Here is a 228,169-nt window from a genome sequence, read left to right as displayed (position 1 = left end):
GTACTCGCGGGTCAGGCGGTCCTTGAGGTGGGCACGGTGGCGGCCGAACAGGTCGTGCCATTCGACGCGTGACATGCCGAGATGGAAACCATGGGCCCAATCCTGTCGCGTCTTCTCCTCGGCCAGAATGTCGTCGACCGACCGGAGTGCCAGGCCTCCCTCGGCCGCGGGCACGTACTTGCTCCGGCCATCGAACTCGAAGATGTGGCGGCCAACCCGGAGATCGAATCGAGCGGTGCGTACGCCGTCCGTGATCTCGAACTGTGTCTCGATCCCAGTCAGCCCGAGCTCTTCGAGTACGTCGCGGGTGAGAGTCTCGCCAACCGACTCAGCGCCTGCATACGACAGGGTGATGGCTTCCCGTGCCAGCCGACGGTTGGGCCAGTGCCTCATGTGGTCGAGGACCTCCCAGAGTTCATCGACGGACACCCCCATCCTTCGAGCAGAGTCGACGGCGACGACCCCGTACGGGCGGCCGTGCTCGCGCGCGATGTCGATCGCGGTGCGCGCGAGGCCGAGGACCTCGAACCCGTTCGCTCGGACCACCTGATCATCGAGATAAGGCGCGAGGTGGTGCTTCACGCCCCACTTGTTGTGGCTGCCGACGACCGGTTGACGAGTGACGTGGGTCTGAGACTTCCGGGGGAGGAGGATGCCCATGTCGAGCTCGAGCGCAGCGGTGTCATGGCTCCGTACGAACGGGACGGTGATGGCCGCGCACGCGGCTCGGTCGAGGAGACGTTGTCGCTCGGTGGGCAGTCTGATGCTCTCTATGTGAGCACGTTCGGCGTATACGCCCCGGCGCACGACCGACCACTCTCCGTTACGGACGTAGCGGTAGATCGTGTCGAGGTCGAGGCCTGATGCGAGAGCCTGCCTGCGCGTGATGAGTCCATGGTGCGCAGCCATCACCGCTTGGATGCGTGGGTTCATGGTCTTCAGCCTGTTGCCAGGCGCCGACTCCTAGCGGCGTTCAGCGGCCCCCTGTGGATAACTCCGACACGACGTACGCCTGTGGATGGTCGCTGGCCCGAGCGGTGGGCTCGGACACGTGTAACACGCTGTTCGTAGGACTTTCCGGTCGCTCTGAAGGGCGGGTAGTCCTACGAACGACGTGTTACAGCGGACCCCTCCTGCCCGCGAGCAACTGTCCGCACCCTCCTACGCCGGCTCGGGGACGGGCTGAGCCCGGCGCGCCAGATAGCGCTCGGCGGCGCGGGCGGAGGGGTGGACGCCGATCGTGGCGATGACGATGATGCCCGCGATGACGGCCCAGCCGAGGTGGCCGAGCTCCATCGCCAGGAAGGTGTACGCCGCGGGTGCCCAGACGGTGCCGAGGGTGTAGCCGACCTGGGCCGCGCCCTGGTAGTCACCGCGGTGCTCGGGGTCGGAGAGGTCGGCGATCAGGCCCCACTCGCCGGCCGACTGGAAGAGCTCGGCGCCGGTGACGGTGACGTGGCCGAGCCAGACGAGCGCGATCGTGAGAAGCCCGACGGTGTCGTGGGTGACCGCGATGATGGCGCAGGAGGCCAGGAAGCAGAGCGCTCCCCGCCGCTGCGCGCGAAGCGATGTCGCCACGTCGGTCACGCCACGGGCGGCGATGACCTGCAGCCCGACGGCCATGACGGTGTTGGTACCGAACAGCCAGGCCAGCAGCACCCGCGGTGCGTCGGTCTCCTGCACCAGCCACAGCGGGATGACGACGTTGAGCAGGACCTGGTGGGTGCCGAGCACGCCGTCGAAGAACGTCGTGGCGAGGAAGGCACGGTTGCGCAGGGCACCGAGGCGGTCGCGTACGTCCCTCTTCATGTCGCCGGGCGAGGCAGCCGTGGCGAGGCGGGGGAGGCGCGAGATCCAGTAGGCGTTGACCAGCAGCACCACGGCGGTCATCAGCGGGACCGCCTTGATCAGGGTGTTGGAGTCGGCGGCGAGGGCGAGGCCGCTGGCCAGGGCGCCGAGCGTGTAGCCGACGTTGCGAGCGGCGCGCATGTAGGCGAACGAGCGCACCCGGGTCGCCGCGGGGAAGACCGAGATCCGATAGGCGTCGCGGCCCGACTTCTGCCAGGAGGAGGCGAGTGCCAGGAGCACCTCGACGGCGATGTACGCGGCGAAGTTGCCGACGAGCACCCAGGCCCCGAACAGGATCGCCTGGAGAACGGCACCGGCGATCCAGCTGAACCGGGTGCCGAGACGATCCGCGAGTCGGCCCAGGGGGACGGCGAACAAGAAGGTTGCGACGCCCGCGATCGTGAGACCGAGGCCGACCTGTGCGGCGGAGAGGCCGACGATCTGGGTGAAGAAGACCGCCGAACCGGTGAGAAAGGTGCCTTCGGCGAAGGCCGACAGCACCGACTGGTACGACATCGCCCGGATGAGCGGGTCGTCTGAGAGGACCTTGTCCCTCAACCGGATGAAGTGAGGGGACACGTCGACTCCGAACTATCTTGACATCGAGACAAGCGCAGTCTCGTCATCGCTGCGTCCGACGTCAAACAGTTATCCGTGCTGCTCGGTCCCCAAACCGGGCAGCGAGAAAAAAGGAGCCCATCGCGCCGGCACCCGTGTGCCGGCGTAGGTGGCGGCCGAGGTCAGCGGGTGGAGCCCTCGATCGTGCCGATCACGCCGCCGAAGACGTCGGTGGTGACGCCCCAGATGCCACCTGCGATGGCCGAGATCGTGCTGGTCAGTCCCTGCGGATCGGTGAACAGCCAGAACCCGACGAACAGAACGCCGATGACGATGAAGATCTTCTTCTTGTCCATGTGAGCTCGTCCTCCCGAGAAATCCGATTGAATGTGATGTGAATTCGCGAATCCGGACGCAAGCGCGCGAAATTCGCGAGGATGCACCGGGATATAGATTCCCCGAAGTTAGCCTCCCCTCGCAAGAATTCGCCGAAGGAGACCACTGAGCGGGACAGTGTCGCGCCCAACGGTCCGGTGGGTGGCATGACCGCCGGATGAACCGGGTGGGCCGATGGTCCCTACGCGCGCGGTACAAGACGTGTCGTCAGGTGGAACGAGGTGCGCTGAGGCGGTCTGGCGACTACGCTCGTCTCACATGGCGGTGGCGTTTGTCCAGAAATGCCGATGCCCGGGAGTTTGCGTCAGCGCGCGGGAGGGGCGAGGCGCCTCCACCCACCGGTGCCGCATGGGGCTGCGCCGGACGGGACAATCGAATACTTCCGGACGCGTCCGGCAACCACACCTCACCTCGGGAAAGGGAGCAGAGCAATGGCACCGCACCAGTTGATTCAAAGTACGACTCAGGCCGCCGAGTACGGCACCGGTGGCCTGGCCGAGTGGATCACCGACAACATCATCACCCTCGTCGTCCTGATCTTGGGCGTCACGGTCCTGTGGGCTGCCCGCAGCGGCAACATCTCCAAGGCCGTCACGATCGTCGGCGGCCTGATCATCGGTCTCGGCGTCCTCGGCCTGGCCGTCGGCAACAACGCCACGGACCTCGGCACGTGGATGGCTGGTCTCTTCAAGGGGTGATCCCGGTCCCGTTAGCTAACCCAGGGAGGGATCTCGGGGATGAGGCTGCCTGACGACGACGAGCTGTACGAGGTCGACCAGACCTATCTCGGTCCCCCTCGTCGCTACATCGGGGAGATGCGCTACCGCACCATCTTCCTGTTCCTGGTGATCGCACCAGTGACGCTTGTGCTGCTGCGCAAGCTCGGCATGCCGGTGACGCTGCTCAGCATGGGACTGTGGCTGATCGGCGCCTCCTACCTCTCGATGAAGGCCTCCGACTACATCAGCTCGGAGAGCTCGGCCGGCGCCTGGCTGATGACCTTCTGGCACGAGCTGACCACGCCGCGCGTGGAGACCGGCGTCCAGTACGCAGGCGGGGCTGCGGTCGCCTTCCGTCACGCCACCAGCCCCCGAGGTGGCTGGGCCAAGGCGATGCGACGACCGGGCCGCCGGTTCGCGCAGCAGCCCGGAGCCACCTCGGAGCCGCAGATGCTGCAGGCGACCGTGGTCGCCTCGAAGCCGCGCACCCAGACACCGCCCGTGCGGGGCAAGGCCGCGCCCGTCCGACCGGTGATCGAGGCCAAGGTCGTCGAGGAGCCGCTTCCCGCCCAGCTCGAGGTGCAGCCCGCGGTCCAGCCCGCGCGTCAGCCCGCGCGCCAGCACGGCGGCGGACGTCCGGCGAAGGGCGGCTGGTCCAGCCGGCCGTCCTCCTCGCCGCGTGAGCCCCGGGACGTCCCGTGGAAGGGCGGGGCGCCGTGGCAGGCCCGCCAGGAGCGCGAGCAACCCGCGCCGCCCCCGCCGCCCGCGGCTTCTCCCGCACCGCCGCCCCCGCCGACCAGCTCGCCGACCAGCTCGCCGACCAGCCCGCCAGCCAGCCCGCCGGCGGCTCCGACGGCCACCCCGAAGGCGACTCCGCCGGCTCCGCCCGCTGCGCCGCCGCCGTCATCTCCGCCTCCGCCGCCGCCCGCTGAGGCCCCTGCAGCACAGCAGCCCGTGCCGAGACCGGCAGCTGAGGCCACCGGCCAGGCCGCGCCGAAGCCGGCCCGGCAGCCGCTGTCGCAGGCGGTCAGGCCGGCGGTGGTGATCGCCCCGGAGCCGGGTCTCGACGACCTCGACGACCCCGACGACTTCGACGAGTTCGACGATGCGCCCTCGGGACGTACGCGTCCCAGGGACAATCAGGACGAGTGGGCGACGACCGACGAGCGCCCGCAGAGCGTGGACGACTACCGCAAGCGCCTCAACGGCGACGACGCACCCAACGACGGAGGAACCGCATGAGGCGGCCGCGAACGGAGCGGGCCTACGGGCCCGGCTTCGAGAAGCCCAAGCCGGGACGCAAGAGCGTCTTCGGCCGGGGCGGCGACGACTCGAAGGGCGTCCATGAGCCCAGAGGTGACAAGTGGGCGCTGGAGGAGGTGCGCGGTCACCTGACCTTCACCGGCGACCGCATCATCGCCTGGTATCTCGCCGAGCCGCAGACCTGGTCGTTCCGTGCTCACTCCGACCTCGAGGCGCTGATCACCGACCAGGCCAGCCAGCTGGCCGATCTGGTCGGCAACACGATCCACGGCCGGGTCACCACCCGCCCCTATCCCGTACGTCACTGGGCGCATGCCGCGTTCGCCAACGCACCCGACCCGCAGCCCGGGTTCGAGGAGATGATGGCGCGCAACCAGGCCCACATGGCTGCCCACAGCCAGGCCGACAAGCTCGTCTACTACGGCGTCGACCTCGGCCGTCGCGACGCGACGGTGCGTACCCTGGCGAAGTTCTCCGCCAGCGCCGCCGAGCGGGAGATGGCCGCGATCAGCGAGCGGCTCGACACGGTCAACCGGGTGATGTCGCGGCCGGGCTTCTCGGCGCGGCCCGCAGTCGGTCACGACATGGAGTGGATGATCGCCCGTTCGCTCTCGCTGGGGGCCAAGATCCCCGTGCCGGAGCCGGGCGAGGCCCAGCAGAACTTCCTCGACACCGACGACATGGCCGAGTGGTTCGAGTCGGTCGCCTGGTCGGCCGAGCCGCTGGCGCCGACGGTGCAGGTCACCAGCAGCATCGGTGGTCGCCAGGAGACCAGCCACGTGTGCGTGCTGACCGTCTCCCGGATCGGCGACATCGAGGTCCCCGAGACCCACGCGCCGTGGATGGCGAAGACCGACGCGCTCGGCTTCCCGGTGGAATGGTCCTTCCGGGTCGAGCCGCGCTCGCCGGAGGACGTCTCCCGTGAGATGGCGAGCCTGACCCGGCGTATCGACGGCCAGGTCAGCCACTGGTCCGAGGACCACGGCAAGCGGCCGCCGAAGCAGCTCTCCCGCCAGGCCGGCCGAGCCGCCGACGTCGAGGACGAGATGCGCTCGGAGTTCACCGGCCTCTCGACTCGTACCAGGGGCTGGTACCGGATCGCCGTCACCGGCCGCACCGAGGCCGAGGCGCTCGACAAGGCGCAGAAGGTCGTCGACCTCTACCGGCCGCAGATCAAGATCACCCGCCAGCTGGGGCAGTACCACCTGGCCCGCGAGTTCGTCCCGGGCGAGCCGCTCGCGTCGACCGCTCACGCCCGGAAGTTCCCGGTGCTCAAGGTCGCTGCCGGGCTCCCGGCGGTCACCGCGGAGGTCGGTGACAAGCGCGGCTTCTACCTCGGCGAGACCTCCGCGATGGCCTCGCGAGCGGTGCTGATGGACCCGTGGTACCTGACCGAGGTCATGGAGCAGGCCGGCCTGATCCCGCTGGTCGGCACCCCGGGTTCCGGAAAGTCGACGCTGATGGGCGTCGTCATCTACATGTCGATCCTGTCCGGCATCCACGGCGTCGCCATGGACCCGGCAGGCCGGCTGCAGCGGCTGATGACCCTGCCCGAGATCGGCGGCGGCATCTTCAACGGCCAACAGGTGCCGGCCCGCGCTCGCAGCGTCGACGTCCTCGGCGGTCGTCCGGGAAGCCTGTCGCCCTACGCGGTGGTGCCCGACCCCAACCCCGAGCTGATCCGGGCCGAGGCGATGTCGGACCACGAGTTCGCCGAGCGGCTCCACCGCGAGCGGTCGGCCGCCGTGCAGCAGCGCCGCGACCTGACCGTCTCGGTGCTCCGCTCCTGCCTCCCGGTCGGCCTGGCCAACAACGAAGAGGTGCTCAAGCGCATCCGCGCCCGCGTCATGGAGGCGCAGGCCGACCGTGGCGCCGACACCTCGACGATCGTGAAGATGCTCTTCGAGGGCGACGGCGGCGACCAGGAGATCGCCCGCGAGCTCGCCGCCGCCCGCGAGCGCGAGCTCGGCCGGCTCTTCTTCGGCAACGACTTCCTCCAGTCCGACGAGGAGCTGAAGGGCACGCCGTTCACCTTCTACAACCTCAAGGGCCTCAACACCCCGCCCGAGCACGTGCCGCGCGAGGAGTGGAGTGCCGAGGAGCAGATGGCGCGTCCGATCATGACCCTCGCGGCCTGGTCCGCGCTCCACCTGATCTACCGCAGCGACCCCAACGAGCGGAAGCTGTTCGCGCTCGACGAGGCCCACGAGGTCACCCAGGCCTCCGGTGGCACAGGTCGCGCCCTGGTCCACAAGCTCTCCAGCGACTCCCGCAAGAACAACTGTGCCGCGCTGGTCTCGACCCAGAACGCCTCCGCGATCCTGGGCTCCGACATCAACAACTTCGTCGGGGCGGCCTTCGTGGGACGTACGCAGGACGAGACCGCCCAGCGCGACGCGCTCAAGCTCCTCGGCAAGCCCGAGGGTCTGGGTTACGAGTCGATCCTGGCGCGGCTCTCGCCGCGCACCAGGCGCGGTGACGAGCAGCTGGGCTACCGGGAATTCATCTACCGTGACGGCCTCGGTGGCGACACCGGCCACGGCGGCATGGAGATCATCAAGGTGACTCTCAACCACCACCCGGGTCTGCAGGAGGCGCTCAACACCACCGCCGACCCGACCCGCCGCGTCAGCCGCGCCATCGGCGGCGAGCCGGTCGACCACGCCAGGACCGAGCTCTCCGGGGACGGGATCGGCTGATGCCGTCGCGCCCCGCTCACCAGAGGACAGCCCTGCGCCGGAGGGCGGCTGCCCTCGTCGTACTCGTGGTTGCTCTTCTGTCCGTCGCCGGCCCGGCGGCGGCTGCGGGTCCGAGGGGGATCGACATCCCGATCCCGTTCGACCCGACGGGTGGGCTCTCGGGTGTGAGCGATGCGTGCAACAACCTGGATGCGCCGATGCCGGCGTCTCCGTACGGGGACGGCAGCTTCATCGTGCGGATGACGGCGCTGGGGGCGGCGTCGAAGGCGGGCACGGAGCTCAACGATCCGGAGAAGATCAACGACGAGCTGGACCCGTTCCGCAACAAGGACGAGGTCTCGCTGGAGTCGGCCTACGGCACGTCTCCGCAGTGGTGGACCTATGACAACGGCTGCACGGGGCAGTTCGTGGCGGGTGCCGGGACCTCGATCGGCAACATCATGCTGGAGATCTCGGGGATCCTGCCGAACTGGTCGCACGCGCTGCTGAACGCGGTGATCGGGGAGAACTCCTTCTTGAAGGCGCTGGACGACCCGATCGTGGCGGCGAGCAAGGCAGTCACCGACGGGGTGTGGGCGCCGTGGGTGAGCGTGGTGCTCCTGCTGGTCGCGGCGACGGTGATGATCCGGGCCCGGGACGGCCGGTTCGCGCGGGCGGTGACGGCGGCGGGCTGGGCGCTGGGTGTGCTGGTGGTGACGTCGTGGCTGATCCAGTATCCGGTGGAGTCGACCCGGTTGGTCGATGACGGGGTGCGGTCGGCGACGGGGTTGATCGCGACCGGCTTCAACGACGGCAGGACGGTCCCGGGCGTCGGTGACGACGGCTTCGGGGAGACCGATGCGGTCAAGGCTGTGGACGGCCAGATGGACGAGGTGGTGCGTTCGACGCAGTACCGGACCTGGCTGGCCGGCGCGTTCGGTGACCCCGACTCGGCCACGGCGAAGACGTACGGGCCGCGGGTGTTCCGGTCGACGCACTTCTCCTGGCAGGAGTACGACGCGTATCGCAAGGACCCCAACGGTGAGGGCAAGAAGGTCCTGGAGGCCAAGCAGGACGCGTTCAAGGAGCACGCCGAGGCGGTCAAGAAGTCCGATCCGGTGGCGTACGAGTACTTCAAGGGTGAGCACTGGTCGCAGCGGGCGACCACGGCGCTGGTGAACCTCGTGGTGGTCGTGGTGGTCTGCGGGTTCCTGCTGGTCGCGGGGTTGGCGATCCTGCTCTCGTTCGCGTTGATCCGGTTGATCGTGCCGTTCGCGCCGGCGGCCGGGGTGCTGTTCATGCTGGATCACACCCGGGACGCTGCGGTGGCGATGCTCAAGCGGGTGGTGGGCCCGTTGGTGATGGGCCCGATCTACTTCCTGGTCGCGTTGCTGCTGCTGCGACTGGACTCGGCGATCCTGACCTCGACGATGTGGTTCGTGCTCAAGCTGGGGCTGATCGCGGTGCTGACCGTGCTGGCCTGGCGGCTCACCCGCCCGGCCGCCTACGGCATCCCGCTGCCGGGCATGGGCCGGCTCACCTCGATGCTCACCTCGTACGTCGGCGCCCGGACGGGCACCGAGGCCGGGGTCCGCGACGCGACCGCCGACCGGGCGCCCGCCACGGGCGGTGCCCCGGCCGGGACCGGAGCGATCTCGAGCCCCGGCGGGGTCTACATGCCCGGCCACGAGCTGACCGGCAACCGGCCGGCCATGGTCGCCGAGCAGGTGCCCAACCAGGCGCCGGTGACGGCCGCCGGAGCGCTGGGTGCCGGGTCGAGCGCGAGCACCACACCGACGTACGCCCTCGGTTCCTCGATGAGCGGCAACGACGGTGAGCGCGTGGCCGGACAGTGGTTCGACTCGCGCTCCGCCGAGCGCGACGAGCCGCCCTACCGTGGCGAGCCGACACGTGGCCCCGCCGCGCAGGTCTACGCCGACGGCCGCTCCGAGGCGCCGAGCCCGGTCGACCACACCGCCTACGCCGACCGGGAGCCGGAGCCGCCGCGCCACTCACCGGTCGCGGAGGCCAACGTGGACTACGACGCGGACGGCAACCCGGTCTTCGTCATCTACTCACCGAACGGGAACCGCTCGGTTCCCGTCGACAACGGTTCCAGCTGGGGGTCAGCTGAAGGAGGAGCCCGGTAGTGCGGTCGACAACGACGCGTGGTGTGCTGTGGGAGGTCATCGCGCCGGTGCTGAGGTGGCCCATGCGGTCGCCGTTCCGGTTCTTCTCGGTGGTCGTCGGCATCGTCTTCGTCATCTGGCTCATCGCCCAGTGGAGCGACGCCCCCGATGCCGAGCCGGCTGCGCAGCCCGAGCGGGGCTCGGTGTCGGCCGAGCAGAGCCCCAGCGCGACCGGATCGCCGGCGCCGGTCCCTGATCCGCGGCCCCTGGCGACCAAGTTCGTCGCCGCCTGGGCCCGTCCCGACCTGACCACCGACCAGTGGTGGGAGGGGATCAACGCGGCCCGCCCGGACGAGTCGCTCGCCCAGGCCCTGGGCACCACCGACCCGGCGACCGTGCCGGCGACCAAGGTCGTCGGCGCCGCGGAAGTGCTCGAGCAGACCGACGGGGAGGCCCGCGTCGAGGTCACCACCGACGGCCCCAAGGTCATCGTCTACCTGACGCTGGTCGACAACGTCTGGTACGTCGCGAACATCCTCCCCGGAGGTTAAGACCGTGCCTCTCGATCCGAAGGCGCCGGCTGCGCGGCGCCCCAGCACGCGCCCGGCGGCGTTGTCGTCGGTCGACGGCCAACACCGGGCCGCCTCCCTCCTCCGCCTTGCCGGACACGCACTGGAACGCCGCTCGCTCGGCGTCGCATCGAGAGGCACGGTCTGACATGTGGATCTTCAAGGCGCGTCTGATCTGGGGAATCGTGGCCGCGGCGGCCACGCTGGTCCTGGTGGTCGCCGGGGCCTTGGTGATCCTGATCGGCGGTCTGGCGAGCACCGAGCAGAGCACCCAGGACCAGGCCGAGTCGGGCTGTGTCGGCGGGGTCAACGCGATTCCGGCGGGCAACCTCGGGCCGGACGGTGAGGTGCCCGAGGGCAGCATCGCCGGGTTCAACACCGAGCAGATCCAGAACGCCCGGACGATCGTGGCGGTCGGCAAGCAGTCCGGCGTACCCGCCTACGGATGGGTGATCGCGCTCGCGACCGCGATGCAGGAGAGCACCCTGCGCAACCTCGACTACGGCGACCGTGACTCGGTCGGTCTCTTCCAGCAGCGCCCGGTCTCCGGGTGGGGCAGCGTCGCCGACATCATGAACCCGGTCAAGTCCGCCCAGGCGTTCTACGGGGTCGCCGCCCACACCGGCAACACCGGTCTCCTGGACATCCCGGGGTGGCGCAAGATGCAGGTCACCGCGGCCGCGCAGGCGGTGCAGCGGTCGGCGTTCCCGCTGGCGTACGCCCAGCACGAGGACGAGGCGCGGGCTCTTGTCGCCGCGCTCGCCGACGGGGTCACCGCCGCCGACCTGACGGCCACGGCGACCGACGTGGCCTGCACGATCGGCATGGCCGGGATCAGCACCTCCGTCGTACGCCCGATCCAGGCCGGGCTCGCGGTCGACAACAACAACTACGGCAACTCGGGCTCCAACTGGGCCAACATGCACACCGGCAACGACTACTCCTCGCCGTGCGGCACCCCGGTGCAGGCGGCCCACGGCGGCACCATCGTGATCGAGTCGGGCGGCGGCTGGGGCTGGTCGGGACGCTGGCTGGTGAAGGTGCAGACGGCGCCCGGCAACCTGACCACGTGGTACGGCCACATGCAGTCCCTCGCGGTCCGCGAGGGCCAGATGGTCAAGGCCGGACAGGTCATCGGGCAGGTCGGCAGCGAGGGCAACTCGACCGGCTGCCACCTCCACTTCGAGGTGCACCCGCACGGCGGTGGCTACCTCCAGGACCAGGTCGACCCCGCGGCCTGGCTGACGAAGAACATCGGCAAGACCCTCCAGGCCACCAAGCAGGTCGCCGGGCTGCCGGGTGCGGGACAGATCGGCGCCTCCCCGGCGGCCGTCTCCGGCCCGCAGGTCCGCCTGGCGCAGGCCAACATCAAGGTCTCCCTGTCCCGCTCGCGATACCGCTCCGACCTGGCCGAGGTCATGAAGCACGGGCCCGACTTCGTCTCCCTCAACGAGGCCCAGTCACGTTCGGTCTCCGACATCTCGGTGCGCGGCTACGGCACCTACCGGGCCTCCTCGGACGAGTACGGCGCCCGCAGCCAGGCGCTCAGCCCCGTCGTCATGTGGCGTACCGACCGCTGGGTGGCGGTCGACAAGGGCACCGTCCAGCTCACCAAACCGGTCACGGGGGTCAAGAACGACAACAGGTACGCCACCTGGGTGGTGCTCGCGAGCAGCGACGGCTCCGGGCGGATCTCGGTGATCTCGACCCACACGATGACGTCGCCGGCCAAGAGCCCGCAGGCGCGTAAGGACGAGGCCCAGCGCGGCTTCGCGAAGCTCGCCGGGCTGGCGCAGGGCCTGCAGAAGTACGGCCCCGTCCTCGTCGCCGGCGACCTGAACTCCCCCTATCCGCGCAACGGCGGCGACGGGGATCCGTGGGGGCCGAAGCCGCTGATGACCAAGGCCGGCATGACCTCTTCCTTCGAGACCCTCGGTGCGCCCCCGCAGGGCTGGGCCACCCACGACGGCGGCGGCACCATCGACTGGCTCCTCGGTTCGAACGCGACCACCACCTCCACGCGGCACGCCACGTTCAAGCTCGAGTCCGACCACCACGGTCTGGTGGCCGACTTCAACATCCGCGGCCAGTAGCGGCTGCGGCACGTGTAACACGTCGTTCGTAGAACTACTCGCCCTATGGGAACGACCGGATAGTGCTACGAACAGCGTGTTACAGCCCGCGGAACCCACCAACCCACCACAAGCCTCCAGACCGCAGGAGATAGCGTTGGGCGCATGAACGACGCGGTGGTACGGGCTGAGCGCACCGTCGCCGCGATGGCCGAGTGGCTCGCCGGAGGCGGGCCGGAGCACTGGGTCGTGGAGACCTCGGGATCGACCGGCAGGCCCAAGCGGGTGATGCTGTCGCGCGATGCGATGAGGGCGTCCGCAGCGGCGTCGGCACGCCGCGTCGGGGCGAGTGGGCAGTGGCTGCTGACGCTGCCCGATTCGTACGTCGCCGGAGCCAACGTGATCGCCCGCTCGCTCCTGGCCGGCCACGAGCCGGTGATCGCCGCCGCCTACGAATCCTTCGCGAAGGCCACGGAGGCGATGGCGGAGGGGCCGCGGTTCGTCTCGATGGTGCCGACCCAGCTGCACCGGATCGTCGAGTCAGGTGGCGACGATCTGGCCGCGCTGGCCGGGTTTCACACGCTGCTGCTCGGCGGTGGCCCGATCGACCCGTCGCTGCGCTCCCGGGCCGAGGAGTCCGGGGTGCGCGTCATCGCCACCTACGGCTCGGCCGAGACCTGCGGCGGGTGCGTCTACGACGCGATGCCGCTGGACGGCGTCGGGATCGCGATCGGCACCGACGGCCGGGTCCGGATCAGCGGACCGACGCTCTTCGACGGCTACCAGGGCGACCCGGTGCAGACGGCGACGGCCCTGGTCGACGGCTGGTTCCTCACCTCCGACGCCGGCACCCTCGACGAGGACGGCCGGCTCCGGGTCCTCGGTCGTCTCGACGACATGGTGATCACCGGTGGCGTGAAGGTGCCGGCCGCGCTCGTCGCCAGGAGGCTCCGTGAGCACCCGGCAGTGACGGCAGCCGAGACGCTCGGCACCCCTGACGAGGAGTGGGGCCAGCGCCTGGTCGCCTTCGTCGTCGGCGACATCGGCGCCGGCGCCGCCCGCGACTGGGTCGCCGCGGAGCACCCGCGCTCCTGGGCGCCGCGACAGGTCGTCACGCTCGAGGAGATCCCGCTCCTGGCCAACGGGAAGCCCGACCGGCAGGCCTTGCTCGCGCTGGTCACGAGCGACGAGGTGGAGCGATGACCGACCTGCACGTCTACTCCCTCCCGATGACCACCCGCTTCCGTGGGATCACCGAACGTGAGGGGATCGTTTTCGAGGGTGCCGGGGGATGGGGCGAGTGGTCGCCGTTCCTCGACTACGACACCCCGGAGATCGAGCCCTGGCTGCGCTGCGCCGAGGAGGCGGCCGCGGGGGACTGGCCGGCGCCGCTCCGAGAGTCGGTGCCCGTCAACGCGACGGTGCCCGCCGTCGGACCGGAGCGCGCCCACGAGATCGTGGCCCGCTCCGGGTGCGCGACCGCCAAGGTGAAGGTCGCCGATCCGGGCCAGAGCCTGGCCGACGACATCGCCCGTGTCGAGGCCGTCCGGGACGCCCTCGGCCCCGCGGGCAAGGTGCGGATCGACGTCAACGGTCTCTGGACGGTCGATGAGGCGTTGGCCTCGATCAAGGTGCTCGACCGGGCCGCCGGCGGGCTCGAGTACGTCGAGCAGCCCTGTCCCACGGTCGAGGAGCTCGCCGACGTACGCCGCACGGTGGACGTCCCGATCGCTGCGGACGAGTCGATCCGGCGGGCCACGGACCCCTACCGCGTACGCGACCTCGAGGCTGCCGACGTGGCCGTGCTGAAGGTGCAGCCGCTGGGCGGCGTACGCGCCTGCCTGCGGATCGCCGAGGACATCGGGCTGCCGTGCGTGGTCTCCTCGGCCCTGGAGACCTCGGTCGGTATGGCTGCCGGGATCGCACTCGCGGCGGCGTTGCCGGAGCTGCCCTACGCGTGCGGGCTGGGCACGGTCTCGATGCTCACCGACGACATCACCGCGACCTCGCTCCTCCCGGAGGCTGGCCTCCTACCGGTGCTCCCGGCCTCGCCGGCACCGGAGCGGTTGCTCGCCGAGCCGGCGCTGGGTGCCGCGCCGGCGCGCGTGGAGCTCTGGCGCCGGCGTCTGGCCGATGTCCGCGCCTACCGGGAAGCGCGTCGATGACGGGACAACGCATGACCACCGCTACCGAGCTCGCCCGCACAGTCGTCACCGCGCTCGTCGAGGCGCGCGTCACCGACATCGTCATCGCCCCTGGTTCGCGCAACGCGCCGCTCTCGTTCGCCGTCTTCGACGCCGCGCGGGCCGGACTGGTGCGTCTGCACACCCGGATCGACGAGCGCTCGGCCGGCTTCTTCGCGCTCGGCCTGACCAAGGTCGGCTCGCGCGCGGCGGTGATGTGCACCTCCGGCACCGCGGTCGCCAACCTGCACCCGTCGGTGCTCGAGGCGGCCCATGCGGGCGTACCGCTGGTCGCCGTCACCGCCGACCGGCCGGCACGGCTCCGCGAGACCGGCGCCAACCAGGTCACCGACCAGGTGGGCATCTTCGGGAGGCTGGTGGAGACCGTCGACCTGGCGACGGCGCCGGACGCGAGCCACGGCGAGGCCCTCGACTCCGCGCGCGGACCCGTCCACTGGAACCTCCAGCTGGACGAGCCGTTGACGCCGCCCGACCGGTGGAAGCCGGGGCGGATCGAGGCCCGCCCGACGCCGGTACGCCCCGAGCTGATGATCCACGAGTCGATCCCGACGGGAGCCGGGACGCCGCTGACGGTCGTCGTCGCCGGCGACGACGCCGGCCCGCCGTCCCGGATCCTCGCCCAGGACGGCGGCTGGCCGCTGCTCGCCGAGCCCTCCTCCGGTGCCCGCACGGGTGACAACGCCCTGCGCTCCTACCGACTGCTGCTCGAGTCACCGCTCGCCGAGCGGATCGAGCGGGTCGTCGTCTACGGTCACCCGACCCTCTCCCGGCCGGTCACCAACCTGCTCGCCCGCGCCGACGTCGAGATCATCGCGGCCCCGGTCGAGGGTGTCTGGTCCGCGCGCCCGTTCCGGGTCGACCGCACGATCCGCACGCGGCTCCACGTCGACGGCACTCCGGACACCGCGTGGCTGGAGGAGTGGCGCTCAGCGGATCGCGAGGTCAGTCGTCAGGTCGACCGGCTGCTCCACGAGCAGCAGGAGATGACGGCGTACGACGTCTCCGCCTGTGTCGCCCGCGCTCTGCCCGACGGCGGGCTGCTGGTGCTGGGCCCCTCGAACCCCGTACGCGACCTCGACCTGATGATGCGGCCCAACCGTGTCGGCGGGCGACGGAAGGTGATCGCCAACCGTGGCCTGGCCGGCATCGACGGCATCGTCTCGACCGCGGTCGGCGCCGCCGTCGGCCGGTTGTCGTCGACGCGCGCGCTCGCACTGATGGGCGACGTCACCTTCCTCCACGACTCCGGCGGTCTCCTGCTCGGCCCGGAGGAGGCCCGCCCCGACCTGACCATCGTCGTCGTCAACGACGACGGCGGCTCGATCTTCGCCTCGCTGGAGCAGGGCGCCGACGAGTACTCCGACAGGTTCGAGCGCCTCTTCGGCACGCCGCACGGCACCTCGCTGGAGGCCCTCTGCGCCGCTCACCGCATCCCGCACCTCGCGGTCACCTCCGTCCCCGAGCTCGAGGCCGCCCTCGCCTCCCCGAACGGCGGTATCGAGGTCGTCGAGGCCGCGGTCTCCCGCGGCGGCCGCAGGGAGCTCGACCTCGCCATCCGGGCCCTGGCTCGTTCCTGAGCCGGCGGCGCGGTCGGTCATGGCACAGTGTGCGCGTGACCGAACAGCCACAGTGGCCGGGCGTGGTGCCCTACGTCGACTACTACACCGGCGCCAAGCGCATCCTGGTGCTCCACCTGACCAGCGGAAACAAGATGCTCGCGAACAACCCGGGCAAGCTGCCGCCGATAGCGAGCATCGACGGAAGGCAGTACGTCGTCTACTGGGGGACGGTCTCCTTCGAGATCCCCGCCGAGCGGGCCTGCCACGTCAGCGTCCACGTCGAGGGCAACTACGTCCAGCAGGCCGCCACGATCCTGCTCTCGCCCGGAGCCGAGCAGGTGCAGCTGACGTACGCGACCCACTACACCTCCGGCGTCGGGAGCCTGACTCTGTCCTGAGTCAGGCCCGCCAGTACGGATCCCGGCCGATGAAGCCGAGGAGCTGCTCCTGGGGAGAGGCGTCGGCAGGCACCTCGACCCGGGGACCGAACTGGCCCGAGGCGCGCATGGCGTCCTCCATGGCGGCCGCGCCGACCAGCATCGCCGCGGAGCGCTCGGCGCCGAGGTCGAAGTCGCGCCCGAGGGCCCGGGACAGGTCCCAGGAGTGCATCCAGATGTCGGGGGTGTAGATCTCCGAGAGCGCGACGTCGAGCGGCTTGTCGCCCATGTGCGGGTTGGAGACCATCCGGTCGGCGGGGTCGTCGAAGAGGGCCTGTACGTCGGCGGTGTGGGCCTTCCAGGCGCCGACCGGGTCCGCGGCGACGTCGAGCGGCGTCAGGTCGGTCCCGGCGGATCCGTTCAGGAACCCTCGCGACCATTCGACCAGGTGGGCGACCACGTCGAGCGCCGTCCACTCCGCGACGGGCGAGGGTCGCGACCAGTCCGACGGCGAGGCGCTGCCGACGAGCTCGGCGAACCGCCCCGCGTCGTACGCGTGCTGCTGAGCCGGTGTCATGCCAGCTCCGCCAGGAGCTCGTCGAGCTGCTCGTAGCCCTGGACCACGCCCTTGTCCATGCCGCTGGCCATGATGGCGGCCTGGGTCTCGAAGGACTCCACGACGCTGAGGCCGGTCAGCCGGGTGCGGCCGCCGGGGAGCGGCTCGAAGGTGAGGTATTCCAGCGACGCTCCGTCGGGCGCGCCGCGCCAGGTGAAGGTCTGCACGATGCGCTCGTTCTCGCGCACCTCGTGGAAGCTGCCGAAGAACTGGGTGAACTCGTCACCGTCGCGCTCGGCCGAGTAGGCCCACGAGCCGCCGGTGCGGAAGTCCCACGTGGTGATGTTCATACCGACGTCGCGCGGGCCGAGCCACTTGGCGTACAGCTCCTTGTCGGCGTGAGCGCGGAAGACGAGCTCCGGGGGAGCGTCGAACTCGCGGACGATGGTGATCGTCGGGGCCTCCTTGGAGGCCTCGATCGTGGTCTCGTGCTTCGTGGTGGTCATGATGCGTCCTCTTCTCGGGCTGGTTCTCGGGCTGGTTGGTCTTCCTGCATCTCGGCGAGCAGCGCGTCCAAGCGTCGGTAGCGCTCTTCGGCCTGCTGTTGGTATCGCTCGATCCATTTGGTCATGAGGTCGAACACCTCCGCTTCGAGGCGGACGGGCGCGCGGCGTGACTCCCGGCTCACCAGGCCGGCGTCCTCGAGCACCTTGAGGTGCTTGGAGACCGCCTGGAGGCTGACGTCGTAGGGCGCCGCCAGCTCGCCGACGGTCGCGTCGGCCGACGAGAGCCGGGCGATCAGGTCGCGCCGGGTCGGGTCCGCCAGTGCCGCAAAGACTCGGGAGAGTCTGTCCTCGCTCATCCGTCACTCCTCAACCATTTGGTTGATAACGACGTTAGGTCGCCGCGTACGGCCTTGTCAACCATTTGGTTGAGTAACTTGCTTACCGGAAAACATTCCCCGGGGGACATGGGTTGCGGCACCATGTTTTCCCAGTGCAGTCCTCCTCGGGCCTGTTTGTCTCGGGCTCCGATTCGACAGGAAAGGCGTAGCCCCATGAGTCCTTCGCGCCGTAGATCCATGAGAGTGACCGCGTTGACCGCCGGTCTCCTCCTCGCCATCTCCCTCTCCCCGACCCAGTCCGCCGCCGGCGCCGCCGAGAAGGAGGACCGACATCTCACCCAGAAGGCGAGGTCCCACGGGGTCACGTTGGAGCACGGGGCGTACGTCGGCTGGTCGACGCCCGGCTCGCACGCCGAGGGTGGCACCCCGCAGGAGCAGCCGATCACGGCCCAGGCGTCCGTGGCGGGCATCGACGTCTCCGGTCACCAGGGCAACGTCGACTGGGCCTACTGGTGGGGCCAGGGCAAGCGGTTCGCCTACATCAAGGCGACCGAGGGCACCTACTACCGCAACAGCACCTACTTCCCGCAGCAGTACAACGGCTCCTACAACCAGGGCTTCATCCGCGGCGCCTACCACTTTGCCAACCCCTCCGACTCCGGCGGTGCGGCGCAGGCCGACTACTTCGTCAACAACGGCGGCGGCTGGTCGGCCGACGGGAAGACGCTGCCGGGCGTGCTCGACATCGAGTACAACCCCTACAGCGGCGGCACCTGCTACGGCCTCTCGCAGGCGTCGATGCGCTCCTGGATCGCGGCCTTCCTGGACCGCTACCGCTATCGCACCGGCCGCGACGCGGTCATCTACACGACCACCGACTGGTGGACGACCTGCACCGGCAACACCTCGCAGTTCGCCAGCGCCCACCCGCTCTGGATCGCGCGCTACGCCAGCACGCCCGGCACCCTGCCGGCCGGATGGGGCTACTACACCTTCTGGCAGTACACCTCGTCACCGCTGGACCAGAACACGTTCAACGGCGCGTACGAACGCCTGCAGGCGCTCGCGCTGGGGTGATCCCTCCGGGTGGCCCCGGTCCTCACAGGCCCAGCTGGGACTTCCAGGAGCCGAGGACCGGGGTCCACTCGAAGATCCGGCGCTCCTTGATCAGCCCGACCGCGAGGAACGGGTCGTCGTCGACGACCGCCTCGACCGTGGCGATGTCGCCCTCGAAGACGAGCAGGCCGGAGCCGTCGGAGGTGGGGCCGGAGAGGACCAGGTCGTCCTGGCTCGCCAGGAACCCACGATGGGCGTCGAGGTGCTCGGCGCGTACGTCGGGGAGGTCGTTGTAGGCGTACAGGACTGCGACGAGGGCCATCAGAGGTCGGCCCCGTCCGCGAGACGTACGTAGCCGCGCTCGGCCGGGATCAGGTTGGCCGCCTGGGTGTCGAAGACCCCGGAGCCGAACTCGGAGTAGACCCGGTCGTGGATCGCGACGGTCCGGGAGGCGCCGACCTCGCGGGCGAAGTCGATCAGCTCGGCCGATCGGGCCCACGGCGCCGAGACCGGCAGGAAGAGTACGTCCACGGCCTGGCCGGGACCGTCGAGTGCGTCGCCCGGGTGGAAGATCTTGGTGTCCCCGGCCTGGATCAGGTAGCCGGAGTTGTCGAAGTGGGGCATGTCGGCGTGGATGACCGCGTGCTTCTCGTTGACCGCGGTGACCGGGAGCCCGGCGACGAAGGACTCGCCCGGCTTCACCACCGTGGTCCGCTCGTGGACCGCGGGAGCACCCTTCTGGATCTGTGCCGCGACCGCGCCGATGGTGTAGACGGGTGCGTCGCTGCCCTCGAGGAGCGCCGGGCTGTAGTGGTCGGGGTGCTCGTGGGTGATCAGCACCGCCGTCGCGCCGTCCAGCGCCTCGGGCTGCGCGAACACGCCCGGGTCGACGACCACCACCGCCCCGTCGTGCTCGATCCGGACACAGGAATGGCCGAACTTCGTGATCCTCATGCCGCCGAATCTATCGCGGGTGGGTCAGACGTCGGAGCGGACCATGTTGGCGAGCCACAGGCCGAGGAAGGCGGGGAGGAGTACGCCCCAGCCCATCTGCACGGCCGAGTCCTCCGGCAGCGCGACCACGCCGATCATGGCGAGGGCGCTCGGCAGCGCGCCCGACACGATGGCGATGCTCGTCTCGGCGGCGGGGTGGTTGCTCCGGGAGTAGGCGAGATAGAGGCCCATCGCCCCGGCCGCCACGGCGTAGAGGATCGTCAGCACCGCGGCGACGACCAGCAGCTTGTAGGCGCCCGGGGCGTCGTCGGGACGGTCGCCCAGCCACGCGATCGCCGACCAGAACCCGAAGCTGTCACCGTCCTCGCCGTCGTCGTGGACGATCCGGTAGGCCGGCACCGAGATCATCGCGACGATCAGGACCGGAACCACGAGCAGCTGCGTGCGTGCCAGCCGGTCGGCGGTCTCCTCTCCTTCGCGCAGGGCTGTGCGGATGAGGCCGTCCGAGTTCTCCATGAACGGAGGTTAGGACAGTGCGTCGCGGATCGGGACGAACTTGGCCTGGGTCTCGGCCAGCTCGGTCTCCGGGTCGGAGCCGGCCACGATGCCGCACCCGGCGAAGAGGCGGGCGGTGCGGTCGTCGATCATCTCTGCCGAGCGCAGCGCGATGCCCCACTCGCCGTCGCCGGAGGCGTCCATCCAGCCGACCGGCCCGGCGTAGCGGGCGCGCTCCATCGACTCGATCTCGGCGATGAGCGCGACGGCGTCCTCACGCGGCGTGCCGCCGACCGCGGCCGAGGGGTGCAGCGCGGCGGCCAGGTCGAGCGAGCTCACCCCGTCGCTGGCCACGCCGGTGATGTCGGTGGCCAGGTGCATCACGTTGGGGAGCTTGAGCACGAACGGCGCGTCGGGCACGTTCATCGAGGAGCAGTGCGGTTCCAGGGCGTCGGCGACCGACCTGGCGGCGTACTCGTGCTCCTCGAGGTTCTTCGACGACTCCGCCAGCGAGGCGGCGAGAGCATGGTCGAAGTCCTCCTCGCCGGTGGGCCAGATCGTGCCGGCCAGGACGCGGGAGGTGACCAGGCCGCGCTCTCGGCGCACGAGCAGCTCGGGGGTCGCGCCGAAGAGGTCGTCGACGTGGAACGTCCAGCACGTCGGGTACGCATCGGCCAGCCGCCGCAGCACGGCGCGGATGTCGATCGGTGCGTTGGCCGCGGCCAGCAGGTCGCGGGCGAGGACGACCTTGTCGAGGTCGCCGTGCTGGAGCCGGGAGACGGCGTCGGCGACGATCCGCATCCAGTGCTCACCGTCGACGTAGGCATCGGCGAAGACGACGTCGCGCGGCGCCTCAGGGTCCGGCGCCGGAGCCAGCGCGGGAGGCGGCGTGGCGGCCGGTCCCACGGTCGTCACCCAGGCGGTGTCGCCGCGCTTGCCGACGACGACCGCGGGCACCTTGAGCACGGAGAATCCCGGAAGGTCTGCGAAGGCGAAGGAGCCGAAGCCGACCAGTCCGGTGCCGGGCTCTCCCACGGGATCGGAGACCGTCGAGACGGCGGCCAGCTCCTCGAACCACTTCGCCGCGTGCGCGAAGCGCTCCGGTCCGGACGTACGGATCTCGGCGGCGGTGCCCCAGCCGACCAGGCCCTCGCCGTGGCGGACCCAGGACAGCACGCGCCGGCGGGCGGGCAGCAGCGCGAGCAGGTCGTCGAGCGTCTCCGAACCGGCGTCGAGCGCCACGGTGGTCGCGACCAATGACCGCTGCTCAGACTCACTCACACGCCCAGCGTATCGGCGTGGTGTCGGCCGAGACGAGTCGAAGTGATGTATGCGGCATTGCGCCCCGTTTGCCATCCACCACCATCGGGGTTGTAGCGTGCGCTGGCGTGAGTACCAACAAAGAGCAGTCGTTCATCGCAGAGAACGGCATCACCCTCGGCATCATCGCCTTGGCCCTCTTCGTCGTGCTGGGCGTTGGCCTGCCACGGTGGGTTGGCGACTCCGAGTCCCATTCGGGCGTGAAGATCACGCTCCCCGAGACGCTGTCGGGCGGTTACAAGCCGGCCGACAAGAAGTCCTCCTACGACCTCGACGTGATCAAGCAGCAGGGCGCGTCCGAGGACCAGCTGGACCTGTTCATCAAGCAGAATGCGGCCAGCTCGAAGACCGAGGACCGCAACGTGTCCGACGCGCTCGGGTTCTCGATGGCCTCGCGCACCTACATCACCAAGGACATGAAGAAGTCCGTGATGATCCGCGCCTTCGCCGGCGACGGCAGCGCCTACTACGGCGGCGGCGAGGTCTCCAAGGTGCGCGACAACGTCTGCTACTCCAGCGCAGACCAGTCGACCGGTCAGACCCAGGCGACCTGCTCGCACGCGTCCAACGACCTGACCGTCCAGGCGACCGCTGCCTCGAAGGAAGACGCGGCGAAGTACGCCGACGAGATCTTCGAGAAGCTCGCCTGAGTTCGGGCCGGACAGCGACCCGAGACAGAATCAGCCCGTGACCCGAGCAGATCTGGACAAGCAGCCCGGCGACGTCCGTCGGATGTTCGACGCCGTGGCCAAGCGCTACGACATCACCAACGACGTGCTCTCGCTCGGCCAGGACCGGCGCTGGCGGCGTGAGGTGATCAAGGCCGTCGACCCCAAGCCGGGCGAGCTCGTGCTCGACCTGGCCGCCGGCACCGGCACCTCGTCCCAGCCGTTCCTGGACGCCGGCGCCTCCGTGGTGCCGACGGACTTCTCGATCGGGATGCTCCAGGTCGGCAAGCAGGCCAAGCCCCACCTGCCGTTCACGGCCGGCGACGGCACCCGGCTGCCCTACCGCGATGCGACCTTCGACGCGGTCACGATCTCGTTCGGGCTGCGCAACATCGTCGACCCGGCGGCCGGCCTGCGCGAGCTGCGCCGGGTCACCCGTCCCGGTGGCCGGATCGTGGTCTGCGAGTTCTCGCACCCGACCTGGAAGCCGTTCCGCACGCTCTACGTCGAATACCTGATGAAGGCTCTTCCTCCGGTAGCGCGCGCGGTATCGTCCTCCCCCGACGCGTACGTCTATCTCGCTGAGTCCATCCGGGCGTGGCCAGACCAGGCAGGTCTCGCCGAGATGCTCTCCTCAGCGGGTTGGCAGTCGCCGACCTGGACGAATCTCTCGGGTGGAATCGTCGCACTTCATCACGCAACCGCTTGATCTCTGCGAAAGTTCAACTATGACCACGACGTTGCCATGGGACGGCATCTTGATGCCTCGCGAGGCCTACGGGCCCGCAGCGGTCAAGGCCAGGGACTCGCTCACCGACGCGGCCGCGCAGGGAGACTGGCGCCGCGCGCTCTCGCAGGTGCGCAACGACTACACCGTCGGCGTCAACACCTGGAAGATCGGCGGCGAGTCGATGTTCACGCCGCTCCACCACGCCGCCTACCTCGGAGCACCACGGGAGACGGTCCAGGAGCTGCTCTCGCTGGGCGGTGTCCGCTCGCTGCCGACTGCGCACGGCGAGACGCCCTACCAGCTCGCCAAGCGGCGCGGTCACGACCACCTGCTCGACATGCTCGACCCCTACTTCCGCCCCGGCACCCCGCTCGGTGACAACCTCGAGGCCGTCAACCACCACGTGAACACGACGCTGGCCGAGCTGACCGCCGAGTTCCGCGGCGACCACCAGCTGCGTACGTTCGACGTCCGGCTCATCTCCGAGGAGGGCGGCCCCGACGAGGCCTGGTTCACCGCTCCGGGGATGTACGGCGGCATCCGGATCGGCATGTTCTGGGGTCGCGCGCACCTGGAGTACAACTCCCGCCTGGGTGACTCCTACGCCGTCGTCGGCCCGGAGGGCTCGGCCTACGTGAGCCGCTCCAAGCGCGCCCTCCCCCTGCCCACCCGCTGACCGTACGCCGCATGCGAGAGTCGTCCCATGGATGACGTGGCAGCCGACCTGATCACCGACCTGAACCCCCTCCCGGACGAGATCGGCGGAAGGCTGCGAGCCCAGCTGGAGTTCATCGCGGAGGCCGACAGGCTCAAGACGATCCTGCGCGCCTCCCCGCTGGCCGCGGCCGACCGTCGTGAGAACGACGCCGAGCACTCCTGGCACCTGGCGCTGATGGTGCTGCTGCTGGCTGAGTACGCCGACGAGCCGATCGACGTCGGGCATGCGATCAAGCTGGTGATCATCCACGACATGGTCGAGATCTACGCCGGCGACAGCCCCGTCTTCGACGCCGCGGCGGTCGTCGACCAGGTCGAGCGTGAGCTGGCCGCCGCCGACCGGCTCTTCACGATGCTGCCGCCGGACCAGGCGGGGGAGATCCGGGCGCTCTGGGACGAGTTCGAGGCCGCTCAGACTCCCGAGGCGCGCTTCTGCAAGGCGATGGACCGGCTCGAGCCGATGCTCCTCAACTGGCTCAACCGCGGTGGCACCTGGAGCATGCCGGGTGCCACCGAGGCCCGCGTACGCGCCCGTGAGGCCGGCGTCGTCGCCGCCTCGACGACTCTCGGTGCGGCCACCGACGCCATCGTCCGTGCGGGGCTCGCCAAGGGCTGGATCCGTCCCGATCCCGACTGAGGATGACCTGACCCCGTTTTCCCCATATTCCCGCGGGGGTATCCAGTACGCTGCGGCGACTTCGGACTGTGGGGACGCTGAGGAGGGCCGCCCGTGGATGCGGATGTGGTGCCGGGCTCGGTAGCACACTGGACCGTCACTCTCGATGATCAGCGTCGGCTCGAGTGGGCTTTGGTGAGGTTGCGGCTGCGGAGCTGGCCCTACTGGGTCCTGGGGCTGGTTCTGCCGGCGTTGATGATCGGCTCCGCCTGGTTCGGGATGCGCGATCTGGGGCTTGATCCGGTTCGCGATGTTGTCGATCGACTGATGATCTTGACATTCGGAGTCGCGTGCCTGGCACTCACGCTGCCGCTGCCGCTCTGGACAGTCCCTCGCCGCGTGAAGCGCGAGCTTCCTGTTGGAGCCACTCTCGTCGCATGGACGACGGAGAGCGGATTGGGTGTGCGCACGCCCAACCGACTCACCTTCTACCCGTGGCCGCGGCTGGCGCTGGTCGAGGCGGGGCCGGTGCTCGTGCGGTGTCGGCAGGAGGGCGCGAAGACGTTGGCCGTACCGGCGTATCTTCCGACCGGACCGGATGAGGTGTCGCGGTCGATCGACTTCCCGGCCCAGCTCATCGGGCCGGAAATCGGGCACGAGCTGGCACGGAGAGCAGGCCAGGAGCTTGCGCAAGCTCCGCTGGCCGGGCGGCCGACCGTCGTCGACCGTGCTCTGAGGTGGCGGATCATCCGGGCGTGGTTGTGGACGCAGTTCGGCATCACGGCGCCGTTCGGCATAGTGACGTGGTTGGCCCCGGCTGCGATCGCCCTCAACATCGCGCTCCATCTGGCCGGTGGCTCCTACAGGATGGCTGCCTTCTTCGTGGTGGCAATCCTGCTCAACCCACTCATCTGGCTGTTTTCCGGCGAGGGTCGGATGTCGGGGATGTATCCCGTCGGCGCCACCGTCACCGGGTCTGTGGGTGAGTGGCTCGAGATCCAGGGACCCTGGGGGAGTGTCGCCTGGCACTCCTCGTGGTTGAAGCGGCGCAGGATGACCAAGCACACCGTGACGTACGAGGTGGTGCAGATCGGCCCCGGCGGACAGCCTGTCTCGCAGGCCGACGTCGAGAAGCGGATCGTCGTGATCCCCCGAGTGTTCCTCGACGCACCGACGCCGGCAGCCGCCGCCGACGTCTGACCCGTCACAACCCCGCCATGGCGTGATTCTGCAAGCGTTTGCCGCCGGATGCGCGGGCACTTTCCCACCATGGCGGGAAAGTGCCCGCGCGCCATTTCAGCAACCCACTTGCAATCCGCCGCAGGAGTGGCAGGATGTGAGTTGGCCCACATTGTGATTCTATTCACAAAGTCTCAAGAAGGGGTGGGCCGCTCAGGGTAGGAGGCGAGATGGAGCTCTACGTGCCGGTGCTCGCGTTGGCGGGACTGGCGACGCTCTTCGCGGTCGGTTCGGTGATCATGAGCTCGGTCGTGGGACCGAGCCGTGCCAACCAGGCCAAGGCGGATCCCTACGAGTGCGGGATCGAGGCCACGCCGCAGGCGTTGGGCGGTCGTTTCCCGGTGAAGTACTACATCACCGCGATGCTCTTCATCATCTTCGACATCGAGATCATCTTCCTCTACCCGTGGGCCGTCAGGTTCGACGCGATGGGGTGGTTCGGCCTCGCGGAGATGGGCCTGTTCCTGCTGACCGTCTTTGTCGCGTACGCCTATGTGTGGCGTCGCGGTGGATTGGACTGGGACTGACATGGGTCTCGAAGAAAAGCTTCCGAGCGGGGTTCTGCTCACGACCGTCGAGGGCCTGGCGGGCTACTTCCGCAAGGCGAGCCTGTGGCCGGCGACGTTCGGGCTGGCCTGCTGCGCCATCGAGATGATGACCAGCGGTGGCCCGAAGTACGACCTCGCCCGTTACGGCATGGAGGTCTTCCGGGCGAGTCCCCGACAGGCCGACCTGATGATCGTGGCCGGCCGGGTGAGCCAGAAGATGGCGCCGGTGCTGCGGCAGATCTACGACCAGATGCCCGAGCCTAAGTGGGTGCTCGCGATGGGCGTCTGCGCCAGCAGCGGCGGGATGTTCAACAACTACGCGATCGTCCAGGGCGTCGACCACATCGTGCCCGTCGACATGTATCTCCCCGGCTGCCCGCCGCGCCCCGAGATGCTGATCGACGCGATCCTCAAGCTCCACGACAAGATCCAGGGCGGCTCGCTGGGCGTCAACGCCGAGCGCGAGGAGGTCGCGGCCGAGGCCGTGGCCCTGCGCCAGCTGCCGCTGATCGACCAGACGGGACTCCTGCGGTGAACGACCAGCACGACCCCAGCGGCATGTTCGGCGTGAGCGGCTCGGGCGACACCAGCGGTTACGCCGGTCTCACCCGCCGGCACGCGATGCCGAGCCGCACCAGCGACGTCGGGGTGCAGCCCTACGGCGGCTGGTTCAAGGAGATCGCCGACGCCCTCGCCTTCACCGGAGCGGAGGCGGTCATCCACCGCGGTGAGCTGACCTTCCACGTACGCCGCGAGCAGCTGCTCGAGGCCCTGCAGGTGCTCCGCGACGAGCTGCGCTTCGAGCTCTGCTCCGGGGTGTCCGGGGTGCACTACCCCGCTGACCAGGGCAAAGAGCTGCATGCGGTCTACCACCTGCTCTCGATGACCTACAACCGCCGGGTGCGGGTCGAGACGAGCGCCCCCGACGAGGACCCGCACGTGCCGAGCGGGGTGGGCATCTACCCGACGCTCGACTGGCACGAGCGCGAGACCTACGACATGTTCGGGATCGTCTTCGACGGCCACCCGGGGCTGACCCGGATCCTGATGCCCGACGACTGGCCGGGCCACCCGCAGCGCAAGGACTACCCGCTGGGCGGGATCCCCGTCGAATACAAGGGCGCGACGATCCCGCCGCCGGACACTCGCAGGAGCTACTCATGACCGCGACAGAGGCTGACGAGGGCCGTACGTTCACCGTCACCGGCCAGGACTGGGACGAGCTGACCGACGCCCTCAAGGACGTCAAGGACGAGCGGATCGTCGTCAACATGGGCCCGCAGCACCCCTCGACCCACGGGGTGCTCCGGCTGATCCTCGAGCTCGAGGGCGAGACCGTCACCGAGGCACGCGCCGGGATCGGCTACCTCCACACGGGCATCGAGAAGAACATGGAGTTCCGCTCCTGGACCCAGGGCACGACCTTCGTCACCCGGATGGACTACCTCTCGCCGATCTTCAACGAGACGGCGTACGTCCTCGGGGTGGAGAAGCTGCTCGGCATCGGCGACGAGGTGCCGGAGAAGGCCGACGTCATCCGAGTCATGCTGATGGAGCTCAACCGGATCTCATCCCACCTGGTGGCGATCGCGACCGGTGGCATGGAGCTCGGCGCCCTGACCGTGATGACGATCGGGTTCCGCGAGCGTGAGCTGTGCCTGGACCTGTTCGAGTTCATCACCGGGCTGCGGATGAACCACGCCTACATCCGTCCCGGCGGCGTCGCCCAGGACGTCCCGGAGGGCACCGTCGCCCGGGTGAGCGAGTTCATCGAGCTGATGAAGACCCGGCTGCACGAGTACGCCGCGCTCTGCAACGCCAACCCGATCTTCAAGGGCCGCCTGGAGCAGGTCGGCTACCTCGACCTGGAGGGCTGCCTCGCGCTCGGTCTGACCGGCCCGATCCTGCGGAGCACCGGCTACCCGTGGGACCTGCGCAAGACCCAGCCCTACTCCGGCTACCAGGACTACGACTTCGAGGTCATCACCTGGGACACCTGCGACTCCTACGGGCGGTTCCGGGTGCGGCTGGCCGAGATGTGGGAGTCGTTGCGGATCATGGAGCAGGCGCTCAAGAGGCTCGAGGACCTCGACGGCGCCCCCGTGATGGTCGCCGACAAGAAGATCGCCTGGCCCTCGCAGCTCTCCGTCGGCCCCGACGGCCAGGGCAACTCCCTCGACCACATCCGCCACATCATGGGCGAGTCGATGGAGGCGCTGATCCACCACTTCAAGCTGGTGACCGAGGGCTTCCGGGTGCCGGCAGGCCAGGCGTACGCCGCGATCGAGTCGCCGCGTGGAGAGCTCGGCGCCCACGTGGTCAGCGACGGCGGCACCAAGCCTTTCCGGGTCCACTTCCGGGACCCGTCGTTCACCAACCTCCAAGCCACCAGCGTGATGTCCGAGGGCGGCATGGTGGCCGACGTGATCGTGGCGATCGCGTCCATCGACCCGGTGATGGGAGGCGTCGACCGATGACGCTTGCTGCTGAGACCTACGACGAGCTGCGCGAGATCGCGGCTCGCTACCCGCAGGCCCGCTCGGGCCTGCTGCCCATGCTCCATCTGGTGCAGTCGGTCGAGGGTCGGGTCACGCCCGAAGGGATCCAGGCCTGCGCCGAGGTCCTCGGGCTCACCCCGGCCGAGGTGAGCGGGGTTGCGACCTTCTACACGATGTACAAGCGCCACCCTGTCGGCACCCACCACGTCGGCGTCTGCACCAACACGCTGTGCGCGGTCATGGGTGGCGACGAGATCTTCGCCTGCCTGCGCGAGAAGCTCGAGGTGGGCAACGACGAGACCACCGCCGACGGTGCGATCACGCTCGAGCACATCGAGTGCAACGCTGCCTGCGACTACGCGCCGGTGGTGATGGTCAACTGGGAGTTCTTCGACAACCAGACGCCGGAGTCGGCCTCGCAGCTGGTCGACGACCTGCGTGAGGGCCGTGAGGTCGTGGCCTCCCGCGGTGCGCGGATCACGAGCTGGCGCGAGGCCGAGCGGGTCCTGGCCGGCTTCGAGGACGGCCTCGTCGACGAGGGCCCGGCCGCCGGGTCGGCGTCGCGGGTCGGGCTGGAGCTGGCGCGTGAGCGCGGCTGGGCGGCCCCGGGCGACGCACGCGGCTCGGCCGATATCCCGGAGAAGCTGCCCGAAGCCGTCGAGGTGGCCGACACCCGTCGCGCCGAGTCGGAGACGATCGCCGAGGAGGCGTCCGATGACTGACACGCTGACCCCGGTCCTGACCGCCAACTGGGGCGACGAGCGGGCCTGGACGCTGCCCGCCTACACCGCCACCGGCGGCTACGAGGCGCTCGACATCGCGCTCGGGATGGCTCCCGTGGACGTACAGACCGCGGTCAAGGACTCCGGTCTCCGCGGCCGCGGCGGCGCCGGCTTCCCGACGGGGGTGAAGTGGGGCTTCCTGCCGCCGCCCGACCCCGAGAACCCCAAGCCGCGCTACCTGGTGGTCAACGCCGACGAGTCCGAGCCGGGCACCTGCAAGGACATCCCGCTCATGATGGCCTCGCCCCACACCCTGGTCGAGGGCGTGATCATCTCCTCCTACGCCATCCGTGCGGAGCGTGCCTTCATCTACGTACGCGGCGAGGTGCTGCACGTGATCCGGCGGCTGCAGGCCGCGGTCCGTGAGGCCTACGCGGCCGGCCACCTCGGCAAGAACATCCACGGCTCCGGGTACGACCTCGAGCTGGTCGTGCACGCGGGCGCCGGGGCCTACATCTGTGGCGAGGAGACCGCGCTGCTCGACTCGCTCGAGGGACGTCGCGGGCAGCCGAGGCTGCGTCCGCCGTTTCCGGCCGTCGCCGGTCTCTACGCGAGCCCGACCGTGATCAACAACGCGGAGTCGATCGCCTCGGTGCCGGCGATCGTGAAGAACGGCGCCTCCTGGTTCGCGGGAATGGGCACCGAGAAGTCGGCCGGCGTCGGCATCTTCTCGCTCTCCGGTCACGTCAAGAAGCCCGGTCAGTACGAGGCTCCGCTCGGCATCACGCTGCGCCAGCTGATCGAGCTGGCCGGTGGCGTACGCGAGGGGCACGAGCTGAAGTTCTGGACCCCCGGTGGCTCCTCGACACCGCTGTTCACCCAGGAGCACCTGGACGTGACGCTGGACTTCGAAGGCGTCGCGGCGGCGGGCTCGATGCTCGGCACCCGCGCGCTGCAGATCTTCGACGACTCCGTCTGCGTGGTCCGTGCGGTGCTGCGGTGGACGGAGTTCTACAAGCACGAGTCGTGCGGCAAGTGCACCCCGTGCCGCGAGGGCACCTGGTGGCTGGTGCAGGTGCTGGAGCGGCTGGAGAAGGGCGACGGCAAACCCGAAGACCTCGACCTGCTGCTCGACCAGTGCGACAACATCCTCGGCCGCTCGTTCTGTGCGCTGGGTGACGGTGCGACGAGCCCGATCACCTCCTCGATCAAGTACTTCCGAGACGAATACCTGGCCCACCTCGAGCAGGGCGGCTGCCCGTTCGACCCGGCCGCGTCGACTGCATGGGCGGATCCGGTGGTCGAGCTTGTCGAGACCACCCGCGAGGAGGCAGTCGACCATGACTGACGTGACGCTGAAGATCGACGGCACCGATGTGACCGTGCCCGAAGGGACTCTCGTGATCCGGGCCGCCGAGGAGGCCGGGATCGAGATCCCGCGGTTCTGCGACCACCCGCTGCTGGCTCCCGTCGGTGCCTGCCGGCAGTGCCTGGTGGACATCCCCGACGCCGGCAACGGCCGGGGTTTCCCGAAGCCGCAGGCCTCGTGCACGATCCCGGTCGCCGAGGGCATGGTGGTGGAGACGCAGAACTCCACGGCCGTGAAGGCGCAGCACGGGATCATGGAGTTCCTCCTGGTCAACCACCCGCTGGACTGTCCGGTGTGCGACAAGGGCGGCGAGTGCCCGCTGCAGAACCAGGCGATGTCCCACGGGCAGGGGGAGACCCGGTTCGAGGGGACGAAGCGTACGTTCCCCAAGCCCATCAACCTCTCGCCCAACGTCTTGCTCGACCGTGAGCGGTGCATCGTCTGCCAGCGCTGTACCCGCTTCGCCGCCGAGATCCCGGGCGACCCGGGGATCGCGCTGATCCAGCGTGGTGCGCAGCAGCAGATCGGCATCGCCGACGACAAGCCGTTCTCGTCCTACTTCTCCGGCAACGTCATCCAGATCTGCCCGGTCGGTGCGCTGACCAGCGACGACTACCGGTTCCGGGCCCGCCCCTTCGACCTCGTCTCGACCCCGGGCGTCGCCGAGCACGACGCCTGTGGCGCCGCGATCCGCATCGACCACCGTCGGGGCAAGGTCATGCGCCGCCTCGCCGGCAACGACCCCGAGGTCAACGAAGAGTGGATCTCCGACAAGGACCGCTTCGGCTTCCGCTACGCCGTCCGTGACCGGCTCACCTCGCCGATGGTGCGCGAGGACGGCGAGCTCCGGCCGGCGTCCTGGCTGGAGGCTGTCGCCGTCGCCGCCCAGGGTCTGGCCGGTGCCGGCTCGGTGGGTGTGCTGCCCGGCGGCCGGCTGACGCTGGAGGACGCGAAGGCCTACGCGGCCTTCGCCCGCGACACGCTCCGCACGCCTCACATCGACTTCCGTGCCCGGCCGCTGTCGGAGGAGGAGACAGGTTTCCTCCGCTCGCGGGTGGCGGGCACGAGCGTCACCTACGCGGATCTCGACGCCGCCGACCATGTCGTCCTGGTCGGGCTCGAGCCCGAGGACGAGGCCGGCACACTCTTCCTGCGGCTGCGCAAGGCCAACCGAAAGGGCCTGCGGATCACCGCCCTGAGCGCGTACGCATCGGAGGGCTCCCGCAAGCTGGGAGCCGAGGTCGTCCTGACCGCTCCCGGCGCCGAGAAGGACGTGTTGTCGCAGGTCAGCGGGGTCACCGAGGCTTCGGTGATCCTGGTCGGCGAACGGCTGGCCACCAGCCCCGGCGGCTACTCCGCCGCGGCCGATCTCGCCGACCGCACCGGCGCCAGGCTCGCCTGGGTGCCGCGTCGCGCCGGCGACCGGGGCGCGGTCGAGGCCGACCTGCTCCCGGGCGAGGGCGGTCTCGACGCCGACGCCATGGTCCGAGCCGGCCTCGATGCCCTCGTGGTCGCCGGCGTGGACCCCGACGACACCGCCGACCCGGCCGCCTTCCTGGCGGCCCTGGACCAGGCCGGCTTCGTGGTCAGCCTCGAGCAGCGGGTCACCGCCGTGACCGAGCGTGCCGACGTCGTACTCCCTGTTGCCACCGCCTCGGAGAAGGCCGGCACGTTCGTCACCTGGGAAGGCCGCCGCCGCCCGTTCGAGAAGGTCTTCGACAAGCCCGCGGCCTACTCCGACGCCGAGGTCCTCGCCCACATCACCGCCGAGTTCGCACAATTGGGCGCCGAGTCCGCAGAAGTGGCGGACGAAACTGTCGTCTCGTCGCCCACAACTACCGACTCGGCCGCCACAACTACCGATTCGGCGGGGCTCCGGCTGGCGACCTGGCATCTGATGCTCGACAACGGGACGCTGCAGAGCGGTGACAAGGCGCTGGCGGCGACCGCCCGCCCCGCTTTCGTACGCCTCCCGGCGGCGCTCCACGCGGAGCTCGGTGACGTTGTGACGGTCACCGGTGACCGGGGGAGCTGGACGCTTCCGGCGCTGCCGGCCGAGATGGCGGACGGCACCGTGTGGGTGCCGACGAACAGCTTCGGGCGCGGTGTCTGGGCCGACCTCGCCTCGCCGGGTTCGACCGTGACAGTTGAGGGGGCACAGCAGTGAACGGGCTGGAGCAGTTCGGCCAGGACCCCTGGTGGATCATCGCGATCAAGGTGCTGCTGGTCTTCGTGGTCTGCGTCGTGCTGACGCTGTTCAACATCTGGTGGGAGCGCAAGGTCGTGGCCCGGATGCAGCACCGCATCGGCCCGAACCGGCACGGACCGTTCGGTCTGTTGCAGTCCCTCGCCGACGGCGTGAAGCTGGCGCTCAAGGAGGACCTGACCCCGGAGAAGGCCGACAAGATCGTCTTCATCACCGCGCCGATCCTGGCCACGGTGCCGGCGTTCGTGACGTTCTCGGTGATCCCGTTCGGCCCGGAGGTCAACCTCTTCGGTGTCCAGACGCCGCTGCAGCTGACCGACATGCCGGTCGCGGTGCTGTTCGTGATGGCGATCGCCAGCATCGGCATCTACGGGATCGTCCTCGGTGGGTGGGCCTCGGGCTCGACCTACTCGCTGCTGGGAGGCCTGCGCAGCAGCGCTCAGATGATCTCGTACGAGGTGAGCATGGGCCTGGCGCTCGTCACCGTCTTCCTGATGGCCGGCAGTCTGTCCACGAGCCAGATCGTCGCGGCGCAGCAGGACTGGTGGTTCGGCGCGCTGCTGCTGCCGTCCTTCCTGATCTACTGCATCTCGATGGTCGGCGAGACGAACCGCGCGCCGTTCGACCTCCCCGAGGCGGAGGGCGAGCTCGTCGGTGGTTTCCACACCGAATACTCCAGCCTGAAGTTCGCGCTCTTCTTCCTGGCCGAATACATCAACATGGCCACCGTCAGCGCGCTCGCCACGACGCTGTTCCTCGGCGGCTGGCGAGCCCCGCTCGGCCTCGGCACCATCTGGGCCGGCGCCAACGAGGGCTACTGGCCGGTGCTGTGGTTCTTCCTGAAGATGTTCTTCTTCATCTGGATCTTCATCTGGCTGCGCGGCACCCTGCCGCGACTGCGCTACGACCAGTTCATGTCGCTCGGCTGGAAGGTCCTGCTGCCGGCGAGCCTCGCCTGGATCGTCGTCGTCGCGGTCATCAAGATGGCCGCCATCGAGGGCGGCTTCAGTCCCAACTGGATCCTCTTCGGCTTCGGTCTGGCCATCACGGTGGTCGTGGTGCTCGGCTTCCTCAACCGGCTTCCGGAGAAGGAGGCCCAGGTCAGCACTCCGACCGGCGGCTTCCCGACGCCCGCGCTGCCGCAGGGCGGCGCCGTGCGAGGTGCCGCCCAGCCGCTGGTATTCGGACCTCCGTCGGGTGCCAACGGCGTACGCACTTCGACAGGCTCAGCACACCGCATTCTTCCCTCTCCTGAGGAGGCAAAGTGAGCAACGACGACCGCACGTTCAAGGAGCGCTTCTGGGACCCGGTGAGCGGGTTCGCGGTGACGTTCGGGACGCAGTTCAAGAAGCCGGTCACCGAGCAGTACCCGCAGCAGAAGGAGCCGACCGAGGAGCGTTTCCACGGCCGCCACCAGCTCAACCGGCACCCCGACGGCCTGGAGAAGTGCGTCGGCTGCGAGCTGTGCGCGTGGGCCTGTCCGGCCGACGCCATCTACGTCGAGGGTGCGGAGAACACCGAGGAGGAGCGCTACTCGCCGGGTGAGCGCTACGGCCGCGTCTACCAGATCAACTACCTGCGCTGCATCCTGTGCGGGCTGTGCATCGAGGCCTGCCCGACGCGGGCGCTGACGATGACCAACGAGTACGAGCTCGCCGACACCTCGCGCGAGAGCCTGATCTACGAGAAGCAGGACCTGCTCGCACCGCTCGAGGACGGAATGGAGGCGCCTCCCCACCCGATGTTCCTCGGCAACGACGACACCTCCTACTACGCACCGGAGCCTAAGGAGCGAGTCCAGTGAGCTTCGTCATCCTCGCCTCGGTCACGGTGATCGCGGCGCTGGGCCTGCTCTTCGCGCGCAAGCCCGTGCACGCCGCGCTGTCGCTGGCGGTCGTCATGGTCGGGCTCGCGATGATCTACGCGACGCTGGAGGCGCCGTTCCTGTTCGCCGTGCAGATCGTGGTCTACACCGGCGCGATCCTGATGCTGTTCCTGTTCGTGATCATGCTGGTCGGCGTCGACACCTCCGACCGGCTCAAGGAGACGATCGCGGGGCAGAAGGTGCTCGCGGTCATCCTCGGGGTCGGGCTGGGCGCGACGCTGATCGCGGGCGTCGGCCAGGCGAGCATCGCCACCATGCGCGGTCTGTCCAGCGCCAACGCGGGTGGCAACGTACAGCGCCTCGCGGACCTCCTCTTCTCTCGCTACGTGATCGCCTTCGAAGCGACCAGCGCGCTGCTGATCACCGCCGCGATCGGGGCGATGGTGCTGGCCCACCGCGAGCGGATCGACCCGAAGCAGAGCCAGAGCGACCTGGCCCGCCAGCGGGTCGCCGACTACGCGAAGAGCGGCAAGCACCTCGGCCCGCTGCCCCCACCGGGCACCTTCGCGCGCCACAACAGCAACGACACCCCGGCGCTGCTGCCGGACGGGTCGCAGAGCACGAAGTCGGTCCCGGCGATCCTCGCGGGTGGGGCGAACGGCACGAGTGACGAGGGGCAGGGCGAATGACAGACAACACCACGGCGTACGTCATCTTGTCCGCCATCCTCTTCACGATCGGCACGATCGGAGTGCTGACCAGGCGAAACGCGATCGTCGTCTTCATGTGCGTCGAGCTCATGCTCAACGCCGCCAACCTGGCCCTGGTGGCGTTCAGCCGGATGCACGGCAACCTCGACGGGCAGGTGACGGCGTTCTTCGTGATGGTCGTCGCGGCCGCTGAGGTGGTCGTCGGGCTGGCCATCATCATGACCATCTTCCGCACCAGAAACACGGCTTCGGTCGACGAGCCAAGGATGCTCAAGTGGTGAATCCTGTTGAGGCCAGCGGCGTCTTCTCGCTGATCTGGCTGGTCATCGCGCTGCCCCTGGCCGGCGCTGCTCTGATCCTGATCGGCCGGCCGCTGGCTCCGGCGCTCTTCGACCGGATCGGGCACTGGCTCGCGGTCGTGCTCGCCGGTGCGTCCTTCGTGCTGTCGCTCGTCCTCTTCATCGCCGCGTTCGGTCGCGACGAGGAGAGCAGGCAGGTCGTCCAGCACCTCTACACCTGGTTCGACACCGGTGATCTGTCGGTGGGCTTCGACCTGCTCTACGACCAGCTCTCCAGCCTGTTCCTGCTGCTCATCACCGGGGTCGGCACGCTGATCCACGTCTACTCGGTCGGCTACATGGCCCACGACGAGCGGCGCACCCGGTTCTTCGGCTACCTCAACCTGTTCCTCGCCGCGATGCTGATGCTGGTCCTGGCGGAGAACTACGTCGGCCTCTTCCTCGGCTGGGAGGGCGTCGGTCTGGCGTCCTACCTGCTGATCGGCTTCTGGCAGCACAAGCCGTCCGCGGCCGCCGCCGCGAAGAAGGCGTTCGTGATGAACAGGGTCGGCGACATGGGTCTCTCGCTGGCGATCGCGCTGTCCTTCGTCACCTTCGGGTCGACGTCCTTCTCCGCGATCGACATCAGCGACACGACCACCACGACCCTCAACTGGCTCGGCATCCTGCTGCTGGTCGGCGCCTGCGGAAAGTCCGCCCAGGTGCCGCTGCAGGGCTGGCTGCTCGACGCGATGGAGGGCCCGACGCCCGTCTCGGCGCTGATCCACGCGGCGACCATGGTGACCGCGGGCGTCTACCTGATCGTCCGCAGCAGCGCGATCTTCGACGCCGCCGAGGCCGCCTCGACCGCCGTCGTGGTCGTCGCCCTGGTGACGATCATCTGGGGTGCCGCGATCTCCTGCGTGAAGGACGACATCAAGAAGGTCCTGGCCGGTTCGACGATGAGCCAGATCGGCTACATGATGCTGGCCGCCGGCCTGGGTGGGCCGGGCTACGCGTTCGCGATCTTCCACCTGCTCACCCACGGCTTCTTCAAGGCCAACATGTTCCTCGGCGCAGGCTCCCTGATGCACGGCATGAACGACGACGTGAACCTCAAGCACTACGGCGCCCTCAGCCGGGCGCTGCCTGTTACGTTCCTGACCTTCGCGATGGGCTACCTGGCGATCATCGGCTTCCCCGGCTTCGCCGGCTTCTGGTCGAAGGACAAGATCCTCGAGGTCGCCTTCGCCGAGAGCTGGCTGGTCGGCATCATCGCCCTGCTGGCCGCCGGCGTGACCGCGTTCTACATGACCCGCCTGATGATGCTCGCCTTCTTCGGCCGCAAGCGGTGGCCCGAGGGCGTACATCCGCACGAGTCGCCGCGGATCATGACCGGGCCGCTCGTCGTCCTCGCCGCGCTGTCGGTCCTCGGCGGTGTGTTCGCGCTCGGCGGTTGGATCGAGCACTGGCTCGAGCCGGTCGTGGCCATCGGCCACGCCGAGCACCACGGTCCGCTCCCGGTCTGGGCGACCTCCGTCCTCGCGGTGCTCGTGGTCGCGATCGGCGTCGCGGCCGCCGGGTTCGTCTTCGGGCGCCGCCCGGCCACGACCGAGCCGACTCCCTACCTGCACGTCCCGCACATCGAGGACGTCGTGGTGCCGCCCGGGATGGCGATCACCCGCGGCGCCCTGGCGACCGACAAGTACGCCGTCGACGGCCTGATGAGCGGTGGCCCGATCGCCCTGGCAGCGATCGCCGGTGAGCTCCGCAAGGCACAGACCGGCTACGTACGCTCCTATGCCCTCTCCGTCCTCGGTGGCACTGTGCTGGTGACCCTCGCGATCCTGGTGGTCAACTGATGCTGACAACTCTCGTCCTCATCCCGTTCGTGGGCGCGCTGGTCACCGCGGTGATGCCGGCCCGGCCCAAGCTGTGGGCCTTCGGCTTCGCGATCGCCACCCTGATCGCCGGTCTCGTCACGATGTTCACGGCCCCCGACACCGACGTCGTCTGGATGGAGCCGCTCGGCGTCCACTGGGCGCTCGAGATGGACGGCTTCGGCAAGCTGATGGTGCTGCTGACCGTCGTCCTGGTCCCGCTGGTGATGGTGGCGGCGGTCAAGGACCACGACAAGCGGTGGTACGCCTGGGCGCTGGCCCTGGAGGCCTTCGCGCTGCTCACCTTCCTGGCCGCCGATCTGTTCGTCTTCTACATCGCCTTCGAGGCGACGCTGATCCCGGCGTACTTCATGATCGGCCAGCACGGCGGGCCCAACCGGGCCAAGGCCGCGCTCAAGTTCCTGATGTTCCAGCTCGGCGGCGGACTCGTGCTGCTCGGTGCGCTGATCGGGTTCTTCGTGGTCTCCTCGGAGGCCGGTGCGCCGTCCTACCTGATCAGCGACCTGGCCCGGCTCGACATCGGCACCACCGCCGAGCGCTGGATCTTCGTGGCGATGTTCATCGCGTTCGCGGTCAAGGCGCCGCTGTTCCCGGTGCACACCTGGCTGGCCGACACGACCGAGCAGGCCACGACGCCGACCTCGGTGCTCCTGGTGTGCGTCCTCGACAAGATCGGCACCTTCGGCATGATCCGGCTCTGCCTGGGTCTGGTGCCGGAGGCCTCCGCCTGGGCGACGCCCGTCGTCATCGTGCTGGCGCTGATCTCGATCGTCTACGGCGCGGTGCTCGCGATCGGGCAGGACGACCTGCTCCGCCTGATCGGTCTGACCTCGCTGAGCCACTTCGGGCTGATCACGCTCGGCATCTTCGCGGCGACCCGCGAGGGCCTGGTCGGCGCGATCCTCTACATGGTCAACCACGGGGTCGCGACCGCGGCGATGTTCCTGATCGCCGGATTCCTGATCGCTCGCAAGGGCACCGCCTCGATCTCCTCGATGCAGGGGCTGGAGAAGGCCACCCCGGTGCTCGCCGGCACGTTCCTGATCGCCGGACTGGCCACCGCCGGCCTTCCCGGGCTGTCCCAGTTCGTCTCCGAGATCATGGTCCTGATCAGCGCGTTCGACTACCACTGGCTGGTCGGCGTCATCGCGGTCACCGCGATCGTGCTTGCCGCGATCTACGTGCTGTGGGCCTACCAGCGGATCTTCACCGGGCCCGCCCAGCTCTCCCGGAGACCGGTCCGCGACCTCGACCGGCGGGAGGTCGGCGTACTCGTGCCGCTGCTGGTCGCGCTCTTCTTCTTCGGCTTCGTCCCTGGACCGCTGATCTCGGCGGCCCAGCCGGTCGTGGCTCCTCTTGTTGATGTCATCCAGGCAGGTGAGTGACGCGATGTTCGAGTCCCCCGGAATTTCGTACGCCACCCTCTGGCCCGTCCTGCTGGTGCTCGGCGTCGCCTGCGCCGGTGTCGTCGTGGAGGCCTTCGCGCCGCGCGCCGCACGGTTCAACGCCCAGGTGTCGCTGGCGCTGGCCGGCCTGGTCGCCGCACTCGCGGGGACGGTCGCCGTCGGCGCCGGAACGGCGCTTGGTGCTTCGACGGGGGAGGGTGCCCTCGTCATCGACGGTCCCGGGGTCTTCTCCCAGGGCCTGGTGCTGCTGGTCTCGCTCGGCGGCGTCGCGCTCTTCGCCGAGCGCCGCCTCGACAACGGAGTGAGCGCCTTCGCCGGCCAGGCCGCGGCTCTGCCGGGCACCTCGGCCGAGCGCACCGCCTCCCAGCGGGGCCTGGAGCACACCGAGGTCTACCCGCTGATGATGTTCGCGGTCGGCGGGATGATGCTCTTCTGCATCTCCGGCGATCTGCTGATGCTCTTCGTCGCCCTCGAGGTGCTCTCGCTCCCGCTCTACCTGCTGACCGGGCTGGCGCGGCGTCGCCGGCTGCTCTCCCAGGAAGCGGCGCTGAAGTACTTCCTGCTCGGCGCCTTCTCGTCCGGCATCTTCCTCTACGGTCTCGCGCTGGTCTACGGCTTCGCCGGCTCGATGTCGCTGGCAGAGATCGGTGAGGCGGCGGCCGAGGACGGCTCCAGCCCGCTGCTGCTCCTCGGCATCGGCCTGATGGCGGTCGGTCTGCTCTTCAAGACCGGCGCGGTGCCCTTCCACTCCTGGACCCCCGACGTCTACCAGGGCGCTCCGACACCGGTGACGGCGTGGATGAGCGCGGCTACCAAGATCGCCGCGTTCGCCGCGATGCTCCGGCTCTTCTACGTCGCCTTCGGGGCCGAGGGTGAGATCTGGCGCCCGGCCATCGGTGTCGTCGCGGTGCTCACGATGCTGCTGGGTGCCTCCTTCGCGATCGTGCAGACCGATGTGAAGCGGATGCTCGGCTACTCCGCCGTCGCCCACACCGGCTTCCTGCTCACCGGCCTCCTCGGCGTGCAGACCGACGCCTTCGGTTCGACCCAGGCGGTGCTCTTCTACCTGACCGCCTACGGGTTCGCGACGCTCGGTGCCTTCGCGATCGTCTCCCTGGTCCGTGGGCCCAACGGCGAGGTCGGCTCGCTCGACCGCTGGGCGGGACTGGGCCGGACCAACCCCTGGGTCGGGGCGACCTTCGCCGTCTTCCTGCTCTCCATGGCCGGGCTGCCGCTGACCGCCGGGTTCATCGGCAAGTGGGGCGTCTTCGCCGCCGCGCTGGGCGCGGGCCAGTGGCCTGTCGTCGCGGTCGCGATCGGCTCCAGCATCATCGCGATCTTCTTCTACGTGCGCGTCATCATGCTGATGTTCTTCACCGACGCCCGCGAGGACGTGGCCACCGTTTCGACGCCGTCCTACGCCACCTCCGTCGTGATCGCTCTGAGCGCTGTCGCCACCGTCTTGTTGGGTGTAATTCCGGGCCCTGTGCTCAGCCTGTTGGTGGATGCGGGAGGATTCATCGGGTGAGCACCAGCGCACCTACCGACCGAGCCCCTGAACTCGCCCTCCCGATCACCGATCCCGAGCTCGAGCAGCGGCTGCGCGCTCGGTTGGCGATCGTCGAGGAGAAGCTCGCGGGCTATGCCCGCAGCAGCTCGCCGTTCGTCACGGAAGCGGCCTCGCACCTGCTCGAGGCCGGCGGCAAGCGGTTCCGGCCGTTGCTGGTGCTGCTGGCCGCCGAGTGCGGCCCCGACACGCTCGCCGAAGAGGTCATCACCGCTGCCTGCATCGTCGAGCTGACCCACCAGGCCTCGCTCTACCACGACGACGTCATGGACGAGGCGCTCCTGCGCCGCGGCGAGGACACCGCCAACGCCCGCTTCGACAACCACGTGGCCATCCTGACCGGCGACTTCCTCTTCGCCCGCTCCTCCTCGCTGACCGCCGAGCTCGGCCCCGATGCCGTACGCATCCAGGCGGCCACCTTCGCCAAGCTCGTCGAGGGCCAGATCCTCGAGGGCGTCGCGCCGGCGGAGGGTGTCGACCCGGTCGACCACCACCTCGAGGTGCTGGCCGGGAAGACCGGCGTCCTGATCGCCACCTCGGCTCTCTACGGCGCGCTCTTCTCCGGTGCCGACAAGAAGATCCAGGAGGCCCTGGTCGCCTACGGCGACATCGTCGGCGTCGCCTTCCAGCTCTCCGACGACATCCTCGACATCGCCTCGGACGAGTCCGGCAAGACCCCGGGCACCGACCTGCGCGAAGGCGTCCCGACGCTCCCGGTGCTGTTCGTCCGCCGCTCGAACGAGCCCGGCGACGCCCGTCTCCTCGAGCTGCTCGACGGCGATCTCACCGACGACGCGGCCCTGGCCGAGTGTGTCGCCCTGCTGCGTGCCCACCCGGCGCTGGCCGAGGCGCGCGCCTACGTCCAGGCCCGTGCCGAGGAGGCCAAGGCCGCCCTCGCCCCGCTGCCCGAGGGCCCGGTACGCACGGCCCTGGAGGCCTTCGCCGACATCGTCGCCGTCCGCTCCGTCTGAACCGAGGCGCGATATTCAGTAAAGGGTATCCGGGCCCTGGCAGTACCGTTGCGACGTGAGTGAGCAGCGTCGTGGAGTGATGTTCGGCGCTGCGGCGTACGTCATGTGGGGTGCGTTCCCGCTCTACTTCCCGCTCCTGGAGCCGGCCGGTGCCTGGGAGATCCTGGGTCACCGGATCGTGTGGTCGCTCGTCGTGGCCGCGGGCCTGGTACTGATCGTGGGGCGCCGCAAGCAGGTGGCGGCGATCCTGCGCGACCGGCGCAAGCTCGGGCTGCTGACGGCGGCTGCGGCGGTCATCTCGATCAACTGGGTGACGTACATCTGGGGGGTCAACAACGGGCGGATCGTGGAGACGAGCCTGGGCTACTTCACCAACCCGCTGGTCACGATGCTGATGGGCGTGATCATCCTGCGCGAGCGGATGCGGAAGCTGCAGTGGGTGGCGCTGGGGATCGCGTTCGTGGCTGTCATCGTGCTCACCCTCGACTACGGGCGGCTGCCCTGGGTGGCGCTGCTGCTGGCGTTCTCGTTCGGCACCTACGGGCTGCTGAAGAAGAGCGCCGGGGTCGGCCCGTTCGAGTCGCTGGCCGTCGAGACGGCCGTGACAGCGCCCTTCGCGCTCGCGCTCATCGTCGCTCTTCAGGCCACCGGCAGCGGCACGCTCGTCGGTCACGGCGTCCTCCACGTACTCCTGCTGATCAGCCTCGGCATCATCACGGTGGTCCCGCTGGCCTGCTTCGGCGCCGCCGCCATCCGGGTGCCGATGGTCACGATCGGCCTGCTGCAGTACCTCGCGCCCATCCTGCAGTTCGCCGTCGGCGTCTTCATCGCCCACGAGGCGATGCCGCCCGGACGCTGGGCCGGCTTCGCGATCGTCTGGGTCGCGCTCGTGATCTTCAGCGCCGAGGCCGTTCACAACCGCCGCAAGGTCCTGCGTGCGCAGGTCGCGCCGCTGAGCTCGACGGGCGTCTAGACCCGCCGAGAAGTCGCCCCCGTAGGCCGTCTCGGCGCCCGGGTTCCGTCCACGGAGCGGACCGATTCTGTGTTTTCACATTCACTCGACTAAGTCCAGTATTCTCCTCGACATTCGTAACCCGATCGACCTTGACTCGGCAGGGCAGAAGTGAGGAACCAGATGAAGAAGATCAAGGTTGCGGTGGCGTTGGCCGCTGCGAGCATCCTGACCTTGACCGCCTGCGGTGGCTCCGGCGGCGCCAGCGACGCGGAGTCGATCTCGATTGTCGGCTTCGCCGTCCCCGAGACGGCCAACAAGGCGATCGCCAAGGAGTTCAACAAGACCCCCGAGGGCGAGGGCGTCACCTTCGAGACCTCGTACGGCGCTTCGGGAGACCAGAGCCGGGCGGTCGAGTCGGGCCTGAAGGCCGACTATGTGCACCTGTCGGTCGGCACCGACGTACAGCGTCTGGAGAAGGCCGGCCTGGTCGACCCGACGTGGGACGACGGTGAGAACAAGGGCATCGTGTCCAGCTCGATCGTCGTGCTCGGTGTCCGGGAGGGCAACCCGAAGAACATCCAGGGCTGGGAGGACCTGATCAAGCCGGGCGTCGGTGTCGTCACCGCCAACCCGGCCTCCTCCGGCGCCGCCCGCTGGAACGCGCTGGCCGCCTGGGGCTCTGTCGTGAAGAACGGCGGCACCGAGGAGGAGGGCAAGGCCTACCTCGACAAGCTCTTCAAGAACGTCGTCACCCTGACCAACTCCGGCCGTGACGCGACGACCGCCTTCCTCGGCGGCACGGGTGACGTGCTGCTCGCCTACGAGAACGAGGCGATCCTCGCGGCCCAGCAGGGCGAGGGTTTCGACTACATCGTCCCGGACACGACGGTTCTGATCGAGAACCCTGGCGCCATCCTCGAGGACTCCTCCAAGCCGTCGCAGGCCTGGCTCGACTTCGTCCTCGACCCGCAGGGTGGTCAGAAGCAGTTCGCGCTCACCGGGTTCCGCCCGGTCAACACCGCCGAGCCCGGCGTCGTCGACTGGGACGCGATCGGTCTGAAGCCCGAGGACATCAAGGGCGCCAAGGACCCGGCCGACCCGTTCCCGGCACCGAAGCAGCTGCTCACCCTGGAGAACGACTTCGGCGGCCGCGACTGGTCGGGTGTCAAGGAGAAGCTCTTCGGCACCGGTGAGGACGGCGAGGCTCTCGGCATCGTGACCGACTCCATCGCCAAGTCCGGCAAGGCCTCCCAGTAGTCCCGTCATGACGACAACCATCCCTGAGGTCCGCCCGGCTGCTCCTCGGTCCGGCCGGCCGGCCTCCACTCTGACTCGGTCCACTCTTGGGAGAACCAGCGGCATCGGGCTCGGTGTCACGATGCTCTGGTTCAGCCTGCTCGTCCTCATCCCGCTGGTCGCGGTGGTCATCACCGCGTCCAGCGGGGGCTGGTCCGCCTTCGCGAGCCAGCTCAGCAACGAGCAGACCGCCTCCGCGATCTGGCTGACGATCCGCGCCGCCATCGTGGTCACGCTGATCAACGTCGTCATCGGCACGGTCATCGCATGGGTGCTGGTGCGCGACAGGTTCTGGGGCAAGGGCCTCCTCGAGGTGATCATCGACATCCCGTTCGCGCTGCCGACGATCGTCGCCGGCCTCGTGCTGCTCTCCCTCTACGGTGCCGAGTCGCCGCTCGGCCTGCACTGGGCGAACACCTCGATGTCGGTCTACCTGGCCCTCGCCTTCGTGACCCTGCCCTTCGTCGTACGCATGGTGCAGCCGGTCCTCGAGGAGCTGGACGCCGACGTCGAGGAGGCCGCGGCCTCCCTGGGTGCCTCCCGGTTCACGACCTTCCGGCGGATCATCCTGCCCTCGCTGGCCCCGGCCATCGCGGCGGGCGCGGCGCTCTCGTTCGCGCGCGGGATGGGGGAGTACGGCTCCCTGGTCCTGCTCTCGGGCAACCTGCCGTTCAAGTCCGAGGTCGCCTCGGTGCGGATCCTGTCCGCGATCGAGAACGACAACCCGGAGGGCGCGGCGGCGATCGCGGCGATGCTGCTGGTCGTCTCGCTCCTCGTCATCGTCGTCCTCGACCTGATCCAGAGGAGGATGGTGCGCCGTGGCTGAGACCCGTCGTGCTCCCCGCACCCCGCTGACGTACGTCCTCCGCATCATCGTCATCGCCTATCTGGGCCTGCTCGTGGCCTGGCCGGTGGTCCTGGTCGCGTGGAACGCCTTCCACGTCCCCGACGTCGGCTTCACGACCGAGGCGTTCGCCGGGATCTTCAGCGACCCGCAGATGATGCACGCGATCCAGCTGACCTGTTGGGCTGCGGTGGTCGCGACGCTGATCAATCTGGCCTTCGGCGTCTCGATTTCGCTGCTCCTCGTCCGGACGGAGTTTCCGGGCAAGCGTGTCCTGAGCGCGCTGATCGACCTGCCGCTCTCGGTCTCGCCGATCGTGGTCGGCCTGGCCCTCGTGCTCGTCTACGGCGGGCGCGACGGCTGGTTCGGGCCGACCCTCGAGCCGGCCGGGATCCAGGTCATCTTCGCCACGCCCGGGATCATCATGGCCACCGCGTTCGTGTCGCTACCGCTGGTGATCCGCGAGGTCATCCCGGTGCTCGAGGAGATCGGCACCGAGCAGGAGCAGGCCGCCGCGTCGCTGGGGGCGAGCTCCTGGCAGACCTTCTGGCGGATCACCCTGCCGGGCATCAAGTGGGCCGTCATCTACGGCGTCGTGCTCACCCTGGCCCGCTCGCTCGGCGAGTTCGGCGCGGTCAAGGTGGTCTCCGGCAACGTGCTCGGCCAGACCCGCACGGCCACCCTCGCGGTCGAGGAGAAGTACCTCAGCTTCGACCAGCAGGGTGCGTACGCCGTCGCCTTCCTCCTCGCCAGCGTCTCCGTCGTCTGCATCCTCATCGTCTTCGTGCTGCGCGCCCGCGGTGCGCGCGTACGGTGAAAGGACCACATCCCATGAGCATCGAAGTACGTGGTGTCGACAAGCGTTACGGCGACTTCGTCGCGCTGGAGGACATCAACCTGACCATTCCGACCGGGCAGCTGACGGCTCTGCTGGGGCCCTCCGGCGGCGGCAAGACCACGCTGCTGCGGGTCATCGCCGGGCTGGAGACGCCAGACTCCGGGGCGGTCGTGATCGAGGGCAAGGATGCGACGTCGCTGCCCGTCCAGAAGCGCAACGTGGGCTTCGTCTTCCAGCACTACGCCGCGTTCAAGCACCTCTCGGTGGCTCGCAACGTCGCCTTCGGTCTGGAGATCCGGAAGCGGCCGCGCGCCGAGATCGCCGCGAAGGTTTCGGAGCTGCTCGAGCTCGTCCACCTCTCGCAGTTCGCCCACCGGCTGCCCTCACAGCTCTCCGGCGGCCAGCGGCAGCGGATGGCGCTGGCGCGTGCGCTGGCGATCGAGCCGTCCGTGCTGCTGCTCGACGAGCCGTTCGGCGCTCTGGACGCCAAGGTACGCAAGGAGCTGCGCGACTGGCTGCGCCGCCTCCACGACGAGGTGCACGTGACCACCGTCTTCGTGACCCACGACCAGGAGGAGGCCCTCGAGGTCGCCGACGAGATCGTGGTCGTCAACCAGGGCGGGATCGAGCAGATCGGCACTCCCGAGCAGCTCTACGACGAGCCGGCCAACGACTTCGTGATGTCCTTCCTCGGCGACGTGACCACGCTGGGCGGGGCGCTGATCCGGCCCCACGACGTCGAGGTCACACCGTCGCCGCTCTCGGAGCACTCGCTCGAGGGCTCCGTCTCGCGGGTCCTGCGGATCGGGTTCGAGGTGCGCCTCACGGTCCTCACCGACGACGGCGAGGTCGTGACCGCCGAGCTGACGCGTACGCATGCCCGGGCTCTGCGGCTCGAGGAGGGCGTCAACGTGTTCGTCACGCCGTCGCCGGGGGCTTACACGATGCCGGCGCCAGCGGCGTAGGGGCGGCTGTTCGTCTAGGTATGCAGGGAAACCGTCACTTCCCGTGCGGAATCCCGCGAGGGAAGTGACGGTTCGGCTGCATACCTAGACCAACCGCCAGCAGCCTCAGTGAGGCAGCCAGGCCTCGTCGCGCGCGGTGCGGGTGGTGACCTCGTCGGGCAGCTCGCGAGCGGCGAGCTCGGCGATCGAGACCTTCTCGAAGACCTCGCGCAGCGAGTCGCGTGCGGCGATCCACACGTGCTGGAGGACGTCGGCGCGTTCGTTATAGGTAACTGCCTCGGGACGCAGGCCGTAGACCGAGACCAGCGGGCCGTCGACGGCGCGGATCACGTCGGCGACGGAGACGTCCGACGCCTTGCGGGCGAGGCGCCAGCCGCCCGACTGCCCGCGCTGTGAGATGACGACGCCGGCCTTGCGGAGGTCGGCGAGGATCGCCTGCAGGAACCCGTGAGGGATCTCCTGGGCGCGGCCGAGCTCCTCGGCGCTGACAGCTTTTCCGTCCTCACGCGCGGCCATCTCGATGAGGGCGCGGAGGGCGTAGTCGGACTTGGCAGATACTCGCACGGCCACATTCTTGCAGATGAATGCAGAATTTCGCTCAATCTAGTGGTCAAGTCTACTTTCGTTCGCGAGCGTCTCGGCGCGCACCTTGAGCGCGGCGGGGCATGCCGCCGGAATCCGTCAGCGACCCGCTCCGGACCGGCCAGCCCGACCAGCGGACCGGAGAACTCCTCGACCGTCTCGTAGCGTGTCGGTCCGCCAGGTCGCTGGGTCGGTCGCTGGTGACGTACGCCCCGGACCAGGCCGAGCCGCGCCGGCCAGCCCTCATAGAGATAGGCCAGGTACGCAGCCCCGACCCCGTCCTTCCCGACGACCGGTGGCTCGAGTGCCGAGATCCGCTCCGGTGAGCGCGCGCGGCCCCCGTTCGCCCAGGTCACATGGAGGGTGATCGGGTTGCCCACCGCCGCCGGCTGCGCGGTCTCGGCGCGGACGACGAACGGTTCCACGCGGCGTACGACTCGGTCTCGACCATCACCCGCCACACCACCTCGATCGGGACGTCGATCTCGGCCGAGGCTCTCGGGTGCACGTAGGTCACGCCCGGAGCCTAGTGCGGGGTCAGGCGAGCTCGATCAGGCCGTAGTGCCCGTCGTGCCGCTGATACAGCACGCTGCCGACACCGGTGCCCGCGTCGAGGTAGAAGACGAACGGCTCACTGCCTGCCTCGAGCCGAGCACGCGCCTGGCCTTCGGTCAGCGACGGCGGTGCGGGTGGCTGGATCGCCGAAGGCAGACGGTGCGCCAGCGTGGGTGCGCCCGAAGCGGCGTCTCGATAGAGGAAGAAGTCGTGATCGAGCAGGTCCATCTCGTACGCCGCCTCGTCGGGCGTCATCGGCGCGCTCGCGAACGACTTGCGGCGGACCACCTCCCGGCTCTCCGCCGGCCTCGGGAAGTGGGGAACTCGATGACGTGGGAGGTCGCCGTGGCGCCACTCGTGCTCGGCCGGGATGCTCGTCCGGCGGTGCTGCGTGCGGTTGCGATCCTGCAGGTGTGTCAGCTGTCGGCGCAGTCGGTACTCCAGGTCGTCGACGGCCTCCGGCATGGTCGGGGCCGCTGTCTTCGCCCTCACCACCAGTCCGTCGACCTTCGCGGACGCCTCTGCGATGGCATGGTTCTCCGACGCCGGGTTGCGCCGCCAGTCCAGCACGACGTGCGCCGTCAACACCGGTCCGTGCGCGATGTCGAGTGCTGTGGCGATCTTGCCTCGTGCGTACTTTCCGGCGTACTCGCCGACGTTGCCGCGCAGGGTGACTTCGACCGGGATCGGGTTCTTGATGATTGGCATTCGTCCCTCCTCATGGGGCTCCATCGCCCCCTCTCGATGCAACCTCGGTCGGGCTGTCCGGGTCAGTGCCCAAGGTCCTTCGGTGGCGTGCTTCTCGGCCCTGCCTGCGCAGTGGTCGGCCTCCGAGGCTGGTGGTTGATCGACCGACGGGGAAGGCGAGGGCATGCGCGCGACTGTTTTCGACCGGGGCAGCACGCCTGCCGCCGTGAGCGGGCTGGGTGGATCGGCTGACGACAGCTGTGCGCCGACCGTCGGGGTGGAGGAGGAGTTCACCCTGCTCGACCCGCGCAGCGGTGCGGTCGTCCCGGCCGCGGTCCCGATCATCCGCGAGTGTGGCTACCCGACACGCGTCGTCGCCGAGTCGATGCTGTTCATGGTGGAGGCACGCACGCCGGTGTGCACCACCCTCGCGGAAGTCCATGACGCCCTGATCACCATGCGTCGCCGGGTCGCGGAGGTTGCGAGCCGTCACGGCGTCATTGCCGTCGCCACCGGAGTATCGCCTTTCGGGCTGCCCGACCCACCCCAGGTGACGAATGAACCTCGCTACAACGAGCTCGCGCGACTGTTCCCGGAGGCCATGCGCACCAACGGAACCTGCGGCTGCCATGTCCACGTCGGTGTGCCGACCAGACAGCTGGCCGTGGAAGCACTGCTCCGGTTCCGCTCCTGGTTGCCGCCTCTCATCGCACTGACTGCGAACTCACCCATCTGGGAGGGCGAGGTCACCGGCTGGGCCAGCCAGCGCTTCAACCTCGCCTCGCGATGGCAAACCTTCACGCCTGCCCCACCGGTGCGCTCGGCGGAGGCGTACGACCAGATGGTCGACCAGGCCGTCGCGTCGGGCCTGGCAATGGACAGCCGCAGCGTGTACTTCCTGGCACGCCTCTCACCCAGATACCCCACCATCGAGGTCAGAGCGGCCGACATGAGCCTGACCGCTGAGGAAACCGTGGCGTACGCCGGGCTGGTGCGCGCGCTGATCAGCATGGCAGTCGACGACGCGGTTGCCGCGCGGCCTGAAGTAACCGTCCCGCAGGAACTGCTTCAGCGGTCCTGCCGGTCCGCCGCTCGAGGGGGCCTCCGCGGAGTGGCGCCCGATCCGCCGACAGGCCGGCTCGTGCGCACCGGGCAGCTGGTCGATGCGATGGTCACCCGAGTTCAGCCATATCTGCGGGCACACGGAGACGAAGCGTTGGTGCTCTCCACCATCAACCGTCTGCGTGCCGTCGGTGGCGGGGCCGACAGGCAACGTGCCCTGTTTCGACGTGCCGGCTCGCCAGCTGCCTTCGTCGCCGCGCTCGCTGCGGCGACGACACAGGCGCAGCGATTCAGCGGTAGTTGATGAACTGGACCGCGAAGTCGTAGTCCTGGGCCTTGACCAGGGAGATCACGGTCTGCAGGTCGTCGCGCTTCTTGGAGGACACGCGGAGCTCGTCGCCCTGGATCTGCGCCTTGACGCCCTTGGGACCCTCGTCGCGGATCAGCTTGGAGATCTTCTTCGCGTCCTCGGAGGAGATGCCCTCCTTGAGCGTGATCGAGATCTTCGACTGCTGCCCGGACTGACGCGGCTCGCTCGCGTCGAGGATCTTGAGCGACTGCTGGCGCTTGATCAGCTTGTCCTGGAAGACCGAGAGCACCGCGCTGGCGCGGTCGTCGGCGGACGCGGAGATCTCGATCGCGTGCTCACCGCTCCACTCGATCGTCGCGTTGGTCCCCTTGAAGTCGAACCGCGTCGCGACTTCACGTGCGGCTTGGCTCAGCGCGTTGTCGACCTCCTGGCGGTCGATCTTGCTCACGATGTCGAACGACGAGTCAGCCATGACTCTCTCCTCTAGCTTCCGGCCAGGACTATGCCCCGGGAACGTACCTGTCTCACCCTAGGACCTCGTCCCGTTTTCGTACGCCGCCAGCCCCTGCGCTATTGTTTCTTGCTGTCGCGATCCTCTCTGGAGGGGCGCGCGCACAACCCAGGCAGGTTGCCCGAGCGGCCAATGGGAGCGGACTGTAAATCCGTCGGCTTTGCCTTCGAAGGTTCGAATCCTTCACCTGCCACGCCTGGGAGAACACCCCGGTGGCCAGCGGAAACGTTGGCCACCGGGGTGTTTCGCTTGTCCGGCTGTGTCGAGCCGTAGTCCGCTGCTGTCAGGTGACGCGAAAGACCGGCCAGCCGATCTCGGTGCGCCACGCAGCGGGATCGCTCGTGTCGCGAGGGCCGACGAGGTAGACCTCCCGCACCGGCCCGGCGACCGACATCGCGTTCTCCACCACCCAGGTCCCGAGCTCGCCGTACGTGACCTCGATGCCGTCGTGCTCGCCGACGTGGGTGGTGACGGCCAGCTCCGCGGCCGGCAGAGTTGCGGGGTGCACGCGTCCGGTGCGGGGTGGCGCAGCGGTCGGCAGGTAGACGAACGCGTGGCCGCGCTCCTGCTCGAAGAGTGCGTTGTCGTAGCTGCCGCCCGGCGGCCCGGTCACGGCGGCGCCGACGGCCGCCTCGAGCTCGGCCATCGCGCCCGCGTACCAGGACTCCATGTCGTCGTGCCCGACGACGGCCTCCACCGCCGCGACCGTCCGGGCGGGCTCCGCGCGCAGCTCGACGTCGATCGGCGCGGGGTCGGGTTGGAGCAGGCGGCGCAGCGAGACGACCGCGGCCCGGGTGCGGTCGAGCACGTCCTCGAGGCGTTGCAGGTGGCCGGCGACCAGGGCCGCCCGGACACCGGGATCGGGGGTTCGCAGGATCTGTCGCACATCGCTCAGGGGGACGTCGAGCTCGCGGAGCCGGTGGATCACCTGCGCGGTCGGGATCTGGTCGACGCCGTAGTAGCGGTAACCGGTGGTCTCGTCCACCACGGCGGGTTCCAGCAGGGCCGCCTCGTGATATCGGCGCAGCGTCCGTACGCTCAAGTGGGTCAGTCGCGAGAACTCCCCGATGGTCAGCACCCCCTCATTGTGAACGCTCCCCCAGGGGGAGAGTCCACCGCTTGACCCTCCCGCGGCGGGACGCCGCACGGTGGGGTCATGACACAGCACACCGAGATCCCGTCCGACCTGCTCCCGACCACCGTGCGCGACTTCCTCACCGCGCACATCGCCTACGACGCCGACACCGCCTCGTCGTTCCTCACCGAGGACGCGGTGATCGTCGACCAGGACCAGACCTTCCGCGGACGAGAGGTGGTCCACGCGTTCCTGCGGGACGCCGGGTCCGAGTTCGAGTACACGACCGAGCAGATCGGCACCCACCGCGCCGACGACACCCACTGGGTGGTCACCCTGCGGCTGGAGGGCAGCTTCCCGGGCGGCGTCGCCGAGCTCGACTACCGGTTCGCGCTGCGGGACGGCCTCATCGCCGAGCTCGTCATCGCCAACCACCCGGCCTGACCACATCACACACTTCGATCTTCACAGGAGAACAATGTCTATCTCAGATCGCGACCGTCTCGACGGTCGCCGGGCGCTGGTCACGGGCGGCTCGAAGGGCTCGGGCAAGGCCGTCGCAGAGAGACTGCGAGAGATGGGTGCCGACGTGTACGTCACGGCGCGCACCATGCCCGAGGGGTACGAGCACCCCGACCGATTCATCGAAGCGGACATCTCGACGGCTGACGGCACCGACGCCGTGGCCGCTCGGATCGCCGAGGTCGGCGGCACGCTCGACATCCTGGTGCACGTCGTCGGCGGGTCGTCGACACCGCCCGGAGGGTTCGCGGTCATCACCGACGACCAGTGGCTCACCGAGCTGAACCTCAACCTCCTCGGAGCGGTACGTCTGGACCGAACCCTTCTTCCGGCGATGATCGCGTCCGGCTCGGGCGTGGTGCTGCACATCACCTCGATCCAGCGTGAGCTGCCCCTGCACGACGCGACCTTGGCGTACGCAGCAGCGAAGGCCGCACTGCGCACGTACAGCAAGGGGCTCGCCAACGAGCTCGCCCCGCGCGGCGTACGGGTCAACGCGATCAGCCCCCGGCGGAATCGAGACCGAGGCCTACGAGGGATTCGTGGACCGGATCGCCGAGGGCAACGGGCTCACCCGTGAGGCAGCCAAGCAGACCATCTTCGATTCCCTCGGCGGCGTACCCCTCGGACGGTTCGCGAACACCGAGGAGATCGCCGACCTGGTCGGGTTCCTGGTCTCGGACCGCGCCTCGGCGATCGTGGGCGCCGAGTACGTGATCGACGGCGGGACCGTCCCGACCGTCTGAGCGGGAGGCGCGATAAGTTCTGGTGATGGACATGAACGCCTACCAGCAGGCAGCGCTGCGCACGGCGGCGTCGAAGGGCACGCCCAACGAGGTGTTCCATCTGCTGCTGGGGCTGGTCGGCGAGACGGGTGAGATCGCCGAGAAGGCGAAGAAGATCATCCGGGACCACGACAGCGACTTCGCCCAGTGGGACCTCGATGATCTCGCCAAGGAGCTCGGCGACACACTGTGGTACCTGGCAGTCCTCGCTGACCACTTCGGGCTCCCGCTCGCGGACGTCGCCGAGCTCAACATCAAGAAGCTCGCCGATCGTCAGCAGCGCGGCGCCATCGGTGGCAGCGGCGACGACCGCTGACCTCACCGATAAGGAGCACCTATGACAGTCGACGCAACTCCCTCGGCCGCGGAGAACGACGAGTTCTGGCGGGAGCGGCGAGTGTGCTTCCTGACCACGAGCCGCCCGGACGGCAGCCCGCATCTCGTCCCGGTGGGGGTGACGTTCGATCCGGAGGCCGGCATCGCGCGCATCATCAGCAGCGCGGGCAGCAAGAAGGTCCGCAACGTACGCGCGGCCGGGGACGGCGCGCAGGCAGCGGTCAGTCAGGTCGACGGGCGGCGGTGGTGCACGCTGGAGGGCACCGCGGTGGTCAAGGACGACGCGGAGTCGGTGGCCGACGCCGAGCGGCGGTACGCCGAGCGTTACCGGCAGCCTCGACCCAACCCGGAGCGGGTGGTCATCGAGATCACCGTGACCCGGGTGCTCGGCAACACCCGTCCTTCTGGCTGGTGAGTGCGGTCAGCGCCTGATCGCGTCGGAGAGGACCGTGCGGTCGGTGATGTCCTGGACGTCGCGGCGGTTGCCGGTCGGGAACATCGTGCGGAGGCGCTCGATCTGGCGCGGCGAGGCGGTGATGGGCTCGGTGAGCATCACCCACTGGACGCCCTCGGTGTAGGGGGCCGTGGTGAGGGAGCCGTCGTAGCGGTAGGAGGCGTGCCGGCGCGGCAGGAGCGCGCCGACGTCGATGTGGCCGACCGGGTCGGCGGCGGCGCACTCGGAGACCAGGTGCTCGTAGAGGCGGCCGAGGGTCTGGTTGGTCCGGCCGGGGCGTACCCAGACGCCGATGACCAGGGTGTGGCCGGTCGCGTCCTGGTGCACGAAGTGCATCTCGATCGGGTAGTCCCGGGCGGCGAGGCGATGCTCGCTCGGCGTGTGCCAGTGGAACTGCGCCAGGCCGTACGTCACGCCCTCGACCGTGAGCGACCCGGCGCCGGGCGGAAGCTCGGCGCGCACGGTCTCCTCGTGGCCGCGCACCGCGCAGCCGTCGGGGTCGTCGGCGTCCTCACGGACGTACGTCATCGTGACCGTGGCGTCGTGGGGGTAGTGGACATGGAGCGTGGGCAGGTGCGCCGGCTCGGTGTCGCCGGGGGTGATGCGGATGGGGCTCTGGTGCGGCTCGCCGGCCCAGGTCGCGGAGGCGACCGAGGACGAGGACAGGACGGTGAGCCCCGCGATGGCGGCGGCTCCCTGGAGCAGTGTGCGGCGGTTCAGCCCGGCGTCGGTGGGCAACATGGAGATCTCCCGAGATCTACCGGGTCGACGTGGCCCGGAACCGCAATACGTACCACGTCCGGAGGCGCCCCGTGGGGACGCCGCTCGGTGCGAGTTCAGGCCAGGTCGGCGGCGAGCTGCTTGCCGGCCTCGGTGAGCAGCGGGACCGCGCGCTCGATGAGCTCGTCAGTCATCCGCCCGGTGGGCCCGCTGATGGACATCGCCAGCCGCGGCGCGTAGTCGGGGACGGCGACGGCCACGCAGCGTACGCCTGCCTCCTGCTCGCCCTCGTCGATCGCGTAGTGGCGGTCGCGGACCTGATCGAGCTGGTCGAGGTAGTCGTTGCGGTCGGTGATCGTGGTCGAGGTGTAGGGGACCATGTCGGTGCGGCGGAGGATGTCGCGGACCTGGTCGGGAGCCATGTCGGCGAGGATCGCCTTGCCGACGGCGGTGCAGTGCGGGGACACCCGCCGGCCGACCTCGGTGAACATGCGCATCGACTGGCGCGACTCGGTGTGGGCGACGTAGACGATCTGATCGCCGTCGAGCATCGCCAGGTTGGCCGACTCGCCGACCTCGTCGACGAGCCGGGCCAGGTGCGGGCGGGCCCAGGTGCTGAGCATGCGCGAGGAGCTCTCGCCGAGCCGGATCAGCTTGGGGCCGAGGACGTACTGCCGGTTGGCCTCCTGGCGGAGGTAGCCGAGGTCGACGAGCGTGCGCACCAGCCGGTGGATGGTCGGCAGCGGCAGACCGGATGCGGCGGAGAGCTGGGACAGACCCATGGTTCCGCCCGCGTCGGCCATCGTCTCGAGCAGGCCGAAGGCCCGCTCGATCGACTGCACGGCACCGGCGCGTGCCTTCGGCGCCTTCTCGTTCTCGCTCACCTGAACTCCCGATCCCATGGGTACTGACTTCCGGATGATGGAAGTCTAGCGTCGTGTAGAGGAAAAACCGTTGGTTGCGTCGGTTGTCAGGTGAGATTAATATCCGCAATGCGGAAAGAAGAATCCATTCAAAGGAAAACTGTGGCCCTGGGAGGGTGGAGCTCGTGAACATTCAGATCACCGGTGGCGAGGTCGAGCGGGGAGCCGAGATCCTCACCCCTGAGGCCCTCGACTTCGTCGCGGAGCTGCAGCGACGCTTCGGGGCCCGCCGTGACGAGCTGCTGGCCGCCCGCAGGATCCGCCGCGAGGAGGTCGCGCGCACCGGCCGGCTCGACTTCCTGCCGGAGACGGCAGACGTACGCGCCGGCGACTGGACCGTGGCGCCGGTGCCCGAGGACCTCCTCGACCGCCGGGTCGAGATCACCGGCCCGACCGACCGGAAGATGACGATCAACGCGCTCAACTCCGGCGCTCGGGTCTGGCTGGCCGACATGGAGGATGCCAGCACGCCGCACTGGGGCAATGTGATCGGCGGCCAGGTGAACCTGTACGACGCCATCCGGCGCGACATCTCCGCGATGTCGCCGCAGGGCAAGCTCTACGAGCTCAAGCAGGACCAGCGGCTGGCCACGATCGTGATGCGCCCCCGCGGCTGGCACTTCGACGACCAGCACGTGCTGGTCGACGGCAAGCCGGTCGTCGGCGCCCTGGTCGACTTCGGGCTCTACTTCTTCCACAACGCCCGCGAGCTCGTGGAGCGGGGGAGCGGGCCGTACTTCTATCTTCCCAAGATGGAGAGCCACCTCGAGGCGCGGCTGTGGAACGACGTGTTCACGTTTGCGCAGGAGGAGCTCGGGATCCAGCACGGCACCGTGCGCGCGACGGTGCTCATCGAGACCATCCCGGCCGCGTTCGAGATGGACGAGATCCTCTACGAGCTGCGCGACCACGCCTCGGGGCTCAATGCCGGGCGTTGGGACTACCTGTTCAGCCTGATCAAGTACTTCCGCGACGCCGGCCCCGCCTTCGTGCTGCCCGACCGCGCCACGGTCGGGATGACCTCGCCGTTCATGCGTGCGTACGCCCAGCTGCTGGTCAAGACCTGCCACCGCCGCAACGCCCACGCCATCGGCGGGATGGCCGCCTTCATCCCGAGCCGTCGCGACCAGGAGGTCAACGCCATCGCCTTCGCCAAGGTCCGCGAGGACAAGGAGCGCGAGGCCGGCGACGGCTTCGACGGCTCCTGGGTGGCCCACCCCGACCTGGTCCCGATCTGCCGGGAGATCTTCGACGGTGTCCTCGGCGATCGGCCGAACCAGGTCGACCGGCAGCGCGACGACGTCTCGGTCGCCGCTGAGGACCTGCTCGACGTCGCCTCCGCGGGTGGTGCGATCACCCTCGCCGGGCTGCGCGACAACGTCGAGGTCTCGCTGGTCTACCTCGACGCCTGGCTCCGCGGTGCCGGCGCCGTCGCCATCCACAACCTGATGGAGGACGCCGCCACCGTCGAGATCTCGCGTTCGCAGATCTGGCAGTGGGTGCACAACTCGTCGAAGCTCGACGACGGCACCCAGGTGACGGCCGAGCTCGTACGCCGGGTCCTGGACGAGGAGATGGCGAAGCTGCTCGCGGCGGCCGACGGGATCGAGCACCGTCTGGAGCAGGCCCGCACCATCTTCGAGGAGGTCGCGCTCGCCGACGACTACATCGACTTCCTGACCCTCCCCGCCTACGACCAGGTGGTGGGTGCATGAGTCACCTCGAGGAGCTTGTTGCGCGGCTCGATCGGGATCTCGCCGGGGCCGACGCGGCGCTGGCCGCCGGCTATCCGGGGGATCGTGGCGTACGCCAGCCGGTGCACACGGTCTACGTCCCCGGCGACCGCTACTCGGACAAGATGGTCGCGCAGTGGTCGGCCGAATCTGTCGCCGCGCTGGACGAGTTCGGCGGCTCGCCTGCCGAGGTCGCCGAGGTGTTCGGTCTTCGTGTCGATCTGGCCGACGCGATCTACGACCGGGTGCGCGCCAAGCTCGCTGCCGAGCCGATCGAGGACCTACGGATCGACTTCGAGGACGGCTACGGAGCCCGGCCGGATGCCGACGAGGACGATGCTGTGGTCGCGGCCGCCGGGGCCCTTGCGGCCACCGTCCGCGACGGCGCCGCGCCGCCGTTCCACGGCATCCGGATCAAGTCGTTCGAGGCTCCGACACGGCGACGGGGACTGCGCACCCTGGACCTGTTCCTGGGTTCGTTGGTCCGCGAGGGCGGTCTGAGCGACGGCTTCGTCATCACGCTGCCCAAGGTGACCTCGGTGGAGCAGGTGACCGCGATGGTCACCGCGTTGTCCGCGCTCGAGGCGACCCACGGGATCGAGGTTGGCAGCCTGCGGTTCGAGATCCAGGTCGAGACGCCGCAGGCGATCCTCGGCTCCGACGGCACCGCGCTGGTCGCCCGGATGATCGCCGCCGGGTCGGGCCGGGTCACGGGACTGCACTACGGGACGTACGACTACTCCGCCTCGCTCGGCGTCGCCGCTGCCTACCAGAGCATGGAGCACCCGGTCGCCGACCACGCCAAGGACGTGATGCAGGTGGCCGCTGCCGGCACCGGCGTCTTCGTCTCCGACGGCTCGACCAACGTGCTCCCGGTCGGGGACGCGTCGGCCGTACGCGCCGCCTGGCGGCTCCACTCCCGCCTGGCGACCCGCTCGCTCGCCCGCGGGATCTACCAGGGCTGGGACCTGCATCCGGCCCAGCTCCCCAGCCGCTACGTCGCAACCTATGCGTTCTTCCGGGACGGGCTCGAGGTCGCCTCGGCCCGGCTGCGGGCGTACGTCCACGGCGGTGACTCCAGCTATCTCGACGAGCCGGCGACGGCCGCCGCGCTGGCCGCCTTCGTGCTGCGCGGGGTGGAGTGCGGCGCGGTCGCGGCCGACGAGGTCGAGCGGCTGGCCGGGATCGACCAGGCCGAGCTGGCCGAGCTGGCCGAGTTGGCCCGTCGGCGGGTCGTCTGAGCCTGCCGGAAGCGTGGCGGCAGGCTGGGTAGCCTGCCGCCATGCGCGTCGAAGCAGAGTTCACCACCGAACCCTTCCGTGGCGAGGGCGAGCCTCCCGAGCACGCGACGGCGGCCCTCGAAGCCGCCCGCGAGGCCGGTCTGGAGTGCGACTTCGGGCCGTTGGGCACCTCGGTTCGTGGCGAACGTGATGCCGTCCTGGCCACCCTCGCCGACGTGGTGGCCGCAGGACTGGACCACGGCGCCGACCAGATCACCTTCCAGGTGCGCGTCGAGGGACGCAGCGCGCCGCGGCGTACGGCCGGCGGGTTGGAGGGGCTGCTCGCCGAGGTCGCCGAGAGTCTCGGTGGTGATCTCCGGACCCTGGACCGGCAGGGGAAGCAGCGCGCGGTGCGCCTGCTCGAGGAGCGCGGCGCCTTCGACTACCGCAAGAGCGCCGAGATCGTGGCCGCGGCGCTCGGCGTCACCCGGTTCACGGTCTACAACTACTTGAACCGCGAGCGGGAGTAGCTCAGACTTTTCAACAAACTGTTGACTGTGACGAGAGACACATGCCATCGTTGTCGTTGTACGGAAATTAGTTTCCGCATAGCGAGAGAGAACGGTTCATGGATCTCCAGAGCTTCAACACCTCACCGGCGGATGTCGTGCGACCTGCGCTGCAGGCCTGCTGCGACGCGCCGAGCTGGGTCGCCGCCGTCCTGGCCGGGCGTCCCTACACCGACGAGGCCGATGTCGTCCGGGCGGCCGACGAGGCCGCCCGGCGGTTCACCGCGGCGGACGTCGACAAAGCGCTGGCCGCCCACCCCCGGATCGGGGAGCGCGCCGCGGGCGAGCACGCCGAGGCCGCCTGGTCGCGGCGCGAGCAGGCCGCGGTGGGCACCGACCCGGCCACCGCACGTGCCCTTGCCGAGGCCAACCGGGTCTACGAGGAGCGCTTCGGTCGTGTCTTCCTGATCTGCGCGACCGGCCTCTCGGCCGACCAGGTCCTCGCCTCGCTCCGCGGGCGGCTCGGCAACGAGCACGACGAGGAAGCGGCCGTGGTCGCCGACGAGCTGCGCAAGATCGCGCTGCTGCGCCTCGAGCGGGTCCTGGCCGTCGAGGAGGTCTCCCCATGACCAGGCAGCACAGCACCAGCGCCATCACCACCCACGTACTCGACACCGCGCTCGGCCGCCCGGCCGCCGGTGTCCCGGTCCGGCTCAGCCGGATCGACCCCGACGACGCCACCCCGTCCTCCGTCCTCGCCGACGCCACCACCGACGACGACGGCCGGGTGACCGACCTGGGGCCCGATCAGGCTCCTGCCGGCACCTACCAGCTCCGGTTCGACACCGCCGCCTACTACGCGGCGACGGGTCAGGAGTGCTTCTACCCGGAGGTCCTCGTCACCTTCGCGGTCACCGATCGGCGGCACCACCACGTGCCACTTCTGCTGAGCCCGTTCGCCTACTCCACCTACCGAGGGAGCTGACATGCCCATCCACCTTGGCACCAACCAGTACGGCAAGGCCGAGAACCGCGTCGTACGCATCTACCGCGACACGCCTCGCCACCAGATCCGGGACCTCAACGTCTCCACCGCGCTGCGTGGCCGCTTCGACGACGCCCACACGAGCGGCGACCAGCAGGACGTGCTGCCCACCGACACCCAGAAGAACACCGTCTTCGCCTACGCGAAGAAGATCGGCGTCGCCTCGATCGAGGAGTTCGCGCTCGCGCTCGCCGATCGCTACCTCGAGGCCTGCCCGGCCGCCGAGGGCGCCCGGGTCGAGATCGACGAGTACGCCTGGGACCGGATCGAGGTCGACGGGGCGGGTCATGACCACTCCTTCGTGCGATCGGGTGGCGGCGTACGCACCACCGTGGTGAACGTCGACGGGCGTGGGGCGGACCGGGTGGCGCACGTCGTCTCCGGCATCAAGGACCTGGTCGTGCTGAAGTCGACCGGCTCGGAGTTCCACGGGTTCCTCAAAGACGAGTACACCACCCTGCAGGAGACCACCGACCGGATCCTGGCGACCTCGCTCGTCGCCCGCTGGCGCTATTCCGGCACCGAGATCGACTGGGACAAGGCGTATGACTCCATCCGGGCGCTGCTGCTGCAGCGGTTCGCGGAGATCCACAGTCTCGCCCTGCAGCAGACCCTGAACGGAATGGGCACCTCGGTGCTCGAGCAGCACGGTGACGTCGCCGAGATCAAGTTCTCCGCGCCCAACAAGCACCACTTCCTCTCCGACCTCTCGCCGTTCGGCCTGGACAACCCCGGCGAGGTCTTCTTCGCCGCGGACCGGCCCTATGGCCTGATCGAAGCCTCGGTCGTACGCGACGAGGCCCCTGACGCCGGCAACGCCTGGCACGCCATCCCCGGATTCTGCTGAGGCCCGGCCATGCTCGGTCGTAGGAGACAGGCAACCGCATCGGTCTCGACCCGTCCCGAGGACGAACGGCATCCACCGGGCCAGCTCCTCGCCTACGGCACGCAGCACATCCTGACGATGTACGGCGGCGTGATCGCGCCGCCGCTCATCGTCGGGGGTGCCGCGGGCCTCTCGGGCACGGACCTGGCGCTCCTGGTGACCGCAGGCCTCTTCGTCTCGGGCCTCGCCACGCTGCTGCAGACGCTCGGTCTCGGGCCCTTCGGCAGCCGGCTGCCGATCGTGCAGGGGATCTCGTTCGCCAGCGTGTCGACGATGGTCACCATCGCCAGCGAGGACGGCCTGCGTCCCGTCTTCGGCGCGATCATCGTCGCCGGTCTGATCGGGCTGGTGCTCTCCTCGTTCTTCGCCCAGCTCGTCCGGCTCTTCCCGGCCGTCGTCACCGGCACGATCATCACCGTCATCGGGCTCTCGCTGATGCCGGTGGCGTTCCGGTGGGCGATGGGCAACGACGCCTCCGCGCCGGACTACGGCTCGATGACCAACATCGGTTATGCGGGTCTGACGTTGGTCATCATCCTGGTGATCAGCCGGGTGTTCCAGGGCGCGATCTCACGTCTGTCGATCCTGATCGGGCTGGTCATCGGCACCCTGATCGCCGTCGCCGCCGGTCGTGCCGACTTCTCGGCGGTCGGCAAGGCCGACCTCGTCGCGCTGCCACCGCTGCTCCATTTCGGCAGCCCGACCTTCGAGGTCGGTGCGATCGTCTCGATGACGATCGTGATCCTGGTGATCATGACCGAGACGACCGCCGACATCCTGGCGATCGGGGAGATCGTGGAGACCGACGTCGACGCTCGACGTGTCGCTCGCGGTCTCCGCGCCGACATGGCCGCGACGACGGTTGCGCCCTTGTTCGGAACGTTCCCGTGCAGCGCGTTCGCACAGAACGTCGGGCTGGTGGCCCTGACCGGCATCCGCAGTCGGTACGTCGTCGCGACCGGTGGTCTCGTCCTGTTGCTGCTCGGGCTGCTGCCCGTCGTCGGCGCGGTCGTCGCCGCCATCCCGTACCCCGTGCTCGGCGGCGCCGGCATCGTGCTCTTCGGCTCCGTCGCGGCATCCGGGATCCGCACGCTGTCCCGGGTCGACTACGAGGACAACCTCAACATGGTGATCGTCTCCGTGGCTCTCGCTGTCGGGATCCTGCCGATCGCCGCCCCGACCTTCTGGGACGCCTTCCCGTCCTGGCTCGGAGTGGTCATGCACTCCGGCATCAGCGCCACCGCTTTGGTCGCCGTCGTCCTGAACCTGCTGTTCAACGAGATCACCGTCGGCAACCGCTCCGGCGCCTCTGTCTTCGCTGCCTCGCAGGACTCTCGTGAGGGCTTCGGGGACCGGCTCGACGACGACATCGAGAGGAGGTGATCCTCACCGAAGTCGGCTTCACCAGACGATGACACCTTGTGAATTGCTCACAAGGTGTCATCGTCTGGTGAAGGCGGGAGGACGGTCGAGCTACTGGTGGTGTTGGGAGAAGTGGCGGACGCCTCGGCCAACCGGGCTGACGCCTCGGCCGACGGGCGGTGACGCCTCGGCGGGGGTCAGCCGACCAGGTGGGGGTCGGGGGCGTTGACGAGCTCGCCCTCGACCCAGACGCTGCGTACGTCGGCGGGGGTGCCGAGGGCGAACATCTTCGCCAAGGCGTCACCCGCGTCGGCGGCGTGGGCGAGGCCTACGTCGAGGGGGGTGCTCGGGGCGGGCTTGATCCACTGGGCGTCGAAGCGGCGGCCGACGGAGAAGTCGCCGACCGAGGCGCCGAGGCCGAGGGCCTCGGCGCCGGCGACCGTGGCCAGGTGGAGGAGGTGGGTGGGGGTCAGGGGGTGGCCGGCGTCGCCGAGGAGCTGCTGGGCGACGTACGCTCCCAGGCCCTCCTTGAGCAGGGAGAACCCGGTGCCGGCACCGACGTCGGAGCCCATCGCGACGCGTACGCCGTGGGCGCGGTGGCGGGCGAGGGGGAAGAGGCCGCTGCCGAGGGCGGCGTTGCTGGAGGGGCAGTGGGCGACGGCGGCGCCGCGGGCGGCCAGCAGGGCGAGCTCGGGGTCGGTCGGGTGCACGTTGTGCGCCAGGACGGTGCCGGGGCCGACCAGGCCGTGGCGGTCGTAGGAGGTCACGTAGTCGCAGCCGCAGAGCTCCTCGACGGTCTCGATCTCGCGGGTGTTCTCGTTGACGTGGGAGGTCAACATCGCACCAGGCACCGCACGCAGCACGTCACCGCAGGCCTCGAGCAGCGGCTCGGAGCACGACAGGGAGAACCGTGGCGTCACGGCGTAGCGGGCCCGACCGACGCCGTGCCAGCGGGCCGCGAGCGCGAGCGACTCCTTCCGTGCCCGGGAATGATCGGTGAACAGGTCCTCGCGGATGAGCCGGTCGCTGACCACGAGGCCGCTGGTGATCCGCAGCCCGACCCGGGCGGCCTCGGCGAAGACCGTGTCGACGGCGGGCGCGAAGTGGCTGCCGAAGACCAGCGCCGTGGTGGTGCCGGCGCCGACCAGGCCGCGTACGAAGTCAATGGCCACGCCCGCGGCGTAGGCCGTGTCGGCCAGGCGCGCCTCCTCGGGGAGGGCGGTCTGGTCCAGCCAGTCGAGCAGCGGCATGCCGAGACCGCCGATGACGCGTACCTGCGGGAAGTGCACGTGGGTGTCGACGAATCCGGGCAGCACGAAGCCGCCGGAGAGGTCGACGACGTCCTCCTGGGGGTGCTGGGCGCGGAGGTCGGCGAAGGATCCGCGGGCGCGGATCACACCGTCGCGTACGAGGAGGGCGCCGTCCTGTTCGGTGCGGAGCTCGCCGCCGGAGAACGGGTCGGAGGGGGTGTCGAGGAAGGTTCCTCGGTAGAGCGTCATTCGGGATGTCACCTTGCTTGTTGTTCGGTCGATACGTCGGTGGTCGAGCTTGTCGAGACCCCCGCGAAGAGCTGCAGCAGCCGGGCCGCGACGCTGACCGCGATCGTGGCCGGCTCCTTGCCACCGAGATCCGGGAGGCCGATGGGGGTGGTGATCCGGGCGATCGCCTCGGGGGTGTGCCCCTCGTCGGCGAGCTTGGCCCGGAACCGGCTCCACTTGGCGCTCGAGCCGATCAGCCCGATCGACGCCAGCTGCGAGGCGCGGAGAGCCGCGTCGCACAGCGCGGCGTCCTCGGCGTGGTCGTGGGTCATGATCAGGACGTGGGTGCCCTCGGGGAGCTCGCTGATCACGAGCTCGGGCAGCACCGGCACCTCATGGACGTGGATGCCGGCGACGGCGTCGTCCAGGCCTCGCAGGTGGTCAGGCGAGAGCTGGGCGGCGCGGGAGTCGACGAGGTGCAGCTCGAGGTCGTGGCGGGCCAGGATGCGGGCCAGCTCGACCCCGACGTGGCCCATCCCGAAGACGGCCACGGACGGGACCACGGGCAACGGCTCGAGCAGCAGCTCGACCTCGCCACCACAGCACTGCACGCCGTGCTGGTAGGGCGCCTTGTCGGAGAGGGACACCTTCAGGCTCTCCGGCACCCCGCCACCTTCGGTGAGCATCGCCCGGGCGCGCTCGATCGCGACCGCCTCGAGGTTGCCGCCACCGACGGTGGCCCAGGTGCGTTCGGCCGAGACGACCATCTTCGCCCCGGCCTCGCGTGGCGAATGACCGCGCACGGACGTCAGGGTCACGAGTACGCCGGGAACCCGCTGCTCGCGCAGCCGCTGGACGGCCTTCAGCCACTCCATGTCCTCACCTCTCCCCGGCCATGGCCGGCTCGGCGCCGGCGTCGCTCGTCTCGGGGGCCTGGGGCGTACGCGCTTTGTCGAGCGCCCAGTAGACGGCCTCCGGGGTCGCGGGGGAGGCCAGCTCGACGCTGGTCCCGGCAGGGCCGAACGCGGCGGCCGCCTCACGCAGCGCCTCGCGCATGGAGAAGGCGAGCATCAACGGGGGCTCGCCGACGGCCTTGGAGCCGTAGACGGCACCCTCCTCGTGGGCCTTCTCGAGCAGCTTCACCCGGAAGTCACCGGGCATCTCGGAGAAGCTCGGCAGCTTGTAGGTGCTCGCCGCCTGGGTCGCCAGCCGGCCACGGTTGGGGCCCTCGGAGGTGTCCCAGCGCAGGTCCTCCAGGGTCAGCCAGCCGGCGCCCTGCACGAAGCCGCCCTCGATCTGGCCGATGTCGATCAGCGGGCTCAGGCTGTCGCCGACGTCGTGGACGATGTCGACGCGCCGCAGCGTGTAGGCCCCGGTGAACCCGTCGACCTCGACCTCGGCGGCGGCCACGCCGTTGGCGAAGTACTTGAACGGCTCGCCCTGCATGAGGTTGGGGTCCCAGTGCAGGCCCTCGGTGCGGTAGAAGCCGGCCGCCCACAGCTGCACCCGCTGGTGGTAGGCGGTGTTGATCAGCTCGTTCCAGCCGATCGACCCCGAAGCAGGCGACAGACCGCGGACGACGCCGTCGTCGAAACGTACGTCGCTGGGGCTGATCCCGAGATGGCCGCCGGCGACCTGGGCGAGCCGCTCGCGGATCTGCTCGCAGGCGTTCTTGATCGCGGCGCCGTTGAGGTCGGCGCCGGAGCTGGCCGCGGTCGCCGAGGTGTTGGGCACCTTGTCGGTGCGCGTGGGGGCGAGGCGTACGCGGTCCAACGGGAGCCCCAGGGCCGTCGCGGCGACCTGGAGCATCTTGGTGTGCAGGCCCTGTCCCATCTCGGTGCCGCCGTGGTTGATCAGCACCGAGCCGTCCTTGTAGACGTGAACGAGGGCGCCGGCCTGGTTGAAGGCGGTGAGGTTGAACGAGATGCCGAACTTCACCGGCGTCATCGCCAGGCCTCGCTTGGTGTGCGGGTGCCGACTGTTGAAATCAGCGATCTCCGCGCGGCGTCGAGCCACCTCTCCGGACGAGGCGACCTGGTCCCAGCAGGCAGCGAGCCGGTCGGCCTGGCGCACCGGCTGGCCGTACGGCGTGGTCTGATCCTGCTGGTAGAAGTTGCGGCGCCGCAGCTCGATCGGATCGATGCCGAGCAAGGGTGCGCACCGGCCGAGCAGGTCCTCCATGACGAGCATGCCCTGGGGGCCGCCGAAGCCGCGGAAGGCGGTCTGCGAGGTCTTGTTGGTGCGCGCCACCCGGCCGTCGACACGGATGTTGGGCACCCAGTAGGCGTTGTCGATGTGGCACAGCGCGCGGGCCAGCACCGGCTCGGAGAGGTCGAGGCTCCAGCCGCCGTCGGCGGTGAGGGTGGCCTCGAGAGCGACGATGTGGCCCTCGTCGTCGAACCCGGCTCGCCAAATGCTGTGGAAGCCGTGGCGCTTGCCGGACATGGTGATGTCCTGGGTGCGGTTGAGGCGCAGTCGTACCGGCCGGCCGGTCAGCTTGGCGCCGAGCGCGGCGATGGCGGCGTAGCCGTGCGGCTGCATCTCCTTGCCGCCGAACGCGCCACCCATCCGCAGGCACTGGACGGTGACCTCGTGGCTCGGTACGCCGAGCACGTGGCCGACGATCTCCTGGGTCTCGGAGGGGTGCTGGGTGCTGCTGTGCACCAGCACCTGGCCACCCTCGTCGACCAGCGCCAGCGAGACGTGGGTCTCGAGGTAGAAGTGCTCCTGACCTGCGAACTCGAACTCGCCCTCGAAGACGTGGGCGGCGCTCTCCAGAGCAGCCTCGGCGTCGCCGCGGGCGAGGTTGCGCGGGGTCCCCTGGAAGCTCTCCGCCGCGATCGCCTCCTTCACCGTCACCAGCGACGGCAAGGGCTCGTAGTCGACCTCGACCGCGGCCGCGCCCAGCCGGGCCGCCTCCTGGGTCTCGCCGAGCACCCAGCACACCGCATGGCCGTGGAACATCACCTCGGTCGGGAAGAGCGGCTCGTCGTGCTTCACACCGGCGTCGTTGAGACCCGGTACGTCCTCGGCGGTCAGCACACGCACGACGCCGGGCACCGCATAGGCGGGCGCGGTGCGCAGCGCGGTGACCAGGGCATGGGTGTGCGGGGCCTGGACCGGCCAGGCGTGCAGCGTGCCGGCGATCCGTCCGACGAGGTCGTCGGTGTAGAGCGCCTCGCCGGTGACGTGCAGCGCGGCGCTCTCGTGCGGCAGCGGGATCCCGACGACGGGGTTGTCGGGGCGTTCTGACAGGGCGCTCATGCGGGCACCTCCTCGCGGTCCGTGTGGGTCTCCGGGTGGGTGTGGAACAGGCGCAGCAGGGACTGGCCCAGCATCGCCGAGCGGTAGGACGCGCTGGCGCGGTGGTCGTCCATCGGGGTGCCCTCCCCGGCCAGGACGGCTGCGGCGCGGCGTACGGACTCCTCGGTCCAGGGCTGCCCAACGAGGGCGTCCTCGGTGGCGACGGCACGCAACGGGGTGGCGGCGACGCCGCCGAGGCCGATCCGGGCGCGGGCCACCGTGCCGTCGGCGATCTCGAGCGCGTAGCCCACGGCCACGCTGGAGATGTCGTCGAACCGGCGCTTGGCGATCTTGTGGAAGCCGACGAGCGGAGCCAACGGCAACGGAAGTCGTACGCTGCGGATCAGCTCGTCGGCGGCACGGACCGTCTCCCGGTAGCCGGTGAAGTAGTCGGCCAGCGCGACGACCCGCTCGCCGCGGGGCGAGGCCAGGACCACCTCGGCGTCGAGCGCGAGCAGTGCCGGCGGGGCGTCGCCGATGGGCGAGGCGGTGCCGATGTTGCCGCCGATCGTCGCGCCGTTGCGGATCAGCCGCGAGGCGAACTGTGGGAACAGCTCGGCCAGCAGCGGCACCCGTCCGTTGAGCTTGCGCTCGATCTCGGTCAGGGTGAGGGCCGCGCCGATCTCGACGTGGCCGGTCCGGAAGGAGAGCTCACGCAGCTCGGGCAGGCGGTCCACCGCCACCACCAGTGGTGCGCGGCGACCGCGGAGGTTGACCTCCACGCCCCAGTCGGTCGAGCCGGCGACGACCTGCGCCGCCGGCCACTCGGTGATCAGGTCGAGCGCCTCGGTGAGTGTCTCCGGGCGTACGAACTCGGCGCCGTCGACTGCGATCCGGGTCGGTCGCGGCTCGGGCGGAGGCTGCTGCTGTCGCGCGGCGAGCGCGTCGTCGGCCTCGGGGGCGCCGAGGGCGTAGGCGGCGTCGCGGATCGGGCGGTAGCCGGTGCAGCGGCACAGGTTGCCGCTCAGCGCGTGCAGGTCGACGCCGTTCGGGCCGTGCTCGTGGTCGCAGGGGGCGCCGTCGGCGGAGGGCTCACGGCTCGGGCGGTAGTACTCCGCGGCCAGGCTGCAGACGAAGCCCGGCGTGCAGTAGCCGCACTGCGAACCGCCGCGTACGGCGAGCTCCTGCTGGACCGGGTGGAGGTCGTCGCTGGACCCGAGACCTTCGCTGGTCACCACCTCCTGGCCGTCGAGCGCGGCGACCGGGACGAGGCAGGCGTTGATCGAGGTCCACTCGGTCGGCGAGGTGGTGCCGGGCCGGGCGACCAGCACCGAGCAGGCACCGCACTCGCCCTCGGCGCAGCCCTCCTTGGCGCCGGTCAGGCCGCGGTTGCGCAGCCAGTCGAGGACGGTGGTGTGCGTGGCGACCCCGGTCAGGGGCACCTGGTCCCCGTTGACGGTGACACTGGGGGCGCTGGGTGTGCTCATCGTTGGCTCCGGATCGGGTTGCGGGTGCGGGCGCTGTGGATGGGGTTGGCGTCGCGCAGGAAGTCGTCGAAGCGGTGGCCGGCGATCTTGGCGATCTCGATCAGTGCGGCAGCGTGCTCCTGGCGTTCGCAGTTGCCGAGCCGCTCGCGACCCTCGGCGAGGATCCGGTCGAGCGAGTCGGAGTCGCGTACGGAGATGACCAGCGGGAAGCCGAACCGCTCGTGGTAGGCGTCGGTGAGGGAGGTCAGCGCCTCCTGGTCCGGCTCGGCCAGGTGGGTCAGGCCCTTCGAGGACTGGTCGCGCAGCGACTCCTCACCGACCATCCCCTCCGAGACCAGCTTCGAACCGAGCTCGGGGTAGGCCTCGATCAGCTCGCGCTGCTCCTCGGCCGAGCCGCTGAACAGGGCGTCCTGGAAGGCGCGGCGCAGGGCGTGGGTGTCGGTGAACGGTCGCTGCTCCCAGGCCCGCTCCACCATCCACCGGGGTCCCTGGAAGAGACCGTCGAACGTCTCCACGAACTCGGTACGTCCCATCTGGTTGACCTGGTCGAGCCGGACGCCCTCGCCGGGCTGACCGGCGACGGCCGGTCCGAAGTCGGGGCCGACGTGGTGGAACAGGACGTTGAGCAGGATCGCGGTCAGGCTGCCCAGGGTGATGCCGCTGCCGAAGATGATCTCGGCCCACCCCGGGACGGCCTGGGCGACCTCGGGCTGCGCGGTGACGTACATGGCCAGACCGACGCTGGTCGCCACGATCACCACGTTGCGGTGGTCGTGGAAGTCGACCTTGCTGAGGGTCTGGAATCCGACGACCGCGACCGTGGCGAACATGGCCAGCGCGGCGCCGCCGAGGACCGGGTGGGGGATGCCGGCGACGATCGCGCCCACCTTCGGGAGCAGGCCGATCAGGACCATGATCAGACCGGCCGCGGCGACGACCCAGCGGCTCTTGACCCGGGTCAGTCGGACGAGGCCGACGTTCTCGGCGAAGCAGGTGTAGGGGAAGGAGTTGAAGACGCCGCCGATCGTGGTGGCCAGGCCGTCGGCGCGCAGGGCCCGGGCGATGTCGGTGCGGCCGATCCGCTTCTCCACGATCTCGCCGGTGGCGAAGACGTCACCGGTGGTCTCGACGGCGGTGATCAGCATGACCACGATCATGGACACGATCGCGGCGGCGGAGAACTGTGGCCAGCCGAAGTGGAACGGCGTGGTGACGCCGACCCAGTCGGAGCCGGCGACCGCGTCGAAGTGGGCGTCCCCGAGAGCCCAGGCGACGAGGGTGCCGACGACCAGGCCGACGAGCACGGCGACGGTGGCCATGAAGCCCTTGAACACCCGCTGGATGACCACGATCAGGGCCAGGGTGCCCAGGGCGTACGCCAGGTTGCGGCCGCTCGTGGGGTCCGAGGTCGGGCCGGCGCCACCGGTCGCGTCCGCGGCCGCGACCGGCAGCAGCGCGATGCCGATGATGGTGATCACCGAGCCGGTCACGACCGGCGGGAAGAACCGGATCAGCCGGCTGAAGTAGGGAGCGATGAAGAAGGTCGCCAGACCGGCGACGATCACCGCGCCGTAGATGACGAGCAGTCCGTCGGTGCCCCCGCCGGCGGCGAGCCCGATCGCGATCATCGGCGAGACGGCGGTGAAGGTGACGCCCTGCAGCAGCGGCAGGCGTACGCCGACCTTCCAGAAGCCGACCGACTGGATGATCGAGGCGATGCCGCAGGTGAACAGGTCGGCGTTGATCAGGTGGATCAGCTCCTGCTGACTCAGCCCGATCGAGTTGGCGAGCAGGATCGGCACGATCACCGCACCGGCATAGAACGCGAGCACGTGCTGGAGGCCGTAGACGGCGAGCTTGCCCGCCGGGAGCACCTCGTCCACGGGGTGGGTGGGGCCGGCACCGACCTTCTTCTGCGGCCGTATCGACCTCAGGACTGCTCTCGCGTTCATCCTCACACCTTTCTCGGGGGCGCCCTGGTGGGCAGGTGAGCTGTGACTTACCCCACAGCCTGGTCCCTCGGGGCTCCGAGCGGCACCCGCCGATCATCCGAAGATGGGGTCTGCGCGGATGTGGCCTTTGTGTGATGCTCCAGAATGGCGCGCGGCCGGTTTCGTGGCCGTTTCTGCGGCGTGAATCTCCGCGCCGGGATGTGTGTAACACGCTGTTCGTAGCACTATCCGGTCGTTCCAATAGGGCGAGTAGTACTACGAACGACGTGTTACACCGCCGGCCGGCCAGCGCGCGTTTCGATCAGATAGGTCACAGCGATCTGAGGGCCAGAAACACGTCGACGCGGTCCTCCATCGTGGTCAGGTCACGGCCGGTCAGCTCCTCGACCCGGGAGATCCGGTAGCGCACGCTGTTGACGTGGAGATGGAGCGACTCCGCGGTGCGCGTCCACGACCCGGCGTACGCCAGGAACCGGTCGAGCGTCGGCACCAGATCGCTCCCGGTGCGCTGGTCGTGCTCGAGGACGGGGCCGAGGACGCGCTGGGCGTAGGTGCGGCGGATGTCGTCGGGGACAGTGGCGAGCAGCAGCACGTGGGAGGTGACCTCCTCGGAGCTGGACAGGGCCACCGCGCCGCCGCCGGAGCGGGCGACCCGATGGGCGAAGCGCGCCTCCTCGAGTGCGCCGGCGAGTGCCTCGATCCCGCTCTCGCCGCTCAGCCCCACCGACAGCGAGCCGCGGACGAGGGCGGGCGCCAGCCGGGTGAGCGATCGGCGCAGCTGGTCGGTGAGGTCCGGGCGGGACGGAAGGAACGCGACCGCGCACCCATCGCGGGCGCTGGCCACGACGGACGGTCCCAGGCCGAGCGCCACGTCCTCGAGCACCGCGGCCACCGCGTCGGGTGGCCCGCCCGGCCCGAGCTCGGCCACGGCGAGGACGACCGGACGGTCGGGATCGATCCCGGACTGGCGCAGGCCGGTGGCGATCTCGGCAGGTGAGGCGCCGGCCTCCAGGTGGGCGAGGGTCGCGGCCGCCAGCGGCCGGCGGACGCGGAACCCCTCGTCGCGGCGGGAACGGTCCAGGGCGGTGATGGCCCCGAACTCGTGGACCATGTCGAGGTCCTCCCGCGGCCAGGTGGTGTGGTCGCCCTCGACGGCCACGGTCCATCCGGTGACCCGATCGGCCAGGCCCGATCCGACGGGGAACAGGGAGTAGCTGCGGTCGCCCACCTCCGCCACAGCCGGCAGCAGGTCGGCGGTCAGGAAGCGGCGGGTGAGCGCGTCGACGGTCTCGGGATCGAGCTCGCCTGGGCCAGGGACGACATGTCGGCCGCTCGCGGTGAGCACCCGGCACGCATGGCCGATCTCGGAGGCCACCCGGGCGGCCAGCTCGTCGAGGCTGCGGCCTGAGGCGATGGCGGAGAGGAGCTGGCGCTGGCGCGCCAGGCTGGCCGACATCCGGGCGCTCTCGCCGGCGGCGCCGGCGGCCGCGACGTACTCGGTGACGTCGGCGAACGCCACGTCACCGGGCACCTCGACCAGGGCGACCTGATGGCGGCGGCAGGCCTCGACGAGATCGTCGGGCACCGCGCCGAGGAGGGCCGCGCCGGCCAGCAGGCAGGTCGCACCGCCGTCCGCGATCGAGGACACGAACGTCTCGCTGTCCTCGGGCCGGCGGCGCCAGACGAGGCCGGTCAGGACGAGCTCGCCACCGTTCAGATAGCGGCCGGGCTCGAGCAGGTCGATCGTGATCGTGCGGCCCACCGGACGCTCCAGCGAGCCCTCGGGCGCGTGCAGGAGCCGCAGGCCCAGGCTGGGCGTCTCCAAAAGCTCTGCCAATAGCACGGTGCCTCCACCGGTCAGCCGGTCCGTTTCGGGCCTCGTCTTGGAGGAACGTACAACGCCTGCGCGCATGCGTGGGAGGCCCGTTGTCGTTTCTTCATCAGTTTGCGGCCTGATGACCGCATCGGGTTGACGTGACTCCGCTCACATCCTTATATTTCGAATGTCAGAAATCAAATTCCGCATTACGGAAGGAATGGTGAGGATGTCCCACCAGCTCCGCTACGAGGTGAACTGCTCGATCCTGTTCACCGAGCTCCCGCTGCTCGAGCGCCCCGCGGCAGTGAAGGCCGCCGGCTTCGACGCGGTGGAGTTCTGGTGGCCCTTCGCCGAGGCGGTGCCCTCCGACACCGACGTGGACGCGTTCGTCGCCGCCGTCCGGGACGCCGGGGTGCACCTGGTCGGCCTCAATTTCTTCGCCGGCGACATGCCTGCCGGCGATCGCGGCCTGGTCTCCTGGCCGGCCCGGTCGGCGGAGTTCCGCGACAACATCGACGTCACCATCGGCATCGGCGAGCGCCTCGGCTGCACCGCGTTCAACGCGCTCTACGGCAACCGCGTCGAGGGCGCCGACCCAGAGGCGCAGGACGAGCTCGGCGCCGAGAACCTCGCACTGGCCGCCCGCGCCGCGGCCGGCATCGGCGGCACCGTGCTGGTCGAGCCGGTCAGCGGCGCCGACCGCTACCCGCTGCTCACCGCCGCTGACGCGGTGGCCGCGATCGACCGCGCCGGCGAGCCCAACGTCGGCCTGCTCGCCGACCTCTACCACCTCGCCGTGAACGGCGACGACGTCGATGCGGTGATCGCTGCGTACGCCGCCCGCATCGCGCACGTCCAGATCGCCGATGCTCCGGGACGCAACGAGCCCGGCACCGGTGAGCTCCCGCTCGAGCGGCAGCTCGCCGCCCTCGAGGCGGCCGGATACGCCGGCTGGGTCGGGCTGGAGTACAAGCCCTCGACCTCTTCGCCCGAGAGCTTCGGCTGGCTGCCGCGGGAGCGCCGCGCCGCCACCACCGCCACCCACTGACGACCCCGTAGGAGGGAACATCATGACCAACATCGCCTTCATCGGCCTCGGCATCATGGGCAGCCCGATGGCAGCCCACCTCGTCGAGGCCGGCCACACCGTCGCCGGCTTCGACCACAACCCCGAGCGTGCCCAGGCCCTGGCCGCCGCGGGCGGCCGCGCCGCCACCTCCACCGCCGACGCCTGCCGTGACGCCGAGGTCGTCTGCGTCATGGTCCCGGACTCGCCGCACGTCGAGGAGGTCCTCGCCGCCGAGGGTGGGGTCCTCGAGTCCGCCCCCGCCGGCGCGCTGATCATCGACTTCTCGAGCATCCGGCCCGACGTGACCACGGCGCTCGCCGAGCAGGCCACCGCCCGCGGCTTCCGCATCCTCGACGCCCCGGTCTCCGGTGGCGAGGCGGGCGCGAAGAATGCGGCCCTCTCGATCATGGTCGGCGGCGCGGCCGACGACTTTGCCACCGCGAAGCCGCTCTTCGACGCGGTCGGCAAGACCATCGTCCACGTCGGCCCGAGCGGCGCCGGCCAGACGGTCAAGGCGGCCAACCAGCTCATCGTCGCCGCCAACATCCAGGCGCTGTCCGAGGCGGTCGTCTTCCTCGAGGCGTACGGCGTGGACACCAAGGCCGCCCTCGAGGTGCTCGGTGGCGGGCTGGCCGGATCGGCGGTGCTCAACCAGAAGAAGGAGAACATGCTGACCCGCTCCTTCCAGCCAGGCTTCCGGATCGACCTGCACCACAAGGACATGGGGATCGTCACTGCTGCTGCCCGCGAGGCCGGCGTCGTCGTTCCGCTCGGCTCGCTGGTCGCCCAGCTGATGGCGAGCGCCCGGGCCAACGGCGACGGCGGCCTGGACCACTCCGGCCTGCTGCGGGGCGTCGAGCGACTGAGCGGCTCCGTCACGAAGGGGGAGAACTGACATGGCACGCATGCGCGCGGTCGACGCCGCCGTCCTGATCCTGGAGAAGGAGGGCGCGACCCAGCTCTTCGGCCTCCCCGGTGCCGCGATCAACCCCTTCTACAGCGCGATGCGTGCACACGGTGGTCTCGACCACGTGCTCGCCCGTCACGTCGAGGCGGCCTCCCACATGGCCGAGGGCTACACCAGGGCCAAGGCCGGCAACATCGGCGTCTGCATCGGCACCTCCGGTCCCGCCGGCACCGACATGATCACCGGCCTCTACTCGGCCTCCGCCGACTCGATCCCGATCCTGTGCATCACCGGTCAGGCGCCGGTCGCGAAGCTCCACAAGGAGGACTTCCAGGCGGTCGACATCGCCGCCATCGCCGGCCCGCTCACCAAGATGGCGGTCACCGTGATGGAGCCCGCCCAGGTCCCCGGCACTTTCCAGAAGGCCTTCCGACTGATGCGCGAGGGACGTCCCGGCCCGGTCCTGATCGACCTCCCGCTCGACGTCCAGCTGGCCGAGATCGACTTCGACATCGAGACGTACGAGCCCTTGCCGATCGCCCGGCCGGCGGCCAGCCGTGCCCAGGCGGAGAAGGCGCTGACGATGATGCTGGCCTCCGAGCGCCCGCTGATCGTCGCGGGCGGTGGCGTGATCAACGCCGACGCCGCCGACCTGCTGGTCGAGCTCGCCGAGGTCACCGGCGTCCCGGTCGTCCCGACGCTGATGGGCTGGGGCACGATCCCTGACGATCATGCGCTCAACGCGGGCATGGTGGGCCTGCAGACCTCCCACCGCTACGGCAACGCGACCATGCTCGCCAGCGACTTCGTCCTCGGCATCGGCAACCGGTGGGCCAACCGCCACACGGGCTCGGTCGAGACCTACACCCGGGGACGTACGTTCGTCCACATCGACATCGAGCCGACCCAGATCGGCCGGGTCTTCGCACCGGACTACTCGATCGTCTCCGACGCCCGCGCGGCGCTGGAGGTCCTCGTCGAGGTCGCCCGGGAGTGGGCGAGCGCGGGCCGGATCCCGAGCCGTACGGCCTGGGCCGAGGAGTGCGCCGAGCGCAAGCGGACCCTGCACCGCAAGACCCATTTCGACAACGTCCCGATCAAGCCGCAGCGGGTCTACGAGGAGATGAACCGCGCCTTCGGCGCTGACACCCGGTACGTCACCACGATCGGCCTGTCCCAGATCCAGGCCGCGCAGCTGCTGCACGTCTACCAGCCGCGGCACTGGATCAACGCAGGTCAGGCGGGCCCGCTCGGCTGGACCCTGCCGGCCGCGCTGGGGGTCGCGACCGCCTGTCCTGACGGTCAGGTCGTCGCTCTCTCGGGCGACTACGACTTCCAGTTCCTGATCGAGGAGCTGGCGGTCGGCGCCCAGTTCAACATCCCCTACATCCACGTCGTCGTGAACAACTCCTACCTCGGCCTCATCCGCCAGGCCCAGCGCGGGTTCGCGATGGACTACTGCGTCCAGCTCGCCTTCGACAACGTCAACAGCCCCGAGGTCGACGGCTACGGCGTCGACCATCTCAAGGTCGCCGAGGGGCTGGGCTGCAAGGCGATCCGGGTCACCGACCCTGCCGATCTGGGTGCCGCTTTCGAGAAGGCCAAGGCACTTCAGGCCGAGTATCGCGTGCCGGTGCTGGTCGAGGTCATCCTCGAGCGTGTCACCAACGTCTCGATGGGTGTCGAGATCGACGGTGTCGTCGAGTTCGAGGAGCTCGCCGAGCGTGGTGAGCACGCCCCGACCGCGCTCGTCCCGCTGGACTGACTCATGGTCCGCGTGCTCGTCGCCTCCGACAAGTTCAAGGGATCGCTCACCGCTGCCGAGATCGCGGCGGCGGTGAGGGCGGGCCTACGCCGGGGGAGGCCCGACATGGTCGTCGACGCGATCCCGGTCGCCGATGGCGGCGACGGCACCCTGGCGGCGGCTGAGTCCGCCGGGTTCACCCTGGTTCCGGTCACCGTGACCGGGCCGACCGGGTCGCCGGTGCGGACCGCGTACGCCCGGCGCGACGACACCGCTGTCGTCGAGCTCGCCGACGCGGCCGGGCTCGCCCGGCTGCCGCGCGCGCCGGATCCGCTGGGCGCCTCCAGTCTCGGGGCCGGCCAGGCCATGGCGGCCGCGATCGACGCGGGCTGTCGCTGGGTGGTGCTCGGTATCGGCGGCAGCGCCAGCACCGACGGCGGCGCGGGTCTGCTCCGCGGGCTCGGCGCCGGGCTGCTGACCGCGTCCGGGTCGCCGGTGCCCGCGGGCGGAGTCGGCCTGGAGCAGGTGGCCCGACTCGACCTCGATGACCTCCGCCGCCGGGTCGACGGGGTCGAGATCACCGTCGCGTGCGACGTCGACAACCCGCTCACCGGACCCCGCGGCGCGGCCGAGGTCTACGGGCCGCAGAAGGGCGCCGATCCCGACCAGGTGCGCCGCCTGGACGCCGCGCTCGCTCACTGGGCCGATGTCGTCGCGGAGGCGACCGGTGCCGATCTCCGGGACCACCCCGGCGCCGGTGCTGCCGGCGGAGTGGGCTTTGCGGCTCTCGCGCTCCTGGACGCCGAGCTGCGCTCGGGGATCGACCTCGTACTCGAGCTGGTCGACTTCGGGGCCGGGCTGGAGGGCGCGACCCTCGTCGTCACCGGCGAAGGGGCGCTCGACGAGCAGACCCTGCACGGCAAGGCCCCGGCCGGCGTCGCCGCGGCCGCCGCGAGGGCCGGCGTCCCGGTCGTGGCGGTCTGCGGGGTCAACCACCTCGACCACGACCGGCTGCGGGCGGCCGGGATCGGGGCGGCGTACGCCCTGACGGACATCGAGCCCGACCGGGAGCGCTGCTTGACCGACGCAGCGGCCCTGCTCGAGCAGATCGCCGAGCGGATCGCCGCCGACCATCTCATCGAGGAGGACGCATGAGCGGCCCGCGGAATGTTCACCGAGGTAACTCGGTGAGCGCCCACCTCCTTCGTGGAGTTCCGCGAGGGGAGTGCATCGAGACCGAGGTACCTCGGTCAGCATCCGGAGGGCCCCGCGACAGCGGCCTGCGGAATGTTCACCGAGGTAACTCGGTGAGCGCCCACCTCCTTCGTGGAGTTCCGCGAGGGGAGCGCATCGAGACCGAGATACCTCGGTCAGCATCCGAGGAGGACGCATGAGACTGCTGAGTGTGGGACCGGCGGGCGAGGAGCGCCCGGCTGCCCTCGACGACCAGGACATACTGCGCGACCTGTCGGCTGTGGTGCCGGCGATCGACGGCAGTCTGCTCGGCGACCCGGCGCGCCTCGCGTCGGTGCGGGAGGCGATCGCCTCGGGCCGACTTCCGAGAGTCCCCGACGGCACCCGGATCGGACCGCCGGTCGCGAGGCCGGGCAAGGTCGTCGGGGTCGGGCTCAACTACGAGGACCACGCCGAGGAGGCCGGGGTCGCGATCCCGGACGAGCCGGTCGTCTTCCTCAAGCCCTCGACGACGGTCGTGGGGCCTCACGACGAGATCCAGCTGCCGCCCGGATCGACGATGACCGACTACGAGGTCGAGCTGGGCGTGGTGGTCGGGCGCCGGCTCTCCCGGTGCCGTGATCCCCGGCAGGCGCTGGCCGCGGTCGGCGGCTATCTCACGGCCGACGACCTGAGCGAGCGGGCACGGATCGCGGCCGGGCCGACCTGGGCGAAGGGGAAGTGCGCCGACACCTTCACGCCCATCGGTCCGTGGCTGGTCACGCCCGACACCGTGGGCGACCCGCAGGACCTCGGCCTCCAGCTGTGGGTCGACGGCGAGCGGAGACAGCACGGGACGACCGCGCGGATGGCCTACGGCGTCGGTGATGTCCTCGCGTTCCTCAGTACGCTGATGACACTCGAACCCGGCGACCTGGTGCTGACCGGGACGCCTGGCGGGGTCGCAGCGTTGCGGCCCGAGCCGCGGCCCTTCCTGCGCGAAGGGCACGTGGTGGAGGCCGAGGTGACCGGCCTCGGGCGCCAGCGTACGCGGGTGGTGGCAGTCGAAGAGGCAGTCGATGAGGCAGAGGTGAAGGTGTGAGTCGAGATCTCGATGTCGTCATCCGGGCAGCGCGGATGGTGACTCCGGACGGTGAGACGGCCGGCAGTGTCGGCATCAGCGACGGGAAGATCGTCGCGATCGAGCCGGCGGGCCTGACCGCCGCCCGCGTGGTCGAGCTCGCCGACGACGAAGTGCTGATGCCCGGGGTCGTCGACGCCCACGTGCATGTCAACGACCCGGGCCGCACCGAGTGGGAGGGCTTCGCCTCCGCGACCCGGGCCGCGGCCGCGGGCGGGGTCACCACGATCGTCGACATGCCGCTCAACAGCATCCCGCCCACCTGCGACCTCCCGGCGCTCGACCTCAAGCGCAAGACCGCCGCGAGCCAGGCCTTCGTCGACGTCGGCTTCTGGGGCGGTGCCATCCCGGGCAACGTCGCCGAGCTGCGACCGCTGCACGAGGCGGGTGTCTCCGGGTTCAAGTGCTTCCTGCTGCACTCGGGCGTCGACGAGTTTCCGCCGCTCGACGCCGATCAGCTCGAGCTCGCGATGCGCGAGATCGCGGCCTTCGACGGTCTGCTGATCGTGCACGCCGAGGACGCCCACGCGATCGAGCACGCGCCCGCCGCAGGGGGTGGGGCGTACGAACGATTCCTGCACAGCCGCCCGCGGGGCGCCGAGAACCTGGCGATCGCCCAGGTGATCGAGCTGGCCCGGTGGACCCGCTGCCGCGTCCACATCCTGCACGTCTCCAGCTCCGACGTACTCGCGATGCTGGCCTCGGCCCGTCGCGACGGAGTCCCGATCACCGCCGAGACCTGCCCTCACTACCTGACCTTCGCTGCCGAGGAGATCCCCGACGGCGCGACGCAGTACAAGTGCTGCCCGCCGATCCGTGAGGCGTCCAACCGCGAGCTGCTCTGGCAGGGCCTGCGCGACGGCGTCATCGACATGGTGGTCACCGACCACTCGCCCTCGACGCCCGACCTGAAGGCCCTCGACACCGGCGACTTCGGGGTGGCCTGGGGCGGCATCTCCTCGCTCCAGCTCGGTCTGGCGGCGGTCTGGACCGAGGCCCGGGCCCGCGGCTTCGCCCTCACCGACATCGCTCGCTGGATGTCGGCGGCCCCCGCGCGTCATGCCGGGTTGCCGAGCAAGGGGCAGATCGCGGTCGGGCACGACGCCGACTTCGCGGTCCTCGCCCCCGACGACACCTTCGTCGTCGACGCCGCAAGGCTCCATCACAAGAACGCCGTCACGCCCTACCACGGCCGCACCCTCGCCGGTGTCGTCCGCGCAACCTGGCTGCGCGGCGAGAAGATCGACATCGAGGCCGCGCCCCAGGGCCGGCTGCTCAGCAGAGTCACCACAGAAGGAGCCCGACCATGAGCGAACCTCGCTACTACGCCCCGACCGGCGGCCACCCGTCGCAGCGTGAGCTGACCACCGACCGGGCCGTGTTCACCGAGGCGTACGCCGTGCTCCCCCGTGGCACCATGCGCGACATCGTCACCAGCAAGCTCCCGTTCTGGGAGGGCACCCGGCTGTGGGTGATCGCCCGGCCGCTCTCGGGCTTCGCCGAGACGTTCTCGCAATACATCGTCGAGGTCTCGGCCGGCGGCGGCAGCGACAAGCCCGAGCTCGACCCGGGCGCCGAGGGCGTCCTGTTCGTGGTCGAGGGGGCGCTGACGCTCTCGATCAGCGGGGAGAAGCACGACCTCGCCCCCGGCGGCTACGCCTTCCTCCCGCCCGGCTCCGCCTGGACGCTGCACAACACCAGCGACCAGGTCGCGCGCTTCCACTGGATCCGCAAGGCCTACCAGCGGGTCGAGGGCATCGACGTGCCGGAGCCGTTCGTCACCAACGAGGTCGACGTGCCCGGCGGCGAGATGCCGGGCACCAACGGTGCCTGGAAGACCCAGCGCTTCGTCGACCCCGATGACGTACGCCACGACATGCACGTCAACATCGTCAGCTTCGAGCCCGGCGGTGCGATCCCGTTCCCGGAGACGCACGTGATGGAGCACGGGCTCTACGTCCTGGAGGGCAAGGCCGTCTACCTGCTCAACAAGGACTGGGTGGAGGTGCAGGAGGGCGACTTCATGTGGCTGCGCGCCTTCTGCCCGCAGGCCTGCTACGCCGGCGGCCCCGGCCGGTTCCGCTACCTGCTCTACAAGGACGTCAACCGCCACGCGGTCCTCTCGCGGCAGTTCGGCTGATGCCGATCGCGGTCGTCACCGGCGCCGGCTCCGGCCTGGGGCGGGTGATCGCCCAAGCCTTGGACGGCGCCGGCTTCCAGGTCGCCCTGCTCGGACGTACGCAGGCCGCGCTCGAGGAGACCGCGTCGGTGATGGCGCGGTCCCTCGTGCTGCCCACGGACGTCGCCTCCGCTGCTGAGGTGGAGGCGGCGTTCGCCGCCGTCGTCGGGATGTGGGGCCGCGTCGATCTGCTGGTCAACAACGCCGGAACCTTCGGGCCGAGCGGAGATCCTGACGAGATCCCGCCCGAGGAGTTCGCCGCGACCCTGGCGGTCAACGTCACCGGCTCGTTCCTGTGCGCCCGCGAGGCCTTCGCCCAGATGAAGCGCCAGGAGCCGCGCGGCGGGCGGATCATCAACAACGGCTCGATCTCCGCCCACGTACCCCGCCCCGGCAGCGCCGCCTACACCACCTCCAAGCACGCGATCACCGGCCTCACCCGCTCGCTCGCCCTGGACGGCCGCGCCCACGACATCGCGGTCGGCCAGATCGACATCGGCAACGCGGCCACCGAGATGACCGCCGGCATCGCGGTCGGCGCCCGTCAGGCCGACGGCGCCGTACGCCCCGAGCCGACCTTCGACCCCCAGCACGTGGCCGACGCCGTGGTCGCCATGGCGCAGCTTCCCCTGGGCGTCAGCGTGCCCACGATGACCATCCTCGCCACCGGGATGCCGTACGCCGGCCGCGGCTGACCCCGCGCGATCGGGGGCTCCGGTGGTCGCAGCGGGCATGGGCTGCGCGTGAAAGAGACTCTTCTTTCACGCGGGGAGCATCCCGCGGGAGAAGGGAGAGACGAGCGAGCGAACTTTCGTCCGCCGTAGGACTGAAATCGATGACCTGAACAACAAATCCGATTCGCCTCGGTGACCGAAGACCGGGTGACAGCGCCTCTGCGCCGATCGCCCCCTTCGACCACGAGGAGCCCGATGAGCAGCCCCGACCGCGAACGACGCCGGATCGCCGTGGTGGGGAGCGGCGTCGCGGGTCTGACCGCCGCCTACATCGCGTCGCTGCACGGCACGGTCACCCTCTTCGAGGCCGACGACCGGCTGGGCGGCCATGCCGACACCCACCGCGTGATCACGCCGGACGGGAGTGAGCTTGCGATCGACACCGGGTTCATCGTGCACAACCGGCGTACGTATCCGACGCTGCTGCGGCTCTTCGCCGAGCTCGACGTGCCGACGCAGGTCTCGGAGATGTCGATGTCGGTGCGTTCGGACGACGCGGGCGTGGAGTACGCGGGCGCGCGCGGGATCCGCGGCGGGCTGCCCGACCGGCGGGCCTTGCGACCGGCGCACCTGCGGATGCTCGCCGAGATCCCGCGGTTCCACCGTGCGGCCCGGGCACTGCTCGCCGAGGGCGAGCCCGACGACCGCACGCTCGATGAGTTCCTCGACGAGCACGGGTTCACGCCGCACTTCCGCCGCCACTTCATGGCGCCGCTGGTCGCGGCGGTCTGGTCCTGCGACCCGGCGACGGCGCTGAGCTACCCGGCCCGCTACCTCTTCGAGTTCCTCGGCCATCACGGGATGCTGCAGGTCTTCGGATCGCCGCGCTGGCGCACGGTCACCGGCGGTTCGGCGACGTACGTCCAGAGGGTCGCCGCCGCGATCCGCGACCGCGGCGGCCGGGTGCTGACCTCGACGAAGGTGGTCAACGTGGTCGAGACCGGTGCCGGTGTCGAGATCACCGACGGCAACGGGACCACCGAGACCTTCGACGCCGCCGTGCTGGCGACCCATCCCGGGCAGTCGCTGGCGATGCTGGGCGAGCCCACGGCGACCCAGCGTGAGATCCTCGGCGCCTTCCCCTACTCCGCCAACCAGGCCCAGCTGCACACCGACACCAGCCTGCTGCCGCGCAGCGAGCACACCCGGTCGTCGTGGAACTACCTGGAGCGCCCCGGCCGCGGCCAGGTCACGGTCACCTACGACCTCACCCGGTTGATGCGGCTGCCGACTCCGGGAGGCGTACGTCACCTGGTCACGCTCGGCGGAGCAGACCTGATCGATCCGGAGAAGGTCATCGCCACCATGGAGTACGAGCACCCGCTCTACACCCCGGAGTCGGTGGCGGCCCAGCAGCGGGCCGACGAGCTGGACTCGGACAGGCTCATCTTCGCCGGTGCCTGGCGCGGGTGGGGGTTCCACGAGGACGGCGCTCGCTCCGGTGCCCGGGCGGCCGAGCGGCTGGGGCTGTCCTGGACGGCTCCCGCGAAGCGCCCCGACGACGCGACCGGCGTGTATCGCACCACGATCAGCCACACCCGGCGGGGGCCGCTGCGGAACCGGTTCGTGCACCGCTCCCACTGGCAGGTGGTCGATCTGGACCGGCTGCCCGATCACGGGCCCCTCGGCCGCTTCGAGGCCCGTGACCATCTGGGTGACCCCGAGCTCTCGATCAGAGAGAATCTCGCCGCGTTCCTGAAGCGCCACGACATCGAGCTGGGCGATGCCCGAGTGTTGATGGCGGCCCAGCCGAGGGCCTTCGGTTTCTCGTTCAACCCGATCAGCGTCTACTGGTGCACGGCCGCCTCCGGGGAGCCGCTGGCCACCGTCGTCGAGGTGCACAACACCTACGGCGACCGGCACGCCTACCTCGTCCACCCCGACGAGCGTCACCGGGCACAGGTCGCGAAGGCGATGTACGTCTCGCCGTTCCACGGCGTTGACGGCCACTACGAGCTGACCGTGCCGCCACCCGACGGGCGACTCCGGGTTGCCGTCCGGCTGACCACCGAGGACGGGACCGTCTTCGACGCCTCCGTCCGCGGCTCTCGGGTCGAAGGGCGGTTCGGGGACACGCTCCGTTCTGCTCCCGCCGCGTTCCTCGGCGCGGTCTGGATCCGCCTCCACGGCGTATCGCTGTGGCTACGCCGCCTACCGGTCCACAGACGGCCGCTGCACCACCAAGAAGGAGTCCGATGAAGACCATCGAAGCCCCCACCGCACAGACCCTGGTAGCTGAGCGCTGGCCGATGCTGCAGGAAGCACCCACCGGCCTGGTGACCCGAGGCACCGGGGCCGCTGCGGCGACCGTCTTCCGGGCCGCCACGAAGCGGCTCGGGATCAGCGTCAGCCAGGACGGCAGCCCGGCCGACATCGTGCTGCGCCGGCCGGAGGAGTTCTACGCCAGGCTCAGCCGGCACGGGCTGATCGGCTTCGGCGAGGCGTACATGACCGGTGCCTGGGACGCCCCGGAGCTGGGGGAGACCTTGACCGTGCTGTGCCGGGACCTCGACGGTCTCCTCCCCGGGTGGGCGCAGCGGCTGCGCGGGGTCTACGAGCGACGCCGCGGCGCGAAGGACCTGAACACGCCGGAGAACGCGCGCGAGCACATCGGGCACCACTACGACCTGTCGAACGAGTTGTTCGCGCTCTTCCTCGACCCGACGATGAGCTACTCCTCGGCCCTCTTCTCCTCCCTGCCCTCGACGGAGGACCTGGCGCTCGCCCAGCACCGCAAGATCGACCGGATCCTCGACGAGGCCGGAGTCGGCCCGGGCACCCGGCTGCTCGAGATCGGCACCGGCTGGGGCGAGCTCGCCCTGCGGGCCGCCGCTCGTGGCGCCCAGGTCACCACGGTGACCCTCTCCGTCGAGCAGGCCGACCTGGCGCGGCGCCGGATCGGCGCAGCTGGTCTGGCCCATCGGGTTGACGTGGAGCTGCGCGACTACCGGGCCGTCGACGGGACGTACGACGCGGTGGTCTCGGTCGAGATGATCGAGGCGGTCGGGGAGCGGTTCTGGCCGGTCTACTTCGCGAAGATCGACGAGGTCCTGGCCCCGGGCGGCACCGCGGTGATCCAGGCGATCACCATGCCGCACGACCGGATGCTGGCCACTCGGAACACCGAGACCTGGATCACCAAGTACATCTTCCCCGGGGGGCTGCTGCCCTCGACCGAGGCGATCACCGACGTCACCGAGGCGCACACCCGGCTCCGGATCCGCAGCCGCCTCTCCTTCGGCCCGCACTACGCCGAGACCCTGCGGCGCTGGGACCTCGCCGTACGCGACCGGGCCGACGAGGTCAGAGCGCTCGGCTTCGACGAAACCTTCCTGCGGATGTGGCACTTCTACCTGGAGTACTCCCGGGCCGGGTTCGCGGCCGGCTACATCGACGTCCAGCAGCTCACCTTCACCCGCGACGAGGCTCGTTGATCCGCGACCTGCTCCTCGTCAGCGGCGCCACTGCCGCCGTCGTCGCGGTGCTGATGATCATCACCACGATCGCCGCCCGACGGGCCGGGAGGTTCTCCGTGGTCGATACGACGTGGGGTCTCGCGTTCGTCGCGGTGGCGGCCGGCAGCGCGGTCCTCTCCGTCGGGATCGGCACCTCGGGCCCGCTGCCCTGGATCGTGCTGGCACTGGTCGGGGTGTGGGGCCTGCGCCTGGCCCTGCACATGCACCGTCGCAACCACGGCGCAGGCGAGGACCCGCGCTACGCCGAGATGCTCGGGGACATCCCGTTCGGGAAGGCCGCGCTGCGGGTCTTCGGTATCCAGGGTCTCGCCGCCTGGCTGGTCTCCTGGCCGATCCAGGCGATCGCGGTCACGGGCTCTGACCCGCTGTGGTGGCTCGTGGCCATCGGTGCCCTGCTCTGGGCGGTCGGCGTCGGCTTCGAGGCGGTCGGCGACGCCCAGCTCGCGGCGTACAAGCGCTCCGCGGACCGGCCACCGGTGATGGACTCGGGCCTGTGGCGCTACACCCGGCACCCGAACTACTTCGGCGACGCCTGCGTGTGGTGGGGCATCTGGCTGATCGCGGCAGCCACCGGCTGGTGGGTGGCCCCGGTGACCGTCGTCGCACCGGTGGCGATGACCTACTTCCTGGTCCACGCGACCGGAGCCCGGCTGCTGGAGAAGACCATGATGAAGCGACCTGGCTACCCCGAGTACGCCGCGCGTACGTCGATGTTCCTGCCGTTGCCGCCGCGTGGCAGACACGTCTGACTTGTGCCAGCCGGGCGAATGAAACTCGTTGGCGCGGGGAAGTACGTCCGCGATCTATTGACCGCACCAACGGGAGTGTCGACTTATCCTGGCGACGGGCGGGCATCCGGATCTTGCGCATGCCCGCCCGTCCGCGCGAGTGTCACGGCTTGTAGGTGACGCCCTCTGCGACCGCGATGACCTGGTCTCGTGTGAGGCCGCCGGGAGCCTGCAGAGCAAACGCCTGGCCGCTTGCAGCGGTGGCTTCGAGGATCCATCGGAAATCGCCCGCATCGGACGGCTGCATACCGACGAGCGCCGGGCGGCCGTTAATGGTCACCGCCGACTCGTCCTCCGCGCCGTATGCCGAAAGGTTCGTGCTGACGTGGTCGGTCAGCGCGACCGTCAGGTCGTTGTCGTCAGGCTCGCCGGACTCGGAGAGGGTCAGGATTCGATCCTCCTTGTACGCGGCCATCGTCCATCCCGCAGGAGCAACGCTGAGGCTCAGATCCACGCGCTGAGGCTGGTCGCGCAATGCCTCTGCAAAGGTAACCATGCGATCGGCGTCGGCGTACTGGCCAGATCCGGTGACGGCAGTCCAGTCGTTGGCGTCGTCCTTCCAGACGACCGTGACCGCATTCGCACCCTCGGCGCTTCCGTTGTGGACGGTGCGCTCGTAGACCTTCGCTTCGTCGCCGTCCACGTCAGCGGACCGGGCACCCGCAGGGATCGTCCAGAAGTCCTCCTCCGCAACGTCTGTTGTAATGCTGATTCCATTCAACTGGTCGCCGTAGCGGGCCGCGATGAAGTTCGAGTCCTTCTCGAAGACGGGCTGGCCAAGACCAGTTGGCACCGCACTCGGCGTCCACGGGAAGGTCATCGGGTCAACGGCTGCCAGGGCGATCGAGTTGTCGCTGCCGACCAGGGCAGGGACGACAGCGAGACCGACGGCAGCGGCCGCTGCGGCTGCGAGGAGCGGCAGGCGCCGCCTCGGCCGACTCTGCACACTGCCGCGTGACTGCGTGATGGCGGAATCCAGGCGCGCTCTGGCCGCTGACAGAGAGGTCTCCGAGAGCGGGCTCGGGGCGGGCCCGAGGCGGTCAATGGTCTTGAGGTCAGTCATCACAGTTCTCCTTGCAGGTCGTCGAGGATCGGGCGCAGTTGCTGACGAGCTCGGTGCAGGCGGGAACGAACGGTTCCGACCGGAATGCCAAGAGCCGTCGCGGCTTCGGCCTGGGCAAGCTGGCCCCAGGCCAGCAGGAGCAGTACGTCGCGGTCGGCAGCCTTGAGCGACGCGAGAGCGTCAGCGAGGCGTGGGCGGATGGTCGCGGAGTCGGCCGATGCGACCGCCGCAGGTGAGGAGTCGGGCATCACGGCCGCGAGCGGAACGCGGGACAGGGCGCGGTAGCGCGTCGCCTCAGCCCGGTGGTGGCGCCGAATCAGGTTGGACGCGATGCCGTACAGCCACGGGCGAGCGTCCGGCTGTTCGGCACGATAGGACGCTCGGCGCTCGAAGGCCGTCACGAAGAGCTCGCCGAGCAGATCGTCCGCGAGCTCCCCAAGCCGGCGGCTCAAGAAGCGGTGCAATTCCCGTGCGTGGCGATCGAACAGTTCGCCGAAGGCCTCTGGATGCTCCATCGAGGCCGCAATGACCGCGTGGTCGTCGGCTTCGGGGTCGGCGTACACCACGCACTCCTCAGGGGGACTCAGGGCCAGATGTTGAACTCTCATGACCAGTCCATCGCACACGGACGGAGATGCGTTCACGCAACGCTCGCCACTGCCGTGGTTCAACCGCGGCGCCCCGTGGCGGCCAGAAGGACTCTCGACGAGCACCAAAGCCAGCCGCACTTCCCCGCGAACGAATTTTCGTTCACCCAGCGGGCGCTGCCTGCGCGCGCCGACGCTAGGTGAGATCAAGGCTGAGCGATGCCAGACCTTCAACAGGTCTGAACCCGAGTCTTCGATAGAGGCTGAGGGCGGCTTCGTTGTCGGGTTCGGTTACGAGGGAAAGTCGTGTTGCGCCTGCTGTGCGTGCCGCGTCGCGGACCGCGCCGACGAGAGCGGCCGCGGCTCCCTGGCCCCGGGACCGGGGAAGCACGTACAGGTCACGCAGCTGCCAGAACCGGCCCATGGCCAGAGACGCAGGGATCACATGACTCGTCGCGAGGCCGATCGGAGGTGAACCAGCCGCAGATGCCGTGAAGATCGTGAGCATGTCCGACCGGACCATCTCGGTGAGCCAACCGACGGTGGATTCGCCCGTGTCCGGCGGAGGCATGCCGTAGTGGCGCCGATAGGCGTCGAACAGGACACCGGCCGCTGCGAGCGTCTCCTCGGTGTCACAGATCGTGACCCGTAACGACCCCGTCGGAACCGAGTTGTCGCTCATCTCTGCCTCCGAACCCTGCACGTTGCGCGCTCGTCCTGCAGACGGTACTGCCTGGTCCGCCGCGGCGGCCGTTGAGACTGGTCGAGGCCCCGACCAGCGGGGGACTGGTCAGGGCCTCGAGCTGTGGGACAGCTGCGGATTAGCCGCCGTGCTGCTCGAGGATCTGTGCGATCTCGGTGAACCCGCGGTTGCGGGCGTGCTCGAGCGGAGTCACGCCGTCGCGGTCGGCGATGCTCGGGTCGGCGCCGTGCTCGAGCAGGCTGAGGACGATGCGCTGCCAGCGGTCGGAGCCCTCGCCCAGGATCACGGCCTCGAGAAGCGCGGTCCAGCCGAGGTCGTTGACGTGGTCGAGGTCGATCTCGGTGCGAGCGACCCGCTCCACGTAGTCGGCGTGGCCGCGCTCGCTGGCCGGGATGATCGAGACGCCGCCGTAGCGGTTGCGCACGGTCAGGTCCGGGTCGGCGGTGAGCAGCAGCTCGGCCATCGGGACGCTGCCGGTGACTCCGGTGACCAGCCACGGGGTGTCGTGCTGACCGTCGAGCGCGTCCGGGTCTGCGCCGAGGTGAACGAGCAGTCGAGCCGTGGAGAGGCGGTCCTCGGTGACCGCGAGCAGCAGCGGCGTACGCCGGTTGCCGTCGCGTGCCTCCAGGTCGGCGCCGCCTCGAAGAGCCGCCGCGGCCGCGTCGGCGTCACCCGCGGAAGCGGCACGCAGGAGCTGGGCGTCGCCGTCGGCGCCCTCGGAAGAAGCGGTACGCAGCGTCGACACGATCGCGTCGAACCCGCGCTCCTCGGCGTGCTGGAGGGCGGTCTTCCCGTCCCGGCCGGCCTTGATCGAGATGTCCACGCCGGCCGCGACGAGCACCCGTACGGTGTCGGCGGCGTCCGGGCCGTCGTCACCCAGGACGACCGCCTCGTGCAGTGCCGTCCAGCCCAGGTTGTTGACGTGGTCCAGGTCGATGCCGGCCTGCACCAGGCGCCCGACGATGTCGGCGTGCCCACGCTCGGCGGCGCGGATCAGTGCGGTGCCGTCGTAGGAGTCCTTGGCGTTGATGTCGGCGCCGTTGCGCAGCGTCAGGTCGAGCAGGTCGACGTAGCCCTCGCTCGCGGCGATGAGGTAGGCGCTCTGCTGGGTGTCGTCCTGGTGGTTGACGTCGGCACCGGCCCGGATCAGCTCGCGGGCACGTGCCACGTCGTTGTCCCAGGCGGCCTTGATCAGCTGCGCGTTCATCCGCTGTCGCTCCTCGGGATCGGGTTCGGGGGTGCTCCTCGCCGCCTCGGACGGGGCCGGTGCAGAGCTCGACGGAGACCGCTGGGTGGTCTCCGACGGCGCCGCGGCGCAGCCTGCCAGAAGCACGGTCAGCGCCGCGGCGGCCATCGACCACCGCAGGTGTGGCCGCACCGATGTGGACAGCGTCATCGCGGCATCCGTGCGGTGACGATCTCGTACGGCCCCTGGGCGGTCTGCTCGTCGAAGTGGCTGTCGACCAGCAGCATCCGGCCGTCGAGCAGCTTGCCGGTGGTGAAGACGCGGTTCGGGTCGGTCGCGCGCGACGAGACGTGCTCGGCCGAGGTGGCGGACCGGTTCAGCTCCAGGTGCACGATCTGCTTGTCGAAGTTGCGGATCACCGCGAGGTCGCGGCCCTGCCGGATCAGGCCGTCGGCGTTGCGCAGGTCGGCGCCGTCGGTGTCGATCGCGCTGACCTCACCGGTCGCGACCGAGAAGCGCCACAGCCGGCCGGTGTTGCCCTGGGCGACCACGAAGGCCGAGCGGTCGGTGCTCAGCACGATGCCACCGAGGTTGAAGCCCTCCTGGCGGGTGATCAGCGAGCTGCCGTCGGCCCACTCGGTGGCCTCCCAGCCGTCGGCACCCTCGGCAACGCGGATGATCGTCGGGTCGTTGGAGTTGGTGAAGTACGCAGCCCCGTCCGGGCCGATCGCGACGTCGTTCAGGAACGCGTTGTTGTCAGGGACGCGAAGCGCCGCCAGCAGTTCGCCCTCAGGGCTGTAGACCCACAGGTCGGGGCGGTCGTTGTCGGTGCCGTTCGGGCCGCCGGCGATGTAGATGCGGCCCTCGTCGTCGACGGTGATGCCGCGAGCGGTGTAGCGGCCGTCGGTGCCGTCACCGGCCAGCCACTCCTCGGCCTGGGCCCGGTCGGCGGTGCCGCGCTGGATCTCACCGCCGGTGACCTCGCTGACGTAGAACGTCCCGGACTCCTGGTCCACGCCGATGCCCTCGAACTTCGAGCCGCCCTGGGCGGCCGGCTCGCCCTCGAGCAGGTAGCTCGCCGGCCGGCCCTCCGCGGCGTTGGCCGCGGTGCCCGTGCCGAGGGCGGTGAAGGACAGGGTGGCCGAGGCGGCGATGCCGGCCAGGCCGGCGAGGGCGGCGATTCGGGACGTACGCATGGTGGTGCTCCTCCGATGTTCGGTCTGTTGGTCGAGCTGATGCATCAACCATCGCCGTCGGGAAGGGCCCGGACATCGGGTGACCGGCGACGTCTGGATAGCCGTTCGGCGACACCCCGGATAGCCGATCGGATGATGCCAGGACCCCGCCACCGGCCTAGCCTGGAACGACCATGTCGACCGACGCCGTGCCAGCTCCAGGGCCAACGCCATCCGCCGCCGGTGGGATCCTGGCCGGCCAGACGCTGCTCGACCGCTGGCTCCACATCTCACTGGTGGTGCTCGTCGTCGCCTCGGTCGCGCGCTACCTGCAGGGCCACGGCCTCGGTGACCAGGCCGAGGTGGTCCTGCCGGGCGCCGCCGTCCTCCTGATCGCGTACGCCGCGGGCCGCCGTCTCACCGGCACGGCCGCAGTCGTGTGGCTGGCCGCCGTGGTCGCCTGCTGGACCGTGCTGGCGCTGATCGCGCCGTCCTTCTCGTGGGCGGCGGTGCCGCTGGTGTTCCTGGCGCTGCGGGTGCTGCCCTTCCGGTGGGCCGTGGCCGCCACGGTCTTCCTGGTCGCGGTCGTCGCGGTCGCCTGGAGCCGGATGACCGGCCTGGCCGACCCGACCGTGCTGCTCGGCCCGGTCTGCGTCGCCGTGCTCGCGGTGACCGCCTACCGCGCCCTCGAGCGCGACGCGGCCACCCGTCGCCTCCTCCTCAACGAGCTCGAGGCGGCCCAGGACGAGGTCGCCGACGCCGAGCGTCGAGCCGGTGTGGTGGCCGAGCGCGCGCGGCTGAGCCGGGAGATCCACGACAGCGTCGCCCAGGGCCTGACCAGCATCAACCTGCTGCTCCAGGCCGCCGACCAGGAGTGGGAGTCGCGCCCGGCCGACGCCCGCGATCACGTCGACCAGGCGGCCGGCATGGCCCGCTCCTCGCTCGACGAGGCCCGTCGGGTCGTACGCGATCTCGCCCCCGCCGAGCTCGCCGGCGGATCGGCTCTGGCCACGGCCGTACGCCAGGTCGCCGACGACGTCGCCGCCACCACCGGTCTCGACGTCCCGGTCCACGTCCACGGCGACCCGCACGAGGTCGGCGGGCGGGTCGCGACGGCCGTCGTACGCACCCTCCGAGGCGCCCTCGCCAACGTCGCCGAGCACGCCGGCGCGACCACTGCGGTCGTCTCCCTCACCTTCCACGAGGGCGAGGTCGCCCTGGACGTACGCGACGACGGGGCCGGTTTCGACCCGGCCGATCTGAAGGACGAGCCGGACGGCCTGCGCGGACACGGCCTGGCCGGAATGCGGGCCCGTGCCCGCTTGCTCGGGGGAGACTTGGTCATCGAGAGCGCTACGGGCGAGGGCACGGTGGTCGCCGTGTCGTTCGCGGCCGGACCGTCAGCATCCATCCAGGGGGAGGAACGTCGTGGTTGAGCAACACATCCGGGTGGTGCTGGTCGACGACCATCCGGTGGTCCGGGCCGGCGTACGCGCCCTGGTGGACGCCCAGGACGACCTGGACGTGGTCGGCGAGGCCGCCGACTCGGCCCAGGCCGTCGCGGTCGTCGGCGAGACGAAGCCGGACGTGGTGCTGATGGATCTCAGCCTCGGCGAGGGACCCGGCGGCGCGGAGACCACCCGACTGGTCCGCGACCTGCCGGCGCCGCCGCAGGTGCTGGTGCTGACGACGTACGACACCGAGGCCGACGTCCTCGAGGCCGTCGATGCCGGTGCGGCCGGCTACCTGTTGAAGGACGCTCCGCCCGACGAGCTCTTCCGCGCGATCCGCGGCACCGCCCGCGGGGAGACCGTCCTGGCCCCATCGGTCGCCACCCGGCTGCTGCAGCGGGCCGCCTCGCCGGCGCCGAAGGTGAGTCCGCGCGAGGTCGAGATCCTGCGCCTGCTCGCCAAGGGTCTGGGCAACAAGGAGATGGCCCGCGAGCTCCTGGTCAGCGAGGCGACGGTCAAGTCCCACCTCTCGCACATCTACACCAAGCTCGGCGTCGACACCCGCGCCGGCGCCGTCGCCACGGCCATCGAGCGTCGCATCCTGCGACCCTGAGGCCGACGACGGCACCCGGCGTCTCAGCAGGTCGCCAGCAGCATGGGCTCGAGCAGGAGACCGAGGTCGTAGATCGGGTCGGTGCTGTCCCAGTTGCGACCGGTCCAGCCGAGCGTGATCTGGCGGGCGCCGTCCGGTGAGCCCCAGCTGATCGACTGCGCACCCATGTGGGCACCGTCGTGGCCGTAGAGGTATTCGCCGGGGTTGCACGGGTCGGCGACCCGGTAGATCCCGAACCCGTACTCCGGGTCGGCGCTGCCCGCGATCGGCGGCAGCATCTTCTCGACGGTCTCCGGGCGGACCAGCTGCCCGGTGAGGAGCGCCTCGTCGAGGTCGGCGAGGTCCTCGGTGGTGCTCGTCGGGGCCCCGGCGGCGTGGAAGATGCTCGGGTGCAGGTCGGTCATCGGCCGCCAGCGGCCCTCGTAGTGGCCGGCGTCCTCGAGGAACGGGCCGCGGTTGCGGGCCTCGGTCGGGTACGCGCTCTGACGCATGCCTGCGGGTTCGAGCACCCGGTCGCGTACGAGATCCTCGATCCGCTCGCCGGTCTCCTTCTCGAGCATGACGCCGAGCGCGACGTAGCCGTAGTTGGAGTAGGAGAAGTCGGTGCCGGGTTCGAAGAGCCAGCCGGCGCCGCGCATGAAGGCGAGGTGCTCGGCCTCGGGGTAGTACTGCCCGAGCGCGTCGATCAGCTGGTCCCACGAGGTCGGGTCCTCGACACGGTCGAAGAGGATCTCCTCGGGTCCGCGCGGGGCGCCGGAGGTGTGGCTGAGCAGGTGCCGGATCGTGACGCCGTCGGGGAAGGTGCCCGGGAGCAGGTCGTTCGCGGGCGTGTCCAGGGTCCAGCTGCCGCGCTCGACCTCCTGCATCACCAGGGTCGCGATCAGCGTCTTGGTGTTGCTCGCGATGTGGAAGCGGTCGCCCGGCCGGACCGGCCTCTTCTTCCCGACCTCGCGTACGCCGCCCGCCCCCGACCACACCAGGTCGGGCGTCTCGACCCGGGCGGTGACCCCGACGGCCCCGTCGTCGATGAGCGCGTCGACCGCACGGTCGAGGTCGGCGGCGCTGGGAGCAGCGGACCGGGCCCGGAGGCCCTTCCGATCGGCGGCGGCCTGCTCGGCGATCGCAGTCGCCTCCCGGGTCAGCGCGGTCGGGTCCGGCGCGACCGCAGCACGGTCGAGGCCAGGATCAGGATCGGCGTACGCCACCGGGACGGCGGTGAGGGGAAGAAGCACCGCCGCCAGCGCTGCGGTGCCGGTGCGGACGAGGGTCCGAGACATGGCTGCTCCTGTCGTCGTCGACGTGTCACAGCCATCGTCCCGGGCCCGGACGTAGGCCCACATCAGCCTCGAGTCGGAGATCGAGGCGGCCTCGGTCAGTCTCGAAGCTGACGCCGCAGCGCGCGGGCGGCCTTGCCCTTGCGGGAGAACAGGTCACGACGCTCGGCTGGGGTCATGGGCCCGAGCTTCTCCAGGACCGAGGCGGGGAAGCCGGCGACCTCGGGTGCCTCGCCGATGGGCACGGTGGTGTGGACGACCGGCGCCCCGGGGATGCCGCCGGCGCCCTCGTCGTAGAGATGGACCAGCGAGATCGCCTGGTGTCCGTCGACGGAGGCGGAGTAGCGGTCGAGCGTCGCGGGCGCCGCGGTGTAGCAGCTCGCAGAGGCCACCGAGACCGGGATGCCGGCGAAGGTGGTGCTGGTCGAGTAGTGCAGGTGACCTGCGAGAACGGCGCGTACGTCGGTGCCTTGCAGCACGGGAGCCAGCCGGTCCTGGCCGTCGAGCTCGATGATCACGCTGGCCTCGTTGAGGGGGAGCGGGATCGGCGGGTGATGCATCGTGAGCAGGGTGCCGTGCGGTGCCGGCTCGGCGAGCACGTCGCTCAGCCAGTCCAGCTGTTCCTGGGTGATGTCGCCGTGGTGCCAGCCGGGCACGGTGGTGTCCAGGGCGATGATCCGCAGGCCGTGGATGTCATAGACCCGGTCCTGCGGGGCGTCGGACGCCTCCCCGAAGAGCACCTCGGAGTAGACCTCGCGCTCGTCGTGGTTGCCCATCACCCAGATGATCTCGGCGCCGAGGTCGGCGGCGACCGGCTCGACCTGCTTGCGAAGGCGCACGTAGGCGTCGCGCTCGCCCAGGTCGGCGAGGTCGCCGGTGAAGACGATCGCCTGCGGCGGCACGGTCATCCCACGCAGCCGGTCCAGGGCACGCTCGAATCCGGGCGTCGGGTCGACCTTGCCGAAGATCCGCCGGTCACCGGCGTAGAGGTGGGTATCGGAGAGGTGGGCGATCGTATGACGGGGAGCGGGATACTGTCCGAACTGCACGATCCCCAGCCTAGGTCCGGGGTGGAGTTGGAGGTTGTCAGGAACTCCCCACGCCCAGTTGGAAGTTCTCGTCAACTTCCAACTCAACGGGCGCTTGAGTGGTAAGTTGGCTGGTCATGGATCCGGAGAGGTACGACGCTCCGCAGTTCGGCCGGGCGACCCGGGAGCCGGGCAACAAGTGGGCCTACTGGTACTACCTGCCCGCACACATCCCGCGTGACCTGGCCCTCCGGCCACTCACCGTGAAGGCGCTCTCGGACGCCGATGCCGCGCTGGGGCGCCTGCAGGGCGTGAGCGCGCTGATCCAGGACCCCGAGCTGTTGATCGGGCCCTACCTGACTCAGGAAGCGGTCGCCTCCTCGCGGATCGAGGGCACCCAGACCTCCCTGAAGGAGGTGCTCCAGGACGAGGCCAGCGGTCAGGCGACCAGGAGCGAGGACGTCGCCGAGGTCAAGGCCTACCTCGCCGCGACCCGCCAGGGCTTCGAGCTCATCAAGAGCTGGCCGCTCAGCCAGCGCCTCGTCCTCGAGCTCCACAAGACCCTCCTCACCGGCGTCCGGGGCCACGAGCGCCACCCCGGCGAGTTCCGGCGGATGCCGGTCTGGGTCGGGTCGCCGACCGACGACCCCACCACCGCCGCGTACGTCCCACCTCTCCCGCCCGACCTGCCGGAGCTGATCGCCGACTGGGAGGCGTACGTCAACGTCCCCGACCTCAGCCCGACCCTGGTGCGCTGCGCGCTGATGCACTACCAGTTCGAGACGATCCACCCGTTCCTCGACGGCAACGGGCGCATCGGCCGGCTGCTGATCAACCTGATGCTGATGGAAGAGGGGCGGATGACCACGCCGTTGCTCTATCTCTCCGGCTACATCGAGGCGCATCGCCAGACCTACTACCAGCGGCTGCAGGGCGTCCGCGAGCGCGGTGAGATGCAGGAGTGGCTGCAGTTCTTCCTCACCGGGGTGCGGCGCTCGGCCGAGGACGCCACGACGCGGTCGGAGCGTCTGGTCGCGCTCCGGGAGGGCTACCTCGACGAGGCAGCCACCTCGCGCGCCAACCTGTCCGGGCTGGTCACGCTGCTGTTCGCCAACCCGTACCTGACCGTCAAGCGCGTCCAGGACGCGACCGGTCTGACCAATCAGGGCGCCCGCAACCTGATCCAGGACGCCGAGCGGCGGGGGTGGATCGAGCCGGCCGGCCGCTCGGGCCGCGGCGGCCGTCACTACTGGGTCGCCAGGGCTGTGATGAACGTGATCGAGGAGCCCCTGGCGTACGACTGAGCCCGGCCGAGCCCTCGCTCACAACGTGCAGGTGGCCCCGGCGTGCACATCGCACGCCCGGGGCCACCTGTGTGACGTTGCCGAGCAGTCGGTAGGGGGTGATCACTCGGCCATGGTCATGTTTCTCAGAAGGTGCCCAGCGGACCCAGCGGGTTCGGGACCTCGTGGACCGGGAGGCCGTCGAGGGCCGGGTTGTCCATGGGGAGCAGGAAGGAGACCTGGTCCATCTCGCGGTCGGACAGCTCGGACGGCATGGCGCCGCCGAGGATCTTGTCCATGACGATGCCGGGGGCACCGACGTAGGCGCCGGAGACGACCATGGCGGCACCGTTGCCGACCTGGTGAGCGCCACCGTCGAAGTTCACCCATGCCTTCTTCTGCGCGGGGCTCAGCTCGCCGCCCGTGGCGCCCATCAGGATGAGGCCGGGGGCGCCGACCCAGGTGCCGGAGACCATGCGGGCCGCGCCGCCGGTCGCCTGACCGGTGCCGCAGATGAAGCCGGCCCAGGCCTTCTGGCTCGAGGGCGAGAGGTCGGAGGCACCGGCGGAGTTCTCCTTGATGCACTCGGCCTCGGTGCGCTTGTGGTGCTCGTCGCCCGGAGCCGCGGTGGCGGTGCCGGCGGTCAGAGCGATGGCGACACCCGAGAAGGCGGCGACGGCCGCGGCGCGGCGGAGCAGCCCTGTCTTCTTGTTCATTTCGTACCTTTCATCGATCAATTCGAATTGAAACATCACGCACGGGCGCGACCCCCGGACCGATAACGGCTGTATCGATACGTTCGCGTCCGGGAAAAGATGCTAGGAGCATCAAGGGTCATCAGTGCAAGCGACACGGCTGTTTTCGTGTCAACTAAGTGCCGAATGAAATGTAATGACGTAATTTTCGGCAAACTGCAACGTTGTTGTCTGAACGTGCGTAAATGCGCAGATGGCCCGGCCGTGCACGAGTGCACGCCAAGGCCATCTGTAGACGACGCCGATCGGTTCGTGGTGGGAGCTACGCCCGGTCGGCAGCAGTCATGTCGCCGCTCAGAAGGACCCGAGAGGAGCCATCGGGTTCGGGACCTGCTCGGTGGGAACACCGTCGAGTGCCGGGCTGTCCTCCGGGATGAGGAACGTGACCTGCTCGAGCTCGCTCGGCGACAGGTCGCTCGGGGTCGCCCCGCCCGCGATCTGGTCGAGGATGATGCCCGGGGCACCGACGTAGGCGCCGGCGACCATCATGGCGGCGCCCTCACCGATCTTGCGGCCACCCTCGTCCCAGTTCTCCCAGGCAGCCAGCTGCTCCGGGGTCAGGGGCGCGCCGGTGGCGCCGGCGAGAAGCAGGCCGGGGGCGCCGACCCAGGCACCGCTGACCATCTGCGCGGCGCCCTCGGTCACGTAGGAGCCGCCGAGGATGAAGTCTTCCCAGGCCTTCTGCGACGAGGGGGAGAGGTCCGAGGGCGACACGTCGGAGGCGGCCGGCACGTTGATGTCGGCCGGAGCGGCCACGGCCGCTCCGTTGGTCAGCGCGAAGGCGACACCCGAGAAGGCGGCGACGGCCGCGGCGCGGCGGAGCAGCCCTGTCTTCTTGCTCATTTCGTACCTTTCGTCGATCAATTCGAATTGAAACAACATCAGCGGCCACGGTTCGCGCCTACAACATCGACATCGGCACGTCCGTGACCGCTTCATGACGCTAAAGACACTGAACGGCTGGTGGTCCGAGCGACACGGCATCGGGGTTACCAAGTCAACGTAAACGTTCCATACCGCTCGGTAATACCGTGCCGGGCTGGGTTAATCGCTTCTCGGAACGGCCCCGGCACGCTAGATTGCCGCGTCCACTTTCTCGGGACCCCCCACGTAGAAGGCCTCGATGAGCTCGGCAACGTACGCACCCGTGAGCCCTGGTCCCGCTCGGCCGAGGAACGGCGGCAGGATCTTTCTGGCGGTTCTCCTCGGACTGGTCGGGGCGCCACTTGCTCTCCTCGGAGCGGGCCTGGCCATCGCGGCCGGGCCCGACGACGTGGTGATGGGCAAGGAGACCCCGATCGAGCAGGGCGCGGCGTACTCCACGCCGGAGGCCTTCGCCTTCGACCGGCTCCCGGTCACGGTGCGCGTGGAGGCGTTGGGGGAGACGTATATAGGTGTGGGTCACCCGGTCGATGTGCTCGACGTCGTCAAGGGCACCCGAGCGGTCGAGATCGCCAGGACGCCGCTGACCAGGGTCAGCGGCAGCGCGGGCTCGGGGGAGCAGGTGCCGGATGCCTCCCGGGCGCCGTGGTGGCACGAGGCGGTCTCGGGCTCCGGTACGCAGGAGCTGAACGTGACGCTCGAGGGGAAGCCGGTCTCGTTCCTGGCCGCGAGCCGGGACGGCGCGCCGATCAAGCTCGCCTTCGGGTATCGGCTCGACGGGATCTTCGCGGTCTCGCTGGGCGTCGCCGGCCTCGGTGCCCTCCTGCTGGTCGGTGCGGTCGCCTTGCTGCTGACCGGCAGGCGCGAGCGACCGGAGGAGTGGCAGCCGCCGCGTCCGCCGGCTGCGTACGTCCATCCGACCCGATCCGCGCCACCGCGTGCGCCCGCCGGTGGGCTCTACCGCCGCCTGGGCGTGGCAGCGGGGATCGGCGTACTGACGCTCTCGCTCACCGGGTGCTCGATGCCCGCGGCCGTCGAGCTCGAGCAGGCCGGCAAGGTATCGCTGCGGAAGGACGACGTCGCGGACCTGATCAAGGACTGGAACAAGCGCAACAACAAGGCGATCAAGGCCAACCAGCCCGGGAAGTGGGAGGGCGAGGCGTGGACCGAGGCCGACAGCGGCCCGGTCCTGGCCAAGGACCAGCTCACCTCCGTGGCGAACAAGAGCTTCGACGTCCGGGACCGCCCGCCCACCTGGAGGGCCGTGCCGGGACGGGTGTGGTCGGTGCAGCTCGTCGAGTACCCGATGTGGGCGGTCATCGAGGTCGACGTCAAGGGCGAGAAGAAGGCGGAGCTGACCCGGCTGGCCGTCTACGAGCAGCAGGACGCCCTCTCGCCCTGGAAGGTACGCAGCAGCCTCGGCGTCAAGAGGAAGGTCGTGCCGCCCGAGGTCGAGGGCGCGGCCCCGGCGTCCGCGGCGGTGACGAAGCAGGTCGAGGAGATCGCGGCGACGATCGGCGCCTACCTCGAGAAGCCCAGGAGGATCAACGGCCTCGACGGGTTCAAGAAGCTGGCCGCACCGGGCAAGGAGATCGCCGCGTACGCCTCCGACATGGGCGTGGACATGGTCAGGACGACCGCCGAGCCCTTCGACGCGACCAGCACCCGCATCGTGCAGACGCCCGAGGGCGCGCTCGCGATGCTGGACTTCACGACGGACGCCGTCGTCGGCGGCCAGGACAGCGAGTGGGAGTGGAATCCGCCCTACGACGAGTTCCGCAGCCGGGCCGGCAAGAACCTGTCGATCCGGTCGGCGGTGACGGTCGCGGTGCTGGTTCCGGAGGACGGCGACCCGTCGGTCCTCGGGGTCGAGTACGGCGAGATCATTGGCGCGAAGGTGAAGAACTGACCCCCAGGGTTCATCCGATGCTCGCGTGAGCGGCGGGTGGGCTTTCCTCGGGATGCCTAGCGTCGCAGCATGCATCATGCTGCGGCCGTCGGCCTGGCCATCGGCGCATGCGTCCTGTTCTCGCTCTCCGCTGCTGTTCAGCAGCGTGCCAGCGCTCTCGCGCCCGGCCGCAGCGGCGGGATCTCCGGGGTCGAGCAGCTGATGCTGGCGCTGGTGCGCAACCCGCTGTGGGTCACCGGCGCGGTGATCAACGCCGTCGGCTTCGGGGTGCAGGCGGTCGCGCTCCACCTCGGGTCGGTCTCGGTGGTGCAGTCGGTGATGCCCACCCAGCTTCTCTTCGCGCTCGTGTTCGCGTCGATCGCCGCGCGCCACTGGCCGACGGTCGCCGACTGGGTCAGCGGGGCCGCAATCTGCGGCGGCGTGATCCTGCTGGTCACCGACGACCATCGCGGCGGCACCTATGCCGACGTCAGCCGCGTCGCGCTCCTCGCCGGCTGCGCGGCGGTCGTGATCTGCGTACTGCTGCTGGTGGCACACCGGTTCCCCCCGCCGATCGCGGCGGCCACCACGGCGGTCGCGGCTGGGTGCTCGTTCGCGACCACTTCGGTGCTGCTGAAGATCACCGCCGACCGGGCCGCCGCCGACGGGTTCCTCGGGCTGCTCACCCTGCCGGCGTTCTACGGGCTGCTGTGCACCTGCGGCCTCGGCATCGTGCTCACCCAGGCGGCGCTGGCCGCCGGACCGCTGCCCTGGGCGATGGCGGCGATGACGATCACCAACCCCACCGTGTCGTACGTCGCAGCAGTGGTCGCCTTCGGCGCCTCCGCCCCCACGCTGTGGGTCGCGGTGAGCGCCGGGGCCCTGCTGGTCACCGGGATCGTCGGGCTCGCCCGGTCACGCTCGGCGGTCAGGTGGACGCCGGTTCAGCCGGTGGTCGTGGAGTCGGTCGATCAGGCGGTGTGAATGGCCACGGCACCTGAGCCCTAGCACTAGGGTTGGGTCAGTGATCACCGGTGAACTGAAAAGCAAGATCGACCGCATCTGGGATGCCTTCTGGGCTGGCGGGATCAGCAATCCGATGGAGGTGATCGAGCAGATCACCTACCTGCTCTTCATGCGCCGCCTGGACGACCTGCAGATCACCGCAGAGAAGCGGGCTCGGATGACCGGCAAGCCGGTCGAGTCGCCCACTTTCAGCCCCGAGCTGGACCGCCTCCGCTGGAGTCGGCTGAAGAACGAAGATTCCGCGACGATGCACAAGGTGATCGCCGAGGAGGTCTTTCCGTTCCTCCGCAACCTGGGCCATGAGGAGTCGACCTACTCCTCCCACATGAAGGATGCCCGCTTCACCGTCCCCACCCCGGCCCTGCTGGCGAAGGTCGTCGACATGATCGACGACATCCCGATGCACGACCGCGACACCAACGGCGACCTCTACGAATACCTGCTCTCCAAGCTCGCCACCGCCGGCACCAACGGCCAGTTCCGTACGCCGCGCCACATCATCAAGCTGATGGTCGAGATGATGGCCCCGAAGCCCGGCGACGAGATCGTCGACCCGGCCTGCGGCACCGCCGGCTTCTTGGTCGCGGCGGCGGAGTATGTCGAGGAGACCCACCGCGAGGCGCTCTTCGACCAGGCCCAGCGCGAGCATTACCACCGCTCGATGTTCCACGGCTTCGACTTCGACTCCACGATGCTCCGCATCGGCTCGATGAACATGCTCATGCACGGCGTCGAGTCTCCCGACATCAGCTATCGCGACTCGCTCTCCGAGGGCGCAGGCGAGGACCAGGGCAAGTACTCGCTGATCCTCGCGAACCCGCCCTTCGCCGGCTCGCTCGACTACGAGCGGACCTCGAAGTCGCTGCTCCGGACGGCGAAGACCAAGAAGACCGAGCTACTCTTCCTGGCGTTGTTCCTGGAACTGCTCAAGCCCGGCGGCCGAGCCGCCGTCATTGTCCCGGACGGCGTACTCTTCGGCTCCTCGAAGGCCCACAAGGACCTGCGCCGTACGTTGGTCGAGGAGCAGAAGCTCGACGCCGTGGTCAAGCTTCCCTCGGGTGTCTTCAAGCCGTACGCCGGCGTCTCCACCGCCATCCTCTTCTTCACCAAGACCGACAGCGGCGGCACCGACCACGTCTGGTTCTACGACGTACGCGCCGACGGCTTCTCCCTCGATGATAAGCGCAACCCGGTCGAAGCCAACGACCTCCCCGACCTCCTCAATCGGTGGTCGAGCCTGTCGAGACCAGACAGCGAAGAACGATTGAGGACGCGCACCGACCAGTCCTTCCTCGTACCCAAGGACGACATCGTCGCCCAGTCCTACGACCTCTCCCTCAACCGCTACAAAGAGATCGAGTACGACGAGGTCGATCACCGCTCCCCGCTCGACATCATCGCCGACATCGAGACCCTTGATGAGGAGATCGCGATGGATATCGCCGAACTGAAGAGCATGCTCTCGTGAAGACCGTCCCGCTTGGCGAGGTAGCGGCGGTCAACCCGCGTGGCGAGAAAGTGAACCCCGACCAGGAAATCTCGTTCGTTGGGATGGCCGAGCTCGACGCGCTGTCTGCTATTGCGATCCCGCTGGAAACGCGGCCGTTCAAGGACGTCTCCAAGGGGTACACGGTCTTCCGTGACGGCGACGTCTTGGCTGCGAAGATCACGCCGTGCTGGGAGAACGGGAAGGTTGGGCAAGCGCGCTTGGTGCATTCGATCGGTGTCGGGTCTACCGAGTTTCATGTGATCCGCCCGACCCACGCTGCCAATGCGCGCTACGTGCTGCACCTTCTGCGCACTCCGTCGGTGCGCGCCGCCGGTGAGATGCGAATGACAGGTAGCGGCGGACAGAAGCGTGTTCCGGCCGACTTCTTCAAGACGCTGAGAGTGCCGCTTCCTGACCTGGAGGAGCAGCGCCGCATCGCCACGATCCTCGACCACGCCGACGCGATCCGAACCAAGCGCCGCCAGGTGCTCAGCCACCTCGAGACCCTCACCCAGTCGATCTTCGATGACATGTTCGGAGGCGATGACTGCGATCACGAGTTCGGATCGATCATCAAGTCCGGACCGACCAACGGCATGTACCGGCCAGCCTCAGATTACGGAGACGGGACTCCCATCCTCCGTATCGATGGGTTCAGTCACGGCGACGTGTTACGCAGTTCGGCGACCTGGAAACAGCTGCGCGCCAACGCAGCGGAGATCCGGCGCTACTCGCTGGAGCGGGGAGACCTCGTTGTTAATCGAGTGAACGCGCTCAGCCATCTCGGCAAGACCGCACTGATCGCATGCACGGGCGTTCCATCGGTGTACGAGTCGAACATGATGCGGGTCCGGGTCGACGCAAGCAAGACCGAGCCGGTCTTCGTCCTTGCCTGGCTCCAGACGAAGGAGGCTAGGCGCCAGATCCTTCGAAAAGCCAAGAAGGCGATCAACCAAGCCAGTATCAATCAGACCGACGTGAAGTCACTTCTTATGCCTCTACCCCCGCTCGATCGACAACGCCAGTTTGTGGAGCGGGCGGAGCACATCAACACTCAGCGAGGTGCTGTACAGCAAGCCCTCATAGCGGACGACGAACTCTTCGCTTCCCTTCAGTCGAGGGCGTTCAAGGGAGAGTTGTAATGGTGATGCCGTCGTGGCACGAGTTCATGGTGCCGGTGCTTCGCGTTCTCGAGGACGGGCAGACGCGCCAGCGGCGCGACCTCTTTGAGGCGGTCGCGGCTCATGTGGGACTCACCGCTGAGCAGCGGGAGGAGCGGTTCACCAGCGGCGAGCCGCGCTACACAAACCGGATCGGCTGGGCGCAGTCATACCTCGACCGGGTCGGCGCGATTCGACGCCCGGCCCGCGGGGTCTACGAGATCACCGATCTCGGGCGGCAGCTGCTGGCGACGCACCCGACGTCCATCACCGAGAAGGATCTGCGGCAGTACGCCCGCGAGGGCGACGAATGGTGGGCGAACTCGACCAAGGACACGGCGACTTCTGTCGTCGCGACCTCCGACATGCCTGTGTCCGAGCTCGATCCGAAGGAGCAGATCGAGGCAGGCATCACGGCGATCGAGTCGGACGTGGCGGCCGAGTTGCTCACTCGGCTGCACGGCAACGAGCCGGCGTTCTTCGAGAAGGCGGTGCTTGACCTCCTGATCGCCATGGGCTACGGCGGCACGGAGGGCCGCGCGACACGTACTCAGCTCTCCAACGACGGCGGCATCGACGGCATCGTTGACCAGGACGCCCTCGGCCTCAGCCGCATCTATGTCCAGGCGAAGCGCTATGCGCTCGATGCGAGCGTCGGCCGCCCGGAGATCCAGGGCTTCGTCGGCGCTCTCCATGGCAATCAGGCCAACCAGGGCGTCTTCATCACCACCGGCCGATTCAGCCGCGGCGCCACCGAGTACGCCGCCGGCGTAGCCTCGCGGGTGATCCTCATCGACGGCCGCCGCCTCGCCTACCTGATGATCCGCTACGGCGTCGGCGTCCAGGTCAAGCGCACTCTGCACATCGTCGACATCGACGAGGACTTCTTCGAGTGATTTCCGTTCGGGCACTGGGTTGAAGCTGCGCTCGTCGTCGTACGGACTTCGAGTGTCTGAGGCGTTGAGCCCCAGGAAGTGAGCCCGAGACCCGGCCGGACGACGTGGAGCTCGGGGCGTCGCGTTTTCATGTCAGACCTTGCGCACATTGCCCCGTCGCCTCGCGGGTTAGCCTCATCGGCGCCGCCTCGCTGCGCTACGGCGTCGGCGCCCAGGTCAAGCGCACCCTGCACACCGAGTAGCTGAGCGACGAAACGTTCAGTTTCGTTCGCTGTGTTAACCCTGGCGCTGCGGGCGTCGACGTCGGCTCCTGCCGCGCGCTGGACGAATGTGCGCTGCTTGACCCTCCTCAAGCAGGCGCCCGCGGCAAGGTTCGCAGTTGCAGGTCGCCTGGCCGAACGAAGGCGTGTAGTGGACCAGACCGTGAACGTGACCGTCCTCGGCATGGAAGAGAGGCCAGACCTTATCGAAGTTCAACTCCTTGACCACGTCCGGTGAGTAACGGCGGAAGATGGCGTACGACACCAGGTCGGCGACCTGCAGAAGACGGGTCGCTCGAGAGTCTGCGAAGAGCGGGACATCGGCGAGGTTCATCAGTTGGCCGATGGTCCCGGCCGCCTTGCGCCACTCACTCGTCCAAGTCTGGATGTCCGTCTCGGCGACGACGCGCCGATCGTGGATCACGAGACCACGGTTCGGGAAACCGTCACGCGTCCGTCGTTTCAGCATAACGTCGAACTTGTTGAGGAGGACCTCGTACGCAAAACGCTCGCGCTGGAGTTGGCTCTCACCGGAATGAAAGTTGCGATCGACCACGACACCGAAGAGAGCAGGTGCAAGGCCCGGTTCGCTGCACTTGAAGCCCGCAAGCATGTCGTATGCGGCGTCCAAGATCTCGAGCCGGAGGGATCGCGGCAGGTTTGCCCAGATGCTCGAAACCGCCATCGAACCGGACTTGGGCTTCTTGGCGTTTCGCATCTCGGCTGCGTGAAGTTCGTATTCGTCGAGGTTCGGTGGGATCCTGCCCAACTTGCGGGCGATGAGCTCATCGAGAGCCACCTGAAGCCGCTGGGCGTCGTCCTCATGGATGGCGAAGCCGCCCAGAACGAAGGCATGACTTCCACCATGAGTGCCGGACTCATCTACGAACAGCAGATACATCGACGCCTCCCGCGACAATGAACACGGGGGCCAGCCTTAGGGCTGACCCCCGATGAGGCCAAGTCGACATGTGAGCACCGCGTTGGCAGTCTCACCCGGTCGAGCGGAACCGCGTTGGCAGTCCTCTCGGTCACTGATAATCCTACACTCAAAGCTAGGGACTTGACACAGATTCGCCCCGGGGCCGTAGGCACCAAGATCTGCGCGCGATCCCCAAACTGGGGCTTGTCATCGAAACCTCGGCAAAACGTCGGCGCTCGGTCCTACCCTGAGTCACTGACAGTAAAGGGCAACCGAGTGGGGTCGAGACCACAGCCGTGAGCAACTTCGCGTTCGTCAAGCAGGCCCTGCCGACGCTCCATGAGAGCTGCCACCGGGCGGAGTCGCAGCTCACCAGCGACCCCCGGGCGGCGTGCTTCTACTCCCGGCGGGCGGTGGAGAGTCTGACCAGATATCTCTACGAGGTGCTGGGGCTGCGCACGCCGTACAAGTCCGACCTGGCTGCCCTGATGAACGACGCCGCGTTCAAGACCGCGGTGGGGCAGGGGATCGCGACCAAGCTCAACCTGATCCGCCGAGTGGCGAACACGGCTGTCCACGAGGAGCGGAAGGTGCCCGCGCGGACGGCACTCGATGTCGTGCGAGAGCTCCACCATGTGATGGTCTGGGCGGCCTTCCACCACTCCACCACGCCCGGCGCGGCGCCGACCACGGCGGCATTCGACCCGAATCTGGCGGCGAAGGCGGCGCCGCTCTCGCGTGAGGAACTGGTGCAGCTCGCGGCGAAGTTCAAGGCCCAGGACGAGGCGTACGCGAAAGCCTTGGCCGAAAAGGAAGCCGAGCACGAGGCCGAGATCGCCAGCCTCCGGGCGGAGATCGCGGCCGCCCAGGCTGCCAACACTCGCACCGATGACCGCGACTACGACGAGGCCGAGACCCGCGACCTGTTCATCGATGTGCTCCTGCGCGAGGCGGGGTGGGCGCTCGATCAACCGCGTGATCGGGAGTACGAGATCGCCGGGATGCCCAACGCGCAGGGTCGAGGCTTCGTCGACTACGTGTTGTGGGGCGCGGACGGCCTGCCGCTCGCGGTGGTGGAGGCGAAGCGTACGACGAAGTCGCCACAGGTGGGCCAGCAGCAGGCGAAGCTCTACGCCGACTGCCTGGAGCAGCAGTTCGGTCGACGGCCGGTGATCTTCTACACCAACGGCTATGAGCACTGGCTCTGGGACGACGAGGCCGGTTACCCACCGCGCGAGGTCTCTGGCTTCTACACGCGTGGCGAGTTGGAGTTGATGGTCCAGCGGCGTTCGTCGCGGCGTCCTCTCGGCGATGTCGAGGTCAACACCGAGATTGCCGGAAGGCATTACCAGCAGCGCGCGATCCGGGCCGTCGGTGACTCGTTCGAGATGAAGCAGCGCGAGGCTCTACTGGTGATGGCGACCGGTTCGGGCAAGACCCGGATGACGATTGGGTTGGTCGACCAGCTGATGAAGGGCGGCTGGGTCAAGCGCGTGCTGTTCCTGGCTGACCGCAACGCGCTGGTGACCCAAGCCGTCAACGCCTTCAAGGCCCACCTGCCGTCGGCGCCGGTCGTCAATCTGGTTACCGAGAAAGTCGCCGAGGCGCGGGCGTACGTCTCGACCTACCCGACGATGATGAACCTGATCGACTCGGTGGAAGAGGGGCGGCGCCGGTTCGGTCCAGGCTACTTCGACCTGATTGTGATCGACGAGGCTCACCGGTCGGTCTACAAGAAGTACGGCGCGATCTTCGACTGGTTCGACGCGATGCTGCTCGGTCTGACTGCCACCCCCAAGGACGAGGTCGACCACAACACCTACCGCCTCTTCCATCTCGAGGACGGAGTGCCCACCGATGCCTACAGCCTCGACGAGGCCGTCGCCGAGGGCTATCTGGTGCCGCCGGTCGGGATCTCGATCCCGACCAAGTTCACTCGCGAAGGCATCAAGTACGCCGATCTGTCCGAGGCTGAGCGGGACGAATGGGACACACTCGACTGGGGCGAGGACGGGCCACCGGACGAGATCGACTCCGAGGAGCTCAACCAGGTCCTCTTCAACGACGACACCGTTGACAAGGTGCTCGCGACCGTCATGGAGAAGGGCTACAAGGTCGCCGGGGGTGACCGCCTGGCCAAGACCATCGTCTTCGCGAAGAACCAGCGGCACGCCGAATTCATCGCGCAGCGCTTCGACGAGCAGTATCCACACCTGGCCGGCCACTTCGCCCGGGTCATCACCCACGGCAGCCCCTACGCTCAGAGCCTCATCGACGACTTCTCGCAGCCGGAGAAGGCACCGCACATCGCCATCTCGGTCGACATGCTCGACACCGGGATCGACGTCCCGGAGGTGGCCAACCTGGTCTTCTTCAAGATGGTGCGATCGAAGTCGAAGTTCTGGCAGATGATCGGTCGCGGCACCCGACTCCGCCCCGATCTCTTCGGGCCCGGCGTGCACAAGAAGGACTTCTACGCCTTCGATGTCTGCAGCAACCTCGAGTACTTCAGCCAGGACCTGCCCGGTATCGAGGGCTCCGCCCAGAAGTCGCTGTCGCAACGGCTGTTCGAGACGCGACTCAGCCTCGTCGTGGGTCTGGAGCGTCTCGGCATCGAGCGGGACCTGCGCGCCGACAATGCGGATCTGCTGCACGAGTTCGTCGCGGGCATGACGCTCGACAACTTCCTCGTCCGGCCCCACCGCCGCTTGGTCGAGAAGTACGCAGACCGCACGGCGTGGGATGCCATCTCTCCCGAGGACACCGAGAAGATCCTCGACCTCGCCGGCCTGCCGTCGGCCGCGCAAGGCGGCGAGGAGCCGGCCAAGCGCTTCGACGTGCTGGTGCTTCGTCGCCAACTCGCTCAGCTCGAAGGCGATCACCTCACTGCGGAGCGGATCCGGGAGACGATCCAGCAGATCGCGGTCAACCTGCTCACCAAGACCACCATTCCTTCAGTTGCTGCCGAGACCGGGCGCCTCGAGGAGGTCGCCGGAGACGAGTGGTGGGTGGACGTCACTCTGCCCATGCTGGAGCTGGTGCGCCGGCGGCTCCGCAGCCTGGTCCAATTCCTCGACCGTGTTGAGAAGAACGTCGTCTACACCGACTTCGAGGACGAGATCGGGGAATCGACGATCATCGACCTGGGCGGCAGCGGCACCGTCCCAGGCATGAACTTCGAGCGGTTCCGCGCCAAGGTCAGCGCCTACCTCCGCGACCATCAGGACCATGCCGCACTGCAGCGGCTACGCCGCAACAAGCAGCTCACCCCCGATGACCTCGTCTCGCTGGAGAACATGCTGGTGAGCAGCGGTTCGGGTGACCGGGTCGATCTGCAGTGGGCAGCGGAGAGGTCCGGCGGGCTCGGCCTCTTCATCAGGGGCATCGTCGGCCTCGACCGGGCTGCGGCCTCCGAAGCCTTCGCCTCGTATCTCGACGAGGGCAAGGCCACCGCGGACCAGGTCCGTCTGATCAACCTGATCATCGACGAGCTAACCCACAACGGCACCGTTGATCCTGGCCGTCTCTATGAGCCGCCGTATACCGACCGGGGTGACATCGACCGCTTCTTCCCCGACGAGGCCGACATCTACGCCATCGCTGACATCCTGCGTACTGTGACGGCGAACGCGGCGCCTCAGGCGTCTTAGGCGTGCTCCTGCATCGACCGCGGCCAGGAGCGCCGTCGCGTCGACCTGGGCTTGAGGTGCTCGGGCAGGGCGCTGATGTAGGGCGCGGCGTGCCGGCAGTCGCCGCAGGTGACCTCGCGGTAGTCGTAGGTCGTCGGCGGGTCTTCTCCGTAAGCGCTGCACACCGGGCCGAACGAGTCGGCGAAGTGAGTGGGCTGCTGCAGTGTTACCTGGTCGGCTTCAGCGGTGACTTTCGTTGAATCGCTCATGGTGAAACCTCTAACGAGTCAACGGCTCATGCGTAACGCCGAGCCCGACGAGCCGCCTGCCGCTGCCGCGAAGGCGCGAGGAGATAGGTCGGCGCGGTCTCCTGCGCGAGGCTCTCGTGGAGCGCCAGCATCTCCTCGATCGTGCGCGCCCACGGGAACTGCTCTGCCCGCTCCCGGGCCGCGTGGCGGGTCGCCACCACCGGTCGCTCGGCGACGTCGATCACCGCGTCGGCCAGCGCCGCCGGGTGGGCAGGGGCCCAGGCTCCGCACCGGGGGTCGATGAGCTCGCGGGCGCCGCCGCGATCGGCGGTCACCACGGGCGTACCGCTGGCGAGGGCCTCGAGGACGGCGAGCCCGAAGGTCTCGCGGGGGCAGACCGAGAGTGCGACGTCGGCCTCGGCCAGCGCACGGGCGATCCGGTGGCGGTCGGAGACGTGGCCGTGGAAGACGATCGGCGCGCCGGCGGCGAGGGCCTCGATCTCGGCACGGTGCGGCCCATCGCCGTAGACGTCCATGCGTACGTCGAACCCGCGGCGGTGCAGCTCGACGGCGGTCGCGACGGCGAGATCGGGCGACTTCTCCCGGGAGAGGCGGCCGACGTGGACGATCCGCAGGGTGTCGTCGCGGTGCCCGAGGGAGGGCCGGAAGAAGTCCAGGTCGACGCCCAGCGGCACCTGGGCGATCGGGCAGCCGACGGCGGCGGCCAGCGGCTCGAACTCGTGCCGGGCGTAGTCGGAGGTGACCAGCACCTGGTCGAAGGAGCGCACCAGCATCCGGTTGAGGAGCGCCGTGGAGACCTTCGAGGTGGTGTCCATGCCGGTGTAGGTGGGCATGTACTCGTCGAGCCGCTCGTGGGAGAAGAGCACCGTCCCGATGCCCTGGCGCCTCGCCCAGCGGGAGACCGGGAGCATCGTGAACTTGTCGCTGACCTCGAGACTCGTCGGGCGGTAGCGGGTCAGCACGTCGGTCACCCGCCACGGCTCGATGATCAGCCGATAGCCGCCGCCCACGCGTGGCGCTCTCAGCTGCACCACCTCGCCGAGGTCGGTCGAGGTGACCGCGTCGTACGGGCCGGGGACGACGAGAAGCCGGTCGTGGCCCGCTTCGACGTATCCGCGGGCGAGGGCCTCCAGAGCCGTCTTCATCCCTCCGGAGGTGGGGCCGACGAAGTTCGCGAGCTGAGCGATGAGCACGGCCACATCGTGTGGCATCGAGGTAGCCCGTCGGCGACCTCGATGTGACGGCGGCATGGCGAGGCAACGTACGAGATATCGTTGAAGATATGACCAACCTGGATGCCCACCCCACCCCTGTCGAGTGTGTCGGTGGCACCGGCGACGAAGGCGTCGAGATCCAGATCATCACTCCGCGAGACGTGCCTCTGGGTGGTCCTCGGGCGATGAACGTACGCCGCACCCTGCCCGCCCGCGCGCGCTCGCTGATCGGCGCGTGGTGCTTCCTGGACCACTACGGTCCCGACGACGTCGTGGTCTCCGGCGGGATGGAGGTGCCGCCCCACCCGCACACCGGGCTGGCGACGGTCTCCTGGCTGTTCACCGGGGAGATCGAGCACCGTGACTCGGTCGGCACCGTGGCGATGGTGCGCCCGGGCGAGGTCAACCTGATGACCGCAGGGCGCGGCATCTCCCACTCGGAGAACTCGACGCCCGAGGCGACCGTCCTGCACGGGGCGCAGCTGTGGCTCGCGCTGCCGGACGAGTTCCGCGACGTCGAGCCGGCCTTCGAGAACCACGCGCCGACGCCGATCGAGCGCGACGGGGCGACCGTCAGGGTCTTCCTGGGGTCGCTCCTGGGCGCCACGTCCCCCGTGCGCACCTACTCCGAGATCCTCGGCGCCGAGATCCTGCTCGAGCCCGGCACCCGGCTGGAGATCCCGGTCGAGAGCCGGTTCGAGCACGGCGTACTCGTGGACACGGGTGAGGTCGAGATGACCGGCGTGGGCCCGTCCGGGCCGGCCTCGGCCACGGTGGAGAAGGACTCGCTGGCGTACGCCCCTCCGGGCGCCACCACCCTGGTCCTGCAGGCCGGTGAGGCATGGACCCGGCTGCTCCTGCTCGGCGGTCCGCCGTTCGGCGAGTCGATCATCATGTGGTGGAACTTCGTCGGGCGCACGCACGACGAGGTCGTCGGCTACCGCCAGGAGTGGCAGGACCAGGTCACCCGCGGAGGTGGCGAGGTGGTCGAGGACTCCCAGGACCTGGCCGCAGGGCGTTTCGGTGTGGTCGAGGACAACCACCAGAGGCCCATCCCGGCACCTCCGCTGCCCAACGCGCGTCTCCGCTCGCGGTCTTAGGCCGGGCCCGTGCCCGTGCTTAGACTGCAGCCGTGAGTGACGAATCCGCAGACCCAGGGGTCGTGCTGGCCGTGGCGGTGGGCCGCAGCCGTAGCCAGGCGGCGGTCTTCGACCTCGCCGGCCGCGAGCTGGCCGGCGACACCCGCGACCACGAGGTCGGCATCTCCGCCGAGGCGCTGATGCCCGAGATCGTCGAGCGGATGACCAAGATGGTGGCCTCGATCGACCTGCCGGTGCTGGCGATCGGGATGAGCCTTCCCGGCGTGGTCAACCCCGACCTCGGGATGAGCATCGACACCCCCGCGATGGGCGGTTGGGACGGCGTCCAGCTGGCGCCCTACTTCACCTCGCTGACCGACGCGCCGCTGATCCTCGCCCACGACGCCCATGCGCTGGCGCGCTCGGAGCTCTTCAACTCCGACCATCCCGTACGCAACGCCCTTGTCATCAAGGCCTCGACCGGCCTCGGCATGGGCATCATCGTCGACGGCAAGGTGGTCACCGGTGCCCTCGGGGCTGCGGGCGAGATCGGCCACACCCGCATCGACGCCGCCGGCGACCGGCCCTGCCGCTGCGGCTCGACCGGCTGCCTGGAGACGGTCGCGTCGGGCTGGGCGCTGGCCCAGCGGCTGACCGACTCCGGCGTTCCCGCCGGTCACGTACGCGACCTGGTGGCCGCCGCGCTCGCCGGCGACGCCGTGGCGCGCGGGCTGCTGCGCGAGGGCGGGCGACAGCTCGGCGAGGTCGTGGCCACGGCCGTCAACCTGCTCAACCCCGAGGTCGTCGTCATCGGCGGTGACATGGCCGGTGCCTTCGACCTCTACACGGCCGGGGTGCGGGAGAGCGTCTACGCCCGCGCCAACCCGATCGCCACCCGCGAGCTCACCTTCATGGCCCAGCTGCACGGGGACTCCTCGGGCTTGGTCGGCTGCGCCGCGATGGCCATCGAATCCATCGCCTCGTGATCGTCGGCCTGCTCTGGCTGCTCGGGTGCCAGCTGGCCGGAACCGCGATCGTCGAGCTGACCGGGATCCCGCTGCCCGGCCCCGTCGTGGGGATGCTGCTGCTCTTCGTCGCGCTGCTCCTGCGCCGCCGTGACGGCGAGGACGACCCGATCATCCAGGTCGGCGACTACTTCCTCTCCCACCTGCAGCTCTTCTTCATCCCGGCCGGCGTCGGCGTGATCGCCTACGTCGCGCTCATCCGCGACTCGGCGGTGCCGATCGTCGTCGCGCTGCTGGGCTCCTGGCTCCTCGGGCTGGCGACCGTGGGCTGGGTGCTCAACCTCTTCCTCCGCCGGGTGTCCGCGGCTGCCGGCACCGAGGGCGCGCCGGGGGAGGAGATCGAGTGAGCGCCATCCTGTGGCTGTTCGTGACGGTGGCTGCGTACGAGCTGGGGCGGTGGCTCCGCAAGCGCACCCGCTCGCCGCTGGCGCAGCCGGTGGCGGTCGCGATCGTGATCGTCGGCACGCTGCTGACGGTCAGTGGCACGTCCTACGGCGACTATGCCGATGCCACGACCCTGATCAGCTTCCTGCTCGGCCCGGCGACGGTCGCGCTGGCGATCCCGCTCTACCACCAGGTCTCGCGGCTGAAGGGGATGGTGATGCCGGTCCTGGTCGCGCTGAGCGCCGGCGCAGTGGTGTCGATCGTCAGCGGCATCCTGCTGGTGCGCTGGCTCGGCGGCAGCGACGTGCTGGAGCGGACGATGGCTCCGAAGGCGGTGACGACGCCGGTGGCGATCGAGCTGGCCGACCGCCTCGGCGGCTATCCGGAGCTGTCGGCGGCCTTCGCGATCGTGATCGGGATCATCGCCGCGATGGTCGCGCCGCGGGTGCTGACCCTGCTCCGGATCCGTGACCCGCGAGCCCGAGGCGTTGCCGTCGGCGCCGTCTCCCACGGCATCGGCACCGCCCGGATGCTGGAGGAGAGCCAGGTCGAGGGTGCCTTCTCCGGGCTGGCGATGGGGCTCACCGCGGTCGTGACGTGTCTCATGGTTCCGCTGGTGGCGTACTTCCTCCTCTGACCTTCGCTCACGCCTTACCGTTGGCCTCATGGCTCGCGTGCACGCCTTCACCGACGACGTACTCGGCACTCTCGACGCGGTCGGGGTCGCCGAGGGTCTTCGGCGCGGAGACTTCAGCACGCTGGAGGTCGTCGAAGCGGCGATCGCCCGGATCGAGTCGGTCGACCCCGCGCTCGCCGCGATGGCCTACCGCACCTTCGACCGGGCGCGGATCCAGGCGCGGGCTCCCCGGGCCGGCTTCTTCGCGGGCGTGCCCACCCTGATCAAGGACAACACCGACGTCGCCGGGGTGCCCACCAGGAACGGCACGGATTCGTACGTCATGCCGCCGGCCTCACGCAACGGCGAGATGACCAAGCTGCTCTTCAAGCTCGGCCTGCTGTCGCTGGGCAAGACCCAGCTCTCCGAGTTCGGCTTCTCGGGCACCGCCGAGCACGCGCGGCTCGGGGCGGTGCGCAACCCGTGGGACACCGGCCGCGTGGCCGGTGCCTCGTCGGCCGGCTCGGGTGCGCTGGTGGCCGCCGGGGCGGTGCCGATGGCCCACGGCAACGACGGTGGTGGCTCGATCCGGATCCCCGCGGGCGCCTGTGGGCTGGTCGGCCTCAAGCCGACCCGCGACCGGCTGCCGCAGGACCCGCTCTACGGGCTGCTGCCGCTCAAGATCGTCACCGACGGCGTCCTGACCCGGTCGGTGCGCGACACCGCCGCCTTCTTCCGGGAGGCGGAGAAGGCGCACCACACCTCGTTGCCGCCGATCGGGAACGTCACCGGTCCCGGCTCGAAGCGGCTCCGCTTCGCGGTCTTCACCGGTGCGCTCGGGCGCGAGGCGAGCCCCGAGGTCGCCGAGCTGACGCTGAAGACGGCGGCGGTCCTGGAGGAGCTGGGCCACACCGTCGAGACGGTGCCCCCTCCGGTGCCCGAGACCTTCGCCGACGACTTCGTCCTCTACTGGGGCACGCTCGCCGTCGCCCTGGTCAACGCCGGCCCGCTGCGCGGCAAGACCTGGGACCGCCAGCGGCTCGACAACCTCACCGTCGGCCTGGCCCAGCACACGATGAGGAACGCCAAGCACGTCCCGGCCGCCATCGTCCGGCTCCGCAAGGCACAGGCGATCGCGGAGGGGTTCCATGCTGCGTACGACGTCGTCCTGACGCCCACCGTCGCGCACGAGACCCCGGAGATCGGCCGGCTGGCGCCGAGCCAGGCCTACGACCTGGTGATGAAGCGGCTGATGGACTGGGTCGCGTTCACGCCGTGGCAGAACGTCACCGGTGGGCCGGCGGTGTCGCTGCCGGTGCAGCAGACGCTCGCCGGGCTGCCCCAGGGGATGATGTTCGGGGCCGCTCCAGGACGGGAAAGAATGCTCCTCGAGCTGTCCTACGAGCTCGAGGAAGCGATGGGTTTCGCGCGTATCTGGGAGCCCGGCAGGAGCGCCGAGGACCCCGCTGACCTGGGGTGATGCGGTCGTCGAGCGAAGGGTGCGTCTCGATTTGTTGCCCATCGCGCCGTGCCGTAATGTTCTCTCTCGCAACGCCCCTTTAGCTCAGTCGGCAGAGCGTCTCCATGGTAAGGAGAAGGTCTACGGTTCGATTCCGTAAAGGGGCTCTGGAGTTCGGGACCCGCAGTAGGAATGCTGCGGGCCTGATTCCTGTTGAGGCGGGGTAGCTCAGGCGGTTAGAGCGCACGACTCATAATCGTGAGGTCGCGGGTTCGATCCCCGCCCCCGCTACCGCCAAAGACCGCATCACCTCGATCAGCACTGTAAGGAAACTCCTGTGGCCAGCAAGAGCAGCGACGTTCGCCCGAAGATCACCCTCGCTTGCACCGAGTGCAAGGAGCGGAACTACATCTCGAAGAAGAACCGTCGGAACGACCCCGACCGCATCGAGCTCAACAAGTACTGCCCGCGTTGCCGCAAGCACACCGCGCACCGCGAGACCCGCTGAAGCATCTCAGTAGAGCGCGACGCTGATCGGCGCTCCGAACGCCCCGCCCCGAGTTCCGGGAGGCGGGGCGTTCGTTCTTTTGCCGAGTCCGTAGTTGTGGCAGCCGAGTCGGTAGTTGTGGCGTACGAATCGGCAGTTTCGCTCCCCACAACTACAGACTCGCCCGCCATAAGTGCGGATTCGGCGAGGGCCTAGAGTTGGCCGCATGGCAGTTGATGGGTCGCTCGTAGGGCGCGCGTTTCCTCCGACCAGGCCCTATCGGGTCACCGACGAGAAGGTGCGGGAGTTCGCTGCCGCCACCGGTGTGGGCTGGGAGAGCGGTGACCCGGTTCCCGCGACGTTCCCGATCGTGCTCGCCTTCGACGCGATGAACGCGTTCCTCGACGATGTCGAGGTGGAGCTGTCGCGGATCGTGCACGGCGAGCAGAAGTTCTCCTACGCCCGGCCGATCGCGCCGGGTGACGTGCTGACCGCGACCCTCAGCGTCGCCTCGCTGCGCCAGATCGGTGGCAACGACATCATCGGCACGGTCTCGGAGATCACCGACGACTCCGGTGCGGTCGTGTGCACCACGTCCGCCACCCTGGTCCACCGAGCGGCGGAGGTCGCCTGATGACGACGATCGAAGCGGGCGCCGAGCTGGCCCCGAAGACCTACCCGGTGACCCGGGCGTCGCTGGTCCGCTACGCGGGTGCGAGCGGTGACTTCAACCCGATCCACTGGTCCGACCGGATCGCCACCGCCGTCGGTCTCCCCGGGGTGATCGCCCATGGCATGTTCACGATGGCGCTCGTCGCCCGAGCCGTCTCGGAGTGGACCGACGGCGCCGAGGTCGTCGACTTCGGTGCGAAGTTCACCAACCCGGTCGTCGTGCCCGATGACGACGAGGGCACGTCGGTGACGGTCAGTGGCACCGTGAAGTCGGTCGAGGACGGGCTGGCGACGATCGCCCTGACCGTGGTCTCGACAAGCTCGACCACCGGGGAAGCCCAGAAGGTCCTCGGCATGCCGAAGGTCTCCGTACGTGTCTGAGTCGCTCTCCAGCTACACCACCTTCCATCTCGGCGGCCCGGCGGCGGAGTTCGTCACCGCGACCACCGAGGCGGAGATCATCGAGGCCGTGACCGCGGCCGACGCGGCGGGCAAGGACGTGCTCGTCCTCGGCGGCGGCAGCAACCTGGTCGTCTCTGACGCCGGCTTCCCGGGCACCGTCGTCAAGCTGGCGACCACGGGCATCGCGGTGGAGACGGTCGAGGGTGGCGTACTCGTCACGGTAGCGGCGGGCGAGACCTGGGACGACTTCGTGACCACCGCCGTCGACAAGGGCTGGAGCGGGGTCGAGGCACTCTCCGGCATCCCCGGCAGCGTGGGCGCTACCCCGATCCAGAACGTCGGCGCGTACGGCCAGGACGTCTCCCAGACCATCACCTCGGTCACGGTGTTCGACCGTGAGCTTCGCGAGGTGCGGAGCTTCACCGCCGAGGAGTGCGGCTTCGGCTACCGCTGGTCGCGGTTCAAGGCCACTCCCGGGCGCCACGTGGTCCTCGAGGTCACCTTCCGGCTCGGCACCGACGGCGAGACCGGGTCCCCGATCGCGTACGCCCAGCTGGCCGGCGCCCTCGGCGTCGAGCAGGGCACCCGGGTGCCGTCCAAGCAGATCCGTGAGGCCGTCCTGGCACTGCGTCGCAGCAAGGGCATGGTCATCGACGAGGCCGACCACGACACCTGGTCGGCGGGCTCGTTCTTCACCAACCCCGTGGTCGCGCCCGAGGACGTGCCCGAGGGTGCTCCGGCCTACCCACAGCCCGACGGCACCGTGAAGACCTCCGCCGCCTGGCTCATCGACCACGCCGGGTTCAAGAAGGGGCACGGCAACGGGAGGGTCTCGCTCTCCACGAAGCACACCCTCGCGCTCACCAACCGCGGCGAAGGCACGACCGAGGACCTGCTCGCCCTGGCGCGGGAGGTGCGTGACGGGGTCGAGGCTGCGTACGGGATCGTGCTCGTCAACGAGCCCGTCATGCTCGGCGTGGAGCTCTAGGAGCGACCAGCCCCGACTCGTAGGCGATGACGACGAGCTGGGCGCGGTCACGCGCGTGCAGCTTCGTCATGGCCCGGTTGATGTGGGTCTTCGCGGTCAGCACGCTGATCACCATGGACTCGGCGACCTCGGCGTTGGTCATGCCCCGAGCGACCAGGCCGACCGCCTCGCGCTCCCGGTTGGTGAGCTCGGCGAGCCCGAGGGGTGCGTCGGCGGGCGAGGGCTGGGCGACGTACTGGTCGATCAGCGCGCGGGTGACCGACGGCGCGAGCAGCGCGTCGCCTCGGGCGGCGACCCGGACGGCGTGGACGAAGTCCTCCGGCTGGATGTCCTTGACGAGGAACCCGGCGGCGCCGGCACGCAGGGCCTCGAGGACGTACTCGTCCATCCCGTAGTTGGTCAGGATCACCACGTGCACGCCGCCCAGAGAAGGGTCGGCGGCGATGCGCCGGGTCGCCTCGAGGCCGTCGGCCACGGGCATCTGGATGTCGACCATCGCCACGTCGGGCAGGTGCTCACGGGCGAGCGCCACCGCCTCGACGCCGTTGGCCGCCTCGGCGACCACCTCGATGTCGTCCTCGAGGTTGAGAAAGGCCCGGAACCCGCTCCGGATGAGCGGCTGGTCGTCGACCAGGAGCACCCGGATCACGACGTACGCTCCACCGGCAGCCGCGCCTCGACCATGAAACCGCCCTCCTCGCGGGGTTGTGCCCGCAGCTGACCTCCGAGGGCGGCGACCCGCTCTCGCATCCCGAGCAGACCGACGCCGGGGACGGTCGCGGCCGGGGCCCCGGTGCCGTTGTCCTCGACCCGGATGCCGATGGAGTCGGGCCGATGGTCGATGCGGACCGACGCGGTGGTGGCCGCGGCATGACGGGTCACGTTGGTCAGCGACTCCTGGACGATCCGATAGGCCGTCCGGCCCACCGCCGCAGGCACCGTGCCCGGCTGTCCGTCGACGGTCAGCGTGACCTCCAGCCCGGTCGCCCCGGCGGACCCCACCAGATCGCGTACGTCCTCGAGCCCCCGCGGCGGGTTCGGATCGTCGTCACGCAGTGCCGTCAGCGTCGCCCGGAGCTCGCGGGCCGCCTCGCGCCCGGCCTCCCGGATCGCCAGCAGCGACTCGGGGACCTCCTCGCCGCGCCGCTGCGCCACGTGGACGGCGGCCTCGGACTGCACCTTGATGACCGAGATCTGGTGGGTGAGGGAGTCGTGCAGCTCGCGGGCGATGTGGAGCCGCTCGTCGTCGGCCCGACGCTGGGCGGCGGCCTCGCGGGTGCGCTCGGCCTCGTCGGCACGCCGCTCGGCCTGCCGAAGCGCCTCGCCGGCCGCGCCCGCCGCGATCAGCCAGGCGATCTCGAGAGCTCCCCGCGCCTGCTCGGAGGCGGCGCCGAGGTCGCCCGTGGCGGCGTACGCCACCAGGAAGAGTCCGCTCTGCATCACCACCGCGGCGATCACGGTGACCAGCCGATGGCCCTCGCGCACCGCCGAGTAGACAGCGACCAGGAACGCGATCACCGCGACGTCGAAGCCGAGCGCCTGGAATGCGAGGCCGCACGCACCACTGACGACCAGCACGGCGATCGGCGCCCGGCGCCGGAGGACGAGGACCAGAGCGCTCGCGACCAGCGCGGCATAGCCGAGCAGGTCGTTGCCGGAGGCCGGGTGGCCGCCGCTCAGCGCAGCGGCCAGCTGGGCCACGGCCACTCCTGCGGCTATACCTGCGTCCCCGAGGGTGATCCGCCGCCTGGCCATGCGAGCAGGATATGCCCGCGGTGCCGCCGGCGAGTCCGTCTCCCGTAGGACTTCCGGCTACCACGTACGCAGTAGCGACCGTGCCGAAGAGTCCACGTCGGCAGGACGACTCTGCGGTGCGCCGACGAGACGATCGAGTCATCCGATGGAACTCGACGAAGGAGTCTCACATGTCCCTGAACGATGTGCTCGTCAACGCCGCCGGCACGGATGTCGGCGCCTACACACTGACCACCGCCCGGCTGTGGGCGACGCTCGCCGCGTTCGTCGGGTTCGGCGGAGCGGTGGCCGGTGCGGCGGCACTGTCCCGCGCCGTCCGTGGTGTCGGCAACCGTGGCCGCAACGGCGCCGTCGTGGCGCTCGGCTGCGGTTCGATCGCCCTGGTCGTGGGCGTGGTCAACCTGCTCGTCGCCGACGGCGGACCCGGCACCGGCAACGGCGTCGTCGGCGGCGGGATGGCGATCGTCCTCGGCCTCGCCGCCCTGACCCTGGGCACCCTCACCCTGACGAGATCCCGCCGACTCGGCGCAAATGTCCCACGCTGAAAGGTCGAGTCGGCGCATCTGTCCCAGAATCCCGGGACAGATGCGCCGACTCGGCGTGAATTTCCGGGACATCAGCGCCGACTCGGCGTCAGGCGCGCTTCAGGTGCACCAGGACCTCGTGGTGATCCGTGTTCGGGAACATGTCCAGGAGTCGTGCGGACACGGGGCGGAGCGAGGGCATGTCGCCCAGGTCGCGGGCGAGGGTGTCGACGTTGCACGAGGAGTAGACGACGTGCTCGACGCCCGACTCCTCCAGCCACCCGGAGAGCGAGGAACCGATCCCGCGCCGCGGCGGGTTGACGATGACCAGGTCGGGCGCCGGGCCGGCGGAGAGGGCGTACGCCGTCGCGTCCCCGGCCACCCAGCTGGTGCCCGGCAGCCCCAGCTCGGCGGCGGTCGAGGCGGCGGCCTCGATCGCCTGCTCGCTGGACTCGACACCGAGGACCTCCCGCCCCGGGGCGGCGACGTGCAGCCCGAAGCCGCCGACACCGCAGTAGAGATCCCAGACCGAGCCCGGCGACACCGCGGAGACCAGGTCGCGGGCGTGGCGGTAGAGGGCCGCCGCGACAGCGGTGTTGGTCTGGAAGAAGGAGTGCGGCCGCAGTCGCAGGCCGATCCCGTTGACCTCCATCGTGAGCGCCTCGCGGGCGGTCAGGAAGATCTCCTCGGGCCCCTCGATGACGGCCTTGTGCTCGGGCTGGATGTTGACCGAGGCGACTGCGATCGGCAGCTCGTCGAGCAGCGCCGGAAGGTGCTTGCGCAGCCGGGCCAGCGCCTCGGTGGACCGGAGCACCCAGCGCACCATCAGCTCGCCGCTGGGAGCCTCGGTGACGATCACGTGCTTGAGCTCGCCACGCCGCTCGGGCACCGAGTAGGGGGTCAGTCGCGCGGTCGTGACGAACCGGGACAGGACCGGCAGCGCGGCCTGCAGACCCGGCGTGTGGAGCCCGCACGCGAGCAGATCCACGCCGAGACCGTCGTGGGACAGGATCCCCAGCGTCGGCGCCTCCACCGACCCGGCGACGACCATCTTCGCCTTGTTGCGGAAACCGGCCTCCGGGCTGGAGACCGGTTCCTCCCAACGTACGTCGCCGAGAGCCTCGGCGACCCGGCGCTGCTTCTGCGCGAGCTGGTCGGCGTACGCCATCTCCAGCCAGCGGCAGGAGCGGCAGGCGCCGGAGGTGAAGTAGCCGCAGTCCATCTGTCAGATACGGCTGCTCAGCATCGCGTTGATGCTGTCGAACGTCGTCGTGGGTTCGGTCTCCGCGGCGACGAAGATCATCACGACGATGAAGATGACGTAGGCGACCCAGAACAGCAGGTAGAGCGCGCCGAAGATCGTCCCGATGAGGCCGGTGATGAAGCCGGCCTGCGCGTTGCCGCGCCCGCTGTAGGCCGACGGGTTGGCATCGATCTCGGCCATCACCCGCTTGCCCTTGATCCATCCGAACGGTGCGATGAAGACACCGATCCCGCCGCACATGACCGACAGGCACAGGCCCACGATCCCGAAGACCATCGCCGAGTTGGCCTCGGGGTGAGGAGGCGGCTGCGGGAATCCGTACGGCGCCGGCTGATAGCCCGGCGGTGGCGTGCTCGTCATCCCTCAGAACTCGCTGTCGTACGGCTCGTAGCTGCCGTCGTCGTAGCCACTGTCGAAGCCGCCGCTGACGCCGATGACGATGATGATGGCGATGACGAGGATGCTCAGGACGAGCAGGACTGTGCCGATGATGCCGAGGATGAAACCGGCCTGCGCGTTGCCGCGGCCGGTCAGGGCGCCGGCGGCCGCATCGATCCGCTTCTTCGCGGACAGACCCATGAACAGGGCGAAGGGGGAGAGCACGATCGGGAGGCCGCAGAAGAACCCGCCCGCGAGCCCGATGATGCCCAGGACCATCGCGGTGGTCGCGCCCGAGTCCGGGGTGCCCACCTGAGCCGAGTACGCAGCCGGAGCGCCGTAGGGCGCCTGGCCGTAGCCCGGCTGAGCGCCATAGGCCGGCGGCGTCTGACCGTAGCCCGCTGCCGGCGCCGGCGGGACCGGCGGCTTCTGGTCGAAGGTCGCCCCGCCGTAGGGGTTCGACGGCTGCTCACCGTAGGTCTGGCCGTACATCGGCTGGGTCGGCGCGGGCGGCGTCGAGGCAGGCGGAGTCGCCACCTGGGTCACGTCGGCCTGGTCCTGCCCGGGCTGGGCCGGCTCGGACGGGCTCGGCGAAGGCGGGGTGGAGGCGTCGGCCGGCTTGTTGGGATCGGGCTGATCGTCGGACGGGTTCGTCATGGCCGACATTCTGTCTTAACTCGGCGGATCCGTGGGTTGCGAGGGCGTTTTGAGCCAGTCGTCGACCTCGGCGAGCAGACCCTTCTTGGTCGACTCGGGTGCCGTGGAGGCAGAGATCGACATCCGCGCCAGGTCGGCGAGGGTCTCGTCGGTGAGCTCGTGAGCGGCCCGCATCGTCGCGTACTGCGCCGCCAGCCGGGACCCGAACAGCAGCGGGTCATCGGCCCCGAGCGCCACCGTCGCGCCCGCGTCGAGCAGCTGCGGCAGCGGCACGGAGGTGAGGTCGGAGTAGACGCCGAGCGACACGTTGGAGGTGGGGCAGACCTCCAAGGCGACGCCTGCCCGCACGATCTCGTCGAGCAGCACCGGGTCCTCGGCAGCGCGTACGCCGTGGCCCAGCCGGGTCGCGTGCAGCGACCGCAGCACGGTGCGGATGTGCTCGGGCCCGCGCAGCTCACCGCCGTGCGGCATCAGCCGGAGTCCGGCCCGCTCGGCGATCCGGAAGGCGTGGTCGAACTCCTCGGTCCGCCCGCGCCGCTCGTCGTTGGAGAGCCCGAACCCGACCACACCGTGGTCGACGTACTGCCCGGCCAGGCGCGCCAGCGTGCGCGCGTCCATCGGGTGCCGGGTGCGGTTGGAGGCGATGATCACCGCGATCCCGAGCCCGGTCGCCCGCTCGGCCTCGCCGACGGCGTCCAGCACCAGGTCCGTGAAGGCCGTGATCCCGCCGAACTTCGCCGCATAGCCCGACGGGTCGACCTGGATCTCGAGCCACCTGCCGCCGTCGCGTACGTCGTCCTCGGCGACCTCCATGACGAGCCGCCGGATGTCGGCCTCGGTGCGCAGCACCGAGCGGGCCACGTCGTAGAGGCGCTGGAACCGGAACCAGCCCTTCTCATCGGCCGCGCTCAGCGCCGGCGGCCACTCCGAGACCAGCTGGTCGGGCAGCCGGATCCCGTCGCGGGCGGCCAGCTCGAGCAGGGTCTCGTGGCGCATCGCACCGGTGAAGTGCAGGTGCAGATGCGCCTTCGGCAGCGTACGTAGGTCGCGTCGGTCAGCAGTCACGCGAGCAGCTTCTCGGCAGCGGCCAGCTTCACGCACACCGTGACGACCTCCATGGCCCCGCTGACCTGCTCCAACGGCGGGAAGGACGGGGCGAGGCGGATGTTGGTGTCCTCCGGGTCGTGCTTCCCCGGGAATGCGGACCCGGCCGGGGTCAGCGCGACGCCAGCACCCTTGGCCAGCTCGATCACCCGGGTCGCGGTGCCCGGGAGGACGTCGAGGCTGACGAAGTAGCCGCCGGCGGGCTTGGTCCAGGTCGCCACCCCGAGCGCGCCGAGCTCGTCGGTGAGCGCGTCCTCGACGGCCGCGAACCGCGGTGCCAGGAGCTCGCGGTGCTTGGCCATGTGCTCGCGTACGCCGGCCGCTGAGCCGAAGAACTCCGCGTGCCGCAGGTGGTTGACCTTGTCCGGGCCGATCGCGCCGTGGCTCAGGTGGTCGAGCCACCAGGCGACGTTCTCCTTCGAGCCGCCGAAGAAGCCGACGCCCGCGCCCGCGTAGGTGACCTTGGAGGTCGAGGCGAAGACCAGCGGACGGTGAGGGTTGCCGGCCGCGTTGGCCAGCGAGACGACGTCGGCGGTCTTGGTCTCGGCCGGGGTGAGGTGGTGCAGCGCGTAGGCGTTGTCCCAGAAGATCTTGAAGTCCGGCGCGGCGGTCGGCATCGAGGCGAGCCGCTCGGCGATCTCCTGCGAGGTGGTGTCACCGGTCGGGTTGGCGTAGGTCGGCACCAGCCACATGCCCTTGATCGTCGGGTCGTCCTTGACCAGGGCGGCGACGGCCTCGACGTCGGGCCCGTCGGCGTGCATCGGGACAGTGATCATCTCGATCCCGAACCACTCCAGCAGCGTGAAGTGGCGGTCGTAGCCCGGCACCGGGCAGATGAACTTCACCGTCTCCTCGCGACCCCAGGGACGCTCGCTGTCGACGCCACCGTGAAGCCACAGATACATCAGCGTGTCGCGCATCATGGTGAGGCTCGAGTTGCCGCCGGCGATGATCTGGTCGGTCTCCAGGCCGAGCAGCTCGGCGTAGATCTCACGGATCTCGATCCCGCCCGCCAGACCGCCGTAGTTGCGCGTGTCGGTGCCGTCCGGGGCCGTCGTCGACTTGGGGAGATGGAGCAGGCCGTCGGAGAGGTTGAGCTGGTCCGCGGAGGGCTTCCCCCGGGTCAGGTCCAGCTTCAGGCCCTTGGCCACCAAGTTGTCGTACGCCGCGCGCTGCTCCGTTGCGAACGCTTCGAGTTCCTCGCGCGAGAGCTCGGCGAGGGGACGGGGATCTGAGGTCATGCCAGCAATCCTATGGGTCATCGCACCCCGGTTTTGGAACCGCCATCGCCCCGTGCGTAGACTCACCGTTGGTGGTCTTCCCACATGGTTAGCCGCGCCCTCAACCGCGCGTCTGATGCAGACCTCCGTAGGGCACTAGCTCAACTGGCAGAGCATCGGTCTCCAAAACCGAAGGTTGGGGGTTCAAGTCCCTCGTGCCCTGCAAAGCCGGACCAGCGATGGAAACGTTTTCGAGAGAAGGTGGCGGCGTGACGGACAGCAAGGCAGTCCCGACTCCGAACGACAAGAAGACGGAGAAGCGCACCAGTCTCCCGACGTTCTACCGCCAGGTCGTGGCCGAGCTCCGCAAGGTCGTCTGGCCGACGCAGAACCAGCTCACGACGTACTTCATCGTGGTTCTGGTCTTCGTCCTCGTGATGATGGCGATCACCGCGGGCCTTGACCTCGGGTTCGGCAAGTTGATGTTCTGGGTGTTCGGCGGCCGCGACGCGTGATCGCGTGGGCCCCGGCCCGCGGAACACACCCGATACACACAATCAACGGTTTGGAGCAGGACGTGTCTGAGCAGGACTACACCGAGGAGACCGAGGTCCTCGAGACGGCCGAGGCCGCCTCCGACGTGCCTGCAGAGGCCGAGCTCGACGAGTCCGGCGACGCCGGCGATGACGAGTCGTCGTTCGACGAGATCGTCGAGGGTGAGGCCCCCGAGGCCGCTGACGACGACCCGCTCGAGGCGTTCCGCCGTGAGCTGTGGGCCAAGCCGGGCGACTGGTTCGTGATCCACACCTACTCCGGCATGGAGAACCGGGTGAAGTCCAACCTGGAGAACCGCATCGTCTCCCTCAACATGGAGGACTACATCCACGAGATCGTGGTCCCCACCGAGGAGGTGCCGGAGATCAAGAACGGCCAGCGCAAGATGGTCAAGCGCACCGTTCTCCCCGGCTACGTGCTGGTCCGGATGGACCTCACCGACGAGTCCTGGGCCGCCGTACGCCACACCCCGTCCGTGACCGGCTTCGTCGGCCACAGCCACCAGCCGGTGCCGCTGTCGATGACCGAGGTCGAGAACATGCTCGCCCCCGCCGTCGTCGCCCAGGCCGAGGCCGAGGCTGCCGCCGCCGGTGAGGCCGCGACCGCCAGCGCCGGTGCCACCGGCACCGCCAAGAAGCCCGTCGAGGTCGTCGACTTCGCCGAGGGCGACTCGGTTACCGTCGTGGACGGCCCCTTCGCCACCCTCCACGCGACCATCACCGAGCTCAACGCCGAGTCGCAGCGGGTCAAGGCGCTCGTCGAGATCTTCGGTCGTGAGACCCCCGTCGAGCTCTCGTTCAACCAGATCGAGAAGGTCTGAGCCTGTGACCTGCGACGAAGTCGCAGGTCACAACGCGAAGAGGTCGATCGAGCGTCACCGCTGAGCTTGCGAAGCGGTGTAAGCGGGTCGAGACCCAGCCTCAGAGAACTCAGTACGCCGAACGCCCGGGCAGAAGCCCGGGCGTTCCGCGATTTGGCGACGCATGCTCGCCCCGCGATCCTCGCCCGGTACAACCATTGCCGGGGCTGATGCGTCACCAGGTCATGGAGCCAAGTCACATACCCGGTGGGGGCGCGGTGACCCGACCTCGGGCGTCCGGCGCAAGTGTGCGAGACGATGCAGCGTTCACCGAGTTCGTGACCGCCCGGCTGTCACATCTGCTCAAGCTCGGGCGGGTGCTGGCCGGCGATGACCAGCGTGGGGCCGACCTGGTCCAGGACGCGCTGGAGCGAACCCTCTTGAACTGGCCGAAGGTGCAGGACCCCGAGGCGTTCGTACGCCGCACGATGGCCAACCGCAGCGTGTCGGTGTGGCGCAAGCTGCACCGGGAACGGCCGCTCGCCGAGCTGCCAGAGCCGGTCGGCACCGACCGGCCGGCCGACCACGAGCTGCTGGCGGCGGTCAAACGTCTGCCACCGAGGCAGCGTGCCGTGATCGCGCTGCGCTACTACGAAGATCTCACGGAGGCACAGGTCGCTGAAGTGCTGGGCTGCTCGGTGGGCACGGTCAAGAGCCAGGCCCACCGAGCGATGACCACGCTCCGCGAGCAACGATCCGCCTTCGCCGACCGGGAGGAAGAGCGATGAACCAGTTCGAAGACGAGGTCCGCCACGCGATCGACCTCGACATCGCCGCGGAACAGCCCGCTCAGCAGATGCTGGCAGAGGTACGACGCGGCGCGCAGCGACGCCGGGCCCGCCGGACTGCGGGGGTGGTCGGCGCGGCTGCCGTTCTGGTCGCTGCGGTCGCCGTCGGCGGCTCGCTGCTCAGCACTCGCGACGACTCCGCACCCGAACCGGCAACACCGGCCCCGTCACCGACGGAGTCCTCCTCGACGACAGGCGACCCGGTGCGGCCGACGCACGCCCTCACCGTCGAGGTCGCCCTTGACCGGGTGCTCGTGACGTCCAAGGAGGAGGACTGTGGTTGCAGCGTGCTGTGGCGCTATGACGGCGAGACCTGGGAGCGGCTGCATGATTTCACCGAGGAGTACGTCGACCGGCTCGCCATGGCACCCGACGGCCGCAGCGGCTGGGCTGCCGTCGGCGGGAGGATCTGGACCACCGGTGACGGAGGCGTGACCTGGCAGCAGGCCACCATGACGGGTGAGGACCCGGGCGAGCACAGCTACCTGCTTGCCGCCACCGGCGACCCGACGTGGCCGGCGTGGGCGGTCGATGCGACGACCGGCGCGATGTGGCGGTTCGATGGCGACCGCTTCGCATCGGTGTCGTACGACGAGATCGGAGCTGCCCAGGATCTGATCCAGGTCGGCGACGCGCTCGTGGTCACGCCGAGGCCCGAGGGTGAGGGCAACGTGACCTCCGTGCCGAAGGTCACCCGCGACGGTGGTCGGACGTGGTCCGAGCTGCCGTTCCCGTGCAGTGGCGAGAACAGTCTGATGCCTGCCGGGACCGCGGTCTTCTCGCTCTGCCGAGCAGACGAGGCTGCTGCGACCGTGTACCGATCGACCGACCTGAGCTCGTGGCAGGAGTTCGGCAGCGTGCAAGGTCATCTGAACGATCGGGTGGCCCTCACCGACGACGCGATCCTGCTGCGCGGCGACCGCGAGACCCTGCTCACCGAGGCCGGCGCACAGAAGATCGACACCGGTCTCGGCGAGGGTGCAGAGGTCTGGGACGCCGCCCGGGTGGGTGACACGCTCTATCTCGCCCCGGGCGGGGAGGTGCTGGCCTCCACCGACGGCGGCCGCACGTGGGAGCCGTCCCTATCGGTTCAGCAGTAGCGGGGAGCAGTGATCGGTGACGGGATCACGGCAGCGTCTTGATCAGCCACTCGACGTACCCGGTGATGTCGGTGACGACACCGGGCACGGCCGCGTTGGCCTGCGTGACCGTCTTGCCGAGCAGCCGGATGCTGCAGGCGTCGACGGCGCGGTTGGTGTCCCAGCCGTCGGCGAGGTCGGGGAAGCGGGAGGCGAGCTCGGCGGCACAGATCCCGCGGCGTTCGGAGATCGAGGCCCAGCTGCCGTCGTCGGTCGGCGTCGGGCTGGGGCTGGGAGCGGTCGAGGGGCTCGAGCTCGGCTTCGCCGTGGGCTTGGCGGCGGCAGTCGGCTTCGGAGCGGTCGTCGTCGGCTTCTTCTTGGTGGGCCTCTTGTCGGTCTTCTCCGTCGCGTTCGGTCCTCGGCCGGAGGGGCTGGACTCGGCGTGGGCCGGAGCGGCGGCGGCGAGCTCGACGTCGTCACCGCCGTAGGGGCTGTCGGCATAGCCCTTGGCGATCTTCAGGACGGTGGTGACGTACGCCTGGCTCTGGTTGTAGCGACTGAGCGCGGCGTGCTTGCCCGCGTCGGTGGAGACGTCCTCGTCGCCCGAGCAGAGGTAGACCGCGGCGGCGAGGGCGGCGTCGTCGATGTCCTGTGGGTCGCGTACGCCGTCACCGTCTCCGTCGACGGCGACCAACGGCCAGGTCGTGGGGATGAACTGCATCGGCCCGACGGCGCGGTCGCCGCTGGAGAGCTTGTCGACGGAGCCTCCGTCGGTGTCGGGGGAAGGGTCGCCCGCGGGAGTGCTCAGCGCGGGACCGTAGATCGGCGGGGTGGCCTTGCCCGAGTCGTCGAGCCGGCTGCTCTTCAGGCGGCCGTGGTCGGACTCGACCATCCCGACGGCGGCGAGCAGCGTCCAGTCGAGGGCGCAGGCCCGGTCAGCGGTCGTCACTACGGCAGCCGCGCGCTGGTAGGCGGCGAGGGCGGTCATCGGGATGTCGCTTCCCTGCGCCATCGCGACGGCGATCGTCCCGGTCCGGGCTCCCTTGCGAGCACCCTGTGCGGGAGCCGGCTCGGTGACACTCGCGGCCTGGTCGATGACGGAGGTCGCCATGGTCTCCCCGCCGGGCAGCGTCACGGGTCCGACCGGATCGAACGCTGTTCCGGTGGCGGCGGCGGTCCACGCGGCCGAGAGCGCGGCCAGCGGCACAAGCGCGGCGAACATGGACAGACGACGTCGATTGAACAATTGAGCTCCCTTTGTAAATCCCCGGGGGAGTATGCCAAGGGGAGTGGCGGCCGTCACTCAGGGGGTCCCACTCAGTGGGCCGCCCTGCGCTGATTTCGCGAACCCGAACGGATCACGGACAATTGACCAGTTGCGAGAGCAACACAGCAGGTGGCAGAGGCCGAAACGTACAAGCGGCTTCGTCATGACCACGAGAAGGAAGAGATCTCAAGAATGCCTCCGAAGAAGAAGATCGCAGCGCTCGTCAAGGTGCAGCTGCAGGCCGGCTCCGCGACCCCGGCCCCGCCGGTCGGTACCGCGCTCGGTCCGCACGGCGTCAACATCATGGAGTTCTGCAAGGCGTACAACGCCCAGACCGAGTCCATGCGCGGCAACGTCGTCCCCGTCGAGATCACCATCTACGAGGACCGCTCGTTCACCTTCATCACGAAGACCCCGCCGGCCGCCGAGCTGATCAAGAAGGCCGCCGGCCTGAAGAAGGGCTCGTCCGTCCCGCACAAGGACAAGGTCGGCAAGCTGACCAAGGACCAGGTGCGCGAGATCGCGACCACCAAGCTGCCCGACCTCAACGCCAACGACATCGACGCAGCGATGAAGATCGTCGAGGGCACCGCCCGCTCCATGGGCGTCACCACCGACTGACACCGTGGGAGAGCCGCGCTGGCTCGCTAACCACATCTCCTCTTAACCACTAAGGAATTCACCATGCAGCGCAGCAAGACCTACCGCGCGGCGTCGGAGACGTTCGACAAGAACGAGCTCTACGCCCCGCTGGCCGCGATCAAGATCGCCAAGGGCTCCAGCAAGAAGAAGTTCGACGAGACCGTTGACGTCGTCATGCGTCTCGGCGTCGACCCCCGCAAGGCCGACCAGATGGTGCGCGGCACCGTCAGCCTGCCCCACGGCACCGGTAAGACGATGCGCGTCATCGTCTTCGCCGCTGCTCCGGACAAGGCCGAGGCCGCTCGCGAGGCCGGCGCTGACGTCGTCGGTGCCGACGACCTCATCGAGAAGGTCTCCGGTGGCTGGCTCGACTTCGACGCCGTCGTCGCGACCCCCGACATGATGGGCAAGGTCGGTCGCCTCGGCCGCGTGCTCGGCCCGCGTGGCCTCATGCCGAACCCGAAGACCGGCACCGTCACCCCGGACCCGGCCAAGGCCGTGACCGACATCAAGGGCGGCAAGATCGACTTCCGGGTCGACCGTCACGCCAACCTTCACTTCATCATCGGCAAGGCCTCCTTCTCCGAGGCTCAGCTTGCTGAGAACTACGCCGCTGCTCTCGAGGAGGTGCTTCGTCTGAAGCCGTCCTCCTCCAAGGGCCGCTACCTGAAGAAGGTCACCCTCTCGACCACCATGGGCCCCGGTGTCCAGGTCGACCCCAACCGCATCAAGAACGTGGCTGGTGAGGACGAGGCCTGATCCTCTGACTCCAGTGATGGCCCGCCACCCCGAGGGGTGGCGGGCCATCGGCGTTCAAAGAGTCGTAGAGTTCGGCGCATGAATCTGCGGAACTACGCTGCTGTGCTGTCCGTGCCTGTGCTGGGCCTCGCTCTCGCGGCATGTGGTGGCGGTGGGCCAGCGACCACGGAGTCGGGTGCCAAGATCATCGACGAGGGCAAGCTCACGGTCTGCACGCACCTTCCCTACGAGCCGTTCGAGTTCACGAAGGGCGGCGAGGTCGTCGGGTTCGACATCGACGTCGTCGACATCGCGGCGAAGGCCGAGGGTCTCGAGGTCGAGGTCGTCGACACGCCGTGGGAGACGATCGTCTCCGGCGATTCCCTCAAGAACGACGACTGTGACGTGGCTCTGGGTGCGATGACGATCACCGAGGAGCGCGCTGCCGTCATGGACTTCTCGGACCCGTACTTCCAGGCGACCCAGGCATTGCTCGTCCCGGCGGACTCCACGGTCACCGACCTGGCCTCGCTGGCCGGGAAGAAGATCGCCGTCCAGGAGGGCACGACGGGTGAGACGTACGTCAAGGAGAACCTGCCCAAGGGTGCCAAGTCCGTCTCCTACGAGGACTCGGTCCTGATGATGGAGGCGGTCCGCAACGGCGACGTCGACGCCGGTGTCAACGACAACGGGCTGGTCAACTACTACGTCGAGCAGAACCCCGAGGTGAAGGTGACGACCGAGTTCTCGACCGGCGAGGAGTACGGCCTGGCGGTCAAGAAGGACGGCAACGACAAGCTGCTCGAGGTGCTCAACAAGGCGATCGCCAGCCCGGACTACGACAAGGCCTACACCAAGTGGTTCGGCGAGGCGCCCGCTCAGTGATGGCTCTGAGCAAGCGCCGGCGTGGGGCGCTGATCCGCTACGCCCAGTACGTGCTGATCGCCGCGATCGTCCTGGTCGCGGTCCTCTTCGCGGACTGGAAGGCGCTGCTCGACAGCTTCTTCAAGTGGGATCTGGTCGTCGAGCAGTTCCCGAACGTGCTGACGGTCGCACTGAAGAACACGGTCATCTACACCGCGCTCGGCTTCACGTTCGGACTGCTGCTCGGCCTCGTGCTGGCCCTGATGCGGCTCTCCAGCGTGGGGCCGTGGCGTTGGTTGTCGACCGGGGTCATCGAGCTCTTCCGTGGCCTTCCCGCCCTGGTGGTCTTCCTGATGCTGGGGCCGGGCTGGTCTCGCGCCTTCCCGCAGCTGGACATCCCGTTCGACAACTACGGTGTCGCCACCTTGGCGCTCGGCCTCGTCGGCGGCGCCTATATGGCCGAGACGATCCGGGCCGGGATCCAGGCGGTGCCGAAGGGGCAGTACGAGGCGGCACGCACCCTCGGAATGTCGCATGCGCGTGCCATGACGACCGTCGTGATCCCGCAGGCGTTCCGCATCATCCTGCCGCCGCTGACGAACGAGCTGATCCTGCTGACCAAGGATTCCTCGCTCATCTACCTGCTCGGTCTCTCGCTGGACCAGTACGAGCTCACGAAGTGGGGTAGGGAAGGCATGAACAGCGAGGCCAACCTGACGCCGATCGTGATCGTCGGTCTCTGCTACCTGCTGATCACCATCCCGCTGTCGATGCTGGTACGTCGGCTCGAGGCCAAGGCCGGAAAGGCTCGCGCATGACCGATCAGACTGTGACCGAGAGCGCGCGGAGTGCCGCCGCCATCGACGTACAGAACCTGCACAAGTACTTCGGGAAGAACGAGGTGCTCAAGGGCATCGACTTCCATGTCGGGCGGGGCGAGGTGGTCTGCGTGATCGGGCCCTCCGGGTCCGGCAAGTCGACGCTCCTGCGCTGCGTGAACATGCTCGAGCAGCCGACCAGCGGCACGATCCTGGTCGAGGGTGACGAGATCACCGACCCGGACGCCGACGTCGACGCGCTGCGCGCCCGGATCGGGATGGTCTTCCAGCAGTTCAACCTGTTCCCGCACATGACCGCGCTGCGCAACCTGACGGTCGCGCAGGAGAAGGTGCTCAAGCGGGGCCGGGCCGAGGCCACCCAGATCGCCCGGGCCAACCTGGAGAAGGTCGGGCTCTCCGACAAGGCGGACGCCTACCCGGCCCACCTCTCCGGTGGTCAGCAGCAGCGCGTCGCCATCGCGCGGGCGCTGTCGATGAACCCCGACATGATGCTCTTCGACGAGCCGACCTCCGCGCTCGACCCGGAGCTCGTCGGCGACGTCCTGGCGGTCATGAAGGACCTGGCCTCCGAGGGCATGACGATGATGGTCGTGACCCACGAGATGGGCTTCGCCCGTGAGGTCGCCGACAAGGTCGTCTTCATGGACGGCGGCGTGATCGTCGAGGAGGGCCTGCCAGCCGACGTGCTCGGCAACCCGCAGCACGAGCGCACCCAGGCGTTCCTCGCCCGGGTGCTCTGAGGCGCGGCTGCTCGCCGAGTTACCTCGGTGAGCATCCGGCCGCAACCGGTGCGGTGACGGCCGCGAGGCCGAGGCAGAGGCCCGCGCCGGTGAGCCAGACCGTCGGGACCCCGTACGACAGCAGACCGGTCGCAAGCATCGGCCCGATGGTCTGCGCGATCCCCAACAGGTCCCGTACGCCGCTAGGTAGCCCGCCCGTGAGCGGTCGGTGGCCGCCAGCCCGGCCACGAGCGCGATCGGCGGGCCCAGCAGAAGAACCTCACCGAGGGCCACGATCGCGGTGCCGATCGCGAGGAGCGGCAGCGGTGCTGCGTACGCGATGACGGCGAAGCCGACGGCCATCAGGACCAGTCCTGCACGGATGAGCGTGAAGGGCCTGGCGGCGGCGCCACGGAGGAGACGCTGCCCGGCGATCGTGACCAGCGCGGCGACCACGAGGAGCCAGCCGGTGGCCGCGGTGTCGTGCCCGCGGGCGGAGACGGTGAGGGGGAGCGCGATCGTGCTGAGGATCCAGGCGGTGGCGAATCCGGTGCCGAGCGCCAGCATCCTCAGGAGCCGGCGATCCCGCCAGGGACTCGGTCCCGAGCGCTGTCGGCGCATCCTCCGAGCCGTGGTGTCGCGGACGAGTGCGAGGACGAGCACCGCGGCGGCCAGGCAGGTGATCGCGTCGGCGACGAAGAGCAGGCGCAGGTCGATGCCGCCCACCAGGGCTGCCAGTGCGCCTGCCGCCACTCCGGCGACGGCCATCGCGGCTCCATAGAGCCCGTACGCCTGCGGCCGCCGCTCGACCTCGACCGACTCCGCGATCAGTGCCTGTGATGCCGGCTCGTAGATCTCGTAGGCCAGCCCGAGCAGCGTCGCGCCGATCAGCGCACCGCCGATCCCGGGAGACGCGGCGATGACCAGCTGTGCGGCGGCGCAGGCGACGAGCCCGGCGACGATGGTCGGGCGGCGGCCCACGGTGTCGGCCAGCCAGCCGCCGAGGAGTCGCGAAGGGATGGTCGCGGCACCGAACGCCGTCACGACGGCTCCGGCGGTCGCGAGGGATGCGCCATGCACCTCGACCAGTGCGACCGCCATGAAGGCCATGGCGAACGAACCCAGCCGGTTGACCGCTCTGGCGATGACCAGAGCGACGAGAGACCGCGGCCATCTCGCGCGTTGGTGACTGGCCAATGGTTGAATGACGGTCATGAACGAGACCGTAGATCCCATGCTGGTGACTGGTCAAATACATTTCGACAGTCACGTGCAGGTGGTGACCGATCAGGCCTGCAGGCTCGTCAACGCGCTGACCTCCGGTCACGACGGCACCCGCCCCATCGACGCTCCGCCACGGGGGCACCGGGCCCAGGTCGTCCACGACCTGCTGGCCCGCCCCGACTACGACCCGCGGGTCGAGGAGGCCGCCGCGGACGGGATGGTCGCCCTCGCCGAGTCGCTGCGCATCGTGTTCGAAGCCGCGGCACGCGGTGACCTCGACACCGCCGCAACCTCGGTCAACGAGCTCCTGCGGGAGATGGGCTCGGTCCCGCAGCTCGACCGTGCCCGCGGGGGAGGCTGGGCGCTGCACTTCCACGGACGCGAACCCGGCCTGGTCGTCGGCTGGGGCGCGGGGATCGCTGCCGGCCTCGCGCTGGCGATCGGCTCGGATCTCGCCGGGCGACTGGGCCTCTGCCAGGCCGACCCCTGCGACCGCGTCTTCGTCGACACCTCCAAGAACGCCGGCCGCCGGTTCTGCTCCACACGCTGCCAGAGCCGGGTGAAGGCGGCCGCCCACCGGGCCCGCCAGAAGTAGTCCGGGACGTTTCCGTCCGTCTACCGGCAGGTAATGGGCAGGAACGTCCCGGACTACCCGAATAGGGTTTGCGACGTGCGAACTGACTCCGGGACGGTCGACTGGGCTGCGGCGCTCGAGTGGGCCGAGGAGAAGCTGGGGGATCCGGTCGGTGACGTACGGCGCCTCTCCGGTGGCTGGACGTCGACGATGCTGGCGATCTCGGCCGACGGCCACGAGCCAGCGGTGCTGAGGCTGATGACCAACGAGCCGTGGCGTACGCATGGCGAGCCGCTCACCACCCGGGAGAGTGAGATCCAGCGGATGCTCGCGACCACCGAGGTGCCGGCGCCCCGGTCGCTCGCGCTCGATGCGACGGGTGAGCACTGCGGTCACCCGGCACATCTGATGACGCTGCTCCCGGGGGCGATCGAGCCGCAGCGCAACGACGACGCGTCGCTCACCCGGCTCGCGGGCCTGCTGGCGAGCATCCACGCGGTTGCGCCGACGATCGACGTACGCAGCTACCAGTCGTGGGCGTGGGAGGCGAAGTTCGTCGTGCCGGCGTGGGCCACCGACGCAGGCGTGTGGGAGGACGCGTTCGCGCTGCTGCGCGGCGAGACACCGGCGTACGACCCCTGTTTCATCCACCGTGACTTCCAGCCGCGCAACGTGCTGTGGGATCGCGGTGAGATCACGGGCGTCGTCGACTGGGTCGAGACGTCGATCGGGCCGGCCTGGCTGGACGTGGCCCACTGCGCGACGAATCTCGCCCTCATCCACGGCAGCGAGGTCGCCGACCGGTTCGCCGACGCGTACGCCACGACGACCGGCCGCCCACGGCAGCCGTACTTCGACGTGATGGACGTCGTCGGGTTCCTCCCGCCACCGGGCAGGGCGTCGTTCGTCACCGATCCGGCCGAGCTGGCCCGCCTCGAGGAGCGGCTTGCCGTTGTCCTGACGAGATGCGGCTGAGCCCGGCCTCCGTTGCCAGTAGGGTCGGCGACGTGCCCACGCCTGACGACTACTTCGTGATCCTCGGTGAGCTGCAGACCGAGTTCGCTGCCGCGCTGAAGCAGGCCGACCCGGACCTGTCGGTCCCGTCCTGCGACGACTGGTCGGTCGGGGACCTGGCCGACCATCTGGCCGGGGTGCACCACTGGGCGGCGGCGATGGCGCGCGACGAGGACGAGGTGCCGCTGCCGGTCCCGTTGGACCTGGTCGCGACCTACCAGGAGCAGGCCGCCGAGCTGCGCGAGACGCTCTCGACGCTCGGCCCGGAGGCGACCGGCCGAATCCTCAACGGGCTGACCGAGGACGGCCTCGGACCGGTCTCGTTCTGGTTCCGGCGCCAGGTGCACGAGACCCTGGTCCACCTCTGGGACATCCGCTCGGCCCTCGGCCTCGCCGCGCCCGAGGCGACGCCGGAGCTCTGGGCGGACACCGTCGACGAGGTGCTGACCGTGATGTACCCGCGGCAGATCGCCCTGAAGCGCACCCGGAAGGTCGTCACCCGCATCGAGCTCACCGCCACCGACATCGACCAGACCTGGGCGATCGGGGCGCCGAACGCGGTGCAGAAGGTGTCGGTCACCGGCACGGCTCGTGACCTCGCGCTGCTGCTCTGGGGACGTACGCCGCCCACCGCCGCCGAGCTGACCGTCACCGGTGACGAGGCGGCCCTGGCCGAAGCCCTTTCGCGCGCGCTCGTCCCGTAGTCAGGTCTGGAGCCGGACACGGTCGGCGCGGCCGGTCCAGTAGCCGACCCAGACCGCACCGGCGAGCGAGAACAGGCCGAGCGCGACCGGCGCGGCGGCGATCGAGAAGACCGCGGCCAGACCCGAGACCAGGAGCGGCCCGCCGGTGCCGCCGAGGTCGCCGCACAGCCGCCAGCCGCCGAGGAACTGGGCACGTCCGTCGGGAGGCGCGGCATCGGCGCCCAGCGTCATCACGATCCCGGAGCCGAGGCCGTTGCCGATGGCGATCAGCGCCATCACCGCGCCGAGGCTGAGCGCGTCGTGGGTGAGGGGGAGCAGCAGGCAGCCGAGGCCGACGGCGAGGACGACCGGGATCGCCACGACCTGACGCCCGCGGTGGTCGAGCAGCCAGCCGCCGGGGAGGGTGAGCGCGATGTCGACCAGGGCCGCCCCGGCGAAGAGGAGCGACACGACCGAGGCCTCGAGATGGATGTGGTCGGCCCAGAGCGGGAGCAGACCGGTGCGTACGGACCGGGAGATCCCGATGATCACCACCGCCACGCCGAGGGTGGCGAAGGTCCGGCGGTGGGTCCACAGCACGCTGCGTACGCTCAGGTGCCCCTGCTCGCGCGTTCGGGTCCGGCCGAGCTCGGGCATCCAGCCGCCGATCACCGCCGAGCACAGCGACATCGCGGCCGCGAACAGGAAGACAGCGGGGAGCCCGAAGAGGTGGATGAGGCCGGCACCCAGCAGCGGCCCGACGAAGACGCCGAGCCGGAACGACCCGCCGAGCAGCGACATCGCCCGCGCCCGGTGAGAGGGCGGGGTCGCGTCGATGAGGAAGCCCTGCCGTGCGATCAGGAACGCCGTCCAGCTCATCCCACTCACGAAGACGGCGACGGCCAGCACGGCGACCGAGCTGCTGAGGAACGCCACGGTCATCGCGACCGCGTCGAGCGCACCTGCTCCCATCAGCGTCCGCCGCTCGCCGATCCTCGCGACCAGCGACCCGGCGGGCAGCGAGGTGGCCAGTGACCCGATTCCGAGGAGTGCGACCACGAACGCAGCCATCGACGCGTCCGCGCCCAGGTCGGAGGCCCGGAGCGCGAGCACGGGCATGACCGCACCGTGCCCCATGGAGCTGACGATCGAAGGCGCGTACGCCACCACCGCGATGTCTCGGAACCGGAACTCCGTGGTCGTCTGCGTCGTCACACCCTTTACTCTGCCCGATTCGTTACCAAGGCTCACTATTTTTACGCAGAGCGAGACGGCGGGGCCGCCGGCCGAGGCGTCACGGCGGTCGGCCGAGGCGTCACGGCGGTCGGCCGAGACGTCACTCAGGTCGGTCGACCCGGCAGTTCGGTGCCCACTCGGCCGACCGGGGCGACGCCTCGGCAGATCGTCACCAGCGCGAGTGCACGGCCTCGCGGAAGTGGGTGTCGTAGATCTGGCGGACGCCGGCGAGCAGCGCCTCGGAGAGCGGGGGAAGCGAGCCGGCGGCGGAGTTGGCGTGGGCCTGGGAGGGGTTGCGGGCGCCGGGGATGACGGTCGTGACGCCCGGCTGCTGGGCCACCCAGGCGAGCGCGACCTGGGCGGGGGTGGCGCCCTCGGGGCCGTGCTCGGCCACCAGTGCGGCGAACTCCTGGGCGGCCTTGACGCCGGTGGTGAAGTCGACGCCGGAGAAGGTCTCGCCGACGTCGAAGGCCTCGCCGTGGCGGTTGTAGGTGCGGTGGTCGTCGGCGGCGAACGTCGTCGACTCCGAGTAGCGGCCGGACAGCAGCCCGGACGCCAGCGGCACTCGCGCGATGATCCCGACACCGGCCTCCGCGGCCGCCGGGAGGACGCGGTCCAGCGGCTTGAGCCGGAACGCGTTCAGGATGATCTGGACGGAGGCCACGTTGGGCCGGGCGATGGCGGCCAGGGCCTGGTCGCAGGTCTCGACGCTGACGCCGTACGCGGCGATCACACCGTCCGCGACCAAGGCGTCCAGCGCGTCGTAGGTGGCCGAGGACTCGATCGTCTCCGACGGCGGGCAGTGCAGCTGCACCAGGTCGATCGTGTCGACGCCGAGGTTGGTGCGCGAGCGGTCCAGCCACTCGCGGAACGCGGCCGGCGTGTAGTTGGCCGGCACCTGCTCCACCCGGCGTCCCATCTTCGTGGCGACGAAGATGCCGTCGTGCGACCGCAGGAACCGTCCGATGACCTGCTCGCTGCGGCCGTCGCCGTAGACGTCGGCGGTGTCGAGGAAGGTCACCCCGTCATCCACCGCCGCCTCGAGGACCGCCAGGGCGTCCGACTCGCTGACCTCGCCCCAGTCGGCGCCGAGCTGCCAGGTGCCGAGACCGATGACCGACGCCGTGCGTCCGATCCTTCCGAAGGTGTGGCTCTCCATGGCCGCAAAGGTAGCGCCCGCCGCCGATTTGGCGGCACCCCGCGGCGTACGCATAATTGTTGTTCGAAACCAGAGACCGCCGGTTGTCAGGTGTGCATGCACCCGATCGAAGGTTCCGCAGGATGCGGACGGCCAGCGTAGGTGAAGAGCAAGACGAGATCGTACGTCACGCCCTGAGCCTGCGCTCGGGGCGTTTGTCATTCACGGGCCCTCGCCGGTGGGATCGATTCCCGGAAGAAGGAGACCCATGGCGCGGGCTGACAAGCAGGCTGCCGTTGCCGAGATCGCTGACGAGTTCAGCGCCTCGAGCGGTGTCGTGCTGACCGAGTACCGTGGTCTCACCGTTGGCGAGCTGAAGACTCTTCGTCGCTCGCTCGGTGAGAGCGCTAACTACGCCGTGGTCAAGAACACGCTGGCCAAGATCGCTGCCTCCCAGAGCGGCATCGAAGGCTTCGATGACCTGCTGACCGGCCCGACCGCGATCGCCTTCATCAAGGGTGACGTCGTCGAGGCGGCCAAGGGTCTGCGTGACTTTGCCAAGGCCAACCCCAACCTTGTCATCAAGGGCGGGTACCTCGACGGCAAGGCCATCGACGCTGCTGAGGTCGGCAAGCTTGCCGACCTCGAGTCGCGCGAGGTCCTGCTCGCCAAGCTTGCGGGCGCGTTCACCGCGACGATGTCCCAGGCTCTGTACGCCTTCAACGCTCTGCCCTCGAAGACCGCGCAGCTCGCTGCCGCTCTCGAGGCCAAGGCCGCGGAGGACCCCTCGATCCTCGCAGGTGGTGCCGCTGAGCCGGCTGCCGCCGAGGAGGCTCCGGCCGAGGCGTGATCGCCCCGGTCGTAACTAACCACCACCTGTAACCCGGCTCTGCCGCGTACTCAAAGAAATACGCACAGGGCCACCACGAAAGGAAATGCCATCATGGCGAAGCTCTCCACCGACGAGCTGCTCGACGCTTTCAAGGAGCTCACCCTCATCGAGCTCTCCGAGTTCGTCAAGGCCTTCGAGGACACCTTCGGTGTCACCGCTGCCGCTCCGGTCGCCGTTGCCGCTGCCGGCGCCCCGGGCGCCCCGGCCGCCGCCGCTGCCGAGGAGAAGGACGAGTTCGACGTCATCCTCGAGTCCGCTGGCGACAAGAAGATCAACGTCATCAAGGAGGTGCGCGCCCTGACCTCCCTCGGTCTGAAGGAGGCCAAGGAGCTCGTCGAGGGTGCCCCCAAGGCTGTCCTCGAGGCCGCCAACAAGGAGACCGCTGACAAGGCGAAGGAGGCCCTCGAGGCCGCCGGCGCCACGGTCACCGTCAAGTGATCTGAGGGCTTCGGCCCTGCGAGCCCGGGTTCGGCGGTTTCCGCCGGCCCGGGCTTGCTACATCGCGGAAACAGTTCCGCCACAGATCGGTCAAGCTGCAGCGCAGCGCTCCGATCGTTCCAACCGCGGGAGGCTACTGGAGAGTAGCCTCCCGCGGTTTGTTTCGTTATCTTGAACACACGCCGAGCGCGAAGGTCGTGATCCGACTGTCGATGTGTTCGCCGAAAGGACCCGTCTCGGGTGGCGATCACCGTCGCCGTTCGCAGCCGCTATGGTTTACAAAAGTGTGACGCGTGTCGCAGGAAGTGCGTAACCCCCGTCACACTCTGCCGTTAGTCGGGCAGTGGGGGACTTGAGGGAGACCTCCGCGAACAGGAAGGGAGCCGGCCCGGATGGGTGTAGACGTAAAGATCGAAGGGCTGACCAAGAGCTTTGGTAAGCAGCTCATCTGGAAGGACGTCACGCTGACGCTGCCCGCGGGCGAGATCAGCGTGATGCTCGGGCCGTCCGGCACCGGTAAGTCGGTGCTTCTCAAGACCCTGATCGGTCTGATCAAGCCAGACCAGGGATCCGTGGTCATCGAAGGCGTCGACATCGCCAGCTGTTCGGAGAAGGACCTCTACGAGGTCCGCAAGCTGTTCGGTGTCCTGTTCCAGGACGGCGCCATGTTCGGCTCGATGGACCTGTTCGACAACGTCGCGTTCCCGCTCCGTGAGCACACGAAGAAGAGCGAGTCGGAGATCCGCAACATCGTCATGGAGAAGATGGACCTCGTCGGTCTCATCGGCGCCGAGAACAAGCTTCCCGGTGAGATCTCCGGCGGTATGCGCAAGCGGGCCGGCCTGGCGCGTGCCCTCGTCCTCGACCCGGAGATCCTGCTCATCGACGAGCCCGACTCCGGTCTCGACCCGGTGCGCACCGCGTTCATCAACCAGCTCTTCATCGATCTCAACGCCCAGATCGACGCGACGTTCCTGATCGTGACCCACGACATCAACTCGACGCGTACGGTGCCGGACAACATCGGGTTGCTCTACCACAAGCACCTGGCGATGTACGGGCCCCGTGAGATGCTGCTCAGCTCCGAGGAGCCCGTGGTCCGGCAGTTCCTCAACGCCCAGACGATCGGTCCGATCGGCATGTCGGAGGAGAAGGACGCCGACGAGCTGGCCGCCGAGAAGGACATGGGCCTGCCCCCGCTCCCGCCGATCCCGATGCAGCTCGAGCCGTCCAACGGCATTCCCCGTAAGTACCAGCGCCCGCCGGGTGCATGGTGCCGTGAGAACGGTGTCACCCCGCCGCCAGGGTCGTTCCGGCCGGACGCGGCCATGGCCCCCGGCGGCGTGAAAGCAGATCCCACAGAGGCTCCCCACTGATATGTCTTCCCTGACCGCCGCCAGGGTCCTGAAACCGATCGGGACCGCTGGCTCACTCTTCGCGTTCGGACTGGACGTGGGGCGAGCCGTGTTCCGTCGCCCCTTCCAGTTCCGCGAGTTCATCCAGCAGGCGTGGTTCATCGCGTCGGTGACGATCGTCCCGACCGCGCTGGTCGCGATCCCCTTCGGCGCGGTCATCGCGCTGCAGGTGGGTGGCCTCGTGCAGCAGTTCGGTGCGCAGTCCTTCGTCGGGTCGGCCGCGGTCCTCGCGGTCGTCCAGCAGGCCGCCCCGATCGCGACCGCGCTGCTGGTCGCGGGTGCTGGTGGTTCGGCGATCGCCGCCGACCTCGGTGCCCGGAAGATCCGTGAAGAGCTCGACGCGATGATGGTTCTGGGCATCGACCCGATCCAGCGTCTGGTGGTCCCTCGTGTGCTCGCCGCGATGATGATCGCGGTCTTCCTCAACGGCCTGGTGTCGATCGTCGGCGTCATGGGCGGCTATGTCTTCAACGTCATCATCCAGGGCGGCACCCCGGGTGCCTACCTGGCCAGCTTCACCGCGCTGGCGCAGATGGCCGACCTGTGGCAGGGCCTGGCCAAGGCGCTCGTGTTCGGTCTGATCGCGGCGATCGTGGCTGCGTACAAGGGCATGAACGCGGGCGGCGGTCCGAAGGGCGTCGGTGACGCCGTGAACGAGTCGGTCGTCATCACGTTCCTGCTGCTGTTCATCGTCAACTTCGTGATGTCTGCGATCTTCCTGCAGATCATCCCGAGCAAGACCGGTTAGGAGGGCGAGACGGATGGCGAACATCAAGGCGATCTACGAGAAGCCTGCCAAGAGCCTCGACCACCTCGGTGACGAGCTCGGTTTCTACCTGCGCGCCGTGTCGTGGTTCCCGCGCACGCTCAGGCGCTACAAGAAGGAGATCCTCCGGATCCTCGCCGAGGTCACCCTCGGTTCCGGGGCACTGGCCGTCATCGGCGGCACCGTCGGCGTGATCCTGGCGATGACCTTCTTCACCGGAGCCCAGGTCGGGCTCTCCGGCTACACCGCCCTCGACCAGCTCGGCACGAGCGCGTTCTCGGGTTTCGTCTCGGCCTACTTCAACACCCGTGAGATCGCGCCGCTGGTCGCCGGCATCGCGCTCGCCGCGACGGTCGGCTGCGGTTTCACCGCTCAGCTCGGCGCCATGCGGATCTCGGAGGAGGTCGACGCGCTCGAGGTGATGGCGATCCCGTCCCTGCCCTTCCTGGTCACCACCCGGATGATCGGCGGCCTGATCGCGATCGTGCCGCTCTACGTGGTCGGTCTGCTCTCCTCCTACGTCGCCACCCGGTTCACGGTGATCCTCTTCTACGGCCAGAGCGCCGGCACCTACGACCACTACTTCAACACCTTCCTGCCACCCGTCGACGTGCTGTGGTCCTTCGGCAAGGTGCTGATCTTCGCGGTCGTGGTGATCCTGATCCACTGCTACCACGGCTACAACGCCTCCGGCGGCCCCGCTGGCGTGGGCGTCGCGGTCGGCAAGGCGGTGCGTACGAGCATCGTCGCCGTCTCCGTGCTCGACCTGATGCTCTCCATGGCGATCTGGGGTAGCACGACGACTGTGAGGTTGGCGGGATGACTCAGACACTCACCCGAGACGGCATCGAGCACCACGTGCCCGCTCCCCACAAGCGGAGCGCGGTGGCCCTCGCCTGGGCTCGGCAGAAGGGCAAGATCCTCGGGGTCGTCTTCATCGTCCTGGTTCTCGCCGCGCTCGCTCTGACCTGGGCCCAGTTCACCAACAGGTTCGGCAACTTCGAGGAGATCACCCTCAAGGCCGACCGCATCGGCCTCCAGCTGCCCGAGCGCGCCGACGTCAAGGTCCGTGGCCTGATCGTCGGCGAGGTACTCGAGATGAAGCCGACCGACGAGGGCGCCGAGCTGACCCTGGGGCTGTTCCCCGACGAGATCAGCAAGGTCCACCCCGACGTGACCGGCGCCATCCTCCCCAAGACGCTCTTCGGGCAGAAGTACGTCTCGCTGGTCCCGCCCGACACCGACTTCACCGAGCCGATCCAGCCCGGCGCGGTGATCGAGAAGACGAAGATGGCCACCGAGGTCCAGGCCGTGCTGCGTGACCTCTACCCGCTGCTGAGGACGATCCAGCCGGCCGACCTCAACATGACCCTCAACGCGATGGCCACCGCGCTCGAAGGCCGTGGCGAGAAGCTCGGTGAGTCGCTCGACACCCTCGACTCCTACCTGAAGCGGCTCAACCCCGAGATCCCGGCGCTGATCGAGGACCTCGAGCTCGCCACGAAGGTCTCCGGCACCTACCAGGCCGTGCTGCCCGAGCTGGGCCAGATCCTGCGCAACACCATCGTCACCGCGACCACGCTCGAGGACCGCGAGGACCAGCTCAACAAGATGCTGACCGACGTCACCGCGTTCTCGAACACCGCTGACGGATTCCTCGACGACAACGGAGACACGCTGATCCAGCTCGGTGAGGTCGGCCGGCCGGTCACCCAGGCGCTGGCGCGCTATGCGCCGATGTTCCCGTGCCTGATCGGTGGCATGGACATCCTGACCGACGAGTTCACCGAGGTGTTCCGCAACTACACCGTCCACATCACGCTGGAGACCCTGCCGCACCAGTCACGTCCGTGGTCGACCAAGGACAAACCGCGCTACGGCGCGGATATCGGTCCCGAGTGCGGACAGCTCCCGAACGCCCCGTGGAACCAGAAGAACCCCTTCACCCAGGTTCCCAACGTCGACGACGGAGTCGACGAGCCCACCGGAAAGGGCACCATGCGTGCAGCGACCGGGACCACCGAGTTCTCGCCCCTGTCCTATGTCGGTACGTCGGCCGAGGCCGATGTCATCAACGAGCTGTTCGCTCCGGGACTGGGCATGAGTGCCGATGAGGTCCCCGACCTCGGCGCGCTGATGCTCGGGCCGGCGGCACGCGGAGCGGAGGTGAGCTACCAGTGAGCGCAGTCAAGCTCTTCGATGCGAAGACCTTCCAGGACTTCTGGAAGCTGATCGTCTTCATCGTCGTCACGACGCTGGCCACCGCGCTGCTCGCGATCACGATCGGCAACGTGACCTTCGGCCAGACCGATGAGTACAAGGCGGTCTTCACCGACGTCACCGGCGTGAACAAGGGCGACGACGTACGCATCTCGGGGGTCAAGGTCGGCTCGGTGAAGGGCATCGAGATCTCCGACGACGCCCGCAGCGCCGTGGTCACCTTCACGGTGGACAGCGCGCAGCAGCTCGCGACGACCACCGAGGCGACGATCAAGTACCGCAACCTGATCGGCCAGCGCTACCTCGCGCTCACCAACCAGCTGGTGGGCGACGCGTCGGCGCTGCAGGAGGGTCAGACGATCCCGGTCGGTCAGACCCACCCGGCGCTCGACCTGACCGTGCTCTTCAACGGATTCAAGCCGCTGTTCCAGGCGCTGTCGCCGAACGACGTGAACACGCTGTCGTACGAGATCGTCCAGGTGTTCCAGGGCGAGGGCGGCACGCTGGAGAGCCTGCTCTCCCACACGGCGTCGCTGACCTCGACGCTGGCGGAGAAGGATCAGATCATCAACGCCCTGATCGACAATCTCACCGAGGTGCTCGAGCACGTGGGCGACCGGGAGAAGGAGCTCTCCAGCCTGATCGTGACCTTCCGCGACTTCGTCGGCGGCCTCAACAAGGACCGCGAGGCGATCCTGGGTTCCCTCGACCAGATCTCGGCGCTCTCCGTGGAGACCGCCGGCCTGGTGCACGACGCGAAGGACCCGCTCCTGGAGGACCTGCGTGAGGCCCGGCGGTTCTCCGACGAGGTGGCCAAGGACAAGAGGCAGCTCGACGACGCCCTCGAGCTCCAGCCGATCAAGCTGGACAAGATCGGGGCGACGGCCACCTACGGTGGTTGGTTCAACTTCTACCTGTGCGGCCTGCGGGGAACGATCCGCGATCCTGAGGGCAAGGACCTCGACATCCCGATCTACCAGCCCGGTCAAGCGAGGTGCAACCTCGGATGATTCCCTTCCGCGAACGTAACCCAGTCAAGATCGGCGCCGTCTCGATCGCCGTCCTCGCCATGCTGATGGCGATGGCGTTCAAGGCCGACAGCCTGCCGCTGATCGGTGGCGGCACCACCTACTACGCCAACTTCTCCGAGGCTGGTGGCCTGAAGACCGGCGACGAGGTCCGGGTGGCCGGCGTCCGGGTCGGCAAGGTCGACTCGATCGAGCTCGACGGCAACAAGGTCAAGGTCGGCTTCAAGATCCGTGAGAAGGTCAACTTCGGGGAGAACTCCGGCGCCGGCGTACGCGTGAAGACGCTGCTCGGCGACATGTTCCTCGAGCTCCAGCCGGCCGGCGAGGGCCAGATGAAGGCCGGCGCCACCATCCCGGTGGACCGTACGGAGTCGCCCTACGACGTGGTCCAGGCCTTCGAGGGTCTGGCCGACACCTCCGCCAACATCGACAAGGACCAGCTCGCCGCAGCTCTCACCACGCTCGCCGACCTGACCAGGTCGACGCCGGAGGAGTTCCAGGCCGCCCTCACCGGGGTCTCGGAGCTCTCCCGCAACCTGGCTGCCAAGGACGAGCGCATCGAGTCGCTGCTCACCCAGCTCGACCGGGTGACCAAGGTGCTCGACGAGCGCGACGAAGACCTGATCACGCTGATGAACGACGCCAACCAGCTCTTCGTGGCCCTGGTGGAGCGACGCGAGGCGGTCCACAACCTGCTCCTGTCCACCCAGCAGCTCTCGAAGGAGCTCTCCCAGCTGGTCGACGACAGCCGCGCAGATCTCAAGCCGGCCCTCGAGAGTCTCGACGTGATCCTCGACGTGTTCACGAAGAACGAGGAGAACCTCGAGAAGTCGCTGAACCTGATGGCGCCGTTCTACAGGGTCTTCAACAACACCCTGGGCAACGGCCCCTGGTGGGACACCTACGTCCAGAACATACCTCCCGTCCCGGCAGTCACTGGGAGGACTCCGTGAACAAGTACATCGTCCCGATCATCATCGGTGCCCTCGTCCTCGGCGTCGGCGCCTGGGCACTGGTCCGAGACACCGGCGAGAAGACGCTGGTGGCGCACTTCCCGCGCACGGTCTCCCTCTACGAGGGCAGCGACCTGCGCGTGCTCGGTGTCGCCGTCGGCAAGGTGACCACCGTCGAGCCGAACGGCACCGACGTCAAGGTCACCATGGAATACCGGGAGGACGTCGACCTGCCCGCCGACGGGAAGGCCGTGATCATCTCGCCCTCCATCGTCGGTGACCGCTACGTCCAGGTCACGCCCGCCTACGCCGGCGGCGAGAAGATGGACGACGGGGCGGTGCTGAGCACCGACAAGACGTCGGTCCCGGTCGAGCTCGACCAGATCTACTCCAGCGTCGACGACCTGGTGGTCGCGCTCGGTCCGGACGGCGCCAACAAGAACGGCGCCCTCACCGACCTGCTGCAGCAGACCGCGAAGAACCTCGGTGGCCAGGGCGAGAAGATCAACTCGACGGTCAGCGACCTCGGCAAGCTGACCAGGACGCTCGACAACCGCGACGAGCAGTTCTTCGACTCGGCCGAGCAGCTCGAGGGCTTCATCGGCACGCTCGCTGAGAACGACCAGACCGTACGCGACTTCGCCCAGGCCCTCGCGGAGGTGTCCTCGATGCTCGAGGGCGAGCGCGAGGAGTTGGCAGCTTCGTTGAAGAACCTGTCGGTGGCGCTGACCAAGGTGACCCAGTTCGTCAGGGAGAACAAGGCGATCCTGCGTGAGGACATCCAGGGTCTGAACCGGATCAGCAAGGTGCTCGTGAAGCAGCGCAAGGCACTCGACGAGAGCCTGCGGACCGCGCCGCTGGCTCTCACCAACCTGGGACATGCGTACAACCCGGAGACCGGCACGTTGGACACCAACGCCAACATCTCGATGGTCATCGACGAGATCACCCAGAACCCCGCCGCGTTCCTGTGCAGCCTCGTGGACCAGGCGACCAACGGCAGCAGTGCCGAGATCTGCAGCCAGATCCGGCAGATGCCAGGCCTCAACCGTTCCGCGGCGATCGGTCCCGGCACGGGCTCGTCCTACGGGGTGCCCTATGACATGTCGCTCGGCGGCCTGGTGGAGGTGACGGAGTAATGCTGAAGCGGAGCCCGAAGCGAACTGTGCCGACGACCATGAAGCGCGCCGTCCAGGCGTTCGTCGGCGTCATCGTCGGTGCCCTGATGCTGACCGGCTGCGGCAGCTTCTCCGTCTACGACCTCCCGCTCCCGGGCGGGGTGGACGCCGGGGACGACGCGATCTCGGTCACCGCACAGTTCCAGGACACCCTCGACCTGGTGCCGCAGTCGACCGTCAAGCTCGAGGACATCGACGTCGGCAAGATCGAGAAGATCTGGCTCGACGACGGTGTCGCCACCGTCGAGATGCTGCTGAAGAAGGACGTGGACCTGCCCGCCAACGTACGGGCCTCGATCCAGCAGACCTCGCTGCTCGGCGAGAAGTTCGTCTCTCTGGAGCGCCCGGCGGAGCCCGAGTCGACGAAGCTCACCGACGGTTCGACCATCCCGCTGTCCCAGACCGGCCGCAACCCGGAGATCGAAGAGGTCTTCAGTGCATTGAGCCTGCTGCTCAACGGTGGCGGCGTCGCCCAGCTGAAGACGATCTCGACCGAGCTCAACAAGGCGCTCGAAGGTCGCGAGGACTCGGCTCGCTCTGTTCTCCACCAGGTGGAGAAGCTGGCGCGCGACCTCGACAACAACAAGGAGAAGATCGTCGCGGCCATCGAGGCGCTCGACGCGCTGGCGAAGGCCACCAACGCGCAGATGGGTTCCATCGACGCCGCGCTCGACGAGCTGCCGTCGGCGCTCTCCAGCATCGACAAGCAGCGCGCCGACCTGGTCAAGATGCTTCAGGCCCTCGAGCGGCTCGGGGACACCGGCGTACGCGTCATCAGGGCGTCCAAGGACAACACCATCGGCATCATCAAGGACCTCGAGCCGGTCCTGTCGAACCTGGCCGACTCCGGGGACGACTTCGTCCGGGCGATGAACACGATCCTCACCTACCCGTTCGTCGACGCGGCCGTCGGTGGCTCGCCCCAGACCGCCCGCAACCTGCACCAGGGCGACTTCGTCAACCTCGACGTCACGCTCGACCTCAATCTCGACACCTTGCTCGACAACGCGCCCGATGTCCCCGCGACCGTGTGCTGGGCCAAGGACGAGGTCATCCGGCACCTCCAGGGCCGGGAGGGTCAGCAGCTGCTCGACGCGCTGAACGGGGCGTTGGACAAGGTCTGCGACGGCGCCTTCGCGAAGTCGTTGTCGGCGTGCCAGGAGGTGCTGACCGGTGCCCTCTCGGGAAAGGGCACCACCAGCGAGGTACGCCGGGCCTGCAACGCACTCCCGTCCGGACTGATCAGCACGCTGACCGACCTCCTCGGGCTCGACCTGGATCTGACCCCGAGCACGAGCGGCGGTACGTCAGGCGACGACGGTTCGGGCTGCGTACTGCTTCTCTTCTGCCGAGCCGGGGCGACCCCCGGGACGCACGCGGTGTCGTACGACGAGCTGAGCAAGGAACTCGATCCGGGTCTGACCTCCCTCATGATCCCGGCGCTGAGCACCGCCAGCAACACTCACATGGAGGGCGTCTCATGATCACCCGCCGCACCAAGATGCAGCTCATGATCTTCCTGCTGATCACCCTGGTCGGGGTCAGCTTCGTCGGTGCGCGCTACGCCCGCCTGGGGTCCCTGTTCGTCAAGGACCACTACGTCGTGGTGGCTCACTTCGCGCAGTCCGGAGGCATCTACGAGGACGCCGAGATCGACTACCGCGGCGTCAAGATCGGCCAGGTCGGTGAGCTGGTGCTCAACCGCAGCGGTGTCGACGTCACCCTGAAGATCGACAACGCCTGGAAGGACAAGATCCCGGCGGACAGCCTCGCCGTGGTCGGCAACCGCTCCGCCGTCGGTGAGCAGTACGTCGAGCTGCAGCCGCAGTCGAAGGGCTCGCCCTACCTCGAAGACGGGTCGGAGATCGCCCGTGCGGCCACCACGACACCGCTGCCGACCGAGAAGCTGCTCGAGGACATCACCACGACGGTCAACTCGGTCGACAAGGAAGCGTTGACCACCACGGTCGACGAGCTGGGCAAGGGTTTCGCCGGCACCGGCCGTGACCTGCAGACCATCATCGACACCGGCACAGCCTTCGTGGAGACCGCCGACCAGAACTTCGGGCTCACCACCCAGCTGATCCGGGACAGCAACACCGTCCTCCAGGGACAGCTGGACAGCACCTCGGCGATCAAGTCGTTCGCGACCGACCTGGAGCTGTTCACCGGCACGCTCGCCGGTTCCAACAAGGACCTGATCAAGCTGATCGAGAGCGGCTCGGCAGGCGCCACGGAGCTGCGGATGTTCCTGGAGCAGAACCAGGTGGAGATCGGCGAGCTCCTCAACCAGGTGCTGGTGACGGGCAAGGTCGTCCGGAAGAACCTGCCCGGCCTCAAGCACGTGCTCTCCATCTTCCCGATCGTCGTGGAGGGCAGCTTCGCGGTTGTCGACGTCGGCCACCCGGGTCTGGCCCAGGCACACTTCGGGATGGCGATCACGACTCAGCCTCCGTGCAAGCAGGGCTACCAGAGCACGAAGAAGCGCAGCCCGCTGGACCTGCAGAGCCGTCCGTTCAACACCGACGTCACCTGCACCGAGTCCCCGTCCAAGTCCAACGCCCGCGGCTCCAGCCAGGTCCCACGTGCCGCGGTCGGCGCTCCCAGCTCGGTGGCCACCTTCGACCCGGAGACGGGCATGCTGACCTGGGACGAGGCGGAGGACACCTCGGTGTCGACCGCGGCGCCGTCCTCCTACGGCGACGACGCCTGGAAGTGGCTCTACCTCCAGCCGATGGAGACCCAGTAGCGCGACGACTTCGACCACATGCAGCCAGCCGGGGTCGGGGCCCGGAGTGCTGCCGCATCGACCGATTCGCCGGCGGCGTACGGTGATGACGCCTGGAAATGGCTCCTGGAGCCACTGACCACAGAGAGTGATCCGCTTTGAGCACCACGACCGACCCCGGACCCGACACGGAGACCGGCTCAGGGAACGACCAGGCGACGGCGAGGCCGGGCGCTCTGCTCCGCTGGGGCGTGCTGGCGCTGCTGATCGCCGTCATCATCGCCGCCATCGGCTACGTCGGCTGGCAGCTGACCCGCGGCGCCGACGAGTCCGTGGTGAGCCAGCGCGAGCAGGTGATGGCCGCCGCCGACAAGTTCGTCGGGCGGGTCAACACCTACGGTCCCGAGGACATCGGCAGCGACAAGAAGACGATGCCGGACTACCGCAAGGAGGTCGGTGCGCTGCTCACCCCCAAGTTCGAGAAGAGCTTCCTGGGCAACGTCGCCTTCGCCGAAGCCACCGTCGTCCAGCAGGGCGTCGGCCGCACCAGCGACGTGCACGGCACGGCGGTCGCCGGTCTCGACGAGGACAGCGCGACCGTGCTGGTCGTCGCCGAGCTCGCGGTCAGCTACCCGAAGTCCGAGGGCTCCGAGGAGCGCGTCGAGGCGGCGCGGCAGCTCGCGCGGACGGAGGTGGAGCTCGTGAAGCAGGACGGGAAGTGGCTGGTCGACGACTGGTATCCCGCCGAGGAGGCTCCTACTTCGGAAAGCAGCGAAGGGGTGACACCATGAGTTCCACGATGACTTCTCCGACCTGGTACGACCTGCTCGACGTCGAGCCCGACGCCGCCACCGACGACATCCGGGCGGCGTGGAAGTCGGCGATCGCCGATCTGGACCCGACCGACCGTCGCTTCCGCACCCTCAACGAGGCCGCCGCCGTCCTTCTGGACGCTGACAAGCGGGCTGCGTACGACGCCGAGCTCGCCGCCTTGGAGGCCGCCGCCGCCGAGAGCGACGAGGACGAGAGCGACGAGGCCGATGACGACGGTCCTGAGGCCGCCGTGGAGACCGCTGCTGTCGAGGACGCGGTGGCCGAGGACGTACCGGACGCTCCCGAGGACGCCGAAGACTCCGAAGGCGAGGCGAAGGAGTCCGGCGGCCGTACGCTCCCGGTGCTCCCGACGTGGGGACTGCTCGCCGCCGGCGCCCTCGCCCTGGCAGCGGTCGTCGCCGCTGGCGTGGTCTTCTTCGGGCAGGAGAAGGTCGAGACCGTCTCCAACAACAACGTCACGACCAGCACGGTCGAGGGCGCGGTGGGCAAGCAGATCACCCGCAACCACAAGCTGCTCGTCGAGGAGCAGGGCGCGGTGGCCCTCGAGGCGGCCAAGAAGGCCGTGGTCCCGCTGCTGTCCTACGACTACAGCAAGATGGACGAGTCGAAGAGCAAGGCTCACGACGTGATGACGAAGGACTACCGCGAGGACTACGACCGCCTCTTCGCGGTGCTCGTCGACAACGTTCCCGAGACGAAGACCGTGGTGAAGACGCTCGCCCCGGTCGACGCCGGCGTCATCCGGGTCTCCGACGACACCGTGCAGATCCTGGTGCTGGTCGACCGTCAGGTCACCAACGCCCAGCGGAGCACCCCGATCGGCTACCAGGAGTACGCGATGCTCACGATGGCCCAGGTCGGCGACGAGTGGCTGGTGGACAAGGTCGAGACGCAGCCCAGCAAGGACTAGGCCCACAGGCCCAGGTCCTACCTGTCAAGTGATCGGATCAACCTTCCCGGAGGACGGACCGATTGGCGCGGATGCTTGACCCGGGGTGCCGAAGAGGCGCATGATCATCCGCGATGCTCGACAAGGCAACGAACCACAACGCCGAACCTCGGGCGCCGAAGGTGTGAATGAAGGAACGCCGGACTTGAAATTGGGCCCGGTGTTGTGAAGTGCGCTTTTGTGCCGTACTATGGCGCTTTGCGCATGCCTTCATATGCCCCTCAGCCTGCCCGGTGGCTGTTCGGTGGTCGGCAGCGCGAATCCACCTGCGAACCTTGTCGAAGGATTCCTCTTGGCCGCGCGCACCTCGTCGGGTGACTCCACCCCTCGCCGCATCTCTTTCGCAAAGATCTCAGAGCCTCTCGAGCTCCCTCAGCTCCTCGCCCTCCAGACCGAAAGCTTTGACTGGCTGATCGGCAACGAGCGCTGGCAGGAGCAGGTTGCCGCCCGCGAAGCCGCGGGTGAGGACGTGTCTCACAAGTCCGGTCTACAGGAGATCTTCGAAGAGATCTCCCCGATCGAGGACTTCTCGGAGACGATGTCCCTCTCTTTCGAGAGCCCTGTCTTCTACGACCCCAAGTACACCGTCGAGGAGTGCAAGGAGAAGGACTTCACCTACTCCGCGCCGCTCTATGTCTCGGCGGAGTTCACCAACAACGACACTGGTGAGATCAAGGGCCAGACGGTCTTCATGGGTGACTTCCCGCTCATGACCGACCAGGGCACCTTCGTCATCAACGGCACCGAGCGTGTGGTCGTCTCCCAGCTCGTCCGGTCCCCGGGCGTCTACTTCGAGCGCACCGCCGACAAGACGTCCGACAAGGACATCTACACCGCCAAGCTGATCCCGAGCCGCGGTGCCTGGCTCGAGTTCGAGATCGACAAGCGCGACCTGGTCGGCGTCCGCCTCGACCGCAAGCGCAAGCAGAACGTCACCGTGCTGCTCAAGGCCCTCGGCTGGACCAACGAGCAGATCCGCGAGGAGTTCGGCGAGTACGAGTCGATGATGCTGACCCTGGAGAAGGACAGCACCACCGCCCAGGACGACGCGCTGCTCGACATCTACCGCAAGCTGCGCCCGGGCGAGCCCCCCACGCGTGAGGCCGCGCAGACGCTGCTGAACAACTACTACTTCAACCCGAAGCGCTACGACACCGCCAAGGTCGGCCGCTACAAGGTCAACAAGAAGCTCGGTCTGACCGAGGCCTTCGACCAGCAGACCCTGACCGTCGACGACATCGTCGCGACGATCAAGTACGTGGTGGCGCTGCACGACGGGCGTACGCAGCTCGAGACCCCGCAGGGCACGATCGACATCGCCGCCGACGACATCGACCACTTCGGCAACCGCCGGATGCGGACGGTCGGCGAGCTGATCCAGAACCAGCTGCGTACCGGCCTGGCTCGTATGGAGCGCGTCGTGCGCGAGCGGATGACGACCCAGGACGTCGAGGCGATCACGCCGCAGTCCCTGATCAACATCCGTCCCGTGGTCGCTGCGCTGAAGGAGTTCTTCGGCACCTCGCAGCTGTCGCAGTTCATGGACCAGAACAACCCGCTCGCGGGCCTGACGCACAAGCGTCGTCTGTCGGCCCTCGGTCCGGGTGGTCTTTCCCGTGACCGCGCCGGCATGGAGGTCCGAGACGTCCACCCGTCGCACTACGGCCGGATGTGTCCGATCGAGACCCCTGAAGGTCCCAACATCGGTCTGATCGGCTCGCTGGCCTCCTTCGGCCGGATCAACCCGTTCGGTTTCGTCGAGACGCCCTACCGCAAGGTCGAGAACGGCGTCGTCACCGACAAGATCGACTACCTGACCGCCGACGACGAGGACAAGTACGTCATCGCGCAGGCCAACGCGGCCGTCGACGAGAACATGCGGTTCGCCACCGAGCGCGTCCTGGTCCGCCAGCGCGACGGTGAGGTCTCCGAGCTCCTGGCCGACGAGGTCGACTACATCGACGTCTCGCCGCGCCAGATGGTGTCGGTCGCGACCGCGCTGATCCCGTTCCTCGAGCACGACGACGCCAACCGTGCGCTCATGGGCGCCAACATGCAGCGTCAGGCCGTTCCGCTGGTCCGCAGCGACTCGCCGCTGGTCGGCACCGGCATCGAGTACCGGGCCGCGGTCGACGCCGGTGACGTGCTCGTCGCGAAGAAGGCCGGTGTCGTCAAGGAGGTCTCCGCCGACGTCATCGAGACCCTCAACGACGACGGCACCTACACCACCTACAAGCTCGCGAAGTTCGAGCGCTCCAACCAGGGCAACTGCGTCAACCAGCAGCCGCTGGTCGACGAGGGCGCCCGGGTCGAGGTCGGCTCCCCGCTGGCCGACGGTCCGGCGACCCAGGGTGCCGAGATGGCGCTGGGTGCCAACCTGCTGGTCGCCTTCCAGTCGTGGCAGGGCCACAACTACGAGGACGCGATCATCCTCTCCCAGCGTCTGGTGCAGCAGGACTACCTCACCTCGATCCACATCGAGGAGCACGAGGTCGACGCTCGCGACACCAAGCTGGGTCCGGAGGAGATCACCCGGGACATCCCGAACGTCTCCGAGGAGATGCTGGCCGACCTCGACGAGCGCGGCATCATCCGCATCGGCGCCGAGGTCACCACCGGTGACATCCTGGTCGGCAAGGTCACGCCGAAGGGCGAGACGGAGCTCACCCCGGAGGAGCGTCTGCTCCGCGCGATCTTCGGTGAGAAGGCGCGCGAGGTCCGCGACACCTCGATGAAGGTTCCGCACGGCGAGGAGGGCACCGTCATCGGTGTCCGGGTCTTCGACCGTGAGGAGGGCGACGAGCTGCCCCCGGGCGTGAACCAGCTGGTTCGGGTCTACGTGGCGCAGAAGCGCAAGATCTCCGTGGGTGACAAGCTCGCCGGCCGTCACGGCAACAAGGGCGTCATCGCGAAGATCCTGCCGGTCGAGGACATGCCGTTCATGGAGGACGGCACCCCGGTCGACGTTCTGCTCAACCCGCTCGGTGTTCCGCGTCGTATGAACATCGGACAGGTCCTGGAGCTCCACCTCGGCTGGCTCGCCAAGCAGGGTTGGGACCTCAACCTCTCCGACGACCCCGACGACAGCGCCTGGAAGCAGCGCCTGATCAAGATCCACGCCGACAAGGCCGAGCCGGGCACCAAGGTGGCCACGCCGGTCTTCGACGGTGCGCGTGAGGACGAGATCACCGGTCTGCTCAGCGCGACCCTCCCGAACCGGGACGGTCGGCGTGTGGTCGGCACCGACGGCAAGGCCCGCCTCTTCGACGGCCGCTCCGGCGAGCCGTTCCCGGAGCCGGTGGCCGTGGGCTACATGTACATCCTGAAGCTGCACCACCTGGTCGACGACAAGATCCACGCGCGTTCGACCGGTCCGTACTCGATGATCACCCAGCAGCCGCTCGGCGGTAAGGCCCAGTTCGGTGGCCAGCGCTTCGGTGAGATGGAGGTCTGGGCGATGGAGGCGTACGGCGCCGCCTATGCCCTGCAGGAGCTCCTGACCATCAAGTCGGACGACGTGCCCGGCCGCGTGAAGGTGTACGAGGCGATCGTCAAGGGCGAGAACATCCCCGACTCGGGTATCCCGGAGTCGTTCAAGGTTCTCGTCAAGGAGATGCAGTCGCTGTGCCTGAACGTCGAGGTTCTGAGCCAGGACGGTTCGGCGATCGAGCTCCGTGACGCGGAGGAGGACGTCTTCCGCGCCGCCGAGGAGCTCGGCATCGACCTGTCCCGCCGCGAGCCCTCTTCCGTAGAGGAAGTCTGACGAGCGGGAGGTGCGCCTGCGGGCGCACCTCCCTCCCTCAGTCCCCTTTAACTTTCCAAGAACTAACGAAGGAACTGGAAGCCACCGTGCTCGACGTCAACTTCTTCGATCAGCTCAAGATCGGCCTGGCCACCGCGGACGAGATCCGCGCGTGGAGCCACGGCGAGGTCAAGAAGCCTGAGACCATCAACTACCGCACGCTCAAGCCCGAGCGTGACGGCCTCTTCTGCGAGAAGATCTTCGGTCCCACCCGGGACTGGGAGTGCTACTGCGGCAAGTACAAGCGCGTGCGCTTCAAGGGCATCATCTGTGAGCGCTGTGGCGTCGAGGTCACCCGCTCCAAGGTACGCCGCGAGCGCATGGGCCACATCGAGCTCGCCGCTCCGGTGACCCACATCTGGTACTTCAAGGGCGTTCCGTCGCGGCTGGGCTACCTGCTCGACCTCGCTCCGAAGGACCTGGAGAAGGTCATCTACTTCGCTGCGTACATGATCACCTCGGTCGACGAGGACGCGCGTCACCGCGACCTGTCCTCGCTCGAGGCCAAGGTCGACCAGCAGCGCAAGATGCTGACCGGCCGGCTCGACGTGGCGATCAACGACCGCGCCAAGAAGCTCGAGACCGACCTGGCCGCGCTCGAGGCCGAGGGCGCCAAGTCCGACGCCAAGCGCAAGGTCAAGGACGGCGCCGAGCGCGAGATGAAGCAGCTGCGCGACCGCACCGAGCGTGAGGTCAACCGTCTCGACGAGGTCTGGGACACCTTCAAGAACCTGAAGGTCCAGGACCTCATGGGTGACGAGCTGCTCTACCGCGAGATGAAGACCTGGTTCGGCAAGTACTTCGAGGGCCACATGGGCGCCACGGCGATCCAGAAGCGCCTCGAGAACTTCGACATCGACGCCGAGGTCGAGAACCTGCGCGAGACCATCGCCACCGGCAAGGGTCAGCGCAAGGTCCGTGCGCTCAAGCGCCTCAAGGTCGTCGACGCCTTCCGCAAGACCGGCAACCAGCCGACCGGCATGGTGCTCGACGCCGTCCCGGTCATCCCGCCGGACCTGCGCCCGATGGTGCAGCTCGACGGTGGCCGCTTCGCGACCTCCGACCTCAACGACCTCTACCGTCGTGTGATCAACCGCAACAACCGCCTCAAGCGTCTCCTCGACCTCGGTGCCCCCGAGATCATCGTGAACAACGAGAAGCGGATGCTGCAGGAGGCCGTCGACTCGCTGTTCGACAACGGCCGTCGTGGCCGTCCGGTCACCGGGCCGGGCAACCGTCCGCTGAAGTCGCTCTCCGACATGCTCAAGGGCAAGCAGGGTCGTTTCCGTCAGAACCTGCTCGGTAAGCGCGTCGACTACTCCGGTCGTTCGGTCATCGTGTCGGGTCCGCAGCTGAAGCTGCACCAGTGCGGTCTGCCCAAGCAGATGGCCCTGGAGCTCTTCAAGCCGTTCGTGATGAAGCGCCTGGTGGACCTGAGCCACGCTCAGAACATCAAGTCCGCCAAGCGGATGGTCGAGCGCGCCCGTCCGGTCGTGTGGGACGTCCTCGAAGAGGTCATCACCGAGCACCCGGTTCTGCTGAACCGTGCGCCGACCCTGCACCGCCTCGGCATCCAGGCCTTCGAGCCGCAGCTGATCGAGGGTAAGGCCATCCAGCTGCACCCGCTCGTCTGCACCGCGTTCAACGCGGACTTCGACGGTGACCAGATGGCTGTCCACCTGCCGCTGTCGGCGGAGGCGCAGGCCGAGGCTCGCATCCTGATGCTCTCGACCAACAACATCCTCAAGCCGTCCGACGGCCGTCCGGTCACCATGCCGACCCAGGACATGATCATCGGTCTCTACTTCCTCACCTCCGACCGCGACGGTGAGGTCGGCGAGGGTCGTGCGTTCTCGTCCCCGGCCGAGGCCATCATGGCCTTCGACCACCTCGAGATCACGCTGCAGTCGAAGATCAAGATCCGTCTCGACGACATCGTCCCGCCGACCGGCTACGACGTGCCGGAGGGCTGGACCCTGGGCGAGCCGCTCGTGGTCGAGACCACGCTGGGCCGGGTGATCTTCAACGACACCCTGCCGGCCGACTATCCCTTCGTGAACTACGAGGTCGGTAAGAAGCAGCTCGGCGCGATCATCAACGACCTGGCCGAGCGCTACACCAAGGTCGAGGTCGCGGCGTCGCTGGACGCGCTCAAGGACAACGGCTTCCACTGGGCCACCCGTTCGGGTGTCACGGTCTCCATCGACGACGTCACCACGCCGCCGAACAAGGCCGAGATCCTCGAGGGCTTCGAGAAGCAGGCTGCCAAGGTGCAGAAGCAGTTCGAGCGTGGTCTGGTCACCGACGAGGAGCGCCGTCAGGAGCTCGTCGAGATCTGGACCGAGGCCGCCAAGGTCGTCGGTGCTGCGATGGAGGAGGCGTTCGACCGCAAGAACCCGATCTTCATGCAGGTCACCTCGGGCGCCTCGGGTAACTTCAACCAGATCCGCCAGGTCGGCGCCATGCGAGGCCTGGTGGCCAACCCGAAGGGCGAGATCATCCCGCGGCCGATCAAGTCGAACTTCCGCGAGGGTCTCTCCGTCCTGGAGTACTTCATCTCCACCCACGGTGCTCGTAAGGGTCTGGCCGACACCGCGCTGCGTACCGCCGACTCGGGTTACCTGACCCGTCGTCTGGTGGACGTCTCGCAGGACGTCATCATCCGTGAGGACGACTGCGGCACCGAGCGCGGTCTGCCGAAGGTGATCGGTGTCGACCAGGGCGGCGTCGTCGTCAAGGACGACAACGCCGAGACCGCTGCGTACGCTCGCACGGCTGCCGTCGACATCGAGCACCCGCAGACCGGCGAGGTTCTCGCGGTCGCCGGTGAGGACCTGGGCGACGTCAAGATCGAGGAGCTGGTTCGCGCCGGCATCACCGAGGTCAAGGTCCGGTCGGTCCTCACCTGTGAGGCCCGCACCGGTACGTGTGCCAAGTGCTACGGCCGCTCGCTGGCCACCGGCAAGCTCGTCGACATCGGTGAGGCGGTCGGCATCATCGCCGCCCAGTCCATCGGTGAGCCGGGCACCCAGCTGACGATGCGTACGTTCCACACCGGTGGTGTGGCCTCGGCCGACGACATCACGCAGGGTCTGCCGCGTGTCGTCGAGCTCTTCGAGGCGCGTACGCCGAAGGGTGTCACGCCGATCTCCGAGGTGGCCGGTCGCGTCGAGATCGAGGAGACCGACAAGGCCCGCAAGGTCCTGGTCACCCCGGACGACGGTTCGGACGTCAAGGAGTACGTCGTCTCCCGTCGCTCGCGGCTGCGGGTCGCCGACGGCGACCACATCGAGGTCGGCCAGGCGCTGACCATCGGTACGCCGGACCCCAAGGAGGTCCTCCGTATCCTCGGTGTCCGCAAGACGCAGCAGCACCTCGTCGACGAGGTCCAGGCCGTGTACCGGTCGCAGGGTGTGTCCATCCACGACAAGCACATCGAGATCATCGTGCGGCAGATGCTGCGCCGGATCACGGTGCTCGAGTCCGGTGACACCAACCTGCTGCCGTCCGACCTGGCCGACCGCATCGACTTCGAGTCGGAGAACCGGCGCGTGGTCTCCGAGGGCGGCAAGCCGGCCTCGGGTCGTCCGGAGCTGATGGGTATCACCAAGGCCTCGCTGGCCACCGAGTCCTGGCTGTCGGCGGCCTCCTTCCAGGAGACCACCCGCGTCCTCACCGACGCTGCCATCAACGGCCGCTCCGACTCGCTGCGCGGTCTGAAGGAGAACGTCATCATCGGTAAGCTCATCCCGGCCGGCACCGGCCTGGAGCGCTACCGCAACATCAAGGTCGAGCCGACCGACGAGGCTCGCGCCGCGGCGTACTCCGTGACCGGTTACGACAACTACGACTACGAGTTCGGCAACACCGGCGGCCAGGCCGTCGCGCTGGACGACTTCGACTTCGGCTCCTACCAGAGCTAGTCGAGAGTGGTCTCGAAGGCCCCGCTTCCCTCAGGGAGGCGGGGCCTTCGCCCTTCCCGGCCACGGTCAGGGGATCAGCAGCCAGCGCCCGTCCGATCCCGGCGCCGCGTCCGCCTCCTGGTAGGCCTCGGCGGCCTTGCTCAGCGGACGGGTCGCGGCGATCCGGGTCGGCACGGTGCCGTCGGCAGCCAGCCGCAGCAGCTCGGCAAGAGTCCTCCCGTCGGCATGGCTCATCACGGTCGAGACCTCGATGCCGCGCTCGGGCTCCGGCGCCCGGCCGGGCTTGACGCTGATGTAGCGGCCGCCGTCGCGTACGCCTGACAGGGCGGGATCGTTGAGCGCCGCCAGATCGAGGACGGCGTCGTGCGCGCGCGGTTCGATCTCGGTGACGGTGTGGTCGGCGCCGGTGGCGAGGTGCTCGGTGCCGGGACGTACGAGGGCGTCGACCGTCCAGCCGTCGGCCTTCGCGAGAGCCAGTGCCCACAGGCCGACCCCGCCGGCGGCCCCGGTGATGAGCAGGCTGCCGCGTTCGGGGCCGAGGAGATCGAGCGCCTGGCGGGCGGTGAGCGCGTTGAGCGGGGCCGCGGCGGCGGCCTCGAGGGAGAGCCCGTCGGGCAGCGCCGCTGCGTCGGCCGCTGCGAGCACGACCTCGGTGGCGTGGGCGCGGGCACCGGCGGCAGGGTTGCCGTGGAACCCGGCGACCCGGTCCCCGACGGTGAACGCGGAGACCGCCTCGCCGACCTCGGTGACGACGCCGCTGAAGTCGAAGCCGAGGCCGATCACGTCGGGAAGGCCGATGGGGGCGTGGTCGGCGGCGACGAAGGCGTCGAAGAGGGTGAAACCCGCGGCGGCCACCTCCACCCGGATCTCGTCGGCGCCCAGCGGCTGGGCCGGGAGCTCCTCGAGGTGCGGGGTCGGGTCGCCGGCGCGGGAGATGAGTGCGTACATGGTGTTTCGTCCTTTGGTGTGATCGACTGGTTGTATGCACTACTTTCGGTGCCTTACTCTCTTCTGGGAAGAAGGCACTTTGAAGTGGTGTACGCACCTGGAGGTCTGCCATGGGGACGACGACGGCCGAGCGGCCGGGCGGATTCGACGCGTTCTCGGCGCTGTGTCCGAGCCGGCGACTGCTGGACACGATCGGCGACAAGTGGGTGAGCCTGGCGATCGTCGCGCTGGGTCTCCGGGGGCCGTTGAGGTATTCGGAGCTGGCCTCGCAGATCGAGGGTGTCAGCCAGAAGATGCTGACCCAGTCGCTGCGGAGGATGGAGCGTGACGGCCTGCTGACCCGCACGGTGACGCCGTCGGTGCCGGTGCGCACCGACTACGAGCTGACGCCGCTGGGGCAGACGCTGCTGCCCGTCCTCGCCCACCTCAAGGAGTGGGCCGAGGAGCACATGGCCGAGGTGGACGAGGCCCGCACGACGTACGACGGCAGGGCCTGAGATTTTCTCGGGATCGGACGCAACGAACCCTGAGGTCCGCGCGTCTCAGGGGTAGGACGATGAGTTAACTGGCTGGGTTATCTGGCTGGCATCTGCTACTCGAGGAGCAAAGATGCGGCACCTACGGCTGATGGTGGTCGGCGTCTGGATCCTCGGCGTGCTCGCGGTGGGAGGTTGCGGGTCGACAAAGGACGGGGCGGTCGACTCTTCACCATCTGCCTCCGGGACCGCGGATCCCACCTCGGGAAGCAGTGCGCCATCGTCCCCGACTCAGTCCTCACCGGCGGCCACGGGGGGTTCGCCGGTGAGGACTGAGTCTCAGGCTGCTGATCCCGCGCCGGCGGATCCGGTGACACCGAAATGCGCCAACGCCGACCTGAAGGCCGGCTATCGAGCGACCGAGGCGGGTGCGGGTTCGAGGTTCGGTGAGATCACCCTGACCAACGTCTCCGACCACGCGTGCTCGCTGGGTGGTTTCGGGGGGCTCTCCTACGTCGGGGGCGGCAACGGCACCCAGATCGGTGCGCCGGCGGAGCGCGAGGGCACCTGGCGCAAGGTGATCATGAAGCCGGGCCAGGTGGCGGTGAGCGCGGTCGCGGAGTCGACCGCCGAGAACTATCCGGCCTCGGACTGCAAGCCGACCGAGGTGGACGGGTTCCGGGTCTACGTTCCGGACTCCTACGACTCCCAGTTCGTCCGTCACAAGACGACCGGGTGTGCCGACAAGAACGTGTCGCTCCTGTCTCATCGCGCGTTCCACTAGCGGCCATCCGGAGGCGGGATCCTGGCGGGCATGAGACGTGTCCGAGCAGGCCTCCTCGTTGCCGCGGCGCTCCTGGTGAGCTCCGCCGTCACCCCGGCGTACGCCGACAGCGATCCGCGCGCCTTCGACCTCCAGGCGCACCGCGGTGGCATCGCGCTGACGGTGGAGAACACGCTGCCGGCCTTCGCGCGGGCGCTCGAGCTGGGCGTGAGCACCCTCGAGCTCGACGTGCAGATCACCGAGGACGGCTATGCGGTCGTGACCCACGACCGGGACCCGAACCCGGCCAAGTGCGTCGACACCTCGCCGGCGTTCCCGGGAGATCCGGAGTTCCCGTACGTGCCTAACCGGACCTACATCAAGGACCTGACGCTCGCCCAGGTGCGCACGATCGACTGCGGGTCGCTGCGCCAGCCGCAGTTCCCCCAGCAGGAGCTGTCGCCGGGGGAGCGGATGCCGCTGCTCTCGGAGGTGTTCGCGCTGGTCAACAGCTATCACGCCGGGCAGGTCACGCTGAACGTGGAGACCAAGGTCGAGGCCGGGGCGCCGGAGCAGACCGCGCCCCGCGAGCAGTTCGTACGTGTCGTCCTGGCCGAGATCAGGCGCGCGCACATCCGCAACCAGGTCACCATCCAGAGCTTCGACTGGGGTGCGCTGAAGCGGTTCCGCGAGGTCGAGCCGCGGCTGCCGATCGTCGCCCTGACCAACGGGCAGCAGTTCCTCCAGCAGGGACAGCCGGGCGCCTCGCCGTGGCTGGGCGGGATCGACATCGACGACTTCGAGGGGTCGCTGCAGCAGCGGTACGTCGCGGCCGCGGACTCGTTCGGGGCGGATGCGGTCTCGCCGGTCCACGGTGACCCGCAGGGCGGATCGGTGTCGGACCCGGGCTATGTGCCGTTCACGACCCAGGAGTTGGTCGACGCGGCACATGCGCGCGGGATCGCGGTCGTGCCGTGGACGGTGGACGACGTCGCCACCATGGAGCACCTGATCGGGCTCGGGGTCGACGGGCTGATCACCGACAGGCCGGACGTGCTGCGCGAGGTGCTGGCCGAGCACGGCTTCAAGCTGCCGCGTATATACGCAGGTCACGAGTAAGGAAGTCGCCTACCCTCTGGGGTATGGCAGCTGATCTGGACAGACACGTCCGTGGGATCGTCGACAGCGTCGCCTATCTGGTGCTGGCGACCTCGGATCCCGACGGGCGGCCGCGTACGTCGCCGGTCTACTTCTCTCACGACGGCTATCGGGACCTCTACTGGGTCTCGGCACCCGACGCCCAGCACTCCCGCAACATCGTGCGCGACCCGCGCGTGGCCGGGGTCATCTTCGACTCCTCGATCCCGCCCGGGTCGGGCGCGAGCGCGGCGTACGTCACCGGGATGGCCCGCCAGGTGCCCGACTTCGAGCTCGAGAAGCGCTGCGCGGTGGCGTTCCACCGGCTGGTCGGCACGGCCCGGGCGTTCAAGCCCGAGGAGCTGCGCGGGGAGGCGTCGTTGCGGCTCTACGTGATGGACGTGGAGCTCTGGGAGGCGCACCTTCCCGGGGTCGACCCCGACGACGAGGCGGCGCCGGAGACCCGGGTCGAGGCGGCTCCGGAGATCTGAGGATCAGCTCGAGGGGCGGAAGAGGAGGTGGATCTCCTCGCGCAGCTCGAGCCGCTCGACACCGATGCCGTAGACCGGCTCCAGGATCTCGGGGCGGAGCACCTCGTCGACGGTGCCGCGCGCGGCGACCCGGCGCTGGTCGAGCAGCACCAGGTCGTCGCAGTAGCGGGCCGCCAGGTTGAGGTCGTGGAGTACCACGATCGCGGTGGTGCCGAGCTTGCGGACTAGCGAGAGGATCTCGTGCTGGTAGCGGATGTCGAGGTGGTTGGTCGGCTCGTCGAGGAGCAGGTGGGTCGCCTCCTGGGCCAGCGCCCGGGCGATGAGCACCCGCTGTCGCTCGCCCCCGGAGAGGGCGGCGAAGGAGCGCGGACCGAGGTGGGTGCCGCCCACGCGCTCGAGGCAGTCCGCGGCGATCTCCAGGTCGTGCTCACCGGCTCTGGCGAAGGCGGACAGGTGCGGCGTACGTCCCAGCAGCACCATCTCGCCGGCGGTCAGAGACGTGTCGGTGCCGGACTCCTGGACGACGACGGCCATGCGGCGGGCGACCTCCTTGGCGGGGAGCCCGGCGAGGTCGTCGCCGTCGATCTCGACGGTGCCGCTGCCGCGGAGGGCGCCGTAGAGCATCCGCAGCAGCGTGGTCTTGCCGCTGCCGTTCGGTCCGATCAGACCCAGGACGCGGCCCTCGTGGGAGTCGACGTCGACGTCCTCGAGGATGGTCGTGGCGCCGTACGTCCAGGACAGCCCGTCGGCCTCGATCACTGCCCGAACCTGTCGATGATCCGCTCCAGGCCGTCGACCGAGAGGGCCGAGGGAGGCTCGGTGAAGTTGAACAGCTGGGCCATCACGTCGCCGTTCCTGACCGCGGTGAGGTCCTCGGCGCCGGCGAGCCGGGTGATCGACTCCTCGACCTCGGCCGGGTCGCCGGCGTTGTGGAGCAGGATGATCACGTCGGGGTCGCGCTCGAGAAGATCCTCGGTCGAGACCTCGAAGACCCGCTCGTCGACGTCGGCGAAGATGTCCTCGAACCCGGCCGCCTCCAGCTGCGGGTGGGCCATCGACCGCGTGCCGTAGGCGTAGGTGACGCCGCCGCCGACGGTGGGGTAGAGAACCGCCGCCGTTCGCCCCTCGCCGACCTTCTTCGTCTCCAGCTCGGTGACGCGTCTGCGCAGGTCAGCGACGGCCTTGGCGGCCTCGTCCGTCTTGTCGAAGACTCGGCCGTAGGCCTCGAGCTGGCTGTAGACGTCGTCGAAACCGGGATCGTCGACGCCCTCGGGGCACATCGCCGGCTCCTCGAGCAGGTCGATGTCGACGGCGTCGAGGGTGTCCCGGGAGAGGTTGTCGACCTCGCCGAGGACCAGGTCGGGCTCCTCGGCGATCACGACCTCCTTGGAGATCTGCAGGTGGCCGCTGGTGTCCATCTCGTCGGTGAGGAGCGGGATGTCGTCGAGCTCGGCCTGGGTCTCGGCGTCGTAGTATTCGGCCGGGTACTCACCGGCCCGGGCCACGACCTGGTCCATCACGCCGAGCGCGTGCAGGTAGGGCACCGCGGAGCTCTTCAGCATCACGATGCGGTCCGGCGGGGCGTCGAAGGTGACCTCGGCGCCGCAGTTCTCGATGGTGACCGGGAAGCCGTCCTGGGCGGCCTCCGTGCCGGCGGCATCGGCGCCGCACGCGGTGGTCGTGGCCAGCACGAGGGCGGCGGTGGCGATCGTGGGGCGGATCATTCGTGGCTCCTGAGGGGTCAGACGTCGCGCGCCGAGAAGCGCCGGATGAGGACGATGAGGAACGGGGCTCCCAGGAGCGCGGTGACGATCCCGATCGGGATCTCCTGGGGCTGGAGCAGGACGCGGGCGAGCACGTCGGCCCAGACCAGCAGGATCGCGCCCATGAGCGCGGCCGCCGGGACGGCGACGGCATGGGCGGAGCCGACGGCCCGGCGGGCCAGGTGTGGCACCACCAGGCCGACGAAGCCGATGCTGCCGGCGGCCGAGACGACCACGCCGACGGTCAGTGCCACCACGACCAGCAGCAGCGTGCGGAAGCGGTCGGGGGAGATGCCGAGCGTGTGGGCGGTCTCGTCACCGATGGCGAGCGCATCGAGGCCGCGACCGGACAGTGTCAGCAGGATGATCGTGGCGATCACCGCGACCGCCACGACGGCGAGCAGACCGTCCCACTGGGCCAGGCCGAGCGAGCCGAGCAGCCAGAACATCACCGACCGCGCGCCCTCGGCCGAGCCCGAGGCGAAGATCAGGAAGCTGGTCAGGCCGTAGAGCAGGTAGCCGACCGCGACCCCGGAGAGCAGCAGTCGCAACGAGGTGACCCGGCCGCCGCTGCGTGCCAGCGCGAACACCAGGAACGATGCTGCGAGAGCACCGAGGAAGGCGGAGCCCGGCAGGGCGTACGCCCCGAGCCCGGTGCCCGCGCCGAACAGGATCGCCGCTGCGGCCCCGCTGGAGGCGCCGGAGTTGATCCCGAGCAGGTAGGGGTCGGCGAGCATGTTGCGGACCATCGCCTGCAGCGCCATGCCGGTGACGGCCAGGCCCGCACCGACCAGTGCGCCGAGGAGGACGCGGGGGAGGCGTACCTTCCACACGATCGCCTCCTCGGTGGCCCTCCAGCCGGCCTCGGGCAGGCCGAGGAGGTGGTGGCCGAGGATCTGGGCGACCGTCCCCGGCGTGACGTACGCCGCGCCCAGCCCGACCGCGACGACGACCGTCGCCACGGCGGCTGCCAGGAGGCCCAGGAGCCAGATGACGGCGCGCCGGCGACGGCGACGTACGCCGAGAGGGTCGTGCACGTGGGGGCCTTCCGAGACTGCGTCGAGGACTAATGCGAACAACTTGCAATAACCTAGCAGGCTCCCGCTCCGGGCGGAGGTGAGGGTTCTCTGACCGGCGGTGTGGTGGGTCTGGGAAGATATGCGCATGACGTCGTCCCTTCCGCAATCAGCTGACGTGCTCGTCGTGGGGGCAGGGCCTGCGGGCTCGGCCGCGGCGGCGTGGCTGGCGCGCGCCGGGGTCGATGTCCTGCTGACCGACGCCGCGGTCTTCCCGCGCGACAAGACCTGTGGTGACGGTCTGACCCCGCGTGCGACCCACGAGCTGATCCGGCTCGGCCTGGAGGACTGGCTGCGGGCGCACCCCGTCTCGAAGGGCCTGCGGGCGCACGGCTTCGGCCAGACGCTGCACCTGCCCTGGCCCGGCGGCACGCTGCCGTCCTGGGGGTCGGCGGTGCCGCGCACCGAGCTCGACGACCATCTGCGCACCGTGGCGATCAAGTCCGGCGCGACCGCGGTCGACGGCGTCCGCGCGGTCGACGTGCGCTGGGACGGCGAGCGAGTCGCAGCCGTCGTCTTCGAGGGCGGTCGCGAGGTCGCGTGCCGGTCGGTCGTGGTGGCAGACGGCGTGCGCTCGCCGCTGGGCAAGGTGCTGGGCCGCGAGTGGCACCGCGACACCGTCTACGGCGTCGCCGGGCGGGCCTACATCGCCTCCGACCAGGCCGACGACGAGTGGATCTCCTCCCACCTGGAGCTGCGCGACGAATCCGGCGAGGCGCTGCCCGGGTACGGTTGGATCTTCCCGCTCGGATCGGGTGAGGTGAACATCGGCGCGGGTGCGCTGGCCACCTCCAAGCGGCCCGCGGACGTCGCGATCAAGCCGCTGATGCGCCACTACACCGAGCAGTGCCGCGACCAGTTCGGGCTGAAGGGCGACCTGCGGGCGGAGAAGTCCGCGCTCCTGCCGATGGGCGGTGCGGTCTCCGGCGTCGCCGGCGCCAACTGGGCGCTGATCGGCGACGCTGCCGGCTGCGTCAACCCGCTCAACGGTGAGGGGATCGACTACGGCCTCGAGACCGGGCGGATGATCGCCGACGCCATCGTCGCGGGCGAGGACCTGGCCACCGCGTGGCCGGCGACCCTGCGCGAGCACTACGGCGAGGCGTTCTCCATCGCCCGCCGCCTGGCCGGGATCGCGACCCGTCCGCGCCTGGTGTCCACGCTCGGACCTGCCGGAATGCGCTCCGACTGGCTGATGACGCTCGCCCTGCGATGGATGGGCAACCTGGTCACCGACGAGGACCGCGACCGGGCCGCCAAGGTGTGGCGCTGGGCCGGTCGCCGCTCCATCTCTCTCGACTCCCGACCTCCGTTCAGCTGATGGCGACGCGGAATCGGGGCCGCGGCGGGCGGCGACGCAAGCTTCCGAAGGTGCAGCGGGTGGGGGCGTACGCCGTCATCATCCGGGCCGGCGCGGCGGCCGAGCCGGAGATCCTGCTCAGCCGGCTCTCGGAGAAGGTCACGCCGGAGGAGCGCTGGACGCTGCCGGGTGGCGGGATCGACCACGGCGAGGACCCGCGCGACGCGGTCGTGCGCGAGGTCTACGAGGAGGCCGGGGTGCCGGTCGAGGTCGGCGTCGAGGCGCGGGTCTACTCCGCCCATCAGGCCAAGGCCTGGCGCCTGGGCCGCCGGGTCAACTCCCATGCGATCCGGATCGTCTACGACGGCTGGGTGCCCCACGACGCACCCGAGCCGCAGACGATGGAGGTCGACGGGTCCACCGCGGAGGCGGCCTGGGTGCCTCTCGCGGCGGTGGTGAGCGGCGAGATCCCGACGTCCCCGCTGGTCACCGATGCCCTCGAGGTGCACAAGCCGGCACGGATGCAGCGGCTGGCGGCGTACGCGTTCATCACGCGGGATGCCGACGACGCGATCCTGCTCACCCGGATCTCGCCGCTCGGCTATCACTCGGGCTCGTGGACGCTGCCCGGTGGCGGGGTCGACTTCGGAGAGCAGCCGCGCGAGGCGCTGGTGCGCGAGGTCGTCGAGGAGTGCGGCCTGGCCTGCGAGGTCGGCGTCCTGCTCGACGTGCACGACGTGAACATCACCGGCACCGCTCCCAGCGGTCGTCACGAGGAGTTCCACGGCGTCCACCTCATCTTCGCCGCGACCGTCGCCGACGGCGCGGAGCCGCGGGTGGTCGAGGAGGGCGGCACCACCGACGACGTACGTTGGGTGACCCGTGATGAGCTGGGGAGCCTGCCGCTCCTCGACGTGGTCACCGCGGCTCTCGAGGCCGAGAAGAAGGCAGCCTCTTAGTCGTTGCGGCCGCGGCGTACGGCGCCGGAAACGCATGCGAATGAGCGGCGGTCACGTCGCAACTGGACCCGGTTCGGCCGAGGTGTATCTCGGGCGGGCAGATCGGTCCCGGCGGTGAACGAAAGTTCGTTCACGGGTCTGGGGTGGATGAAAGTTCGTTCACGGGTCTGGGGTGGATGAAGATTCGTTCACGGGTCTGGGGGTGGATGAAAGTTCGTTCACGGGTCCGGGGTGGATAAAGATTCGTTCACGGGTCTGGGGGTGGATGAAAGTTCGTTCACGGGTCCGGGGTGAATGAAGATTCGTTCACGCTCCCACGCGAAAGGAAAGTTCGTTCGCTCTGGGGTCAGGGGCCCGGCCCGTCCTCTCGGGCTCGCGGCATCGCTCCTAGCCCCGGTCGGCTTGGGTGCCGACGCCGTTCTCCTCGGCCGCGGCCAGGATCACCGCCGCCGCGGCGGCATCCTGGACACCGACGCCCACGGAGAAGTAGGTGACGATGTCGGCGGCACCGCGGTCGAGGGTGGCAGTGCCGGTCAGGAGAGCACCGAGGTCGGCGATCCGATCGGTGTCGACCGCCCCGGAACCGACTGCTTCGACGACCGGGCCGGAGTCGGTGAGCGCCGACGCGCGGTAGTCGACGACGACCGTGGAGCGGGCCAGCAGAGTCGGCGGCAGCTCGACGCGGTCGGGGGCGAAAGAGCCGACGCTGGCAACGGTGGTGCCGTTGGTGACCCAGGCGTCCTCGATCACGGGGGTGAGGGACGAGGTGCAGAGGACGATGATGTCGGCGCTGCGTACGGACTGCTCGAGATCCTCCTCCGCCACGGCACCGTGCGACCCGGCGACCTCGGCAGCGGCTAACGGGTTCCGGCCGAAGATCCGCAGCTCGGCGTCGGGGTGCGTCACTGCGAAGGCGTCGAGGTGGGCGCGGGCCTGGGCGCCGGTGCCGACGACGAGAACGGTCGCGGCGGAGGGCGCGAGCTGCTGCATGGCGAGGGTGGTCGCGGCCGAGGTGCGGAGGCCGGTGACGCTGTCGCCGTTGATGATCGCGCGCGGTGCGCCGGTCTCGGCGTCGAGGACCGTGATGACCGAGTGCACCGCGCCCAGCCCACGGGCCTTGTTGGCGGGGTTGACGCTGCCGAACTTGCTCACCGCCGGGGCGTCGGGCGCGATCCGGGAGGAGTAGCAGAACGAGACCGACTCCTCGGGCCCGGCGACGAGGAGCCGGGGAGGCTGGACGGCCTCCCCGGCTCCCAGTCGGGTGAACGCCTCGCGCTGGGACTCCAGCGCGAGCTGCGGCGTGAAGATGTGGCGTACGTCGGTGGCGGAGAGGATCCTGACGGTCACTCCGCCACCGTAGACCGTCAGACGGTGGCCTTCTCCGCGGTCTCCTCGAGGGCGATGTCCTTCGTCTCCTTGCCGATCAGCAGCGAGATGAGGGTGATCACCGCCATCACGGAGAGGTAGACGCCGACCAGGACGGGCGAGCCGTCGGCCTGCTTCCACAGCGCGACCGCGATGAACGGCGCGACCGCGGCACCGAGGATCGAGGCGACGTTGTAGGAGACGCCGGAGCCGGTGTAGCGGACGCTGGTCGGGAACAGCTCGGGCAGCAGCGCGCCCATCGGCCCGAAGGTCAGGCCCATCAGGGAGAAGCCGACGACGAGCCAGAGGAGCACGCCCGGGGTGCCCGCGTCGACCAGCGGCACCCAGGTGAGGCCGAAGACGATGATCCCGAGGGTGACCGCGATCAGCAGACGGCGGCGACCGAAGCGCTCGGCGAGCGGCCCGGAGACCATGGTGAAGATGCCGAAGAAGATCACGCCGAAGATCAGCATCAGCACGAAGGTCGTGTAGCCGTAGCCCAGGCCGGGCACCGGGAGGTCCTTGGCGGCGGTGCCGAACGACAGCGAGAACGCGGTCATCAGGTAGAAGAGGACATAGGTCGCCAGCATGAAGAAGGTGCCGAGGACGAGCTGCTTGCCCTGGTTGCGCACGACCGAGGCCAGCGGGACCTTGCGGACCAGGCCGGCGTCCTGGCTCTTGGTGAACACGTCGCTCTCGACCAGGCGCAGCCGGACCCACAGACCGACGATCACCATGACCGCGGAGAAGAGGAACGGCACCCGCCAGCCCCACGCCAGGAAGGCGTCGGACGGCTTGGTCGGGTCGGCACCCTCCGCGGAGAGCAGCGCCGCGATGGTGAGGAACAGGCCGTTGGAGAGGATGAAGCCCAGCGGCGCGCCGAGCTGCGGGAACGTACCGAAGATGGCGCGCTTGCCCTCCGGCGCGTTCTCGGTCGCGACCAGGGCCGCGCCGCTCCACTCGCCGCCGAGCGCGAAGCCCTGGGCCAGGCGCATCAGCACGAGCAGCGCGGTGGCGACCCAGCCGACCGTCTCGTACGTCGGGAGCACGCCGATCAGGAAGGTGGCGATGCCCATGGTGAGCAGCGAGATCACCAGGGTCGTCTTGCGGCCGAGCCGGTCGCCGAGGTGACCGAAGAAGATGGCACCGACCGGGCGGGCGACCATCGCGGCGCCGAAGACGGCGAAGCTCGCCAGGAGCGCGGTGGTCGGGTCGCCGGCCGGGAAGAAGAGGGCGGGGAAGACGAGGACGGCTGCGGTCGCGTACGCGTAGAAGTCGTAGAACTCGATCGTCGTCCCGATGAGACTGGCGACGAGCACGCGGGAGCGTGGGTTGGCCGGTGCGGGGGTGGCGGACATGGTCTCTCTCCGAGGTCTGGATTGGGCCCGCCTCTCGCGGGTCGTCCCATTATATGAGAGGACGATATCGCTCCATGAGACGGGTTCGGGTTGTGGTCGTCGTCGGTGGGCGCTGGTCGGCGGTGGCCTCGGGGTCTGTGACAATGAGCGGGTGAATGCGACTGCCTCGGATCTGGTGAATGAGCTGCGCAACCAGGGGATCAGCCGGGTCGACGACTCGCCGCTGGCCCGGGCGCTCTACTCCAGCGACGCGAGCCTCTACCGGGTCGTGCCGTCCGTCGTCGTGCGGCCCCAGTCCCGCGACGAGCTGATCGGGGTGCACTCGGTGGCTCGATCCGTCGGGGTGCCGGTGACCATGCGGGGTGCGGGCACCTCGATCGCCGGCAACGCGGTCGGCTCCGGGATCGTCGTGGACACCCGGGACCTGCGGACCATCTACGAGATCGACCCGGAGGCGCGGACGGCGCGGATCGATCCGGGCGTCGTGCACGCCGATCTGCAGCGCGCCGCCGCTCCGCACGGGCTGCGGTTCGGGCCGGACCCGTCCACCCACACCCGCTGCACCATCGGCGGGATGATCGGCAACAACGCCTGCGGCAACCGTGCGCTGGGCTACGGCCGCACCGTCGACAACATCGAGGCGCTGACCGTGCTCTTCGGCAACGGCGAGCAGGCGGTCTACGCCGACGGTGTCTCCTCCGGGGAGACCGCCGAGCGGCTCCAGGCGCTCGTCGGTGCCAACCTCGGACACGTGCGCACCGAGTTCGGCCGCTTCGGGCGCCAGGTCTCGGGCTACTCGCTCGAGCACCTGCTGCCCGAGAAGGGCGGCCGGGTCGACCGGTTCCTGGCCGGGACCGAAGGCACCTTGGCGACCATCCTGGAGACGACGGTGCGACTCGTCGAGGACTCGCCCGGACGCCTCCTGCTCGTGCTCGGTTACCCGACGATGGTCGAGGCGGCCGACGCGGTACCCACGCTCCTCCAGGTGGCGCCGGGGCGGCTGATCGCCTGCGAGGGGATGGACGCCAGGATCGCCGATCTGGTGCGCGCCAAGGGCCGGGCGGTTCCGGACCTGCCCAAGGGCGCCGGCTGGCTGATGGTCGAGGTCGCCGGGCAGGACGCTCCTGACCTGGTGAAACGCCTCGCTGCCGAGTCGGGGGCGCTCGAGTCCCGGGTGGTCGTCGATCCCATCGAGGCGGCCGCGCTGTGGCGGATCCGTGAGGACGGCGCCGGTCTGGCCGGCGTCTCGTTGCCGACGCCCGCCCACTCCGGCTGGGAGGACGCGGCGGTCCCGCCGGAGCACCTCGGCGCGTGGCTGCGGGACTTCGAGCGGATCCTGTCGGACTTCGGTCTGCACGGCTATCCCTACGGACACTTCGGCGACGGCTGCATCCACTGCCGCATCGACTTCCCCTTCGCACCGGACTCGCCGGAGTCGGCGCAGGTGTTCCGGGAGTTCATGACCGCGTGCGCCACCCAGCTGGTCACCTACGGCGGGTCGCTCTCGGGCGAGCACGGCGACGGGCGGGTGCGCTCGGAGCTGCTGCCTCTGATGTACGACAAGACATCGATCGAGCTCTTCGAGCAGGTCAAGGGCATCTGTGACCCGTCCGACCTGCTCAACCCGGGCAACATCGTGCGGCCCGCGTCGATCACCGACGACCTGCGTCCGGTGCGCCCTCGCGCGCTCCCGCGGACCGGGCTGCGGCTCATCCACGACTCCGGTGACCTGGGTGCGGCCGTGCACCGCTGCACCGGCGTCGGCAAGTGCGTGGCGCCGAAGACCATCGGGGTGATGTGCCCCTCCTACCTCGCCACGCGCGAGGAGAAGGACGCGACCCGTGGGCGCGCCCGGGTGCTGCAGGAGGCGCTGGACGGCTCCCTCGTCGACGGGCTCGGCGACCCCGCGGTCGGCGAGGCGCTCGACCTGTGCCTGGCCTGCAAGGGGTGTGCGTCCGACTGCCCCACGGGCATCGACATGGCGACGTACAAGTCGGAGGCGCTCTACCAGAAGCACGACGTCCTCGGGGAGCGGCGGCCGCGCTCGCACGCTCTTCTCGGCCAGCTGCCGAAGTGGGCCCGGCTCGCGGCGCCGTTCACCCAGGTGGCCAACGCCTCGTTGAAGGTGGGCCCGTTGGCGAAGATCGCCAAGAAGACCGCCGGCATCGACCAGCGGCGCTCGATCCCGGCGTTCGCGCCGAAGACGCTGAAGCGGTCGGCGCCGGTCGCTCGCCTCGGCGCCGAGACCCCCGATGTATGGATCTGGGCCGACTCCTTCACCGACCACTTCTTCGCGCAGTCCGGTCACGGTGCGATCAGGTGGCTCCAGTCGCAGGGCCTGGACGTACGCGTCATCGGCGACAAGGCCTGCTGCGGCCTCACCTGGATCACCACCGGTCAGCTCGACGATGCCCGGAAGATCATGGAGAAGACGGTCCGTACGCTGGCCCCCTATGTCTCCTCCGGTGTCCCCGTCGTCGGGCTCGAGCCGTCCTGCACCGCGACGCTGCGTTCCGACTCGGTGGAGCTCTCGGCGCTGCCCGAGGCCGAGGTCGTACGTGACGGGATGCTCACCTTCGCCGAGCTGGTGACCCGGTTGGCGGGCGAGGGGCGTGTGAAGCTGCCCGACCTGACCGGGGTCGAGGTCGTCGCGCAACCGCACTGCCACCAGCACGCCGTCCTCGGCTGGACGGCCGACGAGGCGCTCCTGAAGCAGGCCGGCGCGACGGTCACCAAGGTCTCGGGCTGCTGCGGTCTGGCCGGCAACTTCGGCGTCGAGGAGGGGCACTACGAGGTGTCGGTCGCGGTCGCGGAGACGCATCTCCTCCCGGCTGTCCGGTCGCATCCCGACGCGGTCGTACTCGCCGACGGGATGTCGTGTCGTGTCCAGCTCGACGACCTCGCCTCGGTGCCGACCATGCATCTCGCCGAGCTGTTCGCGTCGCGGGTCTGAGGTGTAACACGCTGTTCGTAGGACTACTCGCCCTATCGGAACGACCGGATAGTTCCACGAACGACGTGTTACACGTGCGGCGGCGGTCGTGGATGGGGGTCGTCGACCGAGGCGCGCCTAGACTGAAGCGGTGAACCCGCGTTACCGCCGAATGATCATTCCCGGCGCGCTGGTCGCCCTTCTGCTGGTGGTCGTCATTGCCGGGGTGCTGAATTGAGCAGGGAGTCCGAACCGCTGCTGCGAGCGCTGAACCGGATGCGATCGGTGATCCTCGATTCCGAACAGCTGGTCAAGGCGGTCGCGTCGGGCAAGCAGCGCGGCACGGTGCCGAAGTGGCGTCGCGCCGAGATCCGCTACGTCGACCTCAAGGCCGGGCGACACCTGCAGATCACGACGTACGACGCGACCCAGGCGTTCACCGCGAACCATCCCGTAGGAGATAGTTCGTCACTGGACGATCTTCTCGACGAACCGTTCGCCAACTGGATCGTGACGACCGCGACCGAGCAGACCCAGATCCAGGCGAAGACGCCGACGACCGCGCTCGTCTCGACCACCGAGCTGACCGCGCCGGTCGAGGTCGAACGCGGCCACGACCAGGCGAAGGAGCGGCTGCTGCCGGAGTCCGACCCGGTCTTCCGGGTGCTCGGTCTCTCCGACAAGGACGGGAAGCTGAAGCCGTCGCGCCAGGCGAAGTACCGTCAGGTCGAGGAGTTCCTGCGCCAGCTCGACGCGGCCCTGACTGACGCGATGAAGTCCGGCAAGGTCCGCCGGCCGACCGCCGAGGAGCCGCTGCGGATCATCGACCTGGGGGCCGGCAACGGCTACCTGACCTTCGCCGCCCAGCGCTACCTCACCGAGGTCCGCGAGCTGCCCGTCGTCGTCACCGGCGTCGACGTCAAGGAGCAGTCGCGGGAGCACAACTCGAAGATCGCGGCCGAGCTCGGAGTGCATGCCGAGTTCGTGGCCGGGACGATCGAGGGCGTCCAGCTGGACGAGAAGCCCGACGTGGTGCTCGCCCTCCACGCCTGTGACACCGCCACCGACGACGCCCTCGCCCGGGCGATCGAGTGGGAGGCGCCGCTGGTGCTCGCCGCGCCGTGCTGCCACCACGACATCGCCGCCCAGCTGCGCAAGGCCCCGACCCCGGCGCCCTACTCGATGCTCACCCGCCACGGCATCCTCCGCGAGCGCTTCGCCGACACTCTGACCGACGCCCTGCGCGCGAGCCTGCTGCGCCTGGCCGGCTACCGCGTCGAGGTGGTGCAGTTCGTGGAGAGCCAGCACACCCCGCGCAACACCATGCTCCGCGCGATCCGCACCGGCTCGCCGGTCAAGGGCGGCTCGGTGAAGAAGGAGTACGACGACCTCGTGGCCGAGTGGGGCGTACGTCCGAAGCTCGGCGAGCTGCTCGCCGACCGATGAAGGCGGTCGTCGCCGCCGCGGGCGCACTCGGACTGCTGCTGATCTCGTCCGTTCCCGCGCACGCCGCCGGCGACGACGTCCTCTTCTCCTTCTCCGACCCGACGATCAGCGAAGCCAGTGCGCTGACCCCGCTCGGGAAGGGGCTGTTCGCCACCACCAACGACTCCGGCGACAGCGGCCGCGTGTTCACCGTCGACTCGAGCGGTGCCACGGTCGGGGTGACCCACTGGGCTGCCGACCCGGTCGACGTCGAAGGGCTCGCGCCCGCGGGCGGCAAGCATGTCTGGGTCGGCGACATCGGCGACAACAACAGCGTCTGGGACTCGATCAGGATCGCGAAGGTGCGGGTCGGGCGGGGTGAGCGCACCGTCTCACCGACCGTCTACGAGCTCGTCTACCCCGACGGCCCGCACAACGCGGAGTCGCTGCTGGCCCATCCCGACGGTCAGGTCTTCGTCGCCACGAAGGACTGGGGAGGTGGGCGGCTCTACGCAGTCCCGAAGCGTCTCGACCCCGACGGCCCCAACCAGCTGAAGGAGGTCGCCCCCGTCATCCCGATGGCCACCGACGGTGCCTTCTTCCCCGACGGCAAGCACCTGGTCGTACGCGGCTACTATTCCGCCACGATCTACGACTGGCCCTCGATGGACCGAGTCGGCTCGTTCCGGACGCCTGACCAGGAGCAGGGCGAGGCCGTCGGCGTCACCGCCAAGGGCGAGGTCGTCGTGACCAGTGAGGGCATCCGGGCAGAGGTGATCCGCGTCGACCCCGACCTGGTGAGCGACGTGCTCGGCGACGAGCGGTCTCCGACCGCTGATCCGACCCCGTCCGACGAGGCCGAGCCGGCGGGTGGCGACGAAGCCGAGAACGAGGACAGCGGCAAGGACGGCGACTCGAACTCCGGCGGCTCGCTGGGGCCGGTCGCGCTCGTGGCGCTCGCCGTCGCTGCGTACTTCATCTTCCGCAAGCGCTCCTGACGCCGAGTCGGCGCGTCTGTCTCAACCGCATCGGGACATTTGCGCCGACTCGGGCACTGTTCTTCCTGACTTGGCTCACCGGTCGGGGATGGGCGGGACGAGATGTCGCTGACCTGCGGGTATGGATGACGCTTAGTACGTTTTCACGCACTAAGCGGGCGCGGTCTAGGGTCGCGGGGTGGCGTTCATTCGGCGGGTGAGGACCGGGTCGGGTGCCACCGCGGTCCAGATCGCTGAATACGCCGGCGGGCGTCAGCGGATCGTGAAGCACCTTGGTTCGGCGCACACTGATGCCGAGCTCGGGCTCCTGCTTGAACAGGCACGCAGCCTGCTGGCCGATCCCGGACAGGACGCTCTCGACCTGGATGTCGCGCCCACGCCGCGGGTCGCGGAACTCGTGTCCGAACCGGTTGCACAGGGCGTCCTCGACCCGGTTCCACGGCCGGTGAGGGCGCGGCGTGATGAACCCGGTCGGGTCGTGAGCACTGACTCCCGACTCCTGCACGAGACCCTCGCGACGGTCTTCGACAGTTTGGGGTTCAACATCCTCGACGATCCGGTCTTCCGCGACCTGGTGATCGCCCGGATCGTAGAGCCGACCTCACTGCTTGACACCGGGCGCGTGTTGAAGGACCTGGGCCGAACCCCAGCCAGCTACGCGACGATGAAGCGCACCCTGAGCCGCGCACACGCCAAGACCAAGCCCGCGACGACGGGCGGCGCGAAGAAGGGCAGCAGCTACCGCGACCAGATCGCGACCGCCTGCTTCGCTCACGCCGCCACCCGCGGCGACATCAGCCTGATCCTCTACGACGTCACCACTCTTTACTTCGAGGCAGAGAAGGAAGACGAACTGCGCAAGGTCGGCTACTCCAAGGAACGCCGCGTCGACCCCCAGATCGTCGTGGGCCTGCTGGTCGACCGACGCGGGTTCCCGCTCGAGATCGGCTGCTTCGAGGGCAACAAGGCCGAGACGCTCACGCTGATCCCGATCGTGAAGCAGTTCCAGACCCGGCACGGGCTGGCTGACATCGTGATCGTCGCCGACGCCGGGATGCTGGCAGCCACGAATCTGCGCGACCTGGACGAGGCTGACCTGCGGTTCATCGTGGGATCGCGAGTGACCAAGGCACCCAACGATCTGGAGTCCCACTTCCGCTGGCACGGCGACGCCTTCACCGACGCCCAAGTCATCGACACCATCACCCCACGCACCGGGCACAAGATCGAGAACGACCCGAAGCAGAAGGCCGAACCGGTCTGGGACCCCGAGCACCATCCCGGCTCGTGGCGAGCGGTGTGGGCCTACTCGACCAAGCGCGCAGTGCGCGACAACCGGACGCTGACCCTGCAGGAGAACAAGGCCAAAGCCGTCGTCGCGGGCGAGAAGGCCGCCCGCACGCCCCGGTTCGTCAAGACCCGCAACGGCGCTGCCGAGCTTGACGAGGCATCGCTGGCCCGAGCCCGGCGACTGGTCGGGCTGAAGGGCTACGTCACCAACATCCCCGCCACGGTGATGCCCGCCGGCGAGGTCATCGCCAGCTACCACGCCCTATGGCAGGTCGAGCAGTCCTTCCGGATGTCCAAGACCGACCTCCGCGCCCGGCCGATGTTCCACCACACCCGCGACGCGATCGAGGCCCACCTCACCATCGTGTTCACCGCGCTCGCGGTCAGCCGCGAGGTCCAAGCCCGGACCGGGCTCGCCATCCGCAACGTCGTTCGCCAACTACGGCCACTGCGGTCCGCGACCATCGCGATCAACGGCACCCAGCAGACCTTCGCCCCCATCATCCCCGAACCACAGCAAGCCATCCTCGACGCGCTCGAGCACGCCTAACCTCACGCACTAACCACTTGAGCCAACTCAGGGGGCCGGTCGCGCTCGTGGCGCTCGCCGTCGCTGCGTACTTCATCTTCCGCAAGCGCTCCTGACGCCGAGTCGGCGCGTCTGTCTCAACCGCATCGGGACATTTGCGCCGACTCGGGCACTGTTCTTGGGACAGTTGCGCCGACTCGGCGGGTCAGAGGCGGTCGACGACCCAGTCGATGCAGGCGGTGAGGGCCTCGATGTCGGCGGCGTCGACGGAGGGGTACATCGCGATCCGCAGCTGGTTGGTGCCGATGCCGCGGTAGGCGTCGAGGTCGACGACGCCGTTCTCGGTGAGGATGCGGCGCAGCTCGTCCTTGTCGATCCCGGCGTCGAGCTCGACGGTGCCGACGACCAGGGAGCGGTGGGTGGGATCCTCGACGAACGGCCGGACGTACGGCGCCTTCTCGGCCCACGCGTAGAGCGCGTCGGAGGAGGCGGTGGTGCGGGCGACCATCGCGTCGAGGCCGCCCGAGGAGTTCATCCAGTCGACCTGCTCGGCCATCAGGAGGAGCGTGGCGACGGCCGGGGTGTTGACGGTCTGACTGCTGCGGGACTGCTTGATCGCCTCGGTCAACGAGAAGAACGACGGGATGTGCCGGCCACTGGCGGCGATCTCCTCGGCCCGCGCGATCGCGGCCGGGGAGAGGAGGGCCAGCCACAGGCCGCCGTCGGAGGCGAACGACTTCTGCGGCGCGAAGTAGTAGACGTCGCTCTGGGTGACGTCGAGCGGCAGACCGCCGGCGGCCGAGGTCGCGTCGACGATGGTGAGCTGGTCGGCACCGGCACCGGCAGGACGTACGACCGGAGCCATCACACCCGTCGAGGTCTCGTTATGTGTCCAGGCGTAAACATCGACTCCGTCCTCGTACGACGGCACGGCCAGGCCACCGGGCTCGGCCGAGATCACCGATGGGTTGCCCAGCCACGGAGCCGCCTTCGCCGCGGAGAGGAACTTCTTGCCGAACGCTCCGAAGACGGCGTGCTGGCTGCGCTCGCGCACCAGGGCGTACGTCGCCAGGTCGAAGAACGCGACCGAGCCACCGTTGCCGATGACGACCTCGTAGCCCTCCGGCAGCGAGAACAGGTCGGCCAGCCCGGACTGGACGCGGCCGACGAGATCCTTCACCGGCTGCTGGCGGTGAGAGGTGCCCATCACCGACGCCCCGGTCGCGGCGAGCACCTCCAGGCGGCCGGCGGGCACCTTGGACGGCCCGGAGCCGAAACGTCCGTCGGCGGGCAGGAGGTCGGCGGGGATCTGCAGCGTCATAAACCCATTCTCGCAAGATGCGGGCATCGGCCAGAATACCGACGTGTCTGTTGAGATTCGCCGGGTCGCGTACGACCACCCGGATGCGCAGAAGCTGGTCGACCGGGTCCAGGAGTTCTACGTCGAGCGCTACGGCGAGCCCGACCACGACCCGACCGTGCCGGAGATGTTCGAGCCGCCCGCGGGCGCCTACTTCCTGGCCTATCTCGACGACGTCCCGGTCGCCTCCGGCGCCTGGCGGCGATCCGGCGAGTCCGCGCTCGGGACCGTGGTGACCGCCGAGATCAAGCGGATGTACGTCGTCCCCGAGGCCCAGGGCCAGGGGCTCGCCAAACGCATGCTCGCCCACGTCGAGACCTCCGCGCGGCAGGCCGACTTCGAGGCCATGGTCCTCACCACCGGTGGACTTCAGCACGAGGCGATCGGGCTCTATGCGGCCAACGGCTACGTCGGCGTCGAACCTTTCGGCTACTACAAGGACGACGACCTGGTCGTCTGCATGGCCAAGCGGCTCGACAGCTGACCCCGCACCCGATCCACAACCGACCCGACAACGCAGGAACCGACCGGCTCGAGCCGGTCGGTTCCTGCGTCATGGCGTCAGCGTGCGGTCACTTCCCCCACTCGGGGTTCCAGCCCTCGACCGCGTCGGCGGGGCGAGGGGCCGGACCGGTGTAGATGGCCGAAGGCCGGATGAGCCGGCCGGTCTTCTTCTGCTCCAGGATGTGGGCCGACCAGCCACCGGTGCGGGCGCAGGTGAACATCGAGGTGAACATGTTGGCCGGGATCTCGGCGAAGTCGAGGACGATGGCGGCCCAGAACTCGACGTTGGTCTCCAGGACGCGGTCGGGGCGGCGCGCACGAAGCTCTTCCAGTGCCGCCTTCTCCAGCGCCTCGGCGACCTCGTAGCGAGGTGCGTTCAGCTCGCGGGCGGTGCGACGAAGCACGCGCGCACGCGGGTCCTCGGCGCGGTAGACGCGGTGGCCGAAGCCCATCAGCCGCTCACCCGAGTCCAGGAGCCCCTTGACGTAGGAGGCCGCGTCGCCGGACTTCTCGACGTCCTCGATCATGCCGAGTACGCGGGAGGGCGCGCCGCCGTGCAGCGGGCCGCTCATCGCGCCGATGGCTCCGGAGAAGGCCGCGGCGACGTCGGCGCCGGTGGAGGTGATCACCCGGGCGGTGAAGGTGGAGGCGTTCATGCCGTGCTCGGCGGCCGAGGACCAGTAGGCGTCGATGGCGTGCGCGTGGGCCGGGTCGGCCTCGCCGCGCCAGCGGATCAGGAACTTCTCGGCGAGAGTGCTGCCCTTGTCGACCTCGCGCTGCGGCACCACCGGGAGGTGGATGGAGCGAGCGGACTGGCCGGCGTACGACAGGACCATGACGGCCACACGCGCGAGGTCCTCGCGGGCCTGCTCGTCGGAGATGTCGTAGGTCTGCCCGAACCCGAAGGCGGGTGCGAGCATCGGAATGGCGGCCTGGACGTCGACGCGCACGTCGCCGGTGTGCACCGGCAGGTTGTAGGCCTCGGCGGGCGGCAGGCCGGGCCCGTACGAGCCGTCGATCAGCAGACCCCAGACGTTCTCGAACGGGACCCGCCCGACGATGTCTTCGATGTCGACCCCGCGGTAGCGAAGGGCCGAACCCTCTTTGTCGGGCTCCGCGATCTCGGTCTCGAAGGCCACGACGCCCTCGAGGCCGTGCTGTACCTGGCTCACTACCTTCTCCGTTCCTCTGTTGTCATGGGCATTGTGCCGCATCCTGGCTCCGACCCGGGCGTGGGGCGCGGTCGTGGTAGGGGGTCCGGCGCTAGTGTCGCCACCATGGACCTGGGGAAGCTCGTCGGTGGTCTCAACGCCAAGGACATCGACAAGGTGATCAAGCTGATCACCGAGAACAAGGACGTGCTGGCGGCACTCGAGCGGCTGCCGCAGCTGTTCGACTCCTTCGGCGAGGGACTCGAGGCGGCCGGCGGGCGCGCCCGTGAGGCCGGCGCCGTGCTGGTCGGGGACGGCACCGGTGGCGTCAAGGACGCGCTCGGCGACGTCGCCACCTCGCTGGGCGGGATCTCCACGGCGATCTCCAAGGGCGTCGACCGCCTCGCCGACGTCGCCGAGGGGCTCGGCCGGGTGCCGATGGCCGACGGTCCGGCCAAGTCGATCGCCAGCGCGGCGAAGGAGATCGGCGGGGCCGGCTCGGCGCTCGACGATCTCTCCGGCTCGCTCGAGACGATCGCAGAGCTCCTCGCGAAGGTCGGGTCGGCGCTGGAGCAGCTGGGCGACAAGCTCGACGAGTCGGGCACCCAGGTGAAGGGCTTCATGGGCTGATCCGTATGAGTTGAGTCCCCGACGCCGGTGACTCCCGACGTCGTAGGTTGAGACCATGGATCTCTCAGCTGAGCTGGCGGCCGCGCGTGAGTCTTACACCCGCGACGGTCTGACCGAGGACGACCTCGCGGCGGACCCGTTCCAACAGTTCGAGAGGTGGTACGCCGAGGCTCGTGACGCGGGCATCGTCGAGCCCAACGCGATGGTGGTCTCGACCGTCTCGGCGGACGGCGCGCCCTCGTCGCGGACGGTGCTGCTGAAGGGTTTCTCGACCGAGGGCTTCACCTTCTTCACCAACACCGCCTCCCGGAAGGGCTCCGACCTCGCGCACAACCCGCGCTGCGCGGTGCTCTTCCCGTGGCACCCGCTGGAGCGTCAGGTACGCATCGACGGCGTCGCCCACCAGCTCTCGACGGAAGACGTCGAGGCCTACTTCTCCCAGCGTCCGCGCGGCTCCCAGCTCGGCGCCCACGCCTCCCACCAGAGCCGGGTCGTGACCGGGCGCGAGGAGCTGGCGGCGGCATACGAGCGGATCGAGGCGCAGTTCGAGGGACAGCCGGTCCCGGTGCCGGAGGAGTGGGGCGGCTACCGGGTCGAGCCCGAGACCGTGGAGTTCTGGCAGGGGCGGCCGGGGCGGATGCACGACCGGCTCGTCTACCGCCGCGAGGGCGACAAGTGGCGCACGGAGAGGCTGGCTCCATGACGGGGATGGAGCGGGTCACCCGAGCGCTGGGTGGCCGGATCGCCTACGGCGCCGACTACAACCCGGAGCAGTGGCCCGAGGAGGTCTGGGACGAGGACGTACGCCTCATGCAGGAGGCCGGGGTCAACCTGGTCAGCGTGGGGATCTTCTCCTGGGCACTGCTGGAGCCCGAGCCGGGGAGGTACGACTTCGGCTGGCTCGACCGGGTGCTCGACAAGCTCCACGCGGGTGGGATCGCCGTGGACCTGGCGACTGCGACCGCGAGCCCGCCGCCGTGGTTCCTCGAGCGCCACCCGGAGGCCACGCTCGTCGACCAGATCGGCAACCCGCGCGCGTTCGGTGCCCGCCAGGCGTACTGCCCCTCCTCGACCGGCTATCGCGAGGCCGCTACGGCGCTCATCACCGAGCTGGTCAAGCGCTACGACGAGCATCCGGCGGTCGTGATGTGGCACGTCAACAACGAGTACGGCTGCCACAACGACCACTGTTTCTGCGACGCCAGCGCGGTGGCCTTCCGGCACTGGCTGCAGGACCGCTACGGCACGATCGAGAAGCTCAACGAGGCCTGGGCGACGGCCTTCTGGAGCCAGCACTACACCGGCTGGGAGAAGATCGGTCCGCCACGACAGGTCTCCTACGGCAACTTCGCCAACCCCGGCCAGCAGCTCGACTGGTGGCGGTTCTGCTCCGACGAGATCCGCGACCTCTACCGGGTGGAGGCGGCGGCGGTGCGGGCGCACTCCGACAAGCCCCTGACCACCAACTTCATGGGGTTCCGCAAGTCGCTCGACTACCGCAGCTGGGTCGACGTCGGCGACCTCGTCTCCAACGACCACTACCTCATCGCCGAGGACGACGACCGCACCCAGCAGCTCGCGATGACGGCCGACCTGACCCGCTCCTGGGCCCACGGTGAGCCGTGGCTGCTGATGGAGCACTCCACGTCCGCGGTCAACTGGCAGCCGCGCAACATCGCCAAGACCACCGGCGAGATGCGCCGCAACTCCTTCCAGCACGTCGCGCGCGGAGCCGACGGCGCGCTGTTCTTCCAGTGGCGTGCCTCGCGCGGTGGTGCGGAGAAGTTCCACTCCGCGATGGTTCCGCACGCCGGCACCGAGAGCCGCCTGTGGCGAGACGTCGTACGCCTCGGGGCGGATCTCTCCGCGATCGCGGAGGTCGCCGGCACCCGGGTCGCACAGGCAGGCGTCGCGATCTGCTTCGACTGGGAGTCCTGGTGGGCGGCGACCTTCGACTCGCACCCGTCGGTCGACGTCGATCCGATGGCGACCGCGCGGGCCTGGCACAAGGCCTGCTGGACGCGGAATCTCGGTGTCGACATCGTCGGGGTCGCCGACCCGCTCGACGGCTACGAGGTGGTGGTGCTGCCGGTGCAGTACCTGCTCTCCGACGAGACCATCGCGCGGTTCACCGCCTTCGTCGAGGCCGGCGGCACCCTGGTCGCCACCTACTTCTCCGGCATCGTCGACGAGCACGACCACATCCGGCTGGGCGGCTACCCGGGCGGTCTGTCCGATCTCCTCGGGGTGCGGATCGAGGAGTTCTGCCCGCTTCCCCAGGGCGACGAGATCCCGCTGACCGCCTACGGCTCCGGCACGATCTGGAGCGAGCGAGGTCGCGCTGTCGGGGCCGATGTGGTGGCTGCGTACGCCACCGGCGACTGCGCCGGCGACCCGGCCGTCACCCGGCGCCGGGTCGGCAAGGGCACGGCCTGGTACGTCGGCACCGAGCTCACCCCCGAGTCGCTCGACACCCTGGCCAACCAGGTCCTCACCACGACCAAGCCGGTCGTCGGGGGACTCCCCGAGGGCGTCGAGGCGATCCGTCGGGTGGGTGAGCAGGGGACGTACGTCTTCGTCATCAACCACACCCACGAAGCGGTCATCGTCCCCGTCCGGGGCACCGACCTGCTCTCCGGCAACGAGGGCGGGCCGCACGTGGTCCGTGCGGGTCAGGTCGCGGTCATCCGCGAGGGGTAGGTTTCCCCGGTTGACCGGGGAAACCTGGACTTGTTGGGTGTTTCAGTGCCCGTCAAGCCCAGGAATACCCGGTCAACCGGGTATTCCTGGGGCTGATGTGACTCAGCGACTGACCGCCGCCTCGGCGTTGACGATGCCGCTGCCGTAGAAGCCGTTCGGCGCGTCGCCACCCTCACAGGTGTGCGTGCTGGTCCGCGTCGAGCCGTCGGGCAGGTGGCGGACATAGGTGAAGTCCGCCGGGACCGGGCAGGCCTTGTCGGTGGCCGACTTGAGCAGGATCTTCTCGACCTTGGCGGGCGAGAGGGTCTTGCCGGAGCGGTCGCGGCTGCCGTACTCGCCGACGATCAGCGCGGCCACACCAGCGGCGTGCGGGGAGGCCATCGAGGTGCCCTGCAGGTACTGGTAGTAGGAGCACTCGCCGCTGGAGCAGTCCGCGACGGCCCACGGGACCACGACCTCGCCCGTCGCCGGGTCGATCGCGCCGTCGGCCACGGCCAGGTCGTAGGGGTAGGCGGCCAGGATGTTGGCGGCGAAGTCGCGCTTGCCGTCGGCGGTGTCGTACCCATCGCCACCAGGCGCCGCGACGTCGACGAAGCCGTTGCCGTAGCTGGAGTAGTAGGACTTGCGCTCGGACGGGCCGGTGGCGCTGACCGCGATGACCCCGTTGCCCTCGGTGGGCATCGAGACGCACGACTCCGGGTCGAGCAGGTCACGGACGTAGGCGGCCTCGCCGGGCTCGCTGGCGTAGTCGGGGCTGCTCGCGTCGGTCTGCGGTTTGGTGTAGTCGATCGCCTGGTTGCCGGCGGCCGCGATCAGGGTGACGCCGCGGGCGCGGGCGTAGTCGAGGGCACGCTGCATCGCGGTGATGATCGTGACCTGCTCGGCCTGGTCTGCGGCGGAGTCGGCCGGGTGGTTGGTGCAGTTGAACAGCCACGGGTCGACGTAGTAGCTCATGTTGACCACGTCGATGCCGTTGCGGCCGGCGTAGGTGAGCGCGTCGACCGAGGGCTGCAGGAAGAAGTAGCCGGAGTCCTGGCCGGCGCGGAGGTTGACGATGTCGGCCTCCGGGGCGACGCCCGTGATGCCGACGCCGTTGACCGGCGAGGCGATGGTCGAGGCGACGTGGGTGCCGTGGCCGTTCTCATCGACGTCGGCCGCGTCCTCGCAGGAGGCGTCGGGCTCGTCCTCACACGGGCCGTCGACGTTGGCGCCGTTGGCGTCGACCGGGATGTCGGTCGTGAAGTTGCGGCTCAGGTTCGCGTCGAAGTTGGGTGCGATGTCGGGGTGCGACCCGTCGACACCGGTGTCCAGGATGCCGACGCGGACACCCTTGCCGCGCTCGGTCTTGTTGGCGTCCGCGGCGTGGATCTGCTTCATGTCCCACTGCAGGCCGGAGAGCGGCTCCCCGGGGCCCTTGGGCTTCGGCGTCTTGGGCGCGGTGCCCTTGCCGCCGCGGATCTCGGTCTCGACCTTCGACACCTCCTGCTTGCGGGCGTTGCTCGCCCCGTCGGGGGTGTTGGCGCCCACGATCCTGTCCTGGGCCGCGCCGACGAGGGCGCCCGAGGCGTTGGCCGCCTCGGCGAAGTCCTCGCCTGCGGTCACCGTCGCGACACCGATGGCGCTGTTCTCCGAGACGATCTCGCCCCCGGCGGCCTTCACCGCGGCACGGGCAGTGGCGGCCGAGGATCCCTCGGCATATGCCACGACATAGCGGACCTCCTTGTCGGAGGTGGCGGTTCCCGAGTTCGCCATGACGAGGGCGCCGGTGACCCCCAGCGCGACCGCGGTCGCGCCTGTCAACAACCTACGCATGCTGTCTCCATTCCGGATTCGGTGGTCGAGATCATCGATCACCGCTGTCATGGCCCTTGTCGGCCCGACAGTGGGCCCAGCATGCCTTAGTCAGCATCCGCTCGGACAGGGTTTGGACATCCACCGTTCACCCAATAATTGGGTTGTGAGTGAGTGCTCACTCACTTACTCTCGAAGACGTGGACGAACGACGTACGCGGGCGAAGCCGATTCCCGCAGCCGACCGGCGCGCAGCGATCATCGCGGCGACCGAGACGCTGCTGATCGAGCACGGCACGGCGACCACCACCCGGCTCATCGCCGAGGCGGCTGGCGTCGCCGAGGGCACGATCTTCCGGCACTTCCGCGACAAGCGGGAGCTCTACCGGGCCGTGGCGGAGAACGTCTTCGACCCCGACAGGACCGGGGAGTCCATGGCGGACGTCGTCGAGGACAAGGCCGACATCGAGGACAAGCTCCGAGCCGTGATCGACCTGCTGGCCGCCGGCTCGCAGCGCGGTGTCCTCGTGATGATGGCCGTGCGCTCGGCCGTGATGGAGGAGGCGGACCCCGAGGGCGTACGTCATCCGCACGGTCCGCCGAAGTTCCTCATCGAGGCCAACAAGGCCCTCATCGACAACCTGACGCGGCTCGTCTTCGAGCCGCACGCGAACGAGCTGCGGCTGCCGCCGCGCAAGGCCGCGCTGGTGCTGCGCAGCCTCACGATCGGGGCCTGGCTCCCCGGTCTGAACCGAACGAACCAGCCACTGAGCAGCGAGGACGTCATCGACGTGCTGCTCGGAGGCATCCTGACCAGAGAGACCCCCTGAATGCTTCTCCGACTGCTGCGGGACTACCTGCTCCCGTACAAGAGATTCCTGGTCGTCATCGCGATCCTGCAGCTCTTGTCGACCTCGGCCTTCATGCTGCTGCCCAGCCTCAACGCCGACATCATCGACCAGGGCGTGGCCGAAGGCGACACCGGCTACATCATGCGCATCGGCGCGATCATGCTCGGCGTGGCCCTGGTGCAGATCCTGTGCTCGATCGCCAGCGTCTACTTCGCCGCACGCAGCTCGATGAGCTTCGGTCGCGACCTGCGCGCGGCGATCTTCGCGAAGGTCGGCTCCTTCAGTGCCCGCGAGGTCGGCCGCTTCGGCGCTCCCTCGCTGATCACCCGGACGACCAACGACGTCCAGCAGGTCCAGATGCTCGCCGTGCTGACCTGCACGCTCGCGGTGATGGTGCCGATGATGATGGTCGGCGGTGTCGTGATGGCCATCCGGGAGGACGCCGGCCTCGCCTGGCTGCTCGCGGTCGTCATTCCGGTGCTGCTCCTCTCCATGGCCGTGGTCGTGCGCGGCATGGTCCCCAACTTCCGCAAGGTGCAGGAGCGCATCGACGCGGTCAACCGCATCCTGCGCGAGCAGATCACCGGCATCCGGGTGATCCGAGCGTTCGTGCGCGAGCGCCAGGAGACCGAGCGCTTCGCGAAGGCCAACGACGAGCTCACCGACGTCGCGCTGCGGGCCGGGCGCTGGATGTCGACGATGTTCCCGCTGATGATGCTGGTCATCAACGTCGCCAGCGTCGCGGTGATCTGGTTCGGCGGCATCCGGGTCGACAACGGGGTGATGCAGGTCGGTCCGCTGACCGCCTTCCTGCAGTACCTGATGCAGATCCTGATGTCGATCATGATGGGCACCTTCATGCTCATGCAGGTGCCGCGCGCGGCCGTCTGCGCCGACCGGATCGCCGAGGTCCTCGACACCGAGACGTCGGTGACCCCGCCGAGCGCCGGCATCACCGAGATCTCCCGTCGCGGCCACGTCGACCTGGTCGGAGCCGGCTTCACCTACCCCGGCGCCGACCACCCCGTCCTCCACGACCTCACCTTCGAGGCCCGGCCCGGGCAGACCGTCGCGATCATCGGCTCCACCGGCGCCGGCAAGACGACCCTGCTGGGCCTCGTCCCACGGCTCTTCGACGCGACCGCCGGCGTCGTCCGGGTGGGTGGGATCGACGTACGCGACCTCGACCCGGCCACCCTGCGCAGCTCCCTCGGGCTGGTGCCGCAGAAGGCCTTCCTGTTCACCGGCACCGTCCGGTCCAACCTGCTCCACGGCAAGCCGGACGCCACCGACGAGGAGCTCTGGCACGCGCTCGAGGTCGCTCAGGCACGCGACTTCGTGGAGCGGATGGCGCCCGAGGGCGGCACCGGTCTGGACGCCGAGATCGACCAGGGCGGCACCAACGTCTCCGGCGGTCAGCGGCAGCGCCTGGCCATCGCCCGTGCGCTCGTACGTCGTCCTGACATCTACCTCTTCGACGACTCCTTCTCGGCGCTCGACGTCGCCACCGACGCCCGGCTCCGGGCGGCGCTCGCGCCTGAGACCCGCAACGCCACGGTGATCGTGGTCGCCCAGCGCGTCTCCACCATCCGCGACGCCGACAAGATCCTCGTGCTCGAGGACGGCGCCCTCGTCGGCGAGGGCACCCACGAGGAGCTGCTCGCCGGCAACGCCACCTACCAGGAGATCGTCTCCTCCCAGCTCAGTGCAGAGGAGGCCGCCGCATGAGCGACCCCACAACCAGTCAGCCCGGCCAGAACGGCCAGATGAAGAAGACCGAGCGGATCGTACGTCCCCAGGGCGGCCCCGGACCGATGGGCGCCGGCGGCGCGGTGGGGGACAAGGCGATGAACTTCGTCCCCTCGGCGAAGCGCCTCCTGAGAAGGATGGCGCCCTACAAGGTCCACGCCTTCGCGACGATCGTCCTGGCTGCGATCAGCGTGACGCTGATGTCGCTGGGTCCGTGGCTGCTGGGCAAGGCGACCAACATCATCTTCGGTGGCATCTTCTCCCGCGAGCTGCCGGCCGGGGTGACCCAGGAGGAGGCGGTCGAGGGCCTGCGCGCCCAGGGCGACGACAAGCTCGCCGACATGCTCTCCGGGATGGACTACGTCAACCCCGGCCACGGCGTCGACTTCGACGCCCTGCGCAACGCGTTGATGATCGTGCTCATCGTCTACCTGGTCGCCTCGATGCTCTCCTTCGCGCAGGGCTGGATCCTCAACTCGGTCGTCCAGGGCACCGTGAAGGGACTGCGTGAGGACGTCGAGAAGAAGGTGCACAGCGTCCCGCTGTCCTACTTCGACAAGCAGCCGCGAGGCGAGCTGCTCAGCCGGGTCACCAACGACATCGACAACATCAGCCAGACGCTGCAGCAGACCTTCAGCCAGGTCCTGACAGCGCTGTTCACGCTGGTCACGGTGCTGTTCATGATGTTCTGGATCAGCCCGGTGCTGGCCCTGATCGCGCTGCTCGCGGTGCCGGTCTCGCTGGTCGTGACCGGCGCGGTGATGAAGCGGTCGCAGGGCCAGTTCGTGGCCCAGTGGCGCAGCACCGGCAAGCTCAACGGCCACATCGAGGAGACCTTCTCGGGCCACGACCTGGTCAAGGTCTTCGGCCGTCAGGAGGACGTCGAGAAGACCTTCGCCGAGGAGAACGACAAGCTCTTCGACGCGGCCTTCAAGGCCCAGTTCATCAGCGGGATCCTGATGCCGCTGATGATGTTCGTGGGCAACCTGATGTTCGTGGTGGTCTGCGTGGTCGGGTCGCTCCGGGTCGCCAGCGGCGCGCTGAGCCTCGGCGAGCTGCAGGCCTTCATCCAGTACTCGCGCCAGTTCACCCAGCCCATCACCACCCTCGCCTCGATGATGAACCTGCTCCAGTCGGGCGTCGCCTCGGCCGAGCGCGTCTTCGAGCTGCTCGACGCCCAGGACCAGTCGCCCGATGTCGGGGCGGCCCGTGACGGGTCGTCCGGTGCAGGCGAGGTCCGCTTCGAGCACGTCTCGTTCGCCTATGACAAGGACAGGCCGCTCATCGAGGACCTGTCACTGGTTGCCCGCCCCGGGCAGACCGTCGCGATCGTCGGCCCCACCGGAGCCGGCAAGACCACGCTGGTCAACCTGATCATGAGGTTCTACGAGCTCGATGCCGGCCGGATCACCCTCGACGGCGTCGACATCGCCTCGATGCCCCGCGCGGACCTGCGGGGGCGCACCGGCATGGTGCTCCAGGACACCTGGCTCTTCGAAGGCACGATCCGCGACAACATCCGCTACGGCCGGCCGTCCGCGACCGAGGAGGAGCTCCTCGAGGCGGCCCGGGCGACGTACGTCGACAGGTTCGTGCACTCGCTCCCCGACGGCTACGACACCCTGATCACCGACCAGGGCGGCAACCTCTCGGCGGGCGAGCGGCAGCTGGTCACGATCGCCCGGGCCTTCCTGGCCGAGCCGTCGCTGCTGATCCTCGACGAGGCGACCTCCTCGGTCGACACCCGCACCGAGCTGCTCCTGCAGCACGCCATGGCGGCGCTGCGCTCGGACCGTACGTCCTTCGTGATCGCCCACCGGCTCTCCACGATCCGCGACGCCGACCTGATCCTGGTCATGCGTGACGGCGCGATCGTCGAGCAGGGTGACCATGCCGAGCTGCTCGAGGCAGGCGGGGCGTACGCCGAGCTCTACCAGTCGCAGTTCAGCCACCCGATCGTGGAGGAGGAGCCCGCGACCGCGTGAAAATAAACCCTTTGAACCCGGTCCGCCTCGACGCCTACCGTTGAGGCACACGGGAAAGGAGGTGATCCGATCAGATGAAGAACGATTGGATGCGTGAGGTGGCTGCTCGCTAGCAGCCCTCCAACCATGGATGGGGAGCTGGCAATCCAACGGCAGCCACCCGACCCGCAGGCGTACCGGACTCATCCACCGGGTCGGCCACCTGGCCCGCCTGCGGGTCGTCCCGTTTTCGGAGGGCACGGTCGCGCGCGGACGCGGCCGACGACAAGTTGCGTTTAGCAACTAAACCCACGTATATTGGTTGCCGATATTCAACCAGTTCCTCGTGAGAGTCGAGCCCGCACTTGTCAGAGTCCCAGCAGTCTTCGCAGGCCATCGCCGCGCCGGAGATGAGCCACCGCCAGATCATGGAGGTCCTCTCAGGTCTCCTGATGGCGCTCTTCGTCGCCATGCTGTCCAGCACGTCGGTCGCCAACGCCCTGCCGCGGATCGTCACCGACCTCGGCGGCACCCAGGGCGGCTACACCTGGATCGTCGTCTCGAGCATGCTGGCGATGACCGCGACGACGCCGATCTGGGGCAAGCTCGCCGATCTCTACAACAAGAAGGTCCTGGTGCAGGTCGCCCTCGGCCTGTTCATCGTCGGCTCGGCGATCTGTGGCCTGGCTCCCTCGATGCCGGTGATCATCACCGGCCGGGTCATCGCCGGCCTCGGTATGGGCGGCATCGTCGCGCTGATCCAGGTGATCATCGCGATGATCGTCTCCCCGCGTGAGCGCGGCCGCTACTCCGGCTACATCGGTGCGGTCTTCGCGCTGGCCACGGTCATCGGCCCGCTCGTGGGCGGCGTGATCGTCGACTCCCCGGTCGGCTGGCCCGGCGTCTTCTACGTCGGCGTCCCGTTCGCAGTGGTCGCGTTCATCCTGCTGCAGAAGACCCTGCACCTCCCGCACGTACGCCGCGAGGTCAGCATCGACTACCTCGGTGCGTTCCTGCTGGTCGCCGGTGTCTCGATGCTGCTGATCTGGGTGACGCTGGGTGGTGAGTCCTTCGAGTGGGCCTCGCTGATGTCGTACGCCCTGGTCGCAGGCAGCCTCGTCGTGCTCGCCGTCGCGATCCTGGTCGAGGGCAGGTTCGCCAAGGAGCCGATCATCCCGCTGCGGCTCTTCCGCGACCGCACCATGGTGCTCTCCACGGTCGCCTCGTTCTTCGTGGGTGCGGGAATGTTCGGTGCGACGGTCTACTTGCAGCAGTACTTCCAGACCGCCCGCGGGATGACGCCGACCCACGCCGGCCTGATGTCGATCTGCATGGTGCTCGGGCTCTCCGTGGCCGGCATGGTCACCGGACGCCTGATCAGCGCCACCGGTCGCTGGAAGCGCTACCTGCTCTTCGGCGGCGTCATGCTGCCGATCGGGCTCTACCTGCTCAGCACCATCGACGAGCACACCAACCTCGCCCTGGTCGGTGCCTTCATGGCCGTCGTCGGCCTCGGTGTCGGTGCGACCAACCAGAACCTGGTGCTCGCGGTGCAGAACAACCTCGACACCAAGGACATGGGTGCCGGCTCCTCGGTGGTCGCCTTCTTCCGGTCGATGGGTGGCTCGATGGGCATCGCCGCGCTCGGTGCCGTGCTGTCCCACCGGGTCGAGGACGTCATCACCGACGGCATCCCCGAGCTGGTCGCCAGCGGGAAGGTCACCCCCGAGGAGCTCCGGAGCCTGCAGAGCGGCGGGCTCGCCGACCCGGCGAGCATGCCCAGCGCGATGCAGGCCCTCTACGAGCACGCCTTCGCCGTCGCCACCGCCGACCTCTTCCTGGTGGCCATCCCGTGTGCCCTGCTCGCGCTGGTCGCTATCGTGGGCATCAGGGAGGTCCCGCTCAAGACGACCGTCGAGGATCTCCCCGACGAGAAGGCCCTCGCCGAGGCCGAGGCCGAAGCCGAGGGAGCTGTTCGGAGATGACTGACGAGCCCGCTGTGGGCGACGAGATCGATGCCCCGCGGGTGGAGTCGCTGATCCGGCTCGAGGCCGAGGTCGGGGTGCTCATGCGACGGGCGAAGCGGGCGATGCGCATCCGTGGCCGGATGCTGCACCCCGACCTGCCGCCGGGTGGCTACATGGTGCTGACCTGGGTCGCCGAGCACGGTCCGCTGCGTGCCTCCGCTCTCGTCGACGGGCTCGGCATCGACAAGGGTGCCGTCAGCCGGATGGTGCAGACGATCGTCGACCTCGGCCTGCTCGAGCGCCATCCCGATCCCGAGGACGGCCGCGCCAGCCTGGTCTCGCTGACCGCCGAGGCGCGCGAAGGGCTCGACCGCGTGGCCCGGGAGCGCCGCGTACGCTTCAGCGACCGGCTGGCCGACTGGAGTCCCGACGACATCGACCGACTCAGCGCTATGCTGTCCAGATACAACGAAGCCCTAGAACGCCAGGGCTCCTAGGGGATCACGCGTGCTGATCTCTCCTGCAGGCCGACGTCGTCCGGGACACACCCTGCTGGGTTCGGTTTTTTTGACTGATTCAAGGATGTAGGATTAACCCGTGAGCGAGCGCATGCGAGTGAACCATCGAAACAACACGCGGCCGCGTCCGCATACTGGCGCTTGCGCTACGGAGGTGGCCGCGTGAGCGACCTCATCGACACCACCGAGATGTACCTTCGCACCATCTATGAGCTGGTCGAAGAGGGAATCGTTCCGCTGCGCGCCCGCATCGCCGAGCGCCTGCACCAGTCGGGTCCCACGGTCTCCCAGACCGTCGCCCGGATGGAACGCGACGGTCTGCTCACCGTCGAGGGCGATCGCCACCTGCAGCTCACCGACGAGGGCCTTCGCCTGGCCACCCGCGTGATGCGCAAGCACCGGCTCGCCGAGCGGCTGCTCACCGACGTCATCGGCCTCGACTGGGAGCTCGTCCACGAGGAGGCGTGCCGCTGGGAGCACGTCATGTCGGACACCGTCGAGAAGCGACTGCTCGACCTGCTCGGCGACCCGACCGAGTCGCCCTACGGCAACCCGATCCCCGGTCTCGACGAGCTCGGCGGCAAGCCCGCCGACGAGGACTTCATGGCCGGCGTCCAATCACTCACGGCCGCGGCGACCTCCGAGCGCGCCACCGTCCTGGTGCGCCGCATCTCCGAGGAGATGCAGAAGGACGAGTCGCTGATGAGCGCTCTGCGCCGGGTCGGCGCGACGCCGGACCAGACCGTCGCCATCAAGGCGACCGCCGACGGGGTCATGCTCGGCTCCGGTGGAGAGACCGCGGAGATCATCCCCGAGGCCGCGGACCATATCTTCGTCAAGGCGCTCTGACCGGCAGATTCACTCCCGATCGACTCCACGAGTCGGCATCGGTGTGGCAACTTCGCACCCACTTTTGTAACCGTGGGTGAAATTCTCTCGACGTCGGCAGAATTCGGCACATCACTCTGGACCGATTACGTCATCGATGCTTATGTTTGACGTGCGGGGCCTGCTGGAGGCCAGTGATCCATGTGGGCTTCAGCAGTTGTCATGTCGAGACTTGCGGGGGTCTCCGGAGGGGAGAGCTCTATGGAGGTCGTTCATCTGCCCGCTCGCGGTCGCGAGCTGGATGAGACGTTCCGCCCAGTCGCCGTCCACCACACCGACACCGGCCTGACCCGTCATCTCAAGCGTGGCGAGGAGATCGTGCTCACCGACCTCGGTGGGGACTTCCACAGCGCCAAGGTGCTGCTGATCGACGAAGGTCCGGTCTACCACTTCTTCATCGGGGCCAGACTGTCGGTCGACGAGGCCGCCGGCCGCATGGCAGACCTGCCGATCCAGTCACGCTCTGCGTGAGGACAGCGCGGTGAGGAACTCGCTGGTCCCCACCTCCAGCTTGTACGTAGCCTCCCCGTCACCCCTGGTGGCGCCACGGTTGACGATGACGACCGGGATCCCGGCCTTGGCCGCCCGGCGTACGAACCGGTAGCCACTCATCACCGCCAGACTCGAGCCCGCGACGAGCAGCACGCCCTTCCCCTCGTGCCGCTCGCCGCGGAGCTCGGAACCTTCCTCCGCGAGCGCGTCGACCGCAGCCATGCACCGGTTGACCCGGTCCTTGGGCACGTTCTCCCCGAAGAAGACGACGTCGGGCTTGAGGATGCCGCCGCAGATCTCGCAGTCGGGTACGACGAAGTCCTGCGTCTCCTCGAGGGCGACGTCACCGTCGGGCCGGCTCTCGACGTCCGCGTGCGCCTCGGCCCAGCCGGCGTTGAGCGCCTCCATCCGCACCTGGAGCTCGCGGCGTGGGCTCAGCGTGCGGCAGGACAGACAGATCACGTCGGCCACCCGGCCGTGCAGCGTCACGATCCGGCCGCTCCTGGCCAGCTCCGGCGCCGCCTGCTCGTGCAGCCCGTCGACGTTCTGGGTGATCAGCAGCTCGGGGTCGATCGCGGCCACGGCCCGGTGGCCGGCGTTCGGCACGGCGCTGCCCATCCGCCGCCAGCCGAGGTGGCTGCGTGCCCAGTAGCGCTGCCGCTCCTGCGGGCCCGAGATGAACTGCTGGTAGGTCATCGGCTGGCGTGAGGGGCTGCCCGGGCTGCGGTAGTCAGGGATGCCCGAGTCGGTCGAGACGCCGGCCCCGGTCAGCACCACGAGTCGCCGGTCCTGGAGGAGGGCGAGGGCTGCTGCGTACGTCTCTTTGGTTGTCGCCCCGGGGGCGAGCGTCATCAGGCGTACCTGGCCTCGGCGCGAGCCTTGCGCTTGGCGGCCTCGACCTCGCGGTTCTTCTTCGGGGCGTTGGTGACCAGGTCGTCGAGGAGATGCCGGGTGATGTGGGCGATCTCGGCGACGGCGCGGTCGAAGGCCTCCTGGTTGGCGGCAGAAGGCTTGGTGGTGCCGCTCACCTTGCGTACGAACTGCAGGGCGGCAGCGGTGACCTCGTCGTTGGTGGCTGGCGGCTCGAAGTTGTGGAGCGGGCGGATGTTGCGGCACATGCCGACAACGGTACTCGGATCGCCGAGGCGTCTACCGGGAACGACCGGGTGCCTGGGAAGGAGCCTGGCCCCGAGGATGCGGGGGGACCGGCCCGCCGTTCGGGCCGCCTGGGCTCCTGGCCGGCCTGGCGTTGTCGCCCGGAGGCGCCGGGCGGGGCACGACGCCGTCCTCGAGCAGCTGGCTCGCCATCAGCGCGGCCTGGGTGCGGTGGCTGACGCCGAGCTTGGCGAGGAGGCCGGTGATGTGGTTCTTGACGGTCTTCTCCGCGAGCACCAGCCGGTCGGCGATCTGCCGGTTGGAGATGCCCTCGGCGAGCAGCACCAGGATCCGCCGCTGCTGCGGGGTCAGCTCGGCGACCACCTCGTGCATCCGGCGGCGCTCCTCGACGTTGTGCACGACCTTGGCGGCGGCCTCGGGGTCGAAGAGGGTGTGGCCGCTGGCCACGAGGCGTACGCCGGAGACCAGGCTCGTCGCCTCGATCTGCTTGAGCACGTAACCGGCGGCGCCGGCCATGATCGCCTGGCTCATCACCTCGTCGTCGGCGTCGGTGGCCAGGATCATGCAGCGGATGTCGCTCTTCATCGCCAGCGCCTCGCGGCACAGCGCGACCCCGGAGGAGTCGGGGAGATGGGCGTCGAGGATGAGTACGTCAGGACGGAGCGTCGCGATCAGCGGGCGTGCCTCGGCGGCCGTGCGGGCCTCGCCGACGACCTCGATGTCCGCCTCGCGCTGCAGCACCGTACGCACGCCGACACGCACGACATCGTGACCGTCGGCCAGCAGAACGCTGATCACCGCGTCGCCCACAGGCTCGTCTCACTCATCTCGTCGTTGGGGATGGTGCCGAAAGAAACCGCTCAAGAGTATCCCTATTGATGCAACATTTGATCACTCAGAGGCCCGTGCCGTCTCGGATTTCGTTGCTTCTGGAAAGGTAGCGGCTATGACGACTTCTCGCGATCTCGACATCGTCCTGTTCGGCGCGACCGGGTTCACCGGCGGTCTGGTTGCCGAGTATCTGGCCGCGCACGCGCCCGACGGGCTGCGGTGGGCGCTCGCGGGCCGGTCTCTGTCGCGTCTCGAGACCGTCCGCGACGGGCTCGGCGGGGCCGAGGTCGAGCTCATCCAGGCCGACGTGAACGATGCGGCCTCGCTCGCCACGCTGGCGTCTCGTGCGCGCGTCGTGATCACCACGGTCGGGCCCTACCTGGAGTTCGGTGAGCCGCTGGTCAAGGCCTGCGCGGAGGCCGGTGCCGACTACGTCGACCTCACCGGAGAGCCTGAGTTCGTCGACCGGATGTTCGTGATGTACGACGCCACCGCCCGCGCCAACGGCGCCCGGATCGTGCACGCCTGCGGGTTCGACTCGATCCCGCACGACCTCGGTGCCTACTACACGGTGCGCGAGCTCGCCGCCGGTGGCGAGATCACCGGGCCGATGACGATGAAGGGCGTCGTACGCACCAACGCGACCTTCTCCGGCGGCACCTTCCACTCGGCGCTGGGGCAGATGTCGCGCCCTCGGGAGATGGCGACCGCGGCGCGCGAGCGCCGGGCGCTCGAGGTGCGGCCGGAGGGACGTACGTCTCGACCGGCGAAGCCGTCGTTGGGTCGCGATCGTGAACTGGGCTACTGGCTGCTGCCGCTGCCGACCATCGACCCGTTCATCGTCGCCCGTTCCGGGCGAGCCCTGGAGGCGTACGGCCCCGCCTTCACCTACTCGCACTACGCCGGGACCAAGACGCTGCGGTACGCCGTCGGTGGTGCGGTCGGCGCCGGTGGCCTCGCCCTCGCCATGCAGGTGCCGCCGCTGCGGGCCAAGCTCGGGGAGCGGGTCAAGCAGGGCACCGGACCCTCTGAGCGTCGGCGCGAGAAGTCGTGGTTCACCGTCGACTTCGTCGCCGAGACCGGCGGCCGGAAGATCCACACGAAGGTGTCCGGAGGCGATCCCGGCTACACCGAGACCTCGAAGATGCTCGCCGAGTCGGCCCTGTGCCTCGCCTTCGACGAGCTCCCCGAGACGTCCGGGTCGGTGACCACGGCGGTCGCCATGGGCGATGCGCTCCTCGATCGGCTCCAGGCTGCGGGGATCCGGTTCGAGGTGGCCTCCCGGGGCTGACGGCCAGGGCGAAAGGTGCTCGAGTGAATCAGAACTCCTCCGGGAATCAGCGCATCGACTGGTCGGCAGGCCGCTGGACGCATGAGCCGGACGCTGCCCGGGTGACGCCCGAAGGCGCCCTGCTCGCGACCGCGGTCGAGGGCAGCGACGCGTGGCGGCGCACCGCGTACGGCTTCGTGCACGACACCGAGCACGCGTTGGTCACTCCGTTCGCTCCTGGGTCAGCCATGGAGGTCGAGTTCGGCACGCCGTTCTCACAGCAGTTCGACCAGGCCGGGATCTTCGTCCGCGCCTCGGACGAGCACTGGGTCAAGGCCGGTATCGAGTTCGCCGACGGCGTTCCCCAGATCGGCGCGGTGGTCACCGACGTTCGATCGGACTGGTCGGCCTCGTCCGCTCCCGAATGGGGCGACACCCGGGTGACGTTCCGGGTGAGCTGGTCGGACGACGCGCTGACGATCCGGGCACGCCGGGAGGATGCGAGCTGGCAGCTGGTGCGCGTGCTTCCCTTCGCGGCGCGCGAGGAGGTGAGCGCGGGGCCGTTCCTCTGCGCTCCGACGCGTGCCGGCCTCGAGGTCCCGTTCTTCGACTGGAGAGTCGGAGCGCCGGACGGCTCCTTGCACTGAGGCTATCCGCAGGTCAGCGGCCTGAACGGGCCGATCCGGGATGGTGTGGCGGGTGGTGCTTGGTGCCCCAGGCAAGAGTCGAACTTGCGACCTTTCGCTTAGGAGGCGGCTGCTCTATCCACTGAGCTACTGGGGCGTTCGCGGATATCTTGCCATGGTGGCGGGTAATACTACGGTTTGGGGTTCGATGCGGTCAGGGGCCAAACTTGGGGCCCTCGCGTAGGTTGAGTCACCGTCGACTCAACCCGAATCCCCCCGATGACAAGCGACGAGTGACGGTGATCTATGCCTGACCCCTCCCTGCCTCCCCGACGTGGGGGCGCGGATTCTGGCTCGGGCGTGTCCGGATTCGAGTGGATGTACGGCGCCGACGAGGCTGCCGGCAACGAGTCCGGGGGGACCCGTTCGGGCCGTGGTGCTCGGGCGGCTGACGTACCGACAGACCAGCCGTCGGCGGAGCCCGGTGGTGGACGGCGGGCCGCGCGTCCGCAGTCCGAGTTCGTGTCGCCGCCGCCTCCGGGTCCGGGGCCGGGACCAGCGGGCGGTGGTCGCCGTGCTGCGCGTCCGGTTCGTCAGGAGCCGGCTCCGGTCGATCATTCCGTCGCCGAGCCGCCACGTGTCGAGCCGCTCCGCGTCGAACCGGCGCGGCGGGAGCTGACCCGGGCCGAGCGCTATCAGGCGATGGGCCGAGGGGGCTCGGGTGCGTCGTCGACGCCTGCCCCGCCGTCACCTCAGGAGTGGGGCGACCCGGACGTGACCGCTGTCGCTCCGGCCCTGCGAGAGACAGCGCGCCCCGCGCGTCACGTACCCCCGCCGCCGGCGCCCGTGCCCTCCGTCGAGGAGACCGCTGTCGCGCCCGTGCCGGAGTGGTATCGCCAGGATCCTCAGCCTGCTCCTTCCGCGCCCACGGCTCCCGACCAGCAGCTCGCCCCGCCGGCTGCCCGCGAGTTCGACTGGAACGCCCCTGCCCCCGCCGACCGGCCTCGTGGACGTACGTCCTCACGCGATGAGCTGCACGAGGCTCGTCACGAGGCCTACCCGCCCGCGGGACGGCACGGTGCCGCATACGCCTCGGGTTACGACGACGAGCCCTATGACGACTATCCGTCCCAGGGTGGCTATGACGATTCGTACGCCCCTTACCCGGGCGACGAGCGCGAGGACCGCGACAAGCCGCGGATCAGCGTCTGGCAGGTGCTCAGCTCGACCCTGCTCGTGCTGGCGCTGATCGTCGGTCTGTTCACGGTCTACACCTACCGCAGCCTGCGGTCGAACATCAGCACCGTGAGCCTCGGTGAGAAGGCCGCTGACGTCGGGCCGAAGGAACCGATCAACATCCTCGTGATGGGCTCGGACAGCCGCGACTGCAAGGGATGTGGGCTGGACGGCGAGAGTGGTGGCGGTTCGGACACCACCATCCTGCTGCACCTGTCCGCCAACCGTAAGTTCGCCTACGGCGTCTCCATCCCGCGCGACACGATGGTCAACAGACCTTCGTGCAAGACGGAGGACGGGAAGACCGCTCCTGCTGACTATGTGCAGTGGAACGCGGCGTACGCCACCGCCGGTCCGACCTGCACCGTCGAGCAGGTGGAGGCAGTCGCTGCCGAGATGTGCGGCGAGAAGTGCGACATCACCATCAACCATCTGGTCGTCGTCGACTTCGGAAGCTTCAAGGGCATGGTCGATGCCATCGACGGCGTCGACGTGTGCCTCCCGGAGGCTGTGGAGGACAGCTATACGGGTGCGAAGTTCAAGGCCGGCCCTCAGACGCTGAACGGCAAACAAGCGCTCCAGTACGTCCGCATGCGCCACGTCTTCGGTGACGGGAGCGACCTGTTGCGCGCGAAGCGCCAGCAGGCGTTCATCGGCTCGATGGCGGCGAAGCTGCTCTCCGGTGACACGTTGTCGAGCCCGACCAAGGTTCTCGGCTTCCTGAATGCAGCCACCAAGGGGCTGACGATGGACGAGAGCCTCAAGGACAACCTCGACACGATGGCCAAGATCGGTGCCGGCTTCCAGAGCATCGGTATGGAGAACATCAAGTTCCTGACCATCCCGGTGGCGACGGACCCGCAGAACGAGAATCGAGTCGTCCTCGATGACGAGAAGGCCAAGAACGTCTGGAAGGCAATCGCCAACGACAAGCCGCTGACCAAGAAGATCGCGGCCGGGTCGTTGGACGCAGGGCAGGCCGCGGGCGACAAGGGCAAGAAGAAGTCCGACGACTCGGATAAGGGAACCGACGGCGAGACCGCCGGTTCAGAGCCCTCCGAAGATGCGCCTTCGGCCGACTCCTCGGATAACGCGTCGGGCAACGCCAGCAGCGGGGCGACCGAGGAAGAGCTTGCCGAGATCGCCGAGCAGGCGAAGGCTGAGCGCGAGCGCGCGGGTCTCTGCTGATGGATGAGAACACCGCGTCCGAGGCGGAAGGGCCGGAGGAGCCCAAGGAGCCGGAGTGGAAGCGCAAGCAGCGGCTGGCGCGGATCTTCGGTGACGTACTCCCCGAGACGACCCAGGACGAGCGGGAGTCGTCGACCGAGTCGGAGGAGTCGGCGTCGGACCGATGGCTGAAATCGCAGGTGCCGCCTCACCACGGTGGGTGAGACGGCACCTGCCGAAGCGGAGCCCGAGGCGATCCGTTCTGGCGCGAACGCGTCAGCGAACGGCGATGCTGTCGCGGATCTGCTTGAGGATGTCGATCTCGGTCTCGCCCGGGTCGGGGTCCGGGAAGTAGCGCTCCTTGGCGGCCGTGTAGGGCTTCACGATCATGAAGTAGACGACCGAGGCCATGATGAGGAAGGCGATCACGGCGGTCAGCCATGCGCCGATGCTGATGCCGCCCGGTTCGTAGTTCGAGAAGTCCGGCGTGCCGCCGAGCTTGCCGAGCAGGTCCATGATGATGTCAACCGTCGCGGTCACGACCGTGGCGAACGCGCCACCCATGATGAAGGCGACCGCGAGTTTGATCAGATCGCCCTGGAGCAGGAACTTCTTGAAACCGTCCATGTCTTGCTTTCTCCTGTGCTCATTGTGTGAGGTGAAGGAGACCCCGGATATGGCGCGCGTAGGCCGTCAGTACGCGAAGGTGAGATAGCCACCCACTCCCGCAGATGTGACGTCCTCGACGCTGTTCGCGGCGACTCCGACGATGACCAGACGCCCCGCCGAAGTGTTCGTGACGCCAAACCCCTCGGTCTTTCCTTGTGCGGAAGAATCATCGCGGGTCGGGTCAGTGGCCTGAGGGAGGCTGAGGATCAGCGTGTCGGTGGTGACCCGTGCGGTCTCGGCGGTGGCGGGGTCGGTGGCGTAGAGGTCCACGGTGTCGCCGACATGGAGCAGGCCGGCCATCTCGGCGTCGGGGAGCCGGACCGGGACGGCCACCAGGTCTGGGTGTCCCTCGGTCAGCTCCGGCCCCACGAGACGTACGTCGGTGACGGGCTCACCCCGCCGCAGCGGGGCCGCCAGGCGCTCACCGAGCGGCGCCTCGGCGAGGTCGGCCGGCAGGCTGGCGGGGTCGGTCTCGATCTCGGTCAGGTCGGCAGCGGTGAGGACCGTGCCGACCGGAAGATCTCGGGAGGCGACCGCCATCGTGGACGTGTCGGGTGGGTCCGGCCGGGTGGCCGAGAACCCGATGGCGACCGCCGAGGCGGTCAGCAGGAACGCCAGCAGGCGTCGATGGGCGAGGACCCCGCGGCGTAGGCGGCGGGAGAGAGACGTGATTCGAGTGAACATGCGGGCACGCTAGGTCGCCCCCACGATTCCCGCATCTCGCTATCCACAGCCCAGATGATGGTGTGGATGAAGCTGTGGATAACCCGCTGCTGCGGGCGGTCTCAGTCCGAGGAGCCGGAGGTCGCGGGCGCCGGGGAGGAGGTGCTCGAGGACGACGTCGTCGAGGTCGTGGAGGACGTCGACGACGAACCCGAGCGGGAGTCGGTGCGGTAGAAGCCGGAGCCCTTGAAGACGACGCCGGCGGCGCTGAACACCTTGCGCAGCTTGCCACCGCACTCCGGGCACTCGGTCAGCGAGGCGTCGCTGAAGCTCTGGAACTGGTCGAAGGCGTGGCCGCACTCGGTGCAGGCGTACTGGTAGGTGGGCACGTTTCTCCTAGAACAGAATCTGGCACTCGACGGGCGCGACTGCCAATATTAGCGAACGCCTAGGAGAAGCGCCGCATTCCCTCCGCGCTCGCGGCCGCACCCACGGGCCGGTCGTGCTCCTCCACCGGCACCGGGACCCCGATCTCCCACGGATAGAGAAGTGCGCAGGTAAAGGTTCCGGCCGGCACCCGAGCCAGGATCCGGTCGTAGGAGCCACCACCCCGTCCCATCCGGTGGCCCCTCGAGTCGACGGCCAGTCCGGGGACGAGCACGACGTCGGCCCCGGCGATCGCAGAGACGCCCAACCGCTCCCCGCCGGGCTCCAGGAGCCCCCGAGCCGCCCGGACCAGGTCTCCGTCGTAGACCGCCCAGTCCAGGTCGTTGTCCGGCAGCAGGCACGGAAGCAGGATGCGTTTCCCGGCTGCGTCCAGCTCGTCGATAAGAGGTCCGGTGCCCGGTTCGGTGCCGATCGAGACGTAGAGCGCAACCGTCGCGGCGCTGCGTACGTCTGGAATATCAGTGACCACTTGCGACAGGGCGCGCGCGAGCGAGCCGAGACGGGGGAGCCCGATGCGCCCCCGGGTAGTCAACAACTGGTCGCGTAAGGCAGTCTTGCGCCCCACGAAGTCAGCGGGGGCTGGACCATCAGAACCCGGAGGGGTGTGTGAACCCGACACAACGACAGCCTAGGCTTTCCTCTATGGGTAGCCCAGGTTTGGCCAAGGCAATGGCGAAGATGCGCGATGCCGGCGTGGACGACGTCGCGGTGCAGACATTCGCACATTACTACCGCCAGCTCGAGCACGGTGAGACCGGGATGATCCCGGAGGACACGATCGAGCCGGTCGACATCCCGTCGATCAGCGACGCCGAGGTCAGTGACGAGGAGGCCCACGCCGCCATCGCCACCACCGCGGTGATCAAGCTCAACGGTGGCCTCGGCACCTCGATGGGCATGGACCGCGCGAAGTCGCTGCTCTGCGTACGCAAGGGCCTGAGCTTCCTCGACGTGATCGCGCGCCAGATCCTGCACATGCGCGAGAAGTACGACGTACGCCTCCCGCTGCTGCTCATGAACTCCTTCCGCACCTCCGAGGACAGCCTGGCCGCGCTCGAGCGCTACCAGGACCTTCCGGTGGAGGGCCTGCCGCTGGAGTTCCTGCAGAACCGCGAGCCGCGGCTGCTCGTCGACGATCTGGCCCCGGTCGAGTGGCCCAAGGACCCCGAGCTCGAGTGGTGCCCGCCGGGCCACGGCGACATCTACACCGCCCTGCTCGACACCGGACTCCTCGACCTGCTCATCGAGCAGGGCTACGAGCGCGTCTTCGTCTCCAACTCCGACAACCTCGGCGCCGTCCCCGACGAGAAGGTCGCCGGCTGGTTCGCCAAGAGCGGAGCCCCCTTCGCCATCGAGGCCGTACGCCGCACCCCGAGCGACCGCAAGGGCGGTCACTTCGCGCGCCGCAAGTCCGATGGCCGCCTCATCCTGCGCGAGACCGCGCAGACGCGCGACGAGGACAAGGTGGCCCTGCAGGACCTCAGCCGCCACAAGTACTGCTCGACCAACAACATCTGGTTCGACCTCAAGGCGCTCAAGAAGGTCCTCGACGAGCGCGACGGCATCCTCGGTCTGCCGCTGATCCGCAACGAGAAGACGGTCGACCCCTCGGACCCGAAGACCCCGAAGGTCGTCCAGATCGAGACCGCCATGGGCGCCGCGATCGAGGTCTTCGAGGGCTCGCAGCTGATCGAGGTCGGCCGCGACCGGTTCGTGCCGGTCAAGACCACCAACGATCTGCTCGTGCTGCGCTCCGACGTCTACGACATCGGCGAGGACTTCGTGCTCGACCAGATCGCCGACGAGGTGCCGTTCATCGACCTGGACGGCGACTACTACAAGTACGTCGCGAACTTCGACGAGCGCTTCCCCGAGGGGGCCCCGTCGCTGCGCAAGGCGTCCTCGCTGACCGTCAACGGCGACTGGACCTTCGGCAAGGGCGTCCAGGTCATCGGCGCGGTCGAGCTCGACGGTGCCAACGCCGAACGCGTCGCGCCCGCCACCGTGCTGTCCGACTGATCCACGGCTGATCCACAACGGTCGAGTTGCTCTGCGCGGTGACCTGGCCTGTGTGATCGTTCCGGCATGAGGAGCGCACGACTCGCGGTGTCGATCGTCGCGGGGCTGTTCGCTGTGTTGGTCGGCGGAGCCTGGGTCGTTGGTTTGGGCGATCCCGATGGCGAGGCCGCAGCCGAGATGGAGTCCTTGCGTTCGGCTCCGGCGTGTGACAGTCAGCCGACGGAGCCCGCCGGGTGCATCTGGGAAGGCGAGTTCGAGTTCGTGGGCTCCGAGTACCACCGGGGATTTCGCGGCCACAACTGGTACTCGATCGACCTTCGCGACACCAGGCTGGACGCTGACGGCAGCCCCGGTTTCGTCAACGCTGTCGAGGAGTTCGACCACGAGGACATCGAGGGACTGACCTACGGCGCGCCGGTCACCGCGACCCTCTGGCGCGGTCGGATCATCGAGGTTCGGATCGATGGGCGGGATCTACGCACCACCGACTACCCCGTTGAGGTTCCCGAGCGAATGACGACGGCCCAGCTCAGGGCGGTCGGCATCTTCGGTGGCGCCGTCGTCATAGTTGGCGGATTGCTTCCATATCGCCGGTACCGCCGGGCGCAGGCGGCCGCGCAGAACGGGGTTGCGGGCGACTAGTGTTGGCGGGGTGACCCCCGCCGAATACCGCCAGCGAATCCTGGCCGACCTCGAGCCGATGCCGGCCTACCCGCAGCCCTTGATGGACTGCCTCGGGCTGGCGGTGGCCGAGGACATCCATGCCGAGGTCGCGCTACCGGGCTTCGACAACTCCTCGATGGACGGCTACGCGGTCCGCTACGCCGACGTCGCGACGGCCTCGGCCGAGGCGCCGGTGCGGTTGCCGGTGCTCGGCGAGATCGGTGCCGGACAGGCCTCGCTGCTGGCGCTTCCGCCGGGTGCGGCGGCCAAGATCATGACGGGTGCTCCGTTACCCACGGGCGCCGACACGGTCGTTCCCTACGAGTGGACCGACCGTGGCGTCGCCGAGGTCGAGATCCGGCAGATGCCCGACGAGGCCCAGCACGTCCGCTACGCCGGCGAGGACGTCGCCAAGGGCGACCTGCTCATCCCCGCGGGCACGGTGCTCGGCCCGCGCCATCTGGGCCTGATCGCCTCCGTCGGCCGCGCGCAGGTGGCGGTGCGTCCCCGACCCCGGGTCGTGGTGCTCTCGACCGGCACCGAGCTGCGCGAGCCCGGCGAGACCCTGGGCCACGACTCGATCTACGACGGCAACTCCTTCCTCCTGGCCGCCGCCGCCCGCAAGGCCGGCGCGATCGCCTACCGCGTCGGCATCGTGCCCGACGAGCCACGGGCGTTCATGACCGCGCTCTCCGACCAGCTCGTCCGCGCCGACCTGGTGGTCACCTCCGGTGGTGTCTCGATGGGCGACTACGACGTGGTCAAGGAGGCGCTGACCCCGGAAGGTGTCTGGTTCGGTCCGGTGAGCATGCAACCGGGCAAGCCCCAGGGCTTCGGCCGGATCGGGGAGGAGCGGGTGCCGGTCCTGTGCCTCCCCGGCAACCCGGTCTCCTCGTTCGTCTCCTTCGAGCTCTTCGTGCTCCCGGCGCTGCGCCGGCTGATGGGCATGACCCCCGAGGCCCGCCCGGTGCGCCGTGCTGCACTGACCCACGGCGTACGCTCCCCGGAGGGCAAGGAGCAGTATCTCCGCGGTTGGTACGACGGCTCCCGCGCCGGTGTCTCGCCCATCGGTGGCCCGGGCTCGCACCTGATCGGCGACCTGGCCGGCGCGAACTGCCTGATCGTGATCCCGCCGGAGACGACCGCGCTGGACAAGGACGCCGAGGTCGACGTGATCGAGCTGGATGTGGAGTTCTGATGGCTGACCGGCTCACCCACGTCGACGAGACCGGCGCGGCCCGGATGGTCGACGTCTCCGAGAAGTCGGTCACCACCCGCACCGCGACCGCCTCCGGGCGTGTTCTGGTCTCTTCCGAGGTCATCGAGCTGCTTCGCGGTGAGGGCGTGCCCAAGGGCGACGCGCTCGCCGTCGCCCGCATCGCCGGCATCATGGGCGCCAAGAAGACGCCCGACCTGATCCCGCTGTGCCACCCCTTGGCGGTCTCGGGCGTCAAGGTCGAGCTGAGCGTTTCCGACGAGTCGGTGGACATCACCGCGACCGTGAAGACCACCGACCGCACCGGAGTAGAGATGGAGGCGCTGACTGCGGTCGCCGTCGCCGGTCTGACCGTGGTCGACATGATCAAGGCCGTCGACAAGAGGGCGGTCATCACCGACATCCAGATCGAGACGAAGACCGGCGGAAAGTCGGGTGCGTTCCAGCGATGAGCCTGAAAGCGACTGTCGTCGTCGCCTCCAACCGTGCCTCGGCCGGTGTCTACGAGGACACCACCGGACCCCTGCTGGTCGCCTTCCTGGAAGAGTTCGGCTTCGTGGTCGGCCCTCCCGAGGTCGTACGTGACGGCGACCCCGTCGGCGAGGCGATCGCCCGGGCCGCGAAGGAGGGGGCGCGGGTCGTCCTCACCACCGGAGGCACGGGTCTGACCCCCACCGACCGCACCCCCGAGGTCACCCGTCCGCTGCTCGACCGCGAGATCCCCGGTATCGCCGAGGGCATCAGGGCGGCCGGAGTGGCCAAGGGGATCCCGACGGCGCTACTGTCCCGCGGTCTGGCCGGTCAGATCGGAGCGTGCGTGGTGGTGAACCTTCCCGGGTCCCGGGGTGGCGTGAAGGATGCGATCGATGTGCTGCGTCCGGTGCTGCCCCACGCCGTGGAGCAGTCGGTCGGCAGTGATCACTGAACGGGACCATCGATGACTGATCCGGGCTGGCCAGCCGTGCTCTCGCACGGCGCGGTGACCGTACGCCCTCTCGACCGTAGCGACGCCAAGGCATGGACCGAGGCTCGCCGCCGCTCGGCGGCCTGGCTGCACCAGTGGGACGCGACCGTGCCCCCGGGGTCGAGCGCCCGGCCCACGACGTTCGCCAGCCTCGTACGTCGTCTTCGTCGTCAGGCCAAGCGCGGCGTGACCTATCCGTTCGCGATCGATGTCGACGGTGTCTTCGCAGGTCAGGTCACGGTCAACAACATCGTTCGTGGCTCCGCGCAGTTCGCCTCGATCGGCTACTGGATCGACCAGGGCTTCGCCGGCCGTGGCGTGATGCCGCTGGCGGTGGCGCTGGTCATCGACCACTGCTTCACCACCGCGCGGTTGCATCGGGTCGAGATCTGCATCCGTCCGGAGAACTCCAACTCGCTCCGCGTCGTGGAGAAGCTGGGCATCAACGAGATCGGATATGCGCCCCGGTTCCTGCACATCGACGGCGCCTGGCGAGACCACCGGATCTTCGCGATAACAGTCGAGGAATGTCACCAAGGAATGCTGGCCAGACTGGGTTTGTCACCTGAATGAGGCATTGACGTCGGCGTGTCCTTCTGAAATCACACAAGTCACACGCGACACACCACTGCACGTCCGCCTACGGGCTGGTAATGGCTCCTACGCTTCTTGACGTGGACCCGAGCGCACTCATCTTCGTCGCCCTCGCCGTGGCGTGGGCGGTGTACTTGGTGCCAAAAGCGCTCGAGCACACGGCGACGGCCGAGGACGGGACGAAGAGCCGGGCCGGCGCCGCCATCTCCAAGTCCCGCCGGATCCTCGCACGGCGAGAGGCCACCGGCAAGGACTCCACCGACCTGGTGACCGAGAAGTCGTCGAAGAAGCCGGAGGCCCCGGCTGAGCCCGACCAGGGGCGTGCTCCGCGGCCCGTCCCGATGGCCGTACGCCGCCGCGCAGCTCGGGTCGCGGCCAAGCGCCGCAGCATCGTGCTGGGCGTGCTCCTCCTAGGCCTGGTCGCGGTCGGCGCACTCGCCGGCTTCGGTGTCCTCGGCCCGGTCTGGATCTCGATCCCGGCCGGGCTCGTTGTCGCATGGCTGGTCACCTGTCGGCTCAGCGTGCGCCACCAGCGCGAGGTCTGGGCACGGATCCCGTTCCCCGAGGACGTACCCGAGCCGGAGCCCGTCGCCCCGCCCCGGGTCACCTTCGACATCGACCAGGACACCGGCGACCTGGTCGCCGTCGTCGAGCACGACGACACCGGCGAGCACCTCCCCGAGGGTGCCTGGAAGCCGGTGGAGACACCGCTGCCGACGTACGTCTCCAAGGAGGCCGCGCCGCGCCGCACCGTGCGCACCATCGACCTGGACGCCACCGGTGTGTGGAGCTCGGGCCGCAACGCCGCCGACTCCGAGCTCGTCCGCCAGGCCGAGGAGGCCGAGCGCGCCGCGGCTTCGGCTGCCGAAGAGGCCCGCGGCCGCGCCACGGGCTCCTGAGAGCCCTACTGATTGGGTAACACCCGCGACGAGGTGCTAACGTTTCTCATCGCTTGGGGCTGTGGCGCAGTTGGTAGCGCGTCTCGTTCGCAATGAGAAGGCCAGGGGTTCGAATCCCCTCAGCTCCACCAAGAAATACCAGGTCAGAGCGGGCATCCGGCATCCAGAACCAAGGATGAACAGATGCCCGCTCCGCGTTTACTCCGCGAATTCAGCCAAACCACCGCTCAGCTCGAGACGACATGGTCGAGGTGCCTCGGGCCGTCTCGGCCACTCGCGGCAGGCTCGGTGCCTTGGGGTGCATGGACACCAACCACAACGCCCACGACAACCCCGACGCCTACGACGCCCACGCCGCGACTGCGCCGTTCGGAGACGTGCTCACCCTCTCCGAACTCTGCGCCCACCTCCACGTCCCCATCCAGACCCTCTACGACCTGCGCTCCCAGGGCCGCGGGCCGCGGGGATTCCGAGTCGGCCGCGAACTTCGGTTCCGGGCGGGCGAGATCGAGGCTTGGCTGGCCAGCCTGGAGGAGGAGGACGCCCAACGTCATCGTCCCGACGCGGAGGCCGGCTGACGGGGGTGAGCGGTGATGACTCGACCGCGCATCGACATCGGCACCTACGGCACGATCACCACTCGCCGTAAGGGTGAGAAGACGATCGCTGAGACCCGGGTGCGCGATGCCGACGGCAGGGTCCGGCAGGTTCGGGTCAGCCGAGAGACAGCACCGCAGGCACGGCGTGAACTCAAGAAGCGACTGCTACGCCGCCCCGGATTCGGTCACGCCGGCGACCTGCGCCCCGACGCGCCGTTCACCACCCTCGTCGAACGCTGGGACGCTGACCTGGAGACCAAGGAGCTGGCCGACGGCACCAAGGACCACTACCGCGACCAAGTCCGCCTGTACATCATGCCCGCGTTCGAGCACTTCACCCTCGCCGAACTCACCACAGGCCGAGTGGAGGCGCTACTCAATGCCCAGGAGGCCGACTCGCCCTCCCGCGCCCGCAAGACCCGCACTGTGCTCAACCTGCTCTTCGGCTACGCACTGCGCCACGACGCGATCAACCGCAACCCCGTCCAGGGCACCTCACGGCTGCGAGCGGTGAAGAACAAGCCGAAGGCGCTCACCCTCGAACAGGTCAGCAAGATCCGCGAGGCCGCCGCCAACTGGCGCACCCAGCCCGGGCTGCCGGGCCCGAAACCCGACGGCCAGGTCCGAGACATCATCGAGATCCTGCTCGGCACCGCGATGCGCCCGGGCGAGGTGCTGGCCCTGCGCCCCTGCGACATCACCGACGGCCCGGCCGGGATGATCGCCGCGGTCACAGGCACCGTGGTGCAGCGTAAGAAGAAAGGCACCTTCCGCCAGGAACGCCCCAAGACCGACTCCTCGAACCGGCTCGTCCCGGTCCCGGAGTTCGCTGCTGCGGTGATCCGCCGCCGGCTGCGCGGCGTCCCAACTGAGCGCACCATCTTCGCCGGCCGCACCGGTGGCCCGCTGGTCCCGCCCAACGTACGCCGCACCTTCCGCGAGTTTCTGGTCGACGCGGGCTTGGGTGACTCCGGGATCAGCCTGCGCTGGTACCGCCGCACCGGAGCAACTGTCATCGCCCGTGGCATGGACAGTGATGCGGCAGCCACGTTCCTGGGCCACACCTCATCGGCGATCACCGAAGGCTTCTACATCGAGGTCGACACCACCATCGACCGGACCCCAGCCTCCCACATGGAGCGCACCTTCCGCTGGGAGAGCCCCGACGGCACCCTGCTCACCCTCCCGCCCGCCCCCGGGGAGGACGACGTCATCGCGCGGGTCGAGCAGGAGGTTGATGACGGTGACGCCGCCGCGTGATGCTGTTCGGGCGTGTCGACGCCGGTGGTGATGGCCGGGCCCGTCACCAGTGCCGCATCAGCGCTCGGATCTGATCGGGGTCCAACCCGTATTCGGCCAGCCGCCGGAACACCCGCAGCCTCTTCGCGCGGGTCGCGGTTCGGCGTCGGTAGTCCTGCCCCCATGCCTGAGCGTCGGCGAGGATCAGCTCCTCGATGGCTTGATCCTTGGTCCAGCCGATCAACGGCCACCACGCCTCGCAAATCTCCGGAGGCAGGCCGTCAACCAGATCGGGCCATACGTCGACCAGAAGTGCAGCGTCGAGGTGCTCGAAGAGCTGCGTTTCGTCGCCGTAGCGCAACAGCCAGGCATAACCAGCAGCCCGCTTGTCGCGGTCACCCAGGGAGAACACCTTGTGATCGCGACCGTGCCATACCCATAGCGGCGCGAAGCACCGCTCGGGCGACAACCGCCACAGCCGGTTCGGCACCAGGGCCGTGGATCGCCCGGGCCCAGCGACCTCGATCTGGTGGAAGATGATCCGCTCGTTTAGAGCGAGCTCGAAGTCGAGGCAGCGCAAGATCCGCTCCAGGACCGCCAGGGTGGGCGACTTCGTGCCACGTTCGTAGGCCGACAGCGATGGCTGTGACGTTCCGCTTCGGCGCGCGAGCGTCTCTTGGGTCAGCCCGCGAGCAACGCGAGCGGCCTTCAACAGCGAGCCCTCGTGGCCGATGGCCATACCAAAACATAACTCTTCGGATCTGGCACGCTCAAGAGGCGTCTTTGTGCGGTGCACCTACCTGGTGACAACCAGGAATGGGGGACTCGATGAGCGTTGCAGACCAGTTTGGACTCGACGATCCAGCGTCACCGCTGCTCGCCGAAGCGCGAGAAGGATGGGAACGATGGTGCGCCGTCGACCCGCGCCTGGCCGTGGTCGATGACCTCGCGGACCTCAGAGAATGGACCCGCAAGGCCGATGTCGCGGACAAGACGGCGGTGTTACGGACTCTGGCGACTCTCACCGCCAGCGACCGGTCAGCAGTCGCAGCCCTGGTGTGGCTCCTGATCCCTGGAGCGTGCAGGGTCGCAGAAGGGCTGAGCGACCTGTCGCTCGACATCGATGCACTGGTCGCCTCCGAGCTGTGGGTGCAGGCCTGTCAGGCGCATCGGTTACGAACGCCGTGGCTGGCCCGGGCACTCCTGAACGCGACCCGACGCGAGGTCACAGCCTCCCTCGGTGTCGGCAGCCGTGCCGACCGCCACTGGAAGCATGTGCTGCTCACTGACGAGCTTGCCATGCTCGCGAGCTTCGCCAACGATCGCGCAGACCTGGAGGGGGAGGTCGCGCCGGAGGTGGAGTTGTGTGAGTTCCTCGACCAGGCAATCCGCGACCACGCTGTCGAGGAGGAGGATGTGCGCCTACTCCACGAGCTCGCCGCCGCCGCCGAGACCGTTAGCGCACCGCCACGTCGCGGACGACTCGGCTTGACCACACCTGCGGCCGTCGAGCTGGTAGCCCGCGACCACCCACAGGCGGCCCGTACGCTGCGGCGACGCGCTGCGCGTTCGTTGGACCGGCTGAAGATCTATGCCGCGGTGTGGACCGACGACACCAGCTGGGAGCGTGGGTGTTCAGAGCAGAAGGGCCGGGAGATCGGTGCAGCCTGACCCGGCAGGTCGTGATGACACGATCCTGTGGAGTCTGCATGAGGTTTGGCGCCTGGCAGCGGTTCGATTCTCACCAGCGGCGGTTCGGCCGGCGTTGTCGGGAGTGCCAGTAGATCCAGTCTCGCTCTTCTTTGCCGAGATCTGGCGGCGGCAAGCTTCCCCGTTGCTTGAAGTGCCACATGACCGACCGTGCGCCGAGGGTCGTCATGCCGTCAGCCAGGAGTGCCTTGAAGGCGTCGAGTGATGCTCGGGTGACCCGGTAGTGGGTCTGGCCTGGGGCGTAGAAGCGCCGGTCGAGGCACCAGCAGATCTCGTTGGCCTTCCAGATGGGGACGTCCAACTCCTCTGCAACCCGTCGGGCCGATACGAGCAGTTTGGGCGGGTCGGGCGGCTCCCAGTGCTCGGGCCGCATCTTCACCACCAGCCTTTCCTGGACTCTCGCGGCATCGAGTTCACCCAGGCGAGCAGCGATCCGTACACGATCCGATAGTTCCTCGCGCCCTCGCCGATGAAGACGCGGTCAAGATCACCGAGCGAGACTGCCTGACGGATCGCATGCTCAGGGAGACTGAGCATCCACGCGGCCTCCTTGACAGTGATGAGGATCTTCTCATCGTACGGATCGCTCACGTCGCCAGAAAACAGCGCGTCTCCTGCTGGCCGGCCTCCTCGGCGTCGCTTACCGGCTGGCGAGTCGATGGTGAGGTCGACCTCGGGTTTGGCCTCCTTCTTCTTCCCAGGCCGCTCGCGTGCCGGTGTTGTTGCAGGCGCCTTGGACACCGGATCGGGTTGCGACCAGAAGTGGCCGGGCGGGTATGCCCCATGCTCGAGGTAATGGAGGCCGGCGGTTGTGAGCGTTGCATGCCATCGGGGTCCACGGCCCCTGATCTTGACGAGCCTTCGCCTCTCCAGAGCGCGTGCGGTCAGCCGCTGCGGGTTCGTCGCTTCGCCGGCACCGGGATCCCTCGCAAGCCAGTTGAGCACCGCCAACTGGGTGTCATTGAGTCGTGCTGTCACGTGCCCTGAGCCTAGGGCGATGATTCGGGGACCATCGAGCAGAACCGCGGGTAGACCGGCTCCGGGCGCGATCCGACTGCGAGGCCGCGAACGCAGGACTTCTGCACCGCACGCAGCGGATGCTGCTGCCGAGACAGCGTCGTCAAGACCTTCACCGTGGCGAGGGACCTGTGGGGAATCGGCAGACTTCCCAGAAGACGAGGCTCTCTTGGAGCGAGATAGGGTCCGAACGTGACGGGGTGGGTCACAGGCCGAATGCCGAGGGGCTAGCGTGCCCGGCTGACTCGCGTCGTGACTGAAGCGGGTCGTGTGGGGTGAGTTTGCGGATGCGGTAGGTCAGGGCGGCGATGGCATGGCTCTCGGGCAGAGCACGGCTGGCGAGGGCACGGTCGAGCAGTCCGCTGGCGTCGTGGCCGCGGCGATGGAGTGTGTCGAGCATGCGGGCGAGTTCGATGGCCTCGCCTCTGGTGTGGTCGTCCTGGGCTGGGGTTCCTGTCCGGTGGATGATCAGTTCGTGCCAGCGGCGGACCGAGTCGCTGTGGCGAACGGTGAGCTGCCGTAACAGGTGGCGTTGGAAACGAGCGGCGATCGGGTCGTTGACGGCTGGCCCGGTCGGGCGCGGATCGTCCTCCGGCACGTCGTGGGCAGCCCGCCACAGCGCCACGGTGTCGTGGAGGTCGCCGAGGACATCGGCATACCGGGCGATCCAGGCGGGACGCTTCCCGTTCTTCATCGCAGTCGGTGCGTCGGCGCCATGTGCGTGGTTGAGGAAGCCGTCTGCGGTCACCTCGACGTGCCGGGCGCGCGCGGCGAGGTAGGGACCCCACGACTCGTCGCGCGCGAGGCCAGCGGGAACTGACGGGAGCCAGGGGAGCGGGCCCACGCCCGCCGCCTCGATGGCTTCCTCCCAACCGCTTCCGAGCACCCGTTGTGCTCCGGTGGTGACCGCGTCGCCATAACGTACGGAGGCGTCGTGGAGCTGGGTGGACCAGCTGCGACCGCGGCGGAGCGTGGTGGTGGCCGAGACCGCAGCCCCGTCACGAGCCACCACCTCGTCGAGGACCTGGATCGCGGTCAGCTGCTCCTCTATCCCTGGCAGCGTGCACTGCTCCCGATCGGCATCGACCGGATCGACCGGTTCGAGCACCACATGGACATGGTTCTCAAGCCGGCCGCGGGTCAGCATCGTGTACAGCATCTGCCGGTCCTCGCGGCCATCGACGATCCCGTGGACGACGTCGGTGGTGAGGCCTTGGGCGGTGTGGACGGTCGAGGCGTAGCCGAGCTCGACATGGTCGGCCACATAGTCAGCGGGCAGCACCGCGGTCAGGCCGGTGGTGGCGTGGCGGACGGTCAATGTGCCACGGCGGACGCGGGTGATGGTCCAGCGGTCACCGTTCTTGACCCAGTCGGTGCCAGAAACCGCGAGACGCCGCTGGTTGTGGCGGGTGATGATCGTGTCGCCGACGGATGCCTGGTTGCCATCGGCCAGCTCGACCTGGGTCCGCGGGTCGACGCCGCCGAGACGCTGGGTGCGTGCCAGTTGGTTGAGGGTGGCGACCATGTCTCGTGTGGGCGCCAGCATGAGTGCGTCCAGGCCATGCTCTCGGTCGTGTTGCCAGGCGGCGAGGACCTCGGCCATCGTCGTGTCCTCGTCGCCGGTGTGGACGCGGTCGTGGTCGAGGTAGAACCCGATCGCGGCCCGGTCGCCGTCGCGAAGGTCGAGGGAGGCTGCGGCCTCGCCGGGATCGATGAAGCGTACGACCTCCTCGAGCCGGTCGGCACCGTGCCGGTGGGCGATATCCCGCAGCACACCACCGGCACCGACCGCTGAGAGTTGCTGGTCATCGCCCAAGAGCCGGATCATGGCACCGCGTGAGAGGCAGAAGGTGACCACGCGGTCGAGGGTCAGGGTGTCGGCCATCCCTGCCTCGTCGATCACGACCAGGGTCTCGGGCCCGATGCGGGTGCTCAGTCCGTTGCGATGGTCTCGACCGGCGTGGTTGTGGGTGAGGATCTCGTCGTCGATCTTGGCGAGGGTCTCGCACGGCAGGCCAGTGGCGTCCTGGAGTACCTTCGCGGCGGCCGCGGACGGGGCCAGCCCGATCGCGTCATAGCCGTTGGCCGTCCACACCGCAGCCAAGACCTCGACCGCGGTGGTCTTCCCCGACCCCGCAGGCGCTAGGGCGAGCCGGACCCGGTGGCCGCCGGCCAGCGCATGCACCAGCGCACGTTGCCCGTCATTGAGCCGCACCCCGGCGACCGTGCTGGCCGCCAGGACGATGTCGATCTCCTCCGGAGAGAACGCGAAGTCGCTACCCAACCCGGCCGCGTCGACCAGCAGCTGTTCGGCTTGAAGGATCCGCTGACTGGTGTAGTGATCAGCACCGGTGTGCCGGTAGACACTGGTTCCGTCTGAGCGCCGCAGGCCACCCGGCTCGCGAAGATCGGCCCTCAGAAGGACGGGATCATCATCGGGTGTGAGAGGCACCGACATCCCCACGGCCGCGACCACAACATCATCAACCAGGGCGGGTAAGTCGTCGGCGGCGACCCTGCCAGATCCCGCCATTCGTACTTGGCGTTCGGCCTCGGCCCGTAGGTGCCAGCTCTGCCAGGTCGCTCGACGGGTTTCGAGCTCGGTGATCACGGCGACCGCCATTGCCCGGATCAGATGCGCTTCCATGGGTCCGCCAGAGCGCGGACCGCGATCCGACCGAGACACGTCCAGCGCCGTACGGATCATCGCATCGAGGGTCGACTCGCTCCCCAGGAACTCCGATGCCTGGCGGCGCCAAAGTCGTCGCTGATCGGCCTCGGCGCGCGGTTCGTGCTTGGGGGCACGCGTCTCGAGATTGGCCTGCTGCACCAGCCGGAGCCGTTCCGGCTCGGTCGGCGGCCGACCGTGCTCGACGACGAACGCGGTCACCAGGTCGTTCTCGCGGCGGTCGATGTCCCTGGCTCGCCGCGACCACAAGCGACACAGACGGGCGGAGACACCCACGGCCTCGCGGACCGGGCGCCGCTCTCGAGGATTCGCACGCTCAGTGAACGTGACACCGAGCGCTTCACCGAGCCGATACTCGAGCGCGGTGTTGTACGTCTCCGAGATCGCCACCGTGTGCTGAAACAACACACGCCCGTAGACCGTCAGCCATCGACCCGAGTGTTTCGCCTGCACCTTGTTCGCGACAGCCACATGAGTGTGGAGGTCCGGGTCGCCGGCACGCGAGTCCCGGTGACGGAACGCCGCCGCGATCAGACCCCGGGTCTCGACCTGCCGGACCCCATCGGTCCCTTCCCGGGTGAACAGCACGTCGTGCTCGACATAGGCCAACGCGTCGTGGACAGCGGCATCGTGGGCCTGCTCGATCGCCCGCGCAATCTCGGGTGGCGCGACCGCCCACAGCGCCGAAACCGACTTCACCGGACTGAAGGTCAGGTCGAACCCAGCCACTCCATCCGACCGTGTCCGCCGACCCAACGGCCGCCCAGCGACCGGATGCTCCCCGGCACCGAACAGGTGCCCCATCTGCCCGGCCGTCACCACATCGCCCGAGCCGATCCCGTCTCCGGCGAACGCGGCGAGCCCTGCCCCGACCCACTGGCCAGGTGCCTCGCCCTCGGCTTCGTAGTAGTCAGCCAACGCGGTGCTGCCGAGCTCGGTGGAGTCGCCAGCCGCCACCTGCCGGGTCAGGTACTCATACCCCGAGCCCGCGGCCAGCTTGTGGATCGTCATGGTCACACACCCCAGGGACGACGGAGGCCCGCGAGTGGCCCAGAGGAGCGGGAATGAAAGAGGTCTGCCCCGGCAGACGGGGATCTACCGGGATAGGCCAAGACTTGCGGCACTCCCACCGGGTTCGGCCTTTGCAACCGGGTAAGGAGCCGCGCGACAGCGTCCGCTGTCGAGCGTGTGTTCGTGGGCAACGTAACGGACAGTCCGGCGCCTCGGGGAACAACGGGAGTGACCATCGAGTGGTGAGGTTGCGGTGGCATCACCTTTGGAGCCGCTGCGGCGACGCGATTGGCGAAGCTTGGGGTAGTCCTTGGGCGAACTGGAGGACGACGATGCCGTTGAACATCGCTGCCCACGGGTCGATGTCTGTGACCTCTCCATCGATGATGCGAAAACCACTAGGTGCGTTCATCCAGGCATTGACCGAGATCACGCAGAATGTGCCGACCACACCGGCGATCGCCATCGGTATCACCATCAGCAGGTGTTGACGTGGCGGCATCCTGCCCCAACCATAGAGGTAGATCCCGAGGAAGATCGCCTCGACGAAGAACGAAAGGCCCTCGAGCGCGAACGGCAACCCGAGCACATCGCCGAATTCACCCATCAGCCCCGGCCACAACAAACCCATCTCGAAGCTCAGCACCGTGCCGGAGACCGCGCCGATCGCGAAGAGCACCGCCGACACTTTCGCCCAGCGCTGGGCGAGGCCGAGAGCTACCGCGTCCCCGCGCGCGATCCCGCGCCAGTGCGCGACGAAGATCATCGCTGGGAACGCGACCCCGAAACAAGCTAGGACGATGTGCCATCCCAGCGAGAGCGCCATCTGCTGGCGCGCGGGAAGGAGACCCTCAGGTTCCAGGGTCGTGGCCAATGGCAGCAGGTCCGTCAACACAGCTGTGCTCATGCCCCTTCAGGAGTGGCAGTTCGAGCCAGGCGCTCGTGGCGCGCTCGCGACGACCGATGACCTGAGCGCGTTGAGGATGGTGCTGTCTTCCAGGTGAGGAGAAGGGCCACGGCGAGCAGCAGCTCCGCGATGTCGCCTCCGAAGTACATCAGGTTCCCCGCAGCCTGCATCTCGGCGATGGGCTCCCTGACCTGGACAAGGAGGCCGGCGAAGATCAGTTGGGCCACTGTTGAGTGGATCGCGATAGAAACGGCGAGGACCACCAGTCTCAGGCGTACCGAGGCACGGCCCGGGGAGGGGTCGGGGCCTGCGATCGCCCAGGCGAACAGCAGTCCTGAGGCGAGGAGGTGGGCGTGGACGGCGATGTGGACGGCGTCGTGCTCAGTGCTCAGTGCGTACAGCGGGGTGAAGTAGAGGGCGATCAGGCCGCCACTGGTCAGCACCAGTGCCAAGAAGGGGTGGGAGAGCGCGCGGATGAAGCGCGTGTGCAGCAGCCGGCCTAGTCGTCGTGCTTGGCGGTGGGGGAGTTGGCGCAGTAACAGCGTGATGGGTGCTGCCAGCACAAGGGCCAAGGGAGCGATCATGGCCAGCAGCAGGTGCTGGGCCATGTGGCCGCCGAAGTCACGGTCGGCGTAGCCGTCGATTCCAGGGCTCAAAGCAAATATGATGAGGGCCGAGCCGAATAGGTAGAGCGCTATCCGGTGCATGGGCCAGCCACGGCGACCTCGTTCACGCAGACTCAACCATAGGTAGCCGATGGCCAAGGAAGCGACCAGCAACAGCGGAAACCAGACGCTCAGAACGCCTACGGTGTCGGTCCATATCCCGGTGTTGTGCCCCTCTGGCCCGTGGGCGAGTACGTCTGCCTGGGCGCGGGGCATCGCGGTGATGATGGAACTCACGGCGACCTCAGGAGCGGGTGGTGGTGGGGCGGTTCGGCGACTTCGTGGCGTCGGTGTAGCTGGCGCCGCGTTGCAGCAGCCATCCTGCGATCACCAGGAGCACCCCGAGAGCGAGGAAGGCCAGGTCCCACGCCATCTGGTTGTCTCCGCTGCGCACGTGGTGGATTCCAAGTATGTGATGGTCGATGATTCCTTCGACCAGGTTGAATACGCCCCATCCGACAAGGATCCAGCCCCACAGGGCTCGGGCGACCCACACCCTGCCTCGGGAGTGCTGGACACGGGAGTAGAGCAGGGCGATCCCGAGCAGGACCATGACCCAGGTGAAGGTGTGGAAGAGACCGTCCCACACGGTGTTCATCTGCAGGCCGTGCACGGTGGTTTCTGGGTAGTAGCGGATACCGACGTTGTCGGTGTTCGTGGAGGTCAACATGTGATGCCACTGCAGCAACTGGTGCAACAGGATCCCGTCAACGAACCCGCCAGCCCCAACGCCGAGGACGATTCCCGGTGTCATCAGGCTTCGCGGCTCGGTCATCGCGTTGGCAGACTGGGCATCGGTGGACACGGGACATCCCCTCCTAGGGTTCCTTTCGAGCCGCCCCAGTACCCCCTCAAAGGCCTCGAGATACGCACCTACGCGTGATGTCCGTGATCTCCGTCAGCGGGCCGAGCGGCGACCTTCGCGCCGGGCCGGCCTGTGGCACCACATCGATCCGACAAGAGACCCAGGATCACGCTCGGTGCGCTCGGGTGACTTGGGTTCGTCTCTCGACACCTGTACATTCTCCAAAAATCCATGGATAAAGGTCGTTGGAGGAGGGACTGTGCGCGCAGGGCATGAGGTTGCGGATGGGGTTGTCGTCCAGCTCGCCGAGGGCGAAAGGGACAAGATGACGATGGTGGTGCGAAACATCGAGAACCTTCTGGCAGCACTCGAACCCAGGTGTTCGATCGAGCTGGTCGCCCACGCTGCCGGGTTGTCCGCGGTGACTACCGGCTCTCCGGTCTCGGAAGAAGTTCTAGGTTTGATCTCTCGAGGGGTGCGCGTGGACGCATGCGGCAACACCATGCAGCGTCACGGAGTTGCTCGCGATCGGCTGCTGTCGGGCGTCAGTGTGGTGGAGTCGGGGATTGCGCATCTGGTGGTGCGCCAGCGCGAGGGCTGGGCCTATGTCCGCCCCTGAGCTGCGGCCGGGCTTCGCGGCTGTGTCGAACGGCGTGGTCGAAGACTTCGGCGGAGATCTGGTCTGCGGGGATGTGGCCCGAGACGAGACGGCTTTCTGGTGTGGGCGCAGGCTTCCCCGCACGTCTACAGCCCATGAGGCGTCCCGGTGACCGCCGCCGAGCGGCCACCTTCACCCGCGAGCGTGGCAGCGATTGAGCGGCGCCGGGCGCTTTTCGATGGGCTGGCCGTGGTGGGCAAAGCTCTGGGGAGCCCGCGGCGACTGGAGCTGATGGATCTGCTCGCGCAGGGCGAGCGAACGGTGGAGTCCTTGGCCCGGACTGCGGACATGGGGCTGACCAGTGTCTCGGCACACCTGCAAGTGCTCAAGCTGGCCAATCTGGTCGCGACCCGGCGCGAGGGAACCAAGGTGTACTACCGGCTGGCTGGAGATGACGTGGCGGATGTGTATGACCGGCTTCGTACGGTGGCTCTTCACCGCTCAGCCGACGTCGACCGAGCACGTGCCGCCTATCTGGGCCTTCCCGGCGACAGTGAGGTCGGGACGCTCTCACGAGAAGAACTGGTGGAGTTGATGCGCAACGAGCAGGTCACGCTTCTCGATGTCCGGCCCTGCGAGGAGTACCGGGCCGGGCACATCCCTGGCGCCGTCAGTGTGCCGCTGTCTGCCCTGCCCGACGATGCCAAGCTACTTCGGAAGGCACAGCAGGTCGTGACGTACTGCCGAGGCAGCTTCTGCGTGATGGCCCATGACGCGGTGCGCCTTCTCGCCGCCAGCGGAGTTGCCGCACGTCGGCTCGAGGACGGCATGCTGGAGTGGCGCACTCACGGGCACCCGGTCGAGACCGGCTTGGTCGAGAACCGTGAGGTTGAGAACGGCGAGGTGTCAGTGTGAACCGCGCTCGAGGCGGGACGGAGCTCGGTCAGGTCGGCGGATGGCGTCGCGCGTGGCGTGGGCCTCTGAACTGGTCGCGACGCAGGTGGCTAGTTGCTGCCGGCGCCGCGCTGGTCTTCACGGTTCTCGTGGCGATTCCAACTGACTTGGTCCCCAACCCGCTGTTCGGCAGGGAGATCGCGCCGACCTGGTGGTCCTGGCCGGCGCTCGCGACTTCCTCGCTTCTCGGGGGACTGCTCGTTGCAACCTATGTTGACGCTCCTAGCGCCATCGAGGATCAGGGACGTCGCCGGGGCTGGGTCGGCGGACTGCTGACGTACTTCGCCGTCGGCTGCCCGGTCTGCAACAAGCTGGTGCTGTTGCTGCTCGGGAGCGCGGGAGCCCTCACCTGGTTCGAGCCCGTCCAACCGTTCCTGCAGTTGCTCGCCGTGGTGCTCCTGCTGTGGGCCTTGCATGTGCGGCTCAAAGGAGAGCTGTCCTGCCCGGTCACCACCAACACCCTCAACACCGACCACGCCCCGTCCAACGACCACGCCCCGTCTATTGACACCGAGACCCCTGTCTCTGGAGGTAGTTCTCATGCCTGATGCGTCCGCGACCCGCAAGAGCCCCATCGTCCCGCTAGTAGTCGCCGCGGTAGCCCTTGTTGCGGTGGTCCTTACTCTCGTCACCTCCCGAGGCGAGGGGAGCGACGGGCCAACAGCGGCGGAGAGCGGGACAGGTGCGGCGGGCGCCCAGGCCGAGGGCCATGCTCTCGACGACGCTTGGGCGCAGCTGGTCAGGGGCGAGGAGGGCGACCCGATGGCGCTCGGCGATGTGGATGCACCGGTCGTGATGATCTCCTACTCCGAGTTCCAGTGCCCGTTCTGCGGCAAGTACGCCCGAGACACGGAGCCGATCCTCGTCGAGAAGTACGTCGACTCCGGGGTGCTGCGCATCGAGTGGCGAGATTTCCCCTACCTCGGGCCTGAGTCGACTACGGCTGCCCAGGCTGGCCGCGCGGCGGCTGCCCAGGGCAAGTTTTGGGAGTTCAGCAAGCTCATGTACGACAACCAGCTGCCGCCTAACAGCGGAAAGCTGACAGAGGACTACCTGGTCTCGATTGCCGACGACCTCGACCTGGACACCAACGAATTCCGCAAGGACATGGTCGCTCGCGGCACAAAGGATGCGATCAAGCAGGACCTCGCCGAAGGCCAGGCGATCGGGGTGACCGGGACGCCTGCCTTCATCATCAACGGCGTGCCGGTCATCGGCGCCCAGCCCACCGAAGTCTTCGAGCAGGCTATCGAGAAGGCCGCGGAGGAGACGGACGCAGACGGCTCATGACAGAAGTGAGCCTGATCGCGGCACTGGCAGCCGGCGTCCTCGCACTGCTCTCGCCGTGCAGCGCACTTCTGGTGCCGTCCTTTTTCGCCTATGCGTTCGGCACGACGCGGGCGTTGCTGGGACGCACCTCCGTCTTCTACCTCGGCCTGTGTGCCACCTTGGTCCCGCTTGGCACCGGCGCCGGCGCTGCCAGTACCTTCTTTTATGGACACCGCGCGACGCTGATCAGCGTCGCGGGCTGGCTGATCATCGGGTTCGGAGTCATGCAGCTCCTCGGCCGCGGGTTCACACTCCCGTTCGCGCAACGGCTCAACAACGCCGTGGCTCGACGCGGCGGCACCGGATGGGTCTCGACGGCCCTGCTCGGGGCTGTCTATGGACTGGCCGGATTCTGCTCCGGCCCTGTCCTGGGCGCCATTCTCACCGTCGCCGCTACGCAGGGTTCGCCCTGGCACGGCGGGGTCCTGCTGGCCGTCTACGCCTTAGGCATGGCGATGCCGGTATTCGTGCTCGCCTTGCTGTGGGATCGGTTTGACCTCGGTCACAAGAAGTGGCTGCGCGGCCGGTCGTGGCACTGGGGGATCTTCACCGTCCACACCACTAACCTGGCGTCGGGGTTGCTGTTCGTGGCGATAGGTGCGCTGTTCCTCCGCTACGACGGGACAGCCGGGCTGACTGGGGCACTCGGCTTCGGCGACCTAACCGACCTGGAGTTCATCGCCCAGCAGAAGATCTCTGAGTGGACCGAGCACATCCCAGCCTGGCTGGTCTTGACCATTGTGGCCGCCGCAGCAGGCTGGATCGCCTTCAGGAGAACGCGGCGGCCGCACGGGCACGATGGCGATTGCTGAAGGTCAGGCCTCGCTTCGGCGTGTTCCGTTCTGCGTAGGCAGCTTGGTCGCTGTCAACGGGTGCCAGTCCTGAAGATGGGCGATCGGCCGAACGTTGGCCTTCAGCCTCAGTCGGGGCATATTCGCAGCAACGACAGCGGGACGATCAGCAGCGCGACTTGTGGGAATTCCGGGAGGATACGAAGGTGGGCGGATCGGTCAGCCCACCTTCTTGCTGCTCTTCCTCACCGGCGCTCGCCGTCGTGTGCGGCCTGGGCGGGCTGCTTCGTCTCCAGCGCGGCGATCTCGGGGTGGTGGAGGTCGAAGGCCGGGGACTCCGAGCGGATCTTCGGGATGGAGGTGAAGTTGTGGCGCGGCGCGGGGCAGGCTGTTGCCCACTCCAGCGAGCGGCCCCAGCCCCAGGGGTCGTCCACGGTCACCAGCGGTGCCTTGCGGGAGATGTAGAGGTTGTAGAAGAAGGGCAGCATCGACAGGCTCAGCAGGAACGCGCCCATGGTTGAGACCTGGTTCAGGAAGGTGAATCCGTCGCTGGGCAGGTAGTCGGCGATGCGTCGCTGCATGCCGTCGACGCCGAGCCAGTGCTGGACCAGGAAGGTGGTGTGGAAGCCGACGAACAGCAGCCAGAAGTGGACCTTGCCGAGGCGCTCGTCGAGCATCCGGCCGGTCATCTTCGGCCACCAGAAGTAGAACCCGGCGAACATTGCGAACACGACGGTCCCGAAGACCGTGTAATGGAAGTGGGCGACCACGAAGTAGGAGTCGGAGACCTGGAAGTCGAGCGGCGGGCTCGCCAGGATGATGCCGGTCAGACCACCGAAGAGGAAGGTCGTCAGGAAGCCGATCGACCACAGCATCGGGGTGTCGAAGCTGACCGACCCGCCCCACATCGTGCCGATCCAGTTGAAGAACTTCACGCCTGTCGGCACCGCGATCAGGAAGCTCATCCCGGAGAAGAACGGAAGGTTGACCGCACCGGTCACGAACATGTGGTGCGCCCACACCGCCACCGAGAGGACTCCGATGCCGAGGGTCGCGGCCACCAGACCGACGTAGCCGAAGATCGGCTTGCGGCTGAAGACCGGGAGGATCTCGGAGATGATCCCGAAGAACGGCAGCGCGATGATGTAGACCTCGGGGTGACCGAAGAACCAGAACAGGTGTTGCCACAGGATCGGTCCGCCATGGGCGGTGTCGAAGACGTGGGTGCCGAACTGTCGGTCGGACTCGAGCATCAGCAGCGCCGCGGCAAGGATCGGGAACGCGATCAGCACGAGCAGTGCGGTGACCAACACGTTCCAGGTGAAGATCGGCATCCGGAACATGGTCATGCCCGGCGCGCGCATGGCGATGATCGTGGTGATGAAGTTGACCGAGCCGAGGATGGTGCCCAGACCGCTCATGTAGAGGCCCATGATCCACAGGTCGCCACCGACGCCCGGCGAGTATTGCGCGCTGGAGAGCGGTGTGTAGGCGAACCAGCCGAAGTCGGCCGCGCCGGTCGGGGTGAGGAAGCCGCTGGCCGCGATCAGGCCACCGAAGAGGTAGAGCCAGTAGCTGAACATGTTGAGCCGCGGGAAGGCGACGTCGGGCGCGCCGATCTGCAGCGGCATGATCACGTTGGCGAAGCCGATAAACAGCGGTGTAGCGAAGAGCAGCAGCATGATCGTGCCGTGCATCGTGAACAGCTGGTTGAACAGCTCGTCGTTGACGACCTGCTGACCCGGGAACGCCAGCTCCGAACGCATCAGCAGCGCCATCACGCCGCCGCCGAGGAACCAGACGAACGACGTGACCAGGTACATCTTGCCGATCAGCTTGTGATCCGTGGTCGTGAGTATGCGGACCAGTTGGCGGCCCAACGGCGTGCGCGGAGTTTTGGGTTTCAACGCCTGGCTGGTGCGAGGGGTGGTAGTGGTCATGTTCAGCTCCTCACCGGTCGAAGGCGCATGGCAGGTATATGCCGTCGATCGTCTGCTTGCTGGTGTTGATCTCGTCGGCGTGCATTAGGTCGGCGTGCATTAGGAGGTCATGGAATGGCGGCGGTCAGAAACCGTGACCGAGACTTGGTCAGGGCGGGTGAAGTCGGTGACCAGGCTGAAGCGGTCGCCTCGCACGATGGTCCGACGCCACTCGATGGGCTGCCCTCGCAGTTCGCCGGTCCGGTCGATCGAGAGTGCCGCGGTGTTATCGGGGATCCCGAGCAGGACTCGCTCTGCCGAGGTCGGCACCACAGCGCGGACCTCTTCTCGGCCACCGGTCAGCCGAAGATTGCACCGACGGTCGAGCGCCTCGTAAAGGGAGGTTTGGGTGAGGTCTGCTTCGAGCAGCGGCGCAGCCAGCCGAGCGGGCAGCCACACGCGGTCCATCGCGAGCGGTTCCTCATCGATAAGGCGAATCCGTTCCAGGTAGATCAGAGGCGTTGATTCCTCGACTCCGAGCCTGGTGGCCACGGTCGCGTCAGCGCGCGCGTCGAGTGTGCGCACGATGCTGTGCTGGCGACGTCCTGACGCTTCGACGGAGGCGAACAGGCTGTACAAGGTGCCTTGGGGCTGAGTGATCTCAGTGTTTGCGACCTTCGGTGTTCGGCCACGGGCGGCATCGACAAGGCCGCTCTCACGCAGCCGACGAAGCGCCTCGCGCACCGTGTGTCGGCTGACCGCGTACTCCTGGACCAGCACCATCTCACCCGGGAACGACTCGTTGAACTCACCTCGACGTAGGCGTCGCTCGACATCGTCCTTGACCTGAGCCCATAGCGGCATCGGGCTTTGGCGGTCAACAGCCCGGGCAGGGCCGGTGGACCGCTGGCCGCCATTTCCCCGCATGTCGCCTCCTGCACAGGAGCTTCGTGATGGTGGGCCCTGCCTTAGGTGGAAGGTCCACGTACCGTCGATGCAAATGTACGTACATCCGTATTCCCTCTGCAAGGGGTCCGCGAACCAGACCCCAGGGGCAGATCATGCGTCGGCCCGATCCTTGCGTTGCCGCTGCAGCGCTTCACGGACCCGTTGGACCTGGTTCGAACCTAGTGCGGCCTCGTCGGCGAGCGCGCCTAGGGCAGCGGTGACACCGACCAAGCTGGCGTAGATCGGAGGGCAGGTCGGGCAGCTGGCGAGGTGCGCTTCTAGCCGTGGGCGTTTCGCGGCCGAGAGTTCGTTGTCGATGTAGGCGCTGACTTGGGAGCGAGCGTCCCAACAGCGCAACGGCAGTTGATCCAGGGGGCGAGACTTCAGCTCTGCCAAGGCGGTGACCAGCATCATCCGTCCGCGACGCAGACGTTGCTTGGCGGCAGCCAGGGAGATGGACTGGATCGAGGCGATCACGGGCACGGTGAGGCCTTCCATGTCGTGGAGCACGACCGCGGACCGGTAGATGAAGGGGAGGGCCAACAATGCGTCGCGCAGCTCGTCGGCTGACTCTGCGCGCTCGATCACAACCGCGGCGTCCACGGTCCAGCTGTCGTCGCGCCAGGCCGCATCGGCCAAGGCTGCGACGTCCTCGCGGGGCGTTTCCCGCTGGCGGCGCCCCTGATCGATGGCGAGGTTGTGGAGGATGCCGCGCAGCCACGCTCCCAGAGGCGCTTCGTGCCGGTAGGTCTCGCGACGTTCAAGAGCACGGGCGAGTGTCTCCTGCGCCAGGTCCTCGGCTCTGTGACGGTCACCGGTGACCGACCAGGCGTAGGCCCCAAGCCGCGGGAGTTCCGCAACCAGCTGGTCGAGGAGGTCTGAACTCAACGGCGAGATTCACCCGCCGCGGTGGGGGCCGAGGGCGAGCGTCCTGCGCGGCCGAGGGTGCGGATCCCGAACGGCAGATACAGCGGACAGGTGCCGACCGCGGAGGTTGCGGCCATGACCGCCGCGAGCGCGTAGAAGATGAGTGACAGTGCACCGAGCGGGCCAAGGATGATCCCCGCGACAACGAGTACCGGCGCGATGACGAACAGGCGGATGGAGCGGTCTGCGCGTCCCATGTTGAGTTTCATCAGTCCTCCAATGGTGGTGGGTTTGTATCGGTAGACGCAGCACGGCTGCTTATCGATACAAACCGCGTGGCCCGAGTGGCCAGCGCGGCCGGACTGTCGGTCTCGAACGAGTCCGATGACCTCAAATGGTCGAGACGGTGCAAACGGCTGAGTCATCGTCCGTCGTTGAGGAGGTCATCGAACCGGCTGTTGGTGGCTCGAGCCGGAGGCCGGCATCTGGTCTCGACGTTGGTCGTCGGCCTTGCTCAGGCGAGGGCGAGGAACAGCTTCTCCATCTTCTTGACGTCCACGTCCTCCAGCCCTTCCTCGCTCTGTTCGAGGCACTGCTGCAGTCCGGTGGCAACGATGGCGTAGCCGGCGCGGGAGAGGGCCTTGTTGACAGCGGCCAACTGGGTCAGCACCGACTCGCAGTCGGAGCCTTCCTCCATCATCCGGATGACGCTGGCGAGGTGTCCGTTCGCGCGCTTCATTCGGGTGATGATCGCTTTGATCTCGGTGGGTTCGAGGTCCATCAGTTGTTCTCCAGGGCGGCCAGGGCCGCAGTCAGGCGCTGCCGTGCGTCGGTCGCGACAGTGCGGAGTGTGTCGCCGGCCTGGCCGGCGATAGACATCATCGCGTCGGGGTCGAAGGCCTCGACGACCGTGGTTGTGTCGTCGAGGGCACGCACGACCACGTTGCAGGGCAGCAGGGCGGCGATGGACGGTTCGGCTTGAAGTGCCTGGTGGGCCAGCTGGGGGCGACACGCGCCCAGGATGACCTGCGGGGCGACATCGACGTCGAGCTTGGCCTTCAGCGTTGCCTTGAGGTCAATCTCGGTGAGGATGCCGAACCCGGCGGCGGCAAGCTCGCCGCGCACCGCCTCGACCGCCTCCTCGTAGGGGTGGTTCACCGTGATCTGGAGCGTGTACTTCGTCATGGGCCGTTCCCTCCCGGGTACCGATCACTGCATGGGTGAGTGGTCTGCACCATCAACTGTACATCCCCCATGGGGGTTCTGTTACGCTCGAATCGTAACCCCCCGGGGGGTTAGATTGAAGTGGCAGCCACGAGCC

General features: G+C 68.9%; 221 protein-coding genes, 6 tRNA genes and 2 pseudogenes (1 of these 229 running past the window's edge). 153 read left to right on the top strand and 76 right to left on the bottom strand.

The annotated features are described in order from the left end of the window. On the bottom strand, positions 1-75 hold the 5' end (the start) of the coding sequence (locus OG984_RS18640; RefSeq protein WP_328527712.1) for a hypothetical protein. 78 nt of this gene lie to the left of the window's left edge; the window shows 75 of its 153 coding nt (coding positions 1-75); it begins with the start codon at positions 73-75; the stop codon falls past the left edge of the window. Positions 76-90: 15 nt separating this feature from the next. On the opposite strand from OG984_RS18640, the gene OG984_RS18635 reads away from it, so the two are divergent. Continuing rightward, on the top strand, positions 91-864 hold the full coding sequence (locus tag OG984_RS18635) for a hypothetical protein (protein WP_328527711.1): 774 nt from the start codon (positions 91-93) through the stop codon (positions 862-864). Here OG984_RS18635 and OG984_RS29535 read toward each other — a convergent pair. The 3 genes and pseudogenes from OG984_RS29535 to OG984_RS18625 all read right to left on the bottom strand — a co-directional run. Then, positions 844-909 (bottom strand): annotated as a pseudogene (locus OG984_RS29535) (hypothetical protein); the annotation flags it as partial. The gene OG984_RS18635 and the pseudogene OG984_RS29535 sit on opposite strands and share 21 nt — an antisense overlap. 252 nt (positions 910-1,161) lie before the next feature. Then, a complete protein-coding gene (locus tag OG984_RS18630; protein WP_328527710.1) occupies positions 1,162-2,427 on the bottom strand; it encodes an MFS transporter in 1,266 nt (421 codons plus the stop codon). 161 nt (positions 2,428-2,588) lie between these two features. Then, positions 2,589-2,762, bottom strand: a complete 174-nt coding sequence (locus OG984_RS18625) for a hypothetical protein (protein WP_008356373.1) — start codon at positions 2,760-2,762, stop codon at positions 2,589-2,591. Between the two features lie 471 nt (positions 2,763-3,233). Here OG984_RS18625 and OG984_RS18620 point away from each other — a divergent pair, with 471 nt between their 5' ends. From OG984_RS18620 to OG984_RS18575, 10 genes are all read left to right on the top strand, one after another. After that, complete coding sequence (locus OG984_RS18620; protein WP_008356375.1) at positions 3,234-3,500, top strand: hypothetical protein; 267 nt, start codon at positions 3,234-3,236, stop codon at positions 3,498-3,500. A 39-nt stretch (positions 3,501-3,539) separates the two neighbouring features. Continuing rightward, entirely contained in the window at positions 3,540-4,763 is a 1,224-nt protein-coding gene (locus tag OG984_RS18615; RefSeq protein ID WP_328527709.1) for a hypothetical protein, read from the top strand. Next, positions 4,760-7,483 (top strand): ATP-binding protein, encoded by a 2,724-nt coding sequence (locus OG984_RS18610; RefSeq protein WP_328527708.1) that lies wholly within the window; start codon positions 4,760-4,762, stop codon positions 7,481-7,483. The genes OG984_RS18615 and OG984_RS18610 overlap by 4 nt, the downstream gene beginning before the upstream one ends. Before the next feature lie 65 nt (positions 7,484-7,548). Further along, a complete protein-coding gene (locus tag OG984_RS18605) occupies positions 7,549-9,612 on the top strand; it encodes a hypothetical protein (RefSeq protein ID WP_328527707.1) in 2,064 nt (687 codons plus the stop codon). Further along, positions 9,612-10,142 carry a hypothetical protein gene (locus OG984_RS18600; RefSeq protein WP_328527706.1) on the top strand — a complete coding sequence of 177 codons (531 nt, stop codon included), beginning with the start codon at positions 9,612-9,614 and terminating at the stop codon, positions 10,140-10,142. Before OG984_RS18605 ends, OG984_RS18600 begins: the two co-directional genes overlap by 1 nt. A gap of 167 nt (positions 10,143-10,309) precedes the next feature. Beyond that, positions 10,310-12,253, top strand: a complete 1,944-nt coding sequence (locus OG984_RS18595) for a peptidoglycan DD-metalloendopeptidase family protein (protein ID WP_328527705.1) — start codon at positions 10,310-10,312, stop codon at positions 12,251-12,253. A gap of 144 nt (positions 12,254-12,397) precedes the next feature. Then, positions 12,398-13,435: an AMP-binding protein gene (locus tag OG984_RS18590; protein WP_328527704.1), complete on the top strand. Its 1,038-nt coding sequence runs from the start codon at positions 12,398-12,400 to the stop codon at positions 13,433-13,435. Then, a complete protein-coding gene (locus OG984_RS18585) occupies positions 13,432-14,397 on the top strand; it encodes an o-succinylbenzoate synthase (RefSeq protein WP_328527703.1) in 966 nt (321 codons plus the stop codon). Before OG984_RS18590 ends, OG984_RS18585 begins: the two co-directional genes overlap by 4 nt. An 11-nt stretch (positions 14,398-14,408) precedes the next feature. After that, the gene (gene menD, locus OG984_RS18580) at positions 14,409-16,013 is read left to right on the top strand and encodes a 2-succinyl-5-enolpyruvyl-6-hydroxy-3-cyclohexene-1-carboxylic-acid synthase (RefSeq protein ID WP_328527702.1); all 1,605 of its coding nucleotides are present in this window, start codon (positions 14,409-14,411) and stop codon (positions 16,011-16,013) included. A 35-nt stretch (positions 16,014-16,048) separates the two neighbouring features. Continuing rightward, complete coding sequence (locus OG984_RS18575; protein ID WP_328527701.1) at positions 16,049-16,393, top strand: hypothetical protein; 345 nt, start codon at positions 16,049-16,051, stop codon at positions 16,391-16,393. A 1-nt stretch (position 16,394) separates the two neighbouring features. Here the strand turns inward: OG984_RS18575 and OG984_RS18570 are convergent, their stop codons facing one another. From OG984_RS18570 to OG984_RS18560, 3 genes are read right to left on the bottom strand one after another with little or no spacing between them, the layout of a single operon-like run. After that, positions 16,395-16,949 (bottom strand): TIGR03086 family metal-binding protein, encoded by a 555-nt coding sequence (locus OG984_RS18570; protein WP_328527700.1) that lies wholly within the window; start codon positions 16,947-16,949, stop codon positions 16,395-16,397. Further along, a complete protein-coding gene (locus OG984_RS18565) occupies positions 16,946-17,434 on the bottom strand; it encodes an SRPBCC family protein (RefSeq protein ID WP_328527699.1) in 489 nt (162 codons plus the stop codon). Before OG984_RS18565 ends, OG984_RS18570 begins: the two co-directional genes overlap by 4 nt. After that, on the bottom strand, positions 17,431-17,790 hold the full coding sequence (locus tag OG984_RS18560) for an ArsR/SmtB family transcription factor (RefSeq protein WP_328527698.1): 360 nt from the start codon (positions 17,788-17,790) through the stop codon (positions 17,431-17,433). The genes OG984_RS18565 and OG984_RS18560 overlap by 4 nt, the downstream gene beginning before the upstream one ends. A 225-nt stretch (positions 17,791-18,015) precedes the next feature. On the opposite strand from OG984_RS18560, the gene OG984_RS18555 reads away from it, so the two are divergent. Next, on the top strand, positions 18,016-18,849 hold the full coding sequence (locus OG984_RS18555) for a GH25 family lysozyme (RefSeq protein WP_328527697.1): 834 nt from the start codon (positions 18,016-18,018) through the stop codon (positions 18,847-18,849). A 22-nt stretch (positions 18,850-18,871) separates the two neighbouring features. On the opposite strand, the gene OG984_RS18550 is transcribed toward OG984_RS18555, so the two are convergent. From OG984_RS18550 to OG984_RS18535, 4 genes are read right to left on the bottom strand one after another with little or no spacing between them, the layout of a single operon-like run. Further along, positions 18,872-19,150, bottom strand: coding sequence for a YciI family protein (locus tag OG984_RS18550; RefSeq protein WP_328527696.1), 279 nt, complete (start codon positions 19,148-19,150; stop codon positions 18,872-18,874). Then, the gene (locus tag OG984_RS18545) at positions 19,150-19,782 is read right to left on the bottom strand and encodes an MBL fold metallo-hydrolase (protein ID WP_328527695.1); all 633 of its coding nucleotides are present in this window, start codon (positions 19,780-19,782) and stop codon (positions 19,150-19,152) included. The genes OG984_RS18550 and OG984_RS18545 overlap by 1 nt, the downstream gene beginning before the upstream one ends. A 24-nt stretch (positions 19,783-19,806) precedes the next feature. After that, on the bottom strand, positions 19,807-20,298 hold the full coding sequence (locus OG984_RS18540) for a hypothetical protein (RefSeq protein WP_328527694.1): 492 nt from the start codon (positions 20,296-20,298) through the stop codon (positions 19,807-19,809). Between the two features lie 9 nt (positions 20,299-20,307). After that, positions 20,308-21,558 (bottom strand): isochorismate synthase, encoded by a 1,251-nt coding sequence (locus OG984_RS18535; protein WP_328527693.1) that lies wholly within the window; start codon positions 21,556-21,558, stop codon positions 20,308-20,310. Between the two features lie 107 nt (positions 21,559-21,665). On the opposite strand from OG984_RS18535, the gene OG984_RS18530 reads away from it, so the two are divergent. From OG984_RS18530 to OG984_RS18410, 25 genes are all read left to right on the top strand, one after another. Beyond that, positions 21,666-22,247 carry a hypothetical protein gene (locus OG984_RS18530; RefSeq protein ID WP_328527692.1) on the top strand — a complete coding sequence of 194 codons (582 nt, stop codon included), beginning with the start codon at positions 21,666-21,668 and terminating at the stop codon, positions 22,245-22,247. A gap of 37 nt (positions 22,248-22,284) precedes the next feature. Next, complete coding sequence (locus tag OG984_RS18525; protein WP_328527691.1) at positions 22,285-22,974, top strand: demethylmenaquinone methyltransferase; 690 nt, start codon at positions 22,285-22,287, stop codon at positions 22,972-22,974. 19 nt (positions 22,975-22,993) lie between these two features. Continuing rightward, a complete protein-coding gene (locus tag OG984_RS18520) occupies positions 22,994-23,671 on the top strand; it encodes an ankyrin repeat domain-containing protein (RefSeq protein WP_328527690.1) in 678 nt (225 codons plus the stop codon). A gap of 27 nt (positions 23,672-23,698) precedes the next feature. Then, complete coding sequence (locus OG984_RS18515) at positions 23,699-24,349, top strand: HD domain-containing protein (RefSeq protein ID WP_328527689.1); 651 nt, start codon at positions 23,699-23,701, stop codon at positions 24,347-24,349. Between the two features lie 441 nt (positions 24,350-24,790). After that, positions 24,791-25,528 carry a hypothetical protein gene (locus OG984_RS18510; RefSeq protein WP_328527688.1) on the top strand — a complete coding sequence of 246 codons (738 nt, stop codon included), beginning with the start codon at positions 24,791-24,793 and terminating at the stop codon, positions 25,526-25,528. A 209-nt stretch (positions 25,529-25,737) separates the two neighbouring features. Continuing rightward, the gene (locus OG984_RS18505; protein ID WP_008356428.1) at positions 25,738-26,094 is read left to right on the top strand and encodes an NADH-quinone oxidoreductase subunit A; all 357 of its coding nucleotides are present in this window, start codon (positions 25,738-25,740) and stop codon (positions 26,092-26,094) included. Between the two features lies 1 nt (position 26,095). Continuing rightward, entirely contained in the window at positions 26,096-26,650 is a 555-nt protein-coding gene (locus OG984_RS18500) for a NuoB/complex I 20 kDa subunit family protein (protein WP_328527687.1), read from the top strand. 23 nt (positions 26,651-26,673) lie between these two features. Further along, entirely contained in the window at positions 26,674-27,279 is a 606-nt protein-coding gene (locus OG984_RS18495) for an NADH-quinone oxidoreductase subunit C (RefSeq protein ID WP_328532371.1), read from the top strand. Then, entirely contained in the window at positions 27,276-28,592 is a 1,317-nt protein-coding gene (locus OG984_RS18490; RefSeq protein WP_328527686.1) for an NADH-quinone oxidoreductase subunit D, read from the top strand. Before OG984_RS18495 ends, OG984_RS18490 begins: the two co-directional genes overlap by 4 nt. Then, positions 28,589-29,335 (top strand): NADH-quinone oxidoreductase subunit NuoE, encoded by a 747-nt coding sequence (nuoE, locus tag OG984_RS18485; protein ID WP_328527685.1) that lies wholly within the window; start codon positions 28,589-28,591, stop codon positions 29,333-29,335. Before OG984_RS18490 ends, nuoE begins: the two co-directional genes overlap by 4 nt. Next, positions 29,328-30,683 carry an NADH-quinone oxidoreductase subunit NuoF gene (gene nuoF, locus OG984_RS18480; protein WP_328527684.1) on the top strand — a complete coding sequence of 452 codons (1,356 nt, stop codon included), beginning with the start codon at positions 29,328-29,330 and terminating at the stop codon, positions 30,681-30,683. The genes nuoE and nuoF overlap by 8 nt, the downstream gene beginning before the upstream one ends. Next, positions 30,676-32,871 carry an NADH-quinone oxidoreductase subunit G gene (locus OG984_RS18475; protein WP_328527683.1) on the top strand — a complete coding sequence of 732 codons (2,196 nt, stop codon included), beginning with the start codon at positions 30,676-30,678 and terminating at the stop codon, positions 32,869-32,871. The genes nuoF and OG984_RS18475 overlap by 8 nt, the downstream gene beginning before the upstream one ends. Further along, complete coding sequence (gene nuoH, locus OG984_RS18470; RefSeq protein WP_328527682.1) at positions 32,868-34,178, top strand: NADH-quinone oxidoreductase subunit NuoH; 1,311 nt, start codon at positions 32,868-32,870, stop codon at positions 34,176-34,178. Before OG984_RS18475 ends, nuoH begins: the two co-directional genes overlap by 4 nt. Next, complete coding sequence (nuoI, locus tag OG984_RS18465) at positions 34,175-34,714, top strand: NADH-quinone oxidoreductase subunit NuoI (protein ID WP_328527681.1); 540 nt, start codon at positions 34,175-34,177, stop codon at positions 34,712-34,714. The genes nuoH and nuoI overlap by 4 nt, the downstream gene beginning before the upstream one ends. Next, positions 34,711-35,424 carry an NADH-quinone oxidoreductase subunit J gene (locus OG984_RS18460; protein WP_328527680.1) on the top strand — a complete coding sequence of 238 codons (714 nt, stop codon included), beginning with the start codon at positions 34,711-34,713 and terminating at the stop codon, positions 35,422-35,424. The genes nuoI and OG984_RS18460 overlap by 4 nt, the downstream gene beginning before the upstream one ends. Then, a complete protein-coding gene (gene nuoK / locus OG984_RS18455) occupies positions 35,421-35,726 on the top strand; it encodes an NADH-quinone oxidoreductase subunit NuoK (RefSeq protein ID WP_008356449.1) in 306 nt (101 codons plus the stop codon). Before OG984_RS18460 ends, nuoK begins: the two co-directional genes overlap by 4 nt. After that, on the top strand, positions 35,720-37,585 hold the full coding sequence (nuoL, locus tag OG984_RS18450) for an NADH-quinone oxidoreductase subunit L (protein WP_328527679.1): 1,866 nt from the start codon (positions 35,720-35,722) through the stop codon (positions 37,583-37,585). The genes nuoK and nuoL overlap by 7 nt, the downstream gene beginning before the upstream one ends. Next, the gene (locus OG984_RS18445; RefSeq protein ID WP_328527678.1) at positions 37,585-39,009 is read left to right on the top strand and encodes a complex I subunit 4 family protein; all 1,425 of its coding nucleotides are present in this window, start codon (positions 37,585-37,587) and stop codon (positions 39,007-39,009) included. The genes nuoL and OG984_RS18445 overlap by 1 nt, the downstream gene beginning before the upstream one ends. A 4-nt stretch (positions 39,010-39,013) precedes the next feature. Continuing rightward, the gene (gene nuoN, locus OG984_RS18440; protein WP_328527677.1) at positions 39,014-40,558 is read left to right on the top strand and encodes an NADH-quinone oxidoreductase subunit NuoN; all 1,545 of its coding nucleotides are present in this window, start codon (positions 39,014-39,016) and stop codon (positions 40,556-40,558) included. After that, positions 40,555-41,568: a polyprenyl synthetase family protein gene (locus tag OG984_RS18435; RefSeq protein ID WP_328527676.1), complete on the top strand. Its 1,014-nt coding sequence runs from the start codon at positions 40,555-40,557 to the stop codon at positions 41,566-41,568. The genes nuoN and OG984_RS18435 overlap by 4 nt, the downstream gene beginning before the upstream one ends. Before the next feature lie 55 nt (positions 41,569-41,623). Continuing rightward, on the top strand, positions 41,624-42,541 hold the full coding sequence (gene rarD / locus OG984_RS18430; protein ID WP_328527675.1) for an EamA family transporter RarD: 918 nt from the start codon (positions 41,624-41,626) through the stop codon (positions 42,539-42,541). A 162-nt stretch (positions 42,542-42,703) separates the two neighbouring features. Then, positions 42,704-43,780 carry a sulfate ABC transporter substrate-binding protein gene (locus OG984_RS18425; protein ID WP_328527674.1) on the top strand — a complete coding sequence of 359 codons (1,077 nt, stop codon included), beginning with the start codon at positions 42,704-42,706 and terminating at the stop codon, positions 43,778-43,780. A gap of 7 nt (positions 43,781-43,787) precedes the next feature. Next, on the top strand, positions 43,788-44,645 hold the full coding sequence (gene cysT, locus OG984_RS18420; RefSeq protein ID WP_328527673.1) for a sulfate ABC transporter permease subunit CysT: 858 nt from the start codon (positions 43,788-43,790) through the stop codon (positions 44,643-44,645). Then, positions 44,638-45,480, top strand: coding sequence for a sulfate ABC transporter permease (locus OG984_RS18415; RefSeq protein ID WP_328527672.1), 843 nt, complete (start codon positions 44,638-44,640; stop codon positions 45,478-45,480). The genes cysT and OG984_RS18415 overlap by 8 nt, the downstream gene beginning before the upstream one ends. Before the next feature lie 14 nt (positions 45,481-45,494). Continuing rightward, positions 45,495-46,466, top strand: coding sequence for a sulfate/molybdate ABC transporter ATP-binding protein (locus OG984_RS18410; RefSeq protein ID WP_328527671.1), 972 nt, complete (start codon positions 45,495-45,497; stop codon positions 46,464-46,466). Between the two features lie 105 nt (positions 46,467-46,571). Here the strand turns inward: OG984_RS18410 and OG984_RS18405 are convergent, their stop codons facing one another. After that, positions 46,572-47,030: an RrF2 family transcriptional regulator gene (locus OG984_RS18405; protein ID WP_008356464.1), complete on the bottom strand. Its 459-nt coding sequence runs from the start codon at positions 47,028-47,030 to the stop codon at positions 46,572-46,574. A gap of 374 nt (positions 47,031-47,404) precedes the next feature. On the opposite strand from OG984_RS18405, the gene OG984_RS18400 reads away from it, so the two are divergent. Next, on the top strand, positions 47,405-47,560 hold the full coding sequence (locus OG984_RS18400; RefSeq protein WP_328527670.1) for a hypothetical protein: 156 nt from the start codon (positions 47,405-47,407) through the stop codon (positions 47,558-47,560). Between the two features lie 25 nt (positions 47,561-47,585). Here the strand turns inward: OG984_RS18400 and OG984_RS18395 are convergent, their stop codons facing one another. Next, on the bottom strand, positions 47,586-48,311 hold the full coding sequence (locus OG984_RS18395; RefSeq protein ID WP_328527669.1) for a ribosome hibernation promotion factor: 726 nt from the start codon (positions 48,309-48,311) through the stop codon (positions 47,586-47,588). A 163-nt stretch (positions 48,312-48,474) separates the two neighbouring features. Between OG984_RS18395 and OG984_RS18390 the strand changes: the two genes are divergently transcribed. After that, the gene (locus tag OG984_RS18390) at positions 48,475-49,656 is read left to right on the top strand and encodes a carboxylate-amine ligase (protein WP_328527668.1); all 1,182 of its coding nucleotides are present in this window, start codon (positions 48,475-48,477) and stop codon (positions 49,654-49,656) included. Here OG984_RS18390 and OG984_RS18385 read toward each other — a convergent pair. Next, complete coding sequence (locus OG984_RS18385) at positions 49,643-50,134, bottom strand: YajQ family cyclic di-GMP-binding protein (RefSeq protein ID WP_008356498.1); 492 nt, start codon at positions 50,132-50,134, stop codon at positions 49,643-49,645. The two genes, OG984_RS18390 and OG984_RS18385, sit on opposite strands and share 14 nt — an antisense overlap. Positions 50,135-50,284: 150 nt before the next feature. Here OG984_RS18385 and OG984_RS18380 point away from each other — a divergent pair. Further along, positions 50,285-50,366, top strand: a tRNA-Tyr gene (locus tag OG984_RS18380). 90 nt (positions 50,367-50,456) lie between these two features. On the opposite strand, the gene OG984_RS18375 is transcribed toward OG984_RS18380, so the two are convergent. Continuing rightward, a complete protein-coding gene (locus OG984_RS18375) occupies positions 50,457-51,251 on the bottom strand; it encodes a MerR family transcriptional regulator (protein ID WP_328527667.1) in 795 nt (264 codons plus the stop codon). A gap of 78 nt (positions 51,252-51,329) precedes the next feature. Here OG984_RS18375 and OG984_RS18370 point away from each other — a divergent pair, with 78 nt between their 5' ends. The 5 genes from OG984_RS18370 to OG984_RS18350 are packed head-to-tail and all read left to right on the top strand — an operon-like array spanning position 51,330 to position 53,306. Beyond that, positions 51,330-51,692 (top strand): nuclear transport factor 2 family protein, encoded by a 363-nt coding sequence (locus OG984_RS18370; protein WP_328527666.1) that lies wholly within the window; start codon positions 51,330-51,332, stop codon positions 51,690-51,692. Between the two features lie 34 nt (positions 51,693-51,726). After that, a complete protein-coding gene (locus tag OG984_RS18365) occupies positions 51,727-52,350 on the top strand; it encodes an oxidoreductase (protein WP_328527665.1) in 624 nt (207 codons plus the stop codon). Beyond that, positions 52,313-52,516 carry an SDR family oxidoreductase gene (locus tag OG984_RS18360; protein WP_328527664.1) on the top strand — a complete coding sequence of 68 codons (204 nt, stop codon included), beginning with the start codon at positions 52,313-52,315 and terminating at the stop codon, positions 52,514-52,516. The genes OG984_RS18365 and OG984_RS18360 overlap by 38 nt, the downstream gene beginning before the upstream one ends. A 25-nt stretch (positions 52,517-52,541) precedes the next feature. Continuing rightward, the gene (locus OG984_RS18355; RefSeq protein ID WP_328527663.1) at positions 52,542-52,871 is read left to right on the top strand and encodes a nucleoside triphosphate pyrophosphohydrolase family protein; all 330 of its coding nucleotides are present in this window, start codon (positions 52,542-52,544) and stop codon (positions 52,869-52,871) included. A 21-nt stretch (positions 52,872-52,892) separates the two neighbouring features. Next, positions 52,893-53,306, top strand: a complete 414-nt coding sequence (locus tag OG984_RS18350; protein ID WP_328527662.1) for a PPOX class F420-dependent oxidoreductase — start codon at positions 52,893-52,895, stop codon at positions 53,304-53,306. A 6-nt stretch (positions 53,307-53,312) separates the two neighbouring features. Here OG984_RS18350 and OG984_RS18345 read toward each other — a convergent pair whose 3' ends face one another. Both OG984_RS18345 and OG984_RS18340 read right to left on the bottom strand, forming a co-directional pair. Then, positions 53,313-54,086: a carbonic anhydrase family protein gene (locus OG984_RS18345; RefSeq protein ID WP_328527661.1), complete on the bottom strand. Its 774-nt coding sequence runs from the start codon at positions 54,084-54,086 to the stop codon at positions 53,313-53,315. Positions 54,087-54,181: 95 nt separating this feature from the next. Next, entirely contained in the window at positions 54,182-54,949 is a 768-nt protein-coding gene (locus tag OG984_RS18340; RefSeq protein ID WP_328527660.1) for an IclR family transcriptional regulator, read from the bottom strand. A gap of 164 nt (positions 54,950-55,113) precedes the next feature. Between OG984_RS18340 and aceB the strand changes: the two genes are divergently transcribed. From aceB to OG984_RS18305, 7 genes are all read left to right on the top strand, one after another. Then, positions 55,114-56,703, top strand: coding sequence for a malate synthase A (gene aceB, locus OG984_RS18335; RefSeq protein ID WP_328527659.1), 1,590 nt, complete (start codon positions 55,114-55,116; stop codon positions 56,701-56,703). Continuing rightward, entirely contained in the window at positions 56,700-57,962 is a 1,263-nt protein-coding gene (locus OG984_RS18330; RefSeq protein WP_328527658.1) for a DUF6986 family protein, read from the top strand. The genes aceB and OG984_RS18330 overlap by 4 nt, the downstream gene beginning before the upstream one ends. 41 nt (positions 57,963-58,003) lie before the next feature. Further along, positions 58,004-58,471: a helix-turn-helix domain-containing protein gene (locus tag OG984_RS18325; RefSeq protein WP_328527657.1), complete on the top strand. Its 468-nt coding sequence runs from the start codon at positions 58,004-58,006 to the stop codon at positions 58,469-58,471. Positions 58,472-58,569: 98 nt separating this feature from the next. Beyond that, positions 58,570-59,079 (top strand): 2-oxo-4-hydroxy-4-carboxy-5-ureidoimidazoline decarboxylase, encoded by a 510-nt coding sequence (gene uraD, locus OG984_RS18320; RefSeq protein ID WP_328527656.1) that lies wholly within the window; start codon positions 58,570-58,572, stop codon positions 59,077-59,079. Further along, positions 59,076-59,435, top strand: a complete 360-nt coding sequence (gene uraH / locus OG984_RS18315) for a hydroxyisourate hydrolase (protein WP_328527655.1) — start codon at positions 59,076-59,078, stop codon at positions 59,433-59,435. Before uraD (OG984_RS18320) ends, uraH begins: the two co-directional genes overlap by 4 nt. A 1-nt stretch (position 59,436) precedes the next feature. Continuing rightward, positions 59,437-60,342, top strand: coding sequence for a factor-independent urate hydroxylase (pucL, locus tag OG984_RS18310; RefSeq protein WP_328527654.1), 906 nt, complete (start codon positions 59,437-59,439; stop codon positions 60,340-60,342). 9 nt (positions 60,343-60,351) lie between these two features. Next, complete coding sequence (locus OG984_RS18305) at positions 60,352-61,764, top strand: nucleobase:cation symporter-2 family protein (protein ID WP_328527653.1); 1,413 nt, start codon at positions 60,352-60,354, stop codon at positions 61,762-61,764. A gap of 176 nt (positions 61,765-61,940) precedes the next feature. On the opposite strand, the gene OG984_RS18300 is transcribed toward OG984_RS18305, so the two are convergent. From OG984_RS18300 to OG984_RS18275, 6 genes are all read right to left on the bottom strand, one after another. Further along, entirely contained in the window at positions 61,941-63,242 is a 1,302-nt protein-coding gene (locus tag OG984_RS18300; RefSeq protein ID WP_328527652.1) for a guanine deaminase, read from the bottom strand. A gap of 8 nt (positions 63,243-63,250) precedes the next feature. Next, entirely contained in the window at positions 63,251-64,096 is an 846-nt protein-coding gene (gene xdhC / locus OG984_RS18295) for a xanthine dehydrogenase accessory protein XdhC (protein WP_328527651.1), read from the bottom strand. 4 nt (positions 64,097-64,100) lie between these two features. Continuing rightward, positions 64,101-66,485 (bottom strand): xanthine dehydrogenase molybdopterin binding subunit, encoded by a 2,385-nt coding sequence (gene xdhB, locus OG984_RS18290; protein WP_328527650.1) that lies wholly within the window; start codon positions 66,483-66,485, stop codon positions 64,101-64,103. Next, on the bottom strand, positions 66,482-67,951 hold the full coding sequence (locus OG984_RS18285) for a xanthine dehydrogenase small subunit (RefSeq protein WP_328527649.1): 1,470 nt from the start codon (positions 67,949-67,951) through the stop codon (positions 66,482-66,484). Before OG984_RS18285 ends, xdhB begins: the two co-directional genes overlap by 4 nt. Further along, complete coding sequence (gene uraD / locus OG984_RS18280) at positions 67,948-69,903, bottom strand: 2-oxo-4-hydroxy-4-carboxy-5-ureidoimidazoline decarboxylase (RefSeq protein ID WP_328527648.1); 1,956 nt, start codon at positions 69,901-69,903, stop codon at positions 67,948-67,950. Before uraD (OG984_RS18280) ends, OG984_RS18285 begins: the two co-directional genes overlap by 4 nt. 310 nt (positions 69,904-70,213) lie before the next feature. After that, positions 70,214-71,740: a PucR family transcriptional regulator gene (locus tag OG984_RS18275; RefSeq protein WP_328527647.1), complete on the bottom strand. Its 1,527-nt coding sequence runs from the start codon at positions 71,738-71,740 to the stop codon at positions 70,214-70,216. A gap of 208 nt (positions 71,741-71,948) precedes the next feature. Here OG984_RS18275 and OG984_RS18270 point away from each other — a divergent pair, with 208 nt between their 5' ends. The 11 genes from OG984_RS18270 to OG984_RS18220 all read left to right on the top strand — a co-directional run bounded on the left by OG984_RS18270 (position 71,949) and on the right by OG984_RS18220 (position 84,894). Then, positions 71,949-72,770 (top strand): hydroxypyruvate isomerase family protein, encoded by an 822-nt coding sequence (locus OG984_RS18270; RefSeq protein WP_328527646.1) that lies wholly within the window; start codon positions 71,949-71,951, stop codon positions 72,768-72,770. A gap of 22 nt (positions 72,771-72,792) precedes the next feature. Further along, the gene (locus OG984_RS18265) at positions 72,793-73,686 is read left to right on the top strand and encodes a 2-hydroxy-3-oxopropionate reductase (RefSeq protein ID WP_328527645.1); all 894 of its coding nucleotides are present in this window, start codon (positions 72,793-72,795) and stop codon (positions 73,684-73,686) included. Position 73,687: 1 nt separating this feature from the next. Beyond that, positions 73,688-75,463: a glyoxylate carboligase gene (gene gcl / locus OG984_RS18260; RefSeq protein ID WP_328527644.1), complete on the top strand. Its 1,776-nt coding sequence runs from the start codon at positions 73,688-73,690 to the stop codon at positions 75,461-75,463. Between the two features lie 3 nt (positions 75,464-75,466). Then, positions 75,467-76,597 carry a glycerate kinase gene (locus OG984_RS18255; protein ID WP_328527643.1) on the top strand — a complete coding sequence of 377 codons (1,131 nt, stop codon included), beginning with the start codon at positions 75,467-75,469 and terminating at the stop codon, positions 76,595-76,597. 235 nt (positions 76,598-76,832) lie between these two features. Further along, a complete protein-coding gene (locus tag OG984_RS18250) occupies positions 76,833-77,717 on the top strand; it encodes a fumarylacetoacetate hydrolase family protein (RefSeq protein ID WP_328527642.1) in 885 nt (294 codons plus the stop codon). Then, on the top strand, positions 77,714-79,066 hold the full coding sequence (gene allB, locus OG984_RS18245; protein WP_328527641.1) for an allantoinase AllB: 1,353 nt from the start codon (positions 77,714-77,716) through the stop codon (positions 79,064-79,066). Before OG984_RS18250 ends, allB begins: the two co-directional genes overlap by 4 nt. After that, complete coding sequence (locus OG984_RS18240; protein ID WP_328527640.1) at positions 79,063-79,896, top strand: bifunctional allantoicase/(S)-ureidoglycine aminohydrolase; 834 nt, start codon at positions 79,063-79,065, stop codon at positions 79,894-79,896. Before allB ends, OG984_RS18240 begins: the two co-directional genes overlap by 4 nt. Continuing rightward, positions 79,896-80,630, top strand: coding sequence for an SDR family oxidoreductase (locus OG984_RS18235; protein ID WP_328527639.1), 735 nt, complete (start codon positions 79,896-79,898; stop codon positions 80,628-80,630). Before OG984_RS18240 ends, OG984_RS18235 begins: the two co-directional genes overlap by 1 nt. Before the next feature lie 234 nt (positions 80,631-80,864). Continuing rightward, positions 80,865-82,868 carry an FAD-dependent oxidoreductase gene (locus tag OG984_RS18230; RefSeq protein WP_328527638.1) on the top strand — a complete coding sequence of 668 codons (2,004 nt, stop codon included), beginning with the start codon at positions 80,865-80,867 and terminating at the stop codon, positions 82,866-82,868. Next, positions 82,865-84,103: a cyclopropane-fatty-acyl-phospholipid synthase family protein gene (locus OG984_RS18225; RefSeq protein WP_328527637.1), complete on the top strand. Its 1,239-nt coding sequence runs from the start codon at positions 82,865-82,867 to the stop codon at positions 84,101-84,103. The genes OG984_RS18230 and OG984_RS18225 overlap by 4 nt, the downstream gene beginning before the upstream one ends. Then, complete coding sequence (locus OG984_RS18220) at positions 84,100-84,894, top strand: DUF1295 domain-containing protein (RefSeq protein WP_328527636.1); 795 nt, start codon at positions 84,100-84,102, stop codon at positions 84,892-84,894. Before OG984_RS18225 ends, OG984_RS18220 begins: the two co-directional genes overlap by 4 nt. A gap of 142 nt (positions 84,895-85,036) precedes the next feature. Here OG984_RS18220 and OG984_RS18215 read toward each other — a convergent pair whose 3' ends face one another. The 5 genes from OG984_RS18215 to OG984_RS18195 form a co-directional block, all read right to left on the bottom strand. Continuing rightward, positions 85,037-85,996 carry a hypothetical protein gene (locus OG984_RS18215; RefSeq protein ID WP_328527635.1) on the bottom strand — a complete coding sequence of 320 codons (960 nt, stop codon included), beginning with the start codon at positions 85,994-85,996 and terminating at the stop codon, positions 85,037-85,039. Next, on the bottom strand, positions 85,996-86,559 hold the full coding sequence (locus tag OG984_RS18210) for an RNA polymerase sigma factor (protein ID WP_328527634.1): 564 nt from the start codon (positions 86,557-86,559) through the stop codon (positions 85,996-85,998). Before OG984_RS18210 ends, OG984_RS18215 begins: the two co-directional genes overlap by 1 nt. 220 nt (positions 86,560-86,779) lie before the next feature. Then, entirely contained in the window at positions 86,780-87,265 is a 486-nt protein-coding gene (locus tag OG984_RS18205) for a GNAT family N-acetyltransferase (RefSeq protein WP_328527633.1), read from the bottom strand. Between the two features lie 139 nt (positions 87,266-87,404). Continuing rightward, complete coding sequence (locus OG984_RS18200) at positions 87,405-88,682, bottom strand: ankyrin repeat domain-containing protein (RefSeq protein WP_328527632.1); 1,278 nt, start codon at positions 88,680-88,682, stop codon at positions 87,405-87,407. Next, positions 88,679-89,668 (bottom strand): SMP-30/gluconolactonase/LRE family protein, encoded by a 990-nt coding sequence (locus OG984_RS18195; protein ID WP_328527631.1) that lies wholly within the window; start codon positions 89,666-89,668, stop codon positions 88,679-88,681. Before OG984_RS18195 ends, OG984_RS18200 begins: the two co-directional genes overlap by 4 nt. 173 nt (positions 89,669-89,841) lie before the next feature. Here OG984_RS18195 and OG984_RS18190 point away from each other — a divergent pair, with 173 nt between their 5' ends. Continuing rightward, positions 89,842-91,083 (top strand): sensor histidine kinase, encoded by a 1,242-nt coding sequence (locus tag OG984_RS18190; protein ID WP_328527630.1) that lies wholly within the window; start codon positions 89,842-89,844, stop codon positions 91,081-91,083. Next, positions 91,076-91,711, top strand: a complete 636-nt coding sequence (locus OG984_RS18185) for a response regulator transcription factor (RefSeq protein WP_328527629.1) — start codon at positions 91,076-91,078, stop codon at positions 91,709-91,711. Before OG984_RS18190 ends, OG984_RS18185 begins: the two co-directional genes overlap by 8 nt. Positions 91,712-91,734: 23 nt before the next feature. On the opposite strand, the gene OG984_RS18180 is transcribed toward OG984_RS18185, so the two are convergent. Then, positions 91,735-92,988: a serine hydrolase domain-containing protein gene (locus OG984_RS18180; protein WP_328527628.1), complete on the bottom strand. Its 1,254-nt coding sequence runs from the start codon at positions 92,986-92,988 to the stop codon at positions 91,735-91,737. Positions 92,989-93,083: 95 nt separating this feature from the next. Continuing rightward, complete coding sequence (locus OG984_RS18175) at positions 93,084-94,034, bottom strand: metallophosphoesterase (protein WP_328527627.1); 951 nt, start codon at positions 94,032-94,034, stop codon at positions 93,084-93,086. 116 nt (positions 94,035-94,150) lie between these two features. Here OG984_RS18175 and OG984_RS18170 point away from each other — a divergent pair, with 116 nt between their 5' ends. Continuing rightward, entirely contained in the window at positions 94,151-95,317 is a 1,167-nt protein-coding gene (locus OG984_RS18170) for a Fic family protein (RefSeq protein ID WP_328527626.1), read from the top strand. 125 nt (positions 95,318-95,442) lie between these two features. Here OG984_RS18170 and OG984_RS18165 read toward each other — a convergent pair whose 3' ends face one another. Together OG984_RS18165 and OG984_RS18160 are read right to left on the bottom strand one after the other, a co-directional pair. After that, positions 95,443-96,012, bottom strand: a complete 570-nt coding sequence (locus OG984_RS18165; RefSeq protein ID WP_328527625.1) for a type III effector — start codon at positions 96,010-96,012, stop codon at positions 95,443-95,445. 333 nt (positions 96,013-96,345) lie between these two features. After that, entirely contained in the window at positions 96,346-96,894 is a 549-nt protein-coding gene (locus OG984_RS18160; RefSeq protein WP_328527624.1) for a type III effector, read from the bottom strand. A gap of 280 nt (positions 96,895-97,174) precedes the next feature. Here OG984_RS18160 and OG984_RS18155 point away from each other — a divergent pair, with 280 nt between their 5' ends. From OG984_RS18155 to OG984_RS18135, 5 genes are all read left to right on the top strand, one after another. Next, positions 97,175-98,842: a hypothetical protein gene (locus OG984_RS18155; protein WP_328527623.1), complete on the top strand. Its 1,668-nt coding sequence runs from the start codon at positions 97,175-97,177 to the stop codon at positions 98,840-98,842. Between the two features lie 69 nt (positions 98,843-98,911). Beyond that, positions 98,912-99,805, top strand: a complete 894-nt coding sequence (locus tag OG984_RS18150) for a DMT family transporter (RefSeq protein WP_328527622.1) — start codon at positions 98,912-98,914, stop codon at positions 99,803-99,805. 40 nt (positions 99,806-99,845) lie between these two features. After that, complete coding sequence (locus OG984_RS18145) at positions 99,846-101,315, top strand: type I restriction-modification system subunit M (RefSeq protein WP_328527621.1); 1,470 nt, start codon at positions 99,846-99,848, stop codon at positions 101,313-101,315. Continuing rightward, the gene (locus tag OG984_RS18140) at positions 101,312-102,478 is read left to right on the top strand and encodes a restriction endonuclease subunit S (protein ID WP_328527620.1); all 1,167 of its coding nucleotides are present in this window, start codon (positions 101,312-101,314) and stop codon (positions 102,476-102,478) included. The genes OG984_RS18145 and OG984_RS18140 overlap by 4 nt, the downstream gene beginning before the upstream one ends. After that, positions 102,478-103,392, top strand: coding sequence for a restriction endonuclease (locus OG984_RS18135; protein ID WP_328527619.1), 915 nt, complete (start codon positions 102,478-102,480; stop codon positions 103,390-103,392). Before OG984_RS18140 ends, OG984_RS18135 begins: the two co-directional genes overlap by 1 nt. Before the next feature lie 276 nt (positions 103,393-103,668). Here the strand turns inward: OG984_RS18135 and OG984_RS18130 are convergent, their stop codons facing one another. Continuing rightward, positions 103,669-104,553, bottom strand: a complete 885-nt coding sequence (locus tag OG984_RS18130; protein WP_328527618.1) for a DUF3800 domain-containing protein — start codon at positions 104,551-104,553, stop codon at positions 103,669-103,671. A gap of 317 nt (positions 104,554-104,870) precedes the next feature. Between OG984_RS18130 and OG984_RS18125 the strand changes: the two genes are divergently transcribed. Continuing rightward, positions 104,871-108,224 (top strand): DEAD/DEAH box helicase family protein, encoded by a 3,354-nt coding sequence (locus tag OG984_RS18125; protein WP_328527617.1) that lies wholly within the window; start codon positions 104,871-104,873, stop codon positions 108,222-108,224. Here the strand turns inward: OG984_RS18125 and OG984_RS18120 are convergent. Both OG984_RS18120 and OG984_RS18115 read right to left on the bottom strand, forming a co-directional pair. After that, positions 108,221-108,472, bottom strand: coding sequence for a hypothetical protein (locus OG984_RS18120; RefSeq protein WP_328527616.1), 252 nt, complete (start codon positions 108,470-108,472; stop codon positions 108,221-108,223). The two genes, OG984_RS18125 and OG984_RS18120, sit on opposite strands and share 4 nt — an antisense overlap. A 26-nt stretch (positions 108,473-108,498) precedes the next feature. Further along, positions 108,499-109,683, bottom strand: a complete 1,185-nt coding sequence (locus tag OG984_RS18115) for a glycosyltransferase (protein ID WP_328527615.1) — start codon at positions 109,681-109,683, stop codon at positions 108,499-108,501. A gap of 71 nt (positions 109,684-109,754) precedes the next feature. On the opposite strand from OG984_RS18115, the gene OG984_RS18110 reads away from it, so the two are divergent. From OG984_RS18110 to OG984_RS18060, 11 genes are all read left to right on the top strand, one after another. Then, positions 109,755-110,786: a pirin family protein gene (locus OG984_RS18110; RefSeq protein ID WP_328527614.1), complete on the top strand. Its 1,032-nt coding sequence runs from the start codon at positions 109,755-109,757 to the stop codon at positions 110,784-110,786. A 32-nt stretch (positions 110,787-110,818) separates the two neighbouring features. Next, positions 110,819-111,751: an ROK family protein gene (locus OG984_RS18105; RefSeq protein ID WP_328527613.1), complete on the top strand. Its 933-nt coding sequence runs from the start codon at positions 110,819-110,821 to the stop codon at positions 111,749-111,751. Next, positions 111,748-112,137 carry a CidA/LrgA family protein gene (locus OG984_RS18100; RefSeq protein WP_328527612.1) on the top strand — a complete coding sequence of 130 codons (390 nt, stop codon included), beginning with the start codon at positions 111,748-111,750 and terminating at the stop codon, positions 112,135-112,137. Before OG984_RS18105 ends, OG984_RS18100 begins: the two co-directional genes overlap by 4 nt. Beyond that, positions 112,134-112,811, top strand: a complete 678-nt coding sequence (locus OG984_RS18095) for an LrgB family protein (protein WP_328527611.1) — start codon at positions 112,134-112,136, stop codon at positions 112,809-112,811. Before OG984_RS18100 ends, OG984_RS18095 begins: the two co-directional genes overlap by 4 nt. A 28-nt stretch (positions 112,812-112,839) precedes the next feature. After that, positions 112,840-114,270 carry an amidase gene (locus tag OG984_RS18090; RefSeq protein ID WP_328527610.1) on the top strand — a complete coding sequence of 477 codons (1,431 nt, stop codon included), beginning with the start codon at positions 112,840-112,842 and terminating at the stop codon, positions 114,268-114,270. Between the two features lie 73 nt (positions 114,271-114,343). Continuing rightward, positions 114,344-114,416: transfer RNA gene (locus OG984_RS18085), tRNA-Thr, on the top strand. 50 nt (positions 114,417-114,466) lie between these two features. Next, positions 114,467-114,540 (top strand) — tRNA-Met (locus OG984_RS18080). Positions 114,541-114,586: 46 nt separating this feature from the next. Then, positions 114,587-114,757: a 50S ribosomal protein L33 gene (gene rpmG, locus OG984_RS18075; RefSeq protein ID WP_091042824.1), complete on the top strand. Its 171-nt coding sequence runs from the start codon at positions 114,587-114,589 to the stop codon at positions 114,755-114,757. Between the two features lie 205 nt (positions 114,758-114,962). After that, positions 114,963-115,370 (top strand): FAS1-like dehydratase domain-containing protein, encoded by a 408-nt coding sequence (locus OG984_RS18070; protein ID WP_196875702.1) that lies wholly within the window; start codon positions 114,963-114,965, stop codon positions 115,368-115,370. After that, entirely contained in the window at positions 115,367-115,789 is a 423-nt protein-coding gene (locus tag OG984_RS18065; protein ID WP_442941013.1) for a MaoC/PaaZ C-terminal domain-containing protein, read from the top strand. The genes OG984_RS18070 and OG984_RS18065 overlap by 4 nt, the downstream gene beginning before the upstream one ends. Beyond that, a complete protein-coding gene (locus tag OG984_RS18060; RefSeq protein WP_328527608.1) occupies positions 115,782-116,798 on the top strand; it encodes a UDP-N-acetylmuramate dehydrogenase in 1,017 nt (338 codons plus the stop codon). The genes OG984_RS18065 and OG984_RS18060 overlap by 8 nt, the downstream gene beginning before the upstream one ends. On the opposite strand, the gene OG984_RS18055 is transcribed toward OG984_RS18060, so the two are convergent. Then, a complete protein-coding gene (locus tag OG984_RS18055; protein WP_328527607.1) occupies positions 116,776-117,447 on the bottom strand; it encodes a response regulator transcription factor in 672 nt (223 codons plus the stop codon). The genes OG984_RS18060 and OG984_RS18055 overlap by 23 nt on opposite strands. Beyond that, positions 117,444-118,553: a sensor histidine kinase gene (locus tag OG984_RS18050; protein ID WP_328527606.1), complete on the bottom strand. Its 1,110-nt coding sequence runs from the start codon at positions 118,551-118,553 to the stop codon at positions 117,444-117,446. Before OG984_RS18050 ends, OG984_RS18055 begins: the two co-directional genes overlap by 4 nt. Before the next feature lie 170 nt (positions 118,554-118,723). Here OG984_RS18050 and OG984_RS18045 point away from each other — a divergent pair, with 170 nt between their 5' ends. Then, positions 118,724-119,098 (top strand): DUF6223 family protein, encoded by a 375-nt coding sequence (locus tag OG984_RS18045; protein WP_328527605.1) that lies wholly within the window; start codon positions 118,724-118,726, stop codon positions 119,096-119,098. A gap of 88 nt (positions 119,099-119,186) precedes the next feature. Here OG984_RS18045 and rlmC read toward each other — a convergent pair whose 3' ends face one another. Genes rlmC through OG984_RS18020 form a run of 5 tightly spaced genes read right to left on the bottom strand, consistent with a single transcriptional unit; the run spans position 119,187 to position 123,721 of the window. Then, the gene (rlmC, locus tag OG984_RS18040; protein ID WP_328527604.1) at positions 119,187-120,299 is read right to left on the bottom strand and encodes a 23S rRNA (uracil(747)-C(5))-methyltransferase RlmC; all 1,113 of its coding nucleotides are present in this window, start codon (positions 120,297-120,299) and stop codon (positions 119,187-119,189) included. Positions 120,300-120,302: 3 nt separating this feature from the next. Beyond that, positions 120,303-120,701: a DUF4190 domain-containing protein gene (locus OG984_RS18035; protein ID WP_328527603.1), complete on the bottom strand. Its 399-nt coding sequence runs from the start codon at positions 120,699-120,701 to the stop codon at positions 120,303-120,305. A 3-nt stretch (positions 120,702-120,704) separates the two neighbouring features. Further along, entirely contained in the window at positions 120,705-121,376 is a 672-nt protein-coding gene (locus OG984_RS18030) for a DUF4190 domain-containing protein (RefSeq protein ID WP_328527602.1), read from the bottom strand. 15 nt (positions 121,377-121,391) lie between these two features. Next, the gene (locus OG984_RS18025; protein WP_328527601.1) at positions 121,392-122,441 is read right to left on the bottom strand and encodes an adenosine deaminase; all 1,050 of its coding nucleotides are present in this window, start codon (positions 122,439-122,441) and stop codon (positions 121,392-121,394) included. Next, on the bottom strand, positions 122,438-123,721 hold the full coding sequence (locus tag OG984_RS18020) for an aminotransferase class I/II-fold pyridoxal phosphate-dependent enzyme (protein ID WP_328527600.1): 1,284 nt from the start codon (positions 123,719-123,721) through the stop codon (positions 122,438-122,440). Before OG984_RS18020 ends, OG984_RS18025 begins: the two co-directional genes overlap by 4 nt. Positions 123,722-123,850: 129 nt before the next feature. Between OG984_RS18020 and OG984_RS18015 the strand changes: the two genes are divergently transcribed. From OG984_RS18015 to OG984_RS17995, 5 genes are all read left to right on the top strand, one after another. Further along, positions 123,851-123,923, top strand: a tRNA-Trp gene (locus tag OG984_RS18015). Between the two features lie 16 nt (positions 123,924-123,939). Next, positions 123,940-124,215: a preprotein translocase subunit SecE gene (gene secE / locus OG984_RS18010; protein ID WP_008362901.1), complete on the top strand. Its 276-nt coding sequence runs from the start codon at positions 123,940-123,942 to the stop codon at positions 124,213-124,215. Between the two features lie 62 nt (positions 124,216-124,277). Then, entirely contained in the window at positions 124,278-125,075 is a 798-nt protein-coding gene (nusG, locus tag OG984_RS18005) for a transcription termination/antitermination protein NusG (protein ID WP_328527599.1), read from the top strand. A gap of 287 nt (positions 125,076-125,362) precedes the next feature. Beyond that, positions 125,363-125,842, top strand: a complete 480-nt coding sequence (locus OG984_RS18000; protein ID WP_328527598.1) for a SigE family RNA polymerase sigma factor — start codon at positions 125,363-125,365, stop codon at positions 125,840-125,842. Then, positions 125,839-127,002, top strand: coding sequence for a hypothetical protein (locus OG984_RS17995; protein WP_328527597.1), 1,164 nt, complete (start codon positions 125,839-125,841; stop codon positions 127,000-127,002). Before OG984_RS18000 ends, OG984_RS17995 begins: the two co-directional genes overlap by 4 nt. 25 nt (positions 127,003-127,027) lie before the next feature. Here the strand turns inward: OG984_RS17995 and OG984_RS17990 are convergent, their stop codons facing one another. After that, the gene (locus OG984_RS17990) at positions 127,028-128,203 is read right to left on the bottom strand and encodes a lytic transglycosylase domain-containing protein (RefSeq protein WP_328527596.1); all 1,176 of its coding nucleotides are present in this window, start codon (positions 128,201-128,203) and stop codon (positions 127,028-127,030) included. Between the two features lie 237 nt (positions 128,204-128,440). Here OG984_RS17990 and rplK point away from each other — a divergent pair, with 237 nt between their 5' ends. The 5 genes from rplK (at position 128,441) to OG984_RS17965 (ending at position 132,071) form a co-directional block, all read left to right on the top strand. Then, positions 128,441-128,869: a 50S ribosomal protein L11 gene (gene rplK, locus OG984_RS17985; RefSeq protein WP_165110510.1), complete on the top strand. Its 429-nt coding sequence runs from the start codon at positions 128,441-128,443 to the stop codon at positions 128,867-128,869. Positions 128,870-128,932: 63 nt separating this feature from the next. After that, complete coding sequence (gene rplA, locus OG984_RS17980) at positions 128,933-129,649, top strand: 50S ribosomal protein L1 (protein ID WP_008362892.1); 717 nt, start codon at positions 128,933-128,935, stop codon at positions 129,647-129,649. Between the two features lie 78 nt (positions 129,650-129,727). Beyond that, a complete protein-coding gene (locus OG984_RS17975) occupies positions 129,728-130,513 on the top strand; it encodes a transporter substrate-binding domain-containing protein (RefSeq protein ID WP_328527595.1) in 786 nt (261 codons plus the stop codon). Beyond that, a complete protein-coding gene (locus tag OG984_RS17970) occupies positions 130,513-131,310 on the top strand; it encodes an amino acid ABC transporter permease (RefSeq protein ID WP_328527594.1) in 798 nt (265 codons plus the stop codon). Before OG984_RS17975 ends, OG984_RS17970 begins: the two co-directional genes overlap by 1 nt. Then, on the top strand, positions 131,307-132,071 hold the full coding sequence (locus tag OG984_RS17965) for an amino acid ABC transporter ATP-binding protein (protein WP_328527593.1): 765 nt from the start codon (positions 131,307-131,309) through the stop codon (positions 132,069-132,071). The genes OG984_RS17970 and OG984_RS17965 overlap by 4 nt, the downstream gene beginning before the upstream one ends. A 219-nt stretch (positions 132,072-132,290) precedes the next feature. Here the strand turns inward: OG984_RS17965 and OG984_RS29530 are convergent. Then, a pseudogene (locus OG984_RS29530) lies at positions 132,291-133,151 on the bottom strand (MFS transporter); the annotation flags it as partial. A 112-nt stretch (positions 133,152-133,263) separates the two neighbouring features. Between OG984_RS29530 and OG984_RS17955 the strand changes: the two are divergent. The 3 genes from OG984_RS17955 to OG984_RS17945 all read left to right on the top strand — a co-directional run bounded on the left by OG984_RS17955 (position 133,264) and on the right by OG984_RS17945 (position 135,566). Then, positions 133,264-133,869, top strand: a complete 606-nt coding sequence (locus OG984_RS17955; protein ID WP_328527591.1) for a CGNR zinc finger domain-containing protein — start codon at positions 133,264-133,266, stop codon at positions 133,867-133,869. Positions 133,870-133,944: 75 nt separating this feature from the next. Next, the gene (locus OG984_RS17950; protein WP_328527590.1) at positions 133,945-134,823 is read left to right on the top strand and encodes a phosphotransferase family protein; all 879 of its coding nucleotides are present in this window, start codon (positions 133,945-133,947) and stop codon (positions 134,821-134,823) included. Between the two features lie 32 nt (positions 134,824-134,855). Then, positions 134,856-135,566 carry a maleylpyruvate isomerase family mycothiol-dependent enzyme gene (locus OG984_RS17945; RefSeq protein WP_328527589.1) on the top strand — a complete coding sequence of 237 codons (711 nt, stop codon included), beginning with the start codon at positions 134,856-134,858 and terminating at the stop codon, positions 135,564-135,566. Here the strand turns inward: OG984_RS17945 and OG984_RS17940 are convergent, their stop codons facing one another. Both OG984_RS17940 and OG984_RS17935 read right to left on the bottom strand, forming a co-directional pair. Next, positions 135,567-136,760 (bottom strand): MFS transporter, encoded by a 1,194-nt coding sequence (locus OG984_RS17940; RefSeq protein WP_328527588.1) that lies wholly within the window; start codon positions 136,758-136,760, stop codon positions 135,567-135,569. It lies immediately after the preceding gene. A 190-nt stretch (positions 136,761-136,950) separates the two neighbouring features. Next, positions 136,951-137,940, bottom strand: a complete 990-nt coding sequence (locus tag OG984_RS17935; RefSeq protein WP_328527587.1) for an aldo/keto reductase — start codon at positions 137,938-137,940, stop codon at positions 136,951-136,953. 247 nt (positions 137,941-138,187) lie between these two features. Here OG984_RS17935 and rplJ point away from each other — a divergent pair, with 247 nt between their 5' ends. The 15 genes from rplJ (at position 138,188) to OG984_RS17860 (ending at position 159,045) form a co-directional block, all read left to right on the top strand. Further along, a complete protein-coding gene (gene rplJ, locus OG984_RS17930; protein ID WP_165110521.1) occupies positions 138,188-138,769 on the top strand; it encodes a 50S ribosomal protein L10 in 582 nt (193 codons plus the stop codon). Between the two features lie 93 nt (positions 138,770-138,862). After that, positions 138,863-139,249, top strand: a complete 387-nt coding sequence (gene rplL, locus OG984_RS17925) for a 50S ribosomal protein L7/L12 (protein ID WP_008362878.1) — start codon at positions 138,863-138,865, stop codon at positions 139,247-139,249. A gap of 392 nt (positions 139,250-139,641) precedes the next feature. Further along, positions 139,642-140,625 (top strand): ABC transporter ATP-binding protein, encoded by a 984-nt coding sequence (locus OG984_RS17920; protein ID WP_328527586.1) that lies wholly within the window; start codon positions 139,642-139,644, stop codon positions 140,623-140,625. Between the two features lies 1 nt (position 140,626). Beyond that, positions 140,627-141,412: an MlaE family ABC transporter permease gene (locus OG984_RS17915; protein WP_008362876.1), complete on the top strand. Its 786-nt coding sequence runs from the start codon at positions 140,627-140,629 to the stop codon at positions 141,410-141,412. Between the two features lie 13 nt (positions 141,413-141,425). Further along, positions 141,426-142,253, top strand: coding sequence for an MlaE family ABC transporter permease (locus tag OG984_RS17910; RefSeq protein WP_008362875.1), 828 nt, complete (start codon positions 141,426-141,428; stop codon positions 142,251-142,253). Then, positions 142,250-143,611 (top strand): MCE family protein, encoded by a 1,362-nt coding sequence (locus tag OG984_RS17905; RefSeq protein WP_328527585.1) that lies wholly within the window; start codon positions 142,250-142,252, stop codon positions 143,609-143,611. Before OG984_RS17910 ends, OG984_RS17905 begins: the two co-directional genes overlap by 4 nt. Then, a complete protein-coding gene (locus OG984_RS17900; protein WP_328527584.1) occupies positions 143,608-144,660 on the top strand; it encodes an MlaD family protein in 1,053 nt (350 codons plus the stop codon). Before OG984_RS17905 ends, OG984_RS17900 begins: the two co-directional genes overlap by 4 nt. Then, positions 144,657-145,631, top strand: coding sequence for an MCE family protein (locus OG984_RS17895; RefSeq protein WP_328527583.1), 975 nt, complete (start codon positions 144,657-144,659; stop codon positions 145,629-145,631). Before OG984_RS17900 ends, OG984_RS17895 begins: the two co-directional genes overlap by 4 nt. After that, the gene (locus OG984_RS17890) at positions 145,628-146,770 is read left to right on the top strand and encodes an MCE family protein (protein WP_328527582.1); all 1,143 of its coding nucleotides are present in this window, start codon (positions 145,628-145,630) and stop codon (positions 146,768-146,770) included. Before OG984_RS17895 ends, OG984_RS17890 begins: the two co-directional genes overlap by 4 nt. 26 nt (positions 146,771-146,796) lie before the next feature. Continuing rightward, positions 146,797-148,293, top strand: coding sequence for an MCE family protein (locus OG984_RS17885; RefSeq protein WP_328527581.1), 1,497 nt, complete (start codon positions 146,797-146,799; stop codon positions 148,291-148,293). Next, positions 148,290-149,558: an MlaD family protein gene (locus tag OG984_RS17880; RefSeq protein ID WP_328527580.1), complete on the top strand. Its 1,269-nt coding sequence runs from the start codon at positions 148,290-148,292 to the stop codon at positions 149,556-149,558. The genes OG984_RS17885 and OG984_RS17880 overlap by 4 nt, the downstream gene beginning before the upstream one ends. Before the next feature lie 137 nt (positions 149,559-149,695). Next, positions 149,696-150,328, top strand: a complete 633-nt coding sequence (locus OG984_RS17875) for a hypothetical protein (protein ID WP_328527579.1) — start codon at positions 149,696-149,698, stop codon at positions 150,326-150,328. Positions 150,329-150,336: 8 nt separating this feature from the next. Next, the gene (locus OG984_RS17870) at positions 150,337-151,281 is read left to right on the top strand and encodes a J domain-containing protein (RefSeq protein WP_328527578.1); all 945 of its coding nucleotides are present in this window, start codon (positions 150,337-150,339) and stop codon (positions 151,279-151,281) included. Between the two features lie 331 nt (positions 151,282-151,612). Next, positions 151,613-155,083, top strand: coding sequence for a DNA-directed RNA polymerase subunit beta (rpoB, locus tag OG984_RS17865; protein WP_328527577.1), 3,471 nt, complete (start codon positions 151,613-151,615; stop codon positions 155,081-155,083). Between the two features lie 86 nt (positions 155,084-155,169). Beyond that, positions 155,170-159,045, top strand: a complete 3,876-nt coding sequence (locus OG984_RS17860; protein ID WP_328527576.1) for a DNA-directed RNA polymerase subunit beta' — start codon at positions 155,170-155,172, stop codon at positions 159,043-159,045. 66 nt (positions 159,046-159,111) lie between these two features. On the opposite strand, the gene OG984_RS17855 is transcribed toward OG984_RS17860, so the two are convergent. Then, positions 159,112-159,993 carry an alcohol dehydrogenase catalytic domain-containing protein gene (locus OG984_RS17855; protein ID WP_328527575.1) on the bottom strand — a complete coding sequence of 294 codons (882 nt, stop codon included), beginning with the start codon at positions 159,991-159,993 and terminating at the stop codon, positions 159,112-159,114. 110 nt (positions 159,994-160,103) lie between these two features. Between OG984_RS17855 and OG984_RS17850 the strand changes: the two genes are divergently transcribed. The 4 genes from OG984_RS17850 to OG984_RS17835 all read left to right on the top strand — a co-directional run bounded on the left by OG984_RS17850 (position 160,104) and on the right by OG984_RS17835 (position 162,860). Next, positions 160,104-160,490, top strand: a complete 387-nt coding sequence (locus OG984_RS17850; protein ID WP_328527574.1) for a winged helix-turn-helix transcriptional regulator — start codon at positions 160,104-160,106, stop codon at positions 160,488-160,490. 304 nt (positions 160,491-160,794) lie between these two features. After that, positions 160,795-161,253 (top strand): DUF4232 domain-containing protein, encoded by a 459-nt coding sequence (locus OG984_RS17845; protein ID WP_328527573.1) that lies wholly within the window; start codon positions 160,795-160,797, stop codon positions 161,251-161,253. A gap of 30 nt (positions 161,254-161,283) precedes the next feature. Further along, positions 161,284-162,351 carry a glycerophosphodiester phosphodiesterase family protein gene (locus OG984_RS17840; RefSeq protein WP_328527572.1) on the top strand — a complete coding sequence of 356 codons (1,068 nt, stop codon included), beginning with the start codon at positions 161,284-161,286 and terminating at the stop codon, positions 162,349-162,351. A 23-nt stretch (positions 162,352-162,374) separates the two neighbouring features. After that, positions 162,375-162,860 (top strand): pyridoxamine 5'-phosphate oxidase family protein, encoded by a 486-nt coding sequence (locus OG984_RS17835; RefSeq protein ID WP_328527571.1) that lies wholly within the window; start codon positions 162,375-162,377, stop codon positions 162,858-162,860. Between the two features lie 3 nt (positions 162,861-162,863). Here OG984_RS17835 and OG984_RS17830 read toward each other — a convergent pair whose 3' ends face one another. The 3 genes from OG984_RS17830 to OG984_RS17820 are packed head-to-tail and all read right to left on the bottom strand — an operon-like array spanning position 162,864 to position 165,660. Further along, positions 162,864-163,619: an ABC transporter ATP-binding protein gene (locus OG984_RS17830; protein WP_328527570.1), complete on the bottom strand. Its 756-nt coding sequence runs from the start codon at positions 163,617-163,619 to the stop codon at positions 162,864-162,866. After that, positions 163,616-164,584 carry an ABC transporter substrate-binding protein gene (locus OG984_RS17825; RefSeq protein WP_328527569.1) on the bottom strand — a complete coding sequence of 323 codons (969 nt, stop codon included), beginning with the start codon at positions 164,582-164,584 and terminating at the stop codon, positions 163,616-163,618. Before OG984_RS17825 ends, OG984_RS17830 begins: the two co-directional genes overlap by 4 nt. A 17-nt stretch (positions 164,585-164,601) precedes the next feature. After that, positions 164,602-165,660 (bottom strand): FecCD family ABC transporter permease, encoded by a 1,059-nt coding sequence (locus OG984_RS17820; protein WP_328527568.1) that lies wholly within the window; start codon positions 165,658-165,660, stop codon positions 164,602-164,604. Positions 165,661-165,787: 127 nt separating this feature from the next. On the opposite strand from OG984_RS17820, the gene OG984_RS17815 reads away from it, so the two are divergent. Continuing rightward, entirely contained in the window at positions 165,788-167,020 is a 1,233-nt protein-coding gene (locus OG984_RS17815) for a geranylgeranyl reductase family protein (protein WP_328527567.1), read from the top strand. Beyond that, positions 167,020-167,958: an NUDIX domain-containing protein gene (locus OG984_RS17810; protein WP_328527566.1), complete on the top strand. Its 939-nt coding sequence runs from the start codon at positions 167,020-167,022 to the stop codon at positions 167,956-167,958. The genes OG984_RS17815 and OG984_RS17810 overlap by 1 nt, the downstream gene beginning before the upstream one ends. 387 nt (positions 167,959-168,345) lie before the next feature. On the opposite strand, the gene OG984_RS17805 is transcribed toward OG984_RS17810, so the two are convergent. Both OG984_RS17805 and OG984_RS17800 read right to left on the bottom strand, forming a co-directional pair. Then, the gene (locus OG984_RS17805) at positions 168,346-169,305 is read right to left on the bottom strand and encodes an ornithine cyclodeaminase family protein (RefSeq protein WP_328527565.1); all 960 of its coding nucleotides are present in this window, start codon (positions 169,303-169,305) and stop codon (positions 168,346-168,348) included. Positions 169,306-169,322: 17 nt separating this feature from the next. Next, on the bottom strand, positions 169,323-170,681 hold the full coding sequence (locus OG984_RS17800; protein ID WP_328527564.1) for an MFS transporter: 1,359 nt from the start codon (positions 170,679-170,681) through the stop codon (positions 169,323-169,325). A gap of 151 nt (positions 170,682-170,832) precedes the next feature. Between OG984_RS17800 and OG984_RS17795 the strand changes: the two genes are divergently transcribed. The 4 genes from OG984_RS17795 (at position 170,833) to OG984_RS17780 (ending at position 177,876) form a co-directional block, all read left to right on the top strand. Next, positions 170,833-173,634: an FAD-binding and (Fe-S)-binding domain-containing protein gene (locus OG984_RS17795; protein ID WP_328527563.1), complete on the top strand. Its 2,802-nt coding sequence runs from the start codon at positions 170,833-170,835 to the stop codon at positions 173,632-173,634. 213 nt (positions 173,635-173,847) lie between these two features. After that, positions 173,848-175,059: a class I SAM-dependent methyltransferase gene (locus OG984_RS17790; protein WP_328527562.1), complete on the top strand. Its 1,212-nt coding sequence runs from the start codon at positions 173,848-173,850 to the stop codon at positions 175,057-175,059. After that, the gene (locus OG984_RS17785) at positions 175,056-176,036 is read left to right on the top strand and encodes a hypothetical protein (protein ID WP_328527561.1); all 981 of its coding nucleotides are present in this window, start codon (positions 175,056-175,058) and stop codon (positions 176,034-176,036) included. Before OG984_RS17790 ends, OG984_RS17785 begins: the two co-directional genes overlap by 4 nt. A gap of 178 nt (positions 176,037-176,214) precedes the next feature. After that, entirely contained in the window at positions 176,215-177,876 is a 1,662-nt protein-coding gene (locus tag OG984_RS17780) for an IS1634 family transposase (RefSeq protein ID WP_328527560.1), read from the top strand. 184 nt (positions 177,877-178,060) lie between these two features. Here OG984_RS17780 and serC read toward each other — a convergent pair whose 3' ends face one another. Next, a complete protein-coding gene (gene serC / locus OG984_RS17775) occupies positions 178,061-179,176 on the bottom strand; it encodes a phosphoserine transaminase (protein WP_328527559.1) in 1,116 nt (371 codons plus the stop codon). A gap of 43 nt (positions 179,177-179,219) precedes the next feature. On the opposite strand from serC, the gene OG984_RS17770 reads away from it, so the two are divergent. Next, positions 179,220-179,699 (top strand): GNAT family N-acetyltransferase, encoded by a 480-nt coding sequence (locus OG984_RS17770; RefSeq protein WP_328527558.1) that lies wholly within the window; start codon positions 179,220-179,222, stop codon positions 179,697-179,699. A gap of 88 nt (positions 179,700-179,787) precedes the next feature. Here the strand turns inward: OG984_RS17770 and OG984_RS17765 are convergent, their stop codons facing one another. Beyond that, complete coding sequence (locus OG984_RS17765) at positions 179,788-180,891, bottom strand: citrate synthase 2 (RefSeq protein ID WP_442940906.1); 1,104 nt, start codon at positions 180,889-180,891, stop codon at positions 179,788-179,790. A gap of 105 nt (positions 180,892-180,996) precedes the next feature. Between OG984_RS17765 and OG984_RS17760 the strand changes: the two genes are divergently transcribed. From OG984_RS17760 to OG984_RS17750, 3 genes are read left to right on the top strand one after another with little or no spacing between them, the layout of a single operon-like run. Further along, on the top strand, positions 180,997-181,500 hold the full coding sequence (locus tag OG984_RS17760) for a hypothetical protein (RefSeq protein WP_328527556.1): 504 nt from the start codon (positions 180,997-180,999) through the stop codon (positions 181,498-181,500). 55 nt (positions 181,501-181,555) lie between these two features. Further along, on the top strand, positions 181,556-182,203 hold the full coding sequence (gene pdxH, locus OG984_RS17755; RefSeq protein ID WP_328527555.1) for a pyridoxamine 5'-phosphate oxidase: 648 nt from the start codon (positions 181,556-181,558) through the stop codon (positions 182,201-182,203). After that, positions 182,200-184,200 (top strand): beta-galactosidase, encoded by a 2,001-nt coding sequence (locus OG984_RS17750; RefSeq protein WP_328527554.1) that lies wholly within the window; start codon positions 182,200-182,202, stop codon positions 184,198-184,200. Before pdxH ends, OG984_RS17750 begins: the two co-directional genes overlap by 4 nt. A 102-nt stretch (positions 184,201-184,302) precedes the next feature. Here OG984_RS17750 and OG984_RS17745 read toward each other — a convergent pair whose 3' ends face one another. Further along, on the bottom strand, positions 184,303-186,012 hold the full coding sequence (locus OG984_RS17745; RefSeq protein WP_328527553.1) for a S8 family peptidase: 1,710 nt from the start codon (positions 186,010-186,012) through the stop codon (positions 184,303-184,305). 179 nt (positions 186,013-186,191) lie between these two features. Here OG984_RS17745 and OG984_RS17740 point away from each other — a divergent pair, with 179 nt between their 5' ends. The 7 genes from OG984_RS17740 (at position 186,192) to OG984_RS17710 (ending at position 194,399) form a co-directional block, all read left to right on the top strand. After that, positions 186,192-186,821 carry a helix-turn-helix domain-containing protein gene (locus tag OG984_RS17740; RefSeq protein WP_328527552.1) on the top strand — a complete coding sequence of 210 codons (630 nt, stop codon included), beginning with the start codon at positions 186,192-186,194 and terminating at the stop codon, positions 186,819-186,821. Continuing rightward, positions 186,822-188,570 carry an ABC transporter ATP-binding protein gene (locus tag OG984_RS17735; protein ID WP_328527551.1) on the top strand — a complete coding sequence of 583 codons (1,749 nt, stop codon included), beginning with the start codon at positions 186,822-186,824 and terminating at the stop codon, positions 188,568-188,570. Then, positions 188,567-190,576 carry an ABC transporter ATP-binding protein gene (locus tag OG984_RS17730; RefSeq protein WP_328527550.1) on the top strand — a complete coding sequence of 670 codons (2,010 nt, stop codon included), beginning with the start codon at positions 188,567-188,569 and terminating at the stop codon, positions 190,574-190,576. The genes OG984_RS17735 and OG984_RS17730 overlap by 4 nt, the downstream gene beginning before the upstream one ends. Before the next feature lie 344 nt (positions 190,577-190,920). Further along, the gene (locus OG984_RS17725; protein WP_328527549.1) at positions 190,921-192,540 is read left to right on the top strand and encodes an MDR family MFS transporter; all 1,620 of its coding nucleotides are present in this window, start codon (positions 190,921-190,923) and stop codon (positions 192,538-192,540) included. Continuing rightward, complete coding sequence (locus tag OG984_RS17720) at positions 192,537-193,019, top strand: MarR family winged helix-turn-helix transcriptional regulator (RefSeq protein ID WP_328527548.1); 483 nt, start codon at positions 192,537-192,539, stop codon at positions 193,017-193,019. The genes OG984_RS17725 and OG984_RS17720 overlap by 4 nt, the downstream gene beginning before the upstream one ends. 183 nt (positions 193,020-193,202) lie before the next feature. Next, positions 193,203-193,889 carry a metal-dependent transcriptional regulator gene (locus OG984_RS17715; RefSeq protein ID WP_091042654.1) on the top strand — a complete coding sequence of 229 codons (687 nt, stop codon included), beginning with the start codon at positions 193,203-193,205 and terminating at the stop codon, positions 193,887-193,889. Between the two features lie 240 nt (positions 193,890-194,129). Further along, positions 194,130-194,399 (top strand): hypothetical protein, encoded by a 270-nt coding sequence (locus OG984_RS17710; protein WP_328527547.1) that lies wholly within the window; start codon positions 194,130-194,132, stop codon positions 194,397-194,399. Here OG984_RS17710 and OG984_RS17705 read toward each other — a convergent pair. The 3 genes from OG984_RS17705 to OG984_RS17695 are packed head-to-tail and all read right to left on the bottom strand — an operon-like array spanning position 194,385 to position 196,334. After that, positions 194,385-195,272 carry a Sir2 family NAD-dependent protein deacetylase gene (locus tag OG984_RS17705; protein ID WP_328527546.1) on the bottom strand — a complete coding sequence of 296 codons (888 nt, stop codon included), beginning with the start codon at positions 195,270-195,272 and terminating at the stop codon, positions 194,385-194,387. The two genes, OG984_RS17710 and OG984_RS17705, sit on opposite strands and share 15 nt — an antisense overlap. Continuing rightward, a complete protein-coding gene (locus tag OG984_RS17700) occupies positions 195,272-195,538 on the bottom strand; it encodes a DUF2277 domain-containing protein (RefSeq protein WP_328527545.1) in 267 nt (88 codons plus the stop codon). The genes OG984_RS17705 and OG984_RS17700 overlap by 1 nt, the downstream gene beginning before the upstream one ends. 31 nt (positions 195,539-195,569) lie before the next feature. Next, positions 195,570-196,334, bottom strand: coding sequence for a response regulator transcription factor (locus OG984_RS17695; protein WP_328527544.1), 765 nt, complete (start codon positions 196,332-196,334; stop codon positions 195,570-195,572). A 148-nt stretch (positions 196,335-196,482) separates the two neighbouring features. Here OG984_RS17695 and OG984_RS17690 point away from each other — a divergent pair, with 148 nt between their 5' ends. Both OG984_RS17690 and OG984_RS17685 read left to right on the top strand, forming a co-directional pair. Continuing rightward, on the top strand, positions 196,483-197,658 hold the full coding sequence (locus tag OG984_RS17690; RefSeq protein WP_328527543.1) for a saccharopine dehydrogenase family protein: 1,176 nt from the start codon (positions 196,483-196,485) through the stop codon (positions 197,656-197,658). A 23-nt stretch (positions 197,659-197,681) separates the two neighbouring features. After that, positions 197,682-198,284 carry a DUF1349 domain-containing protein gene (locus OG984_RS17685; RefSeq protein WP_328527542.1) on the top strand — a complete coding sequence of 201 codons (603 nt, stop codon included), beginning with the start codon at positions 197,682-197,684 and terminating at the stop codon, positions 198,282-198,284. A gap of 60 nt (positions 198,285-198,344) precedes the next feature. Here the strand turns inward: OG984_RS17685 and OG984_RS17680 are convergent. After that, positions 198,345-198,420, bottom strand: a tRNA-Arg gene (locus OG984_RS17680). A 203-nt stretch (positions 198,421-198,623) separates the two neighbouring features. Between OG984_RS17680 and OG984_RS17675 the strand changes: the two genes are divergently transcribed. Together OG984_RS17675 and OG984_RS17670 are read left to right on the top strand one after the other, a co-directional pair. Beyond that, a complete protein-coding gene (locus tag OG984_RS17675; protein WP_328527541.1) occupies positions 198,624-200,687 on the top strand; it encodes an LCP family glycopolymer transferase in 2,064 nt (687 codons plus the stop codon). Beyond that, positions 200,687-200,890, top strand: coding sequence for a hypothetical protein (locus tag OG984_RS17670; protein ID WP_328527540.1), 204 nt, complete (start codon positions 200,687-200,689; stop codon positions 200,888-200,890). The genes OG984_RS17675 and OG984_RS17670 overlap by 1 nt, the downstream gene beginning before the upstream one ends. 52 nt (positions 200,891-200,942) lie before the next feature. Here OG984_RS17670 and OG984_RS17665 read toward each other — a convergent pair whose 3' ends face one another. The 4 genes from OG984_RS17665 to OG984_RS17650 all read right to left on the bottom strand — a co-directional run bounded on the left by OG984_RS17665 (position 200,943) and on the right by OG984_RS17650 (position 203,010). Continuing rightward, positions 200,943-201,293, bottom strand: coding sequence for an MscL family protein (locus OG984_RS17665; RefSeq protein WP_328527539.1), 351 nt, complete (start codon positions 201,291-201,293; stop codon positions 200,943-200,945). A gap of 66 nt (positions 201,294-201,359) precedes the next feature. Then, positions 201,360-202,019 carry an SAF domain-containing protein gene (locus tag OG984_RS17660; protein WP_328527538.1) on the bottom strand — a complete coding sequence of 220 codons (660 nt, stop codon included), beginning with the start codon at positions 202,017-202,019 and terminating at the stop codon, positions 201,360-201,362. Between the two features lie 101 nt (positions 202,020-202,120). Beyond that, positions 202,121-202,387, bottom strand: coding sequence for an FmdB family zinc ribbon protein (locus OG984_RS17655; protein ID WP_328527537.1), 267 nt, complete (start codon positions 202,385-202,387; stop codon positions 202,121-202,123). A gap of 59 nt (positions 202,388-202,446) precedes the next feature. Next, complete coding sequence (locus tag OG984_RS17650; protein ID WP_328527536.1) at positions 202,447-203,010, bottom strand: 5-formyltetrahydrofolate cyclo-ligase; 564 nt, start codon at positions 203,008-203,010, stop codon at positions 202,447-202,449. 77 nt (positions 203,011-203,087) lie between these two features. Between OG984_RS17650 and OG984_RS17645 the strand changes: the two genes are divergently transcribed. From OG984_RS17645 to OG984_RS17600, 10 genes are all read left to right on the top strand, one after another. Beyond that, complete coding sequence (locus OG984_RS17645) at positions 203,088-204,464, top strand: UTP--glucose-1-phosphate uridylyltransferase (protein ID WP_328527535.1); 1,377 nt, start codon at positions 203,088-203,090, stop codon at positions 204,462-204,464. Positions 204,465-204,551: 87 nt separating this feature from the next. Then, a complete protein-coding gene (locus tag OG984_RS17640) occupies positions 204,552-205,106 on the top strand; it encodes a hypothetical protein (RefSeq protein WP_328527534.1) in 555 nt (184 codons plus the stop codon). 10 nt (positions 205,107-205,116) lie between these two features. Beyond that, the gene (gene glp, locus OG984_RS17635) at positions 205,117-206,325 is read left to right on the top strand and encodes a molybdotransferase-like divisome protein Glp (protein WP_328527533.1); all 1,209 of its coding nucleotides are present in this window, start codon (positions 205,117-205,119) and stop codon (positions 206,323-206,325) included. Continuing rightward, the gene (gene moaC / locus OG984_RS17630) at positions 206,325-206,795 is read left to right on the top strand and encodes a cyclic pyranopterin monophosphate synthase MoaC (RefSeq protein ID WP_328527532.1); all 471 of its coding nucleotides are present in this window, start codon (positions 206,325-206,327) and stop codon (positions 206,793-206,795) included. Before glp ends, moaC begins: the two co-directional genes overlap by 1 nt. Beyond that, on the top strand, positions 206,792-207,268 hold the full coding sequence (locus tag OG984_RS17625; RefSeq protein ID WP_328527531.1) for a MogA/MoaB family molybdenum cofactor biosynthesis protein: 477 nt from the start codon (positions 206,792-206,794) through the stop codon (positions 207,266-207,268). The genes moaC and OG984_RS17625 overlap by 4 nt, the downstream gene beginning before the upstream one ends. A 12-nt stretch (positions 207,269-207,280) precedes the next feature. Continuing rightward, entirely contained in the window at positions 207,281-207,880 is a 600-nt protein-coding gene (locus OG984_RS17620) for a GNAT family N-acetyltransferase (RefSeq protein WP_008362769.1), read from the top strand. 101 nt (positions 207,881-207,981) lie between these two features. Beyond that, on the top strand, positions 207,982-208,800 hold the full coding sequence (sepX, locus tag OG984_RS17615) for a divisome protein SepX/GlpR (protein ID WP_328527530.1): 819 nt from the start codon (positions 207,982-207,984) through the stop codon (positions 208,798-208,800). Positions 208,801-208,855: 55 nt separating this feature from the next. Continuing rightward, positions 208,856-208,931, top strand: a tRNA-Ala gene (locus OG984_RS17610). Positions 208,932-209,102: 171 nt separating this feature from the next. Further along, positions 209,103-209,378: a helix-turn-helix transcriptional regulator gene (locus tag OG984_RS17605; protein WP_008362766.1), complete on the top strand. Its 276-nt coding sequence runs from the start codon at positions 209,103-209,105 to the stop codon at positions 209,376-209,378. A 15-nt stretch (positions 209,379-209,393) separates the two neighbouring features. Then, the gene (locus OG984_RS17600; RefSeq protein WP_008362764.1) at positions 209,394-210,659 is read left to right on the top strand and encodes a site-specific integrase; all 1,266 of its coding nucleotides are present in this window, start codon (positions 209,394-209,396) and stop codon (positions 210,657-210,659) included. A gap of 43 nt (positions 210,660-210,702) precedes the next feature. On the opposite strand, the gene OG984_RS17595 is transcribed toward OG984_RS17600, so the two are convergent. Continuing rightward, a complete protein-coding gene (locus OG984_RS17595) occupies positions 210,703-211,377 on the bottom strand; it encodes a helix-turn-helix domain-containing protein (protein WP_008362762.1) in 675 nt (224 codons plus the stop codon). 89 nt (positions 211,378-211,466) lie between these two features. Between OG984_RS17595 and OG984_RS17590 the strand changes: the two genes are divergently transcribed. Further along, the gene (locus OG984_RS17590; protein ID WP_141782168.1) at positions 211,467-212,309 is read left to right on the top strand and encodes a hypothetical protein; all 843 of its coding nucleotides are present in this window, start codon (positions 211,467-211,469) and stop codon (positions 212,307-212,309) included. Positions 212,310-212,379: 70 nt separating this feature from the next. Here the strand turns inward: OG984_RS17590 and OG984_RS17585 are convergent, their stop codons facing one another. The 6 genes from OG984_RS17585 to OG984_RS17560 all read right to left on the bottom strand — a co-directional run bounded on the left by OG984_RS17585 (position 212,380) and on the right by OG984_RS17560 (position 219,391). Further along, entirely contained in the window at positions 212,380-212,730 is a 351-nt protein-coding gene (locus OG984_RS17585) for a hypothetical protein (RefSeq protein WP_008362758.1), read from the bottom strand. Then, complete coding sequence (locus tag OG984_RS17580) at positions 212,724-213,326, bottom strand: hypothetical protein (protein WP_008362755.1); 603 nt, start codon at positions 213,324-213,326, stop codon at positions 212,724-212,726. The genes OG984_RS17585 and OG984_RS17580 overlap by 7 nt, the downstream gene beginning before the upstream one ends. Positions 213,327-213,570: 244 nt before the next feature. After that, a complete protein-coding gene (gene mobF, locus OG984_RS17575; RefSeq protein WP_040756910.1) occupies positions 213,571-217,065 on the bottom strand; it encodes a MobF family relaxase in 3,495 nt (1,164 codons plus the stop codon). Positions 217,066-217,324: 259 nt separating this feature from the next. Further along, positions 217,325-217,972, bottom strand: a complete 648-nt coding sequence (locus OG984_RS17570) for a cytochrome ubiquinol oxidase subunit I (protein WP_141782167.1) — start codon at positions 217,970-217,972, stop codon at positions 217,325-217,327. Then, a complete protein-coding gene (locus OG984_RS17565; protein WP_008362751.1) occupies positions 217,969-218,874 on the bottom strand; it encodes a cytochrome c oxidase assembly protein in 906 nt (301 codons plus the stop codon). The genes OG984_RS17570 and OG984_RS17565 overlap by 4 nt, the downstream gene beginning before the upstream one ends. Before the next feature lie 7 nt (positions 218,875-218,881). Further along, positions 218,882-219,391 carry a DUF2243 domain-containing protein gene (locus tag OG984_RS17560; protein ID WP_246088332.1) on the bottom strand — a complete coding sequence of 170 codons (510 nt, stop codon included), beginning with the start codon at positions 219,389-219,391 and terminating at the stop codon, positions 218,882-218,884. A gap of 310 nt (positions 219,392-219,701) precedes the next feature. Between OG984_RS17560 and OG984_RS17555 the strand changes: the two genes are divergently transcribed. From OG984_RS17555 to OG984_RS17535, 5 genes are all read left to right on the top strand, one after another. After that, positions 219,702-220,061 (top strand): DsrE family protein, encoded by a 360-nt coding sequence (locus OG984_RS17555; RefSeq protein WP_008362746.1) that lies wholly within the window; start codon positions 219,702-219,704, stop codon positions 220,059-220,061. A gap of 147 nt (positions 220,062-220,208) precedes the next feature. Next, entirely contained in the window at positions 220,209-220,955 is a 747-nt protein-coding gene (locus tag OG984_RS17550) for an ArsR/SmtB family transcription factor (protein ID WP_246088256.1), read from the top strand. 128 nt (positions 220,956-221,083) lie between these two features. Then, positions 221,084-221,542 (top strand): hypothetical protein, encoded by a 459-nt coding sequence (locus tag OG984_RS17545; protein WP_008362743.1) that lies wholly within the window; start codon positions 221,084-221,086, stop codon positions 221,540-221,542. Then, the gene (locus OG984_RS17540) at positions 221,535-222,284 is read left to right on the top strand and encodes a DsbA family protein (RefSeq protein ID WP_008362742.1); all 750 of its coding nucleotides are present in this window, start codon (positions 221,535-221,537) and stop codon (positions 222,282-222,284) included. Before OG984_RS17545 ends, OG984_RS17540 begins: the two co-directional genes overlap by 8 nt. Beyond that, the gene (locus OG984_RS17535) at positions 222,281-223,135 is read left to right on the top strand and encodes a cytochrome c biogenesis CcdA family protein (protein ID WP_008362740.1); all 855 of its coding nucleotides are present in this window, start codon (positions 222,281-222,283) and stop codon (positions 223,133-223,135) included. Before OG984_RS17540 ends, OG984_RS17535 begins: the two co-directional genes overlap by 4 nt. A gap of 224 nt (positions 223,136-223,359) precedes the next feature. Here the strand turns inward: OG984_RS17535 and ctaD are convergent, their stop codons facing one another. The 6 genes from ctaD to OG984_RS17505 all read right to left on the bottom strand — a co-directional run bounded on the left by ctaD (position 223,360) and on the right by OG984_RS17505 (position 228,033). After that, positions 223,360-225,054: an aa3-type cytochrome oxidase subunit I gene (gene ctaD, locus OG984_RS17530; RefSeq protein ID WP_008362739.1), complete on the bottom strand. Its 1,695-nt coding sequence runs from the start codon at positions 225,052-225,054 to the stop codon at positions 223,360-223,362. A gap of 99 nt (positions 225,055-225,153) precedes the next feature. After that, positions 225,154-225,960, bottom strand: coding sequence for a GntR family transcriptional regulator (locus OG984_RS17525; protein WP_246088255.1), 807 nt, complete (start codon positions 225,958-225,960; stop codon positions 225,154-225,156). A 132-nt stretch (positions 225,961-226,092) separates the two neighbouring features. Beyond that, positions 226,093-226,869 (bottom strand): sigma-70 family RNA polymerase sigma factor, encoded by a 777-nt coding sequence (locus OG984_RS17520; protein ID WP_008362735.1) that lies wholly within the window; start codon positions 226,867-226,869, stop codon positions 226,093-226,095. Then, positions 226,866-227,117, bottom strand: a complete 252-nt coding sequence (locus OG984_RS17515; protein WP_008362733.1) for a YgaP family membrane protein — start codon at positions 227,115-227,117, stop codon at positions 226,866-226,868. Before OG984_RS17515 ends, OG984_RS17520 begins: the two co-directional genes overlap by 4 nt. A gap of 245 nt (positions 227,118-227,362) precedes the next feature. After that, complete coding sequence (locus tag OG984_RS17510; RefSeq protein WP_008362732.1) at positions 227,363-227,629, bottom strand: metal-sensitive transcriptional regulator; 267 nt, start codon at positions 227,627-227,629, stop codon at positions 227,363-227,365. Continuing rightward, positions 227,629-228,033, bottom strand: coding sequence for a DUF302 domain-containing protein (locus OG984_RS17505; RefSeq protein WP_008362729.1), 405 nt, complete (start codon positions 228,031-228,033; stop codon positions 227,629-227,631). The genes OG984_RS17510 and OG984_RS17505 overlap by 1 nt, the downstream gene beginning before the upstream one ends. Positions 228,034-228,169: the final 136 nt, after the last annotated feature.

The sequence above is a fragment of the Nocardioides sp. NBC_00368 genome (assembly GCF_036090055.1).
In the GTDB taxonomy this organism is placed as follows: Bacteria; Actinomycetota; Actinomycetes; order Propionibacteriales; family Nocardioidaceae; genus Nocardioides.
This window is presented reverse-complemented; position numbering and strand designations above follow the sequence as displayed.

Coding starts and splice junctions, on each gene's coding strand:
- OG984_RS18635 (WP_328527711.1), top strand. CDS start 91: ATGGGCCCAATCCTGTCGCGTCTTCTCCTCGGCCAGAATGTCGTCGAC.
- OG984_RS18625 (WP_008356373.1), bottom strand. CDS start 2,762: ATGGACAAGAAGAAGATCTTCATCGTCATCGGCGTTCTGTTCGTCGGG.
- OG984_RS18620 (WP_008356375.1), top strand. CDS start 3,234: ATGGCACCGCACCAGTTGATTCAAAGTACGACTCAGGCCGCCGAGTAC.
- OG984_RS18615 (WP_328527709.1), top strand. CDS start 3,540: ATGAGGCTGCCTGACGACGACGAGCTGTACGAGGTCGACCAGACCTAT.
- OG984_RS18610 (WP_328527708.1), top strand. CDS start 4,760: ATGAGGCGGCCGCGAACGGAGCGGGCCTACGGGCCCGGCTTCGAGAAG.
- OG984_RS18595 (WP_328527705.1), top strand. CDS start 10,310: ATGTGGATCTTCAAGGCGCGTCTGATCTGGGGAATCGTGGCCGCGGCG.
- OG984_RS18590 (WP_328527704.1), top strand. CDS start 12,398: ATGAACGACGCGGTGGTACGGGCTGAGCGCACCGTCGCCGCGATGGCC.
- OG984_RS18585 (WP_328527703.1), top strand. CDS start 13,432: ATGACCGACCTGCACGTCTACTCCCTCCCGATGACCACCCGCTTCCGT.
- menD (WP_328527702.1), top strand. CDS start 14,409: ATGACCACCGCTACCGAGCTCGCCCGCACAGTCGTCACCGCGCTCGTC.
- OG984_RS18570 (WP_328527700.1), bottom strand. CDS start 16,949: ATGACACCGGCTCAGCAGCACGCGTACGACGCGGGGCGGTTCGCCGAG.
- OG984_RS18565 (WP_328527699.1), bottom strand. CDS start 17,434: ATGACCACCACGAAGCACGAGACCACGATCGAGGCCTCCAAGGAGGCC.
- OG984_RS18560 (WP_328527698.1), bottom strand. CDS start 17,790: ATGAGCGAGGACAGACTCTCCCGAGTCTTTGCGGCACTGGCGGACCCG.
- OG984_RS18550 (WP_328527696.1), bottom strand. CDS start 19,150: ATGGCCCTCGTCGCAGTCCTGTACGCCTACAACGACCTCCCCGACGTA.
- OG984_RS18545 (WP_328527695.1), bottom strand. CDS start 19,782: ATGAGGATCACGAAGTTCGGCCATTCCTGTGTCCGGATCGAGCACGAC.
- OG984_RS18540 (WP_328527694.1), bottom strand. CDS start 20,298: ATGGAGAACTCGGACGGCCTCATCCGCACAGCCCTGCGCGAAGGAGAG.
- OG984_RS18520 (WP_328527690.1), top strand. CDS start 22,994: ATGACCACGACGTTGCCATGGGACGGCATCTTGATGCCTCGCGAGGCC.
- OG984_RS18515 (WP_328527689.1), top strand. CDS start 23,699: ATGGATGACGTGGCAGCCGACCTGATCACCGACCTGAACCCCCTCCCG.
- OG984_RS18505 (WP_008356428.1), top strand. CDS start 25,738: ATGGAGCTCTACGTGCCGGTGCTCGCGTTGGCGGGACTGGCGACGCTC.
- OG984_RS18500 (WP_328527687.1), top strand. CDS start 26,096: ATGGGTCTCGAAGAAAAGCTTCCGAGCGGGGTTCTGCTCACGACCGTC.
- OG984_RS18495 (WP_328532371.1), top strand. CDS start 26,674: ATGTTCGGCGTGAGCGGCTCGGGCGACACCAGCGGTTACGCCGGTCTC.
- OG984_RS18490 (WP_328527686.1), top strand. CDS start 27,276: ATGACCGCGACAGAGGCTGACGAGGGCCGTACGTTCACCGTCACCGGC.
- nuoE (WP_328527685.1), top strand. CDS start 28,589: ATGACGCTTGCTGCTGAGACCTACGACGAGCTGCGCGAGATCGCGGCT.
- nuoF (WP_328527684.1), top strand. CDS start 29,328: ATGACTGACACGCTGACCCCGGTCCTGACCGCCAACTGGGGCGACGAG.
- OG984_RS18475 (WP_328527683.1), top strand. CDS start 30,676: ATGACTGACGTGACGCTGAAGATCGACGGCACCGATGTGACCGTGCCC.
- nuoK (WP_008356449.1), top strand. CDS start 35,421: ATGACAGACAACACCACGGCGTACGTCATCTTGTCCGCCATCCTCTTC.
- OG984_RS18445 (WP_328527678.1), top strand. CDS start 37,585: ATGCTGACAACTCTCGTCCTCATCCCGTTCGTGGGCGCGCTGGTCACC.
- nuoN (WP_328527677.1), top strand. CDS start 39,014: ATGTTCGAGTCCCCCGGAATTTCGTACGCCACCCTCTGGCCCGTCCTG.
- OG984_RS18425 (WP_328527674.1), top strand. CDS start 42,704: ATGAAGAAGATCAAGGTTGCGGTGGCGTTGGCCGCTGCGAGCATCCTG.
- cysT (WP_328527673.1), top strand. CDS start 43,788: ATGACGACAACCATCCCTGAGGTCCGCCCGGCTGCTCCTCGGTCCGGC.
- OG984_RS18410 (WP_328527671.1), top strand. CDS start 45,495: ATGAGCATCGAAGTACGTGGTGTCGACAAGCGTTACGGCGACTTCGTC.
- OG984_RS18400 (WP_328527670.1), top strand. CDS start 47,405: ATGGAGGGTGATCGGGTTGCCCACCGCCGCCGGCTGCGCGGTCTCGGC.
- OG984_RS18395 (WP_328527669.1), bottom strand. CDS start 48,311: ATGCCAATCATCAAGAACCCGATCCCGGTCGAAGTCACCCTGCGCGGC.
- OG984_RS18390 (WP_328527668.1), top strand. CDS start 48,475: ATGCGCGCGACTGTTTTCGACCGGGGCAGCACGCCTGCCGCCGTGAGC.
- OG984_RS18385 (WP_008356498.1), bottom strand. CDS start 50,134: ATGGCTGACTCGTCGTTCGACATCGTGAGCAAGATCGACCGCCAGGAG.
- OG984_RS18370 (WP_328527666.1), top strand. CDS start 51,330: ATGACACAGCACACCGAGATCCCGTCCGACCTGCTCCCGACCACCGTG.
- OG984_RS18365 (WP_328527665.1), top strand. CDS start 51,727: ATGTCTATCTCAGATCGCGACCGTCTCGACGGTCGCCGGGCGCTGGTC.
- OG984_RS18355 (WP_328527663.1), top strand. CDS start 52,542: ATGGACATGAACGCCTACCAGCAGGCAGCGCTGCGCACGGCGGCGTCG.
- OG984_RS18350 (WP_328527662.1), top strand. CDS start 52,893: ATGACAGTCGACGCAACTCCCTCGGCCGCGGAGAACGACGAGTTCTGG.
- OG984_RS18345 (WP_328527661.1), bottom strand. CDS start 54,086: ATGTTGCCCACCGACGCCGGGCTGAACCGCCGCACACTGCTCCAGGGA.
- OG984_RS18330 (WP_328527658.1), top strand. CDS start 56,700: ATGAGTCACCTCGAGGAGCTTGTTGCGCGGCTCGATCGGGATCTCGCC.
- OG984_RS18325 (WP_328527657.1), top strand. CDS start 58,004: ATGCGCGTCGAAGCAGAGTTCACCACCGAACCCTTCCGTGGCGAGGGC.
- uraD (WP_328527656.1), top strand. CDS start 58,570: ATGGATCTCCAGAGCTTCAACACCTCACCGGCGGATGTCGTGCGACCT.
- uraH (WP_328527655.1), top strand. CDS start 59,076: ATGACCAGGCAGCACAGCACCAGCGCCATCACCACCCACGTACTCGAC.
- pucL (WP_328527654.1), top strand. CDS start 59,437: ATGCCCATCCACCTTGGCACCAACCAGTACGGCAAGGCCGAGAACCGC.
- OG984_RS18305 (WP_328527653.1), top strand. CDS start 60,352: ATGCTCGGTCGTAGGAGACAGGCAACCGCATCGGTCTCGACCCGTCCC.
- OG984_RS18300 (WP_328527652.1), bottom strand. CDS start 63,242: ATGACGCTCTACCGAGGAACCTTCCTCGACACCCCCTCCGACCCGTTC.
- xdhC (WP_328527651.1), bottom strand. CDS start 64,096: ATGGAGTGGCTGAAGGCCGTCCAGCGGCTGCGCGAGCAGCGGGTTCCC.
- xdhB (WP_328527650.1), bottom strand. CDS start 66,485: ATGAGCGCCCTGTCAGAACGCCCCGACAACCCCGTCGTCGGGATCCCG.
- OG984_RS18285 (WP_328527649.1), bottom strand. CDS start 67,951: ATGAGCACACCCAGCGCCCCCAGTGTCACCGTCAACGGGGACCAGGTG.
- uraD (WP_328527648.1), bottom strand. CDS start 69,903: ATGAACGCGAGAGCAGTCCTGAGGTCGATACGGCCGCAGAAGAAGGTC.
- OG984_RS18270 (WP_328527646.1), top strand. CDS start 71,949: ATGTCCCACCAGCTCCGCTACGAGGTGAACTGCTCGATCCTGTTCACC.
- OG984_RS18265 (WP_328527645.1), top strand. CDS start 72,793: ATGACCAACATCGCCTTCATCGGCCTCGGCATCATGGGCAGCCCGATG.
- gcl (WP_328527644.1), top strand. CDS start 73,688: ATGGCACGCATGCGCGCGGTCGACGCCGCCGTCCTGATCCTGGAGAAG.
- OG984_RS18255 (WP_328527643.1), top strand. CDS start 75,467: ATGGTCCGCGTGCTCGTCGCCTCCGACAAGTTCAAGGGATCGCTCACC.
- OG984_RS18250 (WP_328527642.1), top strand. CDS start 76,833: ATGAGACTGCTGAGTGTGGGACCGGCGGGCGAGGAGCGCCCGGCTGCC.
- OG984_RS18240 (WP_328527640.1), top strand. CDS start 79,063: ATGAGCGAACCTCGCTACTACGCCCCGACCGGCGGCCACCCGTCGCAG.
- OG984_RS18235 (WP_328527639.1), top strand. CDS start 79,896: ATGCCGATCGCGGTCGTCACCGGCGCCGGCTCCGGCCTGGGGCGGGTG.
- OG984_RS18230 (WP_328527638.1), top strand. CDS start 80,865: ATGAGCAGCCCCGACCGCGAACGACGCCGGATCGCCGTGGTGGGGAGC.
- OG984_RS18225 (WP_328527637.1), top strand. CDS start 82,865: ATGAAGACCATCGAAGCCCCCACCGCACAGACCCTGGTAGCTGAGCGC.
- OG984_RS18215 (WP_328527635.1), bottom strand. CDS start 85,996: ATGACTGACCTCAAGACCATTGACCGCCTCGGGCCCGCCCCGAGCCCG.
- OG984_RS18205 (WP_328527633.1), bottom strand. CDS start 87,265: ATGAGCGACAACTCGGTTCCGACGGGGTCGTTACGGGTCACGATCTGT.
- OG984_RS18200 (WP_328527632.1), bottom strand. CDS start 88,682: ATGACGCTGTCCACATCGGTGCGGCCACACCTGCGGTGGTCGATGGCC.
- OG984_RS18195 (WP_328527631.1), bottom strand. CDS start 89,668: ATGCGTACGTCCCGAATCGCCGCCCTCGCCGGCCTGGCCGGCATCGCC.
- OG984_RS18190 (WP_328527630.1), top strand. CDS start 89,842: ATGTCGACCGACGCCGTGCCAGCTCCAGGGCCAACGCCATCCGCCGCC.
- OG984_RS18180 (WP_328527628.1), bottom strand. CDS start 92,988: ATGTCTCGGACCCTCGTCCGCACCGGCACCGCAGCGCTGGCGGCGGTG.
- OG984_RS18170 (WP_328527626.1), top strand. CDS start 94,151: ATGGATCCGGAGAGGTACGACGCTCCGCAGTTCGGCCGGGCGACCCGG.
- OG984_RS18165 (WP_328527625.1), bottom strand. CDS start 96,012: ATGAACAAGAAGACAGGGCTGCTCCGCCGCGCCGCGGCCGTCGCCGCC.
- OG984_RS18160 (WP_328527624.1), bottom strand. CDS start 96,894: ATGAGCAAGAAGACAGGGCTGCTCCGCCGCGCCGCGGCCGTCGCCGCC.
- OG984_RS18155 (WP_328527623.1), top strand. CDS start 97,175: ATGAGCTCGGCAACGTACGCACCCGTGAGCCCTGGTCCCGCTCGGCCG.
- OG984_RS18150 (WP_328527622.1), top strand. CDS start 98,912: ATGCATCATGCTGCGGCCGTCGGCCTGGCCATCGGCGCATGCGTCCTG.
- OG984_RS18135 (WP_328527619.1), top strand. CDS start 102,478: ATGGTGATGCCGTCGTGGCACGAGTTCATGGTGCCGGTGCTTCGCGTT.
- OG984_RS18130 (WP_328527618.1), bottom strand. CDS start 104,553: ATGTATCTGCTGTTCGTAGATGAGTCCGGCACTCATGGTGGAAGTCAT.
- OG984_RS18120 (WP_328527616.1), bottom strand. CDS start 108,472: ATGAGCGATTCAACGAAAGTCACCGCTGAAGCCGACCAGGTAACACTG.
- OG984_RS18115 (WP_328527615.1), bottom strand. CDS start 109,683: ATGCCACACGATGTGGCCGTGCTCATCGCTCAGCTCGCGAACTTCGTC.
- OG984_RS18110 (WP_328527614.1), top strand. CDS start 109,755: ATGACCAACCTGGATGCCCACCCCACCCCTGTCGAGTGTGTCGGTGGC.
- OG984_RS18090 (WP_328527610.1), top strand. CDS start 112,840: ATGGCTCGCGTGCACGCCTTCACCGACGACGTACTCGGCACTCTCGAC.
- OG984_RS18070 (WP_196875702.1), top strand. CDS start 114,963: ATGGCAGTTGATGGGTCGCTCGTAGGGCGCGCGTTTCCTCCGACCAGG.
- OG984_RS18050 (WP_328527606.1), bottom strand. CDS start 118,553: ATGGCCAGGCGGCGGATCACCCTCGGGGACGCAGGTATAGCCGCAGGA.
- OG984_RS18045 (WP_328527605.1), top strand. CDS start 118,724: ATGTCCCTGAACGATGTGCTCGTCAACGCCGCCGGCACGGATGTCGGC.
- rlmC (WP_328527604.1), bottom strand. CDS start 120,299: ATGGACTGCGGCTACTTCACCTCCGGCGCCTGCCGCTCCTGCCGCTGG.
- OG984_RS18035 (WP_328527603.1), bottom strand. CDS start 120,701: ATGACGAGCACGCCACCGCCGGGCTATCAGCCGGCGCCGTACGGATTC.
- OG984_RS18030 (WP_328527602.1), bottom strand. CDS start 121,376: ATGACGAACCCGTCCGACGATCAGCCCGATCCCAACAAGCCGGCCGAC.
- OG984_RS18020 (WP_328527600.1), bottom strand. CDS start 123,721: ATGACCTCAGATCCCCGTCCCCTCGCCGAGCTCTCGCGCGAGGAACTC.
- secE (WP_008362901.1), top strand. CDS start 123,940: ATGGAAACGTTTTCGAGAGAAGGTGGCGGCGTGACGGACAGCAAGGCA.
- OG984_RS17995 (WP_328527597.1), top strand. CDS start 125,839: ATGAACCAGTTCGAAGACGAGGTCCGCCACGCGATCGACCTCGACATC.
- OG984_RS17990 (WP_328527596.1), bottom strand. CDS start 128,203: ATGTTCGCCGCGCTTGTGCCGCTGGCCGCGCTCTCGGCCGCGTGGACC.
- rplK (WP_165110510.1), top strand. CDS start 128,441: ATGCCTCCGAAGAAGAAGATCGCAGCGCTCGTCAAGGTGCAGCTGCAG.
- rplA (WP_008362892.1), top strand. CDS start 128,933: ATGCAGCGCAGCAAGACCTACCGCGCGGCGTCGGAGACGTTCGACAAG.
- OG984_RS17975 (WP_328527595.1), top strand. CDS start 129,728: ATGAATCTGCGGAACTACGCTGCTGTGCTGTCCGTGCCTGTGCTGGGC.
- OG984_RS17970 (WP_328527594.1), top strand. CDS start 130,513: ATGGCTCTGAGCAAGCGCCGGCGTGGGGCGCTGATCCGCTACGCCCAG.
- OG984_RS17965 (WP_328527593.1), top strand. CDS start 131,307: ATGACCGATCAGACTGTGACCGAGAGCGCGCGGAGTGCCGCCGCCATC.
- OG984_RS17955 (WP_328527591.1), top strand. CDS start 133,264: ATGAACGAGACCGTAGATCCCATGCTGGTGACTGGTCAAATACATTTC.
- OG984_RS17935 (WP_328527587.1), bottom strand. CDS start 137,940: ATGGAGAGCCACACCTTCGGAAGGATCGGACGCACGGCGTCGGTCATC.
- rplJ (WP_165110521.1), top strand. CDS start 138,188: ATGGCGCGGGCTGACAAGCAGGCTGCCGTTGCCGAGATCGCTGACGAG.
- rplL (WP_008362878.1), top strand. CDS start 138,863: ATGGCGAAGCTCTCCACCGACGAGCTGCTCGACGCTTTCAAGGAGCTC.
- OG984_RS17920 (WP_328527586.1), top strand. CDS start 139,642: ATGGGTGTAGACGTAAAGATCGAAGGGCTGACCAAGAGCTTTGGTAAG.
- OG984_RS17915 (WP_008362876.1), top strand. CDS start 140,627: ATGTCTTCCCTGACCGCCGCCAGGGTCCTGAAACCGATCGGGACCGCT.
- OG984_RS17910 (WP_008362875.1), top strand. CDS start 141,426: ATGGCGAACATCAAGGCGATCTACGAGAAGCCTGCCAAGAGCCTCGAC.
- OG984_RS17905 (WP_328527585.1), top strand. CDS start 142,250: ATGACTCAGACACTCACCCGAGACGGCATCGAGCACCACGTGCCCGCT.
- OG984_RS17895 (WP_328527583.1), top strand. CDS start 144,657: ATGATTCCCTTCCGCGAACGTAACCCAGTCAAGATCGGCGCCGTCTCG.
- OG984_RS17880 (WP_328527580.1), top strand. CDS start 148,290: ATGATCACCCGCCGCACCAAGATGCAGCTCATGATCTTCCTGCTGATC.
- OG984_RS17870 (WP_328527578.1), top strand. CDS start 150,337: ATGACTTCTCCGACCTGGTACGACCTGCTCGACGTCGAGCCCGACGCC.
- OG984_RS17855 (WP_328527575.1), bottom strand. CDS start 159,993: ATGTACGCACTCATCTCCCGCGCCGGCGACCCGACCCCGCACCTCGAG.
- OG984_RS17850 (WP_328527574.1), top strand. CDS start 160,104: ATGGGGACGACGACGGCCGAGCGGCCGGGCGGATTCGACGCGTTCTCG.
- OG984_RS17840 (WP_328527572.1), top strand. CDS start 161,284: ATGAGACGTGTCCGAGCAGGCCTCCTCGTTGCCGCGGCGCTCCTGGTG.
- OG984_RS17835 (WP_328527571.1), top strand. CDS start 162,375: ATGGCAGCTGATCTGGACAGACACGTCCGTGGGATCGTCGACAGCGTC.
- OG984_RS17825 (WP_328527569.1), bottom strand. CDS start 164,584: ATGATCCGCCCCACGATCGCCACCGCCGCCCTCGTGCTGGCCACGACC.
- OG984_RS17815 (WP_328527567.1), top strand. CDS start 165,788: ATGACGTCGTCCCTTCCGCAATCAGCTGACGTGCTCGTCGTGGGGGCA.
- OG984_RS17810 (WP_328527566.1), top strand. CDS start 167,020: ATGGCGACGCGGAATCGGGGCCGCGGCGGGCGGCGACGCAAGCTTCCG.
- OG984_RS17800 (WP_328527564.1), bottom strand. CDS start 170,681: ATGTCCGCCACCCCCGCACCGGCCAACCCACGCTCCCGCGTGCTCGTC.
- OG984_RS17785 (WP_328527561.1), top strand. CDS start 175,056: ATGAAGGCGGTCGTCGCCGCCGCGGGCGCACTCGGACTGCTGCTGATC.
- serC (WP_328527559.1), bottom strand. CDS start 179,176: ATGACGCTGCAGATCCCCGCCGACCTCCTGCCCGCCGACGGACGTTTC.
- OG984_RS17760 (WP_328527556.1), top strand. CDS start 180,997: ATGGACCTGGGGAAGCTCGTCGGTGGTCTCAACGCCAAGGACATCGAC.
- pdxH (WP_328527555.1), top strand. CDS start 181,556: ATGGATCTCTCAGCTGAGCTGGCGGCCGCGCGTGAGTCTTACACCCGC.
- OG984_RS17750 (WP_328527554.1), top strand. CDS start 182,200: ATGACGGGGATGGAGCGGGTCACCCGAGCGCTGGGTGGCCGGATCGCC.
- OG984_RS17745 (WP_328527553.1), bottom strand. CDS start 186,012: ATGCGTAGGTTGTTGACAGGCGCGACCGCGGTCGCGCTGGGGGTCACC.
- OG984_RS17735 (WP_328527551.1), top strand. CDS start 186,822: ATGCTTCTCCGACTGCTGCGGGACTACCTGCTCCCGTACAAGAGATTC.
- OG984_RS17730 (WP_328527550.1), top strand. CDS start 188,567: ATGAGCGACCCCACAACCAGTCAGCCCGGCCAGAACGGCCAGATGAAG.
- OG984_RS17720 (WP_328527548.1), top strand. CDS start 192,537: ATGACTGACGAGCCCGCTGTGGGCGACGAGATCGATGCCCCGCGGGTG.
- OG984_RS17710 (WP_328527547.1), top strand. CDS start 194,130: ATGGAGGTCGTTCATCTGCCCGCTCGCGGTCGCGAGCTGGATGAGACG.
- OG984_RS17705 (WP_328527546.1), bottom strand. CDS start 195,272: ATGACGCTCGCCCCCGGGGCGACAACCAAAGAGACGTACGCAGCAGCC.
- OG984_RS17700 (WP_328527545.1), bottom strand. CDS start 195,538: ATGTGCCGCAACATCCGCCCGCTCCACAACTTCGAGCCGCCAGCCACC.
- OG984_RS17690 (WP_328527543.1), top strand. CDS start 196,483: ATGACGACTTCTCGCGATCTCGACATCGTCCTGTTCGGCGCGACCGGG.
- OG984_RS17670 (WP_328527540.1), top strand. CDS start 200,687: ATGGATGAGAACACCGCGTCCGAGGCGGAAGGGCCGGAGGAGCCCAAG.
- OG984_RS17665 (WP_328527539.1), bottom strand. CDS start 201,293: ATGGACGGTTTCAAGAAGTTCCTGCTCCAGGGCGATCTGATCAAACTC.
- OG984_RS17660 (WP_328527538.1), bottom strand. CDS start 202,019: ATGTTCACTCGAATCACGTCTCTCTCCCGCCGCCTACGCCGCGGGGTC.
- OG984_RS17645 (WP_328527535.1), top strand. CDS start 203,088: ATGGGTAGCCCAGGTTTGGCCAAGGCAATGGCGAAGATGCGCGATGCC.
- moaC (WP_328527532.1), top strand. CDS start 206,325: ATGGCTGACCGGCTCACCCACGTCGACGAGACCGGCGCGGCCCGGATG.
- OG984_RS17625 (WP_328527531.1), top strand. CDS start 206,792: ATGAGCCTGAAAGCGACTGTCGTCGTCGCCTCCAACCGTGCCTCGGCC.
- OG984_RS17620 (WP_008362769.1), top strand. CDS start 207,281: ATGACTGATCCGGGCTGGCCAGCCGTGCTCTCGCACGGCGCGGTGACC.
- OG984_RS17605 (WP_008362766.1), top strand. CDS start 209,103: ATGGACACCAACCACAACGCCCACGACAACCCCGACGCCTACGACGCC.
- OG984_RS17600 (WP_008362764.1), top strand. CDS start 209,394: ATGACTCGACCGCGCATCGACATCGGCACCTACGGCACGATCACCACT.
- OG984_RS17595 (WP_008362762.1), bottom strand. CDS start 211,377: ATGGCCATCGGCCACGAGGGCTCGCTGTTGAAGGCCGCTCGCGTTGCT.
- OG984_RS17590 (WP_141782168.1), top strand. CDS start 211,467: ATGAGCGTTGCAGACCAGTTTGGACTCGACGATCCAGCGTCACCGCTG.
- mobF (WP_040756910.1), bottom strand. CDS start 217,065: ATGACGATCCACAAGCTGGCCGCGGGCTCGGGGTATGAGTACCTGACC.
- OG984_RS17570 (WP_141782167.1), bottom strand. CDS start 217,972: ATGAGCACAGCTGTGTTGACGGACCTGCTGCCATTGGCCACGACCCTG.
- OG984_RS17560 (WP_246088332.1), bottom strand. CDS start 219,391: ATGACACCGGGAATCGTCCTCGGCGTTGGGGCTGGCGGGTTCGTTGAC.
- OG984_RS17540 (WP_008362742.1), top strand. CDS start 221,535: ATGCCTGATGCGTCCGCGACCCGCAAGAGCCCCATCGTCCCGCTAGTA.
- OG984_RS17535 (WP_008362740.1), top strand. CDS start 222,281: ATGACAGAAGTGAGCCTGATCGCGGCACTGGCAGCCGGCGTCCTCGCA.
- ctaD (WP_008362739.1), bottom strand. CDS start 225,054: ATGACCACTACCACCCCTCGCACCAGCCAGGCGTTGAAACCCAAAACT.
- OG984_RS17525 (WP_246088255.1), bottom strand. CDS start 225,960: ATGCGGGGAAATGGCGGCCAGCGGTCCACCGGCCCTGCCCGGGCTGTT.
- OG984_RS17515 (WP_008362733.1), bottom strand. CDS start 227,117: ATGAAACTCAACATGGGACGCGCAGACCGCTCCATCCGCCTGTTCGTC.
- OG984_RS17510 (WP_008362732.1), bottom strand. CDS start 227,629: ATGGACCTCGAACCCACCGAGATCAAAGCGATCATCACCCGAATGAAG.
- OG984_RS17505 (WP_008362729.1), bottom strand. CDS start 228,033: ATGACGAAGTACACGCTCCAGATCACGGTGAACCACCCCTACGAGGAG.